This window comes from Ruegeria sp. HKCCD7181 (assembly GCF_057221055.1).
Genome location: NZ_JBWVBC010000004.1, coordinates 230,533 through 437,811, shown reverse-complemented (window position 1 = coordinate 437,811; position 207,279 = coordinate 230,533). Strand labels below are relative to the sequence as shown.

General features: G+C 55.9%; 186 protein-coding genes, 1 tRNA gene, 1 pseudogene and 1 riboswitch (1 of these 189 only partly in view). Of the genes and pseudogenes, 75 read left to right on the top strand and 113 right to left on the bottom strand.

Annotation, left to right across the window (positions count from 1 at the left end; translation table 11 throughout):
* Positions 1-153: 153 nt before the first annotated feature.
* The 7 genes from AC2TCY_RS11135 to AC2TCY_RS11105 all read right to left on the bottom strand — a co-directional run bounded on the left by AC2TCY_RS11135 (position 154) and on the right by AC2TCY_RS11105 (position 6,440).
* Complete coding sequence (locus tag AC2TCY_RS11135; RefSeq protein WP_480847496.1) at positions 154-1,890, bottom strand: SulP family inorganic anion transporter; 1,737 nt, start codon at positions 1,888-1,890, stop codon at positions 154-156.
* An 84-nt stretch (positions 1,891-1,974) separates the two neighbouring features.
* Positions 1,975-3,654 carry a bifunctional protein tyrosine phosphatase family protein/NAD(P)/FAD-dependent oxidoreductase gene (locus tag AC2TCY_RS11130; RefSeq protein WP_480847494.1) on the bottom strand — a complete coding sequence of 560 codons (1,680 nt, stop codon included), beginning with the start codon at positions 3,652-3,654 and terminating at the stop codon, positions 1,975-1,977.
* A 21-nt stretch (positions 3,655-3,675) separates the two neighbouring features.
* Positions 3,676-4,557 carry an MBL fold metallo-hydrolase gene (locus AC2TCY_RS11125; protein WP_480847492.1) on the bottom strand — a complete coding sequence of 294 codons (882 nt, stop codon included), beginning with the start codon at positions 4,555-4,557 and terminating at the stop codon, positions 3,676-3,678.
* Positions 4,558-4,582: 25 nt separating this feature from the next.
* The gene (locus AC2TCY_RS11120) at positions 4,583-5,020 is read right to left on the bottom strand and encodes a DUF6691 family protein (protein WP_480847491.1); all 438 of its coding nucleotides are present in this window, start codon (positions 5,018-5,020) and stop codon (positions 4,583-4,585) included.
* 3 nt (positions 5,021-5,023) lie between these two features.
* Positions 5,024-5,458 (bottom strand): YeeE/YedE family protein, encoded by a 435-nt coding sequence (locus AC2TCY_RS11115; RefSeq protein ID WP_480847489.1) that lies wholly within the window; start codon positions 5,456-5,458, stop codon positions 5,024-5,026.
* Positions 5,455-5,667 (bottom strand): YgaP family membrane protein, encoded by a 213-nt coding sequence (locus tag AC2TCY_RS11110; protein ID WP_480847487.1) that lies wholly within the window; start codon positions 5,665-5,667, stop codon positions 5,455-5,457. Before AC2TCY_RS11110 ends, AC2TCY_RS11115 begins: the two co-directional genes overlap by 4 nt.
* Before the next feature lie 104 nt (positions 5,668-5,771).
* Positions 5,772-6,440 (bottom strand): Crp/Fnr family transcriptional regulator, encoded by a 669-nt coding sequence (locus AC2TCY_RS11105; protein ID WP_480847486.1) that lies wholly within the window; start codon positions 6,438-6,440, stop codon positions 5,772-5,774.
* 322 nt (positions 6,441-6,762) lie between these two features.
* Here AC2TCY_RS11105 and AC2TCY_RS11100 point away from each other — a divergent pair, with 322 nt between their 5' ends.
* From AC2TCY_RS11100 to AC2TCY_RS11070, 7 genes are read left to right on the top strand one after another with little or no spacing between them, the layout of a single operon-like run.
* Positions 6,763-7,752 carry an AAA family ATPase gene (locus AC2TCY_RS11100; protein WP_480847484.1) on the top strand — a complete coding sequence of 330 codons (990 nt, stop codon included), beginning with the start codon at positions 6,763-6,765 and terminating at the stop codon, positions 7,750-7,752.
* 7 nt (positions 7,753-7,759) lie between these two features.
* Positions 7,760-8,740, top strand: a complete 981-nt coding sequence (locus AC2TCY_RS11095) for a DUF58 domain-containing protein (RefSeq protein WP_480847482.1) — start codon at positions 7,760-7,762, stop codon at positions 8,738-8,740.
* The gene (locus AC2TCY_RS11090) at positions 8,737-9,213 is read left to right on the top strand and encodes a DUF4381 domain-containing protein (protein ID WP_480847480.1); all 477 of its coding nucleotides are present in this window, start codon (positions 8,737-8,739) and stop codon (positions 9,211-9,213) included. Before AC2TCY_RS11095 ends, AC2TCY_RS11090 begins: the two co-directional genes overlap by 4 nt.
* 1 nt (position 9,214) lies before the next feature.
* Positions 9,215-10,198 carry a VWA domain-containing protein gene (locus AC2TCY_RS11085; protein ID WP_480847479.1) on the top strand — a complete coding sequence of 328 codons (984 nt, stop codon included), beginning with the start codon at positions 9,215-9,217 and terminating at the stop codon, positions 10,196-10,198.
* Positions 10,198-11,733, top strand: coding sequence for a VWA domain-containing protein (locus AC2TCY_RS11080; protein WP_480847506.1), 1,536 nt, complete (start codon positions 10,198-10,200; stop codon positions 11,731-11,733). Before AC2TCY_RS11085 ends, AC2TCY_RS11080 begins: the two co-directional genes overlap by 1 nt.
* On the top strand, positions 11,733-13,019 hold the full coding sequence (locus AC2TCY_RS11075; protein ID WP_480847478.1) for a hypothetical protein: 1,287 nt from the start codon (positions 11,733-11,735) through the stop codon (positions 13,017-13,019). Before AC2TCY_RS11080 ends, AC2TCY_RS11075 begins: the two co-directional genes overlap by 1 nt.
* Positions 13,016-14,953, top strand: coding sequence for a multiheme c-type cytochrome (locus AC2TCY_RS11070; RefSeq protein WP_480847476.1), 1,938 nt, complete (start codon positions 13,016-13,018; stop codon positions 14,951-14,953). The genes AC2TCY_RS11075 and AC2TCY_RS11070 overlap by 4 nt, the downstream gene beginning before the upstream one ends.
* Before the next feature lie 88 nt (positions 14,954-15,041).
* On the opposite strand, the gene AC2TCY_RS11065 is transcribed toward AC2TCY_RS11070, so the two are convergent.
* The 5 genes from AC2TCY_RS11065 to AC2TCY_RS11045 all read right to left on the bottom strand — a co-directional run bounded on the left by AC2TCY_RS11065 (position 15,042) and on the right by AC2TCY_RS11045 (position 23,053).
* Positions 15,042-15,782, bottom strand: coding sequence for a maleate cis-trans isomerase family protein (locus AC2TCY_RS11065; protein ID WP_480847475.1), 741 nt, complete (start codon positions 15,780-15,782; stop codon positions 15,042-15,044).
* Positions 15,779-16,858, bottom strand: coding sequence for a pyridoxal phosphate-dependent aminotransferase (locus AC2TCY_RS11060; RefSeq protein ID WP_480847473.1), 1,080 nt, complete (start codon positions 16,856-16,858; stop codon positions 15,779-15,781). Before AC2TCY_RS11060 ends, AC2TCY_RS11065 begins: the two co-directional genes overlap by 4 nt.
* On the bottom strand, positions 16,855-18,504 hold the full coding sequence (locus AC2TCY_RS11055) for a hydantoinase B/oxoprolinase family protein (protein WP_480847472.1): 1,650 nt from the start codon (positions 18,502-18,504) through the stop codon (positions 16,855-16,857). Before AC2TCY_RS11055 ends, AC2TCY_RS11060 begins: the two co-directional genes overlap by 4 nt.
* Positions 18,501-20,600 carry a hydantoinase/oxoprolinase family protein gene (locus AC2TCY_RS11050; RefSeq protein WP_480847470.1) on the bottom strand — a complete coding sequence of 700 codons (2,100 nt, stop codon included), beginning with the start codon at positions 20,598-20,600 and terminating at the stop codon, positions 18,501-18,503. The genes AC2TCY_RS11055 and AC2TCY_RS11050 overlap by 4 nt, the downstream gene beginning before the upstream one ends.
* A 281-nt stretch (positions 20,601-20,881) precedes the next feature.
* On the bottom strand, positions 20,882-23,053 hold the full coding sequence (locus AC2TCY_RS11045) for a Tex family protein (protein ID WP_480847468.1): 2,172 nt from the start codon (positions 23,051-23,053) through the stop codon (positions 20,882-20,884).
* Positions 23,054-23,221: 168 nt separating this feature from the next.
* On the opposite strand from AC2TCY_RS11045, the gene AC2TCY_RS11040 reads away from it, so the two are divergent.
* The 5 genes from AC2TCY_RS11040 (at position 23,222) to AC2TCY_RS11020 (ending at position 29,931) form a co-directional block, all read left to right on the top strand.
* On the top strand, positions 23,222-24,649 hold the full coding sequence (locus AC2TCY_RS11040) for a DUF4153 domain-containing protein (protein ID WP_480847467.1): 1,428 nt from the start codon (positions 23,222-23,224) through the stop codon (positions 24,647-24,649).
* A gap of 19 nt (positions 24,650-24,668) precedes the next feature.
* Entirely contained in the window at positions 24,669-25,346 is a 678-nt protein-coding gene (locus AC2TCY_RS11035; protein ID WP_480847465.1) for a response regulator transcription factor, read from the top strand.
* A complete protein-coding gene (locus AC2TCY_RS11030; RefSeq protein WP_480847464.1) occupies positions 25,334-26,299 on the top strand; it encodes a sensor histidine kinase in 966 nt (321 codons plus the stop codon). The genes AC2TCY_RS11035 and AC2TCY_RS11030 overlap by 13 nt, the downstream gene beginning before the upstream one ends.
* Before the next feature lie 75 nt (positions 26,300-26,374).
* Positions 26,375-27,481: a hypothetical protein gene (locus tag AC2TCY_RS11025; protein ID WP_480847462.1), complete on the top strand. Its 1,107-nt coding sequence runs from the start codon at positions 26,375-26,377 to the stop codon at positions 27,479-27,481.
* Between the two features lie 236 nt (positions 27,482-27,717).
* A complete protein-coding gene (locus AC2TCY_RS11020) occupies positions 27,718-29,931 on the top strand; it encodes an NADP-dependent isocitrate dehydrogenase (RefSeq protein ID WP_480847460.1) in 2,214 nt (737 codons plus the stop codon).
* A gap of 431 nt (positions 29,932-30,362) precedes the next feature.
* On the opposite strand, the gene AC2TCY_RS11015 is transcribed toward AC2TCY_RS11020, so the two are convergent.
* The 12 genes from AC2TCY_RS11015 to AC2TCY_RS10960 form a co-directional block, all read right to left on the bottom strand.
* On the bottom strand, positions 30,363-31,466 hold the full coding sequence (locus tag AC2TCY_RS11015; RefSeq protein WP_480847459.1) for a peptidoglycan-binding protein LysM: 1,104 nt from the start codon (positions 31,464-31,466) through the stop codon (positions 30,363-30,365).
* Positions 31,467-31,511: 45 nt separating this feature from the next.
* On the bottom strand, positions 31,512-32,774 hold the full coding sequence (locus tag AC2TCY_RS11010) for a peptidoglycan-binding protein LysM (RefSeq protein WP_480847457.1): 1,263 nt from the start codon (positions 32,772-32,774) through the stop codon (positions 31,512-31,514).
* 21 nt (positions 32,775-32,795) lie between these two features.
* A complete protein-coding gene (locus AC2TCY_RS11005) occupies positions 32,796-33,575 on the bottom strand; it encodes a PP2C family protein-serine/threonine phosphatase (RefSeq protein WP_480847456.1) in 780 nt (259 codons plus the stop codon).
* Entirely contained in the window at positions 33,575-34,627 is a 1,053-nt protein-coding gene (locus AC2TCY_RS11000) for an FHA domain-containing protein (protein WP_480847455.1), read from the bottom strand. Before AC2TCY_RS11000 ends, AC2TCY_RS11005 begins: the two co-directional genes overlap by 1 nt.
* A gap of 203 nt (positions 34,628-34,830) precedes the next feature.
* A complete protein-coding gene (locus AC2TCY_RS10995; RefSeq protein WP_480847453.1) occupies positions 34,831-37,056 on the bottom strand; it encodes a serine/threonine protein kinase in 2,226 nt (741 codons plus the stop codon).
* 339 nt (positions 37,057-37,395) lie between these two features.
* Positions 37,396-38,691 (bottom strand): dynamin family protein, encoded by a 1,296-nt coding sequence (locus tag AC2TCY_RS10990; protein WP_480847452.1) that lies wholly within the window; start codon positions 38,689-38,691, stop codon positions 37,396-37,398.
* The gene (locus AC2TCY_RS10985) at positions 38,688-40,727 is read right to left on the bottom strand and encodes a dynamin family protein (RefSeq protein ID WP_480847450.1); all 2,040 of its coding nucleotides are present in this window, start codon (positions 40,725-40,727) and stop codon (positions 38,688-38,690) included. Before AC2TCY_RS10985 ends, AC2TCY_RS10990 begins: the two co-directional genes overlap by 4 nt.
* Positions 40,728-40,797: 70 nt before the next feature.
* Positions 40,798-41,661 carry a hypothetical protein gene (locus AC2TCY_RS10980; RefSeq protein ID WP_480847448.1) on the bottom strand — a complete coding sequence of 288 codons (864 nt, stop codon included), beginning with the start codon at positions 41,659-41,661 and terminating at the stop codon, positions 40,798-40,800.
* A 24-nt stretch (positions 41,662-41,685) separates the two neighbouring features.
* Positions 41,686-42,087, bottom strand: a complete 402-nt coding sequence (locus AC2TCY_RS10975; RefSeq protein ID WP_480847446.1) for a hypothetical protein — start codon at positions 42,085-42,087, stop codon at positions 41,686-41,688.
* A gap of 51 nt (positions 42,088-42,138) precedes the next feature.
* Positions 42,139-43,794, bottom strand: a complete 1,656-nt coding sequence (locus AC2TCY_RS10970) for a dynamin family protein (protein ID WP_480847444.1) — start codon at positions 43,792-43,794, stop codon at positions 42,139-42,141.
* Positions 43,795-43,802: 8 nt separating this feature from the next.
* Complete coding sequence (locus AC2TCY_RS10965; RefSeq protein WP_480847443.1) at positions 43,803-45,815, bottom strand: dynamin family protein; 2,013 nt, start codon at positions 45,813-45,815, stop codon at positions 43,803-43,805.
* Between the two features lie 2 nt (positions 45,816-45,817).
* The gene (locus tag AC2TCY_RS10960) at positions 45,818-46,246 is read right to left on the bottom strand and encodes a hypothetical protein (protein WP_480847441.1); all 429 of its coding nucleotides are present in this window, start codon (positions 46,244-46,246) and stop codon (positions 45,818-45,820) included.
* A gap of 726 nt (positions 46,247-46,972) precedes the next feature.
* On the opposite strand from AC2TCY_RS10960, the gene AC2TCY_RS10955 reads away from it, so the two are divergent.
* Positions 46,973-47,057 (top strand) — tRNA-Leu (locus AC2TCY_RS10955).
* Between the two features lie 11 nt (positions 47,058-47,068).
* On the opposite strand, the gene AC2TCY_RS10950 is transcribed toward AC2TCY_RS10955, so the two are convergent.
* Positions 47,069-47,686: a TetR/AcrR family transcriptional regulator gene (locus tag AC2TCY_RS10950; RefSeq protein ID WP_480847439.1), complete on the bottom strand. Its 618-nt coding sequence runs from the start codon at positions 47,684-47,686 to the stop codon at positions 47,069-47,071.
* A 178-nt stretch (positions 47,687-47,864) separates the two neighbouring features.
* Here AC2TCY_RS10950 and AC2TCY_RS10945 point away from each other — a divergent pair, with 178 nt between their 5' ends.
* The 6 genes from AC2TCY_RS10945 to AC2TCY_RS10920 all read left to right on the top strand — a co-directional run bounded on the left by AC2TCY_RS10945 (position 47,865) and on the right by AC2TCY_RS10920 (position 55,021).
* On the top strand, positions 47,865-48,794 hold the full coding sequence (locus AC2TCY_RS10945) for an AEC family transporter (RefSeq protein WP_480847437.1): 930 nt from the start codon (positions 47,865-47,867) through the stop codon (positions 48,792-48,794).
* Between the two features lie 103 nt (positions 48,795-48,897).
* The gene (gene fghA, locus AC2TCY_RS10940; RefSeq protein ID WP_480847435.1) at positions 48,898-49,731 is read left to right on the top strand and encodes an S-formylglutathione hydrolase; all 834 of its coding nucleotides are present in this window, start codon (positions 48,898-48,900) and stop codon (positions 49,729-49,731) included.
* A 3-nt stretch (positions 49,732-49,734) separates the two neighbouring features.
* Positions 49,735-51,192: a Si-specific NAD(P)(+) transhydrogenase gene (gene sthA, locus AC2TCY_RS10935; protein ID WP_480847434.1), complete on the top strand. Its 1,458-nt coding sequence runs from the start codon at positions 49,735-49,737 to the stop codon at positions 51,190-51,192.
* Entirely contained in the window at positions 51,189-51,644 is a 456-nt protein-coding gene (locus AC2TCY_RS10930) for a YaiI/YqxD family protein (protein ID WP_480847432.1), read from the top strand. Before sthA ends, AC2TCY_RS10930 begins: the two co-directional genes overlap by 4 nt.
* Positions 51,645-51,835: 191 nt before the next feature.
* Positions 51,836-52,930, top strand: coding sequence for an S-methyl-5-thioribose-1-phosphate isomerase (gene mtnA / locus AC2TCY_RS10925; RefSeq protein ID WP_480847431.1), 1,095 nt, complete (start codon positions 51,836-51,838; stop codon positions 52,928-52,930).
* A 54-nt stretch (positions 52,931-52,984) separates the two neighbouring features.
* The gene (locus AC2TCY_RS10920) at positions 52,985-55,021 is read left to right on the top strand and encodes a bifunctional aldolase/short-chain dehydrogenase (protein ID WP_480847430.1); all 2,037 of its coding nucleotides are present in this window, start codon (positions 52,985-52,987) and stop codon (positions 55,019-55,021) included.
* A 56-nt stretch (positions 55,022-55,077) separates the two neighbouring features.
* Here the strand turns inward: AC2TCY_RS10920 and AC2TCY_RS10915 are convergent, their stop codons facing one another.
* Positions 55,078-56,316, bottom strand: coding sequence for an MFS transporter (locus AC2TCY_RS10915; RefSeq protein WP_480847429.1), 1,239 nt, complete (start codon positions 56,314-56,316; stop codon positions 55,078-55,080).
* A gap of 145 nt (positions 56,317-56,461) precedes the next feature.
* On the opposite strand from AC2TCY_RS10915, the gene zapE reads away from it, so the two are divergent.
* Positions 56,462-57,520, top strand: coding sequence for a cell division protein ZapE (gene zapE / locus AC2TCY_RS10910; RefSeq protein WP_480847504.1), 1,059 nt, complete (start codon positions 56,462-56,464; stop codon positions 57,518-57,520).
* Positions 57,521-57,579: 59 nt separating this feature from the next.
* On the opposite strand, the gene AC2TCY_RS10905 is transcribed toward zapE, so the two are convergent.
* Genes AC2TCY_RS10905 through AC2TCY_RS10890 form a run of 4 tightly spaced genes read right to left on the bottom strand, consistent with a single transcriptional unit; the run spans position 57,580 to position 63,821 of the window.
* Complete coding sequence (locus AC2TCY_RS10905) at positions 57,580-58,854, bottom strand: bifunctional folylpolyglutamate synthase/dihydrofolate synthase (RefSeq protein WP_480847428.1); 1,275 nt, start codon at positions 58,852-58,854, stop codon at positions 57,580-57,582.
* A complete protein-coding gene (gene accD / locus AC2TCY_RS10900; protein ID WP_480847427.1) occupies positions 58,851-59,783 on the bottom strand; it encodes an acetyl-CoA carboxylase, carboxyltransferase subunit beta in 933 nt (310 codons plus the stop codon). Before accD ends, AC2TCY_RS10905 begins: the two co-directional genes overlap by 4 nt.
* A 59-nt stretch (positions 59,784-59,842) precedes the next feature.
* Positions 59,843-60,742 (bottom strand): CPBP family intramembrane glutamic endopeptidase, encoded by a 900-nt coding sequence (locus tag AC2TCY_RS10895; RefSeq protein ID WP_480847425.1) that lies wholly within the window; start codon positions 60,740-60,742, stop codon positions 59,843-59,845.
* Positions 60,732-63,821: an ABC transporter transmembrane domain-containing protein gene (locus AC2TCY_RS10890; RefSeq protein WP_480847424.1), complete on the bottom strand. Its 3,090-nt coding sequence runs from the start codon at positions 63,819-63,821 to the stop codon at positions 60,732-60,734. The genes AC2TCY_RS10895 and AC2TCY_RS10890 overlap by 11 nt, the downstream gene beginning before the upstream one ends.
* Positions 63,822-64,066: 245 nt before the next feature.
* Here AC2TCY_RS10890 and AC2TCY_RS10885 point away from each other — a divergent pair, with 245 nt between their 5' ends.
* The 3 genes from AC2TCY_RS10885 to AC2TCY_RS10875 all read left to right on the top strand — a co-directional run bounded on the left by AC2TCY_RS10885 (position 64,067) and on the right by AC2TCY_RS10875 (position 66,827).
* Positions 64,067-64,828 carry a DUF6478 family protein gene (locus AC2TCY_RS10885; protein WP_480847422.1) on the top strand — a complete coding sequence of 254 codons (762 nt, stop codon included), beginning with the start codon at positions 64,067-64,069 and terminating at the stop codon, positions 64,826-64,828.
* Positions 64,829-64,839: 11 nt separating this feature from the next.
* Positions 64,840-65,199 (top strand): hypothetical protein, encoded by a 360-nt coding sequence (locus AC2TCY_RS10880; RefSeq protein WP_480847421.1) that lies wholly within the window; start codon positions 64,840-64,842, stop codon positions 65,197-65,199.
* Positions 65,200-65,300: 101 nt separating this feature from the next.
* Positions 65,301-66,827 carry an MFS transporter gene (locus AC2TCY_RS10875; RefSeq protein ID WP_480847420.1) on the top strand — a complete coding sequence of 509 codons (1,527 nt, stop codon included), beginning with the start codon at positions 65,301-65,303 and terminating at the stop codon, positions 66,825-66,827.
* Between the two features lie 56 nt (positions 66,828-66,883).
* Here AC2TCY_RS10875 and AC2TCY_RS10870 read toward each other — a convergent pair whose 3' ends face one another.
* The 5 genes from AC2TCY_RS10870 to AC2TCY_RS10850 form a co-directional block, all read right to left on the bottom strand.
* Positions 66,884-68,227: a S41 family peptidase gene (locus tag AC2TCY_RS10870; RefSeq protein ID WP_480847418.1), complete on the bottom strand. Its 1,344-nt coding sequence runs from the start codon at positions 68,225-68,227 to the stop codon at positions 66,884-66,886.
* Between the two features lie 6 nt (positions 68,228-68,233).
* Positions 68,234-69,367, bottom strand: coding sequence for a murein hydrolase activator EnvC family protein (locus AC2TCY_RS10865; protein ID WP_480847416.1), 1,134 nt, complete (start codon positions 69,365-69,367; stop codon positions 68,234-68,236).
* Positions 69,364-70,881, bottom strand: a complete 1,518-nt coding sequence (gpmI, locus tag AC2TCY_RS10860) for a 2,3-bisphosphoglycerate-independent phosphoglycerate mutase (RefSeq protein ID WP_480847414.1) — start codon at positions 70,879-70,881, stop codon at positions 69,364-69,366. The genes AC2TCY_RS10865 and gpmI overlap by 4 nt, the downstream gene beginning before the upstream one ends.
* Positions 70,882-70,997: 116 nt before the next feature.
* Positions 70,998-71,228: a (Na+)-NQR maturation NqrM gene (nqrM, locus tag AC2TCY_RS10855; protein ID WP_480847413.1), complete on the bottom strand. Its 231-nt coding sequence runs from the start codon at positions 71,226-71,228 to the stop codon at positions 70,998-71,000.
* 15 nt (positions 71,229-71,243) lie between these two features.
* On the bottom strand, positions 71,244-72,269 hold the full coding sequence (locus tag AC2TCY_RS10850) for an FAD:protein FMN transferase (protein ID WP_480847411.1): 1,026 nt from the start codon (positions 72,267-72,269) through the stop codon (positions 71,244-71,246).
* Between the two features lie 375 nt (positions 72,270-72,644).
* Here AC2TCY_RS10850 and AC2TCY_RS10845 point away from each other — a divergent pair, with 375 nt between their 5' ends.
* On the top strand, positions 72,645-73,169 hold the full coding sequence (locus AC2TCY_RS10845; protein WP_480847410.1) for a CBS domain-containing protein: 525 nt from the start codon (positions 72,645-72,647) through the stop codon (positions 73,167-73,169).
* Between the two features lie 6 nt (positions 73,170-73,175).
* Here the strand turns inward: AC2TCY_RS10845 and AC2TCY_RS10840 are convergent, their stop codons facing one another.
* The 3 genes from AC2TCY_RS10840 to AC2TCY_RS10830 all read right to left on the bottom strand — a co-directional run bounded on the left by AC2TCY_RS10840 (position 73,176) and on the right by AC2TCY_RS10830 (position 76,786).
* On the bottom strand, positions 73,176-75,236 hold the full coding sequence (locus tag AC2TCY_RS10840; RefSeq protein ID WP_480847408.1) for a GumC family protein: 2,061 nt from the start codon (positions 75,234-75,236) through the stop codon (positions 73,176-73,178).
* Position 75,237: 1 nt separating this feature from the next.
* On the bottom strand, positions 75,238-75,897 hold the full coding sequence (locus AC2TCY_RS10835) for a sugar transferase (protein WP_480847406.1): 660 nt from the start codon (positions 75,895-75,897) through the stop codon (positions 75,238-75,240).
* Positions 75,898-76,090: 193 nt separating this feature from the next.
* On the bottom strand, positions 76,091-76,786 hold the full coding sequence (locus AC2TCY_RS10830; RefSeq protein ID WP_480847404.1) for a metallophosphoesterase family protein: 696 nt from the start codon (positions 76,784-76,786) through the stop codon (positions 76,091-76,093).
* Positions 76,787-76,990: 204 nt separating this feature from the next.
* On the opposite strand from AC2TCY_RS10830, the gene AC2TCY_RS10825 reads away from it, so the two are divergent.
* Complete coding sequence (locus AC2TCY_RS10825) at positions 76,991-77,254, top strand: hypothetical protein (RefSeq protein ID WP_480847403.1); 264 nt, start codon at positions 76,991-76,993, stop codon at positions 77,252-77,254.
* 171 nt (positions 77,255-77,425) lie between these two features.
* Positions 77,426-78,571, top strand: coding sequence for a phage head spike fiber domain-containing protein (locus tag AC2TCY_RS10820; protein ID WP_480847401.1), 1,146 nt, complete (start codon positions 77,426-77,428; stop codon positions 78,569-78,571).
* A gap of 7 nt (positions 78,572-78,578) precedes the next feature.
* On the opposite strand, the gene nusG is transcribed toward AC2TCY_RS10820, so the two are convergent.
* Positions 78,579-79,130 carry a transcription termination/antitermination protein NusG gene (gene nusG / locus AC2TCY_RS10815; protein WP_480847399.1) on the bottom strand — a complete coding sequence of 184 codons (552 nt, stop codon included), beginning with the start codon at positions 79,128-79,130 and terminating at the stop codon, positions 78,579-78,581.
* 101 nt (positions 79,131-79,231) lie between these two features.
* Between nusG and AC2TCY_RS10810 the strand changes: the two genes are divergently transcribed.
* A complete protein-coding gene (locus tag AC2TCY_RS10810) occupies positions 79,232-79,708 on the top strand; it encodes a hypothetical protein (protein WP_480847397.1) in 477 nt (158 codons plus the stop codon).
* 4 nt (positions 79,709-79,712) lie between these two features.
* On the opposite strand, the gene AC2TCY_RS10805 is transcribed toward AC2TCY_RS10810, so the two are convergent.
* On the bottom strand, positions 79,713-80,045 hold the full coding sequence (locus tag AC2TCY_RS10805; protein WP_480847396.1) for a hypothetical protein: 333 nt from the start codon (positions 80,043-80,045) through the stop codon (positions 79,713-79,715).
* A gap of 267 nt (positions 80,046-80,312) precedes the next feature.
* On the opposite strand from AC2TCY_RS10805, the gene AC2TCY_RS10800 reads away from it, so the two are divergent.
* The 12 genes from AC2TCY_RS10800 (at position 80,313) to AC2TCY_RS10745 (ending at position 92,358) form a co-directional block, all read left to right on the top strand.
* Positions 80,313-80,594, top strand: coding sequence for a helix-turn-helix domain-containing protein (locus AC2TCY_RS10800; RefSeq protein ID WP_480847395.1), 282 nt, complete (start codon positions 80,313-80,315; stop codon positions 80,592-80,594).
* 19 nt (positions 80,595-80,613) lie between these two features.
* Positions 80,614-81,375, top strand: coding sequence for a glycosyltransferase family 2 protein (locus tag AC2TCY_RS10795; protein ID WP_480847394.1), 762 nt, complete (start codon positions 80,614-80,616; stop codon positions 81,373-81,375).
* A 52-nt stretch (positions 81,376-81,427) separates the two neighbouring features.
* Positions 81,428-83,479, top strand: coding sequence for a YjbH domain-containing protein (locus tag AC2TCY_RS10790; protein WP_480847392.1), 2,052 nt, complete (start codon positions 81,428-81,430; stop codon positions 83,477-83,479).
* Positions 83,476-84,057 carry a YjbF family lipoprotein gene (locus AC2TCY_RS10785; protein ID WP_480847390.1) on the top strand — a complete coding sequence of 194 codons (582 nt, stop codon included), beginning with the start codon at positions 83,476-83,478 and terminating at the stop codon, positions 84,055-84,057. Before AC2TCY_RS10790 ends, AC2TCY_RS10785 begins: the two co-directional genes overlap by 4 nt.
* A 22-nt stretch (positions 84,058-84,079) precedes the next feature.
* Positions 84,080-85,429, top strand: a complete 1,350-nt coding sequence (locus AC2TCY_RS10780; RefSeq protein WP_480847389.1) for a polysaccharide biosynthesis/export family protein — start codon at positions 84,080-84,082, stop codon at positions 85,427-85,429.
* 81 nt (positions 85,430-85,510) lie between these two features.
* Complete coding sequence (locus AC2TCY_RS10775) at positions 85,511-86,524, top strand: NAD-dependent epimerase/dehydratase family protein (RefSeq protein ID WP_480847387.1); 1,014 nt, start codon at positions 85,511-85,513, stop codon at positions 86,522-86,524.
* A gap of 118 nt (positions 86,525-86,642) precedes the next feature.
* Positions 86,643-87,821: a lipopolysaccharide biosynthesis protein gene (locus tag AC2TCY_RS10770; protein WP_480847386.1), complete on the top strand. Its 1,179-nt coding sequence runs from the start codon at positions 86,643-86,645 to the stop codon at positions 87,819-87,821.
* Positions 87,818-89,056, top strand: coding sequence for a hypothetical protein (locus AC2TCY_RS10765; protein WP_480847385.1), 1,239 nt, complete (start codon positions 87,818-87,820; stop codon positions 89,054-89,056). Before AC2TCY_RS10770 ends, AC2TCY_RS10765 begins: the two co-directional genes overlap by 4 nt.
* A complete protein-coding gene (locus tag AC2TCY_RS10760) occupies positions 89,050-89,796 on the top strand; it encodes a hypothetical protein (protein ID WP_480847384.1) in 747 nt (248 codons plus the stop codon). Before AC2TCY_RS10765 ends, AC2TCY_RS10760 begins: the two co-directional genes overlap by 7 nt.
* Entirely contained in the window at positions 89,787-90,938 is a 1,152-nt protein-coding gene (locus AC2TCY_RS10755) for a glycosyltransferase (RefSeq protein WP_480847382.1), read from the top strand. The genes AC2TCY_RS10760 and AC2TCY_RS10755 overlap by 10 nt, the downstream gene beginning before the upstream one ends.
* A complete protein-coding gene (locus AC2TCY_RS10750; protein ID WP_480847381.1) occupies positions 90,935-91,468 on the top strand; it encodes an LbetaH domain-containing protein in 534 nt (177 codons plus the stop codon). The genes AC2TCY_RS10755 and AC2TCY_RS10750 overlap by 4 nt, the downstream gene beginning before the upstream one ends.
* The gene (locus AC2TCY_RS10745) at positions 91,462-92,358 is read left to right on the top strand and encodes a glycosyltransferase family 2 protein (RefSeq protein WP_480847379.1); all 897 of its coding nucleotides are present in this window, start codon (positions 91,462-91,464) and stop codon (positions 92,356-92,358) included. Before AC2TCY_RS10750 ends, AC2TCY_RS10745 begins: the two co-directional genes overlap by 7 nt.
* Positions 92,359-92,391: 33 nt before the next feature.
* On the opposite strand, the gene nqrF is transcribed toward AC2TCY_RS10745, so the two are convergent.
* The 6 genes from nqrF to AC2TCY_RS10715 are packed head-to-tail and all read right to left on the bottom strand — an operon-like array spanning position 92,392 to position 98,266.
* Positions 92,392-93,615 (bottom strand): NADH:ubiquinone reductase (Na(+)-transporting) subunit F, encoded by a 1,224-nt coding sequence (gene nqrF / locus AC2TCY_RS10740; RefSeq protein WP_480847378.1) that lies wholly within the window; start codon positions 93,613-93,615, stop codon positions 92,392-92,394.
* A gap of 12 nt (positions 93,616-93,627) precedes the next feature.
* A complete protein-coding gene (gene nqrE, locus AC2TCY_RS10735; protein ID WP_010441340.1) occupies positions 93,628-94,236 on the bottom strand; it encodes an NADH:ubiquinone reductase (Na(+)-transporting) subunit E in 609 nt (202 codons plus the stop codon).
* Positions 94,236-94,889, bottom strand: a complete 654-nt coding sequence (locus AC2TCY_RS10730; RefSeq protein WP_171615090.1) for an NADH:ubiquinone reductase (Na(+)-transporting) subunit D — start codon at positions 94,887-94,889, stop codon at positions 94,236-94,238. The genes nqrE and AC2TCY_RS10730 overlap by 1 nt, the downstream gene beginning before the upstream one ends.
* A complete protein-coding gene (locus AC2TCY_RS10725; protein ID WP_480847376.1) occupies positions 94,889-95,716 on the bottom strand; it encodes a Na(+)-translocating NADH-quinone reductase subunit C in 828 nt (275 codons plus the stop codon). Before AC2TCY_RS10725 ends, AC2TCY_RS10730 begins: the two co-directional genes overlap by 1 nt.
* A complete protein-coding gene (locus AC2TCY_RS10720) occupies positions 95,709-96,917 on the bottom strand; it encodes an NADH:ubiquinone reductase (Na(+)-transporting) subunit B (protein ID WP_480847374.1) in 1,209 nt (402 codons plus the stop codon). Before AC2TCY_RS10720 ends, AC2TCY_RS10725 begins: the two co-directional genes overlap by 8 nt.
* A 5-nt stretch (positions 96,918-96,922) precedes the next feature.
* Complete coding sequence (locus AC2TCY_RS10715; protein WP_480847373.1) at positions 96,923-98,266, bottom strand: Na(+)-translocating NADH-quinone reductase subunit A; 1,344 nt, start codon at positions 98,264-98,266, stop codon at positions 96,923-96,925.
* A gap of 298 nt (positions 98,267-98,564) precedes the next feature.
* On the opposite strand from AC2TCY_RS10715, the gene AC2TCY_RS10710 reads away from it, so the two are divergent.
* The gene (locus tag AC2TCY_RS10710) at positions 98,565-99,680 is read left to right on the top strand and encodes a THUMP domain-containing class I SAM-dependent RNA methyltransferase (protein ID WP_480847372.1); all 1,116 of its coding nucleotides are present in this window, start codon (positions 98,565-98,567) and stop codon (positions 99,678-99,680) included.
* A 98-nt stretch (positions 99,681-99,778) separates the two neighbouring features.
* Here AC2TCY_RS10710 and iolB read toward each other — a convergent pair whose 3' ends face one another.
* The 6 genes from iolB to AC2TCY_RS10680 form a co-directional block, all read right to left on the bottom strand.
* Positions 99,779-100,603, bottom strand: a complete 825-nt coding sequence (gene iolB / locus AC2TCY_RS10705) for a 5-deoxy-glucuronate isomerase (protein WP_480847371.1) — start codon at positions 100,601-100,603, stop codon at positions 99,779-99,781.
* A 176-nt stretch (positions 100,604-100,779) separates the two neighbouring features.
* Positions 100,780-101,700, bottom strand: a complete 921-nt coding sequence (gene iolE / locus AC2TCY_RS10700; protein ID WP_480847370.1) for a myo-inosose-2 dehydratase — start codon at positions 101,698-101,700, stop codon at positions 100,780-100,782.
* A gap of 20 nt (positions 101,701-101,720) precedes the next feature.
* A complete protein-coding gene (locus AC2TCY_RS10695) occupies positions 101,721-102,218 on the bottom strand; it encodes a PfkB family carbohydrate kinase (protein WP_480847369.1) in 498 nt (165 codons plus the stop codon).
* A gap of 209 nt (positions 102,219-102,427) precedes the next feature.
* A complete protein-coding gene (iolG, locus tag AC2TCY_RS10690; protein ID WP_480847368.1) occupies positions 102,428-103,429 on the bottom strand; it encodes an inositol 2-dehydrogenase in 1,002 nt (333 codons plus the stop codon).
* A 247-nt stretch (positions 103,430-103,676) separates the two neighbouring features.
* Positions 103,677-104,708 carry a LacI family DNA-binding transcriptional regulator gene (locus AC2TCY_RS10685; RefSeq protein WP_480847367.1) on the bottom strand — a complete coding sequence of 344 codons (1,032 nt, stop codon included), beginning with the start codon at positions 104,706-104,708 and terminating at the stop codon, positions 103,677-103,679.
* A 171-nt stretch (positions 104,709-104,879) separates the two neighbouring features.
* Complete coding sequence (locus AC2TCY_RS10680) at positions 104,880-105,779, bottom strand: LysR family transcriptional regulator (RefSeq protein WP_480847365.1); 900 nt, start codon at positions 105,777-105,779, stop codon at positions 104,880-104,882.
* A gap of 147 nt (positions 105,780-105,926) precedes the next feature.
* Here AC2TCY_RS10680 and AC2TCY_RS10675 point away from each other — a divergent pair, with 147 nt between their 5' ends.
* From AC2TCY_RS10675 to speB, 4 genes are all read left to right on the top strand, one after another.
* The gene (locus tag AC2TCY_RS10675) at positions 105,927-106,943 is read left to right on the top strand and encodes a TRAP transporter substrate-binding protein (RefSeq protein WP_480847364.1); all 1,017 of its coding nucleotides are present in this window, start codon (positions 105,927-105,929) and stop codon (positions 106,941-106,943) included.
* A gap of 76 nt (positions 106,944-107,019) precedes the next feature.
* Positions 107,020-107,625, top strand: a complete 606-nt coding sequence (locus AC2TCY_RS10670; RefSeq protein WP_480847363.1) for a TRAP transporter small permease — start codon at positions 107,020-107,022, stop codon at positions 107,623-107,625.
* Positions 107,622-108,902 carry a TRAP transporter large permease gene (locus AC2TCY_RS10665; protein ID WP_480847362.1) on the top strand — a complete coding sequence of 427 codons (1,281 nt, stop codon included), beginning with the start codon at positions 107,622-107,624 and terminating at the stop codon, positions 108,900-108,902. The genes AC2TCY_RS10670 and AC2TCY_RS10665 overlap by 4 nt, the downstream gene beginning before the upstream one ends.
* 21 nt (positions 108,903-108,923) lie before the next feature.
* Positions 108,924-109,889 carry an agmatinase gene (gene speB, locus AC2TCY_RS10660; RefSeq protein WP_480847360.1) on the top strand — a complete coding sequence of 322 codons (966 nt, stop codon included), beginning with the start codon at positions 108,924-108,926 and terminating at the stop codon, positions 109,887-109,889.
* A gap of 69 nt (positions 109,890-109,958) precedes the next feature.
* Here speB and AC2TCY_RS10655 read toward each other — a convergent pair whose 3' ends face one another.
* Positions 109,959-111,701 (bottom strand): cobalamin-dependent protein, encoded by a 1,743-nt coding sequence (locus AC2TCY_RS10655; RefSeq protein WP_480847359.1) that lies wholly within the window; start codon positions 111,699-111,701, stop codon positions 109,959-109,961.
* 123 nt (positions 111,702-111,824) lie between these two features.
* The gene (gene nrtS / locus AC2TCY_RS10650) at positions 111,825-112,088 is read right to left on the bottom strand and encodes a nitrate/nitrite transporter NrtS (RefSeq protein ID WP_480847357.1); all 264 of its coding nucleotides are present in this window, start codon (positions 112,086-112,088) and stop codon (positions 111,825-111,827) included.
* Between the two features lie 282 nt (positions 112,089-112,370).
* On the opposite strand from nrtS, the gene AC2TCY_RS10645 reads away from it, so the two are divergent.
* The 3 genes from AC2TCY_RS10645 to AC2TCY_RS10635 are packed head-to-tail and all read left to right on the top strand — an operon-like array spanning position 112,371 to position 115,389.
* On the top strand, positions 112,371-113,324 hold the full coding sequence (locus AC2TCY_RS10645) for an HlyD family secretion protein (RefSeq protein WP_480847502.1): 954 nt from the start codon (positions 112,371-112,373) through the stop codon (positions 113,322-113,324).
* Positions 113,321-114,247, top strand: a complete 927-nt coding sequence (locus tag AC2TCY_RS10640; RefSeq protein WP_480847356.1) for an ABC transporter ATP-binding protein — start codon at positions 113,321-113,323, stop codon at positions 114,245-114,247. The genes AC2TCY_RS10645 and AC2TCY_RS10640 overlap by 4 nt, the downstream gene beginning before the upstream one ends.
* Positions 114,244-115,389, top strand: coding sequence for an ABC transporter permease (locus tag AC2TCY_RS10635; protein WP_480847355.1), 1,146 nt, complete (start codon positions 114,244-114,246; stop codon positions 115,387-115,389). The genes AC2TCY_RS10640 and AC2TCY_RS10635 overlap by 4 nt, the downstream gene beginning before the upstream one ends.
* Positions 115,390-115,624: 235 nt before the next feature.
* Here the strand turns inward: AC2TCY_RS10635 and AC2TCY_RS10630 are convergent, their stop codons facing one another.
* The 4 genes from AC2TCY_RS10630 to AC2TCY_RS10615 form a co-directional block, all read right to left on the bottom strand.
* Positions 115,625-117,649 (bottom strand): polysaccharide pyruvyl transferase family protein, encoded by a 2,025-nt coding sequence (locus AC2TCY_RS10630; protein ID WP_480847353.1) that lies wholly within the window; start codon positions 117,647-117,649, stop codon positions 115,625-115,627.
* A 21-nt stretch (positions 117,650-117,670) separates the two neighbouring features.
* A complete protein-coding gene (locus AC2TCY_RS10625; protein ID WP_480847351.1) occupies positions 117,671-118,570 on the bottom strand; it encodes a glycosyltransferase family 2 protein in 900 nt (299 codons plus the stop codon).
* 42 nt (positions 118,571-118,612) lie between these two features.
* Positions 118,613-119,506 carry a glycosyltransferase family 2 protein gene (locus AC2TCY_RS10620; RefSeq protein ID WP_480847349.1) on the bottom strand — a complete coding sequence of 298 codons (894 nt, stop codon included), beginning with the start codon at positions 119,504-119,506 and terminating at the stop codon, positions 118,613-118,615.
* 373 nt (positions 119,507-119,879) lie between these two features.
* Positions 119,880-121,346, bottom strand: a complete 1,467-nt coding sequence (locus tag AC2TCY_RS10615; protein ID WP_480847348.1) for an oligosaccharide flippase family protein — start codon at positions 121,344-121,346, stop codon at positions 119,880-119,882.
* A 216-nt stretch (positions 121,347-121,562) separates the two neighbouring features.
* Between AC2TCY_RS10615 and AC2TCY_RS10610 the strand changes: the two genes are divergently transcribed.
* Positions 121,563-122,771: a glycosyltransferase family 4 protein gene (locus tag AC2TCY_RS10610; protein WP_480847347.1), complete on the top strand. Its 1,209-nt coding sequence runs from the start codon at positions 121,563-121,565 to the stop codon at positions 122,769-122,771.
* A gap of 145 nt (positions 122,772-122,916) precedes the next feature.
* Here the strand turns inward: AC2TCY_RS10610 and AC2TCY_RS10605 are convergent, their stop codons facing one another.
* The 8 genes from AC2TCY_RS10605 to AC2TCY_RS10570 all read right to left on the bottom strand — a co-directional run bounded on the left by AC2TCY_RS10605 (position 122,917) and on the right by AC2TCY_RS10570 (position 131,889).
* Complete coding sequence (locus tag AC2TCY_RS10605) at positions 122,917-123,972, bottom strand: Gfo/Idh/MocA family protein (RefSeq protein ID WP_480847345.1); 1,056 nt, start codon at positions 123,970-123,972, stop codon at positions 122,917-122,919.
* A 273-nt stretch (positions 123,973-124,245) separates the two neighbouring features.
* On the bottom strand, positions 124,246-125,979 hold the full coding sequence (locus AC2TCY_RS10600; protein ID WP_480847343.1) for a thiamine pyrophosphate-binding protein: 1,734 nt from the start codon (positions 125,977-125,979) through the stop codon (positions 124,246-124,248).
* 65 nt (positions 125,980-126,044) lie between these two features.
* The gene (locus AC2TCY_RS10595; RefSeq protein WP_480847342.1) at positions 126,045-127,169 is read right to left on the bottom strand and encodes an enolase C-terminal domain-like protein; all 1,125 of its coding nucleotides are present in this window, start codon (positions 127,167-127,169) and stop codon (positions 126,045-126,047) included.
* 33 nt (positions 127,170-127,202) lie between these two features.
* A complete protein-coding gene (locus tag AC2TCY_RS10590; protein WP_480847341.1) occupies positions 127,203-127,637 on the bottom strand; it encodes a universal stress protein in 435 nt (144 codons plus the stop codon).
* Between the two features lie 48 nt (positions 127,638-127,685).
* Positions 127,686-128,999, bottom strand: a complete 1,314-nt coding sequence (locus AC2TCY_RS10585; RefSeq protein ID WP_480847340.1) for a TRAP transporter large permease — start codon at positions 128,997-128,999, stop codon at positions 127,686-127,688.
* A 4-nt stretch (positions 129,000-129,003) separates the two neighbouring features.
* Positions 129,004-129,531, bottom strand: a complete 528-nt coding sequence (locus tag AC2TCY_RS10580; RefSeq protein WP_480847339.1) for a TRAP transporter small permease — start codon at positions 129,529-129,531, stop codon at positions 129,004-129,006.
* 65 nt (positions 129,532-129,596) lie between these two features.
* Complete coding sequence (locus tag AC2TCY_RS10575; protein ID WP_480847338.1) at positions 129,597-130,577, bottom strand: TRAP transporter substrate-binding protein; 981 nt, start codon at positions 130,575-130,577, stop codon at positions 129,597-129,599.
* A 61-nt stretch (positions 130,578-130,638) separates the two neighbouring features.
* Positions 130,639-131,889: an NAD(P)/FAD-dependent oxidoreductase gene (locus tag AC2TCY_RS10570; protein WP_480847337.1), complete on the bottom strand. Its 1,251-nt coding sequence runs from the start codon at positions 131,887-131,889 to the stop codon at positions 130,639-130,641.
* 142 nt (positions 131,890-132,031) lie between these two features.
* Here AC2TCY_RS10570 and AC2TCY_RS10565 point away from each other — a divergent pair, with 142 nt between their 5' ends.
* Positions 132,032-132,730: a GntR family transcriptional regulator gene (locus AC2TCY_RS10565; protein ID WP_480847335.1), complete on the top strand. Its 699-nt coding sequence runs from the start codon at positions 132,032-132,034 to the stop codon at positions 132,728-132,730.
* Positions 132,731-132,769: 39 nt separating this feature from the next.
* Here AC2TCY_RS10565 and AC2TCY_RS10560 read toward each other — a convergent pair whose 3' ends face one another.
* The 17 genes and pseudogenes from AC2TCY_RS10560 to AC2TCY_RS10480 all read right to left on the bottom strand — a co-directional run bounded on the left by AC2TCY_RS10560 (position 132,770) and on the right by AC2TCY_RS10480 (position 148,224).
* The gene (locus tag AC2TCY_RS10560) at positions 132,770-133,531 is read right to left on the bottom strand and encodes an aspartate/glutamate racemase family protein (RefSeq protein ID WP_480847334.1); all 762 of its coding nucleotides are present in this window, start codon (positions 133,529-133,531) and stop codon (positions 132,770-132,772) included.
* 178 nt (positions 133,532-133,709) lie between these two features.
* Positions 133,710-134,228, bottom strand: coding sequence for a DUF2520 domain-containing protein (locus tag AC2TCY_RS10555; protein ID WP_480847500.1), 519 nt, complete (start codon positions 134,226-134,228; stop codon positions 133,710-133,712).
* 3 nt (positions 134,229-134,231) lie between these two features.
* Positions 134,232-134,558, bottom strand: a pseudogene (locus AC2TCY_RS10550) (NAD(P)-binding domain-containing protein); the annotation flags it as partial.
* 146 nt (positions 134,559-134,704) lie between these two features.
* On the bottom strand, positions 134,705-135,100 hold the full coding sequence (locus AC2TCY_RS10545; protein ID WP_480847333.1) for a RidA family protein: 396 nt from the start codon (positions 135,098-135,100) through the stop codon (positions 134,705-134,707).
* A complete protein-coding gene (locus AC2TCY_RS10540) occupies positions 135,097-135,504 on the bottom strand; it encodes an acyl-CoA thioesterase (protein ID WP_480847331.1) in 408 nt (135 codons plus the stop codon). Before AC2TCY_RS10540 ends, AC2TCY_RS10545 begins: the two co-directional genes overlap by 4 nt.
* Positions 135,504-136,190, bottom strand: coding sequence for an ABC transporter ATP-binding protein (locus AC2TCY_RS10535; protein ID WP_480847330.1), 687 nt, complete (start codon positions 136,188-136,190; stop codon positions 135,504-135,506). Before AC2TCY_RS10535 ends, AC2TCY_RS10540 begins: the two co-directional genes overlap by 1 nt.
* On the bottom strand, positions 136,187-136,936 hold the full coding sequence (locus AC2TCY_RS10530; RefSeq protein WP_480847328.1) for an ABC transporter ATP-binding protein: 750 nt from the start codon (positions 136,934-136,936) through the stop codon (positions 136,187-136,189). The genes AC2TCY_RS10535 and AC2TCY_RS10530 overlap by 4 nt, the downstream gene beginning before the upstream one ends.
* Entirely contained in the window at positions 136,929-137,915 is a 987-nt protein-coding gene (locus tag AC2TCY_RS10525) for a branched-chain amino acid ABC transporter permease (RefSeq protein WP_480847326.1), read from the bottom strand. Before AC2TCY_RS10525 ends, AC2TCY_RS10530 begins: the two co-directional genes overlap by 8 nt.
* Entirely contained in the window at positions 137,912-138,832 is a 921-nt protein-coding gene (locus AC2TCY_RS10520; protein ID WP_480847324.1) for a branched-chain amino acid ABC transporter permease, read from the bottom strand. The genes AC2TCY_RS10525 and AC2TCY_RS10520 overlap by 4 nt, the downstream gene beginning before the upstream one ends.
* Positions 138,833-138,883: 51 nt before the next feature.
* Positions 138,884-140,014 carry an ABC transporter substrate-binding protein gene (locus tag AC2TCY_RS10515; RefSeq protein WP_480847322.1) on the bottom strand — a complete coding sequence of 377 codons (1,131 nt, stop codon included), beginning with the start codon at positions 140,012-140,014 and terminating at the stop codon, positions 138,884-138,886.
* A gap of 93 nt (positions 140,015-140,107) precedes the next feature.
* Positions 140,108-141,739, bottom strand: a complete 1,632-nt coding sequence (locus AC2TCY_RS10510) for an AMP-binding protein (RefSeq protein ID WP_480847321.1) — start codon at positions 141,737-141,739, stop codon at positions 140,108-140,110.
* Positions 141,739-142,890 carry an acyl-CoA dehydrogenase family protein gene (locus AC2TCY_RS10505; protein WP_480847320.1) on the bottom strand — a complete coding sequence of 384 codons (1,152 nt, stop codon included), beginning with the start codon at positions 142,888-142,890 and terminating at the stop codon, positions 141,739-141,741. The genes AC2TCY_RS10510 and AC2TCY_RS10505 overlap by 1 nt, the downstream gene beginning before the upstream one ends.
* Positions 142,890-143,690, bottom strand: coding sequence for an enoyl-CoA hydratase family protein (locus AC2TCY_RS10500; RefSeq protein ID WP_480847319.1), 801 nt, complete (start codon positions 143,688-143,690; stop codon positions 142,890-142,892). The genes AC2TCY_RS10505 and AC2TCY_RS10500 overlap by 1 nt, the downstream gene beginning before the upstream one ends.
* Positions 143,680-144,147, bottom strand: coding sequence for a MarR family winged helix-turn-helix transcriptional regulator (locus AC2TCY_RS10495; RefSeq protein ID WP_480847317.1), 468 nt, complete (start codon positions 144,145-144,147; stop codon positions 143,680-143,682). The genes AC2TCY_RS10500 and AC2TCY_RS10495 overlap by 11 nt, the downstream gene beginning before the upstream one ends.
* On the bottom strand, positions 144,144-144,875 hold the full coding sequence (locus AC2TCY_RS10490) for an SDR family NAD(P)-dependent oxidoreductase (RefSeq protein WP_480847316.1): 732 nt from the start codon (positions 144,873-144,875) through the stop codon (positions 144,144-144,146). Before AC2TCY_RS10490 ends, AC2TCY_RS10495 begins: the two co-directional genes overlap by 4 nt.
* Positions 144,872-147,166: a bifunctional salicylyl-CoA 5-hydroxylase/oxidoreductase gene (locus tag AC2TCY_RS10485; RefSeq protein ID WP_480847314.1), complete on the bottom strand. Its 2,295-nt coding sequence runs from the start codon at positions 147,164-147,166 to the stop codon at positions 144,872-144,874. Before AC2TCY_RS10485 ends, AC2TCY_RS10490 begins: the two co-directional genes overlap by 4 nt.
* 146 nt (positions 147,167-147,312) lie before the next feature.
* Positions 147,313-148,224, bottom strand: coding sequence for a LysR family transcriptional regulator (locus AC2TCY_RS10480; RefSeq protein WP_480847313.1), 912 nt, complete (start codon positions 148,222-148,224; stop codon positions 147,313-147,315).
* Between the two features lie 117 nt (positions 148,225-148,341).
* Between AC2TCY_RS10480 and AC2TCY_RS10475 the strand changes: the two genes are divergently transcribed.
* The 6 genes from AC2TCY_RS10475 to AC2TCY_RS10450 are packed head-to-tail and all read left to right on the top strand — an operon-like array spanning position 148,342 to position 154,606.
* On the top strand, positions 148,342-149,400 hold the full coding sequence (locus tag AC2TCY_RS10475) for a dipeptidase (RefSeq protein WP_480847311.1): 1,059 nt from the start codon (positions 148,342-148,344) through the stop codon (positions 149,398-149,400).
* A 35-nt stretch (positions 149,401-149,435) separates the two neighbouring features.
* Positions 149,436-151,031: an ABC transporter substrate-binding protein gene (locus tag AC2TCY_RS10470; RefSeq protein WP_480847309.1), complete on the top strand. Its 1,596-nt coding sequence runs from the start codon at positions 149,436-149,438 to the stop codon at positions 151,029-151,031.
* Positions 151,032-152,090: an ABC transporter permease gene (locus tag AC2TCY_RS10465; protein WP_480847308.1), complete on the top strand. Its 1,059-nt coding sequence runs from the start codon at positions 151,032-151,034 to the stop codon at positions 152,088-152,090.
* Positions 152,087-152,998, top strand: a complete 912-nt coding sequence (gene nikC / locus AC2TCY_RS10460; protein WP_480847307.1) for a nickel transporter permease — start codon at positions 152,087-152,089, stop codon at positions 152,996-152,998. Before AC2TCY_RS10465 ends, nikC begins: the two co-directional genes overlap by 4 nt.
* Entirely contained in the window at positions 152,995-153,843 is an 849-nt protein-coding gene (locus AC2TCY_RS10455) for an ABC transporter ATP-binding protein (protein ID WP_480847305.1), read from the top strand. Before nikC ends, AC2TCY_RS10455 begins: the two co-directional genes overlap by 4 nt.
* A gap of 1 nt (position 153,844) precedes the next feature.
* Positions 153,845-154,606: an ABC transporter ATP-binding protein gene (locus AC2TCY_RS10450; protein ID WP_480847304.1), complete on the top strand. Its 762-nt coding sequence runs from the start codon at positions 153,845-153,847 to the stop codon at positions 154,604-154,606.
* Between the two features lie 379 nt (positions 154,607-154,985).
* Here AC2TCY_RS10450 and AC2TCY_RS10445 read toward each other — a convergent pair whose 3' ends face one another.
* The 6 genes from AC2TCY_RS10445 to AC2TCY_RS10420 all read right to left on the bottom strand — a co-directional run bounded on the left by AC2TCY_RS10445 (position 154,986) and on the right by AC2TCY_RS10420 (position 163,948).
* Complete coding sequence (locus AC2TCY_RS10445; RefSeq protein ID WP_480847302.1) at positions 154,986-156,722, bottom strand: Mur ligase family protein; 1,737 nt, start codon at positions 156,720-156,722, stop codon at positions 154,986-154,988.
* 14 nt (positions 156,723-156,736) lie between these two features.
* Positions 156,737-159,538, bottom strand: coding sequence for a cyanophycin synthetase (gene cphA, locus AC2TCY_RS10440; protein WP_480847301.1), 2,802 nt, complete (start codon positions 159,536-159,538; stop codon positions 156,737-156,739).
* 15 nt (positions 159,539-159,553) lie between these two features.
* Positions 159,554-160,450, bottom strand: coding sequence for a cyanophycinase (locus tag AC2TCY_RS10435; RefSeq protein WP_480847299.1), 897 nt, complete (start codon positions 160,448-160,450; stop codon positions 159,554-159,556).
* 83 nt (positions 160,451-160,533) lie between these two features.
* The gene (locus tag AC2TCY_RS10430; protein WP_480847298.1) at positions 160,534-160,710 is read right to left on the bottom strand and encodes a hypothetical protein; all 177 of its coding nucleotides are present in this window, start codon (positions 160,708-160,710) and stop codon (positions 160,534-160,536) included.
* Between the two features lie 276 nt (positions 160,711-160,986).
* A complete protein-coding gene (locus AC2TCY_RS10425) occupies positions 160,987-161,415 on the bottom strand; it encodes a MerR family transcriptional regulator (protein ID WP_480847297.1) in 429 nt (142 codons plus the stop codon).
* Between the two features lie 178 nt (positions 161,416-161,593).
* Positions 161,594-163,948 carry a heavy metal translocating P-type ATPase gene (locus tag AC2TCY_RS10420; protein ID WP_480847296.1) on the bottom strand — a complete coding sequence of 785 codons (2,355 nt, stop codon included), beginning with the start codon at positions 163,946-163,948 and terminating at the stop codon, positions 161,594-161,596.
* 183 nt (positions 163,949-164,131) lie between these two features.
* Here AC2TCY_RS10420 and AC2TCY_RS10415 point away from each other — a divergent pair, with 183 nt between their 5' ends.
* Entirely contained in the window at positions 164,132-164,404 is a 273-nt protein-coding gene (locus AC2TCY_RS10415) for a hypothetical protein (RefSeq protein WP_480847294.1), read from the top strand.
* A gap of 49 nt (positions 164,405-164,453) precedes the next feature.
* Here AC2TCY_RS10415 and AC2TCY_RS10410 read toward each other — a convergent pair whose 3' ends face one another.
* Positions 164,454-165,116, bottom strand: coding sequence for a L,D-transpeptidase (locus tag AC2TCY_RS10410; protein ID WP_480847293.1), 663 nt, complete (start codon positions 165,114-165,116; stop codon positions 164,454-164,456).
* 214 nt (positions 165,117-165,330) lie between these two features.
* Positions 165,331-165,543: riboswitch (cobalamin riboswitch) on the top strand.
* A 77-nt stretch (positions 165,544-165,620) separates the two neighbouring features.
* Here AC2TCY_RS10410 and AC2TCY_RS10405 point away from each other — a divergent pair.
* Entirely contained in the window at positions 165,621-166,304 is a 684-nt protein-coding gene (locus AC2TCY_RS10405; protein ID WP_480847292.1) for an energy-coupling factor ABC transporter permease, read from the top strand.
* Between the two features lie 312 nt (positions 166,305-166,616).
* Here AC2TCY_RS10405 and AC2TCY_RS10400 read toward each other — a convergent pair whose 3' ends face one another.
* A complete protein-coding gene (locus AC2TCY_RS10400; RefSeq protein ID WP_480847291.1) occupies positions 166,617-168,674 on the bottom strand; it encodes an adenylate/guanylate cyclase domain-containing protein in 2,058 nt (685 codons plus the stop codon).
* Between the two features lie 564 nt (positions 168,675-169,238).
* On the opposite strand from AC2TCY_RS10400, the gene AC2TCY_RS10395 reads away from it, so the two are divergent.
* The gene (locus AC2TCY_RS10395) at positions 169,239-169,544 is read left to right on the top strand and encodes an alkyl sulfatase C-terminal domain-containing protein (RefSeq protein ID WP_480847290.1); all 306 of its coding nucleotides are present in this window, start codon (positions 169,239-169,241) and stop codon (positions 169,542-169,544) included.
* Between the two features lie 292 nt (positions 169,545-169,836).
* On the opposite strand, the gene AC2TCY_RS10390 is transcribed toward AC2TCY_RS10395, so the two are convergent.
* The 3 genes from AC2TCY_RS10390 to AC2TCY_RS10380 all read right to left on the bottom strand — a co-directional run bounded on the left by AC2TCY_RS10390 (position 169,837) and on the right by AC2TCY_RS10380 (position 172,456).
* Positions 169,837-170,187, bottom strand: coding sequence for a DUF1428 domain-containing protein (locus tag AC2TCY_RS10390; RefSeq protein ID WP_480847288.1), 351 nt, complete (start codon positions 170,185-170,187; stop codon positions 169,837-169,839).
* A 141-nt stretch (positions 170,188-170,328) separates the two neighbouring features.
* Entirely contained in the window at positions 170,329-171,453 is a 1,125-nt protein-coding gene (locus AC2TCY_RS10385) for an amidohydrolase (RefSeq protein WP_480847287.1), read from the bottom strand.
* Positions 171,446-172,456, bottom strand: a complete 1,011-nt coding sequence (locus AC2TCY_RS10380) for a pyridoxal-phosphate dependent enzyme (protein ID WP_480847285.1) — start codon at positions 172,454-172,456, stop codon at positions 171,446-171,448. Before AC2TCY_RS10380 ends, AC2TCY_RS10385 begins: the two co-directional genes overlap by 8 nt.
* 101 nt (positions 172,457-172,557) lie before the next feature.
* On the opposite strand from AC2TCY_RS10380, the gene AC2TCY_RS10375 reads away from it, so the two are divergent.
* Entirely contained in the window at positions 172,558-173,046 is a 489-nt protein-coding gene (locus AC2TCY_RS10375; RefSeq protein WP_480847283.1) for an Lrp/AsnC family transcriptional regulator, read from the top strand.
* Between the two features lie 152 nt (positions 173,047-173,198).
* Positions 173,199-173,663, top strand: a complete 465-nt coding sequence (locus AC2TCY_RS10370; RefSeq protein ID WP_480847281.1) for a hypothetical protein — start codon at positions 173,199-173,201, stop codon at positions 173,661-173,663.
* Positions 173,664-173,889: 226 nt separating this feature from the next.
* Here the strand turns inward: AC2TCY_RS10370 and AC2TCY_RS10365 are convergent, their stop codons facing one another.
* From AC2TCY_RS10365 to AC2TCY_RS10335, 7 genes are all read right to left on the bottom strand, one after another.
* Positions 173,890-174,234 (bottom strand): RidA family protein, encoded by a 345-nt coding sequence (locus tag AC2TCY_RS10365; RefSeq protein ID WP_480847280.1) that lies wholly within the window; start codon positions 174,232-174,234, stop codon positions 173,890-173,892.
* Positions 174,235-174,249: 15 nt separating this feature from the next.
* Positions 174,250-175,365, bottom strand: coding sequence for an NAD(P)/FAD-dependent oxidoreductase (locus AC2TCY_RS10360; RefSeq protein ID WP_480847278.1), 1,116 nt, complete (start codon positions 175,363-175,365; stop codon positions 174,250-174,252).
* A complete protein-coding gene (locus tag AC2TCY_RS10355; protein WP_480847277.1) occupies positions 175,362-176,759 on the bottom strand; it encodes an FAD-dependent oxidoreductase in 1,398 nt (465 codons plus the stop codon). Before AC2TCY_RS10355 ends, AC2TCY_RS10360 begins: the two co-directional genes overlap by 4 nt.
* Positions 176,746-177,057 (bottom strand): (2Fe-2S)-binding protein, encoded by a 312-nt coding sequence (locus AC2TCY_RS10350; protein ID WP_480847276.1) that lies wholly within the window; start codon positions 177,055-177,057, stop codon positions 176,746-176,748. Before AC2TCY_RS10350 ends, AC2TCY_RS10355 begins: the two co-directional genes overlap by 14 nt.
* Before the next feature lie 74 nt (positions 177,058-177,131).
* Positions 177,132-178,124, bottom strand: a complete 993-nt coding sequence (gene dctP, locus AC2TCY_RS10345; RefSeq protein ID WP_480847275.1) for a TRAP transporter substrate-binding protein DctP — start codon at positions 178,122-178,124, stop codon at positions 177,132-177,134.
* Between the two features lie 36 nt (positions 178,125-178,160).
* Positions 178,161-179,459: a TRAP transporter large permease gene (locus tag AC2TCY_RS10340; protein WP_480847273.1), complete on the bottom strand. Its 1,299-nt coding sequence runs from the start codon at positions 179,457-179,459 to the stop codon at positions 178,161-178,163.
* Positions 179,456-179,950, bottom strand: coding sequence for a TRAP transporter small permease (locus AC2TCY_RS10335; RefSeq protein ID WP_480847272.1), 495 nt, complete (start codon positions 179,948-179,950; stop codon positions 179,456-179,458). The genes AC2TCY_RS10340 and AC2TCY_RS10335 overlap by 4 nt, the downstream gene beginning before the upstream one ends.
* Positions 179,951-180,095: 145 nt before the next feature.
* Between AC2TCY_RS10335 and AC2TCY_RS10330 the strand changes: the two genes are divergently transcribed.
* The 4 genes from AC2TCY_RS10330 to AC2TCY_RS10315 all read left to right on the top strand — a co-directional run bounded on the left by AC2TCY_RS10330 (position 180,096) and on the right by AC2TCY_RS10315 (position 183,375).
* The gene (locus tag AC2TCY_RS10330; RefSeq protein WP_480847271.1) at positions 180,096-181,010 is read left to right on the top strand and encodes a LysR family transcriptional regulator; all 915 of its coding nucleotides are present in this window, start codon (positions 180,096-180,098) and stop codon (positions 181,008-181,010) included.
* Between the two features lie 130 nt (positions 181,011-181,140).
* On the top strand, positions 181,141-181,323 hold the full coding sequence (locus AC2TCY_RS10325; protein ID WP_480847269.1) for a hypothetical protein: 183 nt from the start codon (positions 181,141-181,143) through the stop codon (positions 181,321-181,323).
* 453 nt (positions 181,324-181,776) lie between these two features.
* On the top strand, positions 181,777-182,355 hold the full coding sequence (locus AC2TCY_RS10320) for a helix-turn-helix domain-containing protein (RefSeq protein ID WP_480847268.1): 579 nt from the start codon (positions 181,777-181,779) through the stop codon (positions 182,353-182,355).
* Between the two features lie 129 nt (positions 182,356-182,484).
* Complete coding sequence (locus AC2TCY_RS10315) at positions 182,485-183,375, top strand: LysR substrate-binding domain-containing protein (protein ID WP_480847267.1); 891 nt, start codon at positions 182,485-182,487, stop codon at positions 183,373-183,375.
* Here AC2TCY_RS10315 and AC2TCY_RS10310 read toward each other — a convergent pair.
* From AC2TCY_RS10310 to AC2TCY_RS10300, 3 genes are read right to left on the bottom strand one after another with little or no spacing between them, the layout of a single operon-like run.
* Positions 183,362-183,934, bottom strand: coding sequence for a thiamine pyrophosphate-dependent enzyme (locus tag AC2TCY_RS10310; RefSeq protein WP_480847265.1), 573 nt, complete (start codon positions 183,932-183,934; stop codon positions 183,362-183,364). The two genes, AC2TCY_RS10315 and AC2TCY_RS10310, sit on opposite strands and share 14 nt — an antisense overlap.
* Entirely contained in the window at positions 183,931-184,479 is a 549-nt protein-coding gene (locus AC2TCY_RS10305; protein WP_480847264.1) for a decarboxylase, read from the bottom strand. Before AC2TCY_RS10305 ends, AC2TCY_RS10310 begins: the two co-directional genes overlap by 4 nt.
* Positions 184,479-185,573 carry a pyridoxal phosphate-dependent aminotransferase gene (locus AC2TCY_RS10300; protein WP_480847263.1) on the bottom strand — a complete coding sequence of 365 codons (1,095 nt, stop codon included), beginning with the start codon at positions 185,571-185,573 and terminating at the stop codon, positions 184,479-184,481. The genes AC2TCY_RS10305 and AC2TCY_RS10300 overlap by 1 nt, the downstream gene beginning before the upstream one ends.
* Before the next feature lie 129 nt (positions 185,574-185,702).
* Here AC2TCY_RS10300 and AC2TCY_RS10295 point away from each other — a divergent pair, with 129 nt between their 5' ends.
* From AC2TCY_RS10295 to AC2TCY_RS10265, 7 genes are read left to right on the top strand one after another with little or no spacing between them, the layout of a single operon-like run.
* A complete protein-coding gene (locus AC2TCY_RS10295) occupies positions 185,703-186,725 on the top strand; it encodes a succinylglutamate desuccinylase/aspartoacylase family protein (RefSeq protein ID WP_480847262.1) in 1,023 nt (340 codons plus the stop codon).
* Positions 186,726-188,186 carry an aldehyde dehydrogenase gene (locus AC2TCY_RS10290; RefSeq protein ID WP_480847260.1) on the top strand — a complete coding sequence of 487 codons (1,461 nt, stop codon included), beginning with the start codon at positions 186,726-186,728 and terminating at the stop codon, positions 188,184-188,186.
* A 32-nt stretch (positions 188,187-188,218) separates the two neighbouring features.
* The gene (locus tag AC2TCY_RS10285; RefSeq protein ID WP_480847259.1) at positions 188,219-189,589 is read left to right on the top strand and encodes a Rieske 2Fe-2S domain-containing protein; all 1,371 of its coding nucleotides are present in this window, start codon (positions 188,219-188,221) and stop codon (positions 189,587-189,589) included.
* Positions 189,586-190,218 (top strand): hypothetical protein, encoded by a 633-nt coding sequence (locus AC2TCY_RS10280; protein WP_480847257.1) that lies wholly within the window; start codon positions 189,586-189,588, stop codon positions 190,216-190,218. The genes AC2TCY_RS10285 and AC2TCY_RS10280 overlap by 4 nt, the downstream gene beginning before the upstream one ends.
* Positions 190,218-190,844: a hypothetical protein gene (locus AC2TCY_RS10275; RefSeq protein ID WP_480847256.1), complete on the top strand. Its 627-nt coding sequence runs from the start codon at positions 190,218-190,220 to the stop codon at positions 190,842-190,844. The genes AC2TCY_RS10280 and AC2TCY_RS10275 overlap by 1 nt, the downstream gene beginning before the upstream one ends.
* Entirely contained in the window at positions 190,841-192,034 is a 1,194-nt protein-coding gene (locus tag AC2TCY_RS10270; RefSeq protein ID WP_480847254.1) for a YlbE family protein, read from the top strand. Before AC2TCY_RS10275 ends, AC2TCY_RS10270 begins: the two co-directional genes overlap by 4 nt.
* The gene (locus AC2TCY_RS10265) at positions 192,031-193,314 is read left to right on the top strand and encodes an amidase (protein WP_480847252.1); all 1,284 of its coding nucleotides are present in this window, start codon (positions 192,031-192,033) and stop codon (positions 193,312-193,314) included. The genes AC2TCY_RS10270 and AC2TCY_RS10265 overlap by 4 nt, the downstream gene beginning before the upstream one ends.
* Before the next feature lie 10 nt (positions 193,315-193,324).
* Here the strand turns inward: AC2TCY_RS10265 and AC2TCY_RS10260 are convergent, their stop codons facing one another.
* From AC2TCY_RS10260 to AC2TCY_RS10240, 5 genes are all read right to left on the bottom strand, one after another.
* The gene (locus AC2TCY_RS10260; protein ID WP_480847251.1) at positions 193,325-194,257 is read right to left on the bottom strand and encodes an AEC family transporter; all 933 of its coding nucleotides are present in this window, start codon (positions 194,255-194,257) and stop codon (positions 193,325-193,327) included.
* Positions 194,258-194,447: 190 nt separating this feature from the next.
* Complete coding sequence (locus AC2TCY_RS10255; protein ID WP_480847250.1) at positions 194,448-194,945, bottom strand: sarcosine oxidase subunit gamma family protein; 498 nt, start codon at positions 194,943-194,945, stop codon at positions 194,448-194,450.
* Between the two features lies 1 nt (position 194,946).
* Complete coding sequence (locus AC2TCY_RS10250) at positions 194,947-197,817, bottom strand: 2Fe-2S iron-sulfur cluster-binding protein (RefSeq protein ID WP_480847249.1); 2,871 nt, start codon at positions 197,815-197,817, stop codon at positions 194,947-194,949.
* Entirely contained in the window at positions 197,804-198,061 is a 258-nt protein-coding gene (locus AC2TCY_RS10245; RefSeq protein WP_480847248.1) for a sarcosine oxidase subunit delta, read from the bottom strand. Before AC2TCY_RS10245 ends, AC2TCY_RS10250 begins: the two co-directional genes overlap by 14 nt.
* Before the next feature lie 13 nt (positions 198,062-198,074).
* Positions 198,075-199,346: an FAD-dependent oxidoreductase gene (locus AC2TCY_RS10240; protein WP_480847246.1), complete on the bottom strand. Its 1,272-nt coding sequence runs from the start codon at positions 199,344-199,346 to the stop codon at positions 198,075-198,077.
* A 324-nt stretch (positions 199,347-199,670) separates the two neighbouring features.
* Between AC2TCY_RS10240 and AC2TCY_RS10235 the strand changes: the two genes are divergently transcribed.
* Positions 199,671-200,459, top strand: a complete 789-nt coding sequence (locus AC2TCY_RS10235; protein ID WP_480847245.1) for a phytanoyl-CoA dioxygenase family protein — start codon at positions 199,671-199,673, stop codon at positions 200,457-200,459.
* A 29-nt stretch (positions 200,460-200,488) separates the two neighbouring features.
* On the opposite strand, the gene AC2TCY_RS10230 is transcribed toward AC2TCY_RS10235, so the two are convergent.
* Both AC2TCY_RS10230 and AC2TCY_RS10225 read right to left on the bottom strand, forming a co-directional pair.
* Positions 200,489-201,532 carry an aromatic ring-hydroxylating dioxygenase subunit alpha gene (locus AC2TCY_RS10230; protein WP_480847244.1) on the bottom strand — a complete coding sequence of 348 codons (1,044 nt, stop codon included), beginning with the start codon at positions 201,530-201,532 and terminating at the stop codon, positions 200,489-200,491.
* 96 nt (positions 201,533-201,628) lie between these two features.
* Complete coding sequence (locus AC2TCY_RS10225; protein WP_480847242.1) at positions 201,629-202,558, bottom strand: LysR substrate-binding domain-containing protein; 930 nt, start codon at positions 202,556-202,558, stop codon at positions 201,629-201,631.
* A gap of 96 nt (positions 202,559-202,654) precedes the next feature.
* On the opposite strand from AC2TCY_RS10225, the gene AC2TCY_RS10220 reads away from it, so the two are divergent.
* The 3 genes from AC2TCY_RS10220 (at position 202,655) to AC2TCY_RS10210 (ending at position 205,173) form a co-directional block, all read left to right on the top strand.
* Positions 202,655-203,740 (top strand): hypothetical protein, encoded by a 1,086-nt coding sequence (locus AC2TCY_RS10220; RefSeq protein WP_480847241.1) that lies wholly within the window; start codon positions 202,655-202,657, stop codon positions 203,738-203,740.
* Positions 203,741-203,895: 155 nt separating this feature from the next.
* Positions 203,896-204,852 (top strand): fatty acid desaturase family protein, encoded by a 957-nt coding sequence (locus AC2TCY_RS10215; protein WP_480847239.1) that lies wholly within the window; start codon positions 203,896-203,898, stop codon positions 204,850-204,852.
* A 3-nt stretch (positions 204,853-204,855) separates the two neighbouring features.
* Positions 204,856-205,173: a non-heme iron oxygenase ferredoxin subunit gene (locus AC2TCY_RS10210; RefSeq protein WP_480847238.1), complete on the top strand. Its 318-nt coding sequence runs from the start codon at positions 204,856-204,858 to the stop codon at positions 205,171-205,173.
* A 353-nt stretch (positions 205,174-205,526) separates the two neighbouring features.
* Here the strand turns inward: AC2TCY_RS10210 and AC2TCY_RS10205 are convergent, their stop codons facing one another.
* Positions 205,527-206,408 carry an amino acid ABC transporter permease gene (locus tag AC2TCY_RS10205; protein WP_480847236.1) on the bottom strand — a complete coding sequence of 294 codons (882 nt, stop codon included), beginning with the start codon at positions 206,406-206,408 and terminating at the stop codon, positions 205,527-205,529.
* A 55-nt stretch (positions 206,409-206,463) separates the two neighbouring features.
* Positions 206,464-207,279, bottom strand: the 3' portion of a protein-coding gene (locus tag AC2TCY_RS10200; RefSeq protein ID WP_480847234.1) for a transporter substrate-binding domain-containing protein. 18 nt of this gene lie beyond the right edge of the window; the window shows 816 of its 834 coding nt (coding positions 19-834); its start codon lies beyond the right edge, outside the window; the stop codon is at positions 206,464-206,466.

Here is a 207,279-nt window from a genome sequence, read left to right as displayed (position 1 = left end):
CATCGAAGAGAGCCTGGGAGAAGTCGCCGAATACGCAGGACGCTCGATCCTTCGCTGAATAGATGTTGGTCGAATTTTCTTTCAGGCGCATTCTGATCAGGAAAGCGCCTATATTGCGTGCAAGCCAGTCAGCAAATACAGCCTCGGCAACCCTTACTCCGCAGCCTCGGGCAATGGCGTGCGCATGAGATCTTTCCAGGCATCGTACTGAGACAGAAAAACGTGCCCATTCAGATCCTGGAGGAAATGTGACCTTTTCAGACGGTCCATTACGGGTCCCTTGACCTCTGACAGGTGAAAGCCGACGCCCAGATCCTTCAGACGCAGATTGATCGCTTCGAGACTTTCCAGCGCGGAAAAGTCGACTTCGTTAACAGCCGAAAACATCAGGATGACGTGTTGAACGGTGTATGTTTCGGTCACACGCCGCTGTACCAAGTCTTCCAGAAACCGTGCATTTACAAAATACAGGCTCTCGTCGACGCGCAGCGTTACAACCGATGGGTCTGTCTGAACTTCATGGCGCAGAACGTTCCGGAAATGCTGTGTGCCGGGGACCAATCCAACCTCGGCCACATGTGGTCGCGATGTCTTGTAGAGATGCAACAGGACCGAAATGGCCACACCGGATGCCACACCAACTTCGACGCCAAGGCCAAGCGTAAGCAGAATTGTTGCCGCCACGGCGGTGAAATCGGCACGGGAGTATCTCCATGTTTTTTTCAGGATCGACAGATCGACAAGGCTAAGTACGGCAACAATGATAGTGGCCGCCAGTGTTGCGTTTGGAAGGTAATAGACCAACGGCGTAAGCGCGACGGCGGCGAATGCGAGGCCGATAGCGGTAAATGCTCCGGCCGCAGGTGTTTCCGCACCAGCATCGAAATTTACCACCGATCGGGCAAAACCACCGGTTACGGGATAGCCACCTGTGAAAGCGGCCCCAAGATTTGCGGCCCCAAGACCGATCAATTCCTGATCGGGGTTGATGCGCTGACGCTTTTTCGCGGCGAGGGTCTGCGCGACTGAGACGCTTTCGACAAATCCGATGATCGAAATAAGGATGGCCGGTAAAAGAAGCGCGCTCAGTAGATCTGGCGATAGGTCGGGCAGGGTCAGTGGCGGCAGACTCTGCGGTACCGCGCCGACTACCTTTACGCCCTGATCTGAAAGACCAAAGCCCCAGACGGCGACGGTCGTGGCAACCACAACGCCGACGGGGCCGGCTTTCGTCAGAACATCGACCAGTGTTGAGGGCGTTCCGAGCCGTAGGAGTAACGGTTTGAGGTTTTTGCGAACCCAGAACAGAAACCCTACTGCAACCAATCCGATTGTCATTGTGAACCAGTTGACCTCGGGCAAATGTGCGAAATTTGAGCGCAGCATTTCAGGCAGCGTGTGACCGTGTGCATTGATGCCCAATATATGCTTGAGCTGGCTGGTCGCGATAAGGATGCCAGAGGCCGTGATGAATCCTGCAATCACCGGATGGCTGAGAAAATTCGCAAGAAACCCCAGGCGCAAGACGCCCATCAGCACAAGAAACCCGCCGGATAGAAACGCAAGGGCCAGGGCCGCAGTCGCATAACCCGCTGTCCCTTGTTGGGCGACTTGCCCGATCGCGGATGCCGTCAGCAGCGAGACAACCGCGACCGGACCAACTGCCAGCGACCGGCTTGTTCCGAAAATGGCATACAGCGCGATGGGTACGATGGAGGCATAAATTCCTGCCTCGGGCGGCAACCCGGCCAGTAAGGCATAGGCCAGCGATTGCGGGATCAGCATAATCGTCACGATCACGGCTGCGATCAAATCATTGGAGAACGCTGCCCTGGAATAGGTACGGCCCCAATCAAGAACAGGAACATATTGGCGGATTTTATCGATCATTCTGCTATTCTGTGTCGATAGGTGGGCAACTCACGCCGCGCTATCTGCAATTCACCGTGATTGGATTGTGCGGATGTCAGTTGGCTACTTTGCCGCGACCCTGAGCTTTTCGGGTCTGGCCATCCATTCTTTACCGCGCAGCATTGCTTTCCAGTAAATCGGCGGAAGTAGAATTTCCTTCAGAAACCAGGCCGCCCGGCTTGGCTGTGTCCCATCGATCAGGAACCTCGGGAAACTAGGTTTGAGGGCGCCGCCATAGCCGAATTCGGCCAGAACGATCTTGCCGCGCTCAACGGTCAAAGGACAGGAACCATAACCGTCGTATTGTGCCACCGCTGATCGGCCGGCAATGTCGGCCACGATGTTATCCGCGACTGTCGGGGCCTGTTTGCGGGCTGCAGCAGCGGTTTTGGCATTGGGCGCATTCATCACGTCACCCAGCGACCAGATGTTGTCATAGCTTTTGTGGCGCAGCGTTGACTGGTCTACATCGACCCAACCCGATGCGTCGGCCAAAGGCGATACCCGAATGAAATCCGGCGCGGTCTGGGGTGGACAGACATGCATCATGTCGAAGTCGACTTCGACCGTGGTTGCGTCGGTATCTGGTTTTTTGACTTCGAAAACTGCCTTCCTTGCGGGGCCGTCGACCGAGATCAAATTGTGAAAATAGTTGAGCGTTGTGCCGTATTTCTCAATGTATTTCTGCAGTGCAGGCACGTAGTCCTTGACGCCGAACAGCACGCCGCCTGCGTTCATGAACTGAATGTCGATATTCTTGAGCACACCCTCGCGGACCCAGGCATCGCCGGACAAGTACATTGCCTTTTGAGGGGCGCCTGCACATTTGATCGGCATCGGAGGTTGGGTAAAGATAGCCCGCCCTTCCTTGATCTCTTGCACCAGTTGCCAGGTATACGGGGCGAGGTCATAGCGGTAATTCGACGTCACACCATTGCGGCCCAGCGTCTCTTTCAGGCCCTCGACTTTGCCCCAATCAAGTTTCAGGCCGGGGCACACAACCAGACGGTCGTATTTCACGACCCGGCAACCATCCAGGATGACTGCGTTGTTGTCCGGCTCAAACGCCGCGACGGCGGAATTGACCCAATGCACACCCTTCGGGATCAAACTGCCCATCGTCTTGGCCGTTGTCTGAACATCAAAGATGCCACCGCCAACCATCGTCCAGCCGGGCTGGTAGTAGTGAATGTCCGCTGGGTCGATGACTGCAATGTTCAGATCCGGCTGTCGTGACTTCAGGCTGGCAGCTACGGAAATCCCGCCTGCTCCAGCGCCGACGATCACGATGTCGAAATGGGCGTCTCCGGTATCGGTCGGAGTTTTCCCACCATTCGCAATGCGGCGGGCAACCCCGTTCATGTCATACCCGGCCGCCTTGGTCGCCATCAGGATTTCAGCCATCGGGCGTTTTTTTGCTTCGTGAAAGGACCAGAGCGTGGCCGACCGTGTGCCGGTGCGGCAATAGGCCAGAACCGGGCGCTGTAAATCCTCTAGGGCTTCACCAAAAATGGTGATGTCCTCGTCCTTCACTAAGCCGGATTTTATCGGGACATATCGTGCTTCGATGCCAGCTGCCTGTGCCGCGGCCTCGATCTCTTTGAACGACGGCTGGTCAGCACCTTCGCCGTCGGGCCGGTTGCAGATAATCGCGCGATACCCTTGCGCGGCGAGGGTTTCAACATCCTCAGCCGTGATTTGAGGGCTGACCGCGAACTTTGACGATATTTCCCGGAGTTTCATGCTTTTTCTCCCTTTTCCGGCTCAAATCCCGTTGACCGGCACTTTGAGCATCGGGTTCCCATCTGCGTCGGTCGGTACTTCACCCGCGCGCATATTTACTTGCAGGGACGGAAGGATGAGATTTGGCATGGCCAGTGTGGCATCGCGTTCAGTGCGGTATTTGACGAATTCTTCTTTCGTCTTGCCGCCACCGACATGGATGTTGTGCGCCTTCTCTTCGGCCACGGTGGTTTCCCAGGCAATATCGCGACCGTTTGGTCCGTAGTCATGGCACATAAACAGCCGGGCTTCGTCGGGCAGAGCAAGAACCTTCTGGATCGAGTCATAGAGTATACCCGCATCACCACCGGGAAAATCCGCCCGCGCAGAGCCGCCATCCGGCATAAAAAGTGTATCGCCTACAAAGGCGGCGTCGCCCATCACGTGCACCATGCAGGCTGGCGTGTGGCCTGGCGTGTACATGGCGAACGCCTGCATGGTGCCAATCATGTAGGTGTCGCCGTCTTCGAACAACGCGTCGAACTGCGAACCGTCCCGCTGAAATTCGGTACCTTCGTTGAAAACTTTGCCGAACGTGTCCTGTACAACGGTGATCTTTGATCCGACTCCGATCTTGCCGCCCAGTTTCCCCTGAATGTAGGGCGCGGCAGACAGGTGGTCGGCATGGACATGGGTTTCGATGATCCACTCCAGTTGCAACCCCTGCTCGGTGATGCAGCGGATCAGCTCGTCGGCGTGGTCAAAGGTGATACGGCCCGCGGCGTAGTCGATGTCCATGACACTGTCGACGATAACGCAAGCGTTCGAATTCGGATCCTTCACGATATAGCTGATCGTGTTCGTGGTCTTGTCAAAAAAGGCCTGTACTTCGGGCTTAATCGTCATGTTCACGGGATAGGTCATCTTAGCGGTTCTCCTCCGGATAGTTTCAGGGCTTGGCCTGTAGTTTTGGTATGGCGGTGAGGCGCAGAACCTGGGCAAGGGCTATCCCGACCAAAAGTGCGGCGACAAAAACGAAGACCTCCCACCGGCCAGTGCCGAGTGCGGGCAGCGCGCCGCCCGGACAGAAGCCGGATATACCCCAGCCGATTCCAAATACGGCCGAGCCACCGACGAGCTGTGCATCGATTGATCGCGACGTAGGAACTTTGAAACTGGTTTCGAAGACTGGCCTAGCGCGACCGAAAACCAGCTTGTAGCCGACAAAGGTAGTCATCAACGCTCCGCCCATCACAAAGATCAGGGATGGGTCCCACGATCCCAACACGTCAAAGAAATTCAATACCTTGGCTGGGTTTGCCATGCCCGAGATTGAAATGCCTACGCCAAAAACAAGACCAATCAGGTAAGTTAAGATCAGATTCACGTCTCAGCCTCCGATCACGTGTCGGACAATGAAAACAGTCGCGAAGGTGAAGGCCATGAATGTTACTGTCGCCACGATGGATCGGGGGCTGAGCCGAGCCATGCCGCAGACTCCGTGCCCCGACGTACATCCAGCCCCGAAGGTGACTCCCAGCCCGACGATGAAACCGCCCAGAACAAGCGCTGCGGTTGAGTTCGGAACTTGTACAGCTGGAAATTGCCCTGTCACCATCGCGACGACCAGTGGTCCGGTTACCATTCCGGCCACCAAAGACGCACGCCATGTAAAGTCGTTTCTGGACTGAGGTTGGAGCAGACCCGAAAGAATACCTGTGGCACCCATCACGCGACCCAGGAAAAGCATCAGAAGGGTCGCGGAGATTCCGATCAGAACGCCGCCCGCCAGCGATGCCCAAGGCGTAAATGCAGTCTCGATCATCCGCAATCCTGACAGGTCTTGAGGCCAAAAACAGAGTAAAGCGGACAGCTGCCGACAAATGCTGTCAGCGTAAAGACACCTGCAACTGCCAGAGCCAACCAAAACATAAGGCCTGATCCGATCGCAGTTGTACCGAACGCCGCAAGCAGAAGGACCGCTGCCAGTATCAGGCGGAGGGCCCGGTCAATCTTTCCCATATTGGTCTTCATGTCTCACTCCATCGAGAATCGATGGAGGCAACATTGCATAAGGCAACAACGATCTTTGGTGACTTGATCACCAAACTGGCGAGGCCTGGTTTTAAGGCTTGCCTTTATCCTTCGACGCCAGCCGATCTGGCCAGCCGTTCAAGACCGACCCGCCCCGTCAAACGCACTTCTCCGCGAGATTGTTCAACCCAGCCTCGACGTTGAAATTCCGACAGAGTGCGCGAAATCACTTCGCGAGCAGTCCCGAGTTCCGTTCCAAGAAATGCGTGTGTTGCGTGAACGATCCCATCCTGGTCGGCAAGCTCCAGCAGACGGGCGGCAAGGCGAACATCCATGCGCTGAAACACGATATCGTCAATCAGCGTGAAAAGGTCGGTAATCCGCCGTGAATACGCTGCCAGAACGAATTCTCTGAACACTGGCGAACGTGCCAGCAGATCATCAAAGGTCTGTCTGGGGATGGCAACAGCCGATACGTCCGTTTCGGCAATACCATCTGCGGAATACTCCTCGAAGGCCAGCATGCAGGCTGTGGTCAGAACGCAGCTTTCCCCGGCGTGTACCCGGTAGAGAAAAACCTCACGTCCGGTGTCCGACCTTTGCTGGACCCGCACCGTGCCTTCGAGCAGCAGCAGCAGATTGTCAGCAGATTGGCCCGGCGCAAAAACCTGCGTACCCGCAGGGACCGAAACAATCTGGCTCCCGCCTTCAAGCTCGGTGCGGATATCTTCCGGCAGGCGGCTCAGCCCTTTGAACGTATCGATCCACGACACTGTTAGTCCCTCTTTGCCACAGCGGGTCTGCTGTAGAACGAAAGTTCAATAGCAGACACTTGCACGTTCCAAAATGGCACGGCTGATGTACAGGCGAAAGATGTTCCTTAAACTGATCTCGACGACCCGAACTCTGAAACGCGATTGACGGTGCCAGTTTCCGGCATTGCAATTTAATCAGCCTCCGGTTTCAATGCCGACTAGGTAATCGTCGTCGTTCTGAGTTCCGGCGAAGTGCGATCTAGGCGAACAGTACATTATCACCAAATACCTGTGCTTACGGGCTCAGGGTGTCCTTATTTCAGCTTGTTTTGGAATTCCTATGGCAACAGATGCGCAGAATGCAATCGACACTCTGATTTCCCGGATGGGCGAGTCGATAATCGGACAAAGTGACGTGATCGAAAGACTGGTGATCGGGTTGTTGGCAAACGGCAATCTATTGGTCGAAGGCCTGCCCGGACTGGCTAAGACGCGAGCGGTCAAGGCGTTGGCGAAAAATCTGGAAAGCCAGTTCAGCCGCATCCAGTTCACGCCAGATCTGTTGCCGTCAGATGTGACCGGGACAGAGGTTTATTACCAGACAGACAAGGGATCTGAATTCCGGTTCGAGCCCGGTCCGATCTTCGCCAATCTGGTTCTGGCGGACGAAATAAACCGCGCCCCGGCGAAAGTGCAGGCCGCTTTGCTGGAAGCCATGGAGGAGCGTCAGGTTACGGTTGCCAGCACGACCCACAAAATGCCGCCGCTGTTTATGGTGATGGCGACACAGAATCCGATCGAACAAGAAGGGACGTACCCTCTGCCCGAGGCACAGATGGATCGGTTCCTGATGCATGTTCTGGTTGACTACCCGCCTGCCGAAGATGAAGTGCAGGTGATCCGATTGGTACGCGGCGAAGAAGCCGCAGCCAGTAAGCCAAAATCTTCGAGTACCAAGCCGTCGGAGACCATGTCTCAGGACATGGTGTTTCAGGCCCGCAGCGAGATCGTGGACGTCCACGTCTCGGATGCGATGGAGCGCTATATGGTGGATCTTGTGTGTGCGACGCGTAATCCCGGCGACTTCGGCAATGACCTCGGGCGTTGGATCGAAGTGGGCGCAAGTCCACGTGCGTCGTTGGCTTTGGACAAGTGCGGCCGAACCCACGCCTGGATGAAAGGCCGTGATTACGTGGATCCGCAGGATATCCGCGCCATCGCGGCCAATGTATTCCGTCATCGCCTGGGTCTGAGCTATGAGGCCCAGGGCGAAGGCGTCACCCCTGACCATGTCGTGGAAGAGATGATCACTCAGGTTGCGTTGACATGAGGATGTTATGATTGACCGGGCTGCCCGTGTTCGAACTGGGATGACACCCGTCCCATCCGCAGACTCCGATCTCGATGCTCGGGTGTCTGTAGACCTGGCACATCTGCGGCGACTGCAAGGGCAAGCCCGACTCCTCAATTTTCTACCACGGCAGCCTTCAGGTAGTGCCCTGAACGGTCGGCATGCCTCGCGGATGCGTGGGCGAGGGCTGGCCTTTGAAGAGTTGCGTGGCTACCTGCCGTCCGATGATGTCCGGTCAATCGACTGGAAAGTAACCGCGCGCACCGGCAAACCCTATGTCCGAGTGTTTACCGAAGAACGAGACCGGCCTGCGTTGATCGTCGTGGATCAGCGAATGTCGATGTTCTTTGGCTCTCACCTGAACATGAAATCTGTCACGGCTGCCGAATGCGCAGCTCTTGCAGCGTTCCGAATTCTGGATCAGGGTGACAGGGTCGGTGGGATCGTATTCGGCGACGAAGCAATTGCCGAAATCAGACCACGCCGAAGTACAGCCGCCTTGAACCGGTTTCTGACTGCAATTGCGGGCGCAAATGCGTTGTTGCGTGCTGATGCGCCAAATGTTGCGCCTGTCAGCCTGAATCAGGTCTTGGCCTCGGTCAGCCGGATTGCCCCTCGGGACCATCTGGTTTTGGTCTTTTCGGATTTTGACATCATTGACGACCAGACGCACAAGCTGATCCGCGGACTGTCGCGCCACAATGATCTGATCCTCGGATTTGTGACGGATCCGATTGCCGATGACCTACCAGAAGATCTCCGACTGATCATTTCGGACGGGATCATGCAGGCCGAGATAGATACAGGGAAGAAAACGGTACATCGCCAGTTGCTTGAGATGTCGCGCGGCCGCCTGGCCGAAGTTCTGGACTGGACGCGGACTATGGGAATTCCCGTCCTGCCCCTCACATCTGCGCAGGATAGCCTTACACAGATGCGGCGGTTGATGGGGTTGATGCGGCGATGAATGAAACTGGCGAAACAGCACCTGTCACTCTGGTCGACCTCATTGATGGTCTTGTTCCACCCCCGGAGCCGCCAGCGATTTCAATGATGCCGCAAACCTGGGGATGGGCAGCCGTGGCTGTCATTCTGCTGAGTTTGCTGGCGTATGGGCTGTGGCGCTGGCGGCGTCATTATCTGGCGAACGCCTATCGGCGAGATGCGCTGGCCGCGCTAAAAGCCGCGGCATCCGACCCTGTGGCGATTGCTGAAATTCTCAGACGCTGTGCGCTGGCTGCATTCCCGCGCGCGGATGTAGCAAGCCTGAGCGGCCCTGACTGGCTTGCCTTTCTGGACCGTACCGGCGGTGGTTCCTCTTTCCGGCAGGGCGACGGGCAGGTTGTGTCGCAGGCTCCGTATTCATCCCACCCTGCCATGACATCTGGGTTGAAAAGTTGCGCGGAACGCTGGGTCCGAAGTCACAAGCGGGACGGGTAACGTGATTGCGTTAGATTTTCCTTATGCCTTGTTACTATTACCGCTGCCTTGGCTGGTCTGGCGATTCATGCCTGCCCGGAAAGAAAAAGTGTCGGCGCTCAGATTTCCATTTTTCCGAAAAATTGTTGTCGCAGCCGAGGTCACACCGTCCCCCGGCGCAGTTATCCTGCAACGGACACGGGTTCAGATGGTGACGGCTGTGGCGATTTGGGTACTTTTGGTTCTGGCGCTCGCTCGTCCGGAGCGGCTGGGTGAGCCCATTGAAATCACCCGGTCCGCCCGCGACGTGGTTCTGGCCATCGATATTTCAGGATCGATGGACATTGTCGATTTCGAAATGCCGAATGGGGATCGCGTGCAGCGGTTGGCGGCAGTCAAGAATGTGGTTCAGGATTTCGTTGCCGAGCGCGAAGGTGACCGTATTGCGCTAATCGTATTTGGGACCCGTGCTTTCCTTCAGGCGCCACTAACCGAGGATCTGGCCACGATCAGCGATCTGGTGGAGCTAACCGAAGTTGGAATGGCTGGGCCAAATACAGTCATTGGCGACGCCATCGGGCTGGGTATTCGGACCTTTGAGGTCAGCGAGGTTGATCAACGTTTGATGATCCTGCTGTCCGATGGCAGCGATACCGGCAGCCGCATGAGCCCTTTGAATGCTGCAGAGATCGCGCGTAGCAAGGGCGTCGAAATTCATACCATCGCGGTCGGCGATCCCAACGCAACGGGGGAAAACCGCGTCGACACTCAAGCCCTTGCCGATATTGCCGAACGAACAGGCGGCAGTTCCTTTTTTGCTTCGGACGCGGAAGCACTGGCGTCTGTATACGCACGGATTGACGAATTGGCACCACGTCTGGTCGAGCAGGTTTCGTATCGACCCCGTACGCAGTTGGCGCCCGTTGCTTTGGCTGTGGCGTCGTTTCTGGGTTTGCTTACCCTGACTCTTCTGACCTTGCGGCGAACTGGTTGGAGAGCCGCGTGATGGACCTGCTGCTGCGCGAATTGGGATTGTTTCTGGAGGCCTTTCACTTTCTGCGCCCTTTGTGGCTGATGCTGTTGCTTCCATTGCTGGTTCTTTGGTGGGTGAATCGCCGCGCAGCAACCCGGTCCAACCCGATGTCAGACCGAATTGCCCCACATCTACAAAAGGCACTGACTGTCGGCGACGCTGGGCGTGGGTGGTATTTGCCGATCGACCATGTCGCGCTGATCCTGGCGCTAGCCATTCTTGGCACCTCGGGGCCAACCTGGACGCGGCAAGTGGATCCGTTTCTGGCCAAAACCGGTCCATTGGTGATTGCACTTGAAGTGACTCCATCGATGGTGTCGCCTGACTTGCCGCCTGACCGTTTAGAGCGCGCAAAATTCAAGATCCGGGACCTGCTAGAATTGCGTGCCGGCGGGCGAACCGCGTTGGTGGCTTATGCAGGAACCGCGCATCGCGTTCTGCCGTTTACCGAAGATCCGCAGGTCATGCTGCCCTATCTGGAGGGATTGCAACCCGAAGTAATGCCCGAGAGTGGCTCAAATGCGACTGCCGCACTGGAACTGGCTACTACGCTGCTGGAGGCAGAGCGGGAGGGCGGTATCCTGTTTGTTCTGGATGGGATGAGCGTAACCGATGCGCGCCGGCTCGATTCTGTTGAGAGTACATCTATTGCCACTTTGGCGATGCTACCGGATGGCATCGGCGATCAGGGCCTCGATCTGCTGACATCCGTGCCTGTGATCCGCACGACACCAAATGACGCAGATGTTGCACGGTTGGACAGGTTGCTGAACACGGACTATCGCCGAGCCATCCTACAGAATGGAGACCAGCCATGGGAGGATCGCGGCTGGTGGCTGGCCGTGCCAGCCGTCCTGTTAGCCTTGATCTGGTTCAGGCAGGGTTGGACGATGCGTTGGTCTGCTGCCATTATCGCGCTTATGGCTTCACCTATTGGGCCTTCGTCTGCTCATGCAGACGGGATCGCAGACTGGTTCCTGACACCGGATCAACAAGGGTACCGGGCTTACCGCAACAACGATTTCCAAAGTGCGGCCGAGACCTTCGTCGATCCTCTGTGGCAGGGCTACACCCTCTATCGTGCTGGCCGCTATGCCGATGCGATTGACGTGCTACAGCGCCTCGACACGGCCGAGGCGTCGTTCACCCAAGGTTTGGCCCATATCAAGAACCGGCAGTACCGTGATGGCGTGCGTGCATTCAAGACAACGGTGGAGCGTGATCCTGATTTCCCTGGCGCTGTCGAAAACCTGCACACTGCGCAGGAAATCGTGGAATATATTGAAGCCACACGCGAAGCTTCGGATACTGGCGAAGAGGCAGGTATCGGCGCAGATGACGTCGTGTTCGACAATGAAGCCGCGCGCGGGGCGGATACTCAGTTAGAACAACAACCTCAGGGAGAGGTTGCTGTCCTGAGCGCTGAACAATGGATGACAACTGTCGATACGCGTACCGAGGATTTTCTGCGGATGCGGTTTCAGTTTGAGGCAAACGCGAGGCAATGATGCGATTAATTCATTTGTGCCTTGCCCTCTTTCTAGCTGCCGGTTCGGCGTTTGCGCAGACCGAACTTGCGCCGCGCGTATCCGTGGAGCAGGTGGCGGACGAAGCGATCCCAGGCCAGGCGATTGATCTTCGCATTACTGTTCTGGTGCCAACATGGATGCCCAAACCGGTTGTGTTCCCAAGTTTCGAAGCGCCCAACTTGAACGTACGGCTTCCGGACCGCGCCACCGGTCCGGTGAGCGAAAGCGTCAATGGTGATACGTGGTCCGGGGTCACACGTCGCTATCGCATTATGCCAATGGCGCCGGGCCGTTACAAAATACCGGAACAGGAATTGATTGTGACATGGGCCGACCCGGAAACGAATGCCCCACGTGAGGATCGCGCCAAAATCGAGGCGATCGTCATCACCGGCACGTTGCCCGAGGGCGCCGAAGGTATGGACCCGTTTATCGGCGCAACAAAACTTGAGCTGACGCAGGAGGTTTCCGGTGGACAGGCGCCGCTTTCACCCGGTGACAGCGTCCAGCGACGCATTACTGCCAAGATCGAAGGCACGTCGTCCATGTTTATTCCGGCGCTTGTGCAAACACCTCCGATTGAAGGGATCGCCATTTATCCGTCTGAGCCCCTGTTGACCGAAACTTCCGAGCGCGGCGTGCTTGCAGGAACCCGGGTCGAACAGGTGACTTATCTTGCGCAAAGCGGCGGCGATGGATTGGCCGAAGCAATTGCGTTGGAGTGGTTCAATTTGGAAACAGGTCAGATCGAAACGGCAGCTGTTGAAGGTTTCCCGTTAGAGGTGGACGCACCGGTCGCGCGACGCGCCTCGGATCTCACCTTGCAGACATTGATCTGGATCGCAGTTGCAGGAATTACCTTGCTGGGTTGTCTAGTGCTGGCCTGGCATCCAGTTTGGTCGCGTTGGTCACGCCATCGGGCGAAGCGTAAAGCGCACTATCTGGCTTCGGCCCAATACGCCCGCGACACTTTGCGCGACGCAATAAGAAGGCAGGATCTGGCGGCCTGTCTGAACGCTTTGGGACTTTGGGCCGAAAGGCAAGCCGGCATTGATCCCAAGCAAGATGCCGCCATCAGCGAGGCCCTAGTGCAGATTGGCAAGGCACGCTACGGCCGAACCGCCAAAGACGTGAACGATGACGCGGCCTGGACCAGCCTACGCGACGCGGTTCGTACGTATCACCCTGAGGGCGCAAAGCCGGGTGTTCTTTCATCCCTGCCACCTTTAAACCCGGTTCAGGCAACCGGCAGGAGTTCCAGATGACCCGATCTCTAATTTCCTATTTGTTGATCGGGTTCTTCTTGTCTGCAACAGCGTGGGCGCAAACTTCGAACGAAACGGTCCGCTATGTTGGGTCCGCGCAATGCACCACCTGCCATCAGGAAACCGCCGATGCTTGGGCTGGTTCGCACCATGCGCTCGCCTGGACCAAGCCGTCACCGGAAACGGTTTTGGGTGATTTTGAAGGAACCCGTTTCGAACATGACGGGGTACAGTATGAATTCTCGGTAGTGGATGGTGCCTATCATGTTCGTCTAATCGAGGCGGACGGCGCAGTGAACGACTACACCGTTCATTCGGTTGCTGGAGTCGCACCGCTCCAGCAATACCTGATCGAGACAGAACCGGGAAAAGTGCAGAGTTTTGATGTCGTCTGGGATGTCGCTGAGGAACGCTGGTATCACCTATATCCCGACCAGAATCTGCCACCAAATGACGGGTTGCATTGGACCGGCCCCTATAAGAACTGGAACGCCCGATGCGCGGAATGCCACGCTACCGGGTTCGAAAAACGCTTTGATGAAACCCGTCAGACCTATGCCTCGACCCAAGCAGAAATCGGCGTCGGATGCGAGGCTTGCCATGGTCCCGGTTCGCGCCATGTCGATTGGGCTGAAACACCGAGTGTTTCCGCGGCCTCGGCTCCGCAAGGATATGGGTTCTCGATGGATTTCAAGACGGCGGGAACCGAGGCAACCATTCAACAGTGCGCGACATGCCATTCTCGGCGTGAGCCGCTGGGGGACGGAAACCCGTTGCCGGGCACAGTTTTTCACGATGCCTATAACCTCTCTTTGTTGCGCCCGGGTCTTTACCACGCGGACGGCCAAATATTGGACGAGGTGTATGTTTATGGCTCATTCCTGCAGTCCAAGATGTACAACAAAGGGGTTGGCTGCCTGAATTGTCATGACGCTCATACAACTGGATTGAAAGCCGAGGGCAACACGGTCTGTACGCAGTGCCACTCACCGGCGGGGAACCCCGATTTCGCGTCGCTGCCATTAAAATCCTATGATGCCGCGTCTCATCACTTTCATGAAGAAGGGTCCGACGGAGCTCAGTGCAAAAACTGTCACATGATCGAGCGAACTTATATGGGTATCGATGGTCGGCGCGATCACAGCTTTCGCATTCCACGACCTGATCTGGCAGCAACAACCGGTGCGCCTGATGCCTGTACGGATTGCCACTCGGACCAGTCCGCGGAATGGGCGGCTGCAGAGATTGCAAAACATCATCCGAGCGCCGCTTCTCGCTCGCATTACGGAGTGGCGCTGGCTTCTGGGAGGGCGGACCCCGCCGATGCGCAACCGGACTTAAGAAAGCTGGCACTGGACGAAAGCCAACCGGGCCTGATCCGAGCAACAGCATTGTGGTTGCTGTCTCAAAGTGCCGACGAAGCTGCGGCCAATGAAATGGCACCATTGCTTGCAGACGATGACCCTTTGGTTCGCGCAGCAGCGATTTCGGTCCAGCAGGCAGCTCCACCGCAGACTCAAGTGCAGCGTATCAGTGAAATGCTGGGTGATCCAAAGCGGATGGTCCGGATCGAGGCGGCCAAGGCTATGCTGACAGCTCCGAAGGTTCGCCTTTCGAAACGGGCTGAAGCAGATATGCGGCTGGCGATGGCAGAATGGCGGAAATCCCTGCAAGCGCGAATAGATTTTCCAGAAACGCATTTGGTACTGGGTGGCATGGCGCTCACATTACGAAATTTCCAGGCTGCCCAGGGGGCTTTCGGGGAGGTAGTACGCATGGACCCACAACGCGAAGAAGCGTGGGTGATGCTGGCTCGGATTACTGCCGCTGTGGATGGTCGCGAGGCCACTTTGGCTGTTTTGGAGGAAGCACTGGGCAAACTGCCAGACAGTCAGGCGCTGAGCGAATTGCGGGCCTCTATCTTGTCACAATAGGCACCGCCGATCGAGCTATAAATCTCTTGCAAAGCAAGCTTAATCAACGAAGCCGTAGGTGAAAACGACTGAACGGCAACACCCGCACTCAGCGCCGGTTTGCGAGAAGTTGCCCATAACCTCTGATAGGATCGCGGATAGCCATAGCTTCCAGTGCTGCAAACAGCATCGCCTGATTTGAGCTGATTACAGGTTTTCCGACAGTAGTTTCCAACTGTTCCAAAACCTCGACGCTGCGCATATCGGTGCAGGACAGGACAACAACATCGGCATCAGGGTGATCCGCCCTGCGGCCCAGGTCAAATACAGCGTCAGGACCAAGAGCGCCCTGACCTGTATTGTCGAGCGTTTCGGTTACTTCTGATCTCTGGATGGTTTCAAACCCAAATGTTTCCAGAAATCGCACTGCCATGTCGTTGATTGCTGGTACATAAGGTGAGGCAAATCCGATGCGCTTCGCGCCCAGTTTGGTGAGCGCGTTCGCAAGCGCCCCGGCGGCGGTAACTGTATGGGCGCCACAACTGTCACCGATTTTCGCCGCCAGCATGCGGTCGAAATCGGGGCCGTGGGTCAGGGTTGCCGAAGTACAGCCGTAAAAGACGACGTCCGGCTTTGCGCCCATCAAAAGGTGTAGAGGTTCGTCCAGATCGGCAGCCCCAAGCCCATGCATCTGGTCTGCATCCGGGATTTCATCCTCATCATATCCGCCCAAACGCGCAAAATGCAGCGACACGCCTTCGGGTCGCATCAGTACCATGTCAGGTTCGAGGTTGGTGTTGGTAAAGGGCACCAACACTCCAAACCGGGCTCGGCCTCTTGATGCTGTCATAGCGCGGACTCCTTCCAGTGCGTGAGGCCGTTCAAGGCAGCCTCCATCGCGGGTTTCGGGCCGATTGTCATACGCAGGGTGTGCGGTAGACCCGCGCCAGATTGCGCCCGCAGGAATATCCCTTCGCGGCAAAGAACCTTATTCGCAACCGTTGCATTCTTGGGACCACCTGTGTCGATCAGCAAGAAATTTGTAAAGCTCGGATAGGTGTGAAAGCCAGCCTGCCATAACTTGTTCTCAGTCCATTCTTTTAGCTTGGCCGTCAGAGTACAGGTCTCACGCATGTATGCGTCATCCTTGACGGCTGCCACGGCCGCCGCCTGCGTCGGAGCCGTGATCGCATTGGGGTTCATGACTTTGCGGAGTTCAGCAGCAATTTCGGGTGGGAAGTACCCCCACCCAACGCGGAATCCCGCCATTCCGTAGGCTTTGGAAAACGTCCGCAGAACCACTGTGTTTCCGCCCAGAACCAAATCAAAGTTGCGTTCGTTCAGATGGTCTGCGAACTCGCCATAGGCTTCGTCAATCACCAACAGGATGTCAGGTCGCAAAGAACTCCGAAGGCGTTGCAGGTCTGACCTGGAAACACGTGTGCCGGTCGGGTTTCCGGGATTGGCGACAAAGACGATGCCGGTGTCTGGTTGAACGGCTTCCAACAGTGCGTCGACACTCACGACGGCGTCCTTCTCCGGAGCGGTATTAAAGCGGGCGTTTGCCATTTGCGCTGCAGTCCGGAAGAAAGGATAAGCGTGCGCTGGGGCCAAAACGGCACGATCTTGGCCCGAGAATACTCGGGCGATGCAACCGATCAGGTCCAACGAGCCGTTACCGCACAGGATGCAATTTGCCTCAAGCTTATGCAGCTCGGCCAGTGCGTGGCGCAGGTCTGTCCAGTCTGGATCCGGATAGAGGTTTCCACGCCCCAGCGTCTCCGTTGCTGCAGCGATGGCAAGAGGGCTGGGCGGGCGCAGGCTTTCGTTCTGGGACAGCGAGATCAGCGGTGTGCCGGACGGCGCTGTCAATTCGGCCAGCGCATAGGGTTCCATACGCGCGATGTGAGAACGAGGATATGTCATATGCGCCCCCTATACACAGTATTGGCCGCTTGTTCGCTGACCAATCCAGACGAAAGATCTGTTCGAAGCGCCTCCTGCGTGCGCTCAGCGGGGAAGCCGAACCCACCACCACCGGGCGTTTCAAACACAAGGGTCTCGCCTGCGCGGATACGAAACTCACCTTTGCCAGGAAGGGCTTTCCCTTCCGGCTCAATCCTGATGCAGCCGGGTGCGCCGTCCCGACCTCCGGATCGGCCTTTTGCCGGGTTGAGCACACGTTCAACCGAGAGAAACAGCATCAGGTCCTGATCTTTTGAGGCGCTGATTTCGATGTGTTGACCGAGCCCACCGCGAAACTTGCCTGCGCCACCAGAATCGACCCGCAGTTCACGTCGGTGAAACAGGACGGGCGAGACGGCCTCGGTTGTTTCGACCTGACTGCCCCAGACACCGCTTGGGAAAGCCGTGGCCGAAAGGCCGTCTAACGTAGGGCGCGCTCCGGTGCCTCCGTTAAAGACAAGTTCGAGCGCGAAAAGGTTATCCCCCAGATCTACGGCTTCGGCAGCGTGACGCAGGGGCAGATCGTACATACACGAGGCGCCTTCGGCCGGGACCAGTTCCGGCAGGACCTGAGACAAGCATCCATAGACTAGGTCCGGCGTCATCTGACCCAGAGTATGCCGCATGGCGACCGGGGCAGGGGGCTGGGCGTTCAGAATACAGCCCTTTGGTCCTGTAACCCGAAACGGTTCCAGCGAACCCGCATTGTTCGGTATATCGGCTCCGATGATGCAACGAAGTGCAAAGACGGAATAGGCAGTAGCGTAGTTCAGCGGAACATTGATCCCTTTTCCGACGCATCCGGCGGATCCGTCGAAATCCAACAAAAGATGATCATCTGCAATAGTCAGGGCGGCGTGCAGCTCGACTTCGCTTTCATAGCCATCCACTTTGAGCACGTGATGCCACGTACCCTTTGGCAATGCCGCGATGGCATCGAGGGTGCCGCGTCGCGAGGTTTCGATGATGTAATCAGACAGGGTACCCAAGTCGCTGATGCCAAATTCGCCCATCATCTGAACCAAACGTTCCGATCCTGCCTCGCAACAAGCGATCAGCGCATAGATATCACCCTCGTTGGCGACGGGCTCGCGCGAGTTTGCCTTGATGATGTCCAGCAGCAAAGCGTTGACTACACCTTGGCTAACGAGGTTGCAGGGCGGGATCAACAGTCCCTCGTCGTAGATGTCTGTGCCTTCCGGCCCCATTCCTAAACCACCCAAATCGACCAGATGTGAGGTGCAGGCCGTAAAACCGATGACCTGATCGCGATAGAACACCGGCATCATCAGCAGGAAGTCATTCAGATGTCCTGACGCGATCCACGGGTCGTTGGTCATATAGATATCGCCGGGTTGCATATTGGGAATCGGAAAGCGGTTGCGCAGGGTTTTAACTGCTTCGGCCATCGTGTTGATATGGCCGGGCGTACCTGTGACTGCCTGAGCCAGCATCCGTCCCTGCGCATCGAAAACCCCGGCCGAGATGTCACCGCATTCACGCACAATTGGACTGAAAGCGGCGCGTATCAGCGCCTGTCCCTGTTCTTCGACCACGGCGAGCAACCGGTTCCACATCACCTGAAGACGCGTATCGGAAGTTGTCATGCTGCACCCTCGCTTTCTCGTGTCAGCCAGATATTGCCTTGTCCGTCAATCGTAGCTTTGAAATCTGCACTTACGCAGGTTGTGGTTTGCGCTTCGACGATCAGGGCAGGGCCTTTGATCGTGTCCCCGGGCTGCAGATCGCTGCGGCTGTACAACCCAACTGTGCGCCAATTGCCAGTTACGTCACACAGAATCTCGCGAGTTTCGCTGGCCTGCTGCGTACTGGTGGCGGGTATGTCGGCGCGGTCCCGAAGAGCGGGTGCATCGGATGAGACCGATAACCCCCAGTTCAGGATTTCAATTGTCATTCCTGGAACCGTTCGACTGAACTGGCGACTGTATTCGGCTTCAAACGCTGCTTTCAGGTCCGGCAAATCAGCAAAGCCCAATTCCCGATCCGGTAACCTGATTTCGATCTCGTGGCCTTGCCCGTGATACCTCATGAACGCGACCCGGCGGTGTGACAACTCGCCCGTGGGTGCACCGGCTCGCACCACCGCCAGGGCCTCGTTGTACATGCTGTCGAAGAAACTGTTCAGGCCGTCGATATCCAGCGTCTCAAGCCGGGCATACCGGGACCTGATGATCTCGTACGAGACAGGGGCGAACAGAAAGCCAACGGCCGAACCAACACCAGGATCGCGCGGGATCAGAACCTGGTTCATCCGGGCACGGCGCGCCACTCGGGTAGCATGCAAGGGACCATTGCCACCGAAGGCGATCATAACGCGGGGCTCCAGATCCTTGCCGGATTCGACAGCGTGCATACGTCCCGCGCTAGCCATGCTTTCATCTACGATTTCGCTGACCGCAAAGGCGGCTTTGTCTGGGTGCAGGTTTAGATGGTGCCCGACATCTTTGGTCAACGCGTCGGTTGCAGCATCGCGATCAATCGCCAAGCGCCCCTCGGCAAAACGCGCAGGATCGATCAAGCCTTGCGTGACATCCGCATCGGTGACTGTCGGATGTGTTCCGCCTTTCCCAAAAGCAGCCGGGCCGGGATCAGATCCTGCGCTGTGTGGCCCGACCTGAACGCGCCCCAGCCGATCAACACGAGCAATGGACCCGCCGCCTGCGCCGATCTCAATCATCTCGATAACGGGGATTCTGACCGGCATGCCGGACCCCTTAATAAAACGCTCGGCGCGGGAGATTTCAAATTTCCGGGCGGTCTGAGGGCGGAAATTGTCAATCAGGCACAGCTTGGCAGTTGTTCCGCCCATGTCGAAGGACAGCACCTGAGCTTCCTCGGCTTCCTGTGCGATGCGGGCGGCGAGAATGGCTCCGCCCGCCGGGCCGGACTCGACCAGTCGGATGGGCAACCGCGCCGCGGTTTCAACAGTCGTCATACCGCCGCCGGCAGTCATCATCAGGATCGGGCAGGTCAGACCCATATCTCTGAATCGCTCTTCGAAATCCGCCAGATAGCCCGCCATCAGCGGCTGAATATAGGCGTTTGCAATAGTGGTGCAGAGGCGATCGAACTCCCGCGCTTCCGGGCTGATCTCGTGGCTCAGTGAGATGACCAGTTCGGGCATCTGCTGAGACAACAGCGCTTTCAACCGCAGCTCATGATCCGGGTTTGCATAAGAATGCAGGAGACATATCGCGACGGCATCGACCCCCAGATCCCGGAGGTTTTGTGCGAGTGTCGAAACTTGCGCCTCGCCGAGTGGCACCAGTTCGCAGCCCTGCGCGTTCATCCGCCCACCAATCGTCAGCGCATGAGTGCGCGGCACGATCAGATCGGGTTTGACCAGATTGATAGCATACTGGCTGTAGCGGCGCTCGTATGCGATTTCGAGAATATCCCGAAAGCCCTGCGTTGTGATCGTGGCGGTGACGGCCCCCCGGCGCTCGATCAGCGCATTGGTGGCCAGCGTAGTTCCGTGGATAAGACCGGTAACCTGTTCCCAACCTGCACCTGCGCTGGCTAGGACCCGGTTCGCGCCCTCCAATGCACCTATGGCAGGTTGTTGTGGGGTCGTTGGCGTTTTTGTTGTCGCCACAATTTCCGACGTGTCATTCATCAGTACGGTGTCAGTGAACGTGCCGCCGATATCGATTGCCATGCGCAATCCATGTGTCTGTGTCATGAGGTGTCTATTGCTGGAAGAAAAAATCAGGCCCGAAGGCAGCTCATTCGCTAACGCGCGAAGGCCGTCGGGTCAGGCGACGAGATCGCACCCTGTCTGACGACGCATCATGGGCTGGACGGAACTGATTAGCACAACCACTAGCCTTCCTGCTGTAATCCCGGCGATACTGGGATAGCATGAGGCCTTGCGTCAACATTTCTTTTCGCGAAACGATCAGACACAGCATGGCTGGACTCTAACGATGTGCAGGTTTAAGCGACCTTGTCGAGCTTAAAGGGTTAACGTCTTGAACCGGAAGTATCTTTTCGCATTGTTAAACCGATGCGCTTGCGCGGAACATCGACGTCAACCACCCGGACCTTAACCACTTGTCCAGCTTTGACCACGTCGTGCGGATCCTTAACGAACCTGTCCGCCAGCTGACTTATGTGAACAAGGCCATCCTGGTGCACCCCGATATCCACAAACGCGCCAAATGCGGCGACGTTGGTCACCGTACCCTCCAGTGACATCCCGGGTTTAAGATCGGTGATCTCTTCCACCCCATCTGCAAAAGACGCGGTTACGAAACTCGGGCGCGGGTCGCGGCCAGGTTTTTCAAGCTCGGCAAATATATCGCGGATGGTTGGCAGGCCGAACCTGTCATCAACAAACTGTTCTGCGCGGAGTCGCTTCAAAGCACCTTCATGGCCCATGATCTGACGAATGTCGCGACCACAGGCCGCAACCACGCGGCGGGCCACGTCATAGGCTTCGGGGTGGACCGAGGAGGCGTCCAGAGGTTCGGAGCCGTCCCGGATGCGCAGAAAGCCAGCACATTGCTCATAAGCGCGGGGGCCAAGGCGCGCGACTTCCAGCAGGTCTTTTCTGGATCCGAAGGCGCCGTTGACATCCCTATGAACTACGATCGCCTCAGCCAGCCCCGGCCCGAGGCCGGAGACATGTGACAGAAGCGGCGCAGACGCGGTGTTCAGATCGACGCCTACTGCGTTCACCACGTCTTCGATCACTGCCTCCAAGGATTGTGACAGCCGGTGCTGATCCACATCGTGTTGATATTGACCTACTCCAATGCTTTTGGGTTCAATCTTGACCAGCTCGGCCAAGGGATCCTGTAGGCGCCGCGCAATCGAGACCGCGCCGCGCAACGAGACATCAAGATCCGGGAATTCTCGTGCAGCCAGTTCCGAGGCGGAATAGACAGAAGCTCCGGCCTCAGACACAACCACTTTTGTCGGGGCCTTCACAGAACTGGGCAACAGTTTGAGCGTATCGGCGACAAGGCGTTCCGTTTCGCGACTGGCGGTTCCGTTTCCGATGGCGATCAGCTCGATATTGTGCGTCGAGATCAGCCGGTATATCGTGTCCTGTGCACCGCGCAGGTCGTTCTTTGGTTGAAATGGATAGAGCGTATCTGTCGCAAGCACTTTGCCAGTAGCGTCCACGACCGCTGCCTTCACACCGGTACGAATGCCGGGGTCGAGGCCTAGCGTCGCCCGTGCCCCTGCAGGAGCCGACAATAGTAAATCCTTAAGGTTACGCGAGAACACCTGAATGGCCTCTTCCTGAGCGCGGGCCCGCAGATCAGCCATCAGTTCGACCATCATCGACAGGGAAAGTTTAACCCTCCAAGTCCAGCCCGCCACTTTGCGCAACCAAACGTCTCCCGGCCCATCGCTGCGCGTATGCAGATGCGATGCGACAGTCGCCTCGGCCCGGGCGGCCCCGGTTTCCGGATTGGGGGCGATATCCAGCGTCACGATCCCCTCTTTCGACGCACGCAGCATCGCCAGTGCCCGGTGCGACGGGACCGAAGACCATAGTTCTGAATGATCGAAGTAATCACTGAACTTGGCGCCCTCCTGCTGTTTTCCATCGATCACTTTGGCGGTCAGCAGGGCTTCGCGTTTCAAGAAATCACGCAATTCGCCAAGCAGGGTAGCGTTTTCGGTCAACCTTTCGGTGATGATGTCTCGCGCTCCATTCAGGGCGTCTTTTGTCGTGGGCACCGCTTCGGTCACATAACCTTCGGCTAGCGTTTCAGGTCGCGCTGTACGGTTGCTCAGAATAGCATCGGCCAAAGGTTCCAGACCGTTTTCGCGTGCGATCATAGCCTTGGTGCGGCGCTTGGGTTTGAACGGAAGGTAGATATCTTCCAATTGCGCCTTGGTCTCCGCCCGAGCAATGGACTTCGTCAGATCGTCGGTCAGCTTTCCCTGATCCTTGATTGACCCGAGGATGGTCTCGCGCCGTGCCTCAAGCTCACGCAGGTAGACCAGCCGGTCGGCCAGAACCCGTAGCTGAGAATCGTCCAGCCCGCCCGTGACCTCTTTACGGTAGCGGGCAACAAAGGGAACGGTTGCCCCATCATCCAACAGCCTGACCGCCGCACCCACCTGTTCGGGGCGCGCATTGATTTCCGTGGAGATGGTGCGGGCGATGCGATCCAAGGGCGGGTCTCCGTGTGTTTGGTTGGAGGGCCGTTCTAGCCAGCAGAGCGGCGAAGGAAAAGGGCCCTAAAACACCTAATCTCAGTTCTGCACAGTTCCTGCACATTCACTGCGCGAGCATCTGCACCTGTTCGCTGCATTCCGGACCTATAAAAAACGGAGCAAGATATGGGACAGTTTATTGTACGGGGTATCCCCGCCTCGATTCTGCAAGACAGCTGGTGGTTTGACACGCCTGATGTGGTGCCGGACAAGTCGCGTCTCGCGAGGGGCCGTGGATGGCCGCAGGCGCTAGGGGCTTTGGTCATACTCGTGGCCCTGGCAGATATACTCTTTCTGGATCACACCCCTGGAATATCACTGGCCGTTTTTGCGCTGGCCATCGCGGCGGCTGTCTGGATGCTGTTGGGTTTGCGTAGAAATCTGATGGGCCCCGCGCTACTGCTGTTTCTAAGCCTTTTGCCGGTTGTCGAATACGTACAGACCTTGTCGGTTGTGTTCTTGTTTGTGGGGTCACTGATCGCCTTTTGCTGGGCAGTGCTTGGGTACAGGGACGGAGCTTCGCTGCGGCGGTTTCTCGGGTTGTTTCCGGTTCTGGCCATCCGTCAGATGATCGAACTTGCACAACACGGCAGGTCAATTTCGAAGGCGGATGGCGTTGGGCTAAAGGTCTTGCACAATTGGGGATTTTCAGTGGGCGGAGCATTAGTGCTGTCCGGACTGATGATTTCCGCCAATCCAGTTTTGTTCGATTGGGTTAAACAGGTCTGGCAGTTCGACGTTAGGCTCGACCGTTTGTTGTTCTGGCTTGGGATGACGTTTATGATTTGGCCGGTTTTGGCAGTTGCTGCGCATCCAGCCTTGTTGTGCACTAAGCAGGGACCAAAGCGAAAACGCGTATTGCCTTCCTTTGGCCTGAACGCGAAGTCCGTTGCGAATTCCCTGATCCTGTTCAACCTGTTGCTGGCGATGCAGACGGCGATGGATGCGGTGTATCTCTGGGGTAACGCCGAATTGCCGACTGGCATGAGCCACGCGGAATACGCCCACCGTGGCGCCTATCCCCTGGTGGCAACCGCGCTTCTGGCTGGGATGTTTGCGCTGGCCGCGCGTCCCTATCTTGCAGAAGGAAAAGGACTGCGTGGATGGATGATGTTGTGGTTGGGGCAAAATGTGCTGCTGGTACTGTCCTCGCTGTTTCGACTGTCAATGTATGTCGAAGCCTATGGTCTGACCTATCTGCGCGTGCATGCGGCCATCTGGATGGTTCTTGTTGCGGCAGGGCTGTGCTTGGCCGGTTGGCAGATCATGCGTGGTCGTTCGAATGGCTGGCTGCTGGTCCGGTCGGCGGGTTTGGGGCTGGCAGTGCTATATGCCTGCTGTTTCGTCAATTTCGCGGCCCTGATTGCCCGTGAAAACCTGCACCACCCCCAGCGTTATGATGAATACTATGTCTGCCAGCTTGGCCCAATGATCGCCGCTGAAATCGCGCATTCTCAGCGTCCAACCGGATGTCGGACAATCGCGCCACATATAGGTAATTGGCGGGAATGGGGGTTTCGCGCGCATCGGGTGAATCGTAATCTGGGCACCTAAACCGAGCAGGAGGCAGGTCATGAAAATCCTCGTCGTGGATGACGACCCACGCCTGCGCGAGCTTGTGTCAATCACGTTGGAGCGTGCCGGTTATCAGGTTGTCACCGCCCGAGACGGGCAGATGGCCTTGACCCACGCGTTCCGCGAAGCCCCTGCCTTGATAGTTTTAGATGTGGGTCTGCCCGAACTCGACGGGCTCGAGGTCTGTCGCCGTCTGCGCGCCCGGTCCGACGTACCGATCTTGTTTCTGACCGCCCGCGATGATGAGATTGACAGGATACTCGGCCTGGAACTGGGGGCTGATGATTACGTCACCAAGCCCTTCAGCCCGCGGGAACTGGTCGCGCGAATCAAGGCAATATTGAAGCGCAGCACATCGCAAGGATTGGAACCCGTCTTACGACACGGCCCGCTGGAACTGGATGCTGCTGGTCATACCGCGCGCGTGGATGGTACGATGTTAACCCTGACTGCGACCGAGCTGTCGATCCTGCGCCGGTTGATGCAAACACCTCAGGCCATCGTTTCACGCCCGCAGTTGATTGATGCGATTTATGGCGAAGGCAGCCCGATTGCTGACCGCACGTTGGACAGCCACTTGCGTAACTTGCGGCGAAAGTTGAGCGAGCAGGGTTGGGATTGCGCGATCGACACTGTGCACGGGATCGGGTTGCGGATGGGTCAATGGCCGGGTTGAAGCGCAAATGGCGCCCCTCGTTGGGGTTTGTTTTGGGTGGCGGGCTGGCAGGTACGCTGGCCCTGTCGCTGCTGGGCCTGATCGTGCTGCGGTACCTCGGCCCCGAGATCGGATTTAGCAACGCCGCAGCTCTGATTGCGGTTCTGATCGGACTGGCGACCGCTGTGCTGGGTTTTCTTCTGGTGCGCTTGTTGCTACGCCCTATTTCAGCACTGGCTGAATACTCAGCTGCAGTGCAAAAGGGTGAACGTGCCGATCCCCCCAACCATTTCGGTACGCAGGAATTGACCCGGCTAGCAGGTTCAGTGCTCGACATGGCTGAGACGCTGCAACGGCGTGAAGTTTCTGTGCGAAGTTTTGCCGATCATGTGACGCACGAACTGAAAACCCCTGTCACAGCTATTCGTGCTGCCGGCGAATTGTTGCAGGACACTGATGCGCTAAGCGATCAGGACCGGGCGTTGCTGGATCAGCTTTTGGGTGCAGGTGAACAGATGCAGGCCCAATTGAATGCGTTGAACCGGGTTGCCGCGGCGCGTGTTCCCGAACATCACGGTAAATCCCGGTTGATCGATCTGGTCCCGGACCTGCGCACGACTTTCCCAGAATTGGAGTTATCGATCGAAGAGGGAAACCAAGACATACCGCTGGCCGCCTCGGGGTTGCGTATTGTCTTACAGCAACTTCTGGACAACGCCCGCCGACATGGAGCCAAGCGTGTAATGCTGGCCGCGACTCCAGACGGCCTGACAATTCAGGACGACGGTCCCGGCGTGTCTGAGGGCAACCGCGACCGCATCTTCACCCCGTTCTTCACCACCGCCAGGGAACAGGGCGGCACTGGCATGGGTCTGACCATCTCGGCCAACCTGCTGGGGGCACATGGCGCGCGGATTTCATTGGTGCCGTCGGGTGCCGGCGCGCGATTTGAGATCGTGTTTCCAATGGGTTGAGCGGGGCAGGGGACTTGCGGTCAACCTGAGCAAATACTGCCTATAGATGAGTTGATTTGAACTACGGGAGATTAAATGACGATCCGCCTCGCCGCAATTATCACCACCTGTGCCGCCGCTTTGCTGTGGTTAGACGGTCCATCAAAATCTGAGGTGCTGACCGGGACCTGTGTCAGTTCCAAGGCACCTGGATTCGAGGTGATAGCGGCGTGTACCGCGCTGATTGAAAATCCGGAAACGACGCCGGAATATCGTCATTTGTTCCTGACGGAACGTGCTTGGTCACATAAAAGCAATGACCGATTTGAGCTTGCGATTGCCGATGTCAACCAAGCGCTGGAACTGCAACCGGATAACTACAAGACAACGGTCTTGCGCGCGCAAATCCACAATGCAGCCGATAATCATCAGGCGGCGCTGCAAGATTACGACAAGGCGGTCGAGATGGCCCCGAACGCATCCTTGACGCATTGGAAAAGGGCGCGGTACCTGGATTGTCATGAGGCTCGCGCAGAGGCATTCCATGGGTATCAACGTGTGTTGGAGTTAAACCCTAAGGCGTCCAACGCAGCAAAATATATGGTCGCTTACCTATACGATATCAAAGAATACCAGCTGGCCTACTCGATGGCAAAGGAGTCAGAATTCAAGTGGCCCGATCAAAAGTGGGTGTATGACTACCAACTTCGCCTCCATGTTATGCTTGATGGAGATATTGATCGCGCATTTGAGATTGCCGATGATTTTGTAGAATTAAGTGACAAGCCGGGAATGAAGCACTTCGTTCCTGTACTTGTTCATGTGGCCCTTGGGGACGATCAAGATGTAATTGCCGCCGCTGAAGACTATGCGTCTTGGTATGTCAAATTCAAACGTCCAAAATGGCCAAGTCTGAGTTGGATCAAGTACAAGTTAGGCGGACAACCCGACTATGAGGAGAGCGAGATAATGCTTCGCCAAGGTGTTTTGCTCGCGGTACTGGCGCGCGGCGATCTTGCGCGACCAGAGCTTCTGAACTTTTTGGAATCATCTGGGCCGAGAGGGAAGAAGGGGTTCGTGAATTGGATGGAAACTCAGGAAATCCCGATTTTAGAAATAGAAGATGCTACTTTCGAACAGCTTGTTGACGCTTTCATCAAACATGAACGAGAAAACGCACCGGACTGGATTGTTCGGAGGTGATGCTAGTACCATTGAACATTGCGCATTTGGCTAAAATTCGCCAGCCGCTTTTTCACCCGTGTCAATTTGCGCCCCCCGACACGGATTGATCCCGGATCAATCCTCATTTAAGGGAGGCCCTGTCAAATCAGAGTCACCCGTGGGGCCACTGTGTCCTCTTACGGCTCGGTGCCTGCCCTAAAGGCACACACTCTTGGATCGCACGCCCCTGAAAGGCTTAAAAAAGGTAGAGGAATATGGCAGAAAAATCGAACTTCGACGTATTGTATACCATTGTAGACGAAGCGCCCGAGCTGGCGAGCGCATCGTTCCTGCCCATCATCCGCAAGTTTGCCTCGGCCGCGGGTGTGAGCGTTGGAACCAAGGATATCTCGCTGGCTGGGCGCATTCTGGCGACGTTCCCTGAAAACCTGACCGATGAACAGCGCATCACCGATGATCTGGCCGCTTTGGGCGAATTAGTGAAGACGCCGGATGCGAATGTCATCAAGCTGCCGAACATCTCGGCCTCGGTCCCGCAATTGGTGGCAGCCGTCGAAGAGCTGCAGTCGCAGGGCTATGATATTCCGAACTATCCCGAAGAGCCTTCGACTGACGAAGAAAAAACGATTCGCGCGCGGTATGATGCCATCAAGGGCTCGGCCGTGAATCCGGTTCTACGTGAAGGTAACAGCGACCGACGTGCGGCGCGTGCGGTCAAGAACTACGCGCAGAAGAACCCGCATTCGATGGGGGAATGGGCGTCGGACAGCCTGACCAAAGTGTCGTCTATGCCGGGCAACGATTTCTACGCAAACGAGAAATCGGCCACCATAACCGCCGCGCAGGCTGGCGACGCCAAGATCGAATTCGTAGGCAAGGATGGCAGTGTCACCGTTCTGAAAGACTGCTGGCCGCTGGCTGAAGGCACCGTAGCCGATGCGACGTTCATGTCGGTCAAGGCGTTGTCCTCGTTCCTGGCGGATGCCATCGAGGATACCAAAGCCGACGGCACCATGTTCTCACTGCACATGAAAGCCACGATGATGAAGGTCAGTGACCCGATCATTTTTGGTTATGCGGTAAAGGCGTGGCTTGCGCCTGTCTTCGAGAAGTTCGGAGCAGAACTGGACGCGTTGGGTGTGAACCCGAATTCCGGCCTGGGCGATCTGCTGGACCGTGTGAAGGCCAATGCCGACATCATGGCCGCGATTGACGCGATCAAGGGCGACCGTCCGTCGATGTATATGGTGGACAGCGACAAGGGCATCACCAACCTGCACGTGCCATCAGACGTGATCATCGATGCCTCGATGCCTGCAGTGATCCGCGCGGGTGGCAAGGGCTGGGATGAAACCGGCGCCAAGGGCGATACCAACTGCGTCATTCCCGACCGCTGCTACGCACCCGTTTACGATGAGAGCATCAAGTTCTTCAAAGCCAACGGCGCGTTGAACCCTGCCACGGTTGGCGCCGTTGCCAATGTGGGCCTGATGGCGCAGAAGGCCGAGGAATACGGCAGCCACCCGACCACATTCGAAGCACCCGCCGATGGTTCTATCCGCATCGTTCTGGCCAATGGCGAAACGCTACATTCGCATGACGTTGAAAAGGGCGACATCTGGCGTGCCTGCACCGTTCGGAAAGCGCCGATCGAGAACTGGATTCAGCTGGCGATGGACCGTCAGCGCCTGACCGGTTCCGAAGCTATCTTCTGGCTGGACGCGAACCGCGCCCATGACGCTGAACTGATCAAATACGTCAAACCGGCGCTTGAGGGCGCAGGCGTGGCAGACAAGTTCCTGATCATGGCCCCGCGCGAAGCAACCCGTCAGTCGCTGGAGACGATCACGGCCGGCAAGGACAGCATCGCCATCACTGGCAACGTGTTGCGTGACTACCTGACCGACCTGTTCCCGATCCTTGAACTGGGCACATCGGCCAAGATGCTGTCCATCGTCAAGCTGATGAATGGCGGCGGTCTGTTCGAAACCGGGGCAGGGGGCTCGGCCCCTAAACACGTGCAGCAGCTGGTCGAAGAAAACCACCTGCGGTGGGACTCGATGGGTGAGTTCTGTGCGCTTGGTGAATCTCTGAACTTCCTGGCCGACAGCAAGGGCAACGCCAAGGCGGGTGTTCTGGGTGCTGCGGCCGAAGCTGCAACGCAGGGCATTCTTGACAACAACAAGTCACCCAGCCGTAAGGTTGGTCAGCCCGACAACCGCGACAGCCACTATTGGTTCGCCCGTTATTGGGCCGAAGCGCTGGCTGCACAGTCGGACGACGCCGCCCTAGCAGCCGAGTTCGCGCCAATTGCCAAGGAGTTGGCCGACAAGGAAGAGCAGATTCTGGGCGAACTGGCCGCGGCGCAGGGCGTACCGGCGGATTTGGGCGGCTACTATCACACTGATCCGGCCAAAGCCGCAGCAGTGATGCGTCCCAGTGCGACACTGAACGCGATTATCGGGTGATGAAAAGAACCCAGACCCTAACAGGGTCTGGACCTAGGTTCACTGTATTCAGAAATGAAAACCGGCCTTCCTGAGGCCGGTTTTTTTGCTTCAGCAAACCAAGAAAGGGGCCGGCCCCCATAGCCAGCCCCTTTCTGAGTGAGTGGTGGGGCTTACGCCACACCGGTGTAGTTGAGTTAATCCTACTCTCATTACTCGCTCTGAATATTAGGGGATTCCCGTAGTGAACCAGTATTTGTGAACAAGTTACGCGTAATTTAGACATAACGTATATCCAAATAAGCAAATACACTGATGGCAATCGCCGAGTATTCCGTATTTGGTTAACCCTGATTTCGGTAAAAAGTACGGCCGTTGACCAATGAAGTTCCGCTGCACAAAAAAAGGACCGGTCTCACGACCGGTCCCAGTCTTCCAGCTGAACCGAGGGATCAGTTCGATGCTGCCATCAGTTTTTCGTTATGTTCACGCAGTGTATCCGAAACGATGGCATACCATTCGCCGGATTCACGCATTTCATTCATACCCTTGTTCAGCATGGCCAGATATTGCTTGCCGAATGGGTTGCTGCGGTGGCTGATAAAGCGCAGCGACGACAGTGATGTCACGAAGGGGTTTTCAACCAAATCGTTCTGGTTCAAACCCATTTCCACCATGGTATCCGAGAACAGCTGAACTTCGAAAGTCGCAACGTCAGCGGTTCCGGTCAAAACGGCATCAAGGCATTCACGAGCCGTAATAGGTTGCATAAGTGTCATGGATTCGCCGTTGTGCAGGCCTTCCTGCTCCAGGTCGTGAATGAACCAGCCGTCCATCCGGCAGATGGTTGCGCCCTTCAGTTCTTCGAAGGTCGTTGCGCCGGCAAAATCGCTTTCCGGGATCGTGTAGAAGCCGACCACGATGTCATAGACGGGAACCGACGAGTCGAACTGCGTGCAGCGAACTTCGGTTTCCCAAGACCATTCATAGGAACGGTTCGTGCAATCCGGCATGTTCCACGCCATTGACACGTCGAACGCGCCCAGAGGCAACAGTGTTTCCAGGTGTGAATTCCAGTCATCAACGAAGCTGACCGAATAATCACGTGCGTTACCGCCACGCTGCAGGGCTGTGGTTCCCAGACGCGTGATGGCGCCACCGCCATTCAGCGATTCATCCGCAAACGGAGCCCAGCCGTTGCCGGTGACCAACTTGATCGGAGGCTGGTATACGCTAGAGCGTTTTACGTTTGCCGCACGCTGTTCTTCCGCAGCGATGATTTCTCGTGCCGACTGACCGTTCGGCAGGCTTCCGTCCTCACAAGGCAAAGCCAGTACCAGACCGGGTTCCAGGCTGTTCGGATTGGCGATGACATTGCGGTTCGCGTTGAAGATCGGCTGATAGTTTGATGTGCCGTAAGCTGCGATGGCAATGGTTGCCATCGTGTCGCCGTCCGCAACGGTGTAGTTGGTACATGCTTCCTGCGCTGCGGCTGCACCGGCACTCACTGCTGTGAAGGCCACAGCCGACATCGCGATTTTCTTCATATCAAACATTTCCACTTCCTCCAGTGATTTGTGTCGTCAGGCTTCTTAGGAGCCTTATCCATTTTCCATTTGATGACGCAGGGCAGTGGACACGATATCCCGCCATTCGCCTGATTGCTGCATGATCGCCAGACCCTGATTCAGCGTCTCAAGGACCGCCTCACCGTCAGGATTATCTTTGTGTGTCATGATGTTAAGAGACTTGATCGCCGCAAGGTTGGGGTTTTCGACGATCTGGTGCTCGTAACCCAAGCGGCTGATGGCCTCGACTGCCAGATGCGCCTCGATCGCGACGATGTCGGCGTTGCCCTCCATGACCGCGTGAAAACAGTCATCGGGGGATACAGGTCGCATCAGCTTGATGACTGGTTCGTACAGGCTTACCGCGTTCATGTGCGACAGGGACCAGCCTTCGGGGCGGCAGATAGTGGCGTCCGCAAAATCTGCGTAAGTCCGCGTTTCAACGTAAGCGGATCCCTCGCGGGCGAAGAACGTATCCACGACTTCGTAGAAAGGGTTTGAGAATTTGTAAGTTTCGCACCGCGCACGGTCGCTTTCAGACAGCGCCTCCGCCGAGTCGCAATCCGGCCGCGACCAAGGAAAAGTCGCGTCAAAGGCCAGCGTCGGCATCAGCAGGTCCAGATGCGAAGACCAGTCGTTTACGAACTGAATTTTGTAATTCTGTTCAGGCGCAGCGCGTAGAAAGGCAGTCTCAACAAGCTCTGTATAGAGGCCGCGTTGGGGCAGGTTTTCATCGGTGAACGGTGCATAGTTGCCGCCGGTAATCAACAGCAGCTGGCGGTCACGGATTTCCGGGCGTGCGCCGTCATCCGCGTTGCGGATCAGGGCTGCGCCTTCCACGCGCGCCGCTTCGATTTCTTCCTTTGCGGCTGCTTTGGCTACGACCACGGCCTCTTCACTGGCCTTCTTGGCTTCTGCCTCGGCTACAGCAACGCGGGCTTCGGCCTCGGCGATGGCTTTTTCCGCCCGCTGCTCGGCGGCTTTGACCAGCTCTGCAGCCATTTCGGCAGCCATACGCCCGGCCTCAGTATCTGGCAGCTGCGGCGCGCGCCCTATCTCGTCGAGACAGGGAAGAGTCAGGACGTCGCCAACGCGAATGATGTTCGGGTTCGAGCCAATGACATCGCGGTTGGCGTCAAAAATAAACCGATAGTCTTCGGTTGCGTAGACCGCAATCGCCAGTTCGCGTAGGCTGTCGCCGCGCTTAATTTCATACGTCGAGCATGCTTCTTGCGCCGAGGCTGCGCCTGTTGCGGCTGCAAGTGCCAGACTGGATATGATCAGATGTTTTCTCATGGGTCCCGTTGCTTTGCCTTTTTATGGTTTCGCCGGTTTGACCACGGCGATTGAAATGTTGTCCTGATCCGGATCGCCCTTGCCTTGAAGGGCCTGCAAAAGGGCGTCAGCGATATCGCGGGCCGGTGACTGGACGTGAGTGCGTAGAAGGGTCTCGATTTCAGGATTGCTGAGGTATTGCAGACCGTCGCTGCCGAGTATCAGAATGTCCGCTGGGCGCAGTGCCAGCGGTTGCTCGGGGCAATCCACCTTGGGGATTGCGGCTCCCATGATGACCGAAGTCAGTTGGTTGCGGTCGGGATGTGACAAAGCTTCGTCCGCGGTCAACGTGCCTTCGGTGGCCATAGCGTCGATCACGGGAGCCATCGAATGGTCCTCGTTGATTTGCGTCAGCATCGCGTCGCGGAACAAATACAACGGGCTGTCACCGATCGAGATCCAGAACACCCGGCGGCCCAGCATCAGCATGCCCAGCAGGGTGGACCCTAATCTGACCCCGTGTTCTTCGCCGTGGCTTGCCACAGCGGCGTTGGCCTGCATTGCGGCCAACGGCAGAGCGTCGAGCAGAGCGCCCTCAACAAGGTCGGGTTCATCCAGCTGAGCATCCATTGCCTCGCGCCATGCGGAAATGACCAGCTCTGACGCGATGTCACCTGCGTCATGCCCGCCCATCCCATCGGCGACAACGACATATCCCGCGCTGGCCGTGTCCGAGACACGGGCTGCAATCGCGTCTTCCTGCCCATCGCGCTGACCCTGATTCAGAATCAGGGCGATGTCATATGCAGGCGTCGCCAGCATTAATCGGCATCCCGCCAGTCAAAGCCGTCATCGCAGAAGGCGGTAAACCGGATCGAGGTTTCGCTGATGCGGATCAAATCGCCGTTGGATAGGGCAACGGTGCTCAGCACCGGTTTCCCATTCAATCGCACGAGGTTGGCTTTGCCGCCATGACCCAGGTAGCATTTTCGATCTTCGGGATCATAGGCGATCACCGCATGGTTGCTGCGTGAAATGCCGGTGTCGCCAAAATCCAACTGGATCGCCTGATCGTCATTACGTCCGATCTGCATCAAACCCTCGGTCAGGGTAATACATGAGCCACGGCCGGGACCTGCGGTCACAACCAGCCAACCTACGGGAAAGGTTTGCTGAGCAGCTTCGGACTTGGCGACCGGGGCGGCTGTCTCAATTATCTCTTGAACATGCGTATCCGCGCGTTCGAAGCCCAGGAAGGTCGTTTTAACACGAGAACGACGATCGGTGGCCGGGGCCGGTGCGGGTTGCTCGGAAACAACTGCGGTCGATTCGGAGGTTACCTCGATCACGGGTTCAACAACCGGTTCGGGCTTCGGTTCCTGAGCGGGCTCAGAAGAAACTTCAACCAAAGCAGGCTCGACGGGTGTTTCCGGCATTTCGTCTACACTCTCGGTGGCGGCTTCTGAGACAGCCGCTAGCATGGCGTCTTCGCTGCCATCCGACTCGGACGGGTTTAAGTGCAGAGTGACGATCTGTTCATCACCCTTTTCGATTTCTTCGGCTGGTGCCTCGGCCTCGGTGTCTTCGATTTCTGAATCGGTGTTTTTGTTTTCCAATTCCGACGCAGTTTCAACCGCGTCGCTTTCGGCGAAATCGGGCATCTTGTCTTCGGGGATCAGCTCATCTGCTTCTTCGTAGTTTTCTGCAGATGTATCACCGCCACCCAATGCCTGACGCAGAGCGGCGAAGTCCGCAATCGGTGCGGGCTGCTCTGTTTTTTCGGCTTCTGCGGCGCTGGCTTCAGCTTTGTCTTCGTCTTTGGTTTTGCCGGCACCTTCGAGAAGCCGGCTGAGAGGGCTTTTGTATTTGAACATGGTGTCGACACCTTTTTTAGTTCTGGCACGGGGTTCAATCCGCGGCGTTGCTACAAACCTCCGCACTTGCGGGCGGGGTCACTGATGAAGGAGAAACAGCGAAACTATTTAACTTCGCGACGGGCCGGCTCCCGACAGAGAGGCGATATTGACGCCGCCCTCAGCAAACACACACTGGCGAATTTCACTCACACCGGTCAGATCTACTCCTGGGTTAGCTGCATGGTTGCAGCCGTCTCAGCCCCATTGCGCAGTACGGTCACTTTCGCTTGGGGTATATTTTCGGAAACCAGAGAGGCCAGTACCGCATCCAGGCCTTCAGGGGCGTCAATCGCCAGACCAGTTTGGGTCTCATGCAACAGAACGTCGCCTTGCTGAAGGTTGCCTGCACCTTGCTGCGGTGCAGTAGTCACAACAGTCTGCCAACCTGTATCGCCTGAATGCCGCGCCTCGAACGTGTAGCCGTTTTGCAACCCGAACGCGCGGATAGCGGGCAAGGCCAGCAACCCGTTCTGTGCCCGGGTTTTACCCAACGTGCGGTAACGCGCGGTAACGCGGATAAATCCATCCGGATCAACCGAAAAGCCGTCCAGTACCTGCGCCGCCAGAGATGCATCTGCGCGCACAGGATTGCCATTCAACGTGTAGATCGTCGCGCCGCGCTGTACCCAGTCACCTATGACGGACATGTCCTGCCCGGATTTTATGCCGGTCACAGCAAGAACGTTCCCGGTGGTACCGCGACGTTTCGACGTGTTAAACGGGACTTCAACGTCCCAATGGCCAAATGCAACCTGATGCTCAGCCACGTTCACCGAAGCTTCAACTGCAACCGGTTCGGGTTCAACGGGTTGAACATCTTCCACGTTGGCCGTCGTTTCGACCGGCGCGGCTGCAGTGTCGGCCTCTTGGGCGACTTCGACCTGAGCTTCAGTCGTCTCTGCTCCTTCGTTCGTGGCTTCGGCGATGGCCGAGGCTTCAGGTTGGGTCTGCGCCTGCTCGATAGGCTGTTCCTGTCTGACCTCTGGTTCTGTTGCCAAAGCGGGTTCGGCCGGTTCCGGCTCTGATACGGCTTCGGCGGTCTGCTCGACCGGTTCCGGTACAGCGTTCACTGGCTCCGGAGTGGCCGGAGCCTGCGCTGTTACCGGGCTTGCTTCGGACGGTGTCTTGTCGCCCGACATTACGAAATACCCTCCAGTAGCGAGGGCAACCAGCGCGACGCCGGCGGCCACGACCATCTTGCTACTGCCGCCCGAGCCACTTTGGACGATGGTATCAACCGCTGTGGGGGTTTCTTCCTTGGGCGTAAACTTGGCCAGCTCTTCTTCCGACTTGTCCTCATTGCCCAATGCCAAATCCGCGTTACCAGCCAACAGTGCTGTGACCACGGCTTCGGCGTTGTCGCTTTCCGCTTTGATGCGCGCTTTTTCCGCCGCTTCATCCTTGCGGTCCATTCCAACGATGACTGATACCGGACGGTAGGCAAAGGTTTCGAACATGACGTCCGGACCCCGGAACATACGCAACCAATCCAACGCGGATTGAAGCCTGTCAGTGGCGTGCACTTCCATCGCCTTGTCGATCGCTTCCAGGAACCCGTCCGGATACCCGTCAAAGAGTTCGGCCAGTGGCGTGTATGGATCGGATTGGCCACTGTTGAAGGCGTTCAAACGGGTTTGACCATCGATCGGACGTTCGCCGCTGATGGCGTGATACAATGTCGCCGCCAGAACATAGAGATCGCTGCTAGGACCCTGTTCCGCACCGCGAACATAAAACTCATGTGGCGAGTAGCCATCCTTGATCACGCGCAGTGTCAGCAAGGCGGCGGATTTATGTGCCGCTTGCTCGCGCGCTGCACCGAAGTCAATCAGGATCGGTTCGCCATGTTCGTCGATCAAGATATTGTCGGGCGATATGTCCCGATGCAACATGCCGCTTTGATGAATGAATGATACCGCCGACAGCATTTTTTCAGTGACCTGAACGATAAAGTCAGGTCCGCTTTCGTTGTTGGGCTTGTCGATGTAATCTAGCAGGTCGCAACCGCGGATGAGATCCATCGCGATGTAAGCAGTGTTGTTGTCTTCGAACACCTGGTGAACATCGACGATGTTGGGGTGTACCAGCCGCGCGTGATTGCGGGCTTCCTGAATGAACAGGTCTATGATCGAACGCAAGTCGTCTTTATGGTCCGGATCGGCTGGCTCGACCAGATCGCCATTTCTATGGCACAGAGCACCCGGATAGCACTCTTTGATGACTACATCGCGCTCCAGGCTGTCGCGTGCAAGATAAGTGATTCCGAAACCGCCATTGCTGAGAAAACTGATGATCTCGTACTGGCCGCGCAAAAGCTTTGCGCCCGGTTTCAGGCCTTCGATTTGAGGTTCGTCGTGCGTTGCGCCGACCGCCTGGTTGTGGCTCATGTCTTCCCGCCCATTCAATTTAGTTTGCGGCACAAAAAACCGGACATTCAGCCCACGAAACTCACAACCAAAAACAACCGCAGGACACTTGAAACGGTTAGACGGTTCAAATTTGACTTTATTGGGGCCGCCTCATGGCTTCACTAAGGATGCGAATTTACAGAATCGCACATATAGTGGTTACCGTCACAACCTACACACCATATTGTAAAATGAGGGTAAGGCGATGTGTACTTATTCTTTGAATTCGATTGTTTGGTCTACGAATTCGAAACAATAAAAAGATGATTCTGCCTCATTCGAATCGTCGGAATTCAACTCAATTTTAGCGAGAATCGATCAGGTTCCGGTACGTGGCGGGGCGGATGCCACGGTACTGCCTGCCCATGCCAAGTTGTCGCTCAGTTGCGCAAGGATGCTGATAGCGTCCTTCAGCGGTGCATCTCCGTTTTCGAATTGCAACAGCAACAACAAGTCTGTTGCCTTTTCGAACTCACCGGGAATCCAGTCGGCCTCGGGGTCGATTTCACTGCCGGACTCCAGCCGTTCCGCAAAATCCTCGACGATCTCCTGACAACTTTGCAGGAATGCTGCAGGCTCCATTTCCGAGGATTCCCGCAGATCATCATAGATGCTGGTAATGGCCGCCAGCCAATCCTCAAGGATTGGATTGTCCAGCGGGGGCAGGGCGGCACTTAAGCTGGATTGAACCGACTGAGAATGCGAGCCAGGTGTTGGGTCAGAAACCTCTTCGGAGCCCTCGAGAGATGCCAGGTAAGGCAGAAACTGATCTTTCAGGTCCTGTTGTGCAGCATCAAGATCGCGCTGACGACGGCAGGATGCTATGTTCAACACTTGTTCGGCCAAATTTTGGCCGCCACAGGCGTTCCAGAGATCGAAATCAGGTTCGGGTTCCTTTGCCATGGCACGCACGGCAACCGGCGTGCCAATTGGAACAACGGCCTGGAATAGGTCTCCCTTTTCCTTCTCCAGACGTTTTGTAACCCTGTCGAGTGCGGTTTCATCAGACAAAAGATCCGCATGTGTTACCGCCAGCAAACTGTTGTCCCGCAATTTTTGGGGGACTTGCGACCACAAATGCCGCTCAGTTTCTCGCCAGGCTGTTGTGCCGTTGGTACACCAGATCGCGCAATCAACATATTCAAGCAATTCCAGCGTCTGTTTGTACGTATCGTCAAGTGCGCCGGAGCCGGGCAAATCATAGAGCGAAATCTCTTGCAGGGCAGGGGTGTTTACTCCGACCGAGATAAAGTCCGGATTGTCACCGGCCGCTTTATCCAGGGCAATGCCGGAGTAAACCTTGGGTTCCTTGTCCCACCAGCCAACTGTGGTTTCGGGTTGCTCGGCATACGCCACGATGACCAGCGGCAGCTTCAGATGTTGCGGTCCGGTGGGCAAAATATCGGCCCCAGCAAGCATATTGGCCAGGCTGGATTTCCCCGCGCCGAACTCTCCGGCAAAACCGATAGTTACCGCGTTGGACAACCGTTCGGCATGTATCAGAGCGCTTGCGCGCATCTGCTCAAGCTCATCCGATGCCGGTGCCTTTTCAGTCGCGGTCAGAAAGCGTTCAAGTTGACGCACTTCCTGCTCGGTTCTGGGGAATTCGATCATTCTGCAGCCTCTGCTTGTGGGTTATCCGCGGTGATGGGTCCCAGCGCCGTGCTCAGCTCGTCTGTAATGCGGCGAGCCTGGTCGACGGCGCGTTGAGCCTCGGTACGTGGGTTGGACCCGTCTGGCCCGACGCGATGTTCCAGATGCCCGGCGAGCAGCGCCAGATAATGGTCCAAAACGGTTTGTAACCGTTCAACCAGATCACTGCGGGCGGTGTCGATCAGGTCATCGCCGATCATCTCGAATTCCTGGACGATCATCCGTTCGGCCCGGTTTACAACGCTCTTACGTGAAATCAACCTCGACAACCAGGTGACACGAAGTTCCACGGTAATGCCACGGGTCAGGGCGGTCATGTCAGGGCGGAACCAGCGCACGGCACTGGTGTTCATTCGGTTGTCCACCGGTTCCTGCCAGCCCGGCAGGGCGCGCAGCGCAGCGTTGCTTTGAAGATCAATGGCATACAGTTCGCTCAGCATGCGCTGTCGAACGACCTGAGTTGCACCCTGCACCAGCTCGCGCATCCGTTCGCGCAGGGGTGTAAAGTTGAGTTCGGTTTCGCCATTCTTGGCCAACAACGGGGACTGACCGTCAGGCCCGCGCACTACGATCGAGACCGCCTCGGCCACGGTATCGTCCATGACACCGCGCAGGTTGGCCAGAACATCATCCATATCATTGTTGATTGCTTCGGTTTTATTCCCGATTAACGCGCGCAACTCGGCGAGGGTCTTGTTGTTGTCCGCGTCACTGGCGTTTGGCCCTTCTTCAGCCTCCAGCGCCCGCAGCCTTGCGCTGCTGCGCTCCAATTCACCTTGCGCAAAGCTGTTCAGGTGTTGCCACGCCATGCGCAATTGTTCGTTGCGCGGGCCGTTGGTCAGGGCCTGTGTCACGTGACGACGCAGATCCGGCAGACCCGAAGCGATCATCGCTGCAAAACGCAATACAGCTTCGCGGCTAATGGGTCCGGGGCCTTGCTTGATCTCTTCGACACCATCCAGGTACTGCTTCATCTGCTCGGGATGGGCGCGCAGCCAGGCCAGAATATCGTCGTGATTGATTCCGGCATCATCACCGGTCAGCGCGTAATGCGCCCATTGGGCGCTGCCCATTAGGACATCGATGTCCGAATTGCCAAGCGCCTTTTCCAGTCCGTCCATCACATCGACGCGAACTTTGGCAGCATCGTCCGAACCACCGCCCAACTCGTCCACACGATTGATGAATACGACGATCTGACCCAATTCCAGTGCTTGCATCAGTCGGAAAAGTTTCAGATCGGCGCGTGACAGGGCCTGATGTGCCGACAAAACAACGACGAAAAAATCGGATTCCTTGAGGTACTGTCGCGAGATCTCTTCACGGATCAGCAGCGGATCGTTGACGCCTGGTGTGTCGGTTACCGTCAACGGATACGGAAAATGACCGATGTCGAAATAGACCTCAGCTTTGCGGGTGATGTCGCTGTACAGCCCTCGGTCCGAACCCGGATCGTATTCACCTTCCTCTGTCGGGTCATCGCCGGCACAGACGTATCGCGCCAAATCATCCGACGTCAGCTCGTCAAGATCATGATGCTGACCCAGCAGGTGCTTATAGCTTTCGCCCAGACGCAGTTTGGCGCGGGTTTTCATCGCCTCGACCTGCTCTTCGATCATCTCGCGCTTATAGCTGTCCTCCTCATCGGGAAACATATTGCGCAGTTCTTCGCCTTCAGCGATCAGGGCTTGCCATTGGCGATTGTCGAAGAAATGGAACTCGGCACCCGAAGTCCGCCCGGACGGGTGCCCGAAATGCATGTCGGTAATAACCGTGGTCCAAGGGTTCACATCCGACGGCAGGTATTCCGCCTGACCGGTAAAGCCGTTGATCAGGCGTGATTTTCCGGCTTTGATCTGGCCGACGAATGCAATTGATGGCTTGAGATTTGATAAGTCGTCCACAATGCGCGTGATGAATTGACGGGTTTCGTCATTACTCATCCCGTTCATCTCGTCGGCGATGCGGATCAATTCACGGCGGTTAAACTCACTCATAATACTTACCCTGATAACTCGTATACTCGGACTGACACATTAGAAAGGAACATATTGGGCAGGATCGCGGTCATTCGACGGCGCCCTTTAAAGATTTCCACAAATTCACCACGGCGCCCAGCTTGCGCGCGTCATGCAAAGTTGCAACGGTTTGCTGACCATCCCGCAACAAAGCTAGACCAGTGCCTTGTCCGCCTGTCGGGCGCAATACAACCATTTGAGGTCGCGAAAGCGATGCTTTAGTGTCAGCATCCCACCCTGCCAAATCGCGAGTAAACTGAGCCAGAATATCGCCGTCCGGGTGCGCTGGTTGACCTGGGGCGCATAGCCCATCGAGCAGTGGTGCGGAACTGTCTTGATCGTCGAACAGAGCTTGGCCCTGCGCAAAACGCGCGGCATCGTCGTAAAACTGACGGGCCAGGCCCACTGGATCACTGGAATTGTTATCGCACGCGTCAACTGTGTCTTCGGCGCTGGAAGGGACGATGGAAACATGCGGTTCGTCCGGTAGACTGATCTGCGCGCAGGCAGCTTCGATCTCGGAATAGGTGATGCCGACATCATCCGCCTCTAGGGCGGTGTCAGGTCGCATTGATACCAGTTCAAGTGGCCCTGGCGCACCTGCGATGTCGGTTACCAAGTGGGCCAGTTTCGTCGTGAGTTCGGCGCGCGGTTCGGTTTCGAAGTCGGGTAAAGGTCCAGTGCTGCGAAAGATGTCCGTAATCCGCGAGCTGTTGACTTCAATCGCGAGACAATCGCCGTTGGATGCGGTGAATTCCAGCCGACGCGGCAGGATAGTGCCCCGAATAGTGCGCAGTACCTTTTGTCGACGCTCGTTTGCTGTATCCCCAGCAAGGTGAACGGCAGGTGACAAGCGCGCAGTCGAGGATCGCCCGATATCTTCGAGCATCTCCATTATGTCCGTGTCCATCATATCCGTGACCCCCTCTGGTCCCGTCTAAACTGCCTCTGCCACCGGCCCAAGGCTTAGATGCGATTTTGTCAGTGCCAAACCGACATTGGCACTGTCTCGGCAAATGTAACAGATCACATGATCAGGATATTGCCGCGTTCGCAGAAAGATGTGTAGCCGGTTGTCCGAAAACACCGCGATCTCCCCAAATCCCGGATGATCGGCCCCATCTGAACCCGCTGCACGCAACAGTCCTTCAAAGGCAATGACGCCACGGCCCTGAAACAGATTCGCAACGGCCAGCGCTAAGTTCTCCAGTACTTCAGAATGTTCAGCCTCTGCTACCCGCAGCCCCAGCAACATTCCGGTCTCCATATCGACATACCCGGCTGCGATGCAGTCGGGTATGGTCTTCATGGCAGAGGACAAGGCTACGTCTATCGTCATCTCTCGACTCGTTCGAATAACCTAATACAAAAAAACCTAGGGGCAGGGCTGTTACAGTACATGCCAATCTGCTCCGCCATTTTCCTTGAGCTTCGGGATTGGACGCTCTTTCTCGCTGCCGTTGCTGTGTTCCCGAGCGATCTGATCGAACTCGGTCAAAAATGCTGCAAATACGCTTTGCAGACCTTTGGCATCTTCGGGCAGTTCTTCGTTCGCAACAACCTCGTGCCACATATCCGACGCGCTGAGCGGAACACCGGCAGGCACGTTCAGCAAGTTTGTCAGCTCCGGAGCGGCCTCGTCGACCAGGGTTGTATTCACCGATTGCTCGTTTTCTTCGCTGACCATTGAAACAACATGGTCACCTGTAAGGGCATTCGATTCCGGTTCTGGCTCGTACTCCTGATCGGTGTTCTGAGACTGCTCGGCCAGTAACGCCGTGATTGAAGAGACCGATGTTTCGATATCCGATCCAGTTTCTTTGGCATCTGTCTCCGAGTCATGCGGCATGATCTCTGCGTCTGCGGATACATCCGTTTCTTCTGCCGCGATGACGATTAATTCAGGTTCGTCATCTTGATCTTCGTCACCAAGAAACTCGAATTCATCCACGTCATCCCCAGGACGCGCCAGAACGTTCAGATCCAACGGGTCATCAGATGTATCCTTAAAATACGCGCGCAGTTCGTCGCCGGATTCATCAACCTCAGGCACCATTTCCGCACGCAGCTTCTCGGCCTCTTCCGCGTCAATGCGCGAACGACCCGTGTCTTCTTCCCTCCGCTCAACGCGCGCTGGACGGACAGGGAAGTTTGTAACGACATCTTGATCTGCAGGTTCCGGATCGACTCTTTCAACCAGTTTCAGTGTTGATACTTCAGAATCAGCGCTACTGGTTGGCCGAATGGGCTGCACTCTGGCACCACCCGCCATGGATTTGTCGATCTGATACCGGGCAAGCATATTCGCGCGATTGTCCATTATCTGTTCGGTGATCTCCAGGAAACTGTCGACCATCTTACCGCCGCCGCTGCGGGCCCACATTTCCGCGTCGCCAGTTTTGTCGCGGGCAATTATTGCGTCACGGGCCGAAAACAGGATCGAACGGTTAAACAGGTGGCCAGCTTCGCGGTTCACCCGACGCAGGACTTTTTGCCGGTCTTTCTGATTCAGCGCGTCTGCCCGGGTCACCAGCAACAGAGAATTGTTCTGCAGCCGTTCTGGCAAGGCCACCCAAGTCGCCCGTTCGGTTTCCCTCCAGGCTTGTGTCGAATGCGTACACCACAATACACCGTTGGCCTGACCAACCGCACGTCGCCAAACATCAGTCGATATTTTTGGGTCGGAAATACCGGGCGTGTCGATCAGATCTACAGCCTCGAGAATGTCCGCTTCCAGAAAAATGCGGACAAACTGTGCATCGTTCACGCCAACCGTATCCAGTTGATCCAGCTCGATCGTCTGCGTGCTGCCATCGTGGCGTTTGATGTAAGCAGGCCGTCGTCCCCAACTGAACCAGATGGGCGGCAGTTGCGTTGCCGTGACCTGTGTGGGCAATGCCTGCTTGCGCAAGAGAAAGTTCATCAGTGTCGATTTGCCGGCACTGAATTCTCCCATAAGCGCAAAGACAGGTTTGCGGCGGGACCACTGCTCGATGCGTTCCCATGCTTTAGGAGAGACGAAGCGGGGTTGAAAATCTTTTACCATAACTCTTCTTATGCTGCTTCGTTGCTGAGGTCTTTGAGGATGTCGCCCAGAATGTCATCGCGCGACTTTTGCGGCTGCAATCCGGCCATCAATTCCGAAGTCCTGGCCGGGTCGTTCTCGGCAGACTGCGAAATGTTCAAAAGGGTTTCCTTTTGCTCGCGCATGAAATCCGCCAATGTGGCCCGGACATTTTCCAGAACGGCTGCGATCTGGTTCTCCTCGATGTCTTTGGTGATCGAATTTGCCTCGGATGCGATCAGACGAGTGTAATCTGCGGCGTAAGCTTCGAACCCTTTCCGCTTCTGCCACCAGCGTCGCCACCACGTGCTTTGCAGGTCCAGTGCAATTGTGCGGCCAATGCCCAACGGCGGCGGTACGCGAGGGACGATCGGGGCTTCGATGCTGAATTCACCCAGGTGGTTTCCCAGAAGTTTGTGATACAGCGCACCGACATCGGCAGCCGCGGCAGAGTAAAGCGAGCCAGCTTCTTTGCGCATCGACCGCGCAAAGCTGAAATAGGCTGCCTTTTGCAAGGTTCGCAGGCCAGCAGGATCGTACTGCCAGGTCCCTTCTTCTCCATTCTGTTCGAGATGTGCAATCAGCGAGTCCGTCGCGCGTTTGACAAAGTTGGCCTCGGCAGAATTCAATCGCTCCAGTACCTTGCTGCGCAATGCGGTAGTCAGATCGGCCACCTTCTTTTCATACTCGGCGGCTACGGTCGCAATCGCTTCATCCGGTGAAATTCCGTCCAGATTCCGCACAACGCCTTCGCCATCAGCCAGGGTTTTTGCAACGGCGGTGGCACGAATTTGACTGGCGATGTTGCGTGCGCGATGACGAACGCGATCCAGCAGACGGTTTCCTGCCCCCTCGGCGATGCGCTCATTCATCGCGAGCAGTAAATCCGGTAGGCCCGACAGCGCCCAGATCTTGTCAAGCGAAGCGGCCTGATCACCAAAACCGGCGGCCAGATAGAAGGTATTCAGCGCTTGACGCGACTCCTCGGTCAGGATGTCCGGATTGCCTGTCAGAGCAGCTTCGGCCCATTGTGCACTGCCGAAAACAATGCTGGTATCGGTGTCGATGTTGTTCTGTTTCAGCGTGTCCTGGATCCGGTCGCGGATCTCGGGTACCTGATTTACAGGGTCCGACAGCTCGTCAATTCGGTTCACGAAAAGAATGATCTGGCGGTTCTCGAACTGCGCGATGATCCGCATCAACGCCATATCCATGGTCGTCAGAGCCTGGCTGGCCGCCAAAACGACAATGCAGACTTCGGACCCGCGCAGACTACGCAACGTGATCTGTTCGCGAACCATGAACGTGTCGTTCACGCCGGGTGTATCGCACAGTTTCAACGCGATGGGATACTGCGGAATGTCCATGTACAATTCCGCAGACTTGGTCACGTCGGCGAAACGACCGGTTTTGGGGTTGATATCAGGATCGTCCTCGTCGCCTAGGCAAACATACCGCTGGATCAGTTCTTCATCGAAATAGTCATACTGGTGACTTTGTCCCAGGATCAGATCGAAATGCTTGCCCAGCCGGTCTTCAGACTTTGCCTTCATTTCGCCAATCTGCCGCCGGATGTCGTCCATTTCGTCATCGGCGCCCGCGCGGTTGGCCAGCTCGCCAAGGCGACCACCACCAACCATCAGATTGTCCCACTCTTCCTGCTCAAAAAAGGTAAACTTGGATCGGGTATCGCTCTGCGTGCGCGTATTGATGTTCAGCGTCGTCACAACGGACGTCCAGGGGTTAACATCTGATGGCAACAGGTTGGGTCGGCCCGCCAGTATATTCACAATCGAGGACTTTCCGGCCTTGACCTGCCCCACCAGCGTGACGTTGGCGGTGAAATTCTCCATACGCGTTTTGAGCGTCGCCAGACGCGCTGAGGAACGTGCATCCGCCACCTCTGTCAGCTGGTCGATCTGAGTCGTCAACGAACCCATCGCCTCGGTCATCGGGGTCAGGGATTCGTTTCCTACGGACAGAAGGTGGTCGTTGCGCGCCATTGTCAGCCTCCGGTTCCTGTTGCGGCCATGTGGACCTGTTTATTTTCCGGCAGACCGCCGATGGGGTTACCCGGCAACATGTCGATCCGAGCGATCAGATCCAACGCATTGCCCAGAATTGCCGCCTCGGTTTTCGGCGAGATCGATTCGTAAGCGAACGAATCTGCCAGGACTTCGATTGAGCTGAAGTGTTCGCCATTCTCCAGGCTCGCCACGCGGCGCCCGGTCGGGAAGTCCTGAGAATTGTTGGCAGGCAATGGCATGCGGGCATTGGCCAACAGGTAACGATTACCCGAGTGGGTTTTTAGTGCGATGCCGAACCCGGTGCCAGGATGCTGGCTGTTTAGGGTTTTCAGCTCGCCAACAAAACTTTCACGTGCAAGATCAACAGCGTCTTGCTCGGAGGCAGCGGAATATATCTGATTGGTCACGACAGAGACCCTTGCTACTGGAGTTGAGCTAAAACTCGTACATTGCCAGGTGGCGAAAAGACTCATTAACTCCTGGTGCTCCATCAATTACGATCACCACGGTCTTAATTTGACGCGAATAAGATTTTTTGGCGTTTGAAATGTGGCGCAAATAAGGTGGCGCCTGCATAGTATTGCCTCAACCTAAGCGAGAAATTTGGTTGAGTGGAGCAGGGAGCGGGTTAATTTTCACTTGGCTGGCTCGCAAACCCCGACGTTGTTCCGCGATGAAGTATTCAAGCTAGTTACTGAAAATGCTCACTTAATTAACACACTCAGCACAAGATCACTGTGAAGCAGTTACGGCTGCATTCTCGCAGGCCAACTTAAGGTGTATGCGGTCGGCACTCGGACACTCAACGTTTGCGTGTTTATTATTTGGCATCAAATACGCCTCATCGTTTCCAAAATGGAAACATCGATTGGGTGAATTAAGTCCATTAGCCATTCTGTTATCAAATTTTAATTTAGTTCGCTCAACGCAGTTTGAATTGCCAGTCTCACTGGCCAGTGAACACACAGTGGCCCGCCGCCTCAACCAGTGCCAGCCTGGCCTTTGACTAAGCACACGCCTTACCGGGTGCGAAACCACTTGCAACAATCTTTCCGTTAGACTGATTTTACCTCTCGCGCTCCAAGGCAAGCTTTGCTATTGAGCGCGACATTCCGATGCCATGGCATCAGGTTGCGGGTGTGGCGAAATTGGTAGACGCACCAGATTTAGGTTCTGGCGCCGCAAGGCGTGGGGGTTCAAGTCCCTCCACCCGCACCACAGAATGTCTGTCAAACGCCGTAACGCGCCATGAACATGTCTACGGCTTGCTGGGCAACCTCATTGATCTCTTCTTGTGAAAAATCCGTCTGAATCCCAAAAGCTGCGCGATTCCATATGCGGACCTTGCACAATTCTGACAATTGAGCGGCAGCAATCTGCACGTCTTCGATTTGCAATTCGCCATTGGCAACGGCTTTTTCCAGATAGGCTGCCATGTGACACTGCCCGTTCTTGGGCCCTGCCTGGTAAAATGCCTGCCCCAGTTCAGGAAAGCGGTCACGTTCAGCAACGCAGACGCGAAAGACTTGCTGTGCAAAATCTGAAACAAGAAATGCAGCAAGCTGAGTCGCTGTGATCATCAGAACTTCACGCGCAGGCTTTGTCTCGTCAACCATCGAGATCACACGGTCGGCCATTCGGCTGCATTCGGTTTGTGCTACTTCCACGAACAGCAGACGCTTATCCGGGAAATAACTGTACAGAGTCGCCTTGGATACGCCAGCGGCGCGTGCGATGTCATCGACACTCGCCCCTTCAAACCCATCCGCCATGAACACCTCTCGCGCGCCACGCAAAACCTGATCGAACTTCCGTCCTGTACGCAGAATCGTGGCGGCTTGGGTCATGTCATCTCCTTGCGTGGTGTTTTACTGAATTTATAAACCGATTGGTTTAGTTTCAACGATTCGCACAATGTTGCGCGTGTGACAATCCCGCGCTCCCATAAAATGCACTGTCAGCCTACGCAGGGCGGCTCTGGACCAAAGGCTTGCGGTCGTCGCAAACCGTGATACGACTTCGCCGATGGTCGAGATTTTTCTGCGCACCCTGCCCTTCTTCGCGATAATCGGCCTGGGATACTGGGCCGGGCGCAGTAGGTTTTTTCCACAGGAAGCCACGGCATACCTGACCAAGTTCGTTTTCTATTTTGCCCTGTCTGCGATGCTTTTTCGCTTTTCGGCCACCCTGCCCTTCGCCGATATCTTCAATGGACGATTGGTTGTCGGCTATCTGATTGGCACAGCAGGAGTTTACGCCTTGGCGACACTGGTCGCCAATCTGCGTGGACTGGATATTCCTACGGCTGCAGTCGAGGCCCAATGCGCCGCCATTGGAAATGTCGGGTTCCTGGGGCTACCAATGTTGGCGCTGTTGTTTACCGAAGCTGCAATTGGACCAGTAATGTTGGTGCTGACAGTTGATCTGGTGGTGTTTTCGTCGCTGATCGTGATCCTGATCAACGGTGGCCGTGACGGGCGTTTGACCGTTGCAACCCTTCGTCAAATCGGTATCGGCTTGTTGAAGAACCCGATGATCCTTTCCATCTCCTCTGGGTTGATCTGGTCGGCTCTGCGTATTCCGGTTCCGCCACCGCTTGGCGACTTTCTGACAATCCTGGGCGGAGCTGCCACACCCGGGGCGCTTTTTGCCATTGGTGCATCACTGGCAGGCAAATCCGCCGAGCGTGTTCAGATCGCGGCGTGGCTGAGCCTTTGCAAACTAGTCATTCATCCGCTTTGTGTTGCCTTGATGGTGCTTTGGCTGATCCCGATCGCCACGTTTCCTGCGATGGTGGTCATAGCTGCGGCGGCCCTGCCGGTGGCGGGCAATGTATATATGCTGGCGGCCCATTACGGGGTGGCGCCTCAGCGCGCGTCTGCAGCAATTCTGCTGTCGACAATAGCAAGCATTCTGACCGTTCCGCTGGTGATCGGCTGGGTCGGCACCCCCTGACCTTCACCTTTTCGACAAAAGAGCGCACCGAAGGCCCATAGACTTTACCTCAGGCTTGCGGGCCGTTAGCCATGGCACAAACCCATTGCAAGGATAAAACCAGATGGAAACCCTTTCGGAAAATGCCTGTTTCGGAGGCGTGCAGGGCGTTTACCGCCATACCTCTTCTGCCTGCAAATGCGATATGACCTTTGGGCTGTTTCTGCCGGCCGAGGCCAAGGACGGCCCGGTTCCTGTTTTGTGGTATCTGTCTGGCCTGACCTGCACCCACGAAAACGCCATGACCAAGGCTGGCGCGCAAAGTTGGGCTGCTGAACAGGGTATCGCGCTGGTCTTTCCCGACACCTCGCCACGCGGCGAAGGCGTGGCGGATCACGAGGATTATGACCTGGGCCAGGGTGCCGGATTTTACGTAAACGCAACTCAAGATCCGTGGGCACCGCATTTTCAGATGTGGGATTATGTAGCCGAGGAACTCCCCGCGCTGCTGGCCCAGAGTTTTGCCATTGATTCGGACCGACAGTCGATCACCGGCCATTCCATGGGCGGCCACGGTGCGCTGACCCTTGCGATGAACCTGCCGGGGCGATTCCGATCGGTCTCGGCCTTTGCTCCCATTTCGAATCCAACAAACACCGAGTGGGGCCGCAAGCAGTTAAGTGCATATCTGGGTGATGATGAGGCAACTTGGGTCAGACACGATTCCTCCCTGTTGATGAAGGAAAAGGGTTTTGACGGCTCGATCCTGATCGACACCGGCACCAGTGATCAGTTCATTGATCTTCTGCGCCCCGAGTCATTGGCAGGTGCCATTGCGGAACGTCGCCAACAAGCGACATTCCGGATGCAGCCCGGCTATGACCACTCCTATTTCTTCATCTCGACCTTCATGGAAGACCACGTGTCCTTCCATGCCGAAGTGCTGTACGGAGACTGAGGCATGAGCAAATACGACTATGACCTGATTATCATCGGTTCCGGCCCCTCAGGCCGGTCCGCGGCCATTCAGGCAGGAAAGCTACAGCGAAGGGTTTTGGTCATCGACCGTCAGGACCGCTTCGGCGGTGTGTCAGTGCACACTGGGACAATCCCGTCCAAAACCCTGCGGGAAACAGTGTTGAACCTGTCCGGCTGGCGCGAGCGCAGCTTTTACGGGCGGTCTTACCGGGTTAAGGACCAAATCCATGCCGAGGATCTGAAAGCACGACTGCACATGACGCTCGACCACGAGGTCGATGTTCTGGAACACCAGTTCAACCGAAACCACGTGGAAACGCTGAATGGCCTGGCCAAATTCATTGGTCCGCACGAGGTCGAGGTGGCTACGGATGCAGGTGAATCCACCCGCCTGACGGCGTCCAAGTTCCTGATCGCTACCGGAACCAAGACATATCGGCCTGACTACGTTCCATTCAACGACAAGACGGTTGTTGATGGGGACGATTTCCTCGAGATGGACGAAATCCCCCGTTCGCTTTGCGTAATTGGCGCAGGTGTTATTGGTGTGGAATATGCCACCATGTTCTCGGCATTGGACGTGCGGGTGACACTGATAGAACCACGCGAGACGTTTCTCGATTTCATCGACAAAACGCTGATCCACGATTTCACCCATCAGATCCGCGAAAATGGAGTAGACTTGCGGTTGGGTGCCGCCGTGGAAAAAATCGAAGACGCCGGCGGCCACGTCGAAATTACGTTGGACAATGGACGCCATGTGCGGGCTGAAATGCTTTTGTTCGCGGCGGGCCGTATGGGAGCGACCTCGACTCTGAATCTGCAGGCGGTAGGTATTGAAACCGATCACCGCAACCGCATCACTGTCGATCGGAAAACCTATCAGACTTCAGTTCCGCATATTTACGCCACCGGAGACGTGATCGGGCACCCGTCGCTGGCATCGACTTCCCTACAGCAAGGCCGTGTGGCTGCCTGCCACGCGCTTGAAACCCCCACTCTGCCCGAAAGTCCCTGGTATCCCTACGGTATCTATTCGGTGCCGGAAATCTCAACCTGCGGGATGTCCGAAGAAGAGTTGCAGGAACGGGGCATACCCTACGAGGTCGGCGTGGCGCGGTTCCGCGAAACTTCGCGCGGGCATATCATGGGACTGGAGCACGGCATGCTGAAAATGCTGTTCTCGCTAAAAACCAGAAGGGTCCTGGGCGTGCAGATCGTGGGTGAAGGCGCGACCGAGCTGATTCACATCGCGCAGGCCGTTCTGAACCTGAAGGGCACGGTCGATTACTTTGTCCAGAATACGTTCAACTACCCGACATTGGCCGAGGCCTATAAAATTGCCGGTCTGGACGCCTTCAACCGGATGCCAATCCCGGACGAGTTCAAAGTAAAAAAGAAGGCCGCCACACCTGCCAAGAAAGAGGCAAAAAGCGCGTGACGACCCTGTATGTCGATGGCGATGCCTGCCCGGTCAAGACCGAGGCCGAGCGGGTGGCCACTCGGCACAAAGTCCCGATGGCCTTGGTTTCCAATGGCGGGCTGCGCCCGTCGCCAAATCCGTTGGTTCAAGTGGTTATCGTCGCAGAAGGCGCAGACGAGGCAGACAAGTGGATCGCTGAACGCTGCGGCACGGGCGATGTGGTCGTGACGTCGGACATTCCCCTCGCCGCAAAATGCGTCGAAACAGGAGCCCGTGTTCTGCGTCCGAACGGCGAGGCCTTTACGGCCGCAAATATCGGCCAGCAACTTGCGATGCGCGATTTGATGGCTGATCTGCGCGCCGCCAATCCGTTGGGTGCCGGTGGCGGTGGGAAACCATTTGGTAAAACCGATCGCTCCCGTTTTCTGGATGCGCTTGAGCGGGAAATACGGGCAGCCAAAAGAGGATAACCTCTCATAATTCAAGAGACTTCAAGCCCACCTTTTACTTGCGCAACTCGCCCACAATCGAAACACTCGAATTGCGGTCAAAAGCATTTACGATACCAAAGAATTCCGGAGAAGGTCGGCAAATTGTCTTCGAAACCGGAGGTGACGTCGAAAATGTCGGAACATGTACACTCGATTTGGGAGATCACACTATGAAAGTGAAGGGCGATCATTACCGTTCGATTTGGTGGGACAAGGCAGCAGGCGAAGTCCGAATAATTGATCAGCGGTGGTTGCCGCATGAATTCCGAATAGTGACTCTCAAAACGCTGGATGAGTTTGCAGCCGCGATCCGGGATATGTGGGTCCGAGGCGCGCCGCTTATTGGGGCAACAGCCGCATTTGGGATTGCCGAGCAAATGGCCCGCGATAGCTCGGATGGTTCATTCGATACCGCCTATAAGGTACTGAACGCCACGCGCCCGACAGCAATAAACCTTCGCTGGGCGCTTGACCGATGTCGCGAAGCACTGATGCCATTGGCGGTGGGAGATCGGGCTGATCACGCCTGGAAACTCGCACAGGAAATTGCAGACGAAGATGTCGAGATCAATGCCGGGATCGGTCGACATGGTCTGGAACTCATCAAGAAAATTGCGGCTGACAAGCCCGCAGGTGAGCCCGTGCGCCTATTGACCCATTGCAATGCCGGGTGGCTGGCGACGGTGGATTGGGGAACGGCAACCAGCCCCATGTATCACGCACACGAGGCAGGTATTCAGGTTGAAGTTTGGGTCGACGAAACCCGACCGCGTAATCAGGGTGCTCTGACGTCTTGGGAACTTGGAGAACACGGAATCCCGCACCGCTATATCGTGGACAATGCCGGCGGGCACTTGATGCAGCACGGGCTGGTTGACGCTGTGATCACCGGGACGGACAGAACAACCGCGCAAGGGGATGTGTGCAACAAAATAGGTACCTATCTGAAAGCCCTGGCTGCCCGTGACAACGGCGTGCCGTTTTATGTCGCCCTGCCCTCCCCGACCATCGACTGGACTGTTCGTGATGGCGTGGCCGAAATTCCGATCGAGGAACGCGATCAGCGTGAGGTTACGCATGTTCTGGGTGTTGGCGGCAAGGGCCGTGTTGCGGATGTTCGGGTCACGCCCGAAGGGACCGAAGGTGGAAATCCTGCCTTCGACGTTACGCCCAATCGGCTCGTGACGGGCCTGATTACCGAACGCGGTGTCTGTGACGCATCAGCCGAGGGGCTGGCTGCACTGTTTCCGGACCGGGCCGGTTAACACTTTGTTAAGATACATCCGGGAAACGTCGCCGGATCTCATAAGGCAAGAACAATGATTGAAAACTGGTATGATCCCGAAGACGCGCAAAAATGGCGACGTGATGCGGGTTCCGACCCTGCTGATCAGGAGCTGGGTGAACGTGTATATACCTCTCGGCTGATCGGGAAAAATCCCGATCTGTTGATGCATGGCGGAGGAAACACATCAGTCAAACTGGAACGTCCTGATCTTTTTGGCGAACCTCAGCGGGTCCTTCACGTGAAGGGCTCTGGTTGGGATCTGGATACAATCCAGGCTCCGGGTCTGCCAGGTGTTTGGCTGGACCCCCTGATGAAATTGCGTGCGCTGAACCAGCTGTCGGATTTCGACATGGTAAACGTCCAACGTGCCAACCTGCTGGACTCGGGCTCACCGAACCCTTCAGTTGAAACTCTTTTGCACGCGTTCCTGCCTCACAAATATGTAGATCACACGCACGCCACTCCGTTTCTTGTCTTGGCAAACCTTCCCAACGCGACCGAAATCTGCCGCGAGATTTTTGGCGACCGTTTAGGCATCGTGCCGTATATCATGCCAGGGTTCGGGCTGGCGAAAAAAGCTGCCGAAGTATTCGAGGAGAACCCGGAAGTTGAAGGGCTTTTGTTGTTGCAACATGGCCACTTCACGTTTGGACAGACCGCGAAGGAGAGCTACGACAAGATCGTGGCGCATACCAACGAAGTGGCGGCCTATTTTGGCATGAACGACCTGACCCCTTTGGGCATTCGCGATCCGGCTGTGAACTTGGATATTCTACCAGTGCTTCGAGGCGTCATTGCCGAGACATCGGCAGGTCGCGACGATCCGATGCCGGTATTCGATCTGCGCAACTGCTCGGAGGTTATAGAATTTTTCAAGCGCCCGGACTTGGAGGCACTGGCAGCACGCGGCATGGCCTCTCCGGACCATGTATTGCGCACGAAAGGTTGCCCGCTGGTGCTGCGAGCGGCAGACTTGTCCGGCGGGCGTGCGCGGCTAAGGGAAAAAGTGGAAGAGTTTGCTGCTACGTACAGCGACTATTTCGAACGGCAGGCTGCGCAGGCAGATGAGCCCAAGAAAATTCTGTCGACCGATCCAAAACACGCCTGGATCGAAGGAATTGGCATTGTTGGTATGGGCCCGAACGCCAAGGCTGCGTCGATTGCTTCGGACTTGGCCGAACAAAACCTGAGAGTACGCGCGGTCGGAGAAGACGCAGGCGGTTTTTTTCCGTTGGGTGAAAAAGATCAGTTTGATTGCGAATACTGGTCTCTGGAACAGGCAAAGCTTGGCAAGAGTACGCCGCCGCCTTTCCAAGGTAGGATCGCGATGGTCACGGGTGGCGCCGGAGCAATTGGCTTTGCAACAGCCAAAGCTTTTGCCGGCAAGGGCGCCAATGTTTTGTTGGTAGACCGAGATGAGGAGGCTTTGGCGCAGGCTGTCGAAGATCTTGGCCCCTGGCACGCGTCATTCGCTTGCGATATTACCGAAGATGGTGCCGCGCAAGCAGCGATGGAAGCTGCCATTCATCGGTTTGGCGGGCTCGATATTCTTGTGTCCAACGCGGGTTCAGCAACCGGTGGCGCGATGATGGAGCTTGATGACAAGGACTTTCGGGCTGCATTCGAACTGAACTTTTTCGCCCACAAAAACTTTGCCCTGAATGCCGCGCGCGTGATGCAAGCGCAGTGTCGTGGTGGGCAGGTATTGTTCAACATTTCCAAGCAAGCGATCAATCCGGGACGGAATATGGGCGCCTACGGCACGCCAAAGGCCGCGACGATGTTCCTTTTGCGACAACTTACGTTGGAGCTGGCCGAGTTCGGAGTCCGTGTGAATGGTGTGAATGCCGACAGAATCCGCTCGGGCCTGCTAACAGATGACTTCATTAAAGAACGCGCCGATGCACGGGGTGTTACTGAGGCAAAATATATGGAAGGAAATCTTTTGGGCCGCGAGGTAGAGGCGGTTCACGTTGCCGACGCCTTTGTGGCGCTCGCATTGATGGAGCGCACAACCGGTCACATCATGACGGTCGATGGAGGAAACACCGAAGCGGAACTGCGCTAGGCCTGTATGTTGCGCATCTCAGTGTGGCGGTTGTTTGGGCTGGAAGAGTGTTATTTTCAGGCCGCAACCGCCGCGGGTTGGCTCTCGCGAATGGGCAAGTGAACGATGGCGCTGAACGCACCGATGGCGATGCCAATCCACCACACCATCGTGTAGTCACCATATTGATCATACAAACGCCCGCCCAGCCAGACGCCCAGAAAACTGCCGATCTGGTGGCTTAAGAAAATGATGCCGTAAAGCGTACCCATATAGCGAATCCCATAGAGGTGCGCGACCAGTCCCGAAGTCAGAGGGACTGTGGCCAGCCACAGCGAGCCCATGACGAGCGAAAATGCTATCACTGAGACCGGAGTGATCGGAAAGACGATGAATGCCGCCGCTGCGATCGTTCTGCCGGTGTAAATTGAAGCCAGCAGGTATTTCTTGGGAAAGCGATTTCCGGCCCACCCTGCAAGTAGTGTTCCGGCAATATTGGCCAGCCCAATCAGTGAAATCGAAAGAGCCCCTAAGGCAGACGTGGTGGTGATGCCGATGGAATGCAGCGCTCCGCCGGGCTGGATCGGGCCGCACATTTCGGTCACGAAAGCCGGAAAATGGGCCGTGACAAAACCCAATTGATAGCCGCAACTAAAAAAGCCCAGAAAAATTAGAGTATATGACGGATCACGTAACGCTTTCCCTAGAATCTGGCTCATGCCTTCTGCCAGCTCGGTCTGGGTGACCTGTTGCGGAGACCGCATAAACGGCAGCGTCAGGATCAGCGCGAGAATGGCAACGGCGAAGATGATGAAGACCTGTTGCCAGGGCAAAAAGCTGAGCAACCATTCCGCAGCCGGTGCACCAATCACCTGACCAATGCTGCCTGCGGCCGTAACGATCGCAAGTGACATTGATCGGTTCTGATCGGAAGACGCGCGCCCTACCACTGCCAGCACGACACCGAACCCTGTACCTGCGATACCGAAACCCACTAGCCAAGCGTACATCTGATGGCCAAAGGGCGTGACCGACCAAGCAGACAGGACCATGCCCGCAGCATATGTCAAAGCGCCCAGAACAATCGCCCGACGGTCTCCGACTTTTTCCGCGATAGCCGCAAAAATTGGTTGCCCAATGCCCCATGCAAGGTTCTGAATTGCAATCGCAAGGGAAAAATCGGTGCGAAGCCAACCAAATTCATCGGCAATGGGAATCTGGAAGACGCCGAAGGATGCACGAACGGCAAAACTGACCGTGATTATGATACATCCAACGATCAGAACCGGGTTAAGCAAACGAGCCGATGGCAACATGGAGCCTCCGCTTTGGGTCCAACGGGACACTAACGGGAATGTCGAAAGCGTCAATTCAGGAGTTTTGCGGTCACGGTTAACCAAATTTGATGCTCGATTGGATTGTCTGCTTTTCAAGGTGCAGAGCGAACGCTATGCCTCGGATATGACGGATTTGATTTCGCTTTATGAGACTCGTATCGCGGATGGCACTCTGACGCGTGACGACGCGCAGGAGGCGGTTCTTCCCGAATTCGAACGTATTCGCTCCGCTCTGGCTGCTCCGGTTAAGCGCGGGCTGTTTCGAAAGGCACCGCCCCCACCCAAGGGGCTGTACCTTTGGGGAGGTGTAGGGCGCGGCAAGTCAATGTTGATGGATATGTTCGTCGAGTCTTTGGGTGATATCCCGGCCCGACGTGTTCATTTTCATGCCTTCATGCAAGAGATTCACTCAGGTCTACACAAAGCCCGCGAAGAAGGTGTGGAAGACGCCTTGGCTCCGGTGGCCGAGCGGGTGGTCAAGTCGGTTCGGCTGCTGGCCTTTGACGAGATGCAAATTACGGACATCACCGATGCGATGATCGTCGGGCGGTTGTTTGACATGGTGCATAAAGGCGGGGTTGTGGTGATTACGACTTCGAACCGCCATCCGGACGACCTGTATAAGGATGGGCTGAACCGACAGTTGTTCCTGCCCTTCATTCACCACATCAAGGAGCAACTTGAAGTGAAGGAGTTGGTCTCGCCTACAGATTACCGGCAAAACCGGCTCGCGGGTTCTCCGGTGTACTTTTCTCCGATTGGACCCGAAGCGCGGGCAAAGATCAGGGCGGTCTGGGCGGACCTGTCCGGCGGCCCTGCGGAACCTCTGGGGTTGAAGGTAAACGGGCGCGAGGTTGAACTGCCGGCTTTCCGAAACGGAGTAGCGCGCGCGACGTTTTATGACCTGTGCGGCCGCATGTTGGGGCCCGCTGACTACCTTGCGGTCGCTGAGGCCGTCAAAGTTCTGGTGTTAGAGGACATTCCCCGCCTGTCGCGGAATAATTTCAATGAAGCGAAACGGTTCGTGACCTTGATTGATGCACTGTACGAGGCAGGTGTTCGGCTGATCTGTTCCGCTGCAGCTGAGCCCGAAATGCTGTATGTCGAAGGTGAAGGGACATTTGAATTCGAACGGACTGCGTCTCGCCTGCGTGAAATGCAGGATAAGGATTGGGGGAAGTAGCGGGCTTCGCTGCCATCACTGTCAGCCGTAAACTAGCAAGGGATACTCAATTAGGAGTTCTACCCGTTCTCGCGCAGGATGTTTCCAGCCAGATAGAGGGAACCACAGATCAAAACCCTTGCGTCCGGGGTTTCGGCAAGAATCGATGACAACGCGTTTGAAACACTGGCTGCGGTTGTTGCGGTAAGATTCACATTTCCAGCGGCCGCTGCAGTTTCTTCTGCACTGAGTGTGTTGGCCTCACCTGGAATTGATACCGCCGTCAGGCTTAGGGCCTGTTGGGCCAATGGCGCCAGATAGCCGGTTACATCTTTTGTGTTCAGCATCCCGCAGATCATGTGGGTTGGGCGGTTGGGCAGTTTTGAAAGCACTTCAGCCAATGCTTCTCCGGCGGCAGCGTTGTGGCCACCATCCAGCCAGAGTTCGGCTTGCGGAGCTTGTTCCACAAGCGGTCCAGTTTTCAATCGCTGCATCCGGGCGGGCCATTCAGCTTTGCTGACGGCAGCCTCATACGCTTCATCACCAATTTCGAGGTGACGCAGAACGGCCAGAGCGGCGCCAGCATTCTGGATCTGATGCGCGCCCAGCAGATTGGGCAACGGCAAGTCGCGAAGGCCGGTTTCGTCCTGATAGACCAGTCTTCCGTTCTCTTCATTCACATGCCAATGCTGGCCGTGTATCAAAAGGGGCGCTCCGAGGCGCGCGGCGGTGTATTCGATGACCTCCAGCGCCTCGTCCTGCTGCGGGCCGACAATGCAGGGTACGCCGGGTTTGATGATACCCGCCTTTTCCGCCGCAATCTTGCCAAGTGTGTCGCCGAGAAACTGTTCGTGGTCGATCGATATCGGCGTGATCACCGTGACCGCGGGGTCGCTGATCACGTTGGTGGCGTCAAGGCGGCCGCCCAGACCAACCTCAAGAAGAGTATAATCTGCATTCACCCGGGTGAATGCCAGCAGGGCCGCGCAGGTCGTAATCTCAAAATAGGTGATGTTCTCACCACCATTGGCCGCGTAGCATTCATCCAGAACTGCGGTCAGATCTGGTTCCGAAATCAGATCTCCGGCCAGCCGGATACGTTCGTGAAACCGGGCGAGATGCGGCGAAGTATAGGCATGAGCGCTCAGCCCTGCCCCTTCGAGCCCTGCTCGGATCATCGCCTGGGTAGAACCTTTGCCATTTGTACCAGCGACATGAATAACCGGCGGTAGTTTGATCTGCGGGTTGTCCAGAGCGGCCAGCAAACGCCAAACACGATCCAAAGTCAGGTCAATGATCTTTGGATGCAGTGCCATCATCCGGTCCAGGATGACGTCCGAGGATTGGGTGGTCATTTTTCGCCCGTTTTTTCGGAAGGTGCTTCGTCCGCAGCGTTTTCAGGATCGGGTGCGGGCAAGTCGCCTTTGACTGCGGGCGGTTGGTTCATCAGCATGCGTGTGATGGTGATCAACTCTTCCCGCATCTCCGTGCGTTTGGTGACCCGGTCCAACATACCGTGATCCAGAAGGTATTCGGCACGCTGGAACCCTTCGGGCAGTTTTTCACGAATGGTCTGCTCTATCACGCGGGGGCCCGCAAAGCAGATCAGCGCATTGGGTTCCGAAATATGCACGTCTCCCAACATCGCATAAGACGCTGTCACACCACCTGTCGTGGGGTGAGTAAGTACAACGATGTAAGGCAGATTGGCTTCTTTCAGCATCTCGACAGCGACGGTTGTGCGCGGCATTTGCATCAGGCTTAGGATGCCTTCCTGCATGCGCGCGCCACCAGCGGCCGAAAACAGGATCAAGGGACGCTTCAGTTTAACCGCCTCTTGCGCGGCGGCAATTATGGCATTGCCGACATACATGCCCATCGACCCGCCCATGAACGAGAAATCCTGTGCGGCGGCCACGATCGGTGTGCGGCCGATCTCGCCAGATGCAACCAGCATCGCCTCTTTTTCGCCGGTTTTTTTCTGCGCGGCCTTCATCCGGTCAGGGTACTTCTTCTGATCACGGAATAGCAGGGGATCGTCTTTTGGGGCGGGTACATTTACTTCGGTAAAAATACCGCCATCGAACAAATGACTGAAACGGTCCCTCGGGGTGATCGCCATGTGATGATCACACTGGGTGCAGACATTCTGGTTTTCTGCCAATTCGCGATGGAACAGCATCGTTCCGCACTCGTCACATTTGTGCCAAAGATTTTCGGGCACTTCCCGGCGCGAGAAGATCGAGTTGATCCGGGGGCGGACGTAGTTTGTGATCCAGTTCATGTCGGAACCTTGCTAATACGGCGTTGACGTCAAATAAGACGCAACGGCAGGAATTGCAATCAGCGCCTGAGCGCAACCCTTGCTGTCAACCAACCTACGATCATGATGGCGAAATCCACATACAACCATTCTCGGACGATACCGGTATCAGACATGGTGTAGGGCAAATGATACAGCGCCAGTCCGCTGAGGCTATCGGGTATGGAAATCAGCAAAAGAGCTGAGAAATTATTGAAGAAATGCAGCGCGATCGCAGGTCCCAATGTACCGGAACGGGCAGTGAGATCGGCCGATAGCAGTCCAAAAATACAAGCCCAGGCGGTGACTAAAAACGCATTGTCGCCTGCTGCAACAGGGGTGTAATGCCCAAGGGCAAAAAGAGCCGAAGGCAGAACCATCCAGATCAGAGGGGACCTGAATCGCGCCGCCAGGCTTTGCTGAATGTAGCCCCGAAACAGTATTTCCTCGGCGCTGGTCTGAACCAGAACGGCGGGGATCGTCAGGGGTAACAGCATAATCCAAGTCGCCCAGGGCAAATTGGGTACCAGGGGTGCACCCATGTCGTAGGGAGGAAGGATCAGCAGGACACCTCCCAGCAGAATCATTGCCCGCGACACACGCCAGAATTGCCAAAAAGTCTCGATCCGATCTCCGATGATGGACCTAAGTGTTCTATGTTGTAATTGCTTGGCAGCGATCGCGACCCCGAGCGTCGCAAAGGCAAAGCTGAACAAGACCACCAGCAGCGAGAGAGGTGTCGTGCCGTTCAGAAAATCTGCAACCCAGTCGGGGGGGCCAAGACTGGCCACTACAACAAACAGAACGGCGTTCATTGCCAATATGATGACGGTTACGATTACCAACCCGACTATCAGCCGCCAGATCTCCGGATAATACCGGGCCTCCGCTACCAGTTGCTCGTGGCTGGCGTACGCTCTTCCGGTCCGGTTAGCCGGCATTTTGAGAATCCGAAATATGTGCCTCTTCGCCAAAAGGCGTATTCGAATCGCGTAGGCGCTCGCCAACGGTTGTCAGGTACCCCGCAACGGTTTCGAGCAATTGCATGGCAACGGTTGCATCACTTTCGACAACTGCCCGCAGTTCTTCCGCACCGATTCTGAGGAATGTGCATTGCGTGGTGGCGACCAGGTCCATCTGCCGCGGCTCACCGGTAATGATCGCGAGGTCGCCGATCAGACGGCCGGGTTCGACTGTAGATATCGACCGTTGTTGCCCATCCTGACCTTGCCAGTTCAAACTGGCCTCACCCGAGATACAAAGATAAGCCGCATCCGGCGCCTGACCACGGGCAAAGATGGTCTGGCCTGCAGCAGCTTCATACCATTGGGCGGAAAACGCCAAAAGCCGCTGGTTTCGACCATCCAGACGCGAGAAGAGTTCGGTTGAAGAGATGATCTTGAGTTTGCGGCTCAGATCATCCGAAGCGCTGTCTTCGCTATCAACCCGTGTGCGCGAGACACCATCGATGCGACCGTCCTTGATTTCGACAAACAGGTCATATGCTTCAGGATGCGCGAAGCTGTCTTCCATGAAAATCATGATCGACTCGGGTAGCAATTCTCGCAATTTCAACCGTGTGCGCAGACGACTCTCCGAATCGTGGCTAGCCAGCGCCTTGTCGAGGATCAGAACATCCGGACGCTTGATTCCAGCACGTGAAAAAGAGGCGCGTTCCTGAAAAACAGTTGGAAGGTTGTTCCCACCCAATCCAGACGGCAGATCGTAAATGATTGCGGCGGCGCGGCGGCGTAGTCCCGCCTCATTCAGTATTTCGGCAACGAGATCTTCAATAGCGTCCGCCTGCGATCCCGCCATGATAGACACACGGCCAAATAACGCGTTCTCGAGAACTGTCAGACGTGGCAGGTACACGTCCGGCGTTACAGGGATGAACATGCCGTCCATGGCGTTGCGTAGACGCTCGGCCTGGTTATGCCGGATGGACAAAATCTTGTTCTTGTACTCCTCAGGGAAGCTGGGTCCAATTTGTTCGGCAGTGAGCATGAACGGAACCGTCAATAATAGCGCCAGGTCTTTGTCGCTAAGATCGGCATCACCATTGGTCTTGCCACGCTCCTGGATGTCCAAAAGTCGGTGATACATATCCTTCGACATGCCCAATCGAAGGAAAAGCGGGTGGTCGGCCCCATCACGTCCAAAAGTCTGGTTCAGTGTTTCCAGTACGGCGTTGGAAATACTAAGCGCATCGCCATCCAATTCATGCGCGGTCAACATCGACAGAAAGCGTTCGTCACCCGCCAAAATGTCAGGAGAAATGTCGCGGGTAGGAGCTGAATACAAAAGGTTCCCGCCCAATGGGACAGCGGGGTTAAAGAGTTCAGGATCAAACCTGTAGACGTGTTTGTCCAAACCCCTTTCCTGCAAGCGCTCGGCAACGGTGCCTCGGAGGTCAACGATTTTCTGCGCTAGAACAGGGTGTAATTCTGGGTCGAACTGCGACCGCAAAGTACGGCGGAACATAAACTCGTCGATCCCCATCGCCTCGACCAATTTGAACCACCAGTTGCGGATATCCTCGATATCCTCCAATCCGGCCAAATCGGGATCGATCCATTCATCACTGAGCGAGTCGGGAGGATTGCCAGCGCGCACGGCTTCTATCTGACGGCGCGACGGCACTTTGAGAGCATCCTCTTCGTGCTGCGGATGGGTACGCAATGGCATCAACAAGTTGTCGCCCAGCGTTCCGTCAAACAGGTACGGCCGGGAATACGCGTATCCAATCCGTGCCGCGATCACCTTCTGATGCAAGTCATTCAGGTCATGGCCTGCCATTATGACCTCACCCCGCGCGGGCAGCACCTCACGCGTTAGCAACTGGGCCAGCGCGCTGCGTTCTGACGCACTGGCGGATTGGATAGCCACGCGCGCGCCCTGAGGAATGGTCAGATCGATATCTTCTAGGATCGTTTTGCCGTCATCGTCCCGAACGGTCACGTTGCGCAGCTCAATTTCACCGGTAAGACGGGGAATGGTTTCGGGTTCACCGTCAAACAGCTCTTCCGGGATCATCTTCGCCGGGGCAAAGCGCTCGGTTACGACCTCCCACCGCAAGGACATGTCTTGCACCTGGTTGTAGTAGGTCAAAAGATCCTTCCAAGGGCCGCTCAAATCCTTGTAAGCCCCCAGCGCCGCGACCAGAGCGCCCACTGTCACCTCACCCGTGATCGCCAGATAACCGCCGACTGAATAGAACAAGAACGGGGTCATCTGGGTAATCAGGTTATTCAGAAATTTCATGAAAAATTTCTTGTTGTAAATCTTGAACCGGATCTCGAACAGCGTGCCCAGGCGGTGGCTGAACTGGGCCAGACGATACCGCCAGCCGCCGTTGGTACGCAGGTCGCTGATGCCGGCAGCACTTTCCCCAATTTCAGAACTTAGCCGGCGGACCTCCTGAATGCGGTCTTTGTTCAACAAGTTTATCTGACGCTGCAATTTGGGGATCAGCCAAGCCTGTAACGGAATTAGTGCGATGCTGGCCAATCCGAACCAAACGCTTTGCATGAACAGAAAGGTGACGATGGTCATCATCTGGCCGAACTGGAAAACCGGCTGCGCGATGGCGTCGCCCATCAGGCCTCCCATCGGTTCGGCCTCGGAGGTGATCATCGAGACCAACTCACCCTGGCTGGTCGTAGCGAAATAGGACTTTGGAAAGCGCATCGATCGGCTGATCAATGTGAACCGCAGACGACGCAGCATGCGCTCGGCCAGCACACCTTTCATCGTATTGATGCGCATTTTCATAAGCCCGCTGGCAATCACCGTGGCCAAAAAGGCGAAACACAGGATCAGCAGGTACTGAACCTGTGTCACGGTCGTTCCGAAGATGGTTACCGAGTCAGTGGGAGCACCGATTGCATCGTTGATGATCTGCTTCGGCAACTCCAGCGAGGCATAGAGGAACGGGAAAGAAAGCACGGTCAGAAACAGCAGGACCAGCTGCTGCTTTTTCGAGTATTTCCAGATGAATGAAAATAGGGTGGGTTCCATGCCCTGCCTTGTCACCAGTTTCCTTGATCTGTTGCACCGGCTAGTTTTGCCTTTGACCAGAGAGCAGACGGTAAGCTGCGGGTTGACCTATTGCAAGAATGCCAGCCGTGAGAAATCTGCGAAAACCCGGCGTCGGTATCTGCCCTGCTTCACAATTAGGGCATTTTCTGCGGGTATTCCTTCGAGACGGGTTTATCCCAAGCCTGATCTTTGACTAAAGAGGGTCAGTTAAGGACGATGGGGCCATGGGAAGAATTCTGGACCGCTATTTGAACCGCAAGGTTCTGTCACGTTGGCGCTTAGCCGGGCAACTGGCGGATAAGGTTGCTTTGTCCGAGCTGCGCCGCCAGCGTGACACGGCACGGTTGCTGCGGACGCAACTGGACCGACTGATTCAAAAGGCAGATGGTCGGCTAATCCGTCCTTTGATTGGCTCATCGCAGTTCCCCAGACCTCTGGGTACAGACTGGTCCTGGCGCCCCGACCTGTGGCGTGGTCCTTTGGCGCGATCCGGGTTGGCAGCAGCTCCGCGCAAAGCGCCGATGGATAGACAAGTGACATTGTTTCACGATTGCGACCTGGCAGAGATTACACTGCGGCAAATCCGAAATCGACAGGACAAGGATTTGGCACCTTTCAGTTTGGCGCTTGAAGTGTTTGAATTCAAAGGTTCTTTCTTGTCGTTGTCAGTCGAACTACCTTTGGAAGCTGCAACAGATTTGACCCGTCAGCACTTAATGCGGGTCGATGCGGTCATTGAAGCTGAGCACATCACTGGTGGATTTGCCCGTCTTAATGTTCAGCATGGCCCAAATACCGAGCAAGTCTTGCGAGAGCTGGAAATGACTAACCCGACGGTTTCGGTGGACTTTGACCTCGCACATTTGAAGATCAACGAGCAGCGCACAGAAAAGGTCTGGTTGGATCTGATATTTGACCGGCCAGCAATGAACCGGATTACCTTGCGCGATCTGACCTTCTGCCGCCATCACCGTGCGGATATGTAAATGGACACGCCATGACCGACACAACTTTGACCCCGATCCGGTTTGAAAACGGCATTTGGGTAGGGATTTTCACTGGCGCAAATACCCCCGAGATTGAGGTTTTGTATCTGGGGGAAGCGGTGCCGGGTGCTGAAATTGTCCCGGAAGGCGACGGGTGGCAATTTAGCTTTCCGGTTCCGGTTTCAGCGTTATCCGAGGGTGTGCATACCTTTGTAATCTGCGATTCCAAAACGGGGCAGAAACTGGAGTCCTTCTCGGTAATTGCAGGGTCTCCGGCTTCCGATGACCTGCGTGCCGAAATCAACTTATTGCGCGCAGAGCTGGACATGTTGAAACGTGCTTTCCGTCGGATGCATAACCCAGATCAGTGATCTTGGTGATGGGCTGACGCCAACTGAATAGGTAATTATCCTATCAATTCAGCTTTTTCCGTGCATCATTAAGGTGTCCGGATCAAGCGGGGTGACCATCTTTGGATCGCAAGAGCATAATAAAGGTCATCACTCTGATGGTGACGGCTTTTGGCATCGGCATCGATTTTACCGGAGCGCTGATGTTGGTTCCGGCCATCGAAAACAGCTTTGACGCGGATATTACCAGCACTCAATGGGTGTTAAATATTTACGCCCTTTTTTTCGCCATGACGATGGTTGCCGGTGGCCGCCTCGGCGACATGTACGGTCACCGAAAGGTAATGATCATCGGGCTGTCGATCTTTCTGTTTGCCTCGATGCTATGCTTCGTATCGCCGGGACTAGACTATCTGATCGGTGCTCGCGCATTGCAGGGGATTGGTGCGGGGTGTGTCTGGCCCTGCACTCTTGCCTTTGGTGCCACGAAAGTTTCCAAGCCGGAACATCGTGCTCTGGTCATGGGGCTGATCCTTGCTGGGGTTACCACAGGCAATGTCTTTGGTCCTATGATCAGCGGTGCGGTTGTCGATCTGGGTGACTGGCGGTTGTTCTTTTTGGCTAACGTTGTGTTTTCGAGCATCTCGATGGCTACGGCGATCTTTTTGATGGAACGGGAGACCCAGCACAAAAAGGGCGAACATATCGATTTTGCCGGCATGGGCATCTTGTCCTTTGCCGTTTTGCTACTGCTTTATGGTCTGGACGTGGGCGCGGACTGGGGCTGGACCTCGGTCCCGTTGCTGTTGTTGTTTTTTGTCAGCGCGGTGTTGTTTGGTTTGTTCCCGAGGGTCGAAAAGCGGGTGCAAGAACCGCTGCTGTTGCCTCAGCTGATGCAGAACCGAGAGTTTCTGATCACACTGGGCCTTAATATGTTTAATGTTTCAGCAGCCTTCGTCGGACTGCTCTACTTTCCTCAATACATGCAGAAGGTGCTGGGTTGGTCGGTATTTCAATCAGCCTTAGGGCTTGCGCCCCTGACGGGTCTGTTAGCCGTCGGATCCATCCTTTCAGGGACACTGTACAATGATTTTGGCCCCAAGCGGCTGTTGTTCTGGGGATATCTCTCTGCCACTGCAGGTGCGGCGAGCATCGTTTTGATGCCCGCAGGCTTGGGCTACTTCCAGATCCTTCCGGGAATGGCGTTTATAGGTCTTGGTGCAACCTTGACCGTCGGGCCGTCGGGCACCGCAGCTGTCTGTGCCGTCAAACCCGAACGGGCGGGTTTAGTAGGCGGGCTGAGTTTCATGACCCATCTGGTGTACGGTGCGATCTCGGTAGCATGTGCAACCGCTATTATGTATGTCACCAGCCTTTCCAGCTTGCGTACCCAGCTAAAAGCGGCTGGGATAACCATGTCGGAAGCTGATCTAAAAATTGTCAACGGCGGCACGTTAAACACGGATTCAGCTCAGGTAGTCATACAGAAACTAAGTTCTGCTGAGGCCGAAAAGGTTAAATCCGCAGTTGCGACCGCTTTTGACACCGGCATGAACATGGCTTTTGTCTTTGCCACACTGTCGGTCGCATTCGGGATCATTCTGGCAGTGATGCTGGATGAACAGAAGCTGCACAAAGTCGAAAGCTAGCCCACCCTGACCAAAAAAGGGCCGCTGTCAGCGCGGCCCTTTTCCTATTGTTCCTATTATTGGGATGGCCCAGTAGGCGTGAAAGCGGACAATCCTTTGAGGATATCGATGGCATAGGCCAGCTGATAATCCTGCTCCCGAAGTTCGGCGGTTTTTTCCGCTTTTTCACGGTCCTCTTCGATCTGTCTGATTTCATCCTCGCTGAGGCTGTCATTATTCAGACTGCCACGTAAATCGGCCTCGGACCGTGTGCGGGCGTTTGCCTCTTCATCGTCCTCGTTTTCAGGCACCGGACGCGGTTGTTCGACGATGATGTCGGGGCTGACACCCAGCGCCTGGATCGAGCGACCAGATGGAGTGTAATAGCGAGAGGTAGTCAGGCGCATGGCCCCATCGCCGCGCAGCGGCATCACCGTTTGAACCGATCCTTTGCCGAAGCTTTTGGTACCTACAACGATGGCACGATGGTGATCTTGCAACGCGCCGGCAACGATTTCCGATGCCGATGCCGAGCCGCCATTGATCAGAACCACGATTGGTTTGCCTTCTGCCAGATCACCGATCGTGGCGTTGAACCGCTCGCCATCATTCGGATCACGACCTCGGGTCGAAACAATCTCGCCCTCGTTCAAGAACGCGTCCGATACCTTGATCGCCTGTGTCAGCAAACCACCGGGATTATTGCGCAGGTCCAGCACGATACCGTTGACATTTTCGAGGCCGCCAGCTTCTTCGATCTGTTCCTCTAGACCTGCCTCCAGATTGGGGTAGGTCTGATCATTAAAGGTGGTGACACGCAATACGACGCTGGTTCCTTCGGTGCGAGCGCGTACCGCTGTCAGCTTGATGGTGTCGCGGATAATGGTGACGTCAAAAGGTTCCTGTTCACCTTCGCGCACAACGGTGATTACGATCTCGGATCCGACCGGGCCGCGCATCAATTCAACTGCCTTATCGAGCGTCAGGCCAAGAATGCTTTCGCCGTCTACATGGGTGATGAAATCGCCTGCCTCGATCCCGGCCGCATCTGCAGGCGTATCGTCGATGGGTGAGACGACTTTGACAAAGCCATCTTCCTGCGTGACTTCAATCCCCAAACCTCCGAACTCGCCACGGGTTTGCACGCGCATCTGCTCGGCGTCATCTGGTGAAAGATAGCTGGAATGCGGGTCGAGCGAAGTCAGCATTCCATCAATGGCGGCCTCGATCAGTTCTTCAGGCTCGACCTCTTCGACATATTGGGCACGGATGCGTTCGAAGATGTCGCCAAACAGATCCAATTGCTCGTACACGCTGGCTTTGTTTTCAGCCTCTTGCGCCAACAAGGGACCCGCGATCTGAGTTGTTGCGATCAACCCTGCCAGGGTTCCGGCCGCGCCGGCGATCAAAAATCTCTTCATACTCGTCTATCCATCCTTTTCCGTCTGGAACCACGCTTCCGGGTCCACGGGAGAGTTGTCTTGTCTTACCTCTATATAGAGCGTTTCTGACCGGTCAGTTCCAGTGCCATCACTGCTTGTTGACATAATCGCGCCTATTTCGGGCATTTCACCGGGCATCAAGCCCACCGGAGTGCCTTCGGGAATCACTTCTCCGGTCTGACCATAGACTTCTTGCAGACCCGAAAACACGAACAACAACCCGGGTTGGGGCTCAAGGATCACAAGGTTTCCAAGATCCAACAACGGACCGCGATATCGGATTGTTGCCTCGGTTGGCGTCGTAACCAATGCGTGGGGCCGAGTGCCAAGGACAAGACCGGAACGGGTAACGCCTGCGGCATCCGTTTCACCGGCCCGATGTAGCAGAACACCTTGCACGGGCAAGGGTATCTGACCTTTTCTGTCCGACACGCTGGCCCGAGACTGGACTATTTCACCGGCTGATATCTCCGACAGACCGCTGGCAAACCCATCAAGTGTTTCGGTAGACGAAATCAGGATTGCCGTCCGCACTGGGTCCTCGACAAAACGGCGTGGAAGGTCCGTGCGATCCGCGATGGCTTCGCTCAGTCGGGTACGCGCATCCTGAACGCCGGTCAGGCCTTCGGTCAGAGTATTGGCAGCGTTCTGCTGCAACTGCCGCAGGGTTTTAACCTCTTGCAGGTCATTGGCCAAAGCCTGAGCTTGTGCGTTCAGTCCCGGTGTGACCTCAGACAACATCATGCCTGTCCGCGCCGCTCCAAGGGGGCCGGACGGGTGCAGCATCAGAACAGGCGGTGCGGTCGTCTCGATCGTCTGGAGAACGCCGAGCAATTGCGCAATTTCCTGTTCGCTTACCCGCAGTTCAGCACTGAGTTGAACTTCTCGCCGAGCGGCCTTGCGCAATCCGTCCCGCATGGCCGTCAATCCGGCCTCAAAGGCCTGAATTGTCTCGGTCAAAGCGCGTACACGATCACGGGCGCTATCGGCTTCGGTCAAGGCGACAGAGGCCTGCTCCAGCATCTGAGCGGCCTCTAAGGCAGCCTGCCCCGGATCGCTTTTGACCTGAGCTGGCGCTGCCCAGATCAACAACGCAGCAACAGAGGCCATCCGCCTCATGTCAGCAGGCTTTCTCCGGTCATTTCCGGAGGTTTGGGCAAGTTCATCAGTTCGAGAATTGTGGGCGCAAGATCAGACAACCGCCCATTTCGCAAACCAATGCCGTCCGAACCCCCGATGAGGGCAACCGGAACCGGATTGAGAGTATGTGCTGTATGCGGGCCACCCGATTCAGGATTAACCATGACCTCGCAATTGCCGTGATCGGCTGTGACAATCATTGCGCCGCCCACCGCGCGCAAAGCGGCAACCACTTCGGCCAGACCCTGATCCACCGCCTCGCAGGCCTTGATTGCGGCCTGAAGATCGCCCGTGTGGCCGACCATGTCCGGGTTGGCGTAATTGGTAACAATCAGATCGTACCCCGCCTTGATCGCCTCGACAAACTTGGCGGTAACTTCGGCCGAAGACATTTCAGGCTGCAAGTCATATGTCGCCACTTTGGGTGACTCGGGCATGTATCGATCTTCACCGCATTCGGGAATTTCCTTGCCACCGTTCAGAAAAAAGGTGACGTGGGGGTACTTCTCGGTCTCGGCCAGCCGGAACTGACGTAAGCCCTGTTTGGCAACCCATTCACCCAGCGTATTTACGATATCACGCTTGGGAAATACGGTCGTCATGTAGGCATTGTGGCCGTCAGAATACTCCACCATACCCAGCAGGGCCGACAAGTGTGGGCGGGAGCCAATGTCGAATTCTGCAAATCCCGGCTCTCCAATCGCGCGTAGGATTTCACGGGCACGGTCAGCGCGGAAGTTGAGACAAAACAACCCGTCCCCATCCTTGAAGCCGTCATAGTCACCCAGAATGGTCGGAGTGATGAATTCATCTGTTTCGGATTGGTTATATGCATGATCAACAGCGGAATGTGCGGTCGTGACCTCCCGCCCCTGCCCCTTGATCATCGCATTATATGCCTCGGCGACGCGTTCCCAGCGGTTGTCGCGGTCCATGGCGAAATAGCGCCCGCTGACCGTAACAAGCCGCGCCCCTTCGGGCAGACGGTCTTCGAGTTCGGCAATGTAAGTGAACGCAGATTTTGGCGCGACATCGCGCCCATCAGTGATGGCGTGCAGCACCACCGGAACGCCAGCCTCGGTAATGGCCTTCACCGCAGCGACGATGTGGTTCAGATGCCCGTGCACACCACCATCCGAGATCAAACCCATCAGATGCGCAGTGCCGCCAGCTGCTTGGACCTTTGAGATAAAATCTTGCAAAGATCTGTTGTCGAAAAAGGATCCACCCTCAATCGCCAAGTCGATTTGCCCAAGGTCCATAGCCACGACGCGACCGGCACCGATATTGGTGTGACCTACTTCGGAATTCCCCATTTGACCACTGGGCAGACCAACATCAGGCCCATGCGTGATCAGTGTTGCATGAGGACCTTCAGCCATGATCGCGTCAAAAGTTGGCGTATTCGCCAAATAGGGCGCGTTGGCGGCAGTGTCGTCTGACAGGCCCCACCCATCGAGAATACATAGAACAACAGGCTTGGGCGCGGTCATTGGGATCTCCGGTTACTGCTCTTGGCCCATCTTCTATCCCTTGCCCGCCCGAGCGTGAACCGCCTTTTGGCAATCGGAAGCTAAATCTGTGGTCGCACAGGCGACCTGGGGCATTCCTAGCCTTCCATTTGCTCAAGCGCTTTCTTGGCGCGCTTACATTGCAGCTGATCGCGCAGGGGGCTGTCGGGATCAACATCCTTTTGGCAGACCACACATTTGTCAGCGCCCGAAATTGCGTTCAGCCCGCCGCAGCTGCCTTTGATGGTTTTACCCATCAACAAAACGCCCAAAGACATGCCAACCACAATGATCAATAAAAGAATGAATGCCAAAATAAAGGTGCTCATTGCGGTGTCCGCCCTTCAGTTCGATCCCAGCGTTTCATTGAATGCGCTGCTTTGTACTGTGATATACGCATCTTCGCCTGCTGTCACATCACGCGAAATGAAGAACACGGCAAGATTATGCTGCTCGGCCAGTTTTAAGCCTTCTTCCTGTCCCAGCGCCAGCATTGCAGTGGCCCATGCGTCGGCCAACATCGCATTCTCGGCCAGCACAGTGACGGAAGTGGTGCGGTGGGTGATCGGGTAGCCAGTTGCGGGGTCGATGATATGCGAATACCGCACTCCATCCTGCTCGAAGAAATTCTTGTAGTCACCCGAGGTGGCCATCCCCAAATTTTCCAGCGGAACAACCAACTGAACGCTTTGCGCCCCAGTTTCAGGTTTTTCGACGCCAATGCGCCAGCTTTCGCCTTTGTCGTTTTCACCCTGGGCGACAAGATCCCCACCGATCTCGACCATATAGTTTTCGATACCGGCCTCTTGTAAAGTCCCCGCCACCGCATCGATGCCGTAACCTTTCGCTATTGCAGACAGGTTGATTCCAACAGCAGGTTCGGATTTGGTCAATGTCCCGGCGGCGCGATCAAGCTTTAGCAGCCGGGCTTGACCTACCGAGTTGAGCGCCGCGCGAACATCGGCCTCAGCCGGGATGGGGTCTTCTGGCTTGCGCGGGCCAAACCCCCAAAGCTCGATCAGTGGTCCAAGTGTGACATCGAACGTCCCGTTGCTTTTCGCATGCACGTCATTTGCGGCCTCAATCACCAGAGCGAATTCTTCTGAGACCTGAACCGGCCCGGTGTCGGTAGAGTCGGAAAAAGTCGACACTTCCGAATTCGGGTCCCAATTGGACATTTTTGCGTTCACGCGCGCCAATGTGTCCTGTACTGCTGCACTAAGTGCGGCTTCGTCCAGATCGTCACCAATGGCTGTGATGTTGAACGTTGTACCCATAGTTTCGCCTGACAATCGGACGACATCGGGCTCCTTGTCAAAAAGGCAGCCGGAAACAAAAAGAGTTAGGGCCAGAGCCGTCAAATGACGCATGGGGCGATCTCCTGGAAAAACCGTGTCCGGCATATGCCAGTGGGCCCAATCAGAGTCAAACCGGGCTTAGAGTTTCAGCGGTACGAAGCCAAGCACAAGCAAACCGACGGCGGCCGGAATCCCAAACAGCCAAGCTCGTTTTTGCCATCCGGGAGGCTGTTGCTTCCATAGTTTTCTAAAATTATGCCCACAAATTACGACACAAAAGAAGATCAGGGCAGCCACGGGTGGGGTCAGGTACAGTTGGCTCACGTAGCAAGATTTCCTTGTGAAGTGGCAGAGTTGCGCCAGTTTGTGAATTTGCACCCTATACAGAGTTCCTCCCTGCGCTAAGGTGAAACAGACAGCCAATTTCTGTGAAAGAGGAGACCGCCCATGGCCCCAAGCTCTTACCAGCCCCCGACACGCGGCGACAAGGGCGAGCCCACTACCCGTAGCCAAACTATCGAGTCGAATTTGTCGCATACACAGTCAACCGTGGCCAAACTTCTGGAAGGCAAAGGGGATGCAGTGTTTGCGGTGCGACCCAACGATACAATTCATGCCGTTGTGGACACTCTGAAGGAAAAACATATCGGTGCAGTTGTCGTGACCGATCAGAATGGTGCGCTGCAGGGCATTTTGTCAGAGCGCGATATCGTGCGGCGCATGGCAGACACTCCGGGCCAGACGCTTCCGCAATCTGTCGAAGACTTGATGACACGCGAGGTCCATACCTGCGCTCCGGAAGACCGTCTTATGGATGTGCTGAAAACCATGACCGAAGGCCGTTTTCGTCATATGCCGGTTCTGAGCGATGGCAACTTGCAAGGAATCATAACCATCGGCGACGTGGTCCATTTCCGGCTGAAAGAGCTGGAATATGAAGCTCTGAAAATGAAGCAGATGATTGTCGGCTAACTGATCTTAGGTCTCATAGTATTGGGAATACGCCCCATAGGCTTGGCTGTTGGCGGTATCAGCCGTCTTTCCCAGTTCGGACATTACCAGACCGGTTACGTGCAGATTGACGCTTGAAAGCTCTCGCAGCGCTTGTAGCACCTGTTCACGACTGGTGCGTGAGGTTGCGACAGACAGCAGGATGGCATCAACGGATTGCCCGATTACGCGGGCATCCGGCACCGCTAAAACCGGAGGGCTGTCGATTATAATGTGGTCATATTTATCCCTGAGGTCGGTCAGCAGGCTTCGAAACTCGGGTGAAGAAAACACGTCAGCCGCACTACGCGTACTTTTTTCTCCCATAAGAATATCGACCCCGATCCGATCGTCCCGGCAGATCACATCTGACAATAGTGTTTTTCCGGAAAGCGCGGTAATCAATCCACCGTTGGGATTAACCTCAAAATAAGACTGAAAAGACAAACGCCTGATATCGGCTTCGATCAAGAGAACCGACCGACCTAACCCAGCGAGATTGTGAGCCAAAGCGATAGCGGTTGTCGTTTTTCCTTCGTCAGGAACCGAAGACGTACTCAGAATGATTTGAGGAGGCTTTTGGGCATTCCCCAACAGTAACGAGGTCCAAAGGTTACGAGCGGCCTCGGCCAGTGGGGTTGTTGGGTTGATTGCCAGATAGTCGACCAGTTGATTGCGCACACGGATTGGTGCTTGGGGAATATGACCCAAAACACGATAGTCAGTGGCAGTTTCTAGTTGAGCTGCCGTTGGTAAAGAGGCTCGTTGACGCTGCCGCAACAACACGATGCACGTTCCCAGTGCGGCACCAGCCAGAGCCCCCAGAATGACCATACGAACCGTACGCGGAGCGATCCGCTCGCCGGGCGGCGCGGGTGAAACAATCCTACTGTCGGCCATTTGCAGACCCCGTCGCAGCGCGGTCTCTTTCAACCGAGACAGGAAAGTTTGATGCAGCAGCTCTGTTGCCCGGGCTTCACGGTCAATCTGTTGCAGATTGACCAATGCCTTGGTTTGAATTTCATACTCTGCTTCCAACTGCTTGAGGGCGTCCTTAAGCGATGTGGAGTGTCGTTTGGACAGTGCCAGATCGTGCTCGAGCGCCTCACGCAGCTCGACCTTTCGGTTTTCAAAGGCGACGACAGCAAACTGATCACCATTGCGGGCAGCAGTTAGGTGCCGCTTCAGTGTGGCATCATCGATCGCGGCGTCACGATTATCGGCATCCAGGTTTGATATAATGTCAGATTGTTCGACAATGCGCCGCTGCTCTTGTGACAGTGCTGACAAGCGGGATTTGGTCTCTGAAATACGCACAGCCAGACTTTCGGCCTCGGACAAAACGACCGACGCATTCAACGCCTGAACGGCATTGTTCTGACGTTCTATTTCTTGTTCCAACGTTGCTACGCGTTCGGACAACCACCCCACAGAATTGACAATGTCGCGCTGCTTTTCCTCAACCTGTTTTTGTATGTAAAGGGTCGCCAATGCATTGGCGATGGACGCAGATTTCTCGGCGTCTTGGGCGCGCGCGCTCAGTGTCAATGCGTTTGAATTGCGCACCCGCTCGATTGTGATTGCGTCGGCAATTTTTTCCGCAGTCGAGTTTAGTGCGGTAGGAGTGTTTTGTGTGGTCCCGGTAAATGACAGGCGCTTTCGCAAAAACGGATTGAATTCAGCGTCGTTGATCAGGTCAAGGCGCAAGACCAAATCGCGCATCATCTGGTGCGAGCGAATCACCTCAATTTCCGTGTTGACCGCAGAAATGTCGCTGTTCAACCCGCCTAACCCTGCAGCCGGTCCATTCAACTCATCTACGCCAGGGTCGAAAACAAGTGTGGTTTCCGATTGGTAGACAGGTTTGACGACGTACAAGGCACAAACAAGCGCAAGAACCACGCCAATCAAAACAGACAATGTAATCGCCCGTTTTCCCGACCATATCAAGGTGAGCAGATCCAGCAAATCTCCGGGCTCATCTCTTTCAGTTTCTGCTCTGTGGACGGAACGACGTACTCTGTCTGATCCTTTGGCGAACTTTGACATTTCACCTGCCCTTCAGACCCAGAACGGTCTGAACCGTACGGCAGAAAATTCGGGCATCCTTGGCCATACTCAAATTATTGATGTACTGTATGTCTGCTCGCACCTTGGAGGTGATGGTCGCGGAATTTTGCGCATAGCCGATTTCGGTCTGCGCTAGGCCGCTAATGCCAGGCCTTATGCAGTACCGGGACCGATAGCCGGGAATATGACGTTCGTAGTACCGAGCATGGTGGACGTAATCCGGGCGAGGACCGATCAAACTCATCTCGCCTTTCAGCACGTTGATGACCTGAGGCAACTCGTCAATCCTGCAACGACGCAACAAGTGGCCGAGTACAGTGATCCTATGGTTTACGACGGGGTCGAAAGGTTTGCGTTCAGTCTGGAGACCTGGTCTCATGGAGCGAAACTTATAAGCAACAAATGGCCTGCGCTCTTTTCCCATTCTAATCTGGGCAAACAACAATGGCCCCTTGTTCAGTATCGGATTGAGGATCAACAGTATTGCAGCCAATACAGCCAACAGCGGCAAAAGTAGTAGTGAGAAACTGACGTCCATACACCGTTTTATCGCAAAGAAATTGCGATGGGGGTCGTTATGCCTGCCGAAGAATGCGACCGGGCTGTCTGGAGGCAAAACGACGAAGTCGTAGTCCGGCATTCTTGTACCCTCTGCTTTGAAGATCACAACGCAAAGCAGGTTCCTTCGCGCCTTCGACAGGCTGAGGGTCGCAAGAGATTGGTAAATTTTTGGTTAACCTTAACAGCGCTTTAGCAAATTGTTCTCTGATAGTGATCTGCTAGCTGACCTTTGAGCAATGCGAGTGACATAAATTTACTCACTACGCTGTCAATCAGCCTGTCGAAATAAAACGAGTGCTCCCGGATGAGACCTCAACTGCGGTTAGGCGTCCGGTCGCAAATGCACCAGTATCAATTGAAATAACACCGTCACCCACGCGGGGAGCGGCAATGATCGTGTGGCCGTGAACCACCCATTGTCCGTCGTTACGCCTGCTTGTTGGAAACTGACGATGCCCCCAAAGGCAGGTCTGTCTGTATTGATTTTCAATTGGGCGGGACGGATCAAGAGCCGCATGAACTGCAGTAATATTACCACTGGTCCAAGTCAGAGGACGCGATTGCAACCAGGTCAGGAGTTCGACTCCCATAGCCTCGCGCAGCCGGTTTGCAACTGCGACGGTTTCGGATTCGTCGAGTGCATGGTTAACGCCGGTTACACCAAAGGACGCCAAGGTTTGCATGCCTCCGTTCCTTAGCCACAGGCGGCAGCTGTATTCGGGTGTGTCCAGGAATTGCAGCAGCATTTCCTCATGGTTTCCCATAAGGCAGGTAATCTGGCGGTTGGTACTCGTGTCGAGGTGATGCAGATGTTGAAGAACCTGCGCGCTTTGATCTCCGCGGTCGATGTAATCCCCGACAAAAACAACTGGGCAGTCAGAATCCAAGCGGTTCAGGAGCGTTTGAAGCAGGTCAAGTCGCCCGTGGATATCGCCGACTGCGTAAAACCGCGCGGCGGGTAAAAGCATGGGGAAATTACCGTCGTTTGGCGCGGCTTTCCTGAACAGATTTTTGATCCAAGTCGGTTTCATTTGTCTCGATCAGTAACCTGCTGTGCGACCAGGGGCAATTGTCTCGTGCTGCCATGCGTGAACAGAGCCTTAATCCAACGAACGAGCAACGCAGGGTTGATTTGCCCTAGTGTGGCGCTCGTTAAATATCAGGAGATTCCCATGCCATCGGCCACCTACAAACTTGCAGCTGGTTGGAGCGCGACCAACCGCCATACCGCCGCTTCCGATCAGGATATACTGCTTAGCAATGTCAGTGGTGCCACTGTTCGTTTAGAGATCACTCAGGAGGACACTACTCCCGCGCTGGATGCCGCGCTTGGCCATCCAGTGCAGCCAGGCAGATCACTAGCGTTGCAAATGAAATCGGGTGAACGTCTGTGGCTGGTGGGCGACAACGCTCAGGCTACCGTTCTGGTTGGTTGAGCTATGAAGCCAGGAGGTAGATTTATTGGCGGCCGGTTCGCATACAGCAGCCGAAACGAGCCCGAGCATGATCCACGAGCGGCATATGCAGTAAACGCCTTACGCCCGGATGTTGTTTCAGATTTCCGGCAGGGCGTATTCGCTGGTGCAAACTCGTCCGGATTTGACAACTTGTTTGCATTTTCACGAGTAACCGGCGGAACTTATACGAATGCATCGGGTGTTCTGTCATGGGCTGCGCCTGGGGAACCGCGCCTGGATCACCGGCTGATGGATGGTCAATGGGTCAGTCACGGATTGCTGTTAGAAAGCGAAGCACGTGAGAATATGTTGCTCCGGTCGGCGGACCTCGGGCATTCGGATTGGACGAAAACCCGGTCTAGCATCGTAGCGGATGATGGTGCGGCACCGGATGGGTCAATGACGGCCAGTCGGCTGGTTAGTACCACCTCCACGTATGATGGGGCCGTCCGGCAATCTGCCAGTTATATGACCGGTCAGCTGCTGAGCTTTTCGATTTATGCAAAAGCGGGTGATCGGGACTATGTGTTCTTGCGCGAACGGACTAATGGCTTTGCAAAAGACAGCTACTTCAACCTTCGGCAAGGCGTTCCGGGAACAGTGAATTCGGTCCACACCGCTGCAATGCATGATGTAGGAAACGGTTGGTTCCGATGTTCCATTACCGTCGAAGCAACACGGACCGCTGCGTCGGATTTTGAGGTCTACAATTCACAGGACGATCTGAATACGGCGTCCTCCCAACCCGGCTTCACCTATATTTGGGGCGCACAACTGGAGATCGGGTCTTCTCCGTCTTCATATATTGCAACGCAGGATGTGCCGGTCGCGCGTGCGGCGGATACGCTGGAATTGCGATCAACGCACGTGGTTGATCCAGTGATCTCAAACGCCGTTTCGCTGGCTGTCGAGGGTGGCGTTGATATTGTTGCGGGCTCAGGGTTGGTCAGAATACTTGATTGGTCAAACGACACCGGTGATCAGATCACGTATCAAGTTTCGGCCGAAGCACCCAACTTTGGTCAAATTGAGTTGATTCAGCGGGCCAATGGTACTGCCACTAGCCTTGCGACGGCGGTCGGAGAAATTGGCCCGAACCGTAAAGCGCCATTTGCCATCGCGTCGCGCCATTCAAGTTCTGAGTTCACCCTATCCGCCGCCGGTACAGTCAGCGCCCCGGGCCTTCCGAACTTGAAGCAGAGCGCTTTAAGTCTGGGGCCCGACATGATGGGGCATATAGCGCTATTGCGCCTGTGGGCCAAAGATATCGGGCCTGTGGGTCTGCAATCGGCCTGACCGCGCCTCAGGCTAGTTCAGGGTGTTGAATTTTATCGACAATGTCCGCTGGCAGAGTTGTGCGCACCTGACGTCCCATTACCTGGATCAGTAGGTGCAACCGCTCTTGCTGATCCAAATTGTCAATGCGCGAAACAAGGCCTGCGAAGGGGCCCGACAAAATACGCACCCGGTCTCCCTGGCTCAGGTGTTCGGCTGTTTGCAGCAAGCCGTTCGGGTCACATCTTGACTGCAAACTTTGCATAAAATCAGTAGGTAATGGGGTGGGTCTGTTCGCGGCATCAGTGATGATCCGCAAAACGCCACGAGTTGCGTTGATGGCCTGCCATCCGAAGGCGTGAGGGTTGAAACGAACAAAAATATATCCGGGAAAAAGCGGCCGCACTTCGGTTTTCAGGCGCCCGCGACGGCGAAAGGTTTCCATCCGTTTGGGCGAGAAACTGTCGAACCCTTGCCGGGTCAGGTTGCGTTCAGCAATCAACTGCATGTTTGGGCGCAGCTGAGCGGCAAACCAGTTTTCCGGATCCGGTTTCGCATCGGCGGGGGAGCGGAATGTCATGCTGATACCTCGTGTTTTCAGAGAATTGTAAGTTTATCCGGCTGTTAATTCAGCACTGATCAGAGTGAGAAGAACGGAACGCTCAGTCAGGGAGTGGTGATGTGTCTGTGGTGTATGGGAAGGCGATGCGGGCACTGACGTGGCTTGTTTTGGCATTGATGTGTTGCCCGCCAATAGCAGCGCGGCCCGGCAATCCGCAGATCGTACATGTTGTAAAAAATGATCTGGGTGGCAGGATCGATCGCCGCGCGGCCTGGGTTGAAACTCTGCGGGCCCGAGGTGATCGGGTCGAAATTCGCGGTCGGGTTTGCTTGTCAGTCTGCACCCTTTTTCTTGGCGCAAGGGAGGTATGTATCGACACAGAAACTGTGTTCGGGTTTCACGGACCAAATCTGTGGGGGCTACCGCTCGATGAAAAAAGCTTTGAATACTGGAGCAACGTGATCGCCGACCATTACAGCCCGGCGCTGCGCCATTGGTATATTGAAGTCGCCCGGCACCGCGTGCACGGATTTTACCGCCTCTCCGGACGTCAGTTGATTGAATTGGGCTACACGCCATGTCAAGACGGCAATTGAGCACTTAATTTCGCCCTGTACTGTTTGTTGCCGAGGGCGAGGATGACGCTCCCGCAGCCGCGGCGACGGCTGCGCCAAGCCCCAATGTCGGGATCAGTAAGCCAACCACATTGGTGGCACCTGGGGTAATCTCAGGGGGCGTGTTTCGTGGCGCACTGGATTGTCGGTCGCAAACAACCCTGAGGCTGCCGTCGCGCTTCCAGCTTGCCCTTTTGATCTTGGCTCCACCACAGGCATCGAGGCTACGAGCCGTATCAATTGCCGCACTGTTTTGCGCCAAGACCGGATTAGCCGGAATGCAGCTGCAAATTGCCAGGATGAGCATTTTGGATCGCATCAGGTCGCCTCAAGAATTTTCTTGAGGTTCACGCGAAATGGTTAACAGTCCCCTAACTCGTCAAATTTTCAGAACTGAACGACGATACCTATTTGAAATAATATATAAAAAATGATCAATGGGTGAAGTTGCGTTCGCAAAAACAACTTTAGCGATTGAAATTTTGTCGTTTGCCTGCCAAGTTTGCGCCATGACTCATGCACAACCAGAAGGCTGACCCAAGTCTCTTCCGGTGCGGTAGCCGTTAATCAGGCAAATTTTCATAAAATGACTCAAAACGACTCGCAGGTTAATGCGCCCTCGATCACTGGCAAACAGCTTCGAGCGGCTCGGGGGGCTTTGAACTGGTCCGTCCGGCGCCTGGCGGAACAATCGGGTGTTGGGGCTGCAACCATCACCCGCTACGAAGCCGTCGACGGAGTACCCCAGTCCCGCAAGTATAACCTGCAAAAATTGCGTAATGTGCTTGAAGATCAAGGCATCCGCTTTGTCAGCGATCGAAGGCTGTCCTATGGATTGCTGTTTGATATTCCGAACGTGCAGAGCTGAGCTAAAGCTCGAGAATTCAATGAAAATCTCTATCGTTACTCCGGTTTTGAACCGGGCCGACACTATCCGGGAAACACTGTGGTCAGTATCAGTACAAACCTATGGCAATATTGAACATGCCGTTCAGGATGGGGGCTCAACGGACGGGTCTCTGGATGTTATAAACAATTGGAACGGGTCTCATCCGGTCCGTGTTCACAGTGTTGCCGACCAAGGGCTGTATGACGCTATGAACAAGGGCATTACCAGATGCTGCGGAGATGTCATTGGACTGCTTGGCTCTGACGACGTGCTCGCCGATCCTAAAGTGGTGGCCGACGTCGCGAATGCGTTTTCGGACGAAACCGTGGATGGCGTTTACGGAGACCTGGATATGATTTCCGGCTCAGGGCGTGTTTTGCGTCACTGGAGGGCAGGTCCTTTCTGGCGCGACCGGATGCGTTGGGGCTGGATGCCACCCCACCCCACCCTGTATCTGCGGCGCAATGTGTTCGAGCGGTTGGGTGTCTATGACACAACGTATCGAATTGCCGGAGATTACGATGCGATGCTGCGGTGGATCTGGGCAGGTGGCATCCGATTGGCTTACGTACCGCGTGTTTTGGTCAAGATGCGTCAGGGTGGCGTCAGTACCGGGTCACTTTCGGGGCTCATTACAAAGACGCACGAGGATTACCGGGCATTGAAGCGGAATAACGTGGGGGGTATTGGCGTGCTCGCAGCCAAAAACCTACGAAAAATCAGTCAGTTCTCGGCCCTGATCGGAGACAGCGGTCATTAAAACCCTGTGGTACCTGCCAATTTCGGTCGCGCTGGTTCTGTGCGTGCCAAACGTGAGTTTCGCCGAACCACAGGTGCAGACGACTTATAACACCTTCGGCTACCCGGGGCTTGTCGAGATGCCAACGGCACTCAGTCGGCCGGACGCCGAGTTGGCCATGAATTTCAGCCACTTTCGCAATACGACACGCACAACATTGACCTTTCAGGCAACGCCGCGCCTTTCGGCCAGTCTGCGATATTCCGCGCTTCGGGACGTAAAGGGGAACACTTCCGGCGCTGCCGTACAGGATGAGGTTTTCGACCGCAGTTTCTCGATCCACTACCGATTTCTAAACGAAACCAGGCGTCGTCCAGCGCTGACAGTTGGATTGAACGATTTCTTGGGAACTGGGATTTATCAGTCGGAGTATGTGGTGGCTTCAAAGACAGTACATCCACGGCTGCGGATTACCATGGGCATGGGATGGGGGCGCCTGGCCGGTGTCGGCGCGTTTCGAAATCCTCTTTCTTACGTGTTTGGAAGTCGGATGGACACTCGGCCGGGACGCGAAGGCGACGAAGGTGGCACCGTTCAGGCGCAAAACTGGTTTCGAGGACCAGCAGCCATGTTCGGTGGGGTGGAATGGCAGGCCAGCGACAGGTGGAAGCTGCTGGCGGAGTATTCGTCGGACGCTTACCCGCAGGAGGACGGAACCGCGTTTGACCGAAAATCCCCGATCAATATCGCCGCGCAATACCGGTTGCGCCCAAATGCGCATGTGGCACTGACGTATCTTTACGGGTCAGAGCTGGGTGTGAACCTGACCTTGGCACTCAACCCCAAAAACCCGCCCTTCGGCGGGTCGCGCGACAATGCGCCGCCTCCAGTAATGGTTCGCGGAAGGAACTCTCAACCAGCGCGAACGACCGGGTTGGGTGTACAGCGCAAACTGGCCGCTGGTTTGCAGAGTGAAGGATTACGTCTGCGCGCACTGAACATTCGCGGCCGAACGGCTCATGTTACTTTTGGGGGTACTTCGCGGACCCGAACCGCGCAGGACATCGGCCGAACGGCTCGGGTGATGACCCGCACTCTGCCGCCTGAAATCGAGCAGTTCCAGATCACTCCGACCGTGAGTGGACTAACACCAACACGCGTTACTCTGCGTCGTTCCGACTTGGAATCATTGGAACATGATCTGGATGGTAGCTGGTCCACCTATGCCCGCGCGCAGATCTCGGAACCAGAGCGTGCAATCTCTGGTCCCAATGCGGCCTTCCCGGTCTGGGACACCGGACTCACGCCATACCTGCAACCTGCGCTCTTCGACCCGGACGAGCCCGTGCGGGTTGACTTCGGCATTCAGGCTTCGGCTCAGGTCGAGGTTGCGCGAGGTCTCATCCTGCGTGGTATCTTGCGGCAGCCTTTGGTGGGCAATCTGGATCAATCCACACGGCAGTCGGATTCAACCCTTCCCCGCGTTCGCAGCGACGGGGCGCTTTATGATGCCGAGGGCAGCCCCGCAATCACCGAACTAACGGCCGCCTATTATTACCAAACCGGTTCAGACCTGTTTGGCCGTGTCACTGCCGGGTATCTGGAGCCGATGTTTGGCGGTCTGTCAGCCGAGCTGCTTTGGTTCCCCTTCAAATCCCGCGCCGCATTCGGGGCCGAATTGAACTATGTGCGGCAACGGGACTTTGACCAGCTGTTTGGCTTTCAGGACTACTCGGTCGCGACAGGGCATGTGTCTGGCTATTGGCAATTGCAGAAAGGCTATCACCTGCAAGTCGACGCCGGACGCTATCTAGCGGGAGATTGGGGCTCGACTGTCACCCTAAACCGTGAATTCAGGAACGGTTGGCGCGTCGGTGCTTTTGCTACCTTCACCAATGCTTCTGCCGCCGAGTTTGGCGAAGGGTCCTATGACAAGGGCATTGTGATCACCATTCCGATCGATTGGCTTTCGGGCACGCCCAGTCGGGATGACTTCACCACTGTTTTGCGTCCGGTTCAGCGCGATGGCGGTGCGCAACTTGAGGTGGCCGGGCGGCTTTACGACACAGTTCGAGGCCTGCGCGAGCAAGACCTGCGAGCGAATTGGGGGCGGTTCTGGCGATGAACCGGGTGTTGGCGCTGTTGTTGCTTGTCGCCTGCGCGCCGCAGAAGGATGATCCACGCACATTGCTGAGTCGTGCGCAGTTGGACGATTTGGGGCAACCGACCTTGCTAGTGGAACTGCTCGAGCTCAAGGTCGCCGCAACGCTTGCCCCGGTAGGAGAGAATGCGGACGTGATCAGCTGGGCCTCGGGCGACAGGGCGTCATTATCTTTTCGACAAGGGGTTTTGGTGGCCACCCGTGGACTCGGTGCCGATCTGATGAGCGCCGATGTGACGGGGACACTGGCCATGCTCGAGGGGGGCGAGAACGGTTACTACATTCGCCTGAATTCTTACCTCGATGGTGAATATCAGACTTCATTTCGAGCGTATCAGTGCAAACGCGGCACCGTCCGGAGCGAAGAAATTATCATCCTTGACCAACCACACTTCACCATGCGGATCGAAGAAATCTGTACGACACCCGGTCGGACCGTGACCAATATCTACTGGGCCGGGTCAGACGGGTTTCTGTGGAAATCCCGGCAATGGGTCAGCGACCTTGCCGGATATGTGTGGACCGAACACCTGGTCCGCTGAGCCACCATATTCAGAGAGCAATATGACCCCAAACATAATCCGCACCCTGACACTGTTACTGCTTGTGCTGAGTCCTGGCGCCTGCGGCGTGACGTATACCAGTCCCCGCGTCTCTAACCAGTTAGACAGCGTCGCTGTTCGCGAGGTCGACCTGACCGCGCAAACGGTTCTGGTGGCCAATCGTTCCAACGCCTACACTCCGCGCCGATTACCGGCATCCTTCTATGACACCGCCGGAACGGGCGCCGCCACCCGGCGGCTTGGTGCCTTACCCCCCCAACCTGACGTGCCGCGGATCGAGCCCCAGCCATTGGAGCTTCGACCGCCGCCTCGGGTCACACCACCGGCCTATCGGTTGGGAGCTGGGGATACTGTCACGCTGAAAAGAGGTGGGCAGCCGGCGATTAGCCAGAGCACGCCTTCCGAGGAGTATACTGTCCGTTCGGACGGATCGATTTCCGTGCCCGACATCGGCACCGTACGCGTAGCAAACCGATCGTTGCGCGATGCTGAGGCTGCTGTCTTCGATGCGTTTGCCGCGCGTCAGATCGACCCGGCATTCTCGCTGGAATTAACCGGGTACAACTCGAAGCGCGTAGCGGTTGGCGGGCTGGTCGCTGCACCTCAGAATGTTGCGATAACCGTTGTGCCTTTGACCCTGAACCAGGCAATCGCCGCTGCCGGTGGACTCACGACACACGACCGCGACTATGGCACGATCAGAATTTACCGAACCGGCGATCTCTATCAGATTCCGATGAAGGATTACCTTCGGCGTCCCGATTTGCAGCAGCTGAACCTGCTCAACGGGGACGCCGTTTTCGTGGATACAAGCTATGATCTGGATCGCGCGCTGGGGTACTACCGCGACCAGATCGATGTGATCAGCCTGAACCGGCAGGCCCGGGCGGATGCCCTGACTGAACTGGACCTCGCGGTTGGTCTGCAACGGGACGAATTGACGGAGTCTCGCACCAACTTCACCACCCGGACCGAGTTGGGGGCAGAGCAGCGCGACTATGTCTACCTGGGTGGAGAGTTCCGCAGCAATGCGCGCCTGCCGCTGCCTTACGGCCAGCATCTTAATCTCGCGGATGCCTTGTTCGGTCAGGGTGGGTTCAGCACCCGAACAGCGGATGCCGCACATATCTATGTACTGCGTAGCTCGCCTAAGCCCGAGGAATTTGGTGCCGTCACTGCATGGCATCTGGATGCCCGCAACCCGGCCGCCCTATCGGTTGCCGCGCGGATGCAATTGCGGCCCAACGACATCGTTTTCATTCAGGAACAACCAATCACGACATGGGGCCGGGCACTGGATCAGTTCCTGCCCTCGCTGGTCAATGCGGGGCTGGATGCGGCAAATGGGTGACCTTTCAATGAGAAACCCCTTGACGTTGCCGGGGGGAACGTATCCCTGATGGCAAGGGTTCCATATGCGTCTGAGGGTTTCATGAAACGGGTTCTGATCACAGGTACGGCCGGATTCATCGGGTTCCATCTGGCAAAGCTGCTGCTGTCCGAAGGGTTCCGTGTGCATGGCTATGACGGGATGACCGACTACTATGACGTCGCCCTGAAACAGCGCCGTCATCAGATGCTGCTTCAATCTCCTGGCTTTACAACGACCGAGGATCTGCTGGAAAACTATGACCGCCTGATACAAGTGGCGGAGGAATTCCAACCTGATGTAATCGTCCATCTGGCCGCTCAGGCTGGGGTCCGCTACAGCCTTGAGCATCCACGCAGCTATATCGACTCGAATATTGTTGGCACTTTCAACGTGATGGAAATTGCCCGGCTGCAAAAGGTGGACCACTTACTGATGGCGTCAACGTCTTCGGTTTATGGCGCAAATGAAGAGATGCCGTTTACTGAGGTCGAAAAGGCGGACACCCAGCTGACCATTTATTCTGCTACCAAAAAGGCGAATGAGGCAATGGGCCACTCCTATGCCCATCTTTGGGATCTGCCGACCACAATGTTCAGGTTCTTTACGGTCTACGGCACCTGGGGTCGGCCTGATCTAGCCCTATACAAATTCGTTGACGCGATACTCGATGACCGCCCGATAGACATCTACAACCATGGTGACATGTATCGGGATTTCACCGATGTGGATGATCTGGTGCGCGGAATTCGACTGCTGATCGATACTCCTCCGGTCCGCCCTGCAAACTCGGAAGAGATTGAAGTGGGAGACAGCCTGTCCCCCGTCGCGCCTTACAGGGTTGTCAATATTGGCAATGGAGACAAAGTTCGCCTGCTGGATTTCATCGATGCCATTGAAGAGGCTGTGGGCAAGAAGGCCATCCGCAACTACATGCCTATGCAAATGGGCGATGTCCCGGCCACCTGGGCCGATACCGATCTTTTGCAACGCCTGACCGGTTACCGCCCGCAGACCGATTTCAAGGATGGCATTGCCCGTTTCGTCGAATGGTTTCGCGACTATCACGGCAAATAATCGAAGCTTTCTTTGGGATTGAATCTCGAGTGATGACGACCCGAGGCACCCTCTGACCGCAAGGGGTGAGGCTTTTTGGGTCGCGCTCGGCCAGTCTGCCTTACTGGTCGGAGGGCTGTTGCTGCTGCGCGTTCAAACTGAATTACTGAGCCCCGAGGCATACGCAAAGTTGGCGCTCGCGATGACATTGTTCAGCTTCGGCCAGGTGGTTGTGTACGGAGGGCTAAACCAATCGATCACGCGCCTATATGCCCTGGCACCGCGTTACGGAGGGCGGAATGCCTATTACATGTGCGCTTGGCGCAAGTTTCAGCGCGTGTCTTGGGTTTGGTCCGTCACTCTGTGTGTATTGGCTCTGGCGGCTTGGGCATTTGACTATTCGGAATGGGCCTGCCTGATCCTGGTCGTTCTGCCCTATTCGTTGCTTAACGGTGTGGTTAGCGCGCTGATCGCGCTTGGAAACGCAGCGCGCGCTCGAATTTTGATTGCGCTGCACCAGGCGGCGGATGCCTTTCTAAAAATTGTGCTGGTTCTACTGGCTGCACGTTTCGTTGGGACAACAGTGCCGGTATTGTTCGCAGCCTACGCTACAAGCAGCCTGTTGGTTTTAGTATCGCTGTCTATCCGGCACGCACCGCGAGGGATTGAGGTAAAATGCGGTAAAGAGCTTACAATAGACCCGGTGTTTTCACGTTTTGCCCGGCCAATTTACACATGGGCGCCATTCACATGGCTTCTGTTGGTGGTGGATCGGTGGGCGTTGCAGAGTTTTGCAGATGCTCACTCGCTGGCTCTTTACGCGGTTGCTGCTCAAATGTCGCTGGCGCCAGCACGTATTGGTATGTCAGCTATCCTGCGCTTCCTGAGCCCACGGTTGTTCGATCAACTCGAACAGGATGAGGCGGCGGCGATTTTCAGGCTCTGGCGAGTGACTTTCTGGGCGCTTGGGTTGACGGGGATAGCCTTTGTCATTGCTGCCCTGTTTCACACTCAAATTGCGCGGTTGCTGGTCGCGCCGGAATACCAGGAAGCTTCGGTTTTCTTGCCATGGCTTGTATTGACCGCTGGTTTCACAGCCAGCGCGGAGCTGATTGCATTGCACCAGTTTGGTGCCATGAATAGTGCCGCGCTGGTGCGCCCGCGCGTTTACACCGCTGTTCTGGGAAGCGCGTTGATCTTACTGGGCGCGTGGCAATTTGGGATTTGGGGCGTTGTCGCTGCGCAAGTTGGCCAATCTGCCTTGTTCCTGAGTTGGGCCATGATCATATCCCATACACTGGGCGTTCGTCCGGCGTGATCACCCTGCCCCAATATCAAATTCCTCTTATCGCAGTGCTGACCGTATTCGTGTTGCACAACGCGCTCAGGCGAAACCTGGTTACGGCCTGCATGTTGGCCACGGTACTTGCCTACTCGGTTTATGTTCTGGCCATCGATGTAACAGGTCAGATCGAACAGGTTCGTGTGTTTGCTCAATTACCACCTGCCTTTGTCACGGCCAATTGCGCAATACTTGGTGCCTTCACCCTGTGCTTTCTGTCAGGCTGGTGGATCGTAACTCGGCTGAGAATTCCAGCCCTTGCGCTCTCCCAATCCGATGGTGGTGTTTTGGGTCCGCTTGTGGCGGGCCTTGCGGTGGTTGCGATCTCTGCGGACGGCTGGTGGTTATTCGCTCCCTATCCTCAGAACAAGGGGCTTTTTCAGATGATCCCTCTGGGCGGTGCAAGTGCTGTGGCCAATCTACTTATTCTGATTGCAGTTAACCGGGCACGTGGAACCGGGCATCACTTTCATCTGGCCCGTACTGCATTCTGGGCGGTTGTTATTCACTATGCTTTAGCCGGGGATCGCGGATCGCTGTTGTTTCTGTTGGTAGGAGCTTACGGGTTTTACCTTGTGGGGATGTCGCGTCTTGGCTGGCGCGCGATGCTTCAGACCGTAATTCTGGCGGCAATACTGCTGGTTGTACTGGATCAGATCTCTTACCTGAGATCTTGGGGTATGCAGGCGCCCTCGACCGAGGGCAGCTTTCTGACCGAGATTGATCTGTTACCGCAGTCCGTCGCGCATATGTTTCATGCGATCACTATCCATTTGTCCGGATACCAGACCTACTGGGGCGGTGCGGCAGAGTTTCTGGTGACATTGTGGGTACAGATTGTGCCGTCAGGTCTTTTGCGCAGCCTTGGCGTTACGTTGTACAACGGCCCGCTTATGTTATCCGATTTTGAAGTGCATGGTGGCGGTTTTTTTGTTCCCGCCGAGTTGTACTTTGCCGGAGGGTTCCCGACTCTGATCCTGATCGCCACCTACTTTGGGGCGTTGGCGGCCTTGCTTGACCAATTGGCGGCGCGGAAGGGCGATACGTTGCTGGTCACGCTCGTTCTGCTTGTGGCAGCTTCCAGCTTTTACACAATGTTTTATGGGGTCCAGGCGGTACACCGGATGCTGACTCTACCGTTAGTCCTGCTGGTTGGACGCTCTGCTTTGCTGGCTCCTTCACGCCGGATGAAGGCGCAAAGCGTTTGGTAGATCGCCCGGTTCAAGACGCCCGAAAAGGTCGGGTGCAATGGCTGGCGCGAGGACTGTCCAGCCACGCTACCCGAACTTATTGCGGGTCGCTGGGCCGCCGTCGTTCAATTGCAATTTGTGGCTATCCGAGGTCTGGAACATCTTGGATTGGGGCAATTCTGGGCGCCTACTATGGGTTGCCCGTGCCTCGGCATTATTCGTGGCCTCAGCTCTATTCACAGGTGCTGCACGGGCACGACCTGCGCCTGGGTGGCTTGAAAAAGGTTTTCTACATCGTGCGCTCACCGTATGAGCTCTTCCCGTCCCTTTTTGTGAAACGCTACGGCATATCAACCCCGGCTCGTCAGGATAGGGACCGGTTCGCCGGATTTCTAAAGGCCGAGCTTTCCAACCCATACGAGTCCCCACACCCTTGGGCGGATCACATCGCCGCTGCTGTCGAGCGATTTGGAACGGATACGATTTTGACCTACACCGCTGATCCAAAGGTAATGGCAAATCAGTTGGCGCGATCAATCGAGCGGTTCGACGGATGTTGCGATCGAGAGCGCCTGTCGGCATTGGCTGCAACCCGTCATTCAGGTCAGAAAGCGCCAACCACTGTTACCTCGGATGCAGCGCGCAAGTTCGACTGGTTCACTACGGACAGCCATACGCTGGTGCAGTCCGAATTACGGCGCTTGAATACACTTTGCCCAGGCGCTGGGTTTGTTGAAAAGTTTCAATTTCAGTGCAAATAAGAACTTCCGCCCCAGCCGCAAAAAATGGCCTCACCGTTTTGCACGCCATCCCCTCAATCGCTTTGCACCACGGCGGCCCCAGCCAGAGCGTTGCGGGCTTGGTCACCGCTATGGCCGAACGCTCCTTGGGGCGGGTCGAATTGATCTGCGGTCAAGACACGCAAGAGCCTTCGATCCAAGGTTTGGCCGCGCGACACACCATTCAATACGCCTTCGGCCGTTTCTGGTGCCCCAAGCCCGGCTCAGTGGCTCGGATGGATCGGGCCATAAAACGCGTAGATGTAGTTCACGTGCATTCATACTGGAACGGGTTCGCGTCGATCATGATCGTGCTGGCACGTCGTGCCGGTAAGCCGGTTGTACTCTCTCCGCGAGGGTCCCTGCAAAAATCGGCGATGGCGCAATCATCACCTGCTGCAAAGGCGGTCTTTTCGAAACTTATCGGTCGTGGGCAACTGGCGACCGTAACCGGCTATCATTTTCAGACACAAGCGGAGGCGCAAACCAGCTTTGGTACCGCCGGTCTACCGTCTGTCATCATAGATAATGGCGTCAATCTACCTGCAAAAGATGCCTCTCGTGCCGAGTTAAGGACAAGGTTATTCGGGCAGGCGGCGCACGACTTGAACCTGGTGTTTTTGGGCCGCATAGCGCAGATCAAAGGGATTGATCTCCAAATTGAGGCTCTGCGTCTGCTACGTAATCAAGGATTCGGTGCTCAATTGCATCTAGTTGGGCCAGATGGCGGTGACCTAGGCCGATTGGTGTCTATTGCCCGAAATCTTGGTGTGGCCGACAGGCTTCACATTCATGGGTCGGTCTATTCTGAAACAAAGCACGATTGGCTGCGAGCAGCGGATGCCGTGCTGATGTCTTCGAAGTTTGAAAACAACTCGAATGCGGCGCTCGAAGCAATGGCCGCAGGCGGCACGTTGATCGGAACAGAGGGTACAATTGCCGATGGGCCAGTAGCAGCTGGCGCTGCGATTAGCGTTCCGCGTGAGGCCGCAGCGCTTGCGCAGGTCTTGTGTCGGCTCCCGATCCCCCTCTTGCGGGAGAATGCGCGTGCCTACATGCGCAACCATCACGACTGGGGTAGCCGGGCACAGCGAATGTTGGATTTTTACGAAAGCCTTTTGTGATTGATATTTCAACAAACCGGAAGGCGCGGAAGTATCCGCGTCGCATTCAAGCGGCCCGCGTGCTGTGGGCTTTCGCTACGCCCCTGTTTCGCCTCAGCCCGCGTCCTTTTTGGGGGTGGCGCCGTTGGCTGTTGCGCAGATTTGGAGCGTCTGTCGGGCGCGACGTCCATGTATTTCCCACCGTTTCGATTACAATGCCTTGGAACCTTACCCTGAGAACGCAATGCGCTGTCGGGGACCGTGCCATCCTTTATGCCTTGGGGCGGATTGACATCGGAGCCAGAGCAACGATCTCTCAAGGTGCCCATCTGTGTGCAGGAACCCATGACCATCGCAGTAGCGACCGGCTTTTGTTGACACCTCCGATCCGGATTGAGTCTGACAGCTGGATCGCGGCGGATGCATTCATCGGGCCGGACGTCTGCGTAGGTAAGGGCAGCATCGTTGGCGCTCGGGCCGTGGTGATGAGGTCGGTACCGGATGGCCAAACCGTGGTCGGCAACCCGGCACGCGCCTTGAACAAATGCTGACCGTAGTCATCCTGACAAAAGACGAAGAACTGCATATCGCACGAGCGATCTCTTCGGTTCAGCCCGTTGCTGATCGGATTGTTGTTGTAGACAGCGGGTCAGCGGACGCAACATGCCGAATTGCCGCCGATCTGGGGGCCGAAGTATTACACAACTCATGGCGCAATTACGCGGAACAATTCAACTGGGTGCTAGATCAGGTGTCAGATCAGTCTGAATGGATTTTGCGATTGGATGCAGATGAGATTATCAGCCCACCGCTTTGTTTGGAGATTGCCCGGCAGCTGCCGGAACTTTCATCAAATGTCGCCGGTGCTTACGTCCCGCGATACATGAACTTCCTGGGCGGCCCTGTACGCCGCGGCGGGCTATTCCCCGTCGAAGTGCTGCGTCTGTTTCGCGCGAGGAAGGGTCGGTGTGAAGCTCGTTGGATGGATGAACATATCAAGGTTCAGGGGGAAACGGTGCGGTTGTCCGGGCATGTTCTGGACGACAACCTCAATCCACTGGGCTGGTGGATCGACAAGCACAACACATATGCCAGTCGCGAAGTGGTAGACCTGATGAACCTACGGCATCAGTTTCTGCCGTATGAGACCATTGCCGCGGCCAAAGGCGCACAGGCCGCGCGCAAACGTTGGATCAAAGAGGTTTTCTATTTGCGCCTTCCCCCGGGTTTCCGCGCGGGGGCCTATTTCCTGTGGCGTTTCATTTTTCAGCTCGGGTTTCTGGATAGCCCGCAGGGGCGCAGATTTCACCTGCTCCAAGGGTTTTGGTACCGTTATCTTGTCGACGCGAAACTACGCGAAGTAGAGGCGTATATGCATGCGCATTCCGTGGACCCGCCCACAGCAATTCACGCGGTGTTGGGCATTGATATCTACAAATGAAAACCGGCGCCCAATTGGCGCCGGTTTTATTTTTTACCCGCCGAAATCGTCGAGCATGATGTCTTCTCGATCCACACCCAGATCCAGCAGCATGTTGATCACTGACTGGTTCATGATTGGCGGGCCGCACATGTAGTATTCGCAATCTTCCGGAGCCGGGTGGTTTTTGAGGTACTCTTCGAACAGGACGTTATGGATGAAGCCGGTATAGCCTTTCCAATCGTCTTCAGGCTGAGCATCCGACAGGGCGACGTGCCATTCGAAATTGTCAAACTCTTCGGCCAGCTGGTCGAAATCCTCGACAAAGAACATCTCTTTCTTGGACCGCGCACCATACCAGAAGCTGATCTTGCGGTTGCGGTTCTCAAGACGCTTGAGCTGATCGAAGATGTGGCTGCGCATCGGTGCCATTCCGGCACCACCGCCGATGAAAACCATCTCTTTGCCAGTCTCGCGGGCGAAGAACTCACCAAACGGACCTGAGATCGTGACCTTGTCACCCGGCTTCAGGTTGAAGATGTAGGATGACATCTGACCCGGTGGGATGCCCTCAGACCCCGGAGGCGGCGATGCAACGCGGACGTTGAGCATGATCATGCCTTTTTCGTCCGGATAGTTCGCCATCGAATAGGCGCGCTCGATCGGTTCGTTCACGATGGATTTGTATTGCCACAGATTGAAGCGATCCCAGTCCTCGCGATACTCCTCTTCCACGTCGAAGTCGGTGTAGCTGAGCTGGTGTGCCGGCGCTTCGATCTGGATATATCCACCAGCGCGGAAGTTCACATCTTCTCCTTCGGGCAGATCCAGCGTGAGGGCCTTGATGAAGGTCGCCACGTTCTCGTTCGAACGAACCGTGCATTCCCATTTCTTGACGCCAAAGACCTCTTCGGGAACTTCGATGTCCATGTCCTGCTTGACCGCCACCTGACAGGACAGGCGGTCACCGCAAGCAGCCTCGCGCTTGGTGATATGGCTTTCTTCGGTCGGCAGGATCGACCCGCCACCGGAATGTACGCGGACCCGGCACTGGGCGCAGGTTCCGCCGCCGCCACAAGCCGATGGAACGAACAGCTTCTCGGCCGCCAGCGTTTGCAGCAGCTTGCCGCCCGCAGGCACGGCGATGGTTTTCTCGCCATTGATGGTGATGTTGACGTTGCCGGTCGAGACAAGCTTGGACCGGGCCGCCATGATGAGCGCCACCAGCGCCAAAACGATCAGGGTGAAAAGGGCAACGCCCAGGGTAAAAGTTTCCATTCGCCCCTCCCCTTACAGCTTCACGCCCGAAAAGGACATAAAGGCCATGGCCATCAGTCCCGCGGTGATGAAGGTGATACCAAGACCTTGCAGGCCGTCCGGAATGTCCGAATACTTCAGCTTTTCCCGAACACCGGCCATTGCGGTGATCGCCAACGCCCAGCCAAAGCCGGAAGACAGGCCATAGGTCGCCGCTTCGGCAAAGTTATAGTCCCGCTCCACCATGAACAACGAACCACCAAGGATGGCGCAGTTCACCGTGATCAGCGGCAGGAAGATCCCCAGTGCGTTGTAGAGCGGCGGAAAATACTTATCGAGCACCATTTCCAGAATCTGCACCATCGCGGCGATCACACCGATATACGAGATCAGGCCGAGGAAGGTCAGGTCCACATCCGGGAATCCGGCCCATGCCAGCGCGCCCGGTTTCAGCAGATAGCTGAGCAGCAGGTTGTTCGTGGGAACCGTGATCGCCTGCACGACCATGACCGAAATACCCAGACCCAGCGCCGTCGAAATCTTCTTGGATACGGCGATGAAAGTACACATGCCGAGGAAGAAGCTGAGCGCGAGGTTTTCGACAAAGATGGCCTTAACGGCCAGAGAAATAAGCCCTTCCATCAGTGCGCCTCTACCTGCTGGATTTTGTATTCACGTTCTTCGACCTGGTTCGGCTTCCATGTGCGGAAAGCCCAGATGATCAGACCGATGATGAAGAACGCTGAGGGCGGCAGCAGCAGCATGCCGTTGGGCACGTACCAGCCGCCATTGTTCACGGTCTCCAGAATGGTGACGCCGAACAGCGATCCTGCCCCGAATAGCTCGCGGATGAAACCGACCAGCAGCAGGATCAGACCGTAGCCCATGCCGTTGCCCATGCCGTCAATGAAAGACGCGACCGGCGGGTTCTTCATGGCAAATGCCTCAGCACGGCCCATCACGATACAGTTGGTAATGATCAAACCTACAAAAACCGACAGGGTCTTGGATATCTCAAAGGCATAAGCCTTGAGGATCTGGTCCACCAGGATCACTAGCGATGCGATGATCACCATCTGCACGATGATCCGGATGGAACCGGGGATCTGGTTGCGCAGGCATGAGATGAAAAAGGACGAGAACGAGGTCACAAAAATCACTGCCAACGCCATCACGATCGACACCTGCAGCGACGAGGTCACCGCCAGCGCCGAACAGATCCCCAGCACCTGCAAGGTGATCGGGTTGTTGTCGACAAGCGGATCGACCAGCATTTCTTTCTTGGTCTGGGACATCAGAGATCTCCTGCTTGCAGTTTGGCCAGGAACGGACCAAAGCCCGCATCGCCCATCCAGAATTTCACCAGGTTATCGACACCGACCGAAGTTAGCGTGGCCCCAGCCAGCGCATCGACATAGAAATCTGGTCCAGCAGCGGGCTGCGACTTGGCGACGGTGATCTGCAGATCACCCGCGTCATCCCGCAGTTTCTTGCCATTCCACAGCGCTTTCCAGCGTGGGTTGTCGACCTCGGCGCCTAGTCCGGGGGTTTCACCGTGCTGATAGAATTGAAGGCCATAGATATCGTTGCCGTTGTTCTCCAGCGCGATAAAGCCGTAGAGCGTGGACCACAGGCCATAGCCGTGCAGCGGCAGGATCACCTTGTCCAGATCACCTGCATCGTCACGCAGAAGGTAGATCACGCGGTACTTGGCTTTGCGGCCAATCCCTGCGGGGTCATTGTCCAGCGCGACGCTAAGCGCAGGGTCGCTGGCTGCGGCCAGATCGTCAAATGTGGCCGGATCAAACTGATCGTCGACAAATTCACCAGTGGCAAGGTCCAGCACATGGGGTTCGAATGCGGCAAATGCCTCGGTGACGTTGATGCCGGGTTCGTAGACACCCGCCACCTGCAGAACGTTGACCTGCTTGTCCTTCAGCTTGTTGGCTTCTTGAACCGGGCGCAGGCTGACCGCTGCGGCCGATACGATCATCGAAGCTACAAGGCAAACGGCGACGGCGACAAAGATCGTCTTGCCAACTGAATCCGGCGAAGCCGCCAGGAACCGGGCAATCGCGCCTTTCGGTGCGTCGTGTTTTGCTGGGGGTTGCGTATCAGACATGGCGACGCGCCCTCCGTTTGATGTTTGCCTGAACGACGAAATAGTCGATCAGCGGCGCAAAGACGTTTCCGAACAGGATTGCCAGCATCATGCCTTCGGGGAAAGCCGGGTTCACCACACGGATCAACACAACCATGATACCGATCAGCGCGCCATAGATATAGCGGCCCAGATTGGTATGGCTGGCCGAAACAGGCTCGGTCACCATGAAGGCCAGCCCAAAGGCGTACCCACCCAGAACAACATGCCAATACCACGGCATCGCGAACATTGGGTTGGTGTCCGATCCAATCAGGTTCAGCAGCCAAGTAAAGGCGATTGTCCCGGCCATACAGCCCACGATCAGGCGGTAATTGGCAATCTTGGTCATCAGCAGAAAGGCCAGACCAATGATACAGGCCAGCGTCGATGTTTCGCCAAAACTACCCTGAATGGTGCCGTAAAATGCGCTCCACCAAGTGATACCGTCCGCGGCCAGCGCCTGGAAACCATCAGCCGCCGAAACTGCCAGAGCAGTCGCGCCCGAGAACCCGTCGACAGGTGTCCAGACCGCATCGCCCGACATCTGAGCCGGATAGGCAAAGTACAGAAACGCGCGACCCACAAGGGCTGGGTTGAGGAAGTTCTTGCCGGTGCCGCCGAATACTTCTTTACCGATCACAACGCCGAAGGTGATACCCAACGCCACTTGCCACAATGGCGTAGTCGCAGGCATGATCAGCGTGTAAAGCATTGAAGTAACAAGGAAACCCTCGTTCACTTCGTGGCCACGAACGGTGGCGAAGATCACCTCGAATATACCGCCTGCCACAAGAGTCACGATGTAGATTGGCAGGAAATAAAGCAGCCCGTGCATGGTGTTGGCAAATATGCTGGACGGGTCCAGTGAGATGCCGAACATCTGCAAGAGGGCGATCCGCCATCCAGTCGCGGCCTCCGGACCCAGCGTCGCGATGGCCGAGTTGGCCTGGTAGCCGGTATTCCACATTCCCCACAGGATACAGGGGATCGTGGCGATCACGACATAGGTCATGATCCGCTTCATATCCACGTATGACCGGGCATGAGGCGCGACCGTGGTTACGGTTTTCGGAGTGTAGATAAAGCTCTCGACCATCTCGTAGATGGGAAAGAGTTTTTCGTACTTGCCGCCCTTGGTAAAGTTCGGCTCGATCCGGTCAAAGAAGCTGCGCAAACCCATTCGGCTCAGCCCTCCTTTTCAATCTTGGACAGGCAGTCGCGCAGCGCCAGCCCGTATTCATATTTCGCCGGACAGGCAAAGCCCACAAGGCCCAGATCCTCTTCGTCCAGCTCCAGCGCACCCAGCGCTTGTGCGGTGTCGGTGTCCATAACCAAAAGCGCGCGCAGCAGCTGCGTTGGCAGATAGTCCTGCGGCATCAGCTCCTCGAACGTACCCGTAGGTACCATCGCGCGGCGTCCACCGTTCAGGTTGCTGGTGAAGGCATAAAGCTTTTTCGCAAAAGCCGACCCGAGAACCGGTTGCACGGCGTATTTCGATGGCATCGGAAGGATCCATCCCATCGTGATCTGATCGGGATCTTCGCGAATGATAGTGATTTGACGCGCAAACCGGCCAAGATAGGCGTGCGGACCTTCGGCATGTCGACCGGACAGGATCGAGCCCGAGATAATGCGCGCCTTCCCGTCCAGATCGATCTCGTTGCGGGTCAGTTCGTCTGTCGAAGCTCCCATGACGGTCCGGATCAGACGCGGCTGGCGTGCACCCGGCCCGGTCAGAGCGATCACGATATTAGGATCCAGATGACCGGTCTGCATCAAGCGACCGATGGCGATCACATCTTGATAGCCGATGGTCCAGACCTGTTTGTCACCTGCCAGAGGTTCAAGGAAATGGATATGCGTACCCGCCAGCCCTGCCGGATGTGGCCCAGAAAAACCAGCGGCTTCGACACCTGGCAGATCAGTACCGGAAATCGAATCGCCTTCCTTCTGACAAAGGTAGGTCTTGCCATCGGTCAATCGAGATACGGTGGCCAGACCAGCGGTAAATGCCTCGTTGGCATCGGCAATTATCGTTGCTGCATCGGGCGCCAGCGGATCTGTATCCATCGCAGTCACGAAGATTGCCGCCGGTTTATTACCCGGCTCTGGCATCTTCGAATAGGGACGCGTTCTGAAGGCGGCCCACAGACCAGCAGCACAGAGTTTGGCAGTAATGCCTTCTGCACTTTCCCCGTCGCCAATGCCCGAGAAATCAACACCGGTGTCATTGATGTCTGACACTTCAATGACGACGCTCTGCAAAACCCGACGGGCACCGCGGTTGATCGCGACGACCTTGCCGCTAAGCGGTGCGACCATCATCGCATCGGGAGCATCCTTATGGCAGAATATTGGCGTGCCCCGTTGCACGTCATCGCCTTCTTGCACCAGCATCCGGGGTTTCAGGCCGATATAATCACCGCCTAGAACGGCAACCGTGGAAAACTCCGGTCCTGGTTGAATGATCTGATCGGGCGCGCCTTCTATCGGCAGATCCAACCCTTTTTTCAGTTTGAAAGTTTGCATGTGGCTACGTTCTTCCAAGCTTCTGTCCTGCGCCTTCTATCTGCGACGCCCTTTAGGGGACATCCAATAGCGTGGCTTTTTTCGGCACCGGTCGCAAAAGCGTCGAAAACCGTCCAAAATCCGTAGGCGTTACTCCGATTAGGGCTCCTTTACGCGGGGACGGGGCTAAACGCAAACCTGTTACCGCAGAAACTGAGGTCTGATCATCACTTTCATACAAATTTGGACCAATTCTGAACAGTTTGACCAGACCAATTTGCCTGTCGCACCCAAACGACATCCGGTATAAGCAGCCGAAATGGAAAATACTGAAGAACTTGAGATATTCCTGATTGCCACTCCGGGGCTAGAGGCTCCTTTGTTTGCGGAAACCGTTCAAAATGGATTCGCAAGTGCTAAGATCGTTCGTGGCGGTGTGGTCTGCCGAGGCAGCTGGCGCGAGGTGTGGCGCGCTAATCTCGTGCTGCGCGGGGCAAATAAGGTCCTTGTGCGCTTGGGCAGCTTTCCCGCAGTGCATCTTGCCCAGTTGGATAAGCGTGCCCGCAAGTTTCCCTGGCCCGACATTTTGCGCGCCGACGTCCCGGTCAAGGTTGAAGCGACCAGCCGAAAATCCCGCATCTATCATGCCGGGGCGGCGCGCCAGCGAGTTGAAAAGGCCATTTCTGAAACACTTGGGGCCACCATTTCGCCGGATGCTGCCTTGCGCGTAATGCTGCGAATCGAAAAGGACATCTGCACCTTCTCGGTCGACAGTTCGGGCGAGCCCCTACACAAACGCGGCCATAAACCCGCCGTTGCCAAGGCTCCGATGCGTGAGACCATGGCAGCGATGTTCTTGCGTGAATGCGGATTCGATGGGACCGAACCGGTACTGGATCCGATGTGCGGCTCAGGTACATTTGTGATCGAGGCGGCGGAGATCGCGTCCGGGCTGTATCCCGGCCGATCCCGGCAATTTGCGTTCAAAGATCTTCTGACGTTCGACAACGATACCTGGCAGGATATGCGGCGCAACGCGGTTGCGCATTCGCCAGACCTGACTTTTTGGGGTTCGGATCGAAACGCAGGCGCCATTGAGGCGTCTTCGACAAATGCCTCACGTGCCAACGTTGGGGACATCACCCGGTTTCAGCAGCGCTCTATCGGCGAGATAAAACCGCCGGATGGCCCTCCGGGTCTGGTCATTGCCAACCCACCCTATGGTGCGCGGATCGGAGACGAGAAACGGCTGCGTTCGCTTTATGGCAGCCTTGGCAAAGTTTTGATGTCCCGGTTTCAGGGCTGGCGGGTCGGGATCGTCACCAGCAACGCTTCACTGGCACGTTCGACGCGCCTGCCACTGTTGCCACCTGGCCCGATCGTCGACCATGGCGGTACGAAAATTCGTCTGTATCGAACGGATGCACTACACTGACCTAGCCTCCATTTACGAGATTCGCCCCATCGCGGAAAACGAACTCGGATATAGCGAAAATTCAGGCCTTGATTCAGCTGTAGTGGCAATCGCCATAATCACGCATCGCGCTGTGCGATCCAGTCGTGGTCGGGATCGTTTTTGAACCGCCATTTTCGCAGCGGACCGGCCATTACATTCAGATAGTACATCTCATACCCGTAGGGAGCGCCACAGGGATGGTGTCCCTTCGGGACAAGAACCACGTCACCATCCTTGACGGCCATGGTTTCATCCAGGCTGCCATCCTCGGTATAGACCCGCTGAATCCCGAAACCTTGCCCCGGACTTATCCGGTGATAGTAGGTCTCCTCCAGGTAGGTCATGTTGGGGAAGTCATCCTCGTCATGACGGTGGCTGGGGTACGAAGACCAGTTGCCGTCAGGTGTGAAAACCTCGGTTACCAGCAAGCTGTCGGCCACGTCGCGACCTTCCATGGCGATGTTATTGATGTACCGAGTGTTTTGTCCCGAGCCACGTGGCGTCAGTTCGATCCCCTCTGGTCCGAGACGGCTGGCGGGGTAGTTTCCTTCGCCCGGCGCGCTGCACACTGCTAGAACGCAGCGAGTGGTGGCAGTCGCGGACCAGGCATTGTCCTTGGGCACATAGGCGCAATGCGGTGGCGTCTTTTCAAACACGCTCATCCGGTCGCCCATTTCACCAAAGTCCAGATTGTCGCAAGACAGCTTTGCCTTACCTTCGACCAACACCAGAATGACTTCTCGGTCACCGGTCGCCTCGGACACGGTTTCGCCCGGCTCCAGATGATAAAGGCCAAAGCCAACGTAACTCCAATCGGAGCTTTGCGGGCCTTTTGCGCTGGCCACAGTGATGTCATGTACTTTGCCTGCGGGCGCCGTTGGTTTGCGCAACAGATCAGTCATCTGAGTTCTCCGGTTTATAGGTCAACAACAAAGCGTATGCGCAGACAGCACCAGCCCCTCCAAATACAAGAGCCCACCCAGGAGATCCTGTCAAAAATTCAAACCCGGCCCATCCCAGACAGGCAGCAACCAAGACAACCCGCACCCAGAGCGGTCGGAACCAGGGGTGAGAAGTGTCAAACATCGCCCACTCGACCTCTCTCCAGCCCGATGTCGCGGGCGGTCTGCTTCAGAGAGGCCAGACCCATGGACTGATAGTCATACGGGTTGCGCGCCTCGGGGTCCTGCTCAGCCTCGATGACGATCCACCCGTCATAGCCCTTGTCTTTGAGCACGCGTAACAAAGGGGTAAAGTCGATGCCGCCTTCAGGGTCGCCTGGCACGGTGAAAACACCGGCCCGGACACTATCCATGAATGGCATGTCTGTTTCGCGCACTCGCTTCATTACATCGGGTCGCACGTTTTTGGCGTGAAAGTGGCGCACCCGGTCGGCATATTTCTCAAGCACCGGGACAGGGTCCTGTCCGTTGGACCCGAAATAGCAATGGCCGGCATCGAACAACAGTTTGGTCGCCGGACCAGTGGATGCCATGAAGGCGTCGATCTCGGTAAGAGTTTCAACCACTGTTCCCATGTGGTGATGATAAACCAAATCAATGCCCTGATCCGAGCAGTATTGGGCAATCTCTTCGACTTTTGCTCCGAATTCTGTCATCTCATCGGTGTTTAGAACTGGCGCGTCGTTGACGGGTACGTCAAGACCTTGCACCGAGTTTGACGTTTCGCAGACGATGCACACCTTGCAGCCATTGTGCTTGAGCTTGTCCAAGTGCGGTTGAATCGCGGCCTTCTCCTCTGAAACCGAATGCGCCAGCAGGTTCATAGAATGCCAACCGGAAATAAACTGCAGGCCATGCCCGCCCAATAGCTGCTTCAACGCCTCGGGGTCGTTCTGCGGCCATCGGTGGCCGTTTTCGATCCCATCGAAGCCGATCTGGCTGGCCTCAGCCAGAATTTGTTCGGTAGGGATATGCGCGCCTAGGGTCTGGTCGTCGTCATTGGCCCAGGCGATGGGGTTCGTTCCGTATTGGATCATGAATTTATCCGTCTTTACATTCAGTTCAGGCGTGCACGCGGAGCTGCTTTTTTACCACGCGCAAGGGGTTCTTCCAGTTCCGCAATCGAACCTACGTGAGTGCTGGCCGCCTCCATCGATGCCGTATGCGCGGCAAAGTCGATATTTGACGGGTTCACGTGATGGGTGTGGTTCAGCAAGTTGTTGAACTCGGCACCCCCAGTGCCACTTTGCAGTCGGTTGATGCAGCCAAAGCGCCGGTTGTCGGGGATCACAGCGGTGATCTTGACACCCATCATACAGGCATTGGCGTAATCCAGCGCAGTTGGCCAGTTATCGTCATCCAGCCAACTTTTGAGAAAGCCGGATATGAACCCGTCCCCGGCACCCAAAGGGTCACTTTTGCGAACAACAGCCGCGTCAGTCACCGCTCGGATGGCCTGCGGAGCCGCGTTTGCGTCCGCAGTGCCGCGGGCAATGTAAATCTCCTTTCGGTCCCCGGCGATGAGATCGAACTGGTGAAGGATCGATTGCAGCATCTTCGTCACCTTCGCGCTTTCAACATGACGGCCCTCTCGGCCGCCATGCCCATCAACACCCCACCGATTGGATGTCTATTGCTGTCCGCACGCCACATTATCGCGCCAGTTCCACCGCCTTAAGCGCCGCTGTTTCAGGCCGCGCGCGGCGCAGATCGACCGAGGATCGGCTTATGGTGAGAAGTCCCAGGGTCTTTGTCATGGCCGCCTCAGAGAATCTCACTCACCGAGACAACACGCCCCTCGGCCACGGATTTCAAAGCCGCCTCGGACAGGGCCAGCGCCATCATACCGTCATATCCCGATGGAGATGCTTTCGCGCCATCACGAATTGTGGCGACAAAGGCGGCGATTTCAGCCGCATAGGCCTCGGTATAACGGGTCATGAAAAAATCATGCAGTGGAGGGCGGGTGTACCCGTTGGCGTTTGCGATCTCGATGGAAACAGGCCGCTGGTTTTCGGCCGAAACCAGCCCCTCGGAGCCTAGCACTTCGACACGCTGATCATAACCATAAGAAGCGCGGCGCGAGTTCAGTATGGTACACTGCTTGCCGCTCGCTGTGGTCAGAACCACAGTGGCAGTGTCAAAATCGTTGTGGTCACCAACTTTGGGATCGACCAAAACCGAGGCCGTGGCCATCACCGTCGCGACGTCTTCGTCCAACAGAAAACGAGCCATGTCGAAATCGTGAATCGTCATGTCCCGGAAGATGCCACCGGATACGTCGATATACTCATACGGTGGCAGGCCCGGGTCGCGTGAGGTGATGGTGATCTGCTCGACGGCGCCCAATTTGCCATTTGTGATTGCCTGTTTGACCGCACCGAAATGGGGATCGAAACGACGATTGAAGCCCAGCATCAGGCGGGCGTTGTTTTCTTCTGCAACCGTCAGGCACGCCCTGACCCGATCAAGATCCAGATCGATCGGCTTTTCGCAGAAAATCGCCTTACCAACACGCGAAAACTGCTCAATGAGGTCGGCGTGTGTATTGGTGGGCGTGCAGATGATCACCGCTTCGACGTCTGGGTCGTTAGCAATCTCGTCTGTGCTTCGAACTACGCAGCCATACTGGTCTGCGATACCCTGCGCCGCTTGCGGGAACGCATCCGATACGGCTACAAGCTTAGCATCCTGATTTCCCTCAATCGCCTGAGCATGCACTTTACCTATACGACCTGCTCCGAGCAGGGCCATTCTTATAGTCATTTCATACCTCGATATTGCACATCCTGCCCAAGGTCAGTCCGGTTCGCTGGGCTGCTGGTACACCCGGAAGGTTTAACTTAGCAGCGTTCAGAACATTCGATGAGAAATCTCGGGTTACATTGGGCTCCGACTGAGTTTGGAAGGTAGTGTGACTCAAGCAATTCAAACAGAGCCAAATCAACTGTTAACCAACTAAAATCACATCAAAGGTGATGTGAAATAGCCTTGCTATGATGTATTTAAATCATCAAAGGCTTTCCGGCACAAAAATCTCTGGCTGCAGGAATATCTGTCGGGGTTCACCTGCTGAATGTTCAGAGCAGGCTTCTACCATTGTTTGAACCAACGTTTTGCACAACCGATCCAACGGCGTGCTACAGATCAAGCTTACATACCCGTCCTGAAGGGCGCTCTGGGACAGTCGGGTCAGTTCGTTGACCGCTATTGCAACCTCGCCAGGGTCCCGGTTTTCGCGCACCGCCTGAATCGCGCCTTCCATGCCCCCTCCGGCGACAAAAACCCCTCTGAGATCTGAATGCCGGTGCAACAGATCCAGCATTGCCTCATAGGTCACGTTCCGAGTTTCCAAGTTGACCAGTGTTTCCAGCAAATGGTGATGCGAAGAGTGCTCCCGAAGGTAACTGCGAAAGCCGGTTTCCCTCAACTCGTGACCATGCCACCGGCTGCCTCCAACAAATACCGCAATTTTTCCTTTGCGATGAGTGACACTATTGACCGCCCAGCCTGCAATGCGACCAACTTTCATATTGTTTAAGCCGATATAGGCATGCGTCAGCCCCTGACCGAAATCGTTCAGAAGTGAAAAGACAGGCGTGTTGGTTTCTCGTAAATCCCGCACAGTGCGTGATACTTCGTGGTGGTTTACGGCCGTTGCCGCAACGACGTGATTTCTCCGTCCCAACTCGGCCAGAAGCTTGGCATGTTCATTGGGATCCTGTGATTTCGCGTAAAAAATTTCTGCCTGCCCTCGGATACCTGGATATGCCAAAACATACTCTTCAAATTTCTGCGCAAGGCTTTGGTAGAACTCCTGGTTTTCCTTTTGCAGCAGGATACCCAGCTTCCGAACGGCAAAATTTGACCGCAGTCGGTCGCGTAGCAGCGGTACGGCATGATAGCCAACGGAAACCGCTGCGTCGTATACTTTGCGCTTGGTTTCTTCCCTGACATTCCCACGATCATTCAGCACGCGGTCCACAGTCGCTGTTCCAACACCCGCTGCACGAGCAATTTCCGAGATCGTTGAACGTTTTGACATTCGGCCTCCTTACACACCGTGATTGAAATCACAACGTGATGATGCCTTTACATCAACTGTGAGTTTTTCGCTACAAAGTCATGGTCACGTTCGGTGCTGTTTGGTCATCCTTCAAGGATGCCTCCTTCGTAGACTACACGCTGGAACCTAAACGAAGGGCATATCATCCCGTCAGTCGCTGTTCTTGCCGACGGTAAAATAAAGCATGTCTTCGACAAAAAGCTCGACCGCGCGCCTGCTCACGTGGGTCGATCGAGTGGCCAGGTAGAAGGTCGAATTCCACTGCAATTTGTCTGGGGCAAGATCCCTGAGCTTTTGGAAGTGCATCCAGTTTTGTGCGAAGTGCACCGGCAAAGTTCCAAGATAATGCCCGGTTTCTATCAGCGCTGCCATTGCTTCCATATTCGCAACGACGGCCCTTAACTCTGTCGTTTTTATCTCCGGCGAAACGGACATGTCGTAAGAGCGCTGGCAAATCTGATATTGGGAAAGAACATCAGGACTGATTTCTTCATCCGGAATGTCGAACAACGGATGGCCATGCCCACAATATAGCCGGTGTTCCTCCTGACAAAGCTTGGTGTAGCTGAGTTCTGCCACATGATTTCGGAAGGGCGCGATGGCGACGTGCAGATCGCCGGTGATCAACCGCTGCGTCAATTCGGTAGGCGAGGCAACTACCATCTCCAGTCGGACTTCGTTCGGGCGATCCAGGAACCTTTTTAGCGATTTGGTCAGGTGCAGATCTGCGAGCGTATTGACCGTGTCCACAATACCGATCCTCAGATCCCCAGTGACAGCGTCACGCAATTCCAGCAGCTCGGCATCAAAATCCCGGACATTGCGCAGAATCTCACCCGCTTTCCTGTAGGCGATTTCGCCCCGCTCGGTCAGGCGAAACCCGCCGCGCCCGCGCTCGCACACCCGGTACCCAAGCGCCGCCTCCAGGTCACGAATTCGAATGCTGATCGCCGATTGAGTGATGCCTAGCGCGTATTGTGCATCGGTGAACCCGCCGCATTCGACCACCGTCACGAAGGTTTCCAACAGAGTATTTCTGAGCAGTTTCAATGCCTATTTACCCTATGAGTTCTGATGCAGGATTACATAAAACTTCCTCATGTGAACATAATCAATATGATATTTTTTTGTGTATTTTTCTGTGCTGTGCTGGTCACCAACCTGAAGACTGCAAAGGACCATAGGGAGGAAACCTGCATGACATTTACCCTACGACACGTGAGAACAACTGCCACAGTTGCCCTGCTTAGCCTAACACCGCTCGCCGCTTTGGCCGAGGACTGGAAATTCGCCATCGAAGAGATTCCAGGCTCAATCATGGATGCCTATGCGCAAGAGTTCAAATCGCGCATCGAAGCGGCCACAAATGGTGAAGTGACCGTGACCGTCTATCCGATGGGCACCTTGGGCACGCCCACCGAGACGGTCGAGCAGGCTGCGGACGGTGTGATCCAGTTCACCAACGTTTCGATTGGCAACCTAGGCACCATCGTGCCGGAAAGCCAGGCGTTCCTGCTGCCATATCTGCTGCCCTCTGACCCGGCGGCGATTTCGAAAATCCTCAGCACGTCGGAAACCATTTACGGCCCGCTGAACGACGATTTCCGCAAGCGCGGTCTGGAAGTCATGACCATGTATTCCGAAGGCCCGCAGGTCTGGACAACAAATCGTGAAATCCGCACGCCTGAAGATTTCGAGAACTTCAAGATGCGTGTGATGGTTTCGCCTATCCTATTGGAAACCTACAAGAACATGGGTGCCAGCCCGACGCCGCTGCCGTTTGGTGAAGTGTTCGGCGCGCTTCAGCTGGGTGCTGTCGACGGTCAGGTCAACCCGATCCCGACTATCGAAGAGATGAAATTCTACGAAGTCACCAGCCACCTGATCTGGGCTGGTGAGCAAGAGCTTGTCACCACCGTCGTGGCCGGATCGGACTGGTTCGAAACCCTCAACCCTGACCGTCAGCAGCTGGTGCGCGACACCATGGCGGACATGACCGGATTCATCGATGGCGTAGTCACCGACTTTAACCAAAAGCGTCTGGATATCATCAAGGAAGCCAAACCGGATATCGGGCTGGTTGTGCTGACGGAAGAAGAGCGTGACGCTTTCCGCGAACGTAGCACCGGCACCTCTGCCGCCTATGTCGAAACTGTTGGCGACCGTGGTCAGGAATTGCTGGACTCGCTTCAGGCAGAACTATCGGGCAATTAATCCCTCCCCCCAAACCACGCGCAACACCTCCTCACGCACTTTGTGCGTGAGGGCTTTCAGAAAATGGGAGGAAACTATGCCAAGCGGTACTGCCACTCCCTTCGGCTTTTTGGGAAGGATTGACGCCGTCATCGGACGGATCGAAGTCTGGATCCTGGGCTGGGGGATCATCCTGATGGCTGCAAACACGATTGCCAATGTCTTTGGCCGTTACGTGTTCAACCAGTCCATCTATTTTTCCGAGGAGTTGAACGAGTTCCTGATTGTCATCGTCACGTTCATGGGGCTGGGATATGCCACACGCAAGGGCATCCATATTCGAATGTCGGCAATCTACGACGCGTTACCGATAAAAATCCGCAAAGGGCTGATGGTCGTGATCGCAACGACGACGGCCGTGATCATGACAGTTCTAGCCTGGTACGCGCTGGAATATGTGCAGAAAGTGGCTTCACGCGGGCGGATCACTCCGGCGCTGCAATTACCTCTCTATCTGACTTACGTCTGGGTAGTGATCGGCTTGAGCCTCGCTTCATTCCAATACCTGCTGACGGCGATCCGGAACCTGAATTTTGCCGAGGAAGACGTCTATGTCTCGTACCTCGAAATCGACAGCTATGAAGACCCGGAAACGGCGGCAGCCATCAAGAAATTCGAAGAATCCGCGGAGACAGACAAATGACTGAATTGATGCTTGCCGTCATGATCGTCCTGCTGCTTGCGGGATTTCCAATGAAAATGCCGCTAATCTCGGCAGCGGTACTGGGTTTCCTCGTCTATTTCCCCGAAATGAACATGCAGATCCTGATTCAGCAAATGATCGGAGGCGTTAAACCTGCTGCATTGATCGCAGTACCAATGTTCATTCTGGCTGCCGACATTATCACGCGGGGGCACTCCGCCAACCGGCTGATCGATCTGGTGATGAGCTTCATGGGCCATATCAAAGGCGGGCTAGCTATTTCCGTCACATCGGCCTGCGCGCTGTTCGGCGCGGTATGTGGTTCGACCCAGGCGACAGTTGTGGCCATCGGTGGAGCGATGCGTCCGCGCATGCTGAAATCGGGTTACAGCGACAGTTTCTCGATCGGTCTGATCGTGAACGCCGCCGATCTGGCATATCTGATCCCGCCATCTATCGGCATGATTATCTATGGCGTTGTGTCGGGCACCTCGATCTCGCAATTGTTCATTGCCGGCATCCTGCCGGGTCTGCTGATCGTGGTGTTGTTCTCGGCCTATTGCATGTTTTATGCCTATCGCCACGACATTCCGGTACTGCCCCGCGAAGGTTGGGGGCAACGCTTCACCGCCCTGCGCAAGGCGCTGTGGCCGATGGGCTTCCCCGCCATCATCGTGGGCGGCATCTATGGCGGTGTCTTTTCACCGACCGAAGCTGCTGCGATCTGCGTACTTTACGCCGTCGTGCTCGAGGTGGTGATATTCCGCTCGATCAAGGTTGGGGACCTATTCGACATCGCCCTGTCTACAGGCGCTATCACCTCGGTCGTGTTCATCTTGATCGCGGCAGGCGCCGCGTTCAGCTGGACACTTAGCTTTGCACAAGTACCGCAATCCATCATTGCCGCGCTAGGGCTGGAACAGGCTAGCCCTCTAATGGTTCTGCTCGCCATCAACATCGCTTTCTTTGTCGGATGCATGTTTGTGGACTCGATCGTGGTAATCCTGATCCTGGTCCCTATCTTTGCCCCGATGATCAAGGCCAGCGGTCTGGATCCAGTGCTTGTCGGTGTCCTGATCACGCTGCAAGTTGCCATCGGCGCGGCTACTCCCCCCTTCGGCTGCAACCTGTTCACCGCAATCGCCGTCTTCCGGCGACCCTTTGTTGAAGTCGTACGTGGAGTGCCCCCGTTCCTGATCATTCTTTTGATTGTGACCGGGTTGCTGGTAGCCTTCCCTCAAATCGCCCTGTTCCTGCCGGAACTGGCCTATCGCTAAACCATAAGAAACGGAGAAATCATGTCGGGACATGGTTATGAAGCTGGTCGTCTGAATCTGCCTTTTGTCGGCATCTCGACCTTTGGTAAGAAACCCTATGTCGAAAATTGGGACGAGATCGACGCGGATGTGGCGATCCTTGGGGCGCCGTTTGACTTCGGTTGTCAGTTCCGGCCTGGCGCGCGCTTCGGTCCCCGTTCCGTGCGCGAAGCATCGACCTTGTTCAGCTTTGGTCACGCAGGTGCGTATGATCACGAGGATGACGCCACTTATCTAGGCAGCGATGTGCGCATCGTGGATCTGGGTGACGCCGACATCATCCACACAAAGACAGAAGAGAGCCACGCCAATATTGAGTATGGTGTGAAGAAAATCCTGGATGCGGGCGCGATCCCCGTCACCATCGGTGGCGATCATTCGGTCAATATTCCTTGTATCAACGCCTATGCCGAGGATTGCGCCAAGAACGGCCCGCTTCACGTCATCCAGATTGATGCGCATTTGGATTTCGTCGATGAACGTCACGGCGTGACCGTCGGCCACGGCAACCCGATGCGTCGCGCGATAGAGAAGGATTATGTGACCGGCATGACCCAGTTGGGTATCCGCAATGTCTCGTCTACTGCGAAAGAGGGCTATGACGATGCCCGCGCGCGCGGTTCGGATATCTTGTCGGTTCGTCAGGTGCGCAAGTTGGGTACTCAGGGCGTTCTAGATCGTATTCCAGAGGGCAGCCGTTATTACGTTACCATCGATATCGACGCCTTCTGCCCGTCAATCGCTCCGGGCACCGGAACGCCCAGCCATGGTGGGTTCCAGTATTATGACGTACTGGAAATTCTACAGGGCCTGACCAAACGCGGCGATGTCGTTGGGATCGATCTGGTTGAAGTCGCCCCCGCATATGACCCCAGCGAAAGCACCCAGATACTGGCCGCACAATTGCTGTTGAACTTCATCGGCTTCATCTTCCACAATAAGGCCTGATCGGACAAATTGTTCTATCTAAACAAGGCATTTCACGTGCCTTGTTTTTACTTTGAAGATTGGGCGCAATCAGGACGACCTTTGCTCACGCAGGCTTTGCAGGGCCTGCAACATGTCGTCCAGCCCATGGCAGGGAACGGCGCCCAGTGCCGTCAGCTCCTCTGAAACATCCACGGGTAGGTCGGAGTTGGAGTTTTCGGCAATTTGGTTCAGTTTCCCTCCGATCAATACGGGCATTTCCAGCCCCCGCCGGAGCATTTGGTCCTGAACCGCCCGGGCATAGCTGAGGGCGATGCCGTTATAGGTGCTGACCGCGATCACGTCCGCCTCTACTTCGCAGGCGCTGGTCACAAGTGTTTGAGGATCCAGCGCAACACCCGCATCCGTTACCCGCACACCGAGCCCTTCAAGCGCTTGCCGCACCAGATAGGCGCCATGTTCATGCACGTCCGTCGTACCCAGAGCCACGTGTATATCAGTCAGAGCTTCGCTTTTTTGGCAGTTCGTTCGAACCCAGCCTTGCGCCATTTCGTCCAGCTCCTGCGCCCAATCCGCCGGGACAAGCGGGCGGCGACGATCACCGGTCTTATGCCCCTGCCCCCATAGCGCCTCCATTTGCTTGGCTCCGAGCCTGCGAATGGCCAGCATCAGAGCGGCCGGGTCAGTGATGTCGACCCCGCGCTCGGACAGGCCGGCCAAGGCTGCACTAGCAAATTTGCGCCCGCCGTTAATAAGTTTCTGCGCCAAAACGTCGATTATTTCACGATCAACCAATCGGGTGTAGCTGGGAGCATGCTCTGCCAACCGCGAAGCGAATGTCTGCGCATCCAAAATCTCATCCACATCCGGAATACGCAGATTTTCCGTGACAGGTACTGGATTGATCGCGTGACCGGTGTGGGCATGATTTAGCGCAGAGATATCAGCCAGCAGATAATTGGCGAGGCTGGCATAATTTGCCGCTGGTACGCCTCTATACGCGACCGTATTGCCGAAAATCATCGTACCGGGAGTTTCAATTTCTTGCGCCAGTGCGGCGAGAAAGGCTGACCGAGTCAGCGGGTCGGAAAAATGGTGCCCGAAACAGAACGAGGCCCGGGCTCCGATCAGGTCTTCAACGATGTGCTTTTCGATCAGCATCATGCCAAAGGCGCTGGTCACGTCCAGAAACAAGCCAGCAAAGCCATCATCCAAGTTGGAATGCACCAGAATTTCGCCCGGCTGAGCCGCGATCAGACCAAGCGCGGTGACAGTTGCCTCGGTTGTGGCAACGTCGTCATCCCAGAAGGGCAGCCGAAAGGTGAAGTACTGCCCCAGATTGCCAATCGCTGTCGCCCCGGCGGCAATAGCAGCCTGTGTATTGTGCAACGCCCCTGGCAACCCAAGCATGAAGTCCCCGAAATGGGCGGCAGCGGGGCTCGCATTGGTGATCCTACGAAAATCTTCGGGTCCAGACAGAATGATGCCAGTGCCGCGACCCGCGGTGGCGCGATGCTCGGGTGGATAGCCCATCGACCAATCCAGTGTGATGCCGAAACGGTTGATCTCAACTTCACGCGCCAAACCCGTTTCATGCAGCCGGGCCATCGCATCAACTGTTCGGTCAATGCTGCGGAAACCAATATGCGCGTGCTGCATGATGCGCCCTTTGGCCGCCTGGGCACGTTTATACTCTGCTTCGGAAGCCACGTTTTGGCTGTCCAGAAACAGGTTGCGACCCAAGGGCCACTCTGCGGCCATGGTGCGGCCCTGTTGCAAAAGCATCGAACCCGGCAGCATCCGCTCTGCGGTCAGTTCTGGATTCGGTTTCATGAAAGATCCCTTTGCCTGCTTGCGCTCGCCCGTCGAAACAGATCTGCAATTCTACGTCGTTTCATTGGACTCAAGCCCAAAAACAACGACTGACGGCATTCAAGCGCCCATCCGGAACGGTTCCTATTCGGGTGCAGGGTCCACACTCTGCAACCGTTCGCGCACGGCCAGAACAGAGGAATAAGTCGAGACGCAGTAGGGCACCAGGTAAGTCAGAGCAATTTTGAAGATGGCCCCCACATCGAAAGAACCCGTAAAAAAACGGTCCCCATGGTTGATCACCGCCAATACGGTTCCAACAATGAGCGCAATTCTGAGGGACCGGATAACCACGCTGCGCTCGGTGGCAATTTCCCAGAACCCGTTGATTTCACCGCCGCTGGACATAATGTGATCCTGACATCTGGAAGTTCGATTTAGCTATCATGCCGTCGTTCGATAGCAGCTTCACCGAATTGAGCCAAGTTTCGCCAGAAAAATTGACGTGATGGGAATGGCTGTCTGCTCTGCTGCGACGTTTTCATTTAGCCAGCGCTATACGCCTAAGTACTACAGAAGCGGGGGAAATCAGTGACTTCAGTATATACAACTCGGAATGCGCGAATGTATGTTTGGGCATCGACCTGACATTTGTCGGAGCCCCGCTATAGGAGGTGACCTGTGCTGAACATGACGCTACCCATCCCTTTGATCCTCGTTGCCGCGTTGCCGGCGGTTCTCGATCGATGCTCGGGAACTGATACCAGCGCGGCCCTGGGTGTTCTGGCACGGGACAGGGTGGCTCTGACTGCGACCTCGAACGAGATTGTCGTGGACCTGCCGGTTCCCGAAGGAACGCTGGTCAAAGCGGGCGATATTCTCGTCCAACTCGACGGTACGTTGCAAACTGCAAAGTTGAGTCTGGCGCAGGCGGAGCTTGAAAAGGCTGAGGCAACGCTTCTCAAGCTTCAGGTCGGTCCGCGGCAAGAAGAGATCGCGATTGCAGAAGCCAAAGTTGCCGGTGCCGCGGCACGGCTAGCCGACGCCGAGGCGGTGTACGACCGAAACTCTCAGTTGGTGGTCAATTCAGTGGTGACCGAGGCACGTTTGGAACAGGATCTGGCCTTACGGGATTCTGCACGTGCAGAACTGGTCAGTGCGCGGGAATCTCTGAAGGAATTGCAAAATGGCACGCGACCCGAGGATCTGGCCGTTGCAGAAGCAAACGTTCGTGCCGCAAACGCGTTGGTCAAGGCCGAGCAAACCGTACTGGACGACCTGACCGTCGTCGCAACCCGAGATGGTGTGCTGGACTCCCTGCCTTGGAATCTGGGTGAACGTGTCACCACTGGAAGCCCGGTTGCCGTCATGGTCACCGGTCAAACGCCTTATGCCCGTGTTTACATTCCGGAACCTCATCGCGTGGGTATTAAACCGGGTGATAGTCTTGAGGTCCGCGTTGACGGACTGGATGACGCGTTAGAGGGCGTGTTGCGTTGGATCAGCGATGACGCCTCGTTCACCCCCTATTACGGGTTGAACAAGGACGACCGGACCCGCTTGGTTTATCTGGCGGAAATCGACTTGCCGGGCGCATCACCGGATTTGCCTGCTGGTGTCCCGGTACAGGTCAGGATGCCATGACCGACCTGGTGGTCTCGACGCAGGGTCTGACCCGGCGGTTCGGTGAAAAGACAGCTGTCGACAGCCTGGATCTGGAAATCCGAACCGGCCAGATTTATGGGTTTTTGGGTCCGAACGGATGCGGGAAGACAACAACCATGCGGATGTTGACCGGGTTGCTGACACCCAGCAGTGGCTCGGCCTCGGTTCTGGGTCGGCCGATGCCGGAAGCCGCCGAGCCGCTGAAAAGCGAAATCGGTTATATGACACAGATCTTCTCGTATTACCGCGATCTAACGGTATTGGAAAACCTCAGATTTGCTGCCGAGATTTATGGCATCCCCCGGAAAAAAGCCGCGCCGCGGATTGAGGAGCTGCTCCACACCTATGATCTGACCGACAACGTCAATCAGCTCAGCGGTAGCATGAGCGGCGGCCAGCGGCAGAAACTGGCCCTTGCAGCGACAGTCATGCACCACCCAAAGCTGCTGTTTCTTGACGAACCAACTTCGGCCGTTGACCCGGAAACCCGCCGCACTTTTTGGGAGCAGCTGTTCGATCTGGTCGATGACGGCGCAACGATGATCGTGTCCACGCATTTCATGGATGAAGCGGAACGGTGCCATCGATTGGCCATCCTCGAACACGGTGTGAAAAAAGCCGATGGATCGCCACGGCAGTTGATGGAGGACCTACAGGCCGTCGTCGTCGAGGTCGAAGGCCCAAACCTGCGGAAGGTCAAACACGAACTGGATGGCAAAGCCAAAATACTGTCGACGGCGCAGGTCGGTTCGCGATTGCGGGTTCTGATCGACAAATCCGAATCCGATCCGGTTGCGATGCTACAATCGCTTCTTGTTACTTTTTCAGATCTGTCTCTGACGCCTCAGCGCCCCAATCTGGAAGATGTGTTTGTCAGCGCAACACGTGGGGTAGGGTCATGATTTCTCTACGCCGCATCGCCGCTGTCCTAAGGAAAGAGCTGCTTCAGCTGCGGCGGGACAGGATGACCTTCGCCATGGTCATCATGATCCCGCTGATTCAGCTGCTTCTGTTTGGCTATGCAATCAACACCAACTTACGGCACGTCCCAGTGGCAGTTGTGGATCAGGCCAATACGGAATTGTCACGGACTTTGGCGCAATTGGTTCAGGCGACGCAGGTCGTGAACGTGACCGAACAGTTGGTAAACCCGGAAGAAGCTGAACAGGCAATCACGGAATCCCGCGTACGGGCTGCCTTCATCATCCCGCCGGACGTAGATAATCGGATCGCGCGCAGCCCCTCTGTCGGGCTAGGCTTGCCTGATACTACTAATCTGACCAGCAGCCGTCCGGTCGCGCACTGGATCGTCGATGGTTCCGACACGATGGTGGCCAGTGCGATCAAGTCCCTGCGCACGATGCCATTGACCGAGTTATTGAAAATGCCGCCGAACCAGCAGGTGCCGACCTTCGAGGTCACGCTCTATTTCAACCCCGAGCAACGATCCGCTGTCAATATTGTGCCGGGTCTCGTCGGAGTTATCCTGACTATGACAATGATCCTGTTCACTTCTGCCGCGATCGTCCGGGAACGCGAGCGCGGAAATATGGAGATGCTGATCAACACGCCGATCCGGTCAATCGAGCTGATGATCGGAAAAATCATTCCCTACATTTTTCTGGGCCTGTTACAGGTCGCGATCATACTTGGTTTGGGACACGTTTTGTTTGCAGTTCCGATGAACGGTGGCTTGGGTGCGCTGCTTGTGGTGACGCTGCTGTTTATCATCGCCAGCCTGTCATTGGGGTTGGTCATTTCCACCCTCGCCCAGAACCAGCTTCAATCGATGCAGATGACCATTTTCGTCTTGCTGCCCTCGATCTTGATGTCCGGCTTCATGTTCCCTTTCGACGGTATGCCGCGACCCGTGCAGATCATCGCCCAGATCCTGCCTGCCACGCATTTCATGGACATGATCCGTGGGGTCGTTCTGCGCGACGCCTCGCTTTATGCGCTCCGCTGGGAAATTCTATGGATGATCGGTTTTGCGGCTCTCGGGTTACTTGCCGCGACGCTCAGGTTCAAAAAGCGCTTGGGTTAAGGCTGCCGGGAGAACTCAATTCCATTACAAACTGAATTGTTCGGCGGCGTAACACTATTGCACTAGGACAATTGGATATTGGGCAGCTATTAGGCAGCCCGTGACATATCGTAGAGACCGCGCTGGGTTGTGACGTCGATCTTGCGGAACAGGCAGTCCCTTGGCCCACCGGCCAACAGGTACCACTCGCCCTCTCCAGTGATCCTGGCAATGGGCTGTGCCTACTCCTAAAACATCATGTGGCCTTTTCAGTCGCTTTTGCCGGGCAAAGGGCCTGTAACCGTTCGGTCAACCAATCAGCACGCAGTTCGTCGATCCGGCGGCAGTTTTCCTCGACTCCGGCATCGGCAAGCACGGCGGCCACCTTGTCTTTCTTGCCGATGCGATAATCGATACCGATCACCGGACAGTCCTGACTGAGTGCGAATATAGCCGCGTGAAAACGCATTGCGATGACGGCATCCATCTTGCGCAAAAGGGCAACGGTCCCATCAAGGGACGCATCCGCCTGCCAAATACGGAAATCGGTTCCCGGCTCAAGATGTTGAATGATCCTCCAGGCGCTGCGCAGATCCGACATGCCGAACTGGATCGCATTCATTGGAAAGAACACGAAACACGGATTGGCGCCGGAATTGCGGGCGTAGTCCATCATCCCCTGCGCCAGCTCGCGTTCGCACCGATCCTCGACCGCGCGGGTATGGGCGGCAGGGTCACGCCCCGGTTCGGCAGGAGTAAACAGCGAACCAATAGGCCGGATATTGATCCCGACCACTGGCCGACCCTCTGTTCCGGTCAACAAGGTATCAATCTGCTCAGGCTCGTGGGCGGGCAAACGGGTCAGTAGTTCGCCCCGAGTTTCCAGATAATCGAAAGCCGGGTCGCGGCCGATTTCAATTTCACATCCCTGAATAATCTGGCGGCGGGCATCGTCACGCGTCCGGATCGTAATCCGGTCGGCCAGTTTAACCAGTCGCCGGGCGGTGATTTCCGATGGTTTGCGCACAAAAGTCCCGGGGCCGATGCCTTCCATGACGAAGGGCAAACCACGCCGTTTGGCACGGGTTACGGTTTCCAGATGGCGTACCAGCTGTTTGGGCAGATCGGTCAGAGGCCCTCCTGCAAACACAACACCATCGATCGAAGACACCGCGGCGCGGATATTCGCGCCTATGTATTCCTGCACTTCGATTTCGACAGGCACATCCAGCATCGGGATCAGATGGCGAGTATGATATGGCCGTTGCGTCATCAAGATTGCGCGGACAGTGCCATGTCGTTTGTGAATCCGGTGCAGGACACCACCTAAAATAGCGGCATCGCCGATATGCTCACCCCCATAGGCGCCAATCAACAATACATATGGCATTTCGGGGTCATCCCCGCCGGATCCGGTTGTAGACACGCTGCTTGCCCGCAAATGCGCGGGTACACCGCAGCCCAACACGTCGGCAACATCGGCAATCTTTGTCTTCAACACCTCTGTTGCAGCGGGCCCGCTGGGACCTTCGGGGCCTGGCCTTAGCAACGCCGCGCCAAGATCACCCAGGGTGCAGTGCCTTTCGGAAAATCCCTTAGCGCTGTCCAATTGGCCCCAAGGAGCGTCAGCCTCTGGACTCGGATTATCCGACAGTAGCTTACATAGCCGCTGCATTGGGGCGATGCGGCTACGCTCAAGTTGCTCAAGTTCTTCGCCCAGCAGACGGTAGGCCACAAAATCCCAAGCAAACAACCGGTCTTCGCCCAATAAGCCAATGTCGGCCTGCCCAAGCGCCGACGGCGGCAGTAGCACTGTCGTGGCGTTGTTCGCACTCGCCAGTGAGGCTAGAAATTCCAGCCGATAAACCAAAGGCGGCGTCAACGGGATCAGCCAACGTACCGCGCAATGGTGTTCTTGCAGAGCTAACGTTGCTGAAACGATCTGACCCAGCGGGCCAGCTTGACCGAGGACATGCGCCGGTACGTCATGAGTCTCCTTTAAAACAAAATCCGCCGTGAAGTTTATACTGCGCGATTGTGCAAAGGAGCTCAGTTTGGCAATTTCGCCCGGCGCCACCATGTCTGGATCCATTCGCAGCGTTATGCTTTCCAGTCTGGTGAGCTCTGCCAGTAATGAGATCAGTGTGCTACTGGCGAAACCAGCGTTCGGAAGGATGTTCAGAGCCACTTTCTCACCCGGTCGGATGGCCTGCAATTGCGCGGCCAGCTCCTCGGGCGTCCAACCGTCATGTAGGATGAGGTCTAGGGGGAAAGGGGTCATCACGATCCTAGTTTCTTGATTTCAGTCAGATCTCGGTTTGGTTTCAACATAGCCGACGAATTCACCGGCCGACCAGCAAACCAGCAAGAACAAAGTCAAAGGTGCTGCAGCAATATACTTGCCAACATAACGACCCTTTGCCACCTGGCGACGGAAGTGTCGGAGAAACAGCACGAAAGGCAGCAGCGGCATGGCCAAGCACAGTTTCAACCGTTGGCCACGGGTGATTTCGCGCGCCCGCACCTGACCGAACATACGTGCCCAATGAAACCGTTCACCGGCAAGGGTTCCAACGCTGACTTTTGGCCGCATTTGTTCGGTGATGGCCGCATCAGTCAGCATTAAACCTGCCCCGGCATCCCGCAACGTCCAGTTCACCTGCGCTTCCAGATATTTGACTTCCCATAATTCCCTGACCGACATTATTGCGTCTCTCTTGTAGACAATGTTCGTGTCGGTCACATATTCCGGGTTCTCCTCGGACAGAGGCGGCTGGTAGCGACCAAAATCGCAAAAGAAAATGGCCCAGTTCCACAGGCGGTTCACGCCGTTGGTCACAGCTCCACCAATCACACCGTGGTGGTGTTCGTCGTGCAGGCGGATCATCGTTGTAGCCCAATTCGGATCAGGGACGCCGCGATCCTCGATGATACCAATTAGTCGACCACGCGCCCTCTTCATCGCCTCGGAACGGCGGGTGTCGTAGAATGCATGCATCTCCAGCGGGTTCTTTGGAATGATGCCGTCCAGAATTTCCCCAAGGTCGATGAAGTCAAATTGGGGATAACGGTTGGCCAATTGTCCTGCCTCTGCCGACATATGGTCATAGGGAACCAGCACTTCGAACTTGGCGTCACCCTGTTGAGCGGCCAACCCGTCCAGACAGCGCGTCAGCACCGCCCCGCCATCGACAATCGTCATTACAATGCTCAAGTCAGAAGTGTTTGACATGGTTGCGCTGCCCTACCTGACTTTGCTCAACGCATTGCCTGGACCGAACCAGTACCCGGTCACCTCTCCGGCCCCCCAGGACAAGCAAAACGGAACAAGCAATGGCAGCGATTTGACGAGATGTCCGATATGTGTGCCCTTGGATACTATACGCTGGACAGTCCGGTAAAACATCAAAGGGGGCAGAGCAAAGGCAGCCGCCCCCATGGCCAGACGACGCGATAACGGAGCACCATCCACCCGGGCGCCAGCGTAGGACCGCGAATAAAGAAAGCGCTGCGAGAAATAGAGCCAGAACGTGTAGTGCATCTTGTGCCCGACAACGATGTCAGGTCGCATGATCAGTTCGATGCCGTCGGCTTTCATCGCGTCATGCAGGTGGTTTTCCCATCTGTGCTGCGCCAGAATATCGCCATAGCGATCCAGAACGGATTTGCGATAGATCACGTTGTTTCCAGGCACCCCACCCGACGGACCCGATGGCAAAGGCGGCAGTGAGGCGCTGTATTCGCAGAGAAATGCGGCCCAGTCCATCAATGTCTCTGTGGCGGCGTTTTCGATTGCGCCGCCGACAACGTCATGCCCTTCGTTCAGTGCTTCCAACATTCGGCGAGCCCAATCAGGTGGAACGATCACGTGATCCTCGATCACTGCGACAGCCGGCGCCGTCGCAGCAGCAATACCGACCGCCCGCATTTCCGGGATCGTTGTTCCTTCAGCCACCGGTAGAATTACAGTGCTTGGAAAATCGTGCTGAGCGGCTTGCCGCACAGCTTCGCCCAGCCGGTCGACGACGATCACTTCCAGTTGGGCCGAACGTTGCGCAGCGAGTGCGTCTAAACAGCTTCTCAGATCATCATAACTGTTCACCGATGGAATGATGATTGAGAGGTCAGGTGCTGGCATGCCGTACTCCTGCACTGGTAAAAAAACACTAAAAACAAACTGAGCTGCGCACTGATATCTGTGTGCAAGCCCGGCTATGAGTTGTCAAGCACCCGGTACCTGCGGTTCAAAGCTCTTGCAGGTACCGTCAATCTACTTGGAGCGCCGCAAGTTTGGCCTGGCCTGAAAGGGCTTGAGCATGTCGATCAACCTGTGGACTGCAGATTTCATTTCCTCAACGCAAGCGTAAGCCAAAACCGGGGAGACTATTGACTTCCTCAGCAATTGGGCAGCTGCTGTACTGCATTTTCCTTTTGGCCCGACTTTCGGCTTAATGCCACTCATATTAGGTCATTGTTTCCGAAGATGCTGATGTTTGGCGTGAGAACACGAATCAGGCGGGGGTCTCTTTGGCGTAAGCTATCCGCTGCAAATCCTGGTAAAGAGGTGTGATCTGGGTCAGACCTGCGGCGCAATAGACTCCGGCGCAAATCAAAAATTGCAGCTTTGGGTCATCCGAAAGCAATTGGGACAGCCCCAAGCCCACGCAGGCGGCTACCAGCGGCAGTACGACAGACTTGAGCAGCATCATGGAACCGATCAGACGGCGGGCCGCGACCTGAGTGACAATTCCGCTGGCCAGAAGGCCCGCGCAAAGCGCCAGCGCCGCACCGGGCGCCCCAAGAAACGGGATGCAGGCGACACCTGTGCCAACCAATACAATCGACCCGGCAATCTCGGCCCATAGAAGGTACTTCTGCTGCGCGCAGCCAATCAGCGACCATCGTGCATGGCCCGACAACATCCGGATCGGTACGGCCCAGGCAAGCACCGCCAATACCGGGCCGGCGGTACGGTATGTTGCGCCGAAAACCAACCCCATGATCTGTGTACTCAGAATGGTCAGAAGCAGCGCCAGCGCAATCCCCGCCCAGGCAACCAGATGCACTGAGGATTGCATAACCTGGCCCCATACCTTGCGATCATTCAGTACCGTCCGGGTGATCACCGGATAAAGATTGAAGTGATATACAAAGCTCAGCGTCATGAGCGAAATCACGATCCGCTGCGCGGCACCCAGCCAGGCCGGACCGGTGTTATCCGTCAGGCTGACCAACAGGAACATCGGCACGTAAAGCATGAATGCCCACAACATGTTGGCCAAACCAACTGAAAAGCCTTCTTTCAAGAAAAACAGGGCGGCGCGTGGAGGCCAGCCAAACCGGAAAGGCACAGTCCATGTGTATTGAGCAATCAGATAGAACGCAGATACTGCTATAACTGCGACCAATTCGATCCACCCCACGGTCAACATGCTGCTTCCCGGAGCCACGAACACAAACACTCCACCGGCAAAAATCGCGGTCCGGATCGGTTGTGCCAATGCGGCGATGCTCATTTTCTCATACCCCTGCAATAGCCATTCCTGCTTGAATGGCACTGCCAGAAGGGACAGCGCGTAAATCCAGATGAGCAGTGTGATTTCAGGGTCCTGGCTGGTGTAGTACCCGGCAATTCCCACGACCGGGATCACAATCGACGCCAGCGCCAACCTTGCCACCGGCACCTGCGTCGCCAGTTCCTCTGCAAGCTCGGGTGTTCGCGTGAGTTCGCGCACACCGATGGTTCCGGCACCACATTCAATGACGATAGCTGAGAATGCGGCGATCGAAATTGCCAGTTCGATCGCACCATACTCGGTGGCGTCCAGCACGCGCGCCAAATACGCAAAAGCGACAAATCCGATCACCATGCTGACTGACTGTCCGCTGACCAGTGACACAAAGTCCCGAAACAGCTTGGGGCCCCGGTCGGACATGATATGAGCCAGCCGCTCGCGTGCGGTGTCGATGATCGACATGGTGTGGTCTTTCTATTTGACTGCTGGGCGATGTCCGCCGCTTAAGTCCATCATTCGCATCGCCCAAGCTCATGGCAAGGCCGGGATGAGTTTTGGTCATGTAGAAAGGCCCGATGATCGGTCGTTGGACGGCCAAGTGGCTATACAAGTACGGTCAATTCGATAAAGTCCGGCCAAGTGCTGTTACCAGTTCTCGTTTTTTCAACAGGATTTCATATGTCAAATTCAACCCTCCACATCGGTATCGACGCCACAACCTGGTCTAATGATCGAGGATTTGGCCGCTTTACTCGGGAATTCATCACGGCATTGGCAGCTCGGGATAACGGATTTCGCTACACGCTGGTGTTCGATCAGCCACCGGCTTCTGACTGGCCCGTGCCGGACGGGGTGGAAGTGGCAACAGCCGCCACCGGCAAAGGGTTGAACGAAACAGCGGTGGGCGACACGTCACGCTCGGCTGGGTATCTTTGGACCATGGGCAAGCTGGTGCGGCGCATGCAGTTTGATATTTTCTATTTCCCGGCCGTCTATTCCTATTTCCCGCTGTTGTCGCGGGTTCCCTGCGTGACTTGTTTTCACGACACGACAGCCGAACGGATTCCGCATCTGTTGTTTCCAACCAAAACCAACCATCGGTTGTGGCAACTTAAGACCTGGCTGGCCAAGCAGCAAATGACGCGGGCTATGACGGTTTCTGAAACATCTGCTGCCGATATGGAGTCGTACTTGAACATCCCGCGTAGCAAGATTGACGTTGTCACCGAAGCCGCTGATCCGGTGTTTCGCCCGATCAAGGACAAAGGCGTTGCCATGGCCGCGCGTGAAAAACATCGGATTCCAGAGAATGCGGAATTGCTAGTCTATGTAGGCGGCATGAATGCGCACAAAAACATCCTGGGCCTGCTCAAGGCGATGCCGCAAATCGTGCAGGAGCGCCCGGAGGTGCATCTAGCCATTGTCGGATCGACATCCGGCAAGGGTTTTTGGGACAATGTGCCCGAATTGATGGCATTTGTCCGGGATAACCCGCCACTCGAACAACATGTGACCTTTACCGGTTATGTACCAGACGCAGAATTGGTCGAGCTTTTCGCGTCTACTACGGCTCTGGTTTTCCCATCGCTGTGGGAAGGGTTTGGACTGCCAGCGGTCGAAGCGATGTCCTGCGGTGTTCCTGTGTTGTCCTCTGATCGAGGTAGCCTGCCCGAAGTGGTGGGTGATGCGGGGATTTACTATGACCCCGAGGATCTTGGAGCGATCCGCGACACGATACTTAAGTTCTTTGGTGACGCAGATCTGCGCCGGACATTGACTGCCGCTGCATTACCTCGCGCCGCCGGGTTCAGCTGGGATCACGCGGCCAAGCTGGGTGAAGATAGTTTCCGCCGCTGCCATGACGATGCATCAGGCAACACGGCATAATTCTCGTTAGCCCAGGTTAGTTCCACCCTTTTCCGCCGCGCAGCGGGCCAATCACAGAAAGTGGGCTGACAAAGCCTCAGGAAGTCAAAACGACAAAGTGCCAGTTACTCTTTGTTGGCGTTTTTGGACCATTCTTATGACCGCCTCAATTTCGCATGTTCCCGATGTTCTCCAAGGCCACGACCTGTCCACTACCTGTGCTTTCGCGGACCGCTGCCGCAACCTGTAACGCTCTTAATCCGGCATGGCCATCTGCCAGCGGCACGTCAAGTTGACCCTCAATCATGTGCTGAAAATCCCGCAATTCCTCCTGGAAGGACAACAGGCAGGTGGATTGCCAGGTCTTCAACTTCTCTCGGATCATGATTTCGGGATAGAATTTACGCTGTCGTGTTTCCGGCCCATCTGTCGTGGGCTTTGAGATCAGAAGGCTCTGCATCGGCGCATACGCCCCCCGTACCATGCCCTTGTCCCCGTAAATTTCGACAAAGGATTTGTAGCCTTTCCATTCAGCCCAAGTCGCGTGATAGGTGGCGGTGATGCCATCTGGGTTTCTGAAAACCGCCATCGCGTTGTCTTCGGAGCCGTTCACATGCCAGATATTCTCGGTCATCACCCCATAAACAGATGTGATCTCACCCAGGAAATAACGTGCAAGATCAGTCATGTGTATGCCGATATCCATCATGGCGCCACCGCCTGACTCCGGCATTTTGTATTCCCACTCGTGCCCAAAATTGTGGAGACCATTATGACCTCCATAAATGCGCACATGGTCGATCTTTCCGATCTTTCCCGCGTCAACTGCTTCACGCGCAAAACTGACGAACGGGTAATAGCGTAGGTTGAATCCGACAGCGAGGACCCGGTCCGCGGCCTTGGCGGCGTCTACAATGCGCTGGCCGCCTTCGACCGTGTTCGAAAGCGGCTTTTCGCACAACACATGCAAACCCCGAGCAAAGGCGGCCACACAAGCCGCTTCATGCAGATGTGGTGGGATGGACACGATCACTGCATCCATTTCTGTTTCGAGGAATGGATCGAGATCCGAATGCGCTGTTGCGTTGGTGCCTGCGACTGCTGCTTCTGCGGCTTGCTGGTTTACATCGACAACTGCAACAAGTTCGGCGGTGGGGTCCGCAATGATCGACTGCACTCGCAACTTGCCGATCTTGCCTGCACCAACAACACCAATACGCATAATGTCTCTCCTCAACTTCTGGTAAAAAATTCAATCGGTAACGCAATTCATTCGCTACAACTATTCATACAGGCTGTAGGTTGTCATTCCCAAAATGAACTAATCAAGGCTCAACGCCAGGCTCTACACATCAAAAGGCATCCAAAGAACGTCCGGTAGCCAGTTTTTGTGAAATACGCTTACTGAACGACCACTTTCGGACAATGCCCTGAAATAAGGAAGAAATGATCGGTGCGGGGCCGAAATACAATTCGCGCCCCGCAGCCAAATTTATCAGTAGAAATACGGCAGGTTCTTAGCCCGCGCGGCTCGAACCCAATTGGGCACAAAGGGAACGATCTTGTCCTGCGAGGGCACCATCATCTCGATGAAATTTGCACCGGGATTTGCGATTGCTTCCGATAGGATCGGCTCGATATCTGCCTCACACGTAATGCGCGCAGTCTTGAAACCAAAACCTTCCGCCACTTTGACATAGTCAACGCGCCCAAAGTCGGTCGACCAGGGCTCATCAATGTCATCCAACAAGATGGCCTCACCCCGGATCCAGCCAAATGTGTCATTTCGAGTCAGGATCACAGTGACGTTCTTGCCGCTGCGTTTCAGGGTTTCCATGTCGCCTATCACAAAACCAAACGAACCGTCGCCAGTGAAAGAAATAACCGGACCGTCATTGGCATAAGCCGCGCCCAAAGCGGCAGGGACCGAATACCCCAGGGCACCCATCGAATAGTTTGTGATGTAACGGCGCCCGGGCCTTCGGAAGGTCAGCAAGGCAGAAGGGTAGATTGCACTGACGCCCGGCTCTGAGGTCACGACGGCATCGTCAGGCATGATCTTGTCCAGAACCTGAGACAGTTTAACCGGCGAGATCGTCCCTTCCGGCATCGGTATATTCGAGTTGAACACCTTGTCCAAAGCGGTCTGCTTGATCGGGTTCAAATCAACCTTTTCACGCAGTGTATCGGGGTAATCCGACTTAATAATCTCGACCATGTATTCCACGCTGGCGCGGGCATCGCCAACCATGCCAACCTTAACCGGAAAGTTGTTACCTACGTGGGCTTCGGCAATATCCAGATGCAGGAAAGCCTTCGTCTTTGGGTCACCATAGAGCTTCCAATGATCGGTCGCTGCGCTATCCGTGTTCGAGCCGATGAAAAAAATGGTGTCAGCTTCGAGTACGTATTTGTTGGAATACTCCATCCCGCCACGACCGCCGATCACGCGCAGCGCGAGCGGATGGTCTTCGGGGATGGTGCCTTTGCCAGGGGTTGTTGTCCCGACCGGAATTTGCAGTAACTCTGCAAGTTCCAGAATCGCGTCGGTTGCGTTGGAGATCAGTGCACCCTGCCCGCAAACAATGGCAGGCTTTTTCGATGAAAGCAGCACGTCGATGGCCGCCCGGATCTTTCCATGATCAGCCACCGGGCGATGGGCCGGGTAGAAGCTGTAATCGGGTTCGGCATAGAGATCCTCAACGTCCGCCTCTTCACCAAAAATGTTGATTGGTACGCGGATATGAACAGGGGCCGGCCGACCCGAGGTTGCAACGCGGAACGCTCGGCGCATCAGGAATGGGATTTCTCTGGCGTTGGTCAGCACAAAAGACTCTTTACAGATGCTATCGTACAGCTTGGTTTGATCGACACCTGTTAGCCCGTGTTTTTTGTCCTGATTGATCGGGATGTCCGAGCTGAAAAAGATAACTGGAACAGAGCTGAGGTAGGCCTCGGTTATGCCCGGGGAACAATGAGTTACACCAGGGCTTGGCGCCTCTAGCACACATGGGCGCCCGGTGATTTTTGCATAAGATTCTGCGGCATACGAGGCCGTGCGTTCGTCACGGGTAAGCACGAATTCGATGTCGCTGTGTTCACGCCATTCCTTGTACCATCCGATGGTGGTTTCGCCGGGTAGACCAAACACATGTTTGACGCCATGAAGCTCCAGCATTTTAAGAATGATCTGTGCGCCATTCATGCGCTTGGCTTCTGAATAATCCATTGGTTTGCACCTTTCAGTGGCGATCTGCATACGTAACTGTATGCAGAATTTTCGCAGTTTTTTATTTAGACCAGTGGAGTATCCACGGCGTATTTCTCAAGCATTTCGGGGTCGACCTTCACGCCCAGACCGGGACCGGTGGGAACGTGAACCCTGCCATTTTTGACGGGAAAGGGTTCGGTCAGGATGTCTTCGGCAGCGTAGTAAGTTGCCATGTAGAATTCGCATTGCAGCAGCAGGTCTGGCACCGCAGCCATCAAATGCGCGCCTGCCGCATGAGCCAGTCCGGTTTCGAACATGCAGCCGCCATAGATTTCTACACCAGCCGCACGTGCAATTGCTGCTACTTCCAGCGCGCGGCGGATGCCGCCGGATTTCATGATCTTCAACGAGAAGATGTCCGCGATCTTATGCTGTACACCGAAAACCGCACCCTTGGGGTCGAACACACTCTCATCTGCCATGATCGGTGTGTCGATCACGTGCGTGATATGTGCCAGCACCTCGCGTTCGTGCATCTTGACCGGCTGTTCAACAAAAGTCGGGCGGAACGCCTCCAGATCACGAATGCATCGCACTGCATCATAAGCTGGCAATCCCTGATTGTAGTCGATGCGGATGTCGGCTTCGTCACCGTAGATTTCACGCAGTTTTTCACAGCGCATCAGATCGAACTTGTGGCCTGCGAACCCGGTCTTGAACTTGAAGATACGAACCCCGTCTTCCCACATCGCGGCGATGTCATCGAGATCGGAGGCAAAGTCCGGGTTTGCGATTGAAAAGCTCATGCCCATACTGTCACGCATTCGTCCGCCAACCAGTTCACAGAGTGAAAGCCCGGTGATCTGACCGGTAATGTCCAGCAGCGCCATTTCAAGCGCGGCCTTGGCTTCAGGATGGCCGACCACAACCTTATCGGCCATGTTCATGTGTTTTTCGACCTGCACAGGGTCCTGACCGATCAAATGCGGACGCAGATGAACGTGCAGCGTTGCGGCATTGCCTTCGGCGGTACCAGTAAAAACCGGCCAGGGTGAGGCTTCACCCCAACCGGTGATACCAGTATCCGTCACGATTTCCATAATCGCAACGTTGATACCTGCCACGTCGCCACTACCGTGGGAATGGACGGCCTTAGCTGGGATTGAAATTCGGTGAACGCGAATTTCTTCTATCTTGTGATCGCTCACACTGTTCTCCATCAAGACTTGGCGGGGTGCGACCTATTGCGGCCGGACGACCAAAACACTGCAGGATGCATAACGGGACACGCGTGCAGCATTCGGGCCGATAAACAGATCTGTCACGGAAGGCCGGCTGGCGCCGATAACCACAAAACTGGCGCCGACTTCGTCTGCGTGTTCAATCAGTTCCTCATAGACCACCCCGCGCAGAACCTGCGTGTTGTGCTCTACACCTTGCCAGTCAAAGGTCAGGCCATAGCTCTGAAGGTCGTTCAGCGCTTCTACGAGCACTTTTTCCCGCATATCGACGGGAATGTACTCCTGAACATAGCTGTTCTGCTGGTCAGGAATAACGAACACCAATTCAACCTTGCTGTCATGGGTTCGCGCCAGCGAGATCGCCTCTTTCACAACGAGGCTGTCAGCATCCTTGTGGACCAGGTCCACGGCGGCAAGAATAATGCCTTTGGTCATTTTACCACCCTCTTGATACCCGTACACCGGGAAAAGGGGGTTGGCCCGTTAACGGCCAACCGAGTTTACCATGTTGTCAGGCAAGTAAGTCGCCAGTTCGGGGAAGCCGATCAGGACGAACACCATTACCACCATGATCAGAAACAGCGGCAGCGCTGTTTTGGCGATGTACCCCATTTCATGTCGGGTAATCCCCTGCATGACGAACAGATTGAAGCCGATGGGCGGGGTGATCTGCGCCATTTCCACAACCACCACTATGAAGATACCGAACCAGATCAGATCGATGCCGGCTCCTTCGACCATTGGCTGAACAATTGCCATGGTCAGAACCACCGATGAGATACCGTCGAGGAACATGCCCAACACGATGTAAAACAGCATCAAGGCAAGCAGCAACGAAAAGCGCGATAGGTTCAGACCTTCGATGAATTCCGCCAACGCGCGCGGCAGGCCAGTAAAGCCCATGGCCAGGGTCAGCGCAATCGCACCCATCAGGATGAAGGCGATCATCGCCGATGTTCGGGTCGCACCCAGCAGGCTTTCGATAAACGCCTGTTTGGTCAGCGATCCCTGCAAGGCGGCCAGAATGAAAGCGCCAATGACTCCGATTGCTGCTGCTTCGGTCGCCGTGGCAAAACCGCCATACATCGAACCGATGACGACAAAAATCAGCAGGATGATCGGGATCAGGAACCGGCTTTCATTCAGCTTTTGCCCAAAGGTCATCTTGTCAGCAATCTCGGGCACTTCCTTGGGCCGGATGAACGACCAGCCGGCAACATAGGCCATGAACATTCCGGCCAGAACGATACCGGGCAAAATGCCTGCCATGAACAGCTTCGAGATCGACTGTTCAACCGCAACTCCGTAGACAATCAAAGTCAGCGACGGCGGGATCATCAGGCCTAGCGTTGCCGCACCGGTTAGCGTGCCGATAATCATATATTCAGGATACTTACGCGCCCGAAGTTCCGGAATCGACATCTTACCGACTGTGGTGAGCGTGGCGGCAGAGGAGCCCGAGACAGCGGCGAATATCGTACACCCGACAATATTCACGTGCACCAGCCCGCCAGGCATCCGCTGCATCCAGGGGCTGAGACCGCGGAACATATCCTGTGATAATCGACTTCGGAACAGGATTTCTCCCATCCAGATAAACAGCGGCAGCGCCGTCAGAGTCCAGCTGGACGAACCAGTCCAGATTCGGGTCAGCATCGCGTCGCCCGCTGGCCGCGTGGTGAACATTTCAAGCCCAAGATAGGCCACACCGAAAAGCGCAAGAGCGACCCAAACACCTGTTCCAAGCAACAAAAACAAGGCAAACAGGAAAATGAGTACGAGGTAGACTTGATCCATTGTGTCACTCCGCGTGTGCATCGACCCCAACGGATCGAATGTTGTCTTTACCCGCGAAGAGGGTGCAGATCAGGTTATCCAAAGCGCAGATCGCCAACAGCACGGTGCCGATTACCATCGACATCTGTGGAATCCAGATCGGCCAGGCATCCTGTCCCTGACTGATGTCGTTAAAGCGATAGCTTTCGTAGGTCAGCTTGATTGCGTACCGGGCGAACAGGAAAGTCAGATAGCTGGCAATCGCCCAGCACCAGATCTCGCCATATCTGCGGTATCGCCCCATTACGTTGAGCAGCAAGTTGACCCTGATGTGACTGCCGCTGTTCAGTGCATAAGGCAAAGCCAGGAACGACGCCGCAGCCATGCAATACCCGGTAAAATCGGGTCCGCCGACAACAATCTCACCGACCCAGCGAGACACCATCTGCATGGAAACGAAACACAGGATCAGGATCAAAAAGACAGCGGCAACGTATCCGGCCCAGCGATAGATGGCGTCCAAAACGGTACGCAAAAGACTGAAAAACGCCACGGCTATCCTCCTTTTCATGAGCCCCAGCGCCGATCCGACGCCGGGACAATTTCATTGCGGTTGGATTATTGAGCCGCCTTGAAGGCATCGACGATTTGCTTGCCCTGGTCCCCTGCGGATTCCAGCCACTCGGCAGTCATGGTTTCACCAATTGCACGCAGCTCGGCTGAAAGCGCATCACCGGCCGGACCAGTGGTCATCCCGTTTTTAGCCAGTTCGTTGACTGTGAATTCAGTGTACTGGATCGAGCGCCAGTCTCCGGCATATTCAGCTAAAACCGCACATCCGTTCACCACATTCTTGGTGGCCTCATCCAGACCATTCCAGGCATCCGTGTTCACCATCACATAGTTGCGGGGCATCCATGCATCCACACCATAATAGTGCGAGAGGCTCTCCCAGACCTTACGGTCGTATCCGGTGGACCCCGACGAAACCATGCCTTGTGCAACGCCGGTGGCGAAGGCCTGGCTGATTTCGGCTGCTTCGATCTGTACCGGCAACATACCGGCCAGTTCAGCCAGCCGGGCAGAAGCGGAGTTGTAAGCGCGGAACTTTAGACCCTCGGCATCGGCCAGAGAATTCACTTCACGGTCAAAATAAAGCCCCTGCCCAGGCCACGGAACGGAATATAGAAGGTGCAGGTTTTGCTCGGCCAGCAATTCCGTCAGGGGTCCTTTGGCGGCTTCCCAAAGCTTCTCGGAGGCTTCGAATGAGGTTGCCAGGAACGGTACGGAGTCAAAGCCAAACAGCGGGTTTTCATTCTGGTGACCGGACAGCAAGCGTTCGCCGATATTCACCTGACCGGTTTGAATGGCACGTTTGATTTCAGCGCCCGCATAAAGCGAACCCCCGGGGTGGGTCTGAATGGTGAGTGCACCACCCGTTCCGATGGTCACGCATTCTGCGAATTCCGCACCGGTTGCCGAGTGGAAATTGGTGGCCGAATACGCCATCGGCATATCCCAGGTTTCCGCCGATACAGCAACGCTTGATGCGGTTACGACAGCGACGCTGGCGGCGAACTTGGTAAGTGTGGTTGACATGTTTGGCTCCCTTGTTGCCTTGATTTTGCGCTCTGATGGCAGAGCGTTCTTGATTATTCAGTTAAAACCGCATCGGGTCATATGTGCTCAGATCAATATTGGTGCGATCATTGGTGATCAGCCCTGCCAGAATCCGACCAGTTTTGGGCCCGGCCGTAAGGCCAATATGATGATGGCCAAATCCAGCCAGAACGCCGGTGTTTCCGATTTCACCGATCAGAGGAAGACTGTCTGACGGTGCTGGACGATGACCCAACCAGCTACTTTCGCTTTCAAATTTCAGGTCAGGAAAACTCTCCAATACTTTGCGCCTGAGCAGATTGAGCGGTGCTTTCGATGGGCCCGCCTCCAGACCTCCGAACTCCACCACCCCAGCACAGCGCAGCCTGCCCTCCATCGGCGTGGCCACAAATTTTCCTGTTGCCACCATCATCGGCGTCGCCGGCCCATTTTCAGGCGCGGTAAATTCCATATGGTAGCCGCGCTCACTTTCAATCGGTACTGAAATCCCAAGCTTTCTGGCCAACTTCTTAGACCAAACACCGGTTGCCAGAACCACTTTGGTGCAGCTCAACTTCCCATCGCTGGTCACAACAGACGTAACCTGGCCATCAGTCAGCTCGAAGTCGACAACCTCTGTTTGGCGAAAAACAGCACCCAGCTTTTCGGCTTCGGTAGCCAGAGCGGCAATATAGGCACCCGGATTACGGCTGAACCCGTGGTCATGCATAACTGCAAGCAAGTTCAATTCCGGGGATAGATTGGGTTCAAATTCCCGAACTGCGCTGCCCTCCAGAATCTCGGGCTCAAACCCCGCTACTTTGCGCAACATCCAGGTGTAGTCGTCGGCCTCGAACGCCGCCCGTGAGGGGTAGACAAAGCTATAATCGCTGGTCTGTATCCATTCCGCCGCATCAGTGTCCTTGGTCAATGACAGATGCTGTTCGACCGTGTCGCTTGTCAGCGGGGTAAGCCCCTTTGCAATGCGCTGTGTATCCTTGTCATTGGCGTTCGACATATACCGCAGCAACCATGGTATTAGACGCGGCACATAAGACCAGCGCAGAAACAGCGGAAAATTCGGGTCCATCGCCATGCGCGGACCTTTGAACATCAGGCCAGGCGCTGTTACAGGCGCCACCGAACAGGCCGCTAAAACTCCGGCGTTGCCATAGGATGCAGCCTTTTCGTCCCCGGGCGGGTTGCGATCTATGATGGTGACATCAACACCCTTTCGCCGCAACCAGATGGCAGTCGACACGCCCACGATCCCGGCACCGATAACGACTACTTGTTCGCCCTTGGAGTTCATCATCCCTCACCGTACCCAGAATCATTTGGGTTTGTACTATATTCTGAACTGTATACAGTCTTGTAGATTTCTGTGAAGACAATTGTTTATTTTGCGGCTGTCTCTGCTAAAACAGGGCAACCGAGACTTACCAGAGAGTACAATGTCCAAATCGGAAGGCAGCGTGGAAAGAGCCTATGAGGCGCTGCGCAAAATGGCGATAAATTTCGAGTTCAAGCCGGGCGAGCGGTTGAACGAAACAGCGTTGACGAAACGTTTGAGCGTCAGTCGAACACCATTGCGCGAAGCGCTTAATCGGTTGGTATCAGAAGGTTTTTTAACCTTTGAGCTAGGCAAGGGGTTCTTCTGCCGACCACTGAGCCCAGAAAAGGTCTTTGAGCTTTATCAACTAAGGTGTGCGCTTGAGACCGAGGCGCTGATACGCGCAATCGAATCCGCTGCAGATGAGGATATCGACTCGGTAGTGGCCTATCTGGACGAGATAGAAAAATCCTACTCAGCTTGCACTGACCTGGACGAATTGCTGCGAATGGATGAAGAGTTCCACATCAAAATGGCATCGCTTTCCGGCAATCAGGAACTGATCAAACTGCTGTGTAACGTCAACGAACGCATCCGGTATGTAAGGATCATCAACTTGCGCCTGCTACGGGACCGGCGCGATGATACAGATACCGATCAGGCATCAATGTCCGCCCATCGATCCATTCTGGACGCCGTCAAGGAACGCACCCTAGATCGCGCAGTGGCGGCGTTACGAGGCCATATCGAACGGCGCAGCGAGCAAACCGTTGAATTGGTCCGCGTTGCCTATTCACAACTATATGTCCCCGGTGGCTAGCTTTGAGGCCGCTCGTCTAGTGGTGCGGAGAATGCACCGTCAGGGTTTTCTTCCGGCCAGATCAAGCAATGGATCATCAAGCTCTGCTGGAAAGCGGTCCGGAACCAACGCCTGATGGAACCAGCGAACGAAGCTGTAGATCGAGAACACCGGCAGGCCCGTCAGTTTGCGCACATCGGCAGCGTAGGGCGTCATATTGGTGCATTCCAGAATGATGGCTCCGACATCTTCATGCTCTGTAACCAGTTGCCGTGCTGCCGCCAGCATGTCTTCTCGGCAAGCCGCAAAGTCGATTTCGGGAGCATCGCCCAGAATATCGCGTGTGAACACGCTGCCACCCTCGGTACCAACAACCGGTGTATCAAGTGGAACATTTGCCGCTTCCAGATGCGCGGGGGTTAGTGTCTCCTTTGAGATTGTCAGAATACCGGGGCGCTTGCCCGGAGGAAGCATCGCCTGCACCATTTGCGTCTGCATCAAAGACGAAGTTGCGACGGGGACGGGAACTGCCTGCGCCAGTTGATCCTGCACGATCGACAGAAAGCCACAATTGGTGGTGATACCATCACAACCACTCGCGACAAGATCCTTTGCTGCTTCGATGAAATTACCAACCAGTTCACGGGCATCGTTGCGCACCACCCGGTCCGGCGTAGCGCTGCGAACAACCCGGTATTGCACCGGAAAGGGCCAGGTTGTGGCATTGCCGATGTCACCAGGAATCCTAGGGAACTGAGTTTCAAGCATAAGAATGCCAAGATTGGCGCCGTATACGGTTTTACCGCCGTGACAGGAGTGCATTGGGTTCTGCCTTACAATCGGAAACTTGTAGACATTACTGTATACAGTTCGAAACAGAGTCAATCTGGAATCCTTAGAACCCGGAATCTCGGTCAAAACTTCTGCTGCACATTCAACTTTCTCGTTGAACGCTGCTAACTCCCGCAATCAGATAGCCGCCGCAAAGGCTCACACCAAGTCACGTTTCTTTTAGCGTATTGCCGGTTTGCTTGAGGATGCGCGCCAATGCGCTCATTTCCTTGTAGATTGATCCCGCAGCCGGGTGCCAGGCACAGACGTCGTAGCCTTGTTGCGCCATGACAATCTCATCGCCTCTGGAGGCCGGTCCGGTCAGTGCTTGTTGTGGACCAAACGCCGACACATTTTCGGCGGCACCTTGCAATAAAGTCTCGTTTAGTTGTTTTGCGATTTCACCGGGCACGCCGGCTTCAGTCCAGGCCTCGCGAGCAATAGCCTGCAAGACAACAGTGAAATTGTTCGAAAAAACGGCAGCTGCATGGTAAAGACTTTTCGTTTCCGACTGAATGTCAAAGCACTGAGCACCCAACTTTTCGAAAACAAGTCGAACAAAGGTTTTAGCGTCCTTATCGCCTTCCAGCCCACAAAGAGCACCCCTGAACTGTTTCCTGGCTATCGCTGGATTGGCGAAGGACATTGCCGGATGAACACTGGCCAGACGCCATTGCAAGTCGCGCAAGGGGGCCATTTCCGATGCGGGGAAAAAGCCGCTGCAATGGATGGCAATCGAAGTATCGTCTTCCTTGCCGTGTCGCGCTTTGGTGAGTTCAGTGGCCACAGACGCAATTTGACCATCGGGGACGGCCAGGACCCAAAGGTCGGCTGCCTTCAGCTCGTTAAATCCCCCAATCGCCTGTCCTGCCCCAGCCAATTGTACTGCTTCAATTGCGGATCGGTGACTTGCGCTCAGGACAGATTGAATTTCACAGTTCGGATCCTCGCCGATAAGACTGATCAGCGTCTTTCCAACACGCCCGGCGCCAATGAGGTTCACTTTGATCCGGGACATTGGACGGTGCTCCCACTCAGATGGCTAAAAAGTTGAGTTACTTTGCTTTCCAGCCAGTTTACAGCAATTTGGATCGGGTCGCATAAGTTCCGACGCCGACATCAGGGTTACCAATTTCGCTTCGTAAACTCACGCAACCGGCCTGGTTATGTCAGATGCGCCGTTGCTTCAATCTCGACCAATGCTTCATCTTCTACCAACCCAGCAACGATAATCATCGACATGGCTGGGAAGTGCCTGCCGAACACCTCACGGTAAGCTGCACCAACTTCGGCCTGCCGTGCGAGATATTCGTTTTTGTCAGTCACGAACCAGGTCAGCCGGGTCACGTCGCTCACTTGCCCACCTGCTTCTTCGACAATAGCCGCGATGTTGCAAAGCGCTTGCTTCATCTGTTCGATAAACCCGCCTTCGACAAACTTCTTGTTGGCATCCCAGCCGATCTGGCCGCCGATATGCAAAGTTCCGTCCTTGGTCAGGACGCCGTTGGCATAGCCTTTAGCGGGCAGCCAGCCACTTGGATGGATCGTTTGATGGCTCATGACGCTTGGTCCTTGAATGCGGTTAATCTGGTGCGAAGTGTTTCCGGCCACGCCAACGAACGACCGTTTGTGGCGACATGCACAAGCGTAGCCGTCGTCGTAAAGCGCAGTTCATCTCCGCAATGTGCAGTCATAGTGTAGCCGGCAGAACTGCGGCCTATCTTCGTTATGATAAGCCGCAGGAACAGTTGATCACCGTGTCTGCTGGGCGCAGAAAACCGGGTTTCGATCTGGGCCGTTGGTACTCCACCGTGCTGATGCATCTGCTCAAACGGCGAATTCAGCACTTCGTCGAAAAATGCTTCGACGCAATCGTTCATCATCTCAAAATATCGTGGATAGAAAACGATCCCGGCAGGATCGCAGTGCTTGAACAGTACTTTCTGGTGGAACTCAAATGTCATCAGACCCCCACATACTTTTCGGAGATTTCGGGGGTAAGACCAGCCATATCGCCAGACCAAACTGTCTTACCGCGCTCCAGAATAACGGCTTTGTCCGAAACTGATGCCAGCTCCCTGAGAGATTTGTCGATTAGCAGGATCGCAACGCTGGTTTCCTGCTTTAGGCGGCGCAGTGCGGCCCAGATCTCTTGCCGTATGATAGGGGCAAGGCCCTCGGTCGCCTCATCAAGTATCAGCAGGCGTGGGTTGGTCATCAGCGCACGACCAATTGCAAGCATCTGCTGTTCGCCGCCGGAAAGAGACACAGCGCGCTGACCTTCCCGCTCACCCAGCCTTGGGAACAGCTCCGTCACTTTGGTCATGGTCCAGTCTCCGGGCCGAGCCGCGGCAATCAGATTTTCGCGCACGGTCAAATCGGCAAAACAACGGCGCCCCTCGGGAACAAGGCCAACCCCTTTGCGGGCGACCTTGTGACTGGGAAAGTCATGCAAATTCTGCCCATCCAGGGTAAGTGTCCCTTTGGACCTGATCATTTGGCAGATCGCTTTGACGGTGGTTGTTTTTCCCATTCCATTGCGCCCCATCAGGGCTGTCACCTCGCCCTCGGCCATAGTCAGGTCAACACCGAACAAAGCCTGGCTTACACCATATGTGGCTGTGAGGTTCTGGACGGTCAGAAAGCTCATGCCTCATCCCCCAGATAGGCTTCGCGCACCTCGCGGCTGCTGCGTATCTCATCGGCTGTCCCGGTGGCTATGACTTTGCCATAGACCAACACGCTGATCCGATCCGCCAGGGCGAAGACCGCGTCCATGTCATGTTCTACCAGCAGGATCGGAGCTTCCTCACGCAAACCATCCAGAAAACCGGTCAAACGTTTGGAACCTTCAGCGCCCAACCCCGCCATCGGTTCGTCCATGATGAAAGCACGCGGTGAAAGCGTCAGCGCAACCGCAACTTCCAGCTGCCGCCGCTGCCCATGGCTGAGGTTGGCACAACGCGTCTCGCGCTCGTCAACAAGGCCGACGCGGGTCAAGGCTGCTTCGGCTTTTTCGCAAAGGGCTTTTGTTTTCAGAGCACCGCGCCAAAACCGCCAGGCCGAGCCTTCGGAACCCATCGCGCCCAGAACGACATTTTCCAAAACGGTATCTTCCATGCATAAGTCAGAAATCTGGAATGTCCGACCCAAACCTGCCCGCGCGCGCGACTGCGTTGTCTTGTTGGACACATCCTGCCCGCAAAACATGACGCGCCCGGAATCCGGTTTGATTCCACCGCAAATCTGCTTGATTAGCGTTGATTTACCCGCCCCATTAGGCCCGATTATCGCGTGGATTTCTTTGGCCTTCAGGTCAATCGACACATCGTTCGTTGCCTTGAGTGCCCCGAAGCTCTTGTTCAGGCCATGGGTTGCAAGGATCGGCTCAGACATGCGCGCCCTCCTTGCCGGTCAGCAGGCCGGTCAATCCTCCGCGCCCAAACAAAACTATGCAAAGAAGAATGATGCCCAAATAGACATGCCAGAACTCGGTAAGCTCACCAAGAAAATGTTCAAGCGCAACAAAAACACAGGCGCCGATGACCGGCCCCATTAGACGACCGACCCCGCCGATGATAATCAGAACGATCAGTTCCCCGGACAATTGCCAGCTGAACATCGTGGGTGACACAAAGCGGTTCAGATCGGCAAACAACGCCCCCGCCAGCCCGGTTATCGCGCCAGAGATCACAAAAGCCAGCAGCTTCAGGCGCATCGGGTTCAACCCAACAGTCTCAACCCGCGCATTGGTCTGACGGGCTGCATTCAGTGCCAGGCCAAAGGGTGACGCCTGAAGCCGCGCGAAGAAAAAGAGCACGATGCATAACAGGACAAAACAGATGCCGAAGAACTGGATCGGAACCAGCGTATTTAAACCCGGGAAGCCGTTGCGAACATAGATCGAAAGCCCGTCTTCGCCCCCGTACTGCGCCCAGGAGATCGCGAAATAATAGAACATCTGCCCAAAGGCGAGCGTAATCATGATGAAGTAGACCCCGGATGTTCGCAGGGACAGAAGGCCGATAAAGAACGCAACAATCGCCGACAGGATCATCGCAACAATCCAGATGACGGGCATTGAGTTGGTGCCACCCGTCTCGAAGAACCCAAGATCCAGCGCGGTGTAGGTCTGCGCATGGTAGGCAAGGACGCCCATGGAATAGCCACCCACCCCAAAGAAAACGGCGTGGCCAAAGCTGACCATCCCACCGATGCCCAGAACGAGGTTCAATCCGACCGCTGCCAGAGCAAGGATCACCGCTCGCGTCACCAGAGTGATCGTAAACGGCTCGTCCATTGCCAAGGCCCAAAGCGGCAGTGCCAACAGCCCGATCAGCACGAGGGTGTTGATATATCGTTCATCAAGCCTCATGCGCGTGCTCCGAACAAACCGGTGGGACGCCAGATCAGCACCAGACCCATCAGTATGTAAATTCCCATCGATGCAATCGCCGAGCCACTTTTCTGCGCTGCGCCCGTATCCATGAACAGTTTGAACAATTCAGGCAGAAACACGCCGCCCAATGTATCAGTAAGCCCGACCAGAAGGGCCCCGATAAATGCCCCCCGGATCGACCCGATACCGCCAATGACGATGACGACAAAGGCCAGAATGAGCACCGGCTCACCCATACCGACCTGAACCGACTGAATTGCGCCCACCAGTGCACCAGCCAGACCGGCGAGGGCTGCACCAAGAGCAAAGACCAGAGTGTAGAGCTTAGAGATATCGACACCTAATGCGGCGATCATCTCCCGATCATTTTCGCCAGCGCGTATCTGAATACCAATGCGGGTACGTTCAATGAGCAACCAAAGCCCGCCTGCAACCGCCATCCCGATCATGATAAGGGTCAGGCGATACAGCGGATATTCAATTCCGCCGGGCAATGTCACGGGACCGGACAGCGCCTCCGGTATATTCAGAAACAGCGGGAAGGAGCCAAAAACCCAACGCGTACCCTCTGAAAATATCAAGATCAGCGCAAAGGTGGCCAAGACCTGATCCAGATGCGCGGCGTCATACAGCCGCCGAATGACGGCCATTTCGATAATCGCGCCCGCTAGTGCTGCAGCGGAAAGCGCCGCTATGAGGCCCAGAACGAATGAACCTGTCGCACCTGCAACAGCAGCCGCAGCGAAGGCTCCGACCATGTATAGCGAGCCATGGGCCAGATTGATCAGACCCATAACGCCGAAGATCAGCGTCAGGCCCGCAGCCATCAAAAAGAGCATAACGCCAAACTGCAGTCCGTTGAGGATCTGCTCGATAATCAGGATCGAGGACATGGAAACTCCGGGTATCTGCCTGCCTTCAGCGAGAAGGCAGGCAGGGATCGATCACATTTTGCAATCGGCCGCGTAGGCGTCCGAGTGGCTTTCCAGCGCTGCGCCGATGATCTTGTTGGTGAAGACATCGCCTTCCTTGATCACCTCACGTGCATAGATTGTTTGAACCGGGTGGTGGTTCGGACCGAAGGCGAAGTCCCCGCGTGTGCTGTCGAAGTCAGCAGCTCGCAGTGCAACTCGGAATGCATCAGCATCCGAAGGTTCTGCTTTCTCAAGTGCAGACAACAGCAGGTTTGCGGTGTCAAACCCTTGGCTTGCATAAAGCGATGGCAAGCGGCCGTATTCCGCCTGGAAGCTTTCGACAAAGGCTGCATTGGTTGGATTTTCGATATCCTTGTTCCACTGCGACGTGTTCACAACACCAAGCGCTGCATCACCAACGGCTTGAAGGATTCCCTGATCAAAGCTGAAGGCAGGCCCAACAACAGGAAGGTCGACGCCGCTGTCAGCGTATTGCTTGAGGAACGAGATCCCCATGCCGCCGGGCAGGAAGAAAAAGACGCTGTCTGCATCGCTCGCCCGTATCTGCGCAATCTCTGCTGCATAGTCTGTCTGACCAAGCTTGGTATACACTTCACCAGCCAGGTCACCTTTGAAAAACCGTTTATATCCAGTCAGCGCGTCGGTTCCTGCGGGATAATTAGGCGCCATGATGAAGGTTTTTTTGTAACCCGCATCGTTGGCATAAGCCCCTGCCGCTTCGTGCAAATTGTCGTTCTGCCATGCGACGTTGAAATAGTTCTGGTGGCAGCCCTTACCCGCAAGTGGAGAAGGACCGGCATTGGGAGACAGGTAGAAGACATTCTGGTTTACGGCAGCAGGGACAACCGCCATCGCGAGGTTGGACCAGATGATCCCTGTCATCACGTCGACGCGTTCAGACTGGATCATTTTGTCGGAAAGCTGCACCGCGATGTCTGGTTTGCGCTGATCGTCTTCGATCACGACTTCGATGTCGTCACGACCAGATTGTGCGATCGCCAGCATGAATCCATCACGGACGTCGATCCCAAGACCCGCACCCCCGCCGGACAAAGTCGTGATCATCCCTACTTTGACCTCAGCCAGTGCGCCTGTTGCGCAAAGGGCCGATGCAGCAGCGGCCAATAGAAATTTTTTCATTTGTTTCTCCCTTGTTGGTCTTATTACTTCATACAAAACTCAGGCGTTCTGAACACCCGTTTCAGACTCGATTTCGGACGGTTATTCGAAACTTCATTGCGAACCTTCTATCGTGGATCTCAGCTTGAACCGTTGCACTTTCCCTGTCTGAGTTTTAGGAAGACTTCTGCAGAACCGGACAGAGCGCGGATACTTGTAAGGAGCGATGACAGATTTGACATGGTCCTGAAGCGCTTTGACGATCTCATCAGAAGCTTCGGCCTGTTCGGTCAGAACCACATGCGCCTCGACGATGTTCCCTCGTTCTTCGTCCGGCGCTCCGATTACGGCACATTCGGCCACGGCCTCATGAGATAGTAGCGCCGCTTCAACCTCTGGCCCGGCTATGTTGTAGCCTGAGGAGAGGATCATATCGTCATTGCGTGCGGCAAAATGAAAACGGCCGTCGGCGTCTTTGCAAAAACTGTCGCCGGTAATATTCCATCCATCCGTCACATAGTCTGCCTGACGTTCGTCGTTCAGATACCGACAACCCGTAGGCCCTCGGACAACCAATCTGCCGACTTCGTCGATATCTGCCTCAGACCCATCTTCTCGCAGCACCATTGCCTCGTAACCTGTTACCGGCTTACCGGTGCTGGCAGGCCTGTGATCATCAAACCTGTTTGAGATAAAGATATGGAGCAATTCGGTCGCGCCAATTCCGTCGAGCATCGGTTTGCCCGTCTGCTCAATCCAATCATCGTAGATCGGTTTAGGCAAAGTCTCTCCGGCTGAAACCGCGGCGCGCAGGCTGGACAAATCAGCGCCTTTTTCCATTGCCTGCAGCATCACGCGGTACGCCGTCGGAGCCGTAAAGCAGACCGTAGCCCTATACTTCTCGATGATCTCGATCATGCCCGGAGGCGACGCCTGTTCCAGTAAAGTCGCCGTCGCACCAAACCGCAGCGGAAATACCGCGAGTCCTCCAAGGCCGAATGTAAACGCAAGGGGGGGAGATCCGACAAAAACATCATCCGGCGTCACCCCCAAAACTTCGCGCGCATATCCGTCGGCGATGATCAGCAGGTCGCGGTGAAAGTGCATAGTCGCCTTGGGCTCACCGGTAGAACCAGAAGTGAATCCCAAAAGCGCAACGTCATCGCGCCCGGTTTGCACGCAATCGAACTTCACCGGTTTTTCAAGCGCCAACCGATCCAGTTCCGCCTCATGATTAGAGGTGCCATCGAAACCGATCACCTTCGTCAAAAACTGGCTGTCCTTTGCACAAAGCTCCATTTCTTCCATCAGGCGTGTATCGCAAAGGGCAAACTGGATTTCAGCCTTATCGATGTACTGGCTCAGTTCACCAGCCCGCAACATCGGCATCGTGTTGACTACAACCGCGCCGACCTTTGTCGCGGCCAGCCAGCACGCGACCATGGCCGGGTTGTTGGCGGAACGGATCAGAACACGGTTGCCGGGCTGGACCCTAAGATCCTCGACTAACACATGGGCCAGACGGTTTGTCCAATCGGTAAGCTCTTTGTAGGTACGCTGGCGTCCATTACCAATCAGCGCTGTGTTGTCCCCAAATCCTTTCTCGACCATCGCATCCGTAAGCTCGTAGCCCGCGTTCAGGATTTCCGGATATTCAAATCCCTCAAGCAGGAAATCCGGCCATTGGTCGAACGGGGGCAGATGGTCACGCGCAAACGTGTCTATATGAGCTGATTGGCTGAGCACTACGAACCTCCCTGATGTGCCATCATAGCCTGTCGCGCAATGATGACCTTTTGCACGTCGGACGCGCCCTCGTAGATGCGAAGCGCGCGGATCTCGCGATAAAGCGTTTCAACGGCAGTGCCAGACCGCACCCCGTCGCCTCCAAACAGCTGAACCGCTGTGTCGATGACCTTTTGCGCCTGATCGGTCGAGAACAGTTTGGCCATCGCAGCCTCGCGTGAAACGCGGGTGGCACCACTGTCTTTCGTCCACGCTGCTCGGTAGACCAGCAAGGCACTTGCGTCGATATCCAGTGCCATTTCAGCGATATGGCCCTGCACCATTTGCAAATCGAATAGCGGTGCGCCCTGAACATGCCGATCAGTGACGCGTGCAAGCGCTTCGTCCAACGCGCGACGTGCAAACCCAAGGGCCGCCGCAGCGACCGTGGACCGAAATACATCCAGCACCGACATGGCAATTTTGAACCCAGCCCCAGGCGGCCCGATCATTGCCGAGGCCGGAATACGAACGTCATCAAAGTGCAGCGTTGCAAGTGGGTGCGGTGCGATGGTGTCCAGCCGCTCGACAATATTGAAGCCGGGAAGATCGGGTGTTGCAACGAACGCTGAAAGTCCTTTTGCTCCCGGCGCCTCTCCGGTGCGGGCGAAGAGTGTGTAGATATCTGCAATTCCGCCATTTGATATCCAGGTCTTCTTGCCGCTCAGAACGAACTGATCGCCATCGCGTGTGGCTGTCATGGTGGAATTCGCCACATCCGATCCCGATTGCGGTTCGGTCAGAGCAAACGCCGAAATTGCCTGACCACTGCGCGTTAGCGACAGCCACGCAGACTTTTGTTCGTCGGTTCCAAACAAGGAAAGCGCACCCGTTCCCAATCCCTGCATCGCAAACGAGAAATCGGCCAAACCGTCATGCCGTGCCAGAATCTCGCGAGACAAGCAAAGCGTTCGCACATCAAGAGCGCCGTTTTCACTTGCCGTTGGCTGCAAGACCCCTGCGGCGCCCAATTCCTTAACCAGCGTGCGGCATGCAGCATCTGTATCCGCATGATCAATTGCGAGCCCTTGCGCCACCTCTTCAACCCGTCTGGCCCAATCGCGGTGGCGGTCTTCGAAAAACGGCCAGGAAAGGAAAGTTTTATCCGCCATCAGTCGCCCTCGAATACCGGTTTATCCTTGGCGACGAAGGCTTTGTAAGCCCGCTCAAAATCGCCTGTCTGCATACAGATGGCCTGTGCCTGCGCTTCGGCCTCGATCGCCTGTTCGATCGACATTGACCATTCCTGCGCCAACATTGTCTTGGTCATCATATGTGCAAAATTTGGCCCCGCTGCGATACGGTTGGCCATTTGCTGCACTTCTGCATCCAACTGGTCGGCACCAACAATCCGGTTGTAGAAGCCCCAAGCGGCGCCCTCTTCGGCGCTCATCGACCTGCCAGTGTAAAGCAACTCAGCCGCGCGCCCCTGCCCGATGATCCTAGGAAGGATCGCACAAGCCCCCATGTCGCACCCGGCCAACCCGACACGCGTAAAGAGAAACGCACATTTCGCTTCGGGCGTCGCAATGCGCAGGTCCGAGGCCATCGCTATGATCGCCCCTGCCCCAACACAAATACCGTCCACAGCGGCAATCACCGGCTTGCCACAGTTTACAATCGCCTTGACCAGATCTCCGGTCATTCGTGTGAACGCCAGCAAGTCCTTCATGGTCATGCGCGTCAGCGGGCCGATAATATCATGCACATCACCCCCCGAGCTGAAGTTGCCACCGTTCGACGCGAACACAACCGCATCCACATCATCCGCATAGACCAGATCCCGAAACCAATCGCGCAGTTCGGCATAGCTCTCGAACGTCAAGGGGTTCTTGCGATCGGGCCGATCGAGCCTGACGGTCGCGACACGCGCGTTAACCTCGCACTGAAAATGTTTGACGTCACTTCGCATCGGAAACCTCTGGCATGCTGAATTCTGTGGTAATCGCGCGGGCCTCTTCAGCGGAAAATTGACCCAACAGTTCATTGATCCACGCCTCATGAGCGTCGGCCTGGCGGGCAAACTCCTCGCGCCCCTTCTGGGTCATCAACACTCGATGCGCGCGCCGATCACCAGGCACCGACATCCGAACCAATAATCCGTCTTCCGCAAGACGGTCCACGATACCGGTGACATTGCCATTCGATACCCGCAGCACGCCCGAGATTTCGCTCATCTTCAATCCGTCTTCAAAGCGTGAAAGCGCTGCCATGACATCAAATCTGGGCAGGGTCGTATTGAACTGATCGCGAAAATTCTCTCGTAATGTTGCTTCTATGAACCGTGTGGTCTTGAGCAAACGCAGCCACAGACGCAGCCTTTCTTTCGAGGAATCTTCCAGCGGCAATTGAGCGAGATTTTGGTTCATATCTCACCCCCTGAAAGGCTGAGCGTATGCCCATTCACTGATTTTGCTGCGTCAGAGCACAACCACATCACTGCGCTTGTTACCTCATCGGTCTGGATAAAGCGACGTTGCGGGTTGCCTTGATAGAGCAATGCGGCCGCCTGTTCCGAACTCTTTCCTGTTTTCTCAACGATAGTTTCGATCGACCGTTCCAGCATAGGTGTTTCAATGAACCCAGGGCAGACCGCGTTTACGGTTACACCCGTTTTTGCCAGCTCGATCGCAAGGGATCGAGTGAGGCCGACAACCCCGTGCTTTGCAGCACAATAGCCGGAAACATATGGATAGCCCTTCAGCCCGGCTGTTGATGCAATGGCCACCAGTCGCCCCTTGCCTGCGGCCAGCATATCCTGCAATCCGGCTTGCCAAACATTGAATACACCTACGAGGTTTACCTCGGTCATCGCGCGCAGGTCATCTGATGTCATTTTCTGAAACGGAACCGAGGTTGCAGCACCCGCATTCGCAATCACCGCTGAGAATGGCCCTCGTTCGGCACGTGCCGCATCGAAAGCAGATTTAACCTGAGTTGCATCGGTTACGTCACAGATTTGATAGTGCAGAGCCTGAGCCTGTAACGTGGCTTCGGTCCGCCCCAATATCGTGACCTCGGATCCTTGCCTGGCAAAGCTCTGCGCGATGTCGGCCCCGACACCCGTTCCACCGCCAGAGATCACAACATGGTTCATACCTTGCCCACCATCTCTGCTTCTCGGTCTGCAAGTCGCCAGGTCTGATCACGACCTGCTTCATAAGGTTTAGGCCATTGCTCCTGCCGATCTCCAATCGCCGTGGCTGCATGCAAGGTCCAATAGGGATCGCTAAGATGTGGACGGGCCAGACAGACCAGATCGGCACGGCCCGCCATCAGGATCGAATTCACGTGGTCAGGCTCGTAAATATTGCCGACTGCCATTGTCTTGATGCCGCGCTCATTTCGGATACGGTCGGAAAACGGCGTCTGGAACATACGGCCATAAACGGGTTTGGCCTGCGCCGACGTCTGGCCGGCGGATACATCCAGAATGTCTGCGCCTGCCGCCTCAAACATTGCCGCAATTTCAACGGCCTCTTCTGCTGTCACTCCGTCTTCACCAGCCCAGTCGTTGGCCGAAATGCGCACGGCCATCGGTTTCTCTTCCGGCCAGACAGCACGCATCGCTGAAAATACCTCCAGCGGATAACGCATGCGGTTTTCCAGTTTGCCACCGTACTCGTCATCGCGCTTGTTCGACAGTGGCGAGATGAAAGATGAGATCAGATAGCCATGAGCCGCGTGCAGTTCGATCATGTCAAAACCCGCGCGGTTGGCCATCTCTGCCGCGGCGACAAACTCGGCCTTCACAGCGTCCATGTCCCCTCGATCCATCGCTTTGGGAACTGCATTGTTATCAGACCATGGGATTGCAGAAGCAGACAGCAGGGGCCAGTTGCCCGAACTCAAGGGCTGATCCATACCCTCCCAACCAATCTGGGTGGAACCTTTGCGACCGGAATGGCCAATTTGACAACAGATTTTCGCGTCCGTTTCCGAATGCACGAATTTTGTCAGGCGCCGCCACGCGGCCTCATGTTCGGGGGCGTACAGCCCAGGACACCCCGGCGTGATACGCCCGGCAGCCGAGACACAGGTCATTTCGGTATAGATCAGGCCGGCACCACCTTTGGCGCGTTCCCCGTAGTGGATCAGGTGCCAATCCGTCGGACAGCCGTCGACCGCCTTATACTGCGCCATGGGCGAAACGACGATCCGATTCTTCAGGCGCATGTTGCGCAAGCGGAAAGGTGCGAACATCGGCGCGCGGGCGGGGCTATTCACACACTCCCCTGCTTGCTCCATGAACCATGACTCGGCGCTTCCCAGCCAATCGGCGTCCCGTTCACGCAGGTTCTCGTGGCTAATTCGCTGAGACCGCGTCAGCATGGAGTAATTCAGCTGAACCGGATCGAGATCCAGATAACGCTCTACATCCTCGAACCACTCCAAGGAGTTGCGGGCAGCCGATTGCAACCGCAAGACTTCCAGACGGCGTTCGTCTTCATACCGGGAGAAAGCCGCCTCGAGCGTATCCTCTCCAACGATGTAGTCGGCCAGTGCAATTGCACTTTCCATCGCCAGCTTGCTACCCGATCCGATTGAAAAATGAGCGGTCGCGGCTGCGTCGCCCAGAAGAACTACGTTCTTGTAGCTCCATTTTTCACACAAAACGCGTGGGAACCTCAGCCATGCCGAACCACGGATATGGTTTGCATTGGTCATCAGGTTGTGCCCGCCCAGATGCTCTTTGAATATCTCTTCGCATACGGCAATTGACTCCTGCTGGTCCATTTCACCAAATCCGTAGGCGTCAAATGTTTCCTGTGTACACTCGACGATGAAAGTCGCCGTGTCCGGGTCAAACTGATAGGCATGCGCCCAAACCCAGCCTTTATCCGTGTTTTCAAAGATAAAGGTAAATGCATCGTCGAACTTCTGATGCGTTCCCAGCCATACGAACTGGCACAGTCGCTGATCAATATCGGGTTTGAAAACCTCAGCAAACTCCATCCGCGTTTTTGAGTTCAAGCCGTCCGCACCGATTACAATGTCGAAGTCGTCCATATACGCGGAAGCTGTCTCGACTTCGGTTTCAAAGCGCACGTCCACACCCAGCTGGCGCGCTCGCTTTTGCAAAATCAGCAGAAGTTGCTTGCGTCCGATGCCGCAGAATCCATGCCCGCTAGAAACCGTTCTTTGCCCTTTGTGAACAAGCGCCACATCATCCCAATACGCAAAGTGGCTGCGGATGGATTCAGCACTGACCGGATCGTTCTGCTCCAGGTTATCCAGCGTTTCATCCGACAGTACGACACCCCAACCAAACGTGTCATCCGAGCGGTTTCGCTCGAACACAACAACCTCTGCGTTCGGATCGCGAAGCTTCATCGAGATCCCAAAATAGAGACCGGCTGGGCCACCACCGAGACATGCAATGCGCATTGCTGGCGTTCTCCTATCAGTGTCGATGACAGGAACGGTAGAGCGAGTCGGGCAACGCTTCAAGTTAAAATATTTTGAGCTTAAAGCTTTTAAGCAAGAGGCGATCCTTCAAGTTCTCTGGTAGAAGGACCTGGCTCGAAGCAGTGTTAGCCTCGCTCTGAGAATGGATCGGGTGGGGTATTCAGGCGAAGATGCCGCATGAATGCCCGTGCGATCCTTGGTATCGGTCGCTGGTCTGACACGACGAAATGCCCGCGATACCGCAAAGGTGAATCGAACCGCACAAAAGACAAATCGGGCGCGCGGTACATGTAGACCGGAAACGGGTTAATGACGGCTAGGCCCAGACCTTCACGCGCCATGTCCGCCGCCGCGAAAGAGGTCGAAACTTCGGCGACAATCCTTGGCTCAGAACGGGCTTGATGCAACAGACGGTCCAACTGCCCGCGCCGACCATGCCGATAAGTCAAGGCAATCAGGTCCTGTTGATGCAAATCCGATGGTGTGAGTGAGTCGCGCTGCGAAAGCTCATGTTCAGGGCGCATTACGCAAACCGCGGGCGACGCGCGGAATGGAATAAGCTTAATTCCTGCACGGCTTTGCTCGATACCAGTTACAGCGAGATCAAAACGGTTTTCCAGAACACCAAGTGTTACCATTTCCGACGTCGTTACTTCCAGATTAACAAAAAAACCCGGATTACTCCTTAGGAAGCTGGCAATAAGAGAAACGAGGTAACGGTGGGCATAGCTGGGCGGGGCGACGAGCCGAAGGGTTTCCTGCACAGTCTCGCTTGGGCCATCAATCCGATCCAATGCCTCGAACAGCGGATCCAGGCGGAGATTCAGACGAACGGCCTCTTGTGTGGGACGTAACCTGCCTGCGTCACGTTCGAACAGAGTTTTTCCCAAACGTGACTCGAGGCTACCGATCGATCGGCTGATTGCAGATTGCGACAACCCGAGCTGCCGCGCTGCTGCAGCTGTCGTACCGGCCTGCATGAGCGCACGAAGCGCCTGGTACTCGGGTAACGAATGCCAACTTCGGGGCTTTCCCATTGCTGCGCGGCCTCATGAAAACGACTAGTTCAATGAGTAAAACTCATCGTTTTAAATATCAACAATGAGATCTTGTCTGCTAGCGTGTGTCGAATTGAGACTTGAAAAAGCGACACGATGGCGAATTCCTTCCCCCTGATCTTTGATGGGCACAACGATGTTCTGTCAAAACTTGCCAAGGCTGGCGGTTTGCCTGAAGCAACGCAGTTCCTGTCGGGTCGCAGCGGTGCCATCGACCTGCCAAAGGCCCGCGCCGGCGGGTTCGGTGGTGGTTTTTTTGCTGTCTGGGTTCCGTCCCCGATGGATGCGGATGCAAAGATGGAAGAAATGGTCCGCCCAGAATACGACCTGCCGTTGCCGGATCAGATCGAAGCTGAAGACGCCTTGCCTGCTGCATTGAGCCAGGCAGCCATTTTGTTCGAGCTGGAGCGTCTGAACGGCCTGCGTGTGGTCCGAACGGCGAAAGATATTCGCGATTGCATGGCGCAAAACCAAATAGCCGCAATTTTTCATATCGAAGGCGCCGAAGCCATCGACACCGATCTGCACGCACTTGATGTGTTTTACGCAGCGGGGCTGCGGTCCATCGGACCGGTCTGGAGCAGGCCAAACATATTTGGCCATGGCGTTCCCTTCAGGTACCCGTCGGAACCTGACACTGGCGAGGGGTTGACTGACCATGGTTTGAGATTGGTGCGCCGCTGCAACGCGCTTGGCATCATGTTGGACTTGTCCCACCTCAATGAAAAAGGGTTCTGGGATGTCGCGCGTTATTCGGATGCACCACTGGTGGCCACCCACTCAAACGCGCATGCCATTTGCCCGCACGCGCGCAATTTGACCGATGATCAATTGCGAACGATTGCAGAAAGCGACGGGATGGTGGGCCTGAACTTCGCCGCTGCATTTCTGCGTCAAGACGGGCGGATGCTATCCGATGTGCCGTTGGCGCAGGTTCTGCGGCACCTTGACCACTTGATCGGAATACTGGGCGAAGACCGGGTTGGCCTCGGGTCGGACTATGACGGGGCCGTGGTGCCGGACGACGTAACCGACATCTCAATGCTGCCCCGACTAAGAGATGCCATGGTGCGCCATGGCTATGGCGAAGAGCTCATAAAGAAGCTGTGCCATAAAAACTGGTTGCGTGTTCTGGAAAAGACCTGGGGATCGTGACCGCCAATGAAAGACATAGTGACAGAGAGGACAAAATGAACGCATTTAATAGATTGCTTACTGGTGCGGCGCTCGGTTTGGCGCTGGCCGTTACCTCGACTTCGGCGATGGCAGAAACGCCACCAAACATGCTGGTCATCGCAAACCGTATCGACGACATCACGACACTGGATCCTGCCGAGAGCTTTGAGTTCGCAGGATCGGATGTCAGTCGGAACGTTTATCAGAAACTGGTGAATTTCGACCCGTTGAACCTGGATGCCGGGTTCCAGCCGGATGTTGCAGAAAGCTGGGACGTGTCCGAGGATGGAAAATCCATCACCTTCAAAATCCGTGAGGGGTTGACGTTTCACTCTGGAAACCCGGTGACAGCCGAGGATGTGCAGTTCTCATTGCGCCGCGCAATCATCCTGAACAAAACACCGGCCTTTATCCTGACGCAGTTCGGGTTCACACCGGACAATGTCGAGCAAACAATCGTAGCGGACGGTGATACCCTGACCATCACCACGGACAAACCTTATGCCACGTCATTTGTTCTGAACTGCCTGACCTCAACTATTGGCGGAATCGTCGACAAGAAGACGGTCATGGAGAACGACAAGGATGGTGATCTGGGCAATGAATGGCTCAAAACCAACACCGCTGGTTCGGGTGCCTACAGCCTGGTCAGTTGGAAACCGAACGAAAGCGTGACGCTGAAATCGAACCCTGATTTCTACCTGGGCGCTCCAGCGATGGAGCGCGTGGTTGTGCGGCATGTTCAGGAAAGCGCCAGTCAGCGCTTGCTACTGGAACGCGGTGATATTGACGTTGCCCGCAACCTGAATCCAGAAGACGTAGCCGGTGTTTCATCAGCAGCAGGGGTTAAGATAGCAGACGAGCTGAAAGGCCGTCTGATGTATGTCTCGCTAAACCAGAAGCACCCCGAACTGAGTAAACCTCAGGTTCGTCAGGCATTCAAATACCTCATAGACTATGAGGGGATGCGCGACAGCTTCCTGAAAGGTCAGTACACGATCCATCAGAATTTCTTGCCTCAGACCTACCTTGGCGCCTCGGATGAGAACCCATTCAACTTTGACATCGAAAAGGCCAAGGCATTGCTGGACGAAGCAGGTGTAAACGGGCTTGAGATCGAGGTCGGTGTTCGCGAAGCGCAAGAGCGGATCGAGATTGCTCAGGCCATGCAAAATGCGCTTGGGCAGGCTGGTATCAAGATGAACATCACGGTCGGAACCGCCAAGCAGATTTTGGCGCGGTATCGGTCACGGGAACTGGATGTCTATCTTGGTGCGTGGGGTCCGGACTACCCAGACCCGCAGACAAATGCTGGTACATTCGCCTACAACCCGGACAACTCGGACGAAGCTAACGCGACGGGCCTGTTAGCCTGGCGAAATTCCTGGGACACTGGTGGGCTGACTGAAAAAACTGCTGCGGCCGTTGTCGAAAATGACACCGATAAACGCGCAGATATGTACAAAACCATTCAGGCGGAATTCCGGGAAACATCGCCCTTCGTCGTTATGTTCCAGCAGATTGAACAATCGGCATTGCGCGAAAACGTGACGGATTTCTCGACCGGTCAGGCGATCACATCAGCGTCGTATTGGCAGGTAACCAAGTAAATGGCCCTTGCCGAAAGAACATCAGGGGGGCGCCGTTCGGCGCCTCTCATCCATTGGATCAAGAATATTCTGAAAACTCTTGGGACCATTGCGATCACAATGCTGGGCCTTCTGTTCGTGACCTTTATTATCGGTCGCGTAATGCCGATCGACCCGGTGCTGGCTATCGTGGGCGAGCGTGCATCACAATCGACTTATGATGCGGTCTACCAGCAGCTTGGCCTCGACAAGCCGCTGCTGGTTCAATTCTGGTACTATCTTTGGGATGTACTGCACGGCGATTTTGGCAATTCTTTGCTAAATGCACGCCCGGTTTCCGAGGACATTGCCCGCGTCTTTCCAGCCACCCTGGAATTGGCAACATTGGGCGTTCTGATCGGTATATTTCTTGGCGTGCCTCTAGGCGTTGTTGCCGCCGTAAAACGTGGATCCTGGATCGACCAAGTTGCCCGAGTGGTCGCACTTGTGGGCTATTCCATGCCAATCTTTTGGCTGGGCCTGATGGGCCTGCTGGTATTTTACGGAATTCTCGGCTGGGTTGGTGGCCCTGGGCGTCTGGATATCTTCTATGAGGACATAGTGCCGACGCGCACCGGGCTGATACTGTTGGATAGCGCATTGGCACAGGAATGGGATGTGTTTCGAAACGCCATGTCCCATATCATTCTGCCGGCCGCGCTGCTGGGCTACTACTCGCTGGCTTACATCAGCCGCATGACGCGGTCCTTCATGCTGGAACAGCTTTCAGCAGAGTATGTAATTACCGCACGCGTCAAAGGCCTGTCCGAGCGTCAGGTGATCTGGCGCCATGCATTCAAGAACATTCGTGTTCAGCTCATTACGGTTATCGCGCTGAGCTATGCAAATCTGCTGGAAGGATCGGTTCTCACCGAGATTATCTTCAGCTGGCCCGGAATTGGCAGCTATATCACCACGGCGTTGTTGAGTGCTGACATGAATGCCGTTCTCGGCGGAACGGTGGTGGTCGGGCTGATCTTTATCTGCCTGAACATATTCTCTGATTTGCTCTACCGTTTCTTTGACCCGAGGTCGAAATGAGCGACATGACTCTACGACAGTGGCTGTTGACCGACGCACCCACTTCTCGCCGCCACGCCCGGTTGTCCAGCTTGTACAAAGGCTGGTTGACCTTGCGGTCCAATTCCATGGCAATGGTTGGGCTGACTATACTCGTGGCGCTGATTTTCACGGCAATCCTTGCCCCGGTACTGGCCCCGCAGGATCCGTTTGTTCAGGATCTTTCCAGTCGGCTGCAGCCCATCGGGACCGAGTCGCACCTGCTGGGCACAGACAGCCTTGGCCGGGATATCCTATCACGGCTGATTTATGGCGCACGCATCACGCTTTATATTGTGGCACTGGTCGCGCTGATCGCTCCGGTCGCCGGGCTTCTGGTGGGCACAGTTGCAGGGTATGCGGGCGGTTGGGCCGATGTAATTCTGATGCGCATCACGGACATCTTTCTAGCCTTTCCGCGCCTGGTTCTGGCGCTTGCATTTGTGGCTGCGCTTGGCGCAGGCATCGAAAACGCAGTCCTTGCGATATCTTTGACCGCCTGGCCTCCCTATGCCCGCATGGCCCGCGCCGAAACTCTGACTATTCGTTCTACGGACTATATCAACGCGATCCGCCTGCAGGGCGCCGGGCCGTTGCGCATTATCACACGGCATATCTGGCCGCTTTGTATTTCGTCACTGATCGTCCGCGTAACACTGGACATGGCAGGTATCATCCTGGCTGCGGCCGGATTGGGGTTCCTGGGTCTGGGGGCGCAACCGCCCAGTCCGGAATGGGGGGCAATGATCTCGGAAGGCCGCCGGTTCATTTTGGATCATTGGTGGGTTGCCACGGTGCCGGGACTGGCAATTTTCACGGTTTCGCTGGCATTCAATCTGCTGGGCGACGGTCTTAGGGACGTTCTGGATCCTAAGGATGGTGGGCAATGACCTTGCTGGATGTCGAAGACCTTTGGGTCCGTTTCCCTACCCGTCAGGGTGTGTTTGACGCAGTGCGTGGCGTTTCGTTCTCGCTGGGACGTGAAAGGTTGGGGATCGTTGGGGAAAGCGGCTCTGGCAAGTCCATGACCGGCCGCGCCATTCTGCGGCTGATCCGAAAGCCCGGCATTGTCGAGGCCAACCACATCAATCTTGAAGGCCGCGACCTTCTGAAGATCAGCGAACAAGAAATGCGGTCGGTTCGCGGCAAGCAAATCTCTATGGTCATGCAGGATCCCAAATTTTCACTAAATCCAGTCGTCACAGTCGGCGAACAGATCATGGAAGCCTATCTGCAGCACAACTCGGGTTCAAAATCCGATGCTCGGAAGAAGGCAATCCAGATGTTGGAGGATGTTTCGATCCGCGATCCGGAGCGAGTCATGCGGGCTTATCCGCACGAAGTTTCAGGGGGCATGGGGCAACGCATCATGATTGCAATGATGCTGATCCCCGACCCCAAGATTCTGATAGCGGACGAGCCCACATCGGCACTTGATGTCAGCGTTCAGCGACAGGTGCTTGGCATTATGGATAACCTTGTCAGGGAACGCGGAATGGGGCTGATCTTTATCAGCCACGACCTGAACCTGGTGTCGGAATTCTGCGACCGCGTTCTGATTATGTACGCGGGGCGGATTGTCGAAGTCTGCCAAGCGAATAGATTGAGCGAAGCCCAACACCCATACACGCAGGGGCTATTGAATTCGCTGCCCCGGCTTGACGAAAAACAGGACCATCTGAGTGTTCTGAATCGCGACCCGTCCTGGGCAGACGCACCAAGCGTCAGAGGATAATATGACGGCACTGGAAATCAGAGATCTTAATGTCTGGTTCGGCGGGTCGCATGACCGCGTGGACGCGGTCAGGGACGCGGACATTACCGTCAAGGAAGGAGAAAGCTTTGGCCTTGTCGGTGAAAGTGGTTCTGGCAAATCTACAATCCTGCGGGCGATAACCGGGCTCGCTCCGCAATGGTCAGGCTCGATCTGCGTCGAAGGTCGCAATCTGTCCGGCTCAAAACGAGATCGCCCATTCTTTCGGACGGTTCAGATGGTTTTTCAAGACCCATATGCCTCGTTGCATCCACGCCATACAGTTGATCAGGTCCTTAGTGAAACCCTGCGTCTGCACGGAATGGACAATATTGACGAACGTGTGATGACCTTGCTGAACGATGTCGGCCTTGGTCAGCGGTTTCGCTTCCGATATCCCCACCAGCTGTCCGGCGGACAGCGTCAACGCGTTGCAATCGCTCGGGCTCTGGCGGGTGAGCCGGACATTTTGCTCTTGGATGAGCCCACTTCGGCTTTGGATGTCAGTGTGCAAGCCGAAGTACTCAACCTGCTAACTAACCTGCGTGCACAGCGTGGACTGACCTATTTGATGGTGTCGCACGATCTGCCGGTAATTGCACATATGTGTGACAAATTGGCTGTAATGCAAAATGGGGAAATTGTAGAGGTCATGACTGCGGACACCTTGCGAATGGGAAATCCAGAGCATCCTTATTCACAAGAAATACTAAGAGCTTCTGTTGCCGGGCTACAGGCTGGTTGAATATGACCCCGGAACATGAGGGTTGCCGCGGCGCCGAACAGATTGACTTGCAATTGCGGAAAGTGCTCAGCTTTAGCCACAAGGTAAAATGATATCGACACAGCCCTTCTGCCCGGGTTGTCGGGCTGGCCTGACCGGCAACAACGTATAGGAGGGTTTATCAACTTCTCCCGGACACGATGCTTGGGCTGCTGTCATGATAGGCACTAGCCGGACGCAGAATTCGGACTTTTCAGCGAGGTATTTCCGGTCCAAGCATCGAGCACTCAAAACGTGATACTTTGAATTCTCATAGAGTAAACACTGGGACCGGGAGTGGTTTTCAGAGATTGGAATAGTGACACAACAAAGCGGCGCGCGCTGAAACCGGCTCTGCCGGTTAGCTTTCGAGTAATCCGAGAACAGAATCCCTTTCGGACAGAACCAGTAACAAGGCAAGATCGCCCGGTTCCAACTTCCCCAAGATCATGGAAGCGGCCTTTGAAGGCGAACTGGCTCTCAGGACGTGTTCCACATCATAGCCCTGATCGGCGGCTGTCTTTTCGATCAGGTCCGGAATCTCTCCCGTTTCCCGTCCCCGCAGATAGTCTTCCAACTCAGCGGCGACGACGACATCCGGTTGGAAATTCAGCGCCGTCTCCGTTACTTCTCGAATATCCTGATCCGACCGGTCGCCTGCATGGCTGAGCATGATGAATCGGCGTTTCGCATCAAGGCCGGACAGGGCTTCACAGACAGCGGAAATGGAATGCGGGTTATGAGCAAAATCAACGAAGACCTTGGCGCCGTTATAAGCAAACTCGTTGCACCGACCGGGATTGTCTCTGGCGTCAGATTTAAACGTAGACAGCCCGGTACGAATGGCATCGATAGGCACATCAAGAGCACGGGCAAGACACAAGGCTGCAAGAACATTTGAGACATTGTAGCGCGCCGCGCCGCCCATGGTCAGGGGCACTTCATGAACCGACAGCACCGGCACCTCGGCCGCTCCATCAAAGAATACGATCGTCTGATCGCGTAGATATGCGCAACATTGTCCATTGTCACGCGCCGCGCTGACCAGACTGCAATCCGGGTCGAGAGAAAACCACCAGATGTTGCCTGTAACCAGTTTGGCCTGATCTCGGACAAAAGGATCATCTGCATTCAAGGCCAATACCCCGCCCGGTTTCAGGGCACGGTGCACGGCAAATTTTGCCTGGGCCAATTCCGGTACAGTGTTCACGCCGTATTGGCCAAGATGGTCGTTGGCGACATTGGTCACCGCAGCGGCAGATGCCGCACGGGTTGGAAGACCGCGCCTCAGGATACCCCCGCGCGCAACCTCCAGACAGGCAACCTCAAGTCTTGGATCACGTAACAGCATGCGGGCACCGCCGGGACCGGAATAATCGCCGCGGTCGAGTATCTCATCACCCACGCGTACAAACTCGGTCGAGGTCAGTCCGGCCACCTTCCCTGAGGCGCGGGCAATTGCGTCCAGCAGCCGGGTCGTGGTCGTCTTGCCGTTGGTTCCTGTGATGAAGGCGACAGGTATGTTGTGCAGCCGATGCCAATCCACGTCTTCCGGAGCGGGCAAGGCGTCCCACGCCCAGGTTTGACTGCCGGCACCATGGCCGATCGAGACTTCATCGTCGTCACACAAAACGTCCACGCCAAGCGTCGTCGCCTCGTCGATCAGGTCGATCAGCGCCGGATTGGCCTCATTGCCCATAACCGACTTGATATCAGCGACCATCGCTTCAAAATCACCCGATGCGGTCCCGGCGAAGTCTGCGGCGCAAAAATGCCAGGCGGCCTGAGCAGCAAAGATCGCTGAATAAAGTTGGTCCATCGGCGCCGAGATCGCGAGGTTTACGCCACCCTTAAACACACGGTAAGTGAACGCCTCCTTCTGCCAACCGAGCGCGTCGAGCACACGGCGGGCGTGGCGTTGCCATAGTTCGCCGATGCGCTTCGCTTCGTCTGCTTCGCAAAAGACATCCATCACCGCGCCGGGCTTTTCCCACAACAGGCCGGGTCCGGTCAGGCGTCTGGCATCATCCACTTGGATATTGTCCGGGGTCGCACTAACAATTGTCAGCGCGGTTTCAAGCTCTTCGATCCGGTCCATCTTGATGCTCCCGCTCAGTCCGCATCTTCACTGATTTCGCGGGCCAGACGTACACCGCGCTCGTCCCGGATCAGGCTCTGATCGCTGTCGAACATGTCCTCGAACGAAGTGTCACCCGGGATTACCGTCGGCTTTGTCTCTGCTTCCGTCAGCTCGCCGTCCGAATTGAAATAGATGATCTGCTTCCAGCACCGCGTCGTATCATCGCCAAATACCACAAGAAGATCACCCGGAGCTGCCATGTTGAGTGCTGCATTCACCGCGTCAACTTCATCCGGAATGATCGAAATCGCCGTGTCCGGGGTGCCACCGCCGATGAGTGCTTGCCGCAGCATCTGCGGGATCTCGTCATGACCACGTCCTCGGCGCCGGTCGTCAGCTTTACAGATGAAGTGATCGAAATGTCCTGCCAGAGCGGCACCGGCATCCGCCACGTCTTCGTCTCGCCGGTCGCCAGGCATCGATACCACGCTCAGCCTGCGACCTTTGACTTCCAACTGATCAGCCAGCGCGGCCATTGCCTGCATGGCGGCCGGGTTGTGCCCGTAATCCAGGATTACTTTGAAGGGATGCTCGTCATAGACATTCATCCGTCCCGGTGCCTGGAAGTAGCTTGTATCGAAAGTCCGCAGCCCGTGGCGAATATTGTCCAGATCCACCCCGAAACTATAGGCCATCGCGGCGGCGAACATGGCGTTTTGCACGTTGAAGATTGCTTTTCCTTCCAACGTAGCTGGAATCAGATGTGACCAAAGGACCGGGATATGAAGTCCTTTGTCGTAAATAGTCAGCATGTCTCCATTCATGCCTTTTTCTAGCACGATGGCCTTGCCGCCCGCCTTGATGTGCTCTTTGACCAGACTGTGGCCGGGGTTGGTCGTGACATAGAAAATCTGGTCCGCGCTCGCGTAATCAGCCATTTTCAGACAATTGATGTCATCGGCATTCAACACCGCTGTATCAGTGGCGCTTTCCACGACGACACGTTTGACCACCGCCAGTTCTTCAACCGTGTTGATGCCACCCAATCCCAGATGGTCCGCCGAAACATTCAGGCAAGCCGCCACGTTCGAGCGTTGGTAGCCCAGCCCGGAGCGCACTAACCCGCCGCGGGCGGTTTCCATCACGGCAAAATCAACCATAGGGTCACGCAGGACGATTTGCGCCGATTTCGGGCCGGTCATGTCACCCTTGACGCTCAGCTTGCCATCAACGTAGACGCCATCAGTCGAGGTCATGCCGACTGTTTTGCTGCTGGTCTTCATGATGTGGCCAAGCATCCGCGAAGTGGTCGTCTTGCCGTTGGTGCCTGTGATTGCGGCGATTGGAATACGGGTCTGTTCATTGCCGGGGAACAGCATGTCGATCACTTTGCCTGCCACGTCACGCGGTTGCCCTTCCGAGGGTGCAACGTGCATACGGAAACCGGGCGCAGCGTTCACTTCGACAATTGCTCCTCCGATGTCCTTATAAGACTTGGTAATGTCGTCGATCAGGAAATCAACGCCACCCACGTCCAGACCGACCGCCATGATTGCGCGTTCTGCCATGTCGCGATTGTCTGGATGGACAACATCAGTCAGGTCGATGGCGGTGCCGCCCGTAGACAGGTTTGCCGTGGACCGCAGATAGAAAACCTCGCCGTCGGGCAGAACTGTTTCTTCTGTTACGCCCACGCTTTCCATCAGGCGTCTGGCTTGATTGTCGATTTCCAGCATGGTCAGCACTTTTTCGTGCCCGATACCTCTGCGTGGGTCCTGATTTACGATATCGACAAGCTCGGCGATCGTATGCTTGCCGTCGCCAACTACGTGGCCCGGAACGCGCTTGGCGACCGCAACCAGCTTGTTATCCACCACCAGCATCCGATGGTCGAACCCGGTTATGAAACTCTCAACCAGAATGGCACGGCTGCGGGAATGCTCCTTGGCTTCGGCAAAACCGGCCTCAACCTCTTCGTCTGTATTCAGATTGATCGAAACGCCACGCCCGTGATTGGCGTTTAGCGGTTTCACTACGACCGGATGCCCGATCCGTTCAGCCGCACGAATGGCCTCACGCGCAGAATAAACCATGCGCTGCTGCGGCACGGGCAGGCCGAGATCGTTCAGCAGATTGTGGGTGTCTTCCTTGTCACAAGAGATTTCAACCGAGATATGTTTGGTTTCCGACGTGATCGTCGCCTGAATGCGTTTCTGAAATTTGCCATGCCCGAATTGCACCAACGAGCCTTCATTCAAGCGAATCCAAGGAATGTCGCGTTCTTCAGCTGCTTTGACCAATGACCCTGTTGAAGGGCCGAATTCCTTGCGCTGCGCGCGCAGGACAAAACTGCGCAGTTCCTCCTCCCAGTCGAATTCACCGTCGAAATCGTAGTCAACCTGATCCTTCAAGCCCTGCGGCAACAGATGCATCAGCAACCGAAGCGCCAGTTTGCCGGCAGCTAATCCCACATCGCGCTGGCGATATTCATAAACCATATTGTATTGGCCCGGCTCACCGGTGCCCCGGGTTCGGCCAAAGGTAACATCCGAGCCGGCCACATTCTGTACTTCGAGGGCACAATGCTCCAGCACATGACCTAGCCACGTGCCTTCGTCCTCGCGCAGACGGCGGATAAATCCGCCCGGCTCCCGATAGGAGCATCCATGCTCAGCCAATCCAGGAAGCGCAGCGATGAGCGCATCTATGAATTCCGGACCAATTCGGGCCGAGGGCCACTCTTCCAATATTCCCAGATCAATGACGTGTCGTATAACCGGAAAGCTTGCCCAGACATTCGGACCGACGAAGACATTGGTTGAGACTATTTTCATGTAGCTCCTCGCTTATTAATTTTTCAGTTCCCCCCCCCCGGCGGACTCGTCGCCGGATAAATCCGGCAAAGTGCAGAACGCCACATGCTCATCCGGCGGAAACGCCTGTCGAGCCGTCAGGTCATAACGGCACCCTTCACCCAGAACGTCAAGCCGAAGACCCAAAAGGCTCAGCGCCTCGCCCCGGCGAGCGTCCCACATCGAGGAATGAGTCAACTGACTGGCGTCCACGACCGTGACCGTTCCACTGCCCACAACTTCGAACACGTTGTCGGGGCCGATAAAGGCGGCGGTATCTTCATCAATACCAAGACCAATCAGAAAAGGATTGAAAGATGATGCCGTTAACAGGCGTCCAAGCCGGTTTCGCTGGGTAAAATGTTGGTCGATTATGACCGCGTTTGTCAGCCCCATGCCAGGTGCCAGCGTAATATTGCCTTCGGCCGGAGCCGAGTTGCTGCTGCCGCCGGCCACCATATGCTCGGACATGATCGAGGCACCCGCCGACGTTCCGGCGACCGGTACACCGGCTGCGTTCTGGCGGCGGATTTTCTGCGCTACGAGCGTGCCGCCCAGAATCGCCGAAAGTCGTAACTGATTGCCGCCCGTCATGAAAATACCGGTCGCCCGGTCCAGCATCCCGGCAAAATCAGGATTGTCGCAATCGGCCCGTCGCGAGATGGGCAAGAACTCGACTTTGCCCGCGCCGAGCTCGGAAAAAATGCGGTTATAGTCTGGCCCGGTCTCTTCCAGCATCGAAGCCGTCGGGATCACAACAATATCGGCATCCGCCCCACCCGACAGCTCCACGAACTTGCGGTGAATCTGCATTTCCTTCACGCGGTCTTCACCGCCTCCGATCGGGATGATAAACCCGCGCGGGGTATCTGCATCAACGGGTGCAGGGCACATATCTAATAGACCTTCCGGTGCTGGAGCGTGCAGCCACCGGGACTGCTTGGACGCTAAAACCTGTTCATACATGCCGCGCTAGGCTATCTGGCCATTGCGGACATGCCATTTCCCCCCGGAAGCATCACATGCCGCACGGCAGGGTTTTCGTCAAGAACCACCGGATCGGCACCACTTTCCGCATTCTGACACTCGGAATGGAATGTTTCCTGTAGTTCGACATTTGCATCGATCCCGCCAAAGTCATGTTGCATCTTCATGCGATTGCGCAATCGCAACGCGCTATGAGCTTCCCTGAGCGGAGGACCCGAACGCGTAGAGCCATCCAATGCCGGAAAAAGCATCGATAAAGTCAGCAGCGGTCTGCAATGAGACTTGCAATCGATAACGCCTCAAAATCCAAAAGAGGCGTAGTGGCTAACAGAGGGTCTTTGGCAAGCAATAGTCTCTCCTCGAATCGTTTAGGAGAGATAGGTAATTGTTCCAGCGACTTTAGGATCAATAGTTTTTTAGGTTTTTTAAACTGTGCTTGGAAGTCAGGCACCTATTTCATCGTGGTTAGTCAGACACTCGGAATGGTCCCGCAAGACCTCGAGAACACGACACTCGGCAGTGTTCCCGCCGCTACACTCGTGGACCATACGTTTCAGTTCGGTGCGTAGCGCTTCGAGGCGCTCCAGTCTTTGCTCAACCTGCTTCAGCTGTCGACGCGCAATACTGTCGGCTTCGTCGCACGGACGATTTGGTTCGTCGGACAGATCCAGTAGTTCGCGGATCGCCTCAAGCGAAAAGCCCAGCTGACGTGCATGCCGGATAAATGCCAGACGGTCCAGATCGGTATTGCTATAACGCCGCTGGCCGCCTTCGGTTCTTCCCGGCTCGGGCATCAGTCCGATCTGCTCGTAATAGCGTATCGTCTGTACCTTGGTCCCTGTCTTTTTCCCAAGGGTGCCAATTGTGAGCAAGTGCGCCTCCATTCAAAGTTACAGCTTCTGTAGGATTTATGGCAAATACCCGCAAGGGAAACGGACTAACGAAAAACCCTTGATCTCCCGACACATTTCCGGTCGCAATAGGATCCTGCATCGTTGGTAGCCAGCCGAGTCTTGTCAATCTGGCGGCCCTCGCACTGTTTTCCCATTTTCATCGACCGTGAACTAACGTGTTTTGGGCGGTTTGAGCACCAGCCACGTGAGCATCCGTCAGTTCAGCCAGACCATTGCCAGTTTTTAAGAGCCGCAGGGCATTGGCAACGACAAGCAGGGAAACACCGACATCTGCAGCAATGGCGCCCCACATCGATGCCACACCAAACCCGGCCAGCACAACAAACAACGCCTTTGTCGCCAGTGAAAACCCGATGTTCTGCCGAATGACCGCCATGGTTCGACGAGAATGGTCAATGAGCCATGGAACTTTGCCAATGTCGTCTGTCATTAAAGCAATGTCCGCCGTTTCAATCGCCGCGTCAGAGCCAATTGCTCCCATGGCGATGGCATAGTGCGACCGCGCCATTGCCGGTGCATCGTTTACACCGTCACCGATCATGGCAACCATCTCATGGCGTGCAGCCAGCCCTTCAATCGCCATAACCTTATCTTCGGGCAAAAGCTCGGCGCGCACTTCATCGATACCGACCTCTGCCGCTACCGCCAGCGCTGTGCGCTCGTTATCGCCTGTAAGCATGATGATTGACGTCACGCCCCGTGCATGAAGCTGCGCCACGATGCCTCTGACCTCGGGTCGAATTCGGTCTCGTATCTCTAGGATGCCGACGATCCCAGCCTCATCGCCAACAACTACAAGCGTGCTACCGGCGCTTTCCAAACGGTGACGCAGATCTGATGGGATTTCGTGGCCATGTCCTTTTTCGATAGCAAAACGATCGGAGCCGAGCCAAATTGAAAGGCCATCCAAACGGCCTTCGAGGCCTCGGCCGGGCACAGTGCGGGTGTCATCTGCCGCGGACACGGAAATACCTTCTACCTCGGCTCTTGTCAGGATGGCGCGTGCCAGCGGATGCGAGGACCGCACCTCGAGGCTGGCCGCTCTGCTCAGCAAGTCAACCTCGGACGAACCTCCCAAAGGATAGATATGCGCCACTTCGGGTTCGCCCATCGTAATTGTCCCGGTCTTGTCCATTGCCAGAGCCGTAGTGCGGCCGGGCGCTTCGATATAGGCCCCGCCCTTGATCAGCACCCCGACCCGGGCCGATGCGGTCAACGCCGAAACGATGGAAACCGGTGTAGAGATCACCAACGCACACGGACAAGCGATGACCAAAAGAACAAGCGCGTTGTAAAGCCAGAAGCCCCATGATGCTCCCAAGACAAGCGGCGGGATCAGGGCAATGGCAACTGCAAGGATCATAACGATAGGCGTATAGACGCGAGCAAACTTCGTAACCCATTGCTCGACTGGTGCACGGCGGGCTTGCGCATCGCCGACCATGCGGATGATCTTGGCCAGTACGGTGTCAGACGCGGTTTTTGATGCACGCACTTTGAGTGTGCCTTCGCCATTTATGGTGCCGGCATATACCTCGTCGCCTTTCTCCTTGGGGACTGGTGCACTTTCGCCGGTAATCGGAGCCTGATCGACAGCCCCGGTACCGTCGATAACTTCGCCATCAAGCGGAACTCGGTCGCCTCCGCGCACAATGAAGTGTTCGCCGATAGCAACCTCTGCCGCGGGAATTGTCACTTCGCGGCCATCGGGGCGAATAACACGTGCTGTGGGCGGTGCCAGATCCAGAAGCGCTGACACCGCATTGCGCGCACGACCAACGCTCCAGCTTTCCAGGTAGAGCGAAAGCGAAAAGAAGAAGGCAACCGTTGCCGCTTCGAAATATTCGCCAAGACCAATTGCGCCACAGACAGCCACCACCATCAACAGGTTCATGTCAGGCGAGAGCCGTCGCAGTGAAGACCAAGCCTTGGGCGCCACGAGCCAGACACCGAACAGGATTGCGACCGCAAACAAGGCTACCTCGGGCAATGGCATCATTACATCCGCATGCCCCGAGAACAGACCAAATACTCCGCCCATACCAGTCTCGAAGATGTGCCACGTGAATCCCGCTGCCCAAAACCCACCGCTGAGAGCGGTGAACCGCCGCTGGCGGGCAATATGCGCCGCCTGAATCTGGGCTGCATCGTCGTCGTTCCAGGGCTTTGCACTCATCCCAGTGCCAGCGACCAACTGCATGACCTCGTCGTTCGAGATATTGCCGGCACTCTCGAGCAAAGTCATCCGGCCATTGATGACATCAAATACGATATGTTCTGTTCCGCCAACTTTCGGACCCACAACCCGGTTCAGGATTGCCACTTCTTCAGCGCAGTCCAGACCCGAGACTTGAAAACTTCTCCCATTTATAGGCGCTGATCCGGACTGCACGACATCCTCGCCTGCCCCGCCGCCGCAGCACTGTTGGTTCCGGCAAGTATCTTGGACATCAGCACGAGTGTTATCGGGAAGGCTGCTATCGGATGGCATGAATGGACCTCACGACTCTTTGTGGTCTTCAGTAGATAGGACCTGCAGCAACTAGAGGTTCAAGAACAATTTCGATTTTTTTGAACAGCCTCCATTCGCGAGAAAGCCCATCGCGGCTTGCGACTGATCCCGGCGGATGCGACCTTTTTATAAACGAATCAAGATCAAAGACGGACTGTCCGCATGCAGAAACAATTTGCGACCATCATAGTGATGCTTTCAGTCACGGCTGGATGCTCCGCTCAATTGTCCGGAACAGGTGCTTCAACCACCAAGATTGGAAAAATCCCTGAATCGGTTGAGGCGTTGGCCGCACCCGGACAGGATTTGGCGTCCGCGCGTCTTTCGCCGCAGGACAATTGTTTTTGGTACGAACACCGCGGTCCTGTGGAAACAACCCTGTTACCTTTGCGCGCAACTAACGGCGGTCCGATCTGCGTTGCGCGTGAAGCCTGACATTCACGCTGGTCATGGATTGCTGACGCTGCCCTAGTGTTGTTGTCGTTTAAGTCCGCGCGCTAACTCTGTTTTCGGCAGAATACAGGTAAGCCGTCGAGCCGGTTTTAACATTTGGATAGAGATCGTTGATATGGGCCATAATCATGCGGACGCATCCAGAACTCGCGCGACCTCCAATGCTCTTGGGTTGCGGTGTGCCGTGAATCCTTAAGTAAGTATCGCGGTTACCGACGAATAGGTAGAACGCTCGGGAACCAAGTGCATTGTTCGGGCCCGGCTCCATACCATTCCTGTACTGCGCGTATTCCGGATTGCGCTCAATCATCGAAGCCGTTGGCGTCCAATGGGGCCATTTCACCTTTCGGCGGATGTCATAAGTACCAGGTTCGTATAAATCTCCGCGCGCAATGGCAACGCCATAGCGCATCGCCGTACCGCCCTGTTCGATATGGTAAAGGTAGCGTGCAACAGCGTCCACGTGGATGTCACCAGCTACAAGCCCATCATTTGCAACAACCCGACGCGGCAAGAAACGCTCATGCACCCCCCAAGGGTTGGACGTGGCCGGATTGTAACCCGGTGGGGTAACCGCGGCGTCCCAGGCCGCCTTTTGCGAAACGGTTGGCCAGGTATTGGCCACAACCGGGCTGGATACCGAAGCCGAAAACAGTGCAGTGCTCGTCTGGATGAAATGGCGTCTCGTCAGCATTTTCCGATCCTGATCTCCAATCATGGCGGGCTGGCTACTCGCTCCAGCAACCACTGGCGAAGTTTAACGCCTCTGGCGCCCAGAGTATCAAGAGGCTTCCGGCAGCATTTAAAATTTCGGACCGACTATGGGTTAATTTGCACCTATTTTGCCCCTTTAAATTTAGTCGACAACTGAAGCTCTGGCCTCATTGACAGGAGCAATGTGTCCGTTGTAGCCGTTTCTCGTTTACGGTTCCCAGCGGCTAAAATCGAAGGGATTAAAAGGGAATACGGTGCGGCGCATCCAAACGTGTCAAATCCGTAACTGCCCCCGCAACTGTGAGCGGAGAGCGACGCCAAAAGACCACTGACCCCAAACCGGGCCGGGAAGGTTGGTTTAGCAGTAACCCGCGAGTCAGGAGACCTGCCGTTTAACATCGGGCGATGCCCAAACCTTAATTGCCGGCATCAATTGCCGGTGCGACCTGAACAGCCGCCGGGTGAGGCGGCAGGGAGAGAACTTATGCATATCGAACCGGGCATCGTAAACGGTGCCAAAATTGTGCTGTCTTACGCAACTGCCGCCGGGGCTGCCACATACGCCGCCAAGGAGACCTTCAGCACACTGCGGGCAAATGGTCTTGCGTCTTTTGCCATGCGCTCCGCACTCGCCACAATTGGTGTTTTTCTATTTTTCGAGATCCTGCCGCATTTTCCAGTTGGTGTTTCCGAAGTCCATTTCATCCTCGGCTCCACCCTGTTCCTGCTGTTGGGTGCGGCACCGGCGGCGTTTGGCCTAGCAGCCGGGCTTCTGATTCAGGGCGTTTTCTTTGCTCCGTTCGATTTGCCGCAATACTTCATCAACCTGACGACGTTGCTGGTACCCCTGTTCGCGCTACAGGCGCTGGCCAAGCGTATCATCGCGCCGGGTACCGCCTATGTTGATCTGAAGTACAGTCAGGCTTTGGCGCTGAGCAGCGCCTATCAGGGCGGAGTGGTTGCCTGGGTCGCTTTCTGGGCTTTCTATGGCCAGGGGTTCGGCGCTGAGACCATGGCCTCTGTGCTGACTTTCGGTGGTGCTTATATGCTTGTCATCATCATCGAGCCACTGGTTGATCTGGCGGTGCTGGCAGCGGCCAAAGCTGCTCGCGGACTGAACGGCACAGGCCTTGTGACTCCGCGCCTTTACAACGCTGCTCAAGCTTGACCTCAGAAAACGGCGGCGCGGATGCAAGCGCCGTCTAAGGTTGTGTATTCAACTCCCGTAGTGGTTGGGCACAACCTTTACCTCGATGCGCTAATACTGCGGCTTCGATAATTCTAGAACCCAAAGCTCACAGCCCTGGAATCTTATCTGTAAGCGTCGGATGAAAACCCCGGAAGTGCTTACACAACCAAGTTCTGGCCGTGACAAGCGGAGATGGCGGATTTAAACCGCTTTTTCCCAGCTACGGCGGTCGAACGAGCGGCTAGCATCGCCATCATCCGGGCGCCAAAATGAGACCTGATCTTCGCTGGGTCACTTCGTGTCGGCGATCGCGACGCCCATCCAGTCGTCCGGCGGAGGCGCATCCAGGAAGGCGGATGCGCGCCTTTTCATGACCGCAGAGGCAAGATCTCCACCACGCTCATTTTCAGCCGCCTCAAATGCAGAGATCGCCTGTTCAAATTTTCTGTTCCGATAGTAGGTTAGCCCCTCTTCATAGAGCTCAATCCAGGTGTGAGACTTGTCGAAACTATCGGCCATCGCGATCAACTCAAAAATAACGAGGCCACCGGAGCGCCCAAAAACAGCCAGGGTGTCCAATTCCCTCGCGATAACCGCGTCGCCCGCCGCCCGCCGGGTTTCCGGGCCAATCAGGATCGATGTGTCATATGCTTTGTTAGCGCCTTCCAAGCGGCTGGCAACGTTCACAACATCACCGATTGCCGTGTAGTTTAGCCGCTGCTCAGAGCCGATGTTTCCGACCAGCGCCTCGCCACTGTTCAGTCCAATGCGCACGCGTAAAGCGCTTCCCGTATCGTCCCTGATATCGGTTTCTGCAACCGCAGCGACGAGATCCAGCGCGGCGCGACAAGCGTTCTCGGCGTGATTGGAATCCTGTCGCGGAGCGCCCCAGAACGCCATGACAGCGTCGCCCATAAACTTGTCGATCGTACCGTTGTTACGAGCGATGGCAGACGAAGCGGCGTCAAAGAAAGGCTCCATCAGTTCTACAATCTGGGGTCCAAGCCTTTCGGACAGACCTGTAAAACCGGCAACGTCACAAAACAAAACCGATATCTGTTTCATCTCCCCGCCGGGCTGAGTGTTGATGCCTTCTGAAACCAAGGTCCGTACAAGGTCAGTGGGTACGTATTTGCGGAAAGCAGAAAGACCGGCAGCCATGTTTGCAGTCGCGGCAGAAAGGTTGGCAAGTTCCGACAATCTGGACGGGCGGCTTGAAATCTGCTCGATGTCAAAGCGTTCGACCTTGTTCAGATCTTCGACGATATCCGCCAATGGTGTCGATACAACCCGCCTGACAAGCCAGATAGCCAAACCGATGGCCCCAATAACGACTCCAACAAGAACGTAAATCAGGCGCACCAACGTTTTATCGATACCTGACAGGAACGCTGCTTCCGGAATGACCGTAGCAACGCGCCAACCATAAAAGCCTAGAGGCGTCAGTGCCACCGCATAGGGGACGCCCTCATTGACAATTCTTGTGGTTGAATTCATCGAGACGCGCGCGCCGGACTTACCCAACAATTGCTCGCCGGACTTTTTGGCAACCTCGTAAAGCTCACCTTCACCCATCCGAGCGGGCGTAACCTCATCAGCATCCGGATCCGGAGCAGCAATCACCTTCCCGTCTGCATCAAGGATAAACGCGGCGCCAAATTCGCCTGGCCGCAACGTGCCAAGGAATCGGGACAGCCGATCAGTTTCGATGACAACTGCCAAAACACCCTGCCGTCTACGGTTCACATCGACTGGCCCGGCAAAAGCGTAAACTGTCTTCTGGCTGCCTGGTAAGTCACGAGCTTCGATCCAATCTGGCGAGTCACGCCCAATCGAATTTCCAAACCACGCGTGATCACGCGGGTCGTAGGTTGTAGGCGTGAAGTTCCGTTCTTCAAACTGGATGTCGCCGGGAATGAAGATGTAGCGGTCCCGGCGCAGCATCCGATCTCGGATCTCGCTGTCGATTTCAATCATTTCCAGTCCACCATCGCCGAGGCGGTGTGCGGCAAAATAATTCCCGTCGGGCCAACCGAACATAATCCACGAAATATTGGGTTGGGCCTGCAACTGCGACAGAAAGACAAACTCTCTTTTGTCGGCTTGTCGCGTTGCTATGACATTCTGGACAAAGATGGTGCGTACAGCGGCCCAGGCGGCCTCAGCGGAACTGAGTGTCAGCCCGACTTCGATTCGAACAGTATTGGCGATCTGGCTATTGATTTCAGCCGCAAGCATCCGACTGTTTTCACGCGCAGTGGTCCACCACAGCGAATGCACAACGAAGGTCGACACGCCGATTGACAGGGCAACGAGGATTGTTACTGCGATCCCTACGCTGACACGCATGGTAGCCCCTTGTCATTTAGTGCCGGTGGTAGCCGATTAGACAGCCAATCGGTCAATTCAAATCCCTTTGGCGCGCTTCCATAAACGTCTGGCGAAGGCAATTGGTATCGCCAGTTTGACGCTCTTACAGCAAGGTGCAACAAGCCCGCATATTCAGACGAAAACGCTGAGCAAGTGAAATGCCGACGTGCTTGGACCTTATGGAAAAGCGTTAACATTCACGGATCTGCCTTGATCATGATTCATATAGCGGACATTGGCACACTGCCGACAGCCAGCATAGCGCAGGCCGCAGGGTCAATCTTCCCAACCTAGAAAAAAATTGAATCCGCGTGAGGCCGCTAATTTCTTTGCCCTTTGGCGTTGCCACCACGATACGGAAAACCTCATCGTCGGATTCTGGAGGATTGGTCAGCGCTCAGACAGCCCAGCCATTTGCAGACCAGCCATCAGATTCCGTTGAAACTCTGCGTCCAATTGCCAGACAGACAGGATATCAGGTGCTTTCGCTTTAAAGCCCGGGTGAAGCGGCAACAATTTTTCCAGAGCCAACTGAGCGCTTGGATGGTTTCCAAGTTTGCCATTCAGCGCGGCGCGCCAAAGGTGTGTCCAAAAAAAACCGACCTGTCAATCAGCTTGAACCGTGCCGATCTGGAGAAAGCCATGACCGGTGAGCGCAAGCTGACCGACATGCTGGCCGATGGTACCGTACAGGCGGAGGGGAACGCCGAGGTCTTGGCGCAGTTGGCCTCAACTCTGGATCAGTTTGATTTGGGCTTTGAGCTGATGCCGGGCACCGGCGGGCATGACCTGACGCCGCCAGCCAATGATTTCGCACAGCCACCGCTGGCAAATTCTAACGGGGGCTAAGTCGGATCGCCTGACAGAAAATGGCTCGGGGCAAACCTGCCCTGAGCCACTCCTAACCCAATTGCAATCCAGGTGAATCCAAATCGGAATTGAGGAGCAGCGATGACCGTCAACGTTGTTTCCCTTCGACGAATGCGCGTTGACCCGCGACTATTCCCGCACGCCTTGTAATCGACCCTTATGACTGACTGTCCCATTCTACATGCTAGGCCGGAAAAGGCTGCGCAGAATACTGACTGGAAACCACCTTTATAAAAAACGCTAGTCTACTTGTCTGGAGCGTTTAGAGATTTCAGACGTCGGTCAGAACCTCGAACCCCGCAAAAATAATTGTCTTTCCGTTGATAGGAACATCCTTCATGTCGCCCATCTCTGGGTCCTGCATGGCTTCTGCAAATCTCGCTTCCTGTGTCGCCTGATCGGGCCATTCCTGCCATCCCATCACGACCGTCTCATCTGGGCCGGCCTGCACGGCCAGCGGGAACGAAGTAACCTCGCCGGGGGGAACTGCACCACCCCACGTTTCGACAACTCGCTGTGCGCCGTGCTTTCGGAAAATCTTCGCCATTCGCGCGGCGTGCGCCTGGTGCTCCGCTTTCTTTTCCGTTGGTACCGCCCCGGCATATGCCATGATCCACGCCAATTCTTCACCCTCCTGATGATTTCAGTCCCGAGAGCTTAGCATAAATTTGTCACGATGCCTTTAGGCATGCCACTTCGGCCTCAGACACCCAAGCCCCCGCACATGTTCTCTGTGTCCAGCGGACCTGGGTCACGTTACTGACTACACAGCAGAACTGGCAATTTGACACCAGAAATCCACACCAGCCTCAATTGCTTCATCATTGAAATCATAAGATGGATTATGCAGAGGTGCAGCATTGTGCCCTTGGGTTCCATTTCCCATAAGGACAAATGCACCCGGCCGGTGTTTCAGGAACTCGGCGAAATCTTCAGAAAACCCGACACGCCCATAGTTTGCGTCAACCGACCCGACCAACTGCGCTGCTTTTGCTATCGCATCGGTCTCCTTAGCCTCATTCACCAGCGGCTGGAAAGACGTTGAATAGCTGACATGACCTGACGCGCCCTGCGCCTGGCAGACGCCTTCGACAATAGCGCGCATGCGGGCTTCGATCACTCCCGATACGTCCGTTGAAAAACCCCGGCAATCGCCCTTGATCGTCACTTTGCTCGGCAGGATGTTTCGGGCGCCGTCTGTGACAAACTCGGTTATCGACACCACCGCATGCTCGCTTGGTGGCAAGTTGCGAGACACAATTGTCTGCAATTGCAACACAACAGCGCTACCAACGACAATCGGATCAACACCTTTCTCGGGCATCGAGGCGTGTCCTCCGCGTCCTTGAATGACAATCTCAAAATTATCTTCAAAAGCGCAAAATGGTCCGGACTGCGTCGCGAAAGATCCAACCTCCATGCCCGGCAGGTTGTGAAGGCCATAGATCGCACTCATCGGGAACCGGTCAAAAAGGCCGTCATTGATCATCGCAGCCGCACCCAGACCGTTTTCCTCGTTTGGCTGGAATATGAAGTGAACGGTTCGATTCAGGGCGGTTTCCTTTGCCAAAGCCAAAGCGGCACCCATCAGCATTGTGCTGTGTCCGTCGTGCCCACAGCCGTGAAACTTGCCCGAAACAGTCGAGCGATGCCCAAACTCATTCGCCTCTTCAATGGGCAACGCGTCCATGTCAGCGCGAAGGCCTATGCCATTCTCGGAAGACCCGCGGCGCAACGTGGCAACCAAGCCGGATTTACCGATACCCCGAACCACCTCCAGACCGGCAGCTTCAAGATGATCAGCGATTAGGTTAGAAGTCCGGTCCAGATCAAAACCAATCTCCGGGTGCATATGCAGATCCCGGCGGAACGCCTTCAGATCAACCATCTTCCAGTCCCTGTTCAGACAAAATAACCAACGGTGTAGATGCGTCGGCCGATAGGCAAGCCGCCAATCCCGCAGCACCGGATGGAGTCGTAGAGTAACCCATCTCTTTGGCTGCGCCCACCGCTTCTGTCGCCATGGTATCGGTTACAATCAGCCATTCGTCAGCGGCTTCACGCAAAATTTCAAAGGCAAGCATCGACGGCGTTTTGCAATCAAGTCGACCCATATTTGATTGCGGACCGGCAACCGTCACCGTGTGCCCGGCCTTGGCGCTATCGCGAAGACACGGCGCTGCCTCTGGCTCTACCACAAGAATGCGGGGCTGCACGGACCACGAATTGCGGATCATGTAGGCAACCGCAGCTGCGAGCCCTCCAACACCTGCCTGCAAATACACGTGACTTGGCCATTCTCCTGTCGCCTCGAACGTTTGGCGCATCTCTTCGGCCATGATGGTATATCCCTCCATAACCAGACGCGGAGGTTCGCTGTAACCAGGCCAGGAACCATCGGCCAAATGAACCGCACCGCTGTCTTCCGCGTCCAATATTGCAGCCGCAACACTGGCCTCGTAATCATGACCGGATCGGATGATTTCGGCGCCCTGTTCGCTTAACATCGCGGCAAACGCTTTCGGGACGGTTTCTGACAAATGGATGCGAGCATTGGCTCCGAACAGTTTCGCACCCGCCGCGACGGCCATTCCATGATTGCCCGCACTGGCACAAACAAATGTCATCTCATTCGCCGTCCGACGATAGGCGTCACTGTCATAAGATTTTTGATCGGACCCGACTCCGGCCTTATTGGCGATCATCTGCGCTACTGCGTAAATACCACCAAGCGCTTTGAACGCACCCAAGCCCATGCGCGCGGTCTCATCTTTGATCAGCAAAGATCTGCCGCGAAATTCGACACTATCCAGCGGAGTCGGTTTATATAGTGAGCTTGTACGCCACAGCGAGCGCGGTTTTTCCGGGTTTAGTACGATTCTCTGTTCCATAGCAGCGAGACTACCGAAATGATCTGATCGTAATCGATCGCCAGAGTGCCATATTGCGAGAAACTTTCTCACTAACCGGCTGTAAATCGGAGTTTCCTGAAATGGACAAGTATGACGCACAACTTTTGAACCTTATGCAAACAGACACGAGGCGTGGGCTAGAGGGGTTGGCGGCCGAGACAGGACTGTCGGTGGCGTCTGTTCAAAGGCGGCTGAAGGCTCTGCGCGAAACTGGCACAATCTCACGTGAAGTGGCCGTCATCGATGCGAAGAAAATCGGCGTACCCATGGCGTTCATTGTGATGGTCGAGCTTGAACGAGAGCGTCAGGAGCAGATTGATGCGTTCAGCCGACGCATCCAGTCTGAACCGATGGTACAGCAATGCTACTACGTGACGGGAGAAGCGGATTTTTGTCTGATCTGCACCGCCATCGACATGGAAGACTTTGAAGCGCTCACAAAGCGTCTGTTCTTTGACAATTCAAATGTCAGGCGGTTCCGGACTTCGGTTGTCATGGGGCGCAAAAAGGTCAGTCTGCAGCTGCCAATTCCTGCGAATGAGGCCAACCCCTCAAGCCCGGCCCAGTAAACATAGGGAAAACTACAGATAATGTGATGTCTTTCCCTTGGGCTAGCTCACCGAAATTCTCGCTACGATGACAAGTTGGCAATGCCGCCCCGAGGCGCACCAATGCCGGACGGCCTCGAGTAATTGATTACTCAATTCCAGCGAGATTTTTGGTGAACGTGGGATTGTGGAGGATTTCGCCGGTTGTTCTTTCGTGGATGGCCCTTTGGGTTGGCACTCTATCTCAGGCACAGACGGATCTGCTTGCGCAGCTACCGGACGGCCCGGGATACGATCTGGTGATAGAAAACGGTCGCGTGCTTGATCCGGCAACCGGTCGGGATCAAATTCTCAATATCGGAATTGCAGATGGCGAAATCGTCACGCTTTCAGAAGACAATCTAAACGGGAAACGCGATGTTGATGCCACGGGGCATCTGGTGGCGCCCGGTTTCATCGCCTGCACAAATACTCCTTTTCCATTTGGAGAATTCTACAAGCCAAGGACGGCGTTACCACAGCCCTGGACCTTGAAGCTGGTGCCTGGCCAGTGGCAGTTCATCTGCAGCAGGATCTCGACAACGGTGGTCTCGGAATTGGCTGGCAGCCAAGGACGAGGCCAATGCCAACAGCGTTGATATTGGCGCCGAAACAACTCCCTAAACGGCAGGGTCCACGACTATTAAGGCGGACGTCTTTGATCGGGATTGGCAGACGATTTTTGACATCGATTATGGGGACGTTCAATGGGCTGAAACATGCGAATGGTTTACCGAGGAAAGCTGTTACGCGCACTCGGCAGAGGAACTTTCTGTATGGCCGCGTTGCACCAGAAATGGGCGCAACGCGGCCATCATCCCGCGGTCAGTCGCAAGCAGCGGTAACGATCATCTCGACCTTAAGGGCATCGCGTGCCAATTTGGCTTCGCCACACGCACGGGCCGGAGCGTGACCCTCTGGAGCCCAGGCGTCCCAAACCGCATTCATCTCGGCAAAGTCCGCCATGTCCGCCAGCCAGATCACACATTGCAGCACCCGGGTTTTGTCGCTGCCCGCCTTGGCCAGCAGATCTTCCACTTTGGCAAGGATGTCGCGCGTTTGGTCAGCCACTGTGGCCGCGTCCGATGTTTGACCACATAGATAGGCCGTTCCGTTGTGCTTAACGATCCGGCTCATGCGCTGGCCGGTTTCGATACGCGTGATAGTCATGTCTGGTGTCTCCTGTTACAGGACCTTACGGTCAAATCGGTCGATGCGAAAAGGCGATAGATTGAAACGGCTTTGTCCGCCAGTCACCAAATCAGCCATCACTTGTCCGACCACTGGGCCCATCTGAAATCCGTGTGCTGAAAAGCCAAAGGCATGAAACGCACGAGCGGCATTCACGGCCGGGCCGATGACTGGCAGATTGTCCGGCATGTAAGCTTCCAACCCTGACCACATCCGGTTGATGCTCGCCTTGCGCATGATCGGAAAAAACTCGGCCGTGATGCGGCAGGCGGCAGCAAGCTTGGCATAATCTAACCGAGTGCGGTTGTTGGCGCGATCTGCAAACCCCTTTGCCCCGCCACCGATCAATACAGTACCGTTTTCAAACTGCTTGAAGCTGAGTTGGCGGCTGACTGCTCCAACAACGGGCTTGGCAAAATGGGGCATCCGAGCTGTTATCATTAACATTGGGGCCGCATGGCTGAGCGGCACATTGTCCCCGATCATCAAGGCAATCCGATCTGCCCAGGCGCCCGCGCAATTGACCACGGATTCGGCCTCGTATCTTTCCTGCCGGCCTTGGACCAGCCAGGTATTTCCGACCCGTCTTAGCCCCAACACCTCTTCGTCTTCGACCACTATTGCGCCTAAATCCTCGGCTGCCCGGCGATAGGCCGCTGTGGCCTTGTACGGGATCGCATAGCCATCCAAGTCGGATATCACCCCACCGACACATTTCGGGTTAACATGCGGAAGGCGGTCCATCAGTTCAGATCGATCAATGATACGCTCATGCGTGTAGCCCGCAGCGCGCATCTTGTTTTCACGCTCCAATAGCGTGGCCTGGTCCGCCTCATCCACGGAAATATTGATCAGAGTCTGGCGACAAAATCCGGTCTCATGACCCAATTCCTCGTCAAGTGTCTGCCACATCTCCATCGATGACTTGGACAATGGGACTTCGGCCAAGTCACGCCCCAGCAGTCGAACACCACCCGCATTCACACCCGAGGCATGACGTCCGGCATAGTCTTTCTCGATCACAATCGCAGACACGCCCTGCCGCGCCAGATGGTAGGCGGTGGCGCAGCCTTGAATGCCGCCGCCGATAATCAGAACGTCAGCCTTCATTCCGCAGCCTCCGCCTGTACGGTGTGGTACCGGCTCAGTTCGTCCAGGCTCAACAATCGTTGAGGGCTGCGGAGCCGATAGTATCCAACCCTATCCGGGCTTTCACCGCGCCATTGCGCCAGCAGTCCCGCCACAACGTGACCGCATTGACGACCTTGACACGGCCCCATGCCGCAGCGGGTCAGAGATTTCAACGCGTTTGGGTCGCGCGCGCCCTGTTCGAACCCCCTTCGCAGATCGTCCAAAGTCTGCTCTTCACAGCGGCAAACCACTGTTTCCGGATCGCGCGGCAGGCGCAACGCCTCGGTGGGTCGATAGAGGCTGTCTATGAAACGGCGAAACGGTTTCTGCGAGGATACGGCAGCCATATCAGCCACCACCTTTTGATCACGCTCAGACCGCGAAAGACTACCCAAGCGAAACAGAATATTCCGGGCCGCCAATCGACCTGCAGCCTGGGCACCATCAGCCCCGACAATTCCAGCACCGTCGCCAGCCACTGAAACGTGCGCGACCGAGCTTTGGCCAAAGTCATCCACGGAAACCTGCCAGCACATCTGTTCAGAATTCCAGTTATGCTCCAAGCCCATCGCCCGCGTCATGTTCAGGTTGGGTTGAACCCCGTGATGCAAAAAGACAGTTTCGGCAGAAATTTCGTGCATCTTACCGCCCGAGACAAACCGAAGGCCCTCGGCCCTTTCACCGCCCATCACTTCGAGATGTTCGGCGCACTTGTGTACTTTAACGCCCGAAGAACGAATTTCCCGCAGCAAAGACAGACCTTTGCGCAGCTGACCCGTATGCCTTAATGCCCGGAACAGATAAGGCGCAGCGTCAAGAAAATGCTGCCGAGGTGTGGTATCGACCAAGGCCGCCACTGGCGCCCCAAGTCGCAAATACTGTGCCACGATCAGGTAAAGCAAAGGCCCAGACCCTGCAAAAATCGCGCCGTCGGCGACAACCGCGTCAGATTTCAACATCACTTGCGCGGCCCCGGCCGTCATGACGCCGGGCAATGTCCAACCCGGAATCGGCATGGGTCGTTCCATAGCACCGGGACAAAGCAGCATCTCACGACAGTGCAATTCCCGAGTGTCACCTTTGTGGGAAAACAGGATGCGACCGTCGTCACCCAGGTGCCACACGTCCGCGCCAGAAAAGTGCGTGACACCGGATTGCTCAAATCTGGAAATCAGCGCAGCGCCCGCGCTGTAGTCAGGGCCGAGAACGCCGGCGTCTGGAAGGGGGCTATTTGTGGCCGAACGATATATCTGTCCACCGGCCTTTGTTGCCCGATCCAGCACGGCCACCTGCACCCCTTCGCGCGCCAGCTCGATGGCAGCAGACATACCTGCCGGCCCTGCCCCTACAATCGCGCAATCAAAGGCGTGCATCGCCTGCCTCGGTGTGTTCGGTGATGCATTGGGTGGTTACGGTCATGCCTTCCGCCACCCGCCTCAAGCAGGCCTGCTGGTTTGCAAGACCGTCAATTTCGACCATGCATTCAAAGCAGACGCCCATGGCGCAATAAGCGCTACGCGCTTCGCCCGACAACGCTGCCTGGCGGGTTTCAACCTGACCGGCCAACGCCATCGCGGACCATACGGACTGACCTGCGTAGGCTGTCGCCCGCTTGCCATTGATGGTCAGCGTCACCTGATCAGGGTTGTTTTCTTGCAGGGATCTGAACATGGGCGGATCTCCGTCAAAAAGGAGGGCAAGGCGCTGGGAGGAGGCGCCTTGCCCAAATTCAGGGTCAGGCGGAATTATTCACCGATCTGGTCGAGAATGCCCTGACCCCAATCCTGACCTACGTCCTGCAGGACTTGCGGCCAGACTTGCGCGCGTACATGGGCAGCAGTCGCAGCAAGCTCTTCGTCTGTCAGCGAAACGATCGTGGCGCCATTATCGGCCAGTTTCTGTTCAAACGCGCCTTGATCGGCTTCGGCTGTTTCCCAACGTTTGGCTTCGAACTCCAACGCAGCTGTTTCCAGCGCTGTGCGGTCTTCTTCACTCATGTCGGCCAAAGTGCCCGAGTTGATGATCATGTACCAAACTTCGAAGTGAGTGTTCACAGGCACGTAAGACGTCGTCACATCTCGGAACGACGCATAGTAACCCTCGGCGCCCGAACCGACGACACCGTCGACAACACCGGTTTGCACCGCAGTGAAGGCTTCAGAGAAGGGGATCGGCGACGAGATATAGCCCAGTGCGTCGGCAGTCAGCTGGAAACTTTTGATGCCAGGTACGCGAACCTTGATACCCTTTGCCGAGGTCGGATCGCCCGGGTTCACAGCGTCGGTATTCAGGGCCACGCCGCCAAAATACACCGGATAGGCGGCCAGCATGGTGATGTCCTGCTTGGCGTAAAGATCTTTCATCGCACTGTGAATTGCTCCGCCGGGGCCGTAGATCTTTTTCGCCTCAGCCCAGTTGGAGGCCACGTAAGGGAAAGCCGAGATCTGCATACGGCGGTCAACAGCCGTCGCAGCGGGCTGCACGGCCATGTCGATTGCGCCAACCGAGATACGCTCCTGAACCGAAGTATAATCCCCCAGCGCCGAAGCCGGGAACAGGTTAAGCTCTACCGAGCCATCTGTTGCGGTTGTCAGCTCTTCTGCAAAGGCACGCAGCTCGTTGTCGATGGTGGCACCTTGCGGCCGGATATGGCTGATCTTCAGCGTGTCGGCGGCTGCGATGCCCGCAGTTGCGACCACAGCAGCAGTCAGGCAAGTGGATTTTAGAAAGTTCATCATGGATAAGTCTCCTCCGTGAGTGATGAAGTTGGCGGCTTAGTAGCCAAAGAAGCGGGGCAGCCACATCGACAGGTCCGGCCAGAAACTGGTCAGAAATACGACTGGCAGATAGCCCAGCAAAATCAGTGTCATCGCGGGGCGGATCACCTTGGTGACCGGCACCTGGCCGATGCGTGCGCCCAAATACAGGATCGAGGCATAGGGCGGCGTGACCCCGCCCATGGCGGTGTTGACGCCCATGATTGCTGCAAACTGTATCGGACTGACACCGATCGCCTGCATCAAAGGTAACAGCAACGGAGCAATCAGGATGATCGCCGTAACGTCATTGACCACCATGCCAACCAGGAACAACAGGATGTTGATCAGGACCAGCAGCAACGCCTTGTTTTCAGTGATCGAAAAGATGCCCTGTACGATCGCCTGGGGAATACTTTCCAGTACGAACATCTGGCTGAGGATCATCGAGAACAAGATCATCAGCATGATCGCGCCAACCGAAGTGGCGGCCTCTTTGCCAGCGCCCAGAAACGTGCGGACATCCAGCCCCTTGTAGATCAGGAAACCCACCGGGATGGCATAGATCACGGCGACCGCCGCGGCCTCGGTCGGGGTCATGATACCGCCATAGATGCCGCCCAGAATGATCACTGGCATCAGCAGCGCCGGTGTGGCCCTGAGCCCGCGATGGGTTGCCTCAGATACAAAGGCTGAACCTTTCAGCGGCTCGTTCAATTGCAACGGGAACTTGCGGGCCATGCGGATGTTGACCACCGAAAAGCTGGTCATGATCAACAGACCGGGACCCAGCGTCGCAAGGAAACAGGCCAGGATCGAAGTGTCTGTAACCCAGCCATAGACGATCATAGTTACCGATGGCGGGATCAACAGGCCCAGAAGCGATGCGTTCGCAATCAATGCCGTCGCATATGCACGGGGATAGCCCTGTTTCTCCATTTCGGGGATCAACAGTGGGCCAATGGCAGCAACACCGGTCAGACCTGAACCCGAGATCGCACCGATCAACGCGCAGGACACGGTGGCAACGACACCCAGACCGCCTCGCAAGTGACCGATAAAAATGTTGACGAAATTCAACAGACTTGCCGCAATGCCGGATACGGACATGATCGTACCGGCCAGAACGAACAATGGAATGGCCAGCAGCACTGGGTTTCCAAGCTGCTGGAAACCCCACAGCATGTTACCCTTCATGACCACGTCACCGGCGAAGTACATCACCATCAGACCTGCGCCGAAGCAATACGGCAGCGGAACGCCCAATGTCAGCAGGATTACCAGAACCAGTACGGCGAAAAGCGCGATCTCGATCATTTCAGGCTTCCTTCAACGACAGGGCTGGCAATGGGGGAAAACAGGGCGCGCAGGTGCATCAGCAGATGCCAGGCGGTGAAGATCATCATCAGCACCATCCCGACAAACAAAGCGACATCGACGTAGAAGGTTGGCAGATACAATGTCGGGCTCTCACGCCAGACACGCATCGAGTATTTGGTGAAGTCCCACGCCCAGCTTGTCAGCCAGATGCCGACAACCAGGCTGATGACTTCTCCTATGACGGCAAGAACCTGATGTTGCCTTTCGGTCGACAGAAAAATCTCAAGCACGTTTGCTCGGATATGTGTGTTCTCTCGCGAGGCGTTAACTGCCCCCAGCATGTATAGCCACAGGGTGGGATAGAGCAGGCTTTCTTCCAGCCCCATCACCGGGATTTCCAGCACATACCGGGTGATCACCTGCACAAATTGCCCGATGGCAACCAGGCAGATCAGGACTGTCAGTAAGACGCTTGAAAAGCGTGTCATTTCCCCCTCCGTCATTGCGAATGCAGGTGGTGCATCCGTGGCAAGAAAACTTGCGAGATGGGGGCATCAAGTCAAAGCGATTTAATTGATCATAGAATAAAGTTACTTTATAGCTTTAGGAAAAGACGTGGATTAACAACAGCACATGAACCTCAGTTTTCGTCAATTGCAGGCCTTTCGCGAAGTCATGCGCACGGGTTCGGTCTCTGACGCTGCCCGAATCCTCGGTCGAACCCAACCGGCTGTCAGTGCGCTGATTGCCAACCTGGAAGCGGAACTGGGCATCGCCCTGTTCCGCCGGCAACGTGGCAAAATGGCCCCTACCCCCGAGGCCCAATACTTCATCACCGAGGCCGAAGCGATCCTGGATCGCCTGTCGCTTTCGACGCGAACAATGCGCGAGATTGGAGCACTGACGAAAGGGCGCCTGAACATCGCCTGCATGCCGGCCGCCGCCAGTCTTTTGATGCCGCAGCTTCTGGGTGAATTCCTGCGGGACAAGCCAGACGTGCGGGCTTCTTTGATGATGCGGGCGTCTCCGGTGATCGAAGAGTGGGTTGCCTCACAGCAGTACGACATCGGGCTGGGCGAAACCCCAAACACGTCGGCGGCAATTGATACCATCGACTTCGACATGCGATGCGTGTGTGCGATACCTGCGGGTGATCCCTTGGCCGAACTGGACATTGTCGAGGCGCACCATCTGTCGGGTCGTCCGATGGCCGCATTGCAGGAAGGGCATCCAAACCTTGTCGCAACACTCAGGGCATTTGCCGGTCAAAAAGCCAGATTTGAACACCGGTTTGAACTCAGAACCTTTCACCCGGCTTTAACTCTGGTGGAAAAGGGGCTGTGCTACTGTATCTGTGACCCGATCACTGCAGCCGGATACATCAACATGCGTCCTGATCCCCGACCTGTGGTTTTTCGTTCCTTCCGTCCTGACGTAGGCCTGAACGTTTCGATTATGCGCCCCGCGCATCGCCCCCCATCAGCACTGGCGAGTGAATTCGCCCAGCTCTTGGGGTCGGCATTGGAGCGTATCAACAGGCAATTCTGAGGAGTTGAGGTATCCCGGTTGGGAGTTGCTCCAACGACGCAGGCCACCGGAGGTTGATGTATCTTGATCACGCATAAGAATACAATTTCGGCGCCGTCAGCTTCGTTTTTCCAGGGCTTCAGCAAACGCAATGGCACACGCTACCGCATCGACCATCGGCAACAGGCAGGGCGGTCAGAGTGACAACCTGTGTCCGCGCCTGCGGTATCATGGCGAAGTAGGCACCACGCAACCGCAGGATGGGCACACCTATCACAACAGCAACGAACAATCCCGCCAGTATCGCCCTCAAAAAGGCGTTGGGCGCTTCTAACATGCCCTTAGCGGTCTGGATCGCTTGGACGTCGCCTACGCCAGCAAGGTTGGCTTTTAAGGTAGCCAGTGTGTACTCCAACTTATTGGCTTTGGTGTTCGATGCGACGTTGTATTCGCAGAAAGTATCCGTGCGCGCTGGACGAACCCCTTCATGTCGTCGGATGCGATCTCGGGTGTTTAAGCACCGCCGACCGGTACCCACAAGCCGAAGAAGATGCTATCCGACATCACATTCTTCTTGTTCAGGACGTTCTTGACGTGGCGCAAGCTCAAAAAGCGGAACCGGATTTGGCGAAGATCCTAAACGGCAGAATTTGGATCCTACTGCGGTTGGGGGCCTTGAGTTGAACCTTGACGACGTTACCAATTCTGCCACTCACTAAATGGGCTTGGCCGAGGCACAGGTCTAATGGTATCAACGCTCTAACCTGGAAGAATAGCGATTTGCGTATTGGCTAGTAACACCGACACCGAAAGCGAAGTTGGCCAGACGCTGCAAAGGTTGCGCCAAGAGCGCGATCTGACCTTGGCGGATCTCGCCGCCCGGGCGCAGGTTTCGACTGCAATGATCAGCCGGATTGAAAACGGACACGTTTCGCCCTCACTTGGCACGCTGCAATCTTTGGCTGATGCGTTGGACGTGTCCCTTATGGCGCTGTTCACGTATTCCGAGGTTGCCGCGGATGTCCATCATGTAAAGGCTGGCCAGGGATTACCGTCCCGACGCATAACACTGGACCACGCGCACGATTATTTGTTGCTGGGCAAACATGGCGGACCAGGAGGCTCTTTCCAGTCTGCACACATTTCCATCGCGCGCGATCAATCTGAACACCTGCCCAGCTATCAGCATGAAGGATATGTTTTTTTGTACATGATACAGGGCAATGCAATTTATCGATGCGGTACTGAAGATTTTGTCATGGAACCCGGCGACACACTAAGCTTCGATGCCAAGCTTCCCCACGGTTTTCGAGAGATACTCTCGGATGAGATCGAGTTTATTACTGTGTCGACGCGCCCACAGTAGCAGGGCATTCCGAATTCAATCTGACAGAGCAGCAATATATAGCGTAGTCATATCACTATCAGCCTCCGCATAAAAAAATACTATGATTAAGCCCTCCTTGGTCCAAAGACTTGAAATCAGTGAAAGCCAATGAAGATCACATTCCGACAGGTTGATGCATTTCGAACCGTGGTCTCGACCGGGACCGTAACCGAGGCAGCGTCAATGCTGGGCATCTCGCAACCTGCGGTCAGCCGCCTGCTATCTGATTTTGAGGCTGAAGTCGGATTTCAGCTGTTTCAGCGGTCCGGCCGGGTTCTGGTACCCACAGATGAGGCCCGCCTGCTTGTAGAAGAGGTACGCCAAGCCGTCAGCGGCATGGAGCATATCAAGGATTCGGCGCAAGCAATCGGAAAATTCGGGCACGCCCGCCTGAATCTGGTAATCACACCGGGTGTTTCATCGCAACTTGCGCCAGACCTGATTGGAGCGTTCGCCACTGCATGGCCTCAGGCCATGGCCCGGATGGAGATCGCCTCAAGCGACGATGCCGTTGAATGGATGGTATCGCAAAACTACGATTTTGGGATCACCACGACCGAACCGGCGAATCCATCCTTTGAAAGTTTGGTAATAACGGACAGCGACGTCTGCTGTGTGGTTCCGACCAACCATCCGCTGGCTGATAAAAACATCGTTCAGGCACGGGACCTGGCGGATGAAAACTTTATTTCGTACATGCCGTCCTCGCGTTTCCGCTTTGAGATCGACCAGTTTTTTAAAGCCAAGGGTATCAAGCGTCACTTGCAGTATGAGACCCGGACCACTGACGCAGTTTGCCGCCTCGTTGCGCGAGGGTTGGGTGTGTCTGTAGTCGGGGCCAGTCTGGACTACCTCAGAACGATACCGGATTGCGTGGCCATACCTTTTGCAGCCCCGCTGACATTCCAGGCAGTATTGTTTTGGTCAAAGAACAAACCGTTATCGGCAGTGGGGCAGTCCTTCTTGAAGATTGTGCAAGCCCGGATCAGCGACGGTTAAGTGCCTCTCGGAAGCTGGATCGCGCCTGTGCGCTGTGAATGTACGTGTAATCCCTGGGATAAGCGGCGCCGGCTTGAATCTCCATCGCAGCAAATTGCGGACCTTTGGCCGACAGAACCTGAGGCACGGCGGCGGAGAACTGATTGAGATCAGTAAATTGCTGCACACCAGAATATCCGGCGGCCCAAGCCATGGCTGCGAAATCCACTTTGTCCGCGCCGGGCAAAGGGTGCGACCCGTTTACCTCGTACACCCGGTTGACCGACAGGAAATGATACAGGTTTGTCACCCCTGAATTTGCAATCGTCACCAGCGAACCAAGATTCATGAGCAAGCTGCCATCGCCGTCCAGAACGATCACCCGCCGATCCGGATTGGCCAGCGCCAGCCCCAAACCATGGGACGAGGCCTGCCCCATTGCGCCCACGGCCACATAATTCAATTCGCGCGGGTTCAGTGCCAGCCAGTCGAAACAGCTCTGATACACAGCGACCACGATATCCTCGTCCCGGACATGTGGGATCAGGGCTTTTAGCGCTGCGTCACGATGCATGGTCATGACACCTCCGGAGATCGGCCGATCAGGAAGATATGAGGTGTTGATGTAGCATAAGCGGCCTCCACAGCCGCCGTGATATGGGCTTCATCCCCCGGCTCTTCGATCAGGGAATGCGAGAGTTCCATCGCGTCCAACACCGGTCGAATTATCCGGACACCATACGAGGCGGAACGGTCGGGATGGCAATGCGGCTCCTTACCTTGCAGCCCTACCATCATGATAACGGGCAGTTGATAATCCACCCCAATGGCCCGGATCGCATTCAGCGAGTCCATCAACCCGGTTTGCTGCATCATCAGGATTGCACGGGTGCTATTATAGGACATCGCTCCGCAGATACTGACGCCTTCATCTTCCTTGCAGATGCGGGTCAGCCGGAAGTCGTGATCTCGTGAGATCGGCCAAAGCAGGCCATCGCTGGTGACGACGTCCGGCAGGGCCACAATTTCATGCACCTTAGCGGACTTAATCGCTGCGATGATGGCCGCACCAGAAGGATGCGCAACGGTCGGCGCGTCGTCGGACAGGTGCATGGACGCGCCCATTACCTTCCTCCGACCAGAAATTCAGCGATCCCATCGCGCACCGCAGCCAATTCATGCGGATAACCAACGGTGATGCGAACATAGTCCCGATAAGCAGGCGATGCGAAACGGCGCACCGCGATACCTTTCTGCCGCAGCGCTTCATCAACTGCCGCGGCCGATGTGCCAGCAATTGAAAGCCGGACCAGAACGAAATTTGCCTGACTGGGAATAACATGCAGCCCTAAAGCCGCCAGCTCATCAGTTATCCAGCCCCGACCCTTACGGTTCGCATAACGGACAAAACGCGTGTGCGCCTTGTCTTCCAACGCCGCCAGTGCCGCCGCAACCGAAGAAGAAGCCACTGGAAAAGTCAATCCAATGCGGCACACGCTGTCCACAACTTCGTCTGGTCCGTACATCCAGCCCACGCGCGCACCGGCCAATCCAAAAATCTTTGAAAACGTCCTGCACATGACGACGTTACTGGCGTCTTCAACAAGTTTATGGGCAGGTTCATAGTCTTCGGCGTCGACATATTCCTCGTAAGCGGCATCAATTATCAGCAGCACATTATCCGGCAAAGCTGCGTGCAGACGCCGCACTTCTGCACCGCTCAGATATGTGCCAGCCGGGTTCTCGGGATTAGCCAGATAAACCATACGTGTGCGTTCTGTCAGCGCTTCGATCATCCTGTCGACGGATGGTTTGAAATGATCGTCGGCGACTGACACCACCTCTGCGTCGTTGGCGTAAGCATAGTTCGGCACCTTGAGATAGCCATTGGCGCTTCGGATCAACTCGGCGCCCGGTCCCAGATAGGCCCGCGCCAGACGCGCCAGAAGATCGTCCGAGCCCTGTCCGGTCGTGATCCGCGTCGCATCCAACCCATAATGCGAGGCAATCGCAGGTGCGAGAATCTGGTCAGGGTTTTCCTGATATCGCTCGATCGAGCTGACTGAGGCCCGCGCCGCAGAACGGGCGGTAGGGCTTGGCCCGAATACGCTTTCGTTTGAATTCAGCAATACTGCTGCCGGAGGGACAGTCTGCCCGACCCCGTTAACCATGTGAGGTTTGATCCTGTTTATTCCAGCTTTTGCTAGGGCAAGGGTCATTCGAATCCTCCGGAACTACCGTCGTGTGTTTTTGGCAGATATTTGTTATATCACATACTGTGTAGATTCTAGCAATTCACTTTCAAAAAAATTATGTTATGAGAATAGCAGACCAAACGCAGGACTAGCATGGCCGATACTCATCCACCCCAATCCAGCAGGCTTCACCTGAAAACCGATCTGGATGCGCCGGGTCGAAATTTTGGCGATCTGATGTTGAAGTGGTCCGACAACTCGGTCCCGCTTGGATACCATCCAATTCCCGTCGTTAGCATTCGGGGCCAACCGGGGCCGACTGTACTGATCTTGGGCGGCACCCATGGTGACGAATTCGAGGGCCCTGCATCGATCCTTCGACTGCTGGCGAGATTGGATCCGTCAACGCTGACCGGGCAGGTGATACTGGTTCCGGCACTGAATGCACCAGCAATTCAAGCATCAGCGCGCGTCTCACCACTGGATGGTCAGAATCTGAACCGCGCATTCCCGGGTGAGACCGATGGCGGCCCAACTGCAATGCTGGCAGACTTTGTCGAAACCGAGTTGCTCTCCCGTGTAGATGCGGCCATCGACCTACATTCCGGCGGCAAGGCCTCTGTGTTTGAACCCTGCGCGCTGGCTGCGCGGACAGATGACGCTAGCCTTACAAAGGCCAATATGGATCTGGCCAGAGCATTTGGCTTACCGCTGATCTGGGTGCTTGGGGCGCATAACGACGATCGATCAGTCAATGCCGCTGCTGCGCGCGCCAAGGTTCCAATGATCGCCGCCGAACTGGGCGGCGGCGGCGGAGTTGAGCCGGGCGTAACCGGTATGGCCGAGGCCGGGTTGATGCGCTGCCTGAGATATTTGGGGGTTCTTCCCGGCGAGCCACCCGACCCCATCGCGGCGCGAAGCGTTGAGATTGCCGATCCAATGCACACGGTTTACGCCCCGGCCGATGGATTGTTCGACCGATATTGCGCTGCAGGGCAGCAAGTCGCGGCAGGAGCATCAGCGGGCACACTACACTTCCCAATTGAGCCAGAGCGCACGCCCATTGACCTGACCTTCCCCACTTCTGGATACATTCTGGCCCACGGCAATCGCGGCATGGTGCGCCGCGGCGATCTGCTGGCCCTGGTTGCTCAGCCAGTGTCCGAGGATCACTGAATGAAAACTTACACTCCGTTCATTGCTGGTGCATTTCAGAACTGGGACGGAGAGACACTGCCCAGCGTTGATCCCGCAACCGGTGCGGAATGGAGCAGGCTCGCGCGCTGCGACGCACAAATCGCTGATCAGGCCATCCGGGACGCCGACCGTGCATTTAGCTCCGGCCCTTGGGCCCGAACAGGCGCGAAAGACCGGGCCGATATGCTCGACCAACTCGCCGATGCGCTGGAATCCCGATGGGAGGAGCTTGTCGCCCCTGAAATCCGGGACAATGGCAAGCGGATCACCGAGGTGCGAGGGCAACTTTCCGGGTTGCACAGCTGGTTCCGGCATTTTGCCTCCGAGGCGCGAAAATTACAACCAGAGCCACAAGCCAATACGATTGCCGGCGTAAGCAGCACCGGCCACCATGTGCCGTTTGGTGTGGTCGTGGCAATAACGCCTTGGAATTCACCCCTGATGATCCTGGCGTGGAAACTTGCCCCAGCGCTGGCAGCGGGTAATACGGTTGTTGTGAAGCCATCAGAACTGGCCTCAGCCTCGACTTTGGAATTTGCCCGGATTGCGCATGAGGCGGGCTTGCCACCCGGAGTTCTGAACGTCGTCACCGGCTTGGGTCATGAAGTGGGTGAGCCTCTGGTTCGTCATCCCTTGACGCGCAAAGTCACTTTTACAGGCTCTGATCTTGGTGGGCGGAAGGTGGCCGAGGCAGCCTCGGCTGGTGTAATTCCGACGGTATTGGAACTGGGCGGCAAATCTCCGCAGGTCGTATTTGCCGACTGCGATTTGGACAACGCAATCAACGGGATTCTATCCGGAATTTTTCTGTCCAACGGCCAAACCTGCGTGGCCGGATCCCGGCTGATTGTCGAAGCAAGTCTGAAAAATACCCTTGTTTCACGCCTGATTGATCGGGCCCGCGTATTGCGCCTTGGTGATCCGATGAATCCTGAAACACAAGTGGCTCCACTGGCAAACGAACCACATCTGCAAAAAGTGACGGCGATGATCGAAAGCGCCAAATCCGACGGCGCGGTTTGTTTGCTGGATGGCGTCAAAACGGCTGCGGGCCGTGCCGGATATTTTGTTGGACCCACGGTATTCGACGGCGTGACCACTGACATGCAGCTGTGGCGTGAAGAAGTATTTGGCCCAGTGCTGGCCATCACGACCTTCGAAACTGAAACCGAGGCCATTTCACTGGCGAATGACACTGATTACGGGCTGGCAGCGGGTGTCTGGACATCAGATCCCGACAAGGGCGCGCGGGTGGCCCAAGCCATCACGGCGGGCACAGTCTACATCAACCACTATCGCAGCGTGGATCCTGCCAGTCCGATCGGTGGGTTCAAGATGTCAGGCTATGGGCGCGAGCTGGGTCCCAACGCCATCAAAGATTTCTGTCAGGTCAAATCTGTTTGGACCGGCACCGCTCCGGTGCCTGATCCGTTCCCCTGACCAACACAGACACGGAGCGCAAGGAGGACGCGATGAACGACCACTTCAAAGCCCCAAAAGGTAATTTCCGCGGTCACGACAGGCAAAGCGTCTGGCACCAGCAACCTGATCCCGAGCTGACCGAGGTTGGGCCAGGGTCCGCCTGCGGTGAATATCTGCGCCGGTTCTGGATGCCGGTGGCAATGACGGATCAGATCAGCGATCTGCCCTATCGCATCCGCATTCTGGGCGAGGATCTGGTGCTGTTTCGAGAGAAGAAGGAAGGTAAGCTGGGCCTGACTCACCTGCATTGCTGCCACCGAAACATGAGCCTCGAATTCGGTATCGTCGAAGAAGGTGGCATCCGCTGTTCCTATCACGGTTGGAAATACGGCCTGGACGGCACCATTCTGGAAACACCGTGCGAACCGCCTGCATCTCAGGTCAAGAAAAAGGCCTGTCTGGGTGCCTACCCGGTGGTCGAATACAAAGGGCTGGCGTTTGCCTATTTGGGTCCCGCCGAAGAACAACCTCCATTCCCGGTCATGGATACGTTCGACGACGACGGCGATGAACTGGTGCCTTACCTCATCAAATCTCCATGCAACTGGTTACAAGTCATGGAAAACGCCTGGGATCCATTCCATGTGGTCTATCTGCACACACTGGCCGTTCGCAGCCAGTTCATTGACGCCTTCGCCGAAATGCCGATGATCGAATTCCACGAAAGCCAGACAGGTGATTTCTACACCAACGTCCGACGCGTGGATGATATCGTTTGGGTGCGCATCCACGACCACATGTTGCCCTCGTTCACTCAGAACGGTGGTCATTTCCCTGTACCGAACGGGCCACGCTATTTCGGACGCTGCGGACTGTCGCGCTGGATCACCCCAATCGATGACACGCACACGATGGTCATCGCCTGGCGCCATTTCCGCGATGCAGCAGCCAATGACGATCCAAAGGGCCTGACAGATAGAAGCAAAGTGGGCTACGGGATGACCGATTTCTATGGTCAGGACCCTGACCGCCCGTACGAAATGCGTCAGCGGGATCCAGGGGACTATGATGCCTGGGTCAGTCAGGGACCCAGAAACGTTCACGCCCGCGAAAACCTCAGCTTTACAGACCGGGGTGTAGCCAAGGCAAGGCGCCTGCTTCGCAGCGCCATCCGCGCCCTGCAAAATGGCGAGCGCCCGCCCCAGCCTACGGACAGTTTCCCCGGCAAAGTGATCCCCACTTACGCCGGTGACACGATGCTGCGCATTCCGGTGCAGAACGGGCGCGACGAAGGTGCGGTACTCAAAGAAATCTCGCATCAGGTGGCAGAGATCTACAAATCCGGCGATCACTTGCAAGGCGAGGCCCGCAAGATTTTCATTGTCGATGCGTTGAAATCCTACGAGGCAAGTTGGTCATGACCACGCGTATCCCCCACAATCCGGGTCGGGTCGATTGGTCAGGTGAAAACCCGGGTATCTATCTGAAACAGAACCCTGCGCAGAACCATTACGACACGCTGGCACTGTTCTTTCGTGTGGTTCTTTCGCCATATGGCAGAGGGCATGCGGCACTTATTCTCGGCGCGCCTGATCAACCGCAAGGCTGGCCACACGCGCCCAATCTGATCATGACCGACAACCAGCGCCTGATGCGATGGATCGTGGATGGATGGGTGACGAAGATGCCCACTTTCATCGGCAAGGCAGGTCTGGGCGCGATGAGCTGGCTTGACTGCGACAGCGTCGAAAAACGTCCCGGGGATCTGCGAGCCCGATACTCCGAGACCCTGCGCGGTTCTGGCGTGACGGTCGAGATGATCTGGCAGGATATGGGGCCGCCGCTGCCGGTCGAAGTGACCAAGGAGAACTCGGCGACCAAGGCGCACGAGATGTATTCGGTGTTTCTGGAGGCGAAGGCAGCACAAGTTGCAATCAACGGCACCCCCCTGCCCGGTCGCGTGGCCAGCCGCCAGTTCTTTGGTCGCACCATGTCGACCGCCTTTCTGGCCTTTTCCGAAACCTGGGTGACGCCGCAGGAGGATCTGTAATGCCTTTGAATGAACCGATCACCCCTGGAACGGTCGACTGGACAGGCGAAAACCCCGGTATCCTACTGAAGGACGACAGCGGCAATTTCAGTGCTATGGCACTGTTCTTTCGTGTGGCCTGGTCGCCGGTTGGTCAGGGGCAGGTTTTACTTTTATTTGGAACGCCGGATCAGGTCGATGGGCCACCGGACGCGCCGAATGTGATCCTGAGTGACAATCCCGATCTTACGCAGTTCCTGAAGGCCAATTTCATCAGCAAACTGGCCGCGTTTGCAAATGCCCCCGCCTTCGCCACCCTGCCCGAAATAGGCGCTCGAACCGTGCGGACTTCGGGCGACGCGATGAGCCACCGCTATTCCGAGACCATCGCCGGGGAAAACCTGACGGTCGAACTGGTCTGGGAAGGGTTTGAGCCACCGCGTGCGCTGGAGCTATCGCCACATGAGGTCGCCTCGGGCGAGCAAAACATGTTCTCGTTGCTGGTGCCTGCACTTTCGGCACAGATCATTGTCAATGGCCGGGCGCTTCCAGGCAAGCTGGGCACGCGGGTTCAGGCCGGGTACGAGACGACGACCGCGTTCCTGTATTTCTCGGAAACCTGGATCATCCCGCCGGAGGGTACATGACGCTGCATACCGCAGATCAGCTGGCTTTTGACAAGGCAATGGTGACTCAACCGGTCTGGAACCGGTTCAACACCGCGGCAGAGGCATTGGGTCTGGCCGAGAATGTCCTGCTGCATGCAGGCCCCGCTTTTGACTGTCCGCAACAGATCACCACTCCAATCCTGAATTCAGCCTGTGTGGCGGCGGTCTGGCAAGGTCTGGCCCAAAATTTTGATCAGGCCGAGGCAATGATTGGCGCAAGAGAGATTGTCTTGGAACCGGCGCAGGATCATGACGTGGTGACGCCATTGGCTGCTGTGGTCTCAGCTGACATGCCGCTGCACACAGTTTACGACGCCTGGCGCGGTCAGCAGCGCGTGTTCGCGCCGATTAACGCGGGCAACCGGCCAGCGATGCGGCTGGGGCTGCGGTCCGAGGCGGTGTTGGAGCATATCCGCTGGCTCAACACCCGGTTTCTGGATGTGCTGGACAAGGGGGTGGCCGAAGGGATCGCGCTGGTACCGCTGGCCGTGATCGGCTTGATGGGAGGCGACGATTGCCATGGGCGCACACCAATCGCGGCCCGTGCACTGGTTGCTGAACTCAAAGATCGCACGCCTGGCGGAATATCAGACGAAGACGCGCTGGAATTCATGGAAAGTTCACCTTCTCTGTTTCTCAACCTCTGGATGGCCGCTACAAAATGTATGATGAAACTGGCTGAAGGTATTGACGGGTCCAGCTTCGTCACAGCGGCCGGAGGCAACGGGTACGAGATCGGCATCCAGATTTCGGGTCTACCGGGTCGGTGGTTCACGACCCCGGCCAGTCCACCCAAAGGGGCGTTTGATGTCGACCTGCCGCAAAGTCGCGCTTTGGGTGCAATTGGCGACAGTGCAGTGGTCGAAGCTTTTGGGTTAGGAGCCATGGCGATCGACCTTAGCCCCGAGCAAAGGCGGGCGTTGGGCGCTTATCTGCCCGATAACGCAAAGGCGCGAATGTCCGGATTGTCTGTTGGTGCACACCCTTATTTTCGGGCGCTTGATGTCCGTCTCGGCAGTACTGCGCGCGGCGCGGTGGCTCAGGGTTCGGGTCCGGTAATTGGTCTGGGCATTCTCGACCGACTGGGTCAGGCGGGTCGGTTGGGCGGTGGTATCTACGACATGCCAGTCACTCCTTTTACCGAGGCTTTGAAAGCGCTCAAGAAATGACCGCCCTGAACAAATTCAGTGCCTATGAATTGGCAGAGCTAATCCGCGAAGGTGACATTAAACCATCCGAAGTGATGGCGGCACATCTGAACCAAATCGCACTGAGGGAGCCCATGATTGGAGCATTTCAACACCTCGATGCGAACCGCGCCATGGAGCGCGCTCACGCTGCCGATGCTCTCCCAATCGGCGGCCCGCTCCATGGCGTGCCTTTTGTCATCAAGGATATCATCGACACCGAAGATATGCCGACCGGGTGGGGCAGTGATCTGTATGCGGGTCGATGCCCTGATCGGAATGCAGCCTGTGTGCAGGCATTTCTGGCAGCAGGCGCAATCCCCATCGGCAAGACGGTCACAACTGAATTTGCCTATTTTCGCCCCGGCAAAACTGCCAACCCGGCCAATCTGGCGCATACACCCGGCGGGTCGTCTTCCGGTTCTGCCGCGGCGGTTGCTGACTTCATGGCGCCCATTGGGTTTGGCTCGCAAACGGCTGCTTCATTGATAAGGCCTGCCGCCTATTGTGGTGTTTGCGGGTTCAAACCGACCACTGGCAGCTATGATCTGACCGGTGTCATGAGCCTGTCCCAAAGCCTCGACACATTAGGCGTTCTGGCCCGCGATCCGCAGGATTTGGTGTTGGCCGATGCAGTGCTGCGCGGCACGGACTTGTTGCCTCCAGCCGACTTTGATGAGGCACTGCCACGGGTCAGCCTGATGCGCGGCCCTTGTTGGCAGGACGGAACCGTCGAGATGCGAGACACCTGCACCCGAGCCCTGTCCACCCTTGCCGCAACCGGGGCCGATACCGGCGAGATAACCCACCCACCGATTTTCACTGAGCTGACAAAGGCCCAGATCGTTGTCATGGGATATGAAGCAGCGCGATTGCGCGAAACGGAATACGCCGTGGGTGTGCCGGGCATCAGCCAACAGTTCCACGACTTAGTCACCACTGGGCTGGCTGTGAGTGATGATGACTACTGCAACGCACTGAGGCTCCGCGATCGCGCAGCAGAGGTGTTGGATCAGTTGCTTCGCGACACGGACGCGTTGCTTGTGCCTTCGGCGCCCGGCCCTGCGCCGGCGGGGCTGAACACAACGGGCGACCCGATCTTTTCACGGATGTGGACTCTATTGCAGGTCCCCTCGGTCGCGCTGCCTTTTGGCAAGGATCACTATGGGTTGCCTTTGGGCATTCAGCTGATCGGGCGAAAAGGAGCAGACGCCCGTCTGCTGGACATTGCAACTTGGGTTCACGGCGTACTCACGGGTTGACCACGTCGTTTTATGGGATCAGCGGCAGAAACAACGCAAGGGACACAGGAATACTAATGGCCGCGATCAACGTCTGAAGAGTGACGATGGCTGCCATCAACGGCGCATCCCCACCCAGTTGCTTGGCCAGAGTGTACGACGAAGCACCGGTTGGGACCACCGAATAGACAACGGCAATTTGCAGGACATCCTTCGGCAAACCTACATTCAAACCGATCACCAATACGGCGAGAGGGAAGACAACCATCTTCCCAGCGAAAGCCAGGATCAAAGGCAGCGCGCTTGCCGCCATGGCCTTGACCTGCAGATTTGCACCGACCGCCAGCAAGGTAATCGGCAACGCTCCTGCCCCCAGAACATCCGTCACGTCATGGAGCACAGGTATCCGGTCGCCGATCAGTTGGTTTGCACACACCGCCAAAAGAATTGAGATCACATAGGGATTGCGGGCCAACTCTCGCACGATCGCAACCGGTAGACTGTTGGCCCGGTCGCTTTTCAATGCCCCAACCAGCAGGACGACCATCACGATATTGGTGATTGGTACCAAAATGGCCGTTGCGAGAATTGCAATGTCCAACCCTGTGGGTCCGAACAGGTTCGCCGCCAGAGCAAGACCGATAAAGGAATTGTGCCGCGCACTTCCCTGTATGATCGAGGTCGCCTGCGGTGGCTCATATCCCATCAACCGAGCGCCGAGAATGGCAAAGATCAAGGCTGCAGCAAATCCGCCCAGAATGGCCACAGAATAAAGGCCCAACGCCGACTTATCCAAAGGAGACAGAGAGATTTTGCTGAACAGTAAACAGGGCATTAGAACCCAGTAAACCAGCTTGTCATTCAGGTTCCAGAAATCAGTACTTGGGATGCCGCCTTTGCGCAAAGCCAACCCGAGCGCAATAATCAAAAAAATTGGTAAGATTGAGGTCAGCGTCATCAGCATTGCGACACAAGTTCCATTGCTATGGCGACGAACTGACGCCCCTGCAGGGCGGTATCCGCTATATGCGTGTCACACCCCCAAAAAGTGATAGTCTAACCTCGGAACTACACTGGTTTCAGATCATTTGCATCACTTTTGAATCCGTGGTGAATTGCCCAGACTCCAAAGGGGCTTAGATAAAATTCGCCGCTCAGGATGTTGCGCGTTTCAAGTAATCGTCCACCATATCCGCAAAGCTCTGCTCGACTGCAAATTCGAACCCATTCTCGCACCGGAGCACAAGGGCCTTGAGGCCAAAGAACTCAGTATAAGTGACGGCGTCCGTGCCGAATACAGCTTCATGCAGGTCCAGCGGGCAAGAAATTGTCATCACCTCGGGGGCTTCTGACCCAGTGAGGCGAAAGAAAGTCAGAGTGTCCGAAATCCGCACTATACTAATCTCAGATGGACAGTTTGTGGGCTTCAGCCGGACATCCAGTTTTTCCTCCTGCGATAACGGCGCACGGGCAATCCAGTGATTGCGACCAATGTGGAACAGATCGGTTTCGCCTGTGCTGGCGCGCGTGTTGGGGCGGTCCGGCAATGGTGGAAGTGTATCGCCTGCCCAATCCTGAATCGCACCTGGCGACCCTTTGAGGTCGAACAGCGCGGCCATTTCGCTTCGTTGGAAGGTGACGTTGTAACTCATCTCATGACCTCAGCAGCTTGCCTTCAGGATCGTGAAAAACCGGCTTTGTAATGGTGACCGCGATCACCCCGTCACGCAGCCGGACATGTGCGGTTTCGCCCTGCCGGGAATGGCCGTTTTCCAGCAGAGCCAGCCCAACCCAACGATCATTCACCACGCTCCAGACGCAGGCAGTCACAAGACCCTCAGTCGCTTCTTTCCGACCTCCGGGAGTGAGCGGTGCGCCTTCGGGAATTTGCCGGTTGGGGTCTTCCGGCAAAATCCCAACCAGCTCTCGCCGAGTACCACCGCCTGCACGGCGCAACGCAACCGAGCGTTTGCCTATGAAGTCAGGCTTCTTCTTCGACATGACCCAACCCATGCCCAGATCATAGGCGTCGACGGTGCCATCCACCTCGTGCCCCAGCGACAGAAAACCTTTTTCGACCCGCAGCACGTGACTGGATTCCGAGCCGACCGGCAGAATGCCAAAGGGCGCGCCAGCCTCCATTACCTTGTCCCATAGCGCAGCCATATGGCGAGGTGCGACGTTGATTTCATATGACAATTCGCCGGTGAAACTGACCCTCACGACCCGAGCAGGGAACCCAGCAACTGTGCCTTCGCGGAAAGACATGAAGGGAAACGCTTCGGGCGAGAGGTCGACATTGGTACCAAGCGCCTGCAGGACCTCCCGCGCATGGGGACCGCAGATGGTGGCGTTGTTCCATTGGCTGGTGACAGTGGTAATCATCACCTGCCAGTCAGGGAATTCGGTCTGCAGCAGCTTTTCCATATGCTGGTTCACCGCGTCCGCATGCCCGGTTGAGGTTGAGATCAGCCAGCGGTGCTCATCCAGCCGGAACGCTACCCCGTCGTCTAGGATCAGCCCATCCTCGGACAGCATCAGCCCATAACGTCCGTCGCCAGGTTTCAGGCTGGACATGATGTTGGAGTAAATGAAATCGAGGAACTCCGGGACATCACGGCCTTTCAGCTCGAATGTACCCAGGGGCGAACCATCATAGACGCCGACACCCTCGCGCACAGCGCGGCATTCGCGGTTCACGGCCTCTTGCAAACCTTCACCTTGCTTCGGGAAGTAACCCGGGCGACGCCAGCGTGCACCGGCCTCATACATCACCGCGCCATTGTCCTTGTTCCACTGCGTCACCGGCGTGTGCCGATAAGGAAACAGCACTGACTCTTCACGCAATCCACCGATGGCTCCGAAGGACACTGGTGTATAGGGGGAGCGGAACGTAGTTGTTCCAACGTCCTGCAAAGGCACGCCTTTTTGCATCGCTACTGTGCCGATTATGTTGACATTGCCAGTCTTGCCCTGGTCAATCCCCATACCGCCGGTGGTGTATCGTTTGACATGTTCGACGTTTGAGTAGCCTTCGCGCAGAGCCAGATGAACATCGCTGACCGACACATCATTCTGAACATCCAGAAACGCCTTCCCCTGCTGGCCGGGAACGTCAACACGCCACAACGGCTCAATCCCGTAGGCCAGATCTGTACCGCCTTCGATGATCCGGTTCAGCGCCAGATCTCCGGTTGCTGCACCAACGGTTCGACAGGCCTGAACCGCTTGATCAGGAACAAATGCCGCCAACTCTTCATCAAATCGCAAACTACTACGGGACTGCGACCAAAGATGCACGGTTGGATTCCAGCCGCCCGAGTGCCCCAGTAAATCGCACTCGATCCAGCTGCCTTGACCCCTATTTAGGGGTACCGCCTTTACGGCACGAACACCTTTCCGCCCGCGCACATCGCTGGCAACAGTTGCGAAGTGAACTTCAACTCCCGGCACGAGATCAAGAACCTCTTGCGCGACAGTTTTGCGGCTATCCAGGATAGCTGGCACAGAAATCCCTGCAGCCGTCAGATCAGCTGCTACTGCATAAGCACTGTTGTTGTTTGTGAAAAGAACGACGCGCTGTCCGGGCGTTACCCCCCAACGGTTGACGTAGGCCTGAACCGACGACGCCAGCATGACCCCGGGGCGATCATTGCCACCAAACACCATGGCGCGTTCTGTTGCCCCTGTGGCAATCACCACCTCTCCGGCACGCACCCGCCAGCTACGTTCCAGAATACCGTTGCGGCCAGGATCGCGTTCGTTCACGATCATCAGGTTGTGCTCACGATATGCCCAGACGGTCGCGTTTTGCAGATGGGTGACGTTCTCCATCCTGTCCAGTTCGGCCACAGTGTTGGCCACCCAGTTCATCGCAGGCTTTCTGCCAATAGTCAGGGTTCGATTTAACAGGCTGCCGCCTGCCTCGGTTCCTTCATCTGCCAGAAACACGCGCTTGCCCGCGCGCCCGGCCTCAAGCGCGACCTGCAAACCGGCGGGCCCGGCACCGGCAACGAGAACATCCGCATGGGCATGACGGGCTTCGAAATGCCCGGACGCAGGGGGGCTTGCAGGGGCAGCGGCCAGCCCGGCCGCTTTGCGGATCGAGGGTTCGAACAGATGCCAGTTGGGCCATTTGAATGTCTTGTAATAAAACCCCGCCGGGAGGAAACGGGCAAATAGCTGGTTAATGCCACCCAGATCGAACTCTGGTGACGGCCAGCAATTGACCGACCGCGCGCTCAACCCTTCACGCAGCGGTACAGTGGTAACTGGGCAGTTGCCCGAGGCGTCTTCGCCGTCCAACTCTACCAGTGTTGCGGGTTCTTCGGGCCCATGGCCAATGATGCCGCGAGGACGGTGGTATTTGAAACTACGGGCGGTGACGCGGACACCGTTGGCCAGCAGAGCTGAGGCCAGTGTATCCCCTTCATAGCCTTCATAATGCTTACCGTTGAACGTAAAGCGAAGCGGGCGGTTTCGATTGATGCGCCCGCCTTCAGCGCGGCGGTTACTTTGCATCATCGGGCACCTCTGCGATGTCATGGGTGCGGGTATCGCGCCAAATCGTCAGCCATTCACCGCAGCCACGCGCGTGCCACCACTTTTCCTGCACTGGCCCCAAGGGGTTCGGTGCCACGGTAAGGTATTCGACCCATTCAACGTCATTGACTGCGTTAGGGTCAGGCCGATCGGCTCCGACAGGGCCGCCGTAGATAAATTCGCTTTCATTGCGTTTGCCACAGAAAGGGCAGGGTATAAGCAACATGATCCTGTCCTCTCTATCGCGCGGTGGTGGTACCGGCTTCCATCACGAAATCCAGATGGCGGAACCGGTCCATGGTAAACGAGGCCATCAGCGGATGCGGCTCGCCCCTGGCCACCAGATGGGCCAGAGTCAGACCTCCCGCCGGGATCGCCTTGTAACCACCCCACCAACCGGCGGTGACGAACAAACCCGGCACGTCGGTCTGATCCATGATCGGTGAGGCGTCGTGGGCAATGTCCAAGTGCCCGCCCCATTGCCGCATCAGTTTGAGCTTTTTGAAGCTTGGGAACAGCGACAGCATTGCAGTCACCGTGTCTTCGAAGACGTTCTGTTTGATATCGCGGCGAAAACTCTGCCCCATATCGGGTGCGCCGCCGATCACCATTTCGCCCTTGTCGGACTGGCTGAAGTAAAAGCCGCTATCGGGGCAGTTCACGATAACGTCGATCAGAGGCTGCACCGGCTCTGAGACGAAGGCCGTCAGGTTCATCGTACGCAGAGGCAGTTTCAGACCAGCCGTCTCGGTCAAAGTAGTCGTGTGACCCGACACCGCAACAACCACCTTGCTTGCCCGGACCCTGCCACGATTGGTTTCGACTCCTTCGATTGAACCATCTGTGCCACGCAACAGCGATTGCACTGCCGTTTGCTGATGAATCTCGACACCTCGTGCATCAGCCGCGCGCGCGTAGCCCCAGGCTACTGCGTCATGCCGGTTCACGCCCGCATCCGTATGAACCATACCGCAGATCACCGGCAGACGCGCATCCGGCCCGCCCCCGGTCAACGCCGGGATACGGCGGCGCAATTCCTCGGTCGTGATCTGTTCATAGGTCGAACCGTAAATGTCCATCACCAACTGCCGCCGCCTCAGTTCGCGCAGTTTTGGCCAGGTTTGGACCACGTCCACCATGGTCCGTTTCGAATGCATCATGTTAAAGTTCAGCTCATGCGTGAGACCTTCGTACATCGCGACGGACTTGACGTAGAACGGAACCGACTCATCTCGCATGTAGTTTGACCGAATAGTCACTGTATTGCGCGCAATATTGCCGCCACCCAGCCAACCGCGTTCCAGGACGGCAACATCGGTGATGCCGAATTCCTTGGTCAGGTAGTAGGCAGTCGCCAGCCCATGACCCCCTGCTCCGATCACCACCACATCATAGTGATCTTTCAGGGGTGGGCTGCGCCACGCCAACGGCCAATTTCGATGTCCCGAAAGCGCATTACGGGCGAGTGAGAACACGGAATAATTTTGCATGGTGGTAATAATATTTATCATCATGCATTTTCAGTCAATAAATTTATTTACCCACGGACAAGCTAATTCCCCGGTATGCGGACCAATGGGGGCGACGGAAGCCAATCTCTTTTCTGGCCTAATTGGAAAATTCAATTAAGCTGTTAGCGGAAAGGCGGCATCATGAAACTCCGCGTTGAACAGTTCCATCGACGTCTCGCCGGCAAATGGTCGGCGCGGTCGCTTTGGCCCTGTTTCATCATAAACTGCCGCAGCTCACCCGCCTCGTAACGCCTTGCCGCCCAGGCGCATTGCGCCTGCCTCTAAACCCGCCTCTTCATTCGAGGCGAAGTGGATGGACGTTACATGACACATGCAAATGAACTAAGAACAACTCAGGATGATTATGCCCGCGACGGCGTTGTGCTGCTGAAAAACATCTTGTCGGAAAATTGGCTGACCAAACTCCGTCAAGCGGTCGATACTGAAGTCGCCAAGGGCGATCGTTATTTTGCCTATAAGAATATGCGTGAGAAGCCGGGTGTTTTTCAGGATTACTGCCTCAACTCAGATATCGGGCAGCGCGTGGCCGAGGTGGCAGACAGCCCCTGGGCTTCGCTCATATATGACCAGATCTTTGTGAAAGAACCGGGAACCAAAACACAAACCGGTTGGCATACGGACCAACCTTATTGGCCGGTCTCAGGACCGATCATGACAATGTGGATCGCGCTGGATTCGGTAGATCCCGACAACGGAGCCCTGGAATTTGTGCGGGGATCTCACGCCTGGGGCGCGAAATACCGACCCTTCAAAACCGATCAGCTTGGTGGGTTCCTGCACTACATGGAAAAAGACAACCCCGATTACATCGACATGCCGGATTTTGAGGCAAACCGAGCCGATTACGACATCTTTCACTATCCAAGCATGGAACCCGGCGATGCGCTGGCATTCGACGGCATGACGGCTCATTCAGCGATGGGAAACCGGACATCGAGCCGACGTAGACGTGGCTATGCAATCCGGTTCGCAGTGGACGGCGCAATTTATGAGCCGCGCGACGCCGTTACCGAATGGCTGCACGACGACACCCTGCGCCCCGGCGCGCCATTTGCCGGGGGTCGGTTTCCTATAATCTACCAGACCGTTTAAATAGCAGAGGGCTGGTACCAGCCCTCTGCTCAAGCTTGCCTGGCGATGCTTTCGGGAGCTTCAGCTTCAATGGCCCGGTCCAGAACGCGTCGGAACTGTTTCGCACCTGCATCAAGCCCAAGGTCGATATGGGGTGTTTTGGCGTGCTTCATACCCAGATGAACCTTCTCCAACACCTCCCGGTCTTCGTTAAAGGCCATGTAGGCCCCGTCATTCATGAATTTGGACACTTCCGCATTGTCGGGATCCGAATTGCGGTGCTGGAACCAGAAATACCGTGTTCGATCTTCGTCAATCGGGGTCATGAAATTGTACGATATATTGATGAACGTCTCATCAACTGGTGCTTTGTCATATCCACCAGTTCCAACGGGGGTGTAGATGGACTTGTTCAACCCGATGGCGGGCAGACACATTTCGTAATGCTGCAACCGGTCGCAGTCTCCTTCAAATACCACCAGTTTAGCATAATAAGGTGACGGCGGCTTGTTTTCGATCCAACGCGAGACGATCACACCGCGATCAGTCTTCTCAACATTCAGTGGTTCCTCATCCGTTCCTGCGCCCGCAAACGAAGACACGTGGACCCATGCGACATGGCTGGGATCCAGCAGGTTGTCGCAAATCCATAGGTAATGGCAGTCAATATCCAGCACTCCGCCATCTGTCAGACCCCAGGTGGGGTCATCAAAATTCTCAACCGGGAAAATCTTGTCGGGATCAGCCAGAGCCGGATCCCCCATCCAGATCCAAACAAGGCGATAGCGATCCACCACGGGATAAGATTTGACCACCGCCCGCCGCGGAGTCATGCCACGCTGGGTGGGGCTATCAGTGCATTTGCCTGAACAATCGAAGGTCAATCCGTGGTATCCGCACTCCACCAGATCTCCTTTCAGATTGCCATTCGACAAGGGCAATTTTCGGTGCGGACAGGCGTCTTCCAGTGCGACCGGAGTGCCATCTTGCTGTCTGTACAGCACGACGTTCTCGCCAAGGAACGTCTCACCCTTCAGCTCGCGACCGATGTCTTTGCTCCAGGCGGCGACATACCAGCAATTTCTCAGGTACATTGGACAGCTCTCCATATCATCTGATGGCTTGCGCCAGTATGGGCACCAGATCAGCCATGCGCCATGCCGGATTGGTAATGACTCGTATAAGTCAAACTAATTTTTGGCAGTCGCATGATCTGGAATGTCAGGCTGTGAAGCCACCTCGGCACGAATCCAATTCAGAAACTCACCCACTTTCGGGCTGTCTTTGGTTTCATGGGGACGTACCAACCAATAGGACAAGGGCGATTGCGTCATCTCAGGAAAGGGTCGAACCAGTCGCCCATCGCACAATGTGTCAATGACCAGAGGTTCACGCCCAAGAGCGACTCCCAGGCCTTCGATTGCCGCCTGCACGACCATATTTGATTGCCCCAGCTGCCGCGTACGCAAAGGTGCGGGTAAAGTCACGCCACATTGCCGAGCCCAGAAATCCCATGTTGGGCTTGCCGCTCCGTAGGGAAGATTCTCATCCACCAGCAAAGTGTGTTGCGCCAAATCTTCGATCCCCTGAAGGTTCGGCAACAGGGATGGGGCGCACACCGGAAACAACGTCTCGGTCATCAGCAGATCGACCTGATAACCAGCGTAATCCCCCAGACCATACCGAATACCAACATCGGCATCCGCCCCAGAGAACGGATTTTGTCCAGTGTCGGTTGCGATCGAAATGGACAGATCCGGGTGGGCTAGATCAAAGTGTAGCAACCGCGGAAACAACCAGTTGAAGGCAAAGCCTGGCAGACAGGAAATCACGATTGTTCGGTCGTTTCGGGTTTTGTCACGCAACTGGGTGCAAACATCCGATATACGCCCCAACCCCTCGGATATCGCGAGGGCGAGTTGTTCGCCTTCACGCGTCGGGCGCGATTGCCGCGCGCCGCGCACCAGAAGGTCCCTGCCAAGCCATTCCTCCAGCGAGCGTACATGCTGGCTGACCGCACTTTGACTGACACCCAGTTCGGTCGCGGCAGGGGAAAACCCGGAATGGCGGACAACTGCCTCAAAGGCGCGCAGAGCGGAGTAAGGCAGGTTCACAATCATATTAGTCACCCTAATGCCAGCCATAATCACTTTCAAATGGATTAGGCGGCAGGCACGCGCGTAATCTATACTGGGAGCAATCCGGAGGAGACGTGAATGTCCGACATAACGCCCGAGCGTGGCGCGCATAACCTTTTGTTGAACTGTGCCCGTGCAACGGCCGGCGACAGATTGCTGATCGCCTATGAACCGCCGGAATTCGGTTATTTCGACGCGGACAGTGTCGATATAGTCTCTGGGGTGGCGCAATCCATGGGATTGTCCGTGGATGCGGTTGATGTTGGGTTCAACCCGGACAATCCACATCTGTCGCCCGATCTGCTGGCGCGGTTCGAAGCTGCCGACATAATCCTCTTTCTCGCCCGCCTCGGGGATCAGCTGCGTTTCTCCGAAATGCCGCAGGGGAAAAAAATCATAGTAAGTTTTGCACTGACTCGCGAGTTGTTCGGGTCCGGGTTTTCCAACGGGCACCATGACGCGTTCATGGAAATCAAGGCCGGAATCAATTCTGTGCTGAACACGGCAAGTGAAGTGCGGATAACCTGCCCGCTTGGCACAGACGTGCAAGGACGGCCAGAGATGAACCTTGAACCAGCGGGCGACACCTCGATCCTGCGCTTTCCTATGTCGGTGTTTACTCCGGTCCCGGCCCACAGCTTCTCGGGCCGTGTTGCGCTGGAATTTCTGACGGGCACCGGTTCAAAATACTATGACGACTATACAGTCGAATTCGAACGTCCCGTGTTCGCGATCCTGGAAAATGGTCGCCTGACCGGGTTCGAGGGTAATCCTACTGACACAGCCCGGGCCGACGCCCATTATGATCGCGTCGCAGGTCACTTCGGTATCGACCGCAACTTTGTGCACTCTTGGCACGCCGGCATTCACCCCGGCTGCGGCTATCCCTGGGACATGCGCGATAATTTCGAAAGATGGGGTGGAGCCGCCTTTGGGAATCCACGCATCCTGCATTTTCACACCTGTGGTGCCTACGCACCGGGTGAGATCAGCTGGAACGCATTCGATCCGACAATTGTAATCGACAGCGTAAAATTTTGGGATAATGGCGTGTTCCATGCTGATCGGCTGCCGGGCGGAGTGTCCATTCTGGACAGGCATCCCTGTGCGGCCGCTCTGTTCGCGAATCCTGATCCGGATATCGGATTTCGCAAGACGGGATGACCATTCCCGGCTTGATCGAATCACGCCGTGTAACGATAATCCGGAATTAATAGAGCCTGTCCGATAAGGCCCTATGGTGCGGAGCACTCCCGTCTCCGGTGCCGGATAATGCGATGAGGGCAAAGCCCCCGCACCGGCAAAACTGTGGAACTCACATGTCAAAAGCAATCGTTACGCCACTGACTCAGGCCTTGGCCGAAGGAAAGCTAACACGCGCTGAACTGAAAGACTTCATGCAACGCTCGAACGGGCCTGGCCTGCGTCACTTGGCGCTTTGGGTCATTTTGCTCGCCTGTACAACCACCCTTGTAGCGCTGGCCTGGAACAGCTGGCTGATCTGGCCCGCAATGTTCCTGCAAGGGGTGGTTTTGGTTCATCACTTCTCGCTACAACACGAATGCGTGCACTACACCGTGTTCCGGACCCGTTGGCTAAACGATCTTGTTGGTCAGATTTGTGGGCTTATCATTGTTCTGCCGCATCGGTTTTTTCGGTACGAGCATTGCGACCATCACACATACACACAACTGACAGGCGAAGATCCTGAACTGATCCCGTTGCCAAAAACACTTGGGCAATACCTGTTGTACCTGTCCGCACTGCCCTATTGGCGCGGCAAATTCACCGAATTGTTCCGCCATGCCAGTGGACGCCTCAGCGAGGTTGAGCTGCGGTTTATTCCCAAGGTCGAACATCAAGCCGTTTATCGAGATGCGAGGAGGATGCTGGCCATCTACGCGGCAGTCTTTCTGGCCATGGCGTTGACTGGCTGGTGGGGCCTGGTCTGGTACTGGATCATACCGCTGTTACTGGGCGAGCCGGTAATGCGTTTTGTTCGGATGACTGAGCATGTCGGACGGCCGACTGTGGCCGAGATGTCGGAAAATACACGCACAAATCTGGTGTCCGCCCCATGGGCTTTCCTTTGCTGGAACATGAACTACCACGCGGAACATCACTATGTGGCCTCGGTACCTTTCCATACATTGCCGCGACTGCATGAGAAGCTGAAAGATCACATCTTTGTCGAACCCGGTGGATACTTTGCCGCGCATCGCGACATTCTACGGCAGATCTTGCGAAACAGACGCCAGCAAAAGGCAGGGGTTTGATCCATGGCAGGGGAGAAACCGTGGCGGGATGTGATTGAAGCATCCCGGCTAGAGAAGAACTGGGTCACGCGCGTTGAAATCGGAACTCGTATGATCGCCATCTATGATACACCCAGCGGGGTCTTTGCCTCGCTGGCGCTGTGCAATCATGGCGGCGCGGACCTGTGCGACGGGTATTTTGATGGCCATGTCATCGAGTGCCCGCTGCATCAGGGCGCCTTCGATGTGCGGGATGGAAAACCTGTTTCTGCACCTGCCACACGTTCGATGAAGGTGTTTGAAACGCGGATCGAAAACGGCATTGTGCAGGTAAGGGTTTGAAGGAGTCCGGCCCTTTTGTCTTAGGCGGGGGCCGGCAAGCCAGGCATGATCACATATCCCGGAAGGTCGTCGATACGTGCAATCCCTGCGCGCACTTTAGGATTTGGCAAAAGTGAGCCGTCGCGACGTAGTGGAAAACTTCGTTCACGGAAAAGGACAGCCATTGCTGGATGTCGCCGTAATCATCATGTGTCACCGGAACCCAGTCCGCCGCGCCATACTTCTGCACCAGTGTAAATCATGATTGCTGTGCTGTCGCGCAGAACAAATCCAACATCGACAACAGTAAGCGGACTTTGTGACAGCTACTCGATAAACTGAAGTCATAAAGCCGTATCATCCGGGCGCGATTACTATTGCTTCTCAGACCGTTTCTCGAGCCTTGCGAAGATGCGACTGAGACCAAAGCAGACGATAAAGTAAAAGGCGGCCGTGGTGATCCACGCCTCAAAGATCATGCGAGATGATGCGACAAGTTCAACTGTCTTGTAGGTCAGCTCCTGCACCGAAATCAGTGACAGGATCGAGCTGTCTTTTATCAGCGAGATAAACTGATTGGCAAGGGGCGGCACCACTTTCTTCATCGCTTGCGGCAGGACCACATAACGCAGCTCCTGAAGTCGGCTCATACCGATCGAACGTGCCGCTTCGCGCTGACCTTTCGGAATTGACTGAATTCCGGCCCGAACAATCTCGCCGACAAAGGCGCTTTCGAACAGGGCCAGTACGATAACACCTGAGACAAGCGACGGGAAACGACGCATTTCACCGAAGAAAAACACCCAGATCTGATTGTCTTCCTGCCGAGCGATCCCCCTCGCCCAACGTTCCAGGTTGAGTGCATCAATCAACTGCTGGGATAGGAAGAAAAAGAAAATAAAGACAACGACGACCGGCGGCACGTTACGCAGAAACTCAAGGTAAGTTCGTGCCAGCATTCGGATCGTCAGGTTGGCCGAACACCGCGCAACACCCAGAATTGTGCCAAGTATCAACGCCAGAATGCCCGAGTAGATGCTGATGCGGACCGTCGCAGCCAGCCCTTGCAACAGGAGGTTGGCAAAATACTCCTCGCGGCTGGAATGCCAGCCGACGATGTATCCTGGGATCAGCTCCCACCGCCATTTGTAGTTCAGCGTGCCTTCGATCGACAGCCAGATGTACCCGAAAAAGACAGTCAGAACTGCCACGATCAGGTAGTCAGGCCATCTCAGTTTCTTCAGGAAGTTTTGCACCGGGCACGCTCCGTGTCAGGTTCGGGGGCGACGAAGCCGCCCCCGATCATTTCAGTTACTGAGCAACCTGATCTGCCCACTCTTCAGTGGCGAACCAGTAGTTGTGGCGCTCTTCCAGCCAACCCGACCGCCACTGCTGCGCAATCCAGTTGTTGAAGAAGTTCATGGCATCTGGGTCGCCCTTGCGAACGCCAAATGCCTCGCCCCTCGGATCATAAAGGTTTTCGAAAGGCACGGTCAGCGTTTCGGGATTGCGTCCGGCTTCACGGTTCGGGGTTGGTTGCGCCGCCATCGAGGCATGAGCATTGCCATTCAGCACCTCTTGGGTCGAGGCACCGTCTTCATCGAACAACAACAGTGTCGCATCCGGGAAGTTTTGTGCGATCACTGCCGCCGGAGTTGCGCCGCGACGGGCCGCAAAGGTCACTTCTGGCTTGTTGAAATCCTCCAGCGTCATGCCTTCGGTCATCGACTTGTTGGCAAGGATGGCCAGTCCTGAATAGGCGTAGGGGTCAGTGAAGTTGATCGTCAGATTTCGCTGCGCAGTCATCGACATGCCGGAAATGATCACATCAAAATTGGACGACACGAGTGCTGGGATAATTCCATCCCACGCGGTTGGTACGAACTCGACTTCAACACCCATGTCTTCAGCAAGTTTGCGACCGACATCCAGTTCGAACCCGATCAGGTCGCCATTCTTGTCGCGCATCGACCACGGAACAAACAGGGACAGTCCGATCCGGATTACGCCGTCCTGCTTGATTGTTTCAATTACACTTTCACTGGACAGTTCCTGCGTTGTGCTTTGTGCCCAGCTAGAGGTCGCGATTCCAGTTGCCACAACCGCACCGAGTGCAACCCCGAGCAT

Coding starts and splice junctions, on each gene's coding strand:
- AC2TCY_RS10605 (WP_480847345.1), bottom strand. CDS start 123,972: ATGCGTATTGGTGTTGTTGGTGCAGGCAAGATCGGCAAGTTGCGAGTG.
- nqrM (WP_480847413.1), bottom strand. CDS start 71,228: ATGAGCACCTTTATTTTGGCATTCATTCTTTTATTGATCATTGTGGTT.
- AC2TCY_RS10795 (WP_480847394.1), top strand. CDS start 80,614: ATGAAAATCTCTATCGTTACTCCGGTTTTGAACCGGGCCGACACTATC.
- AC2TCY_RS10470 (WP_480847309.1), top strand. CDS start 149,436: ATGAACGCATTTAATAGATTGCTTACTGGTGCGGCGCTCGGTTTGGCG.
- AC2TCY_RS10430 (WP_480847298.1), bottom strand. CDS start 160,710: ATGAAGATGCAACATGACTTTGGCGGGATCGATGCAAATGTCGAACTA.
- AC2TCY_RS10285 (WP_480847259.1), top strand. CDS start 188,219: ATGAACGACCACTTCAAAGCCCCAAAAGGTAATTTCCGCGGTCACGAC.
- AC2TCY_RS11030 (WP_480847464.1), top strand. CDS start 25,334: ATGGCCGGGTTGAAGCGCAAATGGCGCCCCTCGTTGGGGTTTGTTTTG.
- AC2TCY_RS10315 (WP_480847267.1), top strand. CDS start 182,485: ATGAAGATCACATTCCGACAGGTTGATGCATTTCGAACCGTGGTCTCG.
- AC2TCY_RS10505 (WP_480847320.1), bottom strand. CDS start 142,890: ATGGCGGATAAAACTTTCCTTTCCTGGCCGTTTTTCGAAGACCGCCAC.
- AC2TCY_RS10525 (WP_480847326.1), bottom strand. CDS start 137,915: ATGAGGCTTGATGAACGATATATCAACACCCTCGTGCTGATCGGGCTG.
- AC2TCY_RS10590 (WP_480847341.1), bottom strand. CDS start 127,637: ATGACCAAAGGCATTATTCTTGCCGCCGTGGACCTGGTCCACAAGGAT.
- sthA (WP_480847434.1), top strand. CDS start 49,735: ATGAGCAAATACGACTATGACCTGATTATCATCGGTTCCGGCCCCTCA.
- nqrE (WP_010441340.1), bottom strand. CDS start 94,236: ATGGAAGGGCTTATTTCTCTGGCCGTTAAGGCCATCTTTGTCGAAAAC.
- AC2TCY_RS10490 (WP_480847316.1), bottom strand. CDS start 144,875: ATGAACCATGTTGTGATCTCTGGCGGTGGAACGGGTGTCGGGGCCGAC.
- AC2TCY_RS11125 (WP_480847492.1), bottom strand. CDS start 4,557: ATGACCTATCCCGTGAACATGACGATTAAGCCCGAAGTACAGGCCTTT.
- AC2TCY_RS11015 (WP_480847459.1), bottom strand. CDS start 31,466: ATGTTTGATATGAAGAAAATCGCGATGTCGGCTGTGGCCTTCACAGCA.
- AC2TCY_RS11070 (WP_480847476.1), top strand. CDS start 13,016: ATGACCCGATCTCTAATTTCCTATTTGTTGATCGGGTTCTTCTTGTCT.
- AC2TCY_RS10475 (WP_480847311.1), top strand. CDS start 148,342: ATGGCGAATTCCTTCCCCCTGATCTTTGATGGGCACAACGATGTTCTG.
- AC2TCY_RS10305 (WP_480847264.1), bottom strand. CDS start 184,479: ATGGGCGCGTCCATGCACCTGTCCGACGACGCGCCGACCGTTGCGCAT.
- AC2TCY_RS10365 (WP_480847280.1), bottom strand. CDS start 174,234: ATGACTATCACGCGTATCGAAACCGGCCAGCGCATGAGCCGGATCGTT.
- AC2TCY_RS10600 (WP_480847343.1), bottom strand. CDS start 125,979: ATGGATTATTCAGAAGCCAAGCGCATGAATGGCGCACAGATCATTCTT.
- AC2TCY_RS11135 (WP_480847496.1), bottom strand. CDS start 1,890: ATGATCGATAAAATCCGCCAATATGTTCCTGTTCTTGATTGGGGCCGT.
- AC2TCY_RS10720 (WP_480847374.1), bottom strand. CDS start 96,917: ATGGGTTTGCGCAGCTTCTTTGACCGGATCGAGCCGAACTTTACCAAG.
- AC2TCY_RS11050 (WP_480847470.1), bottom strand. CDS start 20,600: ATGACACAGACACATGGATTGCGCATGGCAATCGATATCGGCGGCACG.
- nikC (WP_480847307.1), top strand. CDS start 152,087: ATGAGCGACATGACTCTACGACAGTGGCTGTTGACCGACGCACCCACT.
- iolB (WP_480847371.1), bottom strand. CDS start 100,603: ATGACTGATCTGTTGCGCAAACCAACGGCGCCCGCAGGCAAAGTACAT.
- nrtS (WP_480847357.1), bottom strand. CDS start 112,088: ATGTCCAGCGGCGGTGAAATCAACGGGTTCTGGGAAATTGCCACCGAG.
- AC2TCY_RS10395 (WP_480847290.1), top strand. CDS start 169,239: ATGGTTTCCAAGTTTGCCATTCAGCGCGGCGCGCCAAAGGTGTGTCCA.
- AC2TCY_RS10920 (WP_480847430.1), top strand. CDS start 52,985: ATGATTGAAAACTGGTATGATCCCGAAGACGCGCAAAAATGGCGACGT.
- fghA (WP_480847435.1), top strand. CDS start 48,898: ATGGAAACCCTTTCGGAAAATGCCTGTTTCGGAGGCGTGCAGGGCGTT.
- AC2TCY_RS10360 (WP_480847278.1), bottom strand. CDS start 175,365: ATGAAGGCTGACGTTCTGATTATCGGCGGCGGCATTCAAGGCTGCGCC.
- AC2TCY_RS10220 (WP_480847241.1), top strand. CDS start 202,655: ATGTCCGACATAACGCCCGAGCGTGGCGCGCATAACCTTTTGTTGAAC.
- AC2TCY_RS10480 (WP_480847313.1), bottom strand. CDS start 148,224: ATGGGAAAGCCCCGAAGTTGGCATTCGTTACCCGAGTACCAGGCGCTT.
- AC2TCY_RS10880 (WP_480847421.1), top strand. CDS start 64,840: ATGACCGACACAACTTTGACCCCGATCCGGTTTGAAAACGGCATTTGG.
- AC2TCY_RS10520 (WP_480847324.1), bottom strand. CDS start 138,832: ATGTCCTCGATCCTGATTATCGAGCAGATCCTCAACGGACTGCAGTTT.
- AC2TCY_RS10840 (WP_480847408.1), bottom strand. CDS start 75,236: ATGTCAAAGTTCGCCAAAGGATCAGACAGAGTACGTCGTTCCGTCCAC.
- AC2TCY_RS10610 (WP_480847347.1), top strand. CDS start 121,563: ATGTCAAATTCAACCCTCCACATCGGTATCGACGCCACAACCTGGTCT.
- accD (WP_480847427.1), bottom strand. CDS start 59,783: ATGAACTGGATCACAAACTACGTCCGCCCCCGGATCAACTCGATCTTC.
- AC2TCY_RS10355 (WP_480847277.1), bottom strand. CDS start 176,759: ATGCACGCCTTTGATTGCGCGATTGTAGGGGCAGGGCCGGCAGGTATG.
- AC2TCY_RS10640 (WP_480847356.1), top strand. CDS start 113,321: ATGACCGACCTGGTGGTCTCGACGCAGGGTCTGACCCGGCGGTTCGGT.
- AC2TCY_RS11005 (WP_480847456.1), bottom strand. CDS start 33,575: ATGCTGGCGACGCCTGCATATGACATCGCCCTGATTCTGAATCAGGGT.
- AC2TCY_RS10645 (WP_480847502.1), top strand. CDS start 112,371: ATGACGCTACCCATCCCTTTGATCCTCGTTGCCGCGTTGCCGGCGGTT.
- AC2TCY_RS10985 (WP_480847450.1), bottom strand. CDS start 40,727: ATGAGTGAGTTTAACCGCCGTGAATTGATCCGCATCGCCGACGAGATG.
- AC2TCY_RS10330 (WP_480847271.1), top strand. CDS start 180,096: ATGAACCTCAGTTTTCGTCAATTGCAGGCCTTTCGCGAAGTCATGCGC.
- AC2TCY_RS11055 (WP_480847472.1), bottom strand. CDS start 18,504: ATGACAACTTCCGATACGCGTCTTCAGGTGATGTGGAACCGGTTGCTC.
- AC2TCY_RS10990 (WP_480847452.1), bottom strand. CDS start 38,691: ATGATCGAATTCCCCAGAACCGAGCAGGAAGTGCGTCAACTTGAACGC.
- nqrF (WP_480847378.1), bottom strand. CDS start 93,615: ATGGAAACTTTTACCCTGGGCGTTGCCCTTTTCACCCTGATCGTTTTG.
- AC2TCY_RS10295 (WP_480847262.1), top strand. CDS start 185,703: ATGGCCGATACTCATCCACCCCAATCCAGCAGGCTTCACCTGAAAACC.
- AC2TCY_RS11115 (WP_480847489.1), bottom strand. CDS start 5,458: ATGATCGAGACTGCATTTACGCCTTGGGCATCGCTGGCGGGCGGCGTT.
- AC2TCY_RS10270 (WP_480847254.1), top strand. CDS start 190,841: ATGACGCTGCATACCGCAGATCAGCTGGCTTTTGACAAGGCAATGGTG.
- AC2TCY_RS10865 (WP_480847416.1), bottom strand. CDS start 69,367: ATGAGGCGGATGGCCTCTGTTGCTGCGTTGTTGATCTGGGCAGCGCCA.
- AC2TCY_RS10515 (WP_480847322.1), bottom strand. CDS start 140,014: ATGAAAAAATTTCTATTGGCCGCTGCTGCATCGGCCCTTTGCGCAACA.
- AC2TCY_RS10625 (WP_480847351.1), bottom strand. CDS start 118,570: ATGACGATTGTCGATGGCGGGGCGGTGCTGACGCGCTGTCTGGACGGG.
- AC2TCY_RS11040 (WP_480847467.1), top strand. CDS start 23,222: ATGGGACAGTTTATTGTACGGGGTATCCCCGCCTCGATTCTGCAAGAC.
- AC2TCY_RS10850 (WP_480847411.1), bottom strand. CDS start 72,269: ATGCGTCATTTGACGGCTCTGGCCCTAACTCTTTTTGTTTCCGGCTGC.
- AC2TCY_RS10895 (WP_480847425.1), bottom strand. CDS start 60,742: ATGCCGGCTAACCGGACCGGAAGAGCGTACGCCAGCCACGAGCAACTG.
- AC2TCY_RS10450 (WP_480847304.1), top strand. CDS start 153,845: ATGACGGCACTGGAAATCAGAGATCTTAATGTCTGGTTCGGCGGGTCG.
- AC2TCY_RS10945 (WP_480847437.1), top strand. CDS start 47,865: ATGGTCGAGATTTTTCTGCGCACCCTGCCCTTCTTCGCGATAATCGGC.
- AC2TCY_RS10870 (WP_480847418.1), bottom strand. CDS start 68,227: ATGAAGAGATTTTTGATCGCCGGCGCGGCCGGAACCCTGGCAGGGTTG.
- AC2TCY_RS10210 (WP_480847238.1), top strand. CDS start 204,856: ATGGCAGGGGAGAAACCGTGGCGGGATGTGATTGAAGCATCCCGGCTA.
- AC2TCY_RS10980 (WP_480847448.1), bottom strand. CDS start 41,661: ATGATGGACACGGACATAATGGAGATGCTCGAAGATATCGGGCGATCC.
- AC2TCY_RS10775 (WP_480847387.1), top strand. CDS start 85,511: ATGAAACGGGTTCTGATCACAGGTACGGCCGGATTCATCGGGTTCCAT.
- gpmI (WP_480847414.1), bottom strand. CDS start 70,881: ATGACCGCGCCCAAGCCTGTTGTTCTATGTATTCTCGATGGGTGGGGC.
- AC2TCY_RS10800 (WP_480847395.1), top strand. CDS start 80,313: ATGACTCAAAACGACTCGCAGGTTAATGCGCCCTCGATCACTGGCAAA.
- AC2TCY_RS10400 (WP_480847291.1), bottom strand. CDS start 168,674: ATGCGTGTCAGCGTAGGGATCGCAGTAACAATCCTCGTTGCCCTGTCA.
- AC2TCY_RS10635 (WP_480847355.1), top strand. CDS start 114,244: ATGATTTCTCTACGCCGCATCGCCGCTGTCCTAAGGAAAGAGCTGCTT.
- AC2TCY_RS10885 (WP_480847422.1), top strand. CDS start 64,067: ATGGGAAGAATTCTGGACCGCTATTTGAACCGCAAGGTTCTGTCACGT.
- AC2TCY_RS10665 (WP_480847362.1), top strand. CDS start 107,622: ATGACTGAATTGATGCTTGCCGTCATGATCGTCCTGCTGCTTGCGGGA.
- AC2TCY_RS10570 (WP_480847337.1), bottom strand. CDS start 131,889: ATGAACTCCAAGGGCGAACAAGTAGTCGTTATCGGTGCCGGGATCGTG.
- zapE (WP_480847504.1), top strand. CDS start 56,462: ATGACGGATTTGATTTCGCTTTATGAGACTCGTATCGCGGATGGCACT.
- cphA (WP_480847301.1), bottom strand. CDS start 159,538: ATGAAAATAGTCTCAACCAATGTCTTCGTCGGTCCGAATGTCTGGGCA.
- AC2TCY_RS10995 (WP_480847453.1), bottom strand. CDS start 37,056: ATGAGCCACAACCAGGCGGTCGGCGCAACGCACGACGAACCTCAAATC.
- AC2TCY_RS10245 (WP_480847248.1), bottom strand. CDS start 198,061: ATGTTGCTTATACCCTGCCCTTTCTGTGGCAAACGCAATGAAAGCGAA.
- AC2TCY_RS10535 (WP_480847330.1), bottom strand. CDS start 136,190: ATGAGCTTTCTGACCGTCCAGAACCTCACAGCCACATATGGTGTAAGC.
- dctP (WP_480847275.1), bottom strand. CDS start 178,124: ATGATGAACTTTCTAAAATCCACTTGCCTGACTGCTGCTGTGGTCGCA.
- AC2TCY_RS11110 (WP_480847487.1), bottom strand. CDS start 5,667: ATGAAGACCAATATGGGAAAGATTGACCGGGCCCTCCGCCTGATACTG.
- AC2TCY_RS10950 (WP_480847439.1), bottom strand. CDS start 47,686: ATGACCCAAGCCGCCACGATTCTGCGTACAGGACGGAAGTTCGATCAG.
- AC2TCY_RS10235 (WP_480847245.1), top strand. CDS start 199,671: ATGACACATGCAAATGAACTAAGAACAACTCAGGATGATTATGCCCGC.
- AC2TCY_RS10300 (WP_480847263.1), bottom strand. CDS start 185,573: ATGACCCTTGCCCTAGCAAAAGCTGGAATAAACAGGATCAAACCTCAC.
- AC2TCY_RS10975 (WP_480847446.1), bottom strand. CDS start 42,087: ATGACGATAGACGTAGCCTTGTCCTCTGCCATGAAGACCATACCCGAC.
- AC2TCY_RS10375 (WP_480847283.1), top strand. CDS start 172,558: ATGGACAAGTATGACGCACAACTTTTGAACCTTATGCAAACAGACACG.
- iolE (WP_480847370.1), bottom strand. CDS start 101,700: ATGATCCAATACGGAACGAACCCCATCGCCTGGGCCAATGACGACGAC.
- AC2TCY_RS10410 (WP_480847293.1), bottom strand. CDS start 165,116: ATGCTGACGAGACGCCATTTCATCCAGACGAGCACTGCACTGTTTTCG.
- AC2TCY_RS10845 (WP_480847410.1), top strand. CDS start 72,645: ATGGCCCCAAGCTCTTACCAGCCCCCGACACGCGGCGACAAGGGCGAG.
- AC2TCY_RS10805 (WP_480847396.1), bottom strand. CDS start 80,045: ATGCGATCCAAAATGCTCATCCTGGCAATTTGCAGCTGCATTCCGGCT.
- AC2TCY_RS10585 (WP_480847340.1), bottom strand. CDS start 128,999: ATGGATCAAGTCTACCTCGTACTCATTTTCCTGTTTGCCTTGTTTTTG.
- AC2TCY_RS10670 (WP_480847363.1), top strand. CDS start 107,020: ATGCCAAGCGGTACTGCCACTCCCTTCGGCTTTTTGGGAAGGATTGAC.
- AC2TCY_RS10380 (WP_480847285.1), bottom strand. CDS start 172,456: ATGGAACAGAGAATCGTACTAAACCCGGAAAAACCGCGCTCGCTGTGG.
- AC2TCY_RS11130 (WP_480847494.1), bottom strand. CDS start 3,654: ATGAAACTCCGGGAAATATCGTCAAAGTTCGCGGTCAGCCCTCAAATC.
- AC2TCY_RS10420 (WP_480847296.1), bottom strand. CDS start 163,948: ATGCCATCCGATAGCAGCCTTCCCGATAACACTCGTGCTGATGTCCAA.
- AC2TCY_RS10260 (WP_480847251.1), bottom strand. CDS start 194,257: ATGCTGATGACGCTGACCTCAATCTTACCAATTTTTTTGATTATTGCG.
- AC2TCY_RS10335 (WP_480847272.1), bottom strand. CDS start 179,950: ATGACACGCTTTTCAAGCGTCTTACTGACAGTCCTGATCTGCCTGGTT.
- AC2TCY_RS10495 (WP_480847317.1), bottom strand. CDS start 144,147: ATGAACCAAAATCTCGCTCAATTGCCGCTGGAAGATTCCTCGAAAGAA.
- AC2TCY_RS10465 (WP_480847308.1), top strand. CDS start 151,032: ATGGCCCTTGCCGAAAGAACATCAGGGGGGCGCCGTTCGGCGCCTCTC.
- AC2TCY_RS10965 (WP_480847443.1), bottom strand. CDS start 45,815: ATGGCGCGCAACGACCACCTTCTGTCCGTAGGAAACGAATCCCTGACC.
- AC2TCY_RS10685 (WP_480847367.1), bottom strand. CDS start 104,708: ATGTCAAAACGTTCAACGATCTCGGAAATTGCTCGTGCAGCGGGTGTT.
- AC2TCY_RS10290 (WP_480847260.1), top strand. CDS start 186,726: ATGAAAACTTACACTCCGTTCATTGCTGGTGCATTTCAGAACTGGGAC.
- AC2TCY_RS11100 (WP_480847484.1), top strand. CDS start 6,763: ATGGCAACAGATGCGCAGAATGCAATCGACACTCTGATTTCCCGGATG.
- AC2TCY_RS10715 (WP_480847373.1), bottom strand. CDS start 98,266: ATGCAAACTTTCAAACTGAAAAAAGGGTTGGATCTGCCGATAGAAGGC.
- AC2TCY_RS10970 (WP_480847444.1), bottom strand. CDS start 43,794: ATGGTAAAAGATTTTCAACCCCGCTTCGTCTCTCCTAAAGCATGGGAA.
- AC2TCY_RS10455 (WP_480847305.1), top strand. CDS start 152,995: ATGACCTTGCTGGATGTCGAAGACCTTTGGGTCCGTTTCCCTACCCGT.
- AC2TCY_RS10485 (WP_480847314.1), bottom strand. CDS start 147,166: ATGCGCATTGCATGTCTCGGTGGTGGCCCAGCCGGTCTCTATTTTGGG.
- AC2TCY_RS11090 (WP_480847480.1), top strand. CDS start 8,737: ATGAATGAAACTGGCGAAACAGCACCTGTCACTCTGGTCGACCTCATT.
- AC2TCY_RS10830 (WP_480847404.1), bottom strand. CDS start 76,786: ATGCTTTTACCCGCCGCGCGGTTTTACGCAGTCGGCGATATCCACGGG.
- speB (WP_480847360.1), top strand. CDS start 108,924: ATGTCGGGACATGGTTATGAAGCTGGTCGTCTGAATCTGCCTTTTGTC.
- AC2TCY_RS10540 (WP_480847331.1), bottom strand. CDS start 135,504: ATGACATTTGAGTTCCACCAGAAAGTACTGTTCAAGCACTGCGATCCT.
- AC2TCY_RS11025 (WP_480847462.1), top strand. CDS start 26,375: ATGACGATCCGCCTCGCCGCAATTATCACCACCTGTGCCGCCGCTTTG.
- AC2TCY_RS10530 (WP_480847328.1), bottom strand. CDS start 136,936: ATGTCTGAGCCGATCCTTGCAACCCATGGCCTGAACAAGAGCTTCGGG.
- AC2TCY_RS10325 (WP_480847269.1), top strand. CDS start 181,141: ATGGCACACGCTACCGCATCGACCATCGGCAACAGGCAGGGCGGTCAG.
- AC2TCY_RS10620 (WP_480847349.1), bottom strand. CDS start 119,506: ATGCCAGCACCTGACCTCTCAATCATCATTCCATCGGTGAACAGTTAT.
- AC2TCY_RS10730 (WP_171615090.1), bottom strand. CDS start 94,889: ATGTCCCAGACCAAGAAAGAAATGCTGGTCGATCCGCTTGTCGACAAC.
- AC2TCY_RS10230 (WP_480847244.1), bottom strand. CDS start 201,532: ATGTACCTGAGAAATTGCTGGTATGTCGCCGCCTGGAGCAAAGACATC.
- AC2TCY_RS11010 (WP_480847457.1), bottom strand. CDS start 32,774: ATGAGAAAACATCTGATCATATCCAGTCTGGCACTTGCAGCCGCAACA.
- AC2TCY_RS10255 (WP_480847250.1), bottom strand. CDS start 194,945: ATGAGTTACAACGTCACCTTCCAACGAAGCGAAATGGCCGCGCTGTTC.
- AC2TCY_RS10825 (WP_480847403.1), top strand. CDS start 76,991: ATGCCATCGGCCACCTACAAACTTGCAGCTGGTTGGAGCGCGACCAAC.
- AC2TCY_RS10725 (WP_480847376.1), bottom strand. CDS start 95,716: ATGTCTGATACGCAACCCCCAGCAAAACACGACGCACCGAAAGGCGCG.
- AC2TCY_RS10445 (WP_480847302.1), bottom strand. CDS start 156,722: ATGGACCGGATCGAAGAGCTTGAAACCGCGCTGACAATTGTTAGTGCG.
- nusG (WP_480847399.1), bottom strand. CDS start 79,130: ATGACATTCCGCTCCCCCGCCGATGCGAAACCGGATCCGGAAAACTGG.
- AC2TCY_RS10630 (WP_480847353.1), bottom strand. CDS start 117,649: ATGACCCCTTTCCCCCTAGACCTCATCCTACATGACGGTTGGACGCCC.
- AC2TCY_RS10275 (WP_480847256.1), top strand. CDS start 190,218: ATGCCTTTGAATGAACCGATCACCCCTGGAACGGTCGACTGGACAGGC.
- AC2TCY_RS10695 (WP_480847369.1), bottom strand. CDS start 102,218: ATGCTGCAATCGATCCTTCACCAGTTCGATCTCATCGCCGGGGACCGA.
- AC2TCY_RS10710 (WP_480847372.1), top strand. CDS start 98,565: ATGGAAAATACTGAAGAACTTGAGATATTCCTGATTGCCACTCCGGGG.
- AC2TCY_RS11080 (WP_480847506.1), top strand. CDS start 10,198: ATGGACCTGCTGCTGCGCGAATTGGGATTGTTTCTGGAGGCCTTTCAC.
- AC2TCY_RS11075 (WP_480847478.1), top strand. CDS start 11,733: ATGCGATTAATTCATTTGTGCCTTGCCCTCTTTCTAGCTGCCGGTTCG.
- AC2TCY_RS10225 (WP_480847242.1), bottom strand. CDS start 202,558: ATGATTGTGAACCTGCCTTACTCCGCTCTGCGCGCCTTTGAGGCAGTT.
- AC2TCY_RS10905 (WP_480847428.1), bottom strand. CDS start 58,854: ATGACCACCCAATCCTCGGACGTCATCCTGGACCGGATGATGGCACTG.
- AC2TCY_RS10890 (WP_480847424.1), bottom strand. CDS start 63,821: ATGGAACCCACCCTATTTTCATTCATCTGGAAATACTCGAAAAAGCAG.
- AC2TCY_RS10575 (WP_480847338.1), bottom strand. CDS start 130,577: ATGTCAACCACACTTACCAAGTTCGCCGCCAGCGTCGCTGTCGTAACC.
- iolG (WP_480847368.1), bottom strand. CDS start 103,429: ATGACTATAAGAATGGCCCTGCTCGGAGCAGGTCGTATAGGTAAAGTG.
- AC2TCY_RS11020 (WP_480847460.1), top strand. CDS start 27,718: ATGGCAGAAAAATCGAACTTCGACGTATTGTATACCATTGTAGACGAA.
- AC2TCY_RS10500 (WP_480847319.1), bottom strand. CDS start 143,690: ATGCGAAGTGACGTCAAACATTTTCAGTGCGAGGTTAACGCGCGTGTC.
- AC2TCY_RS11095 (WP_480847482.1), top strand. CDS start 7,760: ATGATTGACCGGGCTGCCCGTGTTCGAACTGGGATGACACCCGTCCCA.
- AC2TCY_RS10340 (WP_480847273.1), bottom strand. CDS start 179,459: ATGATCGAGATCGCGCTTTTCGCCGTACTGGTTCTGGTAATCCTGCTG.
- AC2TCY_RS11060 (WP_480847473.1), bottom strand. CDS start 16,858: ATGACATATCCTCGTTCTCACATCGCGCGTATGGAACCCTATGCGCTG.
- AC2TCY_RS10835 (WP_480847406.1), bottom strand. CDS start 75,897: ATGCCGGACTACGACTTCGTCGTTTTGCCTCCAGACAGCCCGGTCGCA.
- AC2TCY_RS10615 (WP_480847348.1), bottom strand. CDS start 121,346: ATGTCGATCATCGACACCGCACGCGAGCGGCTGGCTCATATCATGTCC.
- AC2TCY_RS10385 (WP_480847287.1), bottom strand. CDS start 171,453: ATGGTTGATCTGAAGGCGTTCCGCCGGGATCTGCATATGCACCCGGAG.
- AC2TCY_RS11065 (WP_480847475.1), bottom strand. CDS start 15,782: ATGACAGCATCAAGAGGCCGAGCCCGGTTTGGAGTGTTGGTGCCCTTT.
- AC2TCY_RS10435 (WP_480847299.1), bottom strand. CDS start 160,450: ATGTGCCCTGCACCCGTTGATGCAGATACCCCGCGCGGGTTTATCATC.
- AC2TCY_RS11035 (WP_480847465.1), top strand. CDS start 24,669: ATGAAAATCCTCGTCGTGGATGACGACCCACGCCTGCGCGAGCTTGTG.
- AC2TCY_RS10240 (WP_480847246.1), bottom strand. CDS start 199,346: ATGATAAATATTATTACCACCATGCAAAATTATTCCGTGTTCTCACTC.
- AC2TCY_RS10265 (WP_480847252.1), top strand. CDS start 192,031: ATGACCGCCCTGAACAAATTCAGTGCCTATGAATTGGCAGAGCTAATC.
- AC2TCY_RS10545 (WP_480847333.1), bottom strand. CDS start 135,100: ATGAGCCATCAAACGATCCATCCAAGTGGCTGGCTGCCCGCTAAAGGC.
- AC2TCY_RS10745 (WP_480847379.1), top strand. CDS start 91,462: ATGCTGACCGTAGTCATCCTGACAAAAGACGAAGAACTGCATATCGCA.
- AC2TCY_RS10655 (WP_480847359.1), bottom strand. CDS start 111,701: ATGAAACCGAATCCAGAACTGACCGCAGAGCGGATGCTGCCGGGTTCG.
- AC2TCY_RS10280 (WP_480847257.1), top strand. CDS start 189,586: ATGACCACGCGTATCCCCCACAATCCGGGTCGGGTCGATTGGTCAGGT.
- AC2TCY_RS10560 (WP_480847334.1), bottom strand. CDS start 133,531: ATGCACTCCTGTCACGGCGGTAAAACCGTATACGGCGCCAATCTTGGC.
- AC2TCY_RS10215 (WP_480847239.1), top strand. CDS start 203,896: ATGTCAAAAGCAATCGTTACGCCACTGACTCAGGCCTTGGCCGAAGGA.
- AC2TCY_RS10675 (WP_480847364.1), top strand. CDS start 105,927: ATGACATTTACCCTACGACACGTGAGAACAACTGCCACAGTTGCCCTG.
- AC2TCY_RS10780 (WP_480847389.1), top strand. CDS start 84,080: ATGACCCCAAACATAATCCGCACCCTGACACTGTTACTGCTTGTGCTG.
- AC2TCY_RS10415 (WP_480847294.1), top strand. CDS start 164,132: ATGCAGAAACAATTTGCGACCATCATAGTGATGCTTTCAGTCACGGCT.
- AC2TCY_RS10915 (WP_480847429.1), bottom strand. CDS start 56,316: ATGTTGCCATCGGCTCGTTTGCTTAACCCGGTTCTGATCGTTGGATGT.
- AC2TCY_RS10565 (WP_480847335.1), top strand. CDS start 132,032: ATGTCCAAATCGGAAGGCAGCGTGGAAAGAGCCTATGAGGCGCTGCGC.
- mtnA (WP_480847431.1), top strand. CDS start 51,836: ATGAAAGTGAAGGGCGATCATTACCGTTCGATTTGGTGGGACAAGGCA.
- AC2TCY_RS10350 (WP_480847276.1), bottom strand. CDS start 177,057: ATGTTCAGATCCCTGCAAGAAAACAACCCTGATCAGGTGACGCTGACC.
- AC2TCY_RS10250 (WP_480847249.1), bottom strand. CDS start 197,817: ATGATGCAAAGTAACCGCCGCGCTGAAGGCGGGCGCATCAATCGAAAC.
- AC2TCY_RS10310 (WP_480847265.1), bottom strand. CDS start 183,934: ATGACCATGCATCGTGACGCAGCGCTAAAAGCCCTGATCCCACATGTC.
- AC2TCY_RS11000 (WP_480847455.1), bottom strand. CDS start 34,627: ATGTTCAAATACAAAAGCCCTCTCAGCCGGCTTCTCGAAGGTGCCGGC.
- AC2TCY_RS10785 (WP_480847390.1), top strand. CDS start 83,476: ATGAACCGGGTGTTGGCGCTGTTGTTGCTTGTCGCCTGCGCGCCGCAG.
- AC2TCY_RS10405 (WP_480847292.1), top strand. CDS start 165,621: ATGCATATCGAACCGGGCATCGTAAACGGTGCCAAAATTGTGCTGTCT.